Genomic DNA, 230,686 nt, shown 5'->3' on the forward strand with positions numbered 1-230,686 from the left:
CCTGCATTGAACCTGCCGGGTGGCGGGACATTGACTATTCCTTGGCAAAAGAGGCACTCGTCGCCCATCACCCTATATTTGGAGAACTTCCGGTCGAACAGTTGAGCGACGGGATACGAAACATGATCGGCATGGTCGCCGATATCGCTTTCCGCGCCACCAAACTTAATGGCCATCTAGGGCATATGGCGTCCCGGGCCACACCAGGCATCGTGTTGATCGACGAAGTCGACATGCACCTGCACCCAGAGTGGCAACAAGCGGTGATCCCCTCACTGACCCAAGCGTTCCCCGAACTGCAATTCATTGTCACCACCCATAGTCCCCAGGTGTTGAGTACCGTAGACGCCGACTGCGTACGCATCATCGTGAATGAGCGTGATCCAGATACTTCCAGGGTCCAGACCTATGTCATGAAACCGCAATGGCAGACACGTGGGGTCGCCAGTACCGATCTGCTGGCGCGCATCATGAACGTCAATCCCGTTCCTGACGTACCCGAGGCGCGATGGGTCAATGAATATCAGGCGCTGATTCAGCAAAACCTGCATGAGTCTGCGCAAGGCAAGACCTTACGCGCAAAACTCGAGGATCATTTCGGCGCAGAGCATCCCCTGATACAGGAGTGCGCGCGCCTTGTCCGCCTGCAAGGGTTCAAGCAAACGTTGCCCAAGCATATCGGCAGGGAGTGACAGGCGAATGCGGAAACTGGACAGAGACGCAGCGCCCCCAGCAGGCTTGAGCCGTTATCGACATGGCCGGGACAAATGGTCAGATACCACGCCGACGCATGAGCATCGCACCGAGATCTGGGTCAAGCTGGACGTCATGCAAGGCGGGCGATGTGCCTATTGCGAAGGGTCGATCGATCTTTCAAACCGCCTAATCGAACATTTTCGTCAGCGTAGTCGCTATCCTCAAGGCACGTTTGATTGGCACAATCTTTTCGGTTCCTGCCGACGAAAAGGCACATGCGGAGATCGGAAGGATAGTTGCGGTCACTACCCACATGAGGATGTGATAAAGCCGGACGTCGAGGACCCGGAAGAGTATCTGGTCTTTACCGCAAATGGCTCGGTACAACCACGAGCGAATTTGAGCGCCCAAGACAGGCACCGCGCAGAACAGACTATATACATCCTGGGACTTGAGGGTGCACTGACCCAAATCCGCAAGGCGCAGATTAGTGGATACCTTCAAACTGCAATGGAAATCGCTGAGCTGGCTCGTGAATACCCCATGGAGGATTGGCTGCCATTCCTGCAGGAGGAGCTGCGGCAGACATCACGGCTTCCTTTCGCAACCGCCATTAAGCACTTGCTGACACCGCAGAATGAGTGAACTACCCATGCCTGCTACACCCAACCCTGTCTCCATCCTCATCCTCGCCGGTGGCCGTGGCCAGCGCATGGGCGGCCGCGACAAGGGCCTGGTGCCCTGGCACGGTGAGCCGCTGGTGGCCCACGTGCAACATGTGGTGCGGGAGTTCTCCGACGATGTGGTGATTTCCTGCAACCGCAACCAGGACCGTTACGCCCTCTACGCAGACCAGTTGGTGGCGGACGCCGAGGCGGACTTCCCCGGGCCGCTGGCCGGGGTGATCGCCGGGCTCAAGGTGGCGCGGCATGACTGGGTGGTAATGCTGGCCTGCGATGCGCCGCTGATTGACCAGGCGCTGATCGAGGGGCTGTTGAGGTTGGCTGTCGAGCACGACAGCGCGGCCATGGTGCGCCAGGGTGGGTATTGGCAGCCGATGTTCAGTGTGCTGCCGCGCCGGGTGCTGCCGATGCTTGAGCACGCATGGGCAGCCGGTGAACGCAGTCTGCAGAAAGCCTTGTTGGGAGCGGTGGCCGTACAAGCGCTGGAATGCATGGACAATGACCAACGCCTGAGCAACTTCAACAGCCCGGAGCTGCTGCAAGGCTGAGTTATCGGTTGTTGGGGCTGGCCTCTTCGCGGGCTGACAGTTCGGCGATGCTGATCTCGCGCATCCTGAATTTCTGTACCTTCCCCGTCACCGTCATCGGGAACTCGTCGACGAAGCGGAAATACCGCGGCACCTTGAAATGCGCGATCCGCGCCCTCGCCCATTCGCGCAGCGCTTGCTCATTGGCGTCATGTCCTGGGTGCAGCCGCACCCAGGCAACGATCTCCTCCCCGTACTTGCTGCACGGAACACCGATCACCTGCACATCGGCCACTGCCGGGTGGGTGAAGAAGAACTCCTCGAGCTCGCGTGGGTAGATGTTCTCCCCGCCGCGGATGATCATATCCTTGCTGCGCCCGACGATGCGCACGTAGCCCTGCTCGTCCATCACCGCCAGGTCGCCGGTGTGCATCCAGCCGTCGCCGTCGATGCTCTCGGCCGTGGCCTTGGGGTTGTTCCAGTAGCCGATCATCACGCTGTAGCCCCGGGTGCACAGCTCACCGACCTCGCCGCGCGGCAGCGTGGCGCCCTCACTGTCGATGACCTTGGTTTCCAGCCGCGGCTGGGTGCGGCCGACACTGGTCACGCGGCGTTCGAGATCATCGGCGGCACCCGTTTGCAGCGACACCGGGCTGGTCTCGGTCATGCCATAGGCGATCTGCACCTCACTCATATGCATCTCGTCGATCACCCGGCGCATCACCTCGATCGGGCAGGTGGCGCCGGCCATGATCCCGGTGCGCAGGCTGGACAGGTCGAACTCGCCCCGGCGCGGGTGGTCCAGCTCGGCGATGAACATGGTCGGCACGCCGTAGAGCGCGGTGGCGCGCTCCTCTGCGACCGCCTGCAAGGTGAGCAGCGGGTCGAAGGCGTCATTGGGGTAGATCAGGGTGCTGCCATGGGTCAAGCCGCCGAGGTTGGCCATGACCATGCCGAAACAGTGGTACAGCGGCACTGGCACCACCAGGCGGTCGTGCTCGGTCAGGCCCAGGCTCTCGCCGACCATGTAGCCGTTGTTGAGGATGTTGTGGTGGCTCAGCGTCGCGCCCTTGGGGAAGCCGGTGGTGCCGGAGGTGTACTGGATGTTGATCGGCTCGTGCCGGTGCAGGCTGGCCTGGCGCGCGGCCAGTGCCTGCGGGGTGACCGCATCGGCCCCCGCCTGAAGCGCGGGCCAGGCCAGGAAACCCTTGGGCGGCTCGGCGGCCAGGCTGACAACCCCGCGCAACACGGGAAGGCGCTCGCAAGCGAGCTCACCACAACTGCTTTCGACAAGCGTGGGCGCCAGCTCCAGCACCATGGCGTGGTAGTCGGAGGTTTTGAACGCATCGGCGCAGATCAGCCACTTGCAACCCGACTGGCTGAGGGCGTATTCCAGCTCGCTGGTGCGGTAGGCCGGGTTGATGTTGACCAGGATCGCGCCGACCTTGGCGCTGGCGAACTGGGTGATGCACCACTCGGCGCCGTTCGGCGCCCAGATCCCCAAGCGCTCACCGGCTTGTACACCCAAAGCCATCAGGGCACGGGCATGGCGATCGACGGCCTCGGCCAGTTGCCGCCAGGTGTAGCGCAGTTGCTGGTGGCGGACCACCAGGGCTTCGCGATCGGGGAAACGGGCGACGGTGGTGTCGAAGGCGTCGCCGATGCACTGGGTCAGCAGCGGTTTGTCCGGGTTGCCCTGGGTGTGGCTTGGCTGGGTCATGGAGAGCTCTTGTTGTTCTTGTGGTGGGTGATGCGGAACATGACCCATTGACTTGACGCGACCTCTGCAGGAGCGGCTTTAGCCGCGATCACCCGCGAAGCGGGTGCCACGCACCGCAGCGCCTGCATCGCGGCTGAAGCCGCTCCTACAGCGTAGGCCGCGCCACCGAACTAACGGACGAACACCTGCGGCGTGGTGGTCGACATATCACCACCCGGCAGCTTGATGTTCCCCACCTTCTCCAATGTATTCGGGTCGAACACCGCCAGGTCGTTGAACGTGCCGCCCAGGTACAACTTGTCGCCGGCCTTGTCGAAGGTCACGCAGTAGTAGGTATGGTCCAGGTTGGCAGCCTTGACCAACTTCTTCTGCAGGATGTCGTAGCGGGCCAGGCGGTTGAGCACTCCGTACATCTGGTTCGGGTCTTTCGGCGAGCGCAGGCCGGTGAAGTACAGTTCGGTGAGCTCGGCAAACTCCTGGGTGTGCGCCTTGCCGGTCTTCAGGTCGATGCTCAGGTAACCGTACAGTGGCTCGGCAGTGGCCGGGTCCTGCTTGGCGTCCTTGAACTTGGCGATGGTGTAGAGCATCGAGAACTCGTGCCGGGCGCTCTGGTGCGGCCAGAAGTACAGCACGTCCGGCGCGCTGTACCCGGGGCGGTTCCAGGTGCGCAACGGCAGCGCCACACTGTACTGGCCGGTCTTCACGTCCAGCTTGTAGATGTCCGGCCCGGCGACATAGAGGCTGCCATCATCGGCGGCACGCATCAGGTAGACCTGGCGCGGCATCGGGAAGGTGCGCACCGGCTTGGCATCCAGGCCATCCGCGGTATTGAACACTTCCAGGCGCGGCGGCTTGACCACATAGTGGTCGTTCAGGCGCTGGCTGGGGTTGACCGTGGCGTACACCTCCTTGCCGTCGGGGCTGATGGCGAACGAGTACATCGCCTTGCCTACTTCACCCGGCATGCTGGACAGGTTGGCGTGGAAGGTGGTCCTGCAGCTGTCCAGGTCGATGCCGTAGATATCGGCGAAATGGTTGTTGAGCACATAGGCGGTGCGGTTGTCCGGCGCCATCATCGCCGTGCCGGGGCCGAACGCATCGGGCATGCGGCAGGTCTTGTACAGCGTGTCGCTGGCCACCTCGACCACATGCAGGTTGTTCGGGTAGTTGGTGGCGATCAGGTATTCATGGCCGGCCTTCAAGGCCTTGCCGGCGTCGTCGGCCTGGGCCGCCCAGGTGCAGGCCGTGGCGGCGACGGTGAGCGCGAGCTGCGCGCAGAATCCAGGTTTCATGCGGTTTCCCCTTGTCGTTCTACTTGTCTTTCGGGAATACGGTGCCCAGGTTGCGCCAGTCTTCCTGGGAGTTGCTCGCCTGGGCGTTCCAGTCCTGGTAGGTGCTCATCATGTCCGGCACCTGGGCCGGCCACCAGCAGGGGTCGGAGCAGCCGTACAGGTCGGCTTCCATCGGCTGGCACAGCGAACTGACGCCACCGAAGGCATCCACCTCCCAGCCCGGGTCGGTGGTGGCGGTGCAGCCGGCCACGGCGCTCATGGCCAGCACTTCGTCGACGCGGTCTTCGGCGGCGGCCTGCTCGAGGATGCGCGCCTTGTTGTTCAGCGGTTTGAGGTGCTTCATGTCAATGCGCCTTCCGGGGAGTGATGTAGCGATCGATGAAGGCCGGGTTATGGGCCATGATGCGGCTGTAGACCTCGATGCCGAAATCGACCCAGTCACGCATCAGCTCGCAGTAGTGGTAGGTCGGGTGCTGCGGGTCGCCGTAGCGGGCGTAGCTCTCGTGGTAGCAGCCACCGGAACACAGGTTGCGGATGCGGCAGCTGTCGCAGCCGGTGCCGCTGCGGTCCAGGCGTTGCGAGAGGAAGTCGTTGAGCTGCGCTTGCTTCACGCCCTGGTGCACGTTGCCGAAGGTCGGCAGGCTGGAGCCGGTGAAGCGATGGCAGAGGTTCAGCTCGCCTTCGTGGTCCACGGCCAGCATCTTCAGGCCCGCGCCGCACGGCAGGGCTTTCTTGTGGCCTTCGTGGATGTCGGTGATCAGCTGGTGCAGGTTGGAGAAACCTATATTGCGGTGTTCAAGTGCCGCCTCCAGGTAACGCCGCCCCAGGGCCTTCATGTTGGCGAACACCTGCACCAGTTCCTCGCCGGTGAGGTTGAAGTCGGCCATGTCGCCGGAAGTCACCGGGGCGAAACCCACCTCCGCGAAGCCCAGTTCGTTGAACAGATGGTGCCAGATGGTCTCGACATCGGTGATGCCGCGGGTCAGGGTCACCCGCGCGCCCACCGGCCGGCTGCGGTAGCGCGACAGCAGCATGTCGGCCTTGCGCCGCACCACGTCGTAGGTGCCCTGCCCGCCCACGGTGATGCGGTTGCGGTCGTGCACGGTCTTCGGCCCGTCGATGCTGACGGACAAGCCAAAACGATGGGCGTCGAGCCAGTCGACGATCTCCTCGGTGAGCAGCGTGGCGTTGGTGGTCATGATGAACTCGACCTGCTTGCCGGCCTCGGCGAAGCGCCGCTCGCAGTAGGCGACCATGTGCTCGATCAGCGCCCGGTTGGACAACGGCTCGCCGCCGAAGAACACCACGCTGTAGCGCGCTTCGTCGGGTGACTCCTTGAGCAGCATCTCCACCGAGGCCTCGGCGGTGGCACTGTTCATCTTGCGGCCGGACGAAGGCTTGTCGAGGTCTTCCTTGTAGCAGTAGGTGCAGCTCAGGTTGCAGCCGGTGTTGACGTTGAGCACCACGGTGTTCAATGCGCTGCGCTCGACCTGTTTGAGCGCGATCTCCGGCGTCAGCGGCGAGCCGTCGCTGACCACCTCCAGGGCGATCAGCTCGCGCAGGGTTTCCTCGATGTCCTGTCCGCTGAACTGCTGGCCGAGGTGTTGCATCAACTCCTCGGCGGAGCAGCCCTGGCGACGCAGGGTGTCGATGATGCCGCCGGTCACCGCGTCGGCGGCGAACAGCGAACTGCTGGGGATATGGAACAGCATGCGGTCGGCATCCACCTGCACTTCATGCAGGTTGCGTTCGACCAGGTTCAGTAGTGCGCCCATGGCGACCTCCCGGTAATCGATTCGTCAGGTTGATGCCTACGGCAGTGGCGGGTTGTTCCAGCGCTGCACGGTGACGATCAGGTGCCCCTCGCCCTGCTGGCCGCCGTCGGCGAGCGTGGCGACCACCTTCAGGTTGCCGGCGTTGTTGGTCATCATCTTGCGCTCGGGGTTCGGCCCCGCTCCGCCCGGCACGAACACGCCGTCGGCCTGCATCTGCCCGGCGAACTTGAGGTCCTCGTCCTCGACGGCCCGCTCGTTGAACGGCTCGACCTTCCAGGTCGCCGGCAGGTAGCCGATGCGCATCGGCTGGCCACTGGCATCCCTGCCCCAGGCCTCGGCCTCGAAACGGCCCTGGACCTTGGGCACCGAGGCACCGTTCTCGCCGATGCGGGCGATGGAGAACGCCGGCACTACCTTGACCTCGTCGACCTTGTCATACACCGCCAGTTGCACGCCCTTGAGCGCGCCCACCGCCACTTCGCGCTGGCCAACAGCGGCATCCTGGGCGGCGCGCGCCTTGACCCGGATCAGCGTCGGGGTCGACTCCAGCACCTCGGTAACCTCCACGCCCGCCCCCAGCACCGGCGTGCCCGACAGGTCGCTGCCCACCAGGGTGATCTCGCTGTCGCCACCGGCCTTGATGAACGCCGGCTGCACCGCCAGCAAGCGGGCCTGGCCGGCCTTGGAGGCACTGAAGTCCAGGCCGCGTTCATCGTGCTCGGCCTCGAACATGCGGCCTTTCATCTGCCCGTCGATGGCGGCGAATACCTGGCGCAGGTTGGCGTCGCCGACCTTGACGTTGCCGCGCCACTCATAGCCGTTGTAGAGGATCGCCGAACCGCTGCCGTTGAACGGCGTGCCGTCGGCATAAGTGCCCTTGACCTCGACCTTGAAGGTATCGCCCTGGTCGGCGCTGACGTTCATGATTCCGCGCACATCGCCCTTGGCCAGCATATGGCCGCTGAACGCCCACTGCCCGGCCAGTGCCTCGGCCTTGGGCCGGTTCTTGAGCCATTCGGCCCAGGCCGGGTTATCGAGGGGGAAGCGCTTGGCCAGGTCCGGCACCATCTGCTTGAGGGCGATGTCCAGCCAGTCGCGGTCGCGGGCCTGGGCCTGATACTCGAGGGACGGCCACTGGCTGAGATGGAAGTTGACCAGGTGCTCCCATTCCTGGGCCGGGCGCCGTTGCAGGGCGACCCGGGCACCGGAGTGGCAGCGCCCGCATATCTGACTGAGCTGATCGTCGAAGTGTTCGACGGTGTTCAGCCGACGCTCCATGGCATAGCGCACCCCTTCGGTCTCGCTGGGGGCCAGCCCCTGCTTGTCGGCCAGGTACTTGACCAGGGTGCGGCGGTCGTCGTCGCTGATCGACAGGCCGTGCATCACCTGCATGCGGGCGATGCTCATCAGCCAGCCTTCCGGGGTCTTGCGCTGGTGGCTGATGCGGCTGTAGCTGTCATTGCCCTCAGGGATATGGCACCCCATGCACTTGTTCTGCAACAGGCTCGGGCCCTGCTCGGCCGCCATGGCCTGGGCGGACAGCAGTGCGGTGGCGACCAGCGCCAGTGTGCCCGCCCGCCGCCGGAGTCGAGTCGTCTTCAAGGTCAGACCTCCACGGTGTTGTTCTTATCGTTTTTCGCACGCTGCGGTGTGCATCTGTGGGTAGGGATACAGGAAGTGTGCCAGCAGAGAGAAAAATCTTTTGGCTCAGTCGGTTGGCTCGAATCTTAGGGTATGGGTCGAGGTGTGGAACTGTGGCCGAACGTCCCATTTCGCGACTCCGTGTTTCAGCTTGAGACACCGGGCTGCGGCGCCGTTGGCCATCGCGGGGCAAGCCCGCTCCCAGAGAGACTGTCCGAAATCAGAGCTTCACCAAAACGGGCGCGTGCGGGTGGTATCGAGTTCGTGCATCACCGTCAACATCACCAGCGTGGCGGGAGACTTGGGTGGCTGGTGGAACCGGGTATAACCTTCGGCTTAGCTGCACCCTGATAATTTTCATGCTCGTAGACGACATCAGCCATCAATACGTCCTTTCAAAATGCACCCTCCTCATGAGGCGTTAAGGATGCACCATGACTCTCTGGGACTGAACACCTAGAGTTCCATGCGGACCATACTCAAAGACATGCCCCCAAAAACATCATGCGTATGCGAGCACTGCAAACTGAAATAGGAGAGCTCGCAGCGACGACCGGGAAATCTCCTATCTCCAGCGCCACTACTAAAAAAACCGCAGAGCTGCCGGGAGGCATTCCTATGGCTACTCGGACTAATGTGCCTCTATTTTTGACTTTTTTTAATTTCGACACGAGGGTGCGGCGTAAACAGTGACCCAAGGGATATCGTGGGAATATTCATACCGTACCAGGCGACAACTTCTACACATCAACTATAAAATTTTAAATTCGCACTCAACAGCCACGCATGTAAACCACACACAAAAGGCGCTCGACGAAAAGACATAAGCACTTGATATAACTTAATTTTCCATCACCATTAGCATTAGCCAGATCTTACATCTTGCGACCTAAGGACATTAGTTACTCCGGCTCGAGCCCTGGGCGTGCTGTACGACAAGGTGAGCATCGTTACGAACCTGAACCTCCACCCTTGAAAGTCACACGACCTGAAGTACCGGGTTTAGATAACGCACAGATAGTTCGCTTAGACGTAACTATTGAAGGCACGATTCACTTACAAGAACATGCTTGACGGCAAACCTCAATCTTGGCCATATTGGTTTTCAGTAACTTTCCGCCCCCTCAACACACCTGCCACCGGAAGTTCATGTGCGGACTATCACCCTCCCACATGCACCCAAACGAAAGTCGCGGTGCGGGCAACGTATTCGAGCGGACGCTTTAACCAATAGACATCAAACAACCAAAAATGGAATTCCTATGCCTGACCTGAAGAACCAATACATCAACACTGCCAGAACGGTCGAAATTGGTAACCCTTCCTGGCAACTTGCGCAAAATTCCGGTCTGACTGACTTAAGCGTCAAGCATGTAGAGCATAGTCGCATGATGGATCAGAACGAGCACACGTTCATGAACATGTGCTCTTGTTCCTACCTCGGGTTGGAAATCGATCCGCGTCTGGCCCGGCGCGCGGCAGATTATGTGCTGCAAAGCGGCACCGTCAACCTGCCGACCTCACGCATCCGGATCCGCCTGAGGGAATTGGATGAACTGGAACAAGCAATGTCCGCTCATTTCAAGTGCAGCGCCTTTACCGCGACATCATGCAGCGCCGGGATTGTCGCCTCGTTACCCTTGCTGGCAGCCGGTATTTTTACCGACGGACAGCGCCCGTTCATGATTTTTGACAAACACGCGCATTTTGCCCTGAACCAGGTCAAGGCTGTTTGCGGGGATGAAACTCAAGTTGTCACCTGCAACCATAATGATGTCGAGTTCATTGAAGACATGTGCAAGCGCCACGCGTTGGTCGCTTATGTCGCTGACGGTGCCTACAGTATGGGCGGCAGCGCACCTATCGAGCGTCTTCTGCAACTACAGGATAGGTACGGTCTGTTTCTCTACTTCGACGACTCACACTCACTGAGTGCCTATGGTAATCGGGGTGAGGGTTACATCCGCACCTTCATGCCGGAGCTCAATCCACGGACGATGCTGGTGTACTCCTTGGCCAAGGCTTTCGGGGCCAACGGTGGCGGGATATTCATGTCCGAGCGCGCCAATTATCAGCAAGTATTCCGTCGCTTCGGTGGGCCGATGTCCTATTCACAATATGTCAATCCCGCCACCATCGGCGCCTCAATGGCTTCGCTGGAGATTCATCAGTCACCCGAACTGAGTGCACTGCAGAAGAAACTCAACGCCAATATCCAGCTGTTCGACAGTTTGTTCCCCACCGAACATGCCGGCTCCGGCTTGCCGATCCGCGTCATCCCGCTGGACAGCCCTGATATGGCGGTCGGCGTCTCCGAGGGCGTGTTCAAGCGCGGCTATTACACCTCGGCTGTTTTCTTCCCTATTGTCGCCAGGAACAAGTCAGGGCTGCGTGTGATGATGCGTGCCGACATGTCACATGACGATATCCGTGATTTCTGCGCCGCAGTTCGCGCCGAGGTTGAGCTGGCCCGTCAGGGCCTTCCGGTTGCCCATGGTTGAGCGTATGACGATGACACACCCTGTACCGAGAAGCCTGCTGTACTGTTCCGCACTCCATCCCGAGCAGTACGCAAAGAGTGCTTTGACAGATGTCATGGTAATCGATCTGGAGGACGGCGTTCCCCATGGGCAGAAAGCCCAGGCACGGGCATGTGTCGAGCAGTTCTATCGCTCGCACGTGCCGCAACGAACGGCGCTGCGCATCAATCCGTTGCGTGACAGCGAAGGGTTGCGCGACCTCTTGCTCATCCAGTCGCTCGAGCAGCGGCCTGAATTCATCGTGATGGCCATGACCGAAGCCGCTGCCGAGATCGAAGTGGTGCGGGCTAACCTGTGCCGTGACGGAAGAAGCCCGAAAATCCTGGTCACGGTGGAAACACCGGCCTGCATGCGGGGCATCTATGAGATCGCGTCCACAGCCGACGGGTTAATCTTTGGGTCTGCCGACTACGCTGCCAGCCTCGGCGTGCCTATTGGCGGCTGGAGCAACATCCTGCATGCACGGGGAAACATCGTTGCAGCGGCGAGCATGGCACGCATTCCCGCGTTCGACACGGCCTATTTCCATCTGGATGACGAAGAGGGGTTGATGAAGGAATGCCTGGACACTCTTGAATTAGGGTTCAGCGGCAAGACCGCCATCCACCCCAAACAGATAGCCACCATCAATACCGTTTTCACTCCCTCTGCCGAAGCCTACGAACAAGCCTTGGCGGTGGTGCATGCGGCACAGCACAGTGGCGACAAGATCACCCGGTTGAAAAATCTCATGGTTGGTCCACCGTTCGTGAAGCAAGCCAGGAAGGTGATTCAGCGTGCCCAAGAGCTGGGCCTCTAAGGAGAGAAGCATGGAAACCATGATTGCGGCGCATGAACAGATCGGCGCCAAGCGCTACCGCGAATCCTACGGCCTGCATTACGAAGAGTTCGTGGTTGGCGACGTCTTTGAACATCGACCGGGACGCATGGTTACGGAGCTGGATAACATCTGGCAGTCACTGGTCAACATGAACAATCACCCCGCGCACATCGATGGAGCCTACGCGCAGCGTACGGAATTCGAAAAGCTGCTGGTCAACAGTTCCATCACCTTGTCGATCGTCAGCGGCATGACGGTAGCGACGATGAGTGCACGGGCCATTGCCAACCTGGGTTGGGATGAAATACGTCTGCCAAACCCGGTCTTTGTCGGCGACACCCTTTACGCCGAGAGTGAGGTCGTCTCCAAGCGAGAGTCGCGCTCAAGGCCCACCCAGGGCATCGTCACCATCAAGGTCATTGGTCGCAAACAAAGCGGGATACCAGTGATCACCTACCTACGAACCTTCCTGGTACCCAAGAAAGGGCACTCCCAGGATTACCCTCTCGGTTAGAGGCCGCTGTCGCGAGCCAGGCCCGTCATGTAACAAGAAATCAGGGAATGATGCCATGAGCAGATTGGCTGTGGTTACCGGTGGCAACTCCGGTATTGGTGAAGCTTGTGCCTGGCGTTTTGCCAGAGAAGGATACGAGGTGGTTGTTTGCGGACGCCGAGAGGAGCGCAATGGTGAAGTGTGCGACCGCATTCGCCAGGCTGGCGGAGTAGCGCATGGCTATGCCGTCGACCTGCGCGACTCCCGAGCGCTGTTCGACTGCTTTCGCAGAATCGCAATCGATCACCCACCAGTCACATGCCTGGTAAACAGCATCGGTATCGAAGGCACGCCGTTCACTCGTACCGAGGATTATGACGACGCGGTGTTCGACGATGTCATAGCCTCCAATGTCAAGGCGCCCTGGCAGTGCATGAGGGCGGTTCTGCCAACAATGAGACTGGCGCGTGCCGGCAGCATCGTCAATGTCGCTTCCTTGGCTGGAATCCGTGCAAGTGCCACGGGCGGTTCGGCCTACTCTGCGAGCAAGCATGCGCTGGTGGGCATTACCCGTGCCACAGCCCGTGAGTATGCGCCGTTTGGGATCCGTATCAACGCGGTATGCCCGGCATTTGTCCGCACTCCGCTGTCGGAGGGCATCCTTGGAGATGATCTGGAATCGGTAGGAGGCTCCCACCCGATGAACCGTATCTGCGAAGCTCAGGAAGTGGCCAGCGCGGTGTACTGGCTGTGCTCGCAGGACGCGTCATTCGTGACTGGCATCGCGATGCCAGTCGATGGCGGCACTCAGGCATGAGTACCGCCGCCGCAAAAATTGCCAACCTCCTGGCGGAAGAAGCAACGGAACGAGGAAAAAGGCATGCTGCTGCTTAATCATCAGGACATCGAACAATGTGTCGATCTGCCAGGGCTTGTCCGAGCGCTGGAAGACGCCCATCGAGGGTTTTCATCAGTCCCTCCGGTGGTTCCGAAACGGCTGATGATCACTCATCAACGCGAGGGCGCATTCTCCCTGTTCATGCCGGCTTTGTTACCTGAACAACAAACCTTGGGCATCAAAGTGTCGTCGTTTCATCCCGGTAACAGTGGGCAGGGGTTGTCGTCTGTCAATGGCGCGGTATTGCTAATCGATCCAGAGACCGGAAGGCTGCTGGCAATGTTGGACAGTGCAGCCCTGACCGCTATCCGCACCAGTGCGATGAGTGCGCTGGCAACCGACAAATTGTGCCCGCGCGAACGGCTCAACCTTACAGTCATCGGTGCCGGAGCCCAGGCTGCGGCACATGTGAGGGCTATGGCTGACATTCGAGACCTGGGGCAGGTGCGGATCGTCTCACGACGCCTGGCACAGAGCACCTTGCTGGCCGAACGGTTGTCCACCGAGCTTCGCTTGCCTATCGAAGCGGTTGATAGTGTACCTATGGCATTGGCCGATGCGGACATCATCTGCACGACCACCTCCCACACCAGCCCGACCCCGCTGGTCACTTCGCAAATGCTCAAACCGCTCGTGCATATCAACGCTGTAGGTGGTAGCACGCTTGCCGCGTGCGAGATCGATCCCTACGTGCTGGCCGATGCCCTGGTTCATGTCGACCATCTGGACTCGGCTCGCCATGAATCCGCAGAGATAGCCCAGGCGTTGGCGTTGTCGGTGATCAGCGAGTGCGAGATTCGTCAGATCAGCACCTTGGTCATCGACCAGCCTGCCCCCCCTAAGCAGAAGTCAGGCTGGAGTTACTTCCGCAGCGTAGGGCATGCCAGTCAGGACATGGTGGTCGCCAACCGCATCTATGAGATCGCCAGGGCAAGAGGAATAGGTCGGTACTGCGATTATTTCAACAATCCAGACATGTCCATCGAGTGGTGCTGACCTGGCATGGAGACGGTTTTAGGAATAGGGAACCCCATGAATATATTGCTGATAGATTCCCCGAGAGTGAACTACGTTGATACCGGAGAATACCCCGAAGGGTCGACACAACAGGGCCACACCCTGGAGGTCACCTCGAACCCTTCGGACGAACAATTGGCGCGTGCCGACGGGATTATCGCCTTTCACGCGGTGGTCGTCGACGCCGCCCTGGTAGCCAGGATGCACCGCTGCCGAGTGCTGGTGAAGGCAACCATTGGCCTCGATGATGTTGACATCGAGGCCCTCAGCGCAAAAGGCATCCTCTGCTCGAACATCGGCTCGGTAGGCGCGCAAGAGGTCGCGGAACATGCCCTGGCGCTGATCCTGATGGCTCAGCGCAAGCTGCTGGATTTTGCCCGACATACCCGTGAGGGCGGCTGGAGTTGGCGTGACCATTCCGGCTCGATGAAGTCCTGCAGCGATACCGTGCTGGGGCTGGTTGGCTATGGTGCAACCGGTCAAGCCTTAGCCCGCAGGGCGTCAGTGCTCGGCTATCGACTGTGTTTCTACGACCCGAGGATCGAGGAGTGCCCCCAAGGGTTGGCGCAGCGAGTAACGCTGGAGGCGTTGCTCAAACAGGCCGATGTGATATCCCTGCACCTGCCTCTCACCCCCCAGAGCCTGCACCTGATGAACGATGCTCGCTTTGCGCAGGTCAAGCGTGGGGCAACACTGGTGAATACGGCGCGCGGCGGCATCATTGACTCCCAGTCCTTGCTGCGCGCCCTACAGTCTGGGGCGGTATCGATGGCATTACTGGATGTGGTGCAGGAGGAGCCCGCTGTACCCAGTGCACTGAGCGAGCATGAACGGGTGCTGATGACACCTCACGCAGCCTTCTATAGCGAACGCTCACTGGCAGAATTGAAGCGCAATGCGCTTCAGACAATGCTGGCATTGCTACGGGGGGACAAGGTCAAGACCTTGGTCAACCTCGATTGCGTCATCCAGGAGGCGAACAGATATGCCTGAGATGAAACTCGCCAGCCTTGAACCTTCACGGTCAGGACTGCCCGCCTGGTTCGACATCACGATTGGCACCAGCATACTGCAGTATGGTCAGCGCCTGGCCACACGCGAACTGCTCGTCAATACCTTGGGCAACATCGTCGTGCGCAGGTACTGTCCTCACTGGAAGCGTGAGGTGATGTATACCAAGCACCTCGGCCTGTCGCTCGAGGAATCCGGCCTGGAGCACCTGGCCGTACTGGATATGCAGTCCGATGAGCTGTTGCACGGGCTCTGCCGCCCCAGCCTGGGGCATCAGATGCATCGCGAAATCATGCGTTGCCGGCCCGATATCCATGCCACAGTGCACCTGCATCCTGATGATGTCATCGCTTTTTTTTCCGTCATGCAATGGCGTCAGATGAAGTACGTGTCGAACGACACCGCGCTGGTCATGGGCAAGCCGCCCTGCATTCTTGGCGAGGGTGTAAATGTCGAACTTGACGTCAGCGCCATCGGCCGATGTGCAGGCGCCACCAACTGCATTGTTATGCCTGGCCACGGCATCACCAGTTTCGGTCGCGACCTCTCGGAGGCCTACCATCGCGCCGTGGCATTCGTCGCGGAAATTCGTCGGTTGATCACCTGTCAGCAGTTGTCGGCGGCAACCGGAAAACCGGTTTCATTTGCCAGTGAAGACGAGGTGCAACACATGTATGAACTCGGCGAGCAGGTCATCTATGGGAGTGCGCGTACATGAAAATTAATACACATGTTCTCCGATCGGGCCTGTGGAAGGCGCCAGAGCGAGATCTAAACTGCGTCTTGCTGGACTTGAACGAGAACCAGTTTCTGCAACCATTTTTTGCGCGCTTCATTGCGACACAGCTCCAGCCAAAGGACCTGTTCACCTATCCAAACTACCTGCCCCTGCTCAGTGAGTTGGCCACTTACTGCAATGTGCCCATGCAGCATGTACTGTTGACCAATGGTGCGGATCAAGCCATCGACCTGTTGTTGCGATTGCTGTTCGCACCGGGTGATCGTGTCGTCATTCCTTCTCCAGTGTTCTCTTTCTACTACCAGATGCTCGACATCAACGGTGTTACGCCAGTCGTCGTGGGGTTCGAAAAACAAGCACAAGATTTCGTGCTGCCCATCCCAGCTGTGCTCGACGCCTTGTCAACAAGTCAGGGCTTGATCCTCTGCAACCCCAACAATCCGCTGGGGGTGCGGTTGGAGCAGGAGCAATTGCAGATACTGGTGCAAGCCTGCGTCAGGCAGAACAAACCGGTCATTGTTGACGAGTGTTATTACGAATACCTTCAACAGTCCTGTCTGGATACATTCAGCGGGGTCAAGCACTTGTTCGTCATTCGCTCATTCTCCAAGTACTTCGGACTTGCCGGACTGCGTCTGGGGTACGTGGTCACACACCCTGATTCGGTGCGCGAACTGTTGAAAGTAAGAGGCCCCTGGGACATCAATCACGTCGCGGTAAAAGCCGCGCTGTACTGTTTGCGTAATCAAGATGATTTGCGCCGGGCCCATGAAAGCCTCGATCAGATCAAGGCAGAGATTATCGAGATATGCCGTGCTCACAGGATCGTGGTGTTCGGCAGCGACACCAACTTCCTACTGTTGCAGGATCAAGACGATGGCTCTCTGGCACGCGCCTTTGCCGAGAGCAATATTCGCGTGAGCGATTGCTCCGGGTACCCACATAGTTTCGGCCTGCTGCATAACATGCTGCGCGTAGCAATACCAGCGAAATCGGATCTCAAGGTATTCCTGATGGCGTTGATACGTGGGGCTGGCAGCGTGGCAGGCTGGGGGGATGTGAAACTGGCTGTTCGGTAATGTTCACAGCACAGTGCAATGGTTTGCCAAGCGCGTACAGACTTAGGATGCAATGAATGAAAGGACGTCACCAGTACTCGTTGATCAAGGAACTCTACAAGAACATGCCGCGCGGTATGCCAATGGACCTGTCAGCACTGCAGAAAATCGGAATATCCAATCAGCGTGCTGCCGACTATGCAAAGAGCGGCTGGCTGACGCGTGTTGCCCACGGTGTCTATGTATTTCCTGGCGAATCGCTGAACCTGCCATCAGCGCTTTCCTATCTCGCCATGCAAATAGAGGGATTGCATATAGGGGGTTACAGCGCACTCCTAGGCCACGAGTGCACGCCCCTGGTGCTGTGGGGAGACATGCGCGTGAGCTTGCCGCGGTGGTTTTCCGAGCGTTTTCCCGTGCGCTATACCCATGCCCGCCTCTTCGATTGGGAGGGCTCAAGCATGCCTGAACAGGCATTGATGGATACGGGGCCAGCACTGGGCGGCATCAAATGCTCCACACCAGAGCGTGCGTTGCTGGAAATGCTTTACGAAGTGGGCGGAAAGCAATCGCTGGAGGATGCCTATAGTGCGTTTTCTCAAGTCAAGGTAATGTACCCAGACATCGTCGGTGACCTGCTTCAACGCTGTACCAGCGTAAAAGCCAAGCGTCTGTTCCTGAAATGGGGGCGCGAATGCGGTCAGTTCAACGTCGACACAGTGCTCAGTCAGTACCGTATTCCGGTGGGCAGTAACAGTCGTTGGATCACACGGCTCAAGGATGGATCGATGTTATCTTTGAAACCCTACGGATAGGGATGCCTAGCGCTATGAAGCACATTTTGCTACTTGATGTGGGTAACCAGTTTTACCGCGAGTTTGCCTTGGCCTCCCTGGCACGTCAGGCGCCGGTGATACTGGTGGGCAAAAGCCTGCCCGAATGGGCCAAGCAGTACATAACCTATTGGGTAGACATTGACCCGGAGCAGGTTGACGAAATTGCCACCCAGGTGAAAGCCCTCGGTGTCGATCTGCTTCTGGTGGTTACCTACTACGAATTCTACGTCGAAGCGGTCGCCTCGCTATCCACTCGTTTTGGGTTGCGCGGCAATAGCCTGAATACTGCCCGGTTGAGCCGCGACAAGCGCCTGATGCGTGAAGCTTTCTCTCGACAAGGCGTGTCCTCCCCCCTCTCACTGCTCACCCGGACGGATGGGGAAATAGTCGCGGCCGCACGGCAGATCGGTTTCCCGGTAGTCATCAAACCCAGAAAACTGGCGGGCAGTATCGGTGTCGTGCTGGCAGATACAGAGCAAGCACTTCAAGCTGCCATCGTGGCCAGGCAGACCAGCGAAAAACTGATGCGCACCCATAGCGCGGTAATGGACGAGACACTGGTGGAAAGCTATGTCGATGGCCCGGAAATCAGTGTCGAATGCGTGGTGGCCCAAGGTCGCGTAAATATCGTAGCCGTGACGCAGAAGCACCTCGGCCCGGCACCTTATTTCGAGGAGGTCGGTCACCTGGTCTCTTTCGAGCCGGGTGGGCAGGATCTGCCACCGACGGTTGAGAGCTTGGTAATTGCCGCCCATCAGGCGCTGGGCGTGGAGTGGGGAATCACACACACGGAAATCCGACTGGGCAGGGATGGCGCGAAAGTTATCGAACTGGCAACCCGCGCCGGTGGTGATCAGATCCTGAAACTGGTACAGCTGGCCAGCGGCCTGGACATGTTCAAATTGCTGGTTGACAGTTACCGGGATGTACCGCTGGATCTGCGACCCACTCACCATCGGGTGGCTGCCATCGACTTCGTCTACCCGTCCCACGCCGGGGTGCTGGACAGGGTGCATACGGCCGAGGTCGCACTGCCCGCAGGCGTAACGTCGCAATTGGTCGTCGAAGCTGCCACCGGCCGCACCTTGAAGCTGCCGCCGGATGCCTTTCTTGATCGAGCCGCGTTCATCATTACCCAGGCAGATACGGCGCACGAATGCCGTGCAGCAGGCACTACGCACCTTCGTGGCACTAAGGTGATCCTCAAGTGAGCAGGTTTTTGAAGGGGGTCGGGCTATCTCCGACGATGCGCAGCATCATCGTGCTTCGTCTGCTTTTCGTCATGGCCAATGCGTTGGGGCCATTCGCAGCCCTGTTTTTCAGCCGCCACTACCTGCTCGATGGCTCGGCAGTAGCGCTGGTCATAACGCTGGTATCGGCTTTCTACCTGACGGGCAACTTGTTGGGAGGGGCATTGGCCAGCCGCTGCTCCTATCGTCCGCTATTGCTGGGCACATCCTTGTGCTCGTCGATCTTTTTGTTGCTCGCGATGTTGTTCAACGCGCCGTCAACATCCATAGCCATGGTCCTGATGTTCATACTGTGCGCCGGCGTGATCACGCCGGTGTTCAGCATGCTGACTTCGCTGGCGGCGAACGACGACAACCGTATTGCATCCTTCGGCTACCTGCACCTGGCCAGCAACTTGGGAGCCGCACTGCTGTTCGTCATCGGCGGGTATCTACTTGGTTTGCACAGTCATTACCTGATGGTGTTCGCCGTCGGCGTCAGCATTGCATGTTTCCTGGCGAGCGTTTTCCTGACGCTGCCTGAGCGACAAATTTCTACGCACGCAACACGACGCGGGATCATACGCAACATGGTCAACATACCTAAGATCGTGCTCGTCGCCGGCGCTCTGTTTTTTTCTTTGTCGATATTGGATGCCCAGCGTGAGTATCAGCTGCCATTGTGGCTCGATGATATTGCGGTTGACAGTGCAGCGAGCACTTTCGCTGCGGTGGGCATCGTCAACGCTCTGCTGGTCATCTTGATCACGCAGCCCCTCATAGCGTTGACTTCTCGACTCAGCCCACTCACCAATCTAGCAGTTGCAGGAGTCTTCTACGGTATCGGATTTGGTGCATACGCATTTTTCGAGCATACCGTATGGATTCTGTCGTTTGTGCTCTTCTGGACGATGGGTGAAATTCTCGGCATCACCCATATCACCGCGTTGATTTCCCAACAGACATCATTGCAGACCCAAGCTAGCCTATTTTCACTGATTCCCATTTTGCTCGCGCTCGCCAGGATGGTCTCGGTGGGACTGGGCGCCTCCTTGATCTCCCACGTCGGATTTACATTGAGTTGGAGCCTCTACGGACTGCTGGGGCTGTTGCTCGGAGGTATCTGCTTGTTGCTGGGTCGGGAAGCCATTGCTTCACAGGCTTCATCCCCTCGAGGCAGTTGAGCCAGGAGGCTCTTTTCAGACATCAAAAGGAAGAGGTGCTTTCAGCATGAGCGAGACAATGGCGCAGGACCTGTACGAGCGTTTGTATCGTGGCAATCCACCCTTGGTCAAAACTCGGAATTTCGACGATATCGACGTCACGACCAACAACGTGATCTTCGTATTTCTAATACTGGTCAACGGTTATCAGTTTCTCGTTGCCCCCCTGCTAATCTCGATAAACTCATGGTTCATTTTGACCCTGTTGCCCACCTTGCTGTTCTCTTCGACCACTGGCGTCATGGTTCATGAGGCAATACACGGTCTGCTGCACCCGGCCCCCGGAAGAAACCGGCGTATGGGCCAGGTGATGGCGGTGTTCATGGGCATTGCCTACGACCTGCAACGCTTCGATCATCTGCGGCATCACCGCATCAGTCGCACCGAGCATGATTGCGACGAAATCTATATTGCCCCGGGCCGATCGACACGCAAGATCATCAATTATTACTACCGCAAATTAATTGGTGCGTATTGGCACGACTTCGTACTCACCACGATCGTTTGTTTCTTGCCGACCCGTTTCATCCATCCGCTGATGAGTTTCATCTACGGCTCGACTGTAGTGCCTTCAGACCATTCGGCGCTGTCCATCACTCTGCGCAACAGGAAATTGAATGCTCTGCGCACCGAAGGTGCGTGCACCTTGCTGCTGCTGGCCTGCAGTGCTTTCCTGTACAGCGTCAATTGGTGGGTTCTGGTGATCCTCTATTTGCTCAGAGCATTCATACTCACTGTGCTGGACAGCTTTGCACACTACCAGACACCCATCAATGATTCCTTGTTTGCGCGAAACGTTAAGGTCCCGCTATTTTTTGAGCGAGTGTGCCTGATGAACTTCAACTACCATGGCGCCCATCATATTTTTCCTACAGTGCCATGGGATAAAATCCCACACTATATGCGGAAGTTCGAGCCGAATTTCTGCTTGATTACTCACGGTGGTCTGGTACGTTCGCTGAAAGCCAAGTACAAGCCGCCTCGTGCCTTCAGCGCGTGGCCTCGTGGCTGGCTGGCGGGAGGACGCAAAGAAGCAATGCGCGTTGCAAGTCCAAATGCTATGAATGTGCCACAAGCGCTTCCACTTGTAGAAAGTGTTCATCACGACTAAGCCGTCTCTTACAAGAACGTGTGAGCCGAGCGAATGACTGTCGTTCGGCGCTAAAACTATCGAGGAATCCCTATGCGACAGCAGTATGATCCCGCCTGGGTTGAAAGCACGGCACAGGCCGAATGGCGTGACCGCGAGGTATTCAAGGCTACCGAAGACGAGCGTCGACCAAAGTTCTATGCCTGTTCCATGCTGCCCTACCCTTCCGGCAAGTTGCACATGGGCCATGTGCGCAACTACACGATCAATGACATGCTGGCCCGCCACTTGCGAATGAAGGGCTACAACGTCCTTATGCCGATGGGGTGGGATGCGTTCGGTTTGCCGGCGGAAAACGCTGCGATGCAGTCGGGTGTATCGCCTGCTCAGTGGACACGGATGAACATTGCCGACATGAAGTCGCAGATGCAGCCGCTCGGGCTGGCATTCGACTGGTCACGGGAAATCGCCACCTGCGATCCCGAGTACTACAAGTGGAACCAGTGGTTCTTCTTGAAAATGCTGGAAAAGGGCGTGGTCTACAAGAAAACCCAGGTTGTCAACTGGGATCCTGTTGATCAAACCGTACTGGCCAATGAGCAAGTCGTCGATGGTCGCGGCTGGCGATCCGGCGCGCTCGTGGAAAAACGCAAGATTCCCGGTTACTACTTGCGCATTACCCAGTATGGCGAGGAACTGCTGTCAGCCATCGATACCCTTGAGGGTTGGCCAGCTATGGTGCGTACCATGCAACGTAACTGGATTGGCAAGGCCAGTGGAGTGCGCCTGGCATTTGGCCACGCAATCAAAGATGCACACGGTCAGTTGATCGACGAGGGCAAGCTGTGGGTGTTCACCACGCGTGTCGATACGCTGATGGGCGTGACATTCTGCGCCGTTTCCCCGGAGCACCCGCTGGCCAGGCGCGCCGCCGAACTCGACCCACGACTCGAGCCGCAGGTCCAGTCATATCGCCAGACAGCGCAAGCCAGCCCTGCTGCCGGCGCACAAGCGAAGCTCGGCATCCCCAGTGGTTTGCACGTTGAGCATCCCCTGACCGACGAACCGATCGCGGTGTGGATCACCAACTACGTACTCAGCGAATATGCAGAAGGCGCCTTGATGGGGGTACCGGCCCACGACGAGCGCGATTTCGACTTTGCCCGCCAGTATGGTTTACCCGTGCGGCCTGTGATCACGACCGATGGCGTTCCCTATGCCCCTGAGACATGGATGGAGCACTACAGCAGCCGGGAAGGTCACCTGATAAATTCAGGTACCTATGATGGCCTCTCGGTGGAACTAGGGGCCTTGGCGATTACCAATGCCTTGGCCGAGCGTGGGCGCGGCGAGCAAGCCACCGCCTGGCGCCTGCGTGACTGGGGAATATCTCGGCAGCGATACTGGGGAACCCCGATTCCGATCATTCATTGCGAACACTGTGGCGATGTTCCAGTCCCCTACGCGGACCTGCCCGTAGTTTTGCCAACCGATTGCATTCCCGATGGAAGTGGTAATCCGTTGCTGCAGCATGCGGCATTCCGCAACGTCGCATGCCCAAGTTGCGCCGCACCCGCGCTACGGGAAACGGACACCATGGACACTTTCGTCGATTCAAGCTGGTATTTCATGCGCTACTGCGACCCTGACTGCCACACTTCGATGGTCGGGCCCGGCAATCGCTACTGGATGCCCATCGACCAGTACATCGGAGGCATCGAACATGCGGTGCTGCACTTGTTATACGCCCGCTTCTGGACCAGGGTGATGCGCGACGAGGGCTTGGTGGACTTCAGTGAACCGTTCAAGAATCTGTTCACTCAGGGCATGCTGCTGCGAGAAAGCTACTACCGCAAGGCCGAGGACGGTAGCAGACGCTGGTTCTACCCTTCGCAAGTGTCGGTTCACTACGACGAAAAAGGCCGTCCAATCAGCGCGACAGCGATCGAGGATGGCTTGCCCGTCACCCTGGGTGGCGTGGAGAAAATGTCTAAATCGAAGAACAATGTGGTCGAGCCCAAGGACATTATCAACAGATTTGGTGCAGACACTGCCCGATTGTTCACCATCTTCGCCGGCCCACCTGACCAAAGCACGATCTGGAGCGACAGCGGTGTCGAAGGGGCCTACCGGTTTCTGCGTCGCCTCTGGAGTTTCGCCGTTGACGAGCAGACGCGCTCGAATGCAGGTAGCGACTTGACGGTGGACGCCGCACAAGCCAGGCGTGTGCGCTTCATGACCCACAGCTTGCTGCAGCAAATCAATAACGATTACGAGCGGATGCAGTACAACACCGTAGTATCAGGCGCGATGAAGCTGCTCAAAGTGTTGGAGGGTGCCCATGGCGCCGGACGCCAGGTCTGCCGGGAAGGCATGTCCATTCTCTTGCAAGTACTGCATCCTGTAACACCGCATATCTCCCAGATACTCTGGGAGAACTTGGGGTTCGCCGGCGCAATCTACGACAGCGCATGGCCGACCCCAGACAGCGATGCCTTGAAGCAGGACGAAGTGAAGATGATGGTACAGGTCAATGGCAAACTGCGCGGGGAAATTCTGATCCAGTCCGATGCCGACCATGACGCGATCCGTGTCCAGGCGCTGTCCGATACAGCGTTGAGTAAACATCTTGAAAGCATCGAAAGAATGATCGTGGTACCTAACCGACTGGTAAACTTTATCGTCTGACCTTTAGCTTGAACTCTGAAAACCATAAAGCCGGTATTCCTCGCGAAATACCGGCTTCTTCGTTCTGCCTCGACGGGCGATTCCGGAAAGGCCTTGAAGAATGGCTATCCGCCTCGCTTGCCGACCCAGCGAAACTAGCCGTCACTTCGATAGCGCAAACGTAGTCAGAGCATGCTTGGAAAACGCCGTAGGTGAAATGAGGGAAATCCGTCGAGGGAGCTGGCTCACCCCGCGACAGAGCCGTTACACACCACTGTTGCACCCCTGTCTCAACCAGTCTCAGTGTGCAACATGATCTGTGCACATAACGTTCGCTGTGCTTCGTTAACTCTTTGTCCTTAAACAGGTTGCTCAGGGAAAAAGTCATTGGCACGGCCATTGCCCAGCCCTGTTCCCCCCCCCAATGACAAGAGGCACCGCCCCATGCATTCCGAACTGCCCATCCTCCCCGCCACCCGCGCCTTCCTCGCGCGCACGCTGAAGATGCGCATCGGCGCCGACTGGCAGGATGCCGCCAGCGGACGCACCATGACCTTCCGCAACCCGGCCACCGGCGAGGTGCTTGGCGAGGTGCCCGCCGCCGCCTCCGAGGATGTGGACCGGGCGGTGCAGGCCGCGCGCCTGGCCTTCGACGCCTCGCCCTGGAGCCGACTGCGCCCCCGCGAGCGGCAGAACCTGCTGTGGCGCCTGGCCGACCTGATGCAACGCGACGCCCAGGAACTGGCCGAACTCGAATGCCTGAACAACGGCAAGAGCGCCGCCGTTGCCCAAGTGATGGACGTGCAGCTGGCCATCGACTTCCTGCGCTACATGGCTGGCTGGGCAACCAAACTCGAAGGCAGCACCGTCGAGCCATCACTGCCGCTGATGCCCAACGACGAATTCCACGGTTTCATCCGCCGTGAAGCCGTGGGCGTGGTCGGTGCCATCGTCGCCTGGAACTTCCCCCTGCTGCTGGCCTGCTGGAAGCTCGGCCCGGCCTTGGCCACCGGCTGCACCCTGGTCCTCAAGCCCGCCGACGAGACCCCGCTGACCGCCCTCAAGCTGGCCGAGTTGATCGACGAAGCCGGCTACCCGGCCGGTGTGTTCAACGTGGTCACCGGCACCGGCCTCGAAGCCGGCGCCGCCCTCAGCCGCCACCCCGGTGTCGACAAGCTGACCTTCACCGGCTCCACCGAGGTCGGCAAGCTGATCGGCAAGGCAGCCATGGACAACATGACCCGTGTCACCCTGGAACTGGGCGGCAAGTCGCCGACCATCGTCCTGCCCGATGCCAACCTGCAGGAGGCCGCCGCCGGCGCCGCCACGGCGATCTTCTTCAACCAGGGCCAGGTGTGCTGCGCGGGATCCCGGCTATATGTGCACCGCAAGCATTTCGACAACGTGGTCGCTGATATTGCGGGCCTTGCCAACGGCATGAAGCTGGGCAACGGCCTGGACCCCTCGGTGCAGATGGGGCCACTGATCTCGGCCAGGCAGCAGGAACGGGTTACCGGCTACATCGACCTGGGCCGGGAACTGGGCGCCACCATTGCCTGCGGTGGCGAGGGCTTTGGCCCAGGCTACTTCGTCAAGCCGACGGTGATCGTCGATGTCGACCAGCGCCATCGCCTGGTACAGGAAGAGATCTTCGGGCCGGTGCTGGTGGCCATGCCGTTCGACGATATCGACGAAGTACTGCGCATGGCCAACGACAACCCTTATGGCCTTGGTGCGAGCATCTGGTCCAACGACCTGGCGGCGGTGCACCGGATGATTCCGCGTATCAAGTCCGGGTCGGTGTGGGTCAACTGCCATAGCGCGCTGGACCCGGCGCTGCCGTTCGGTGGCTACAAGTTGTCTGGCGTAGGGCGCGAAATGGGGGCGGCGGCGATCGAGCATTACACCGAGTTGAAGTCGGTGCTGATCAAGCTCTGAATCCGCATTGTCCCTGCGATCCAGATCGCGGATGAATCCGCTCCTACAGGGTACCGAGGGCGCGCAACCATGGTGGTACGTTGCAACCGGTGTAGGAGCGGATTCATCCGCGATGCGCCGCGCGAGCGGCGCTCGATTTCGAAACCGCTGCATGACGCTCGCCCGGCAGTTGGCCGCCCCGCTGATCAACAGCGCCCTCTGCCAACCGTCTACCGCGGCTCACTCCTGGTGCTGTTGCTGCTTCCACAACGCCAGGTTCTGCGCCAGCCACTGCTCGGGCAACGGGCTGGCGACGATCTCCTGCATCTTTTCCGCCATTTGCTTGCGCAGCGCCGGCTGGTTGCAGGGTACATTGCGCGACAGCGCCAGGTACAGACCCTCGCTGGAAACCGGCGGGTCCAGTACTTCCAGGCGCTTCTCCATGCTCTGGGTCTCGGCCAGCGCCATGCCGGGGTAGCGTTCGTAGATCACATAGTCGTTACGCTTGAGCAGCAGCTTCTGGAACGCCTGCGCCGCGCTGGGCACCGCCTCGAGATTGAGGTTGGCCCGGGCGTAGTCATCGAACTGCTGGCCATAGCTGTTGTTGACCAGCGTGCCCCCGCTACGCCCTTTCAGATCCGCCCACCCCGAATAGTCAAAGCCATCGCCCTGGCGCACCCAGACCACACTGGGGGTGTTCAGGAAGGCGGGCTTTATGAAATCCATGACCTGCTGACGCGCCCGAGTCAGAAAATACCCAGCGAGTATGTCGATGCGCCCGGTGCGCACCTCCTCCTGGGCCCGTGACCAGGGACCGGCGTACACCACATCGACCACCAGCCCCAGTTCTTCTGCCAGGTGCTTGAGCAAGTCGGCGTTGGCACCGATCAATTGCCCGGGATTGTGCGGATCTCGCCAGAGATACGGGGGGTACTCGGGGTTGCCCGTCGCCTTCAGGTGCCGGCAGTCATCCGCCGCCTGCACGCCCATGGCCGTCAGCGCCAGGACCAGGCACAGTGACCGGCCCATATTACGTCCGCTCATTTGCGACCCTCGGCTCATTGGACATTCGTTGGAAGTGAGTGGACGGGGTCCAGTGCCTCTCAGGGCACAAATGGCACATTTTGCACGACAAATGGACACTAGCCACTCCCCACAGGCGCCTCAGTGCTGCGGTACATCGTCACGCTGCGCCACGGTGGCGAAACGGCTAAGCTGAACAGGCCAATTTCATACAGGCCCGGGGCCTGTCCAACAAAGGTTTCGACATGACCGACAGACCTGCCTCCTGGCTATTGCTCTGCACCCTCGCCCTGGGCTTGGCCATTGCCGCGGGCTGCTCCAGCAAAGCCCGTTACGCAACCGCCAACGCCGGCTCCAACTGCTATGCCAAGGCCATGCCCAGCAACGGTGAAGGTGGCCTGGCCTTCGGCAACACCCTGGCCATGGCACGCAAGAAGTCCATGGACAGTTGCATGCGCTATGCCGGCCGCTCCGGCGGCACGCCTGGCACTTGCCAGGTGGTGCTCGCCCAGTGCAAGCGCTAGCTCAGCGCCTTCACCGCCTCGTCGATCAGGTTCGCCACATCACCCGCCCTTGATGCCAGGGAGGCATGGCTGGCATCCAGCGTGATGACCTTCTTCGCTTTCAATCGATCAGCCATCTTGCGCTGGTTGTCCGGGTGGATCATGTGGTCGGCGCTGGAGATCTGGTACCAGGACGGCTTGTGCTTCCACGCCGGGTTGCTGATGGTGTCGCCAAAGGTGCTGGCCAGTGGCGCCTTCTGTGTTACCCCCATGACCAGTCCATCGTCCTTCGGCAGATCCTGGCAGAAGCTTTCATGGAACTTGTCGGCCTTGAGCCATAGATAGCCATCACTGTCCGGCGCCAGGTTGGGTGCTGCGGCTGGCAGATGCTCCTGGGTGATAGCACCCGGGCTTTCGCCCGCGTCCGGCGCGAACGCGGCAATATAGACAAGCCCCTTCACATTGGCCGCATTGCCCGCCTCGGTGATGACCGCACCGCCATAGGAGTGCCCCACCAGCACCACCGGCCCCTCGATCTGCGCGACCACCTTGCGGGTGCGCTCGACATCGTCGGCCAAGGACGTCAGCGGCATCTCCACGGCGCGCAGGCCGCTGTGCCCCTTGCGGTCCAACTCGACGATCACCCGCCCCCAATGGGCGGCCCCGCCCCAGAAACCGTGAACCAGGACAACGGTAGGTTTGCTGCTCATGAAGGCATTCCCTCGTAGGGTGGCATGGCTGGAAAGTGGGTGCGTCACACCCGTCGAAACAGCATAGGCGAGTGGTGCAATGGCGATAGATCAAAGCCATTGGCCGCCGCCCGCGCTCATTACCAAAGCCGCTGGATTCGCGTGATTCGATCCTAAGCTTGACGTATACGTAAACCTGGCTTTAGGTTATCCCCATTCCACCCGCCGAGCCCCAGCATGACCAGCCAGACCTACAGCATCTCCGACCTCTCCCGCGAACTGGACATCACCACCCGCGCCATTCGCTTCTACGAGGAGCAGGGCTTGCTCAGCCCTGAGCGCCGTGGCCTGGAACGCATCTATTCGGCCCGCGACAAAGTCACCCTCAAGCTGATCCTGCGCGGCAAGCGCATCGGCTTCTCGCTGGCCGAGTGCCGCGAGCTGATCGGCCTGTACGACCCCACCGGCGGCAACCTCAAGCAGCTCAACAGCATGCTCGCCAAGATCGCCGAACGGCGCGCGCAGCTGGAGCAGCAGATGCTCGATATCCAGCAGATGCACCTGGAGCTGGACACCGCCCAGGAGCGTTGCGAGCAAGCCCTGGCCGCCACCCTGAACCAGCAGCACCCCAACCGTTGACCCGCCACAGGAACCCCGCCATGTCATTGCCAGAAAAAGTCCGCCTGGTCGAAGTCGGCCCGCGCGACGGCCTGCAGAACGAAGCCCAGCCCATCAGCGTCGCCGACAAAGTGCGGCTGGTGGACGACCTCACCGATGCAGGGCTCGGCTATATCGAAGTGGGCAGCTTCGTTTCGCCCAAGTGGGTACCGCAGATGGCCGGCTCCGCCGAGGTGTTCGCCGGCATCGAGCAACGTCCAGGTGTCATCTACGCGGCGCTGGCGCCCAACCTGCGCGGTTTCGAGGATGCGTTGGCGGCTGGCGTGAAGGAAGTGGCGGTGTTCGCCGCCGCCTCCGAGGCGTTCTCCCAGCGCAATATCAACTGTTCGATCAGTGAAAGCCTCAAGCGCTTCGAGCCGATCATGGAAGCGGCACGCAACCACGGTGTGCGGGTGCGCGGCTATGTGTCCTGCGTGCTCGGCTGCCCTTACGAAGGTGCGGTCCAGGCCGAGCAGGTCGCCCCGGTCGCCCGCGCCCTGCACGACATGGGCTGCTACGAAGTGTCGCTCGGCGACACCATCGGTACCGGTACCGCCGGCGCTACCCGCCGCCTGTTCGAGGTGGTCGCGGCCCAGGTGCCCCGTGGGCAACTGGCCGGGCATTTCCACGACACCTACGGCCAGGCCCTGGCCAACGTCTATGCCAGCCTGCTCGAAGGGATCGCGGTATTCGACAGTTCGGTGGCCGGCCTGGGTGGCTGCCCTTACGCCAAGGGTGCCACCGGTAACGTGGCGACCGAAGATGTGGTGTACCTGATGCACGGCTTGGGTATCGACACCGGCATCGACCTCGACCGCTTGATCGCCGCGGGTTTACGGATCAGCGAAGTGCTCGGCCGTGCGACCGGTTCGCGGGTAGCGCGTGCGCGAGGCGCGCACTGAGTCATACAGGTGTCACGCAAGTGTGGGTGGAGTGTTACCGCCCACGGGGCGCCTAGGAAAAAATCGGGTAACAGGGAAACAAATCGAGAGAATTTCACCCTGATGATTTCTTGTTGTTTCTATCAAGCCATTGATTTTGAAGGATTTTCAAAAGTTGGCACGCCACCTGCTTTGTCTCTGGTACAACAAGAACAAAAAACGCGACACCCAATAAAAACAATAGAGAACGGCTCTGACATAACAAGAACAACACGGCAGAGGCGTAGCAAGCAGATTTTTTTGGAGTCGACGTGCTTTTCAGGGGCTCGCCCCGCAACCGGACACAGAACAATAAAACTACCTGCAAGGTAGCGGCAGTCACGGTTGGATCACGTTGGATGAACGCAGGTCAGCGCTCAAAAAAATACGTTTGCTCTTGGCCCCGGGTAGGGGCCCTGCGGTACCGAGGCAAAGGCTGACAAAAACAACAACAGGCCCGTCTCCAATAATAATAAAAGAGCAGGCAACAACGCTTTGAGGGGAGCTTCGGCTCCCCTCAGTGCTTCCTGCCTTCTTCATCTTCAGATTCCCCTCGCGCTCCCCCTCCACCTTCTCCACCAGCACCGTGCTGATCAATGCCGTGGCCTCACGCCCCAGGCCTGCATGCTATATCCCCATATTTGCCACGACCAAGGCCAGCCGGCTTGCCGGCGAAGCAGGCAACACGGTGGCTGGCACCGGCCATGCCGGTATTCGCCGGCAACGCCGGCTCCTACAAGAAGCGTTCATGTTGCTGTGGCCCTCGTGTGACCGGCGCAGGTGCGGTAGATAGCCGCAGGTACCTGCTGGTAAACCCTCAAGGTTGCGTAGTTCGAGGGGTTGACGCTGGACGTCAGGCATCTGATATGGTTTTTATCGACCTACCTGAGTCTGTGCTGCAAACAGATCGGACGCCATAGTGCCCAGGCCTGATCGAGGCCTGATGAGCGATGAACCATGAGCGATAGAATCCCCTTCCGAGTCATCGAGATTGCCCCTGCCGCCGCCAACAAGAGCAAAAGCCAGGCGGACGGCAGCATTCACACCCGCAGCTTCACCGGCTTCTACCGCACCCTGCGGGTCGCCTTCGCGGGCCTGTTGTTCGCCCTGTTCTTCGGCACGGCATGGTTGCAGTGGAATGGCCGCCAGGCCGTGCTCTGGGACCTGGCCGAAAGCAAATTCCATATCTTCGGCGCGACATTCTGGCCCCAGGACTTCATCCTGCTCTCGGCGCTGCTGATCATCTGTGCATTCGGCCTGTTCGCCATCACCGTATTCGCCGGCCGGGTCTGGTGCGGCTACAGCTGCCCACAGAGCACCTGGACCTGGCTGTTCATGTGGTGCGAGAAAGTCACCGAGGGCGATCGCAACCAGCGCATCAAGCTGGCCGCGGCCCCCTGGGGCTTGAACAAGCTGGCCCGACGCACCCTCAAGCATGGGTTGTGGCTGGCGATCGGCGTGGCCACCGGGCTGACCTTCGTCGGCTACTTCACCCCGATCCGCCCGCTGGCGCAGGAACTGTTCACCTTCGAGCTCAGTGGCGTGGCACTGTTCTGGGTGCTGTTCTTCACCGGTGCCACCTACATCAACGCCGGCTGGATGCGCGAGGCGGTGTGCATGCACATGTGCCCCTATGCCCGCTTCCAGAGCGTGATGTTCGACAAGGACACCCTGGCGGTGGCCTACGACCCCAGCCGCGGCGAGTCCCGCGGCCCACGCAAGAAAGGCAGCGACCCGCGCGGCCAGGGGCTGGGCGATTGCATCGACTGCACCTTGTGCGTGCAGGTCTGCCCCACCGGCATCGACATCCGCGACGGCCTGCAGATGGCCTGCATCGGCTGCGCCGCCTGTATCGACGCCTGCGACGGGGTGATGGACAAGATGGGCTATGCCCGCGGCCTGGTCGGCTACAAGTCCGAACATAACCTGCAGGGTGGCAAGACCCACTGGCTGCGCCCTCGCCTGCTGGGCTACGCGACCGCGCTGGTGGTGATGATCGGCGCGCTGATAGTCGCCCTGCAGATGCGCCCGATGGTGTCGATGGACGTGATCAAGGACCGTGGCCTGTTCCGCGAGAATGCCCTGGGCCAGATCGAGAACATCTACCTGCTCAAGATCATCAACAAGACCCCGCAAACCCAGCACTATCGCCTGCGCCTGTTGGACGCCGACGGCTTCGAACTGCACGGGCGCACCGAATTCTCTATCGCGCCGGGTGAAATGAGCGAGCTGCCAGTGTCGGTGGCGATGCTCGCCGATCGCCCGGCCAGCAGCTCCCAGGAGCTGGCCTTCGAGATCCAGGATAGCGATCAACCCGGCGTGCGCAGCGTTGCCACGAGCCGCTTCGTGGCGCCGATGAACCGCTGATCCCTTACACTGCCCCTCACCTTGCCTGCAGGTTGCGACAGATCACTACAATGAAACGCTACGAACGATTCGCCGACGACATTGCCGAACTGATCCGCTCCGGGGTGCTCGGCCCCGGCCAGCGCGTGCCTTCGGTACGTTATGCCAGCCAGACCCACGGCGTCAGCCCGTCCACGGTGTTCCAGGCCTACTACCTGCTGGAACGCCGCGGCCTGATCCGCGCCCGGCCGCGCTCAGGCTACTTCGTCAATGCCCACGCCCCACGCCCGTTCAACGAACCCCAGGCACAAGCGCCGGTCAGCGAATCCACCGATGTGGATGTCAGCGGCCTGGTGTTCTCCATTCTCGACTCGATCAAGGATCCGCACACCGTGCCGTTCGGCTCGGCGTTCCCCAGCCCCACGCTGTTTCCCCTGCAACGCCTGGCCCGTTCGCTGGCCAGCGCCAGCCGGGCCATGGACCCGCGCGTGGTGGTCACCGACCTGTCGCCGGGCAACCCGCAACTGCGCCGGCAGATCGCCCTGCGCTACATGGTCGGCGGGCTGATGCTGCCGATGGAAGAGCTGCTGATCACCAACGGTGCGCTGGAGGCACTGAACCTGTGCCTGCAGGCGGTGACTCAGCCCGGCGACCTGGTGGCAATCGAGGCACCGGCCTTCTACGCCTGCCTGCAAGTGCTCGAGCGGCTCAAGCTCAAGGCCGTGGAAATCCCGGTGCATCCACGCGAAGGCATGGACCTTGGCGTGCTCGCCCAAACCCTGGAAAAACATCCGGTCAAGGCCGTGTGGTGCATGACCAACTTCCAGAACCCGGTGGGCGCCAGCATGCCGGAGGCGAAGAAGCAGCAACTGGTCGAGCTGCTGCGCCGCCACCAGGTGCCGCTGATCGAAGACGATGTCTATGCCGAGCTGTACTACTCGCAGCAGGCACCGAAGCCGGCCAAGGCCTTCGATACCGAGGGGCTGGTGATGCACTGCGGCTCGTTCGCCAAGAGCCTGGCCCCAGGCTACCGCATCGGCTGGGTCGCCGCCGGGCGTTTCGCGCAGAAGATCGAACGGCTCAAGCTGATGACCTCGCTCTGCGCCTCGATGCCGGCCCAGGCAGCCATCGCCGACTACCTGCAACACGGCGGCTATGACCGCCACTTGCGCAAGCTGCGTTATGCACTGGAAGGCCAGCAGGCCAACATGCTCGCTGCCATCGGCCGCCACTTTCCGGCGCAGACCCGCGTCAGCCAACCTTCCGGCGGTTACTTCCTGTGGCTCGAACTGCCCGAGCAGATGGATGCGCTGAAGCTGTTCCACATGGCCCTGGCCCAGGGCATCAGCATCGCGCCGGGGCCGATCTTCTCGCCGACCCGACGCTTCGGCAACTGCATCCGCCTCAACTACGGCAGCCCCTGGGGCGATGGCCCCGAGCAGGCCATGGAAACCCTCGGACGGATCGTGCGCTCGTTCTAGCCGCCGACGGGCCGGCAGGCTACAGTGGGGCCTCGCCCTCCTGCGGACTCCTGCATGCCCGAACGTGAAATCAAGGCATTGCGTCAGCGCAACGCCGAACTCGAGAATCGCCTGGCCCAACACCGAGGCATCGACGACAGCCTGTACCGTTTTCTGTTCGACACCATGGACGAAGGCTTCTGTGTCATCGAGTTCTTCGACGGCCCCCATGGTCCGCTCAGCGACTACATCCATATCGTCGCCAACGCCGCCTACGCCCGCCACGCCGGCATCCCCAACGTGGTCGGGCAGAAGCTGCGGGAAATGGTGCCGGACGAGGCCGACGGCTGGGTCGCCCGTTACGGCGAGGTGTTGCGTACCGGCCAGCCGTTGCAGTTCGAGCAGGAACTGGTGGCCACCGGCCGAGTGCTGTCGGTCACCACGTTCCGTATCGAACCCGCCGAGCGCAACCAGGTGGCCGTGCTGTTCCAGGATGTCACCGAGCGACGTCGCGCGGAAACCGCGCTGCAACAGCTCAACGACCATCTCGAGCAGCGCGTGGCCGATGCCCTGGCCGAACGCAGCCTGTTCGCCGAACTGGTCGAACGCAGTGTGGCGCGGGTACAGGTGGTTGACACTTCGCTACGTTTTCTTGCGGTGAATGCACGCGCGGTAAAGGACTTCGAGTTTCTGTTCGGGCGCACGGTCAAGGCCGGCGACAGCCTGGCTGACTGTCTGGCCGGTTTTCCAGAGGAGTATCGGCGCTCAGTGGCGTTCTGGCGTCGAGCACTGGCGGGCGAAAGCTTCATCGAGGCAATCGAGTATGGCCGCGGGGATCGCCAGCGGCATTTCGAACTGCGCTTCAACCCGCTGCGTGATGCCCGAGGCACGATTATCGGCGCTTACCTCTTCGTCTACGACATCAGCCGTCAGGTCAGCGAGCAGCAGCGCCTGCAGGAGGCCGAGGAAGCATTGCGCCAGGCGCAGAAGATGGAAGCCGTCGGCCAGCTCACCGGCGGCATCGCCCATGACTTCAACAACCTGCTCGGGGGTATCCTGGGCGCCCAGGAGCTGGTTCGCCAACGCTTGGAGCAAGCGCGCCTGGACGATATCCCGGCCCTGCTCGACACTGCGGGCGATTCCGCACGACGAGCCGCGGCCCTGGTGCATCGATTGCTGGCATTTTCGCGTCGCCAGACCCTGTTGCCACAGGCCACCTCGGTCGGCGCGCTGATCCTCGATATCGAGGAACTGATCCGCCGCAGCGTGGGCCCGGCCATCGCCGTCCATGTCAGCTGCGCCCCGGACCTGTGGTCGACGTTCATCGACCCACCGCAACTGGAAAGCGCCCTGCTCAACCTATGCATCAACGCCCGCGATGCCTTGCCCGGTGGAGGGCGAATCGAGATTCGTTGTGAAAACCTGTCGATCGGCACAGAACGCGCCACCGCACTGGACCTCGTGGCGGGTGAATACCTGCAACTGAGTGTCGAAGACAATGGTCGCGGGATGTCAGCGGAAGTGGTCGAGCGGGCCATCGACCCGTTCTTCACCACCAAGCCGCTCGGCCAGGGCACGGGGCTCGGGTTGTCGATGGCCTTCGGTTTCGTGCGTCAGTCTGGTGGCCAGTTGCAGATCCAGTCGACGCTGGGAGCAGGCACACGGATCGATCTCTACCTGCCCCGTCACCATGAAATGCCCAAGGCAGCGGAAGTCCACTCGATGGCAGAAAGGCTGGCGCACCCAGGCCGGGCGCGGATCCTGCTGGTCGAGGACCAGGCCGCGCTACGCCTGGTCATTGGCGAGGTGCTCGATGAGTTCGGGCATGACGTGAAAGGCGTTGAGCACGGTCCGGCCGCGCTGGCGCTACTGGAGCACGGCTTCGTACCGGACCTGCTGATCAGTGATATTGGTTTGCCAGGCGGCCTCAACGGGCGTCAGGTCGCCGAGGCCTGCAGAGCCTTGCATCCGGACCTGCCGGTGCTGTTCATCACCGGCTATGACGAGAGCGCGGCGCTCAGCGACGGCCAGTTACCTGCGCGCACCGCCGTATTGCGCAAACCGTTCGAACTGCCGGCCATCGCCGACCTGGTCGCGCAGTTGCTGGCGGCCGGGTAACCGGCGTCAGCGCCCGCCACTCAGGTCGATGAAGGTGCCCGTCGAATAGGATGCCTTGTCCGACAGCAGCCAGAGGATCGCTTCGGCCACTTCCTCGGGGCGCCCACCGCGCCCCATGGGCAGGCCTGGCTCGAGCCTGGTGACGCGCTCGGGGTCACCGCTCAAGGCGTGGAAGCCTGTATGGATATAGCCCGGCCGTACGCCATTGACGCGCACGCCCTCGCTCGCCACCTCCTTGGCCAAACCAATGGTGAAAGTATCCAGCGCCCCCTTGGAGGCGGCATAGTCGACATACTCGTTGGGCGAGCCCAGGCGCGCGGCCATGGACGACACGTTGACGATCGCCCCGCCCTGCCCGCCATGGCGCCGCGCCATGCGCAGCAAGGCGTGCTTGGCGCAGAGCATCGGGCCGACCACGTTGGTCTTCATGACCTTGAGCAGACGGAACTCCGACATCTCTTCCACCCGGCCCTGCTGGCCGATAGTGCCGGCATTGTTGACCAGGGCGGTGACCGGCCCCAGTTCATGGTCGACACGCTGGAACAAGTGCACCACCTCGTCCTCGACGCTGGCGTCGGCACGCACGGCGATGGCCGTGGCACCCAGCTCGCGAACCTGGGCCAGCACCGTTTCGGCGGCCTCGTCATTGGCGTGGTAGTTGATGCAGATACGATAACCCTGTTGCGCCGCCAGCAACGCGGTGGCGGCGCCGATGCCCCGGCTGGCGCCGGTGATGACGATGACCTTGTCCATGGATCTGCCAAATTGCCCGGAAAAGACCTACAAGATTAGGGGAAACACCCCAGCTTGATCAATGCCATGCCATCCCTTGCAGGAGCCAGCTTTGCTGGCGAACCGCCCCACCACCCTGTGCCCACGGTTCGCCAGCAAGGCGGGCTCCGACAGCCTTTGTTGTCAGTGCCCTGCCGACGCGGGCCCGGCCTTGGCGGTGAACGGCGGCTTGGCCAGCCACACCAACAGGATCAACCCAGCAAACACCCAGGTCAGCAAGGTGAAATAATCCACCGTCGACATCATGTAGGCCTGGCTATTGAGGATCTGTTCCAGCTTCGCGTAGCTTTGCGGGCCGGCCCCGCCCAACTGCTCCAGGGAATGCCGGGTGGCCGGGTCGAAGGTGCTGATGTGCTCGCTCAGGTAGGCATGGTGCTGGTCGGCGCGACGAATCCAGATCCAGGTGGTCAACGACGCGGCGAAGCTGCCGCCCAACGTGCGCAGGAAGGTGGCCAGCCCCGAACCATCGGCGATCTGATGCGGCGGCAGGTCGGACAGCAGGATGCTCAGGGTCGGCATGAAGAACAGCGCCACACCGATGCCCATGAACAGTTGCACCAGGGCGACATGGGTGAAGTCCACCTCATTGGTGAAACCGGCGCGCATGTAGCAGCTGGCACCAATGGCCAGGAACGCGATGCCGGCCAGCACGCGCAGGTCGAAGCGGTGCGCATACTTGCCGACGAAGGGCGACATCAGCACCGGCAACAGGCCGATCGGCGCCACCGCCAGGCCCGCCCAGGTGGCCGTGTAGCCCATCTGCGTCTGCAGCCACTGGGGCAGGATCAGGTTGATGCCGAAGAACCCGGCATAGCCGCCCACCAGCACCAGGGTGCCAATGCGGAAATTGCGGTGCACGAACAAGCGCAGGTTGACCACCGGGTGGCGGTCGGTCAGTTCCCAGATGATGAAGATCGCCAGGAACACCACCGAGATCAACGTGCCGACGATGATGAACGACGACTCGAACCAGTCCAGGTCATTGCCCTTGTCCAGCACCACCTGCAGCGCCCCCACCCCCACGATCAAGGTCAGCAGGCCGATGTAGTCCATCGGCTGGCGGCTGGTGACCACCGGCCGCGCACGCATCTGCTGGCGCACCACGGCAGCGGCGAACAGACCGATAGGGATGTTGATGAAGAAGATCCACGGCCAGCTGTAGCTGTCGGTGATCCAGCCGCCCAGGATCGGCCCGGCGATCGGCGCCACCACTGTGACCATCGCCAGCAATGCCAGGGCCATGCCTCGCTTCGCGGGCGGGTACACCGCGATGAGCAGGGTTTGCGTCATCGGGTACAACGGTCCGGCCACTACCCCCTGGAGTACCCGGAAGCCGACCAGTTCAGGCATCGACTGGGCGACGCCGCAGAGAAAGGAGGCCAGCACGAACAGCAGCGTCGCCCAGATGAACAGCTTCACCTCGCCGAAACGCCGGCTCAGCCAGCCGGTCAGCGGCAAGGCGATGGCGTTGCTTACCGCGAACGAGGTGATCACCCAGGTGCCCTGTTCGTAGCTGACCCCCAGGTTGCCGGAGATGGTCGGCAAGGCGACGTTGGCGATGGTGGTGTCGAGCACTTGCATGAAGGTCGCCAGCGACAGGCCGATGGTGGTCAGCAGCAGGCTCGGCGGGGTGAACTGCGCGGGGGCCGCCTGGCTCATCGCTGGGCCGTCTTGCCGGTGGCACTGTTCTCGTGGATCAGCCGGGCGATCAGGTTGTCGGCCTCGACCAGCTGGCGGTCATACACCTGGGTGGTATAGCTGGCCTGTTGTGGCGGTTGCTGGGCGAGGGCCGGGCCGCTCTGGTCGTGCAGATCGACTTCGGCGACGGTGGACAGGCCGATGCGCAGCGGGTGCTCCTTCAGCTGTTCGGGGTTCAGGTGGATACGCACCGGCACGCGCTGGACGATCTTGATCCAGTTGCCGGTGGCGTTCTGCGCCGGCAGCAGGGCAAAGGCGCTGCCGGTGCCGGCCCCCAGGCTGTCGACGGTGCCGCTGTACTTCACCTCGCTGCCGTACAGGTCGGCGCTGATCGCCACCGGCTGGCCGATGCGCATGTCGCGCAGCTGGGTTTCCTTGAAGTTGGCGTCGATCCACACCTCGTCCAGGGGAATCACTGCCATGGTCGCAGTACCCGGTTGCAAGCGCTGGCCCAGTTGCACGGTACGCTTGGCCACGTAGCCGGTGACCGGCGCCACCAGGGTGGTGCGGGCGTGGTCGAGGTAGGCCTGGCGCAGGTCGGCGGCGGCGGCCATGACCTCCGGGTGCGAGGACACCACGGTATCGTCGACCAGCGCGGTGCTGGTGTTGAGCTGCTGGCGCGCCCCATTGACGGCAGCCTGGGCCACGGCCAGGTCGTCGCGGGAATGGGCGATTTCTTCCTGGGCGATGGCACCGCTGTCGGCCAGCACCTTGCGGCGGTTGTAGTTCTGCTGGGCCTTCTGCAGTTCGGCCTGACGGGTTTCCAGTTGGGCCTTGAGCGAATCGACGTTGCTGTACAGCCCGCGCACCTGACGCACGGTACGCGCCAGCTTGGCCTCGGCGGCCTGCAGGGTAACCTCACTGTCGGCCGGGTCGAACTGCAGCAGCACCTGGCCCGCGTGCACCAGGTCGCCATCATCGGCACCGATGCTGGTGACGGTGCCGGTGATCAGCGGGGTGATTTCCACCACGTTGCCATTCACGTAGGCGTCGTCGGTGCTTTCGTGCCAACGCCCGACCAGGCTGTACCAGGCCCAGGTGCCGGCACCGGCGAGGATCAGCAACAGTAACAGGGCAAGCAGCCAGGCCTTGCGCTTGCCCGTGTTGTCGGGCACGACGGCGGGGCTGGAGGTGTCGACGGGAGTGGCCATGACGGTACCTTGGAGAATGCGTGACAGGGATCAACGATCGCCGAAGCGGCGGATCGTCAGGGGGTCGCCGGCGCTGATCAGGACCTTGGCCAGCAAGCCTTCGAGGGTCTTGAGCTCGTCAGGCTGCAGCACCCCGACCAGCTCGTTCATCGCCGCCGCCCCCACCTGTGGCAGACGGTCGGCCAGGCGCTGGCCGTCGGCGGTCAGCGCCAGGCGCACCTGGCGACGGTCGTCCGCGCAGCGATGGCGCAGGATCAGCCCCTTCTGCTCGAGACGGTCGAGCATGCGGGTCATCGAGCCGCTGTCCAGGCCCAGGTAGCGGCACAGCTCGGCGGGCGTGTCGACCTGGTACTGGGTGACGATGATCAGCACCTTGAACTGGGCGGCAGTGACGCCGTCGGCTTCGAGATGCCAGTCGAGGATGCGGTCCTTCAGCATGGCGGCGCGACCGAGCAACATGCCAATGGTGCAAGTCTGGAAATTTTCCGGGGTGAAATGGGACATCGGGGTCTGCTCGGCTATTTGTATGAAAATATTACTGCCTAGGCAGTGAATGTCAAAGCCTTGATTAGCTGGCTAACAAAAAATTCATGGATGGAACAACACCCACAGCTTGACGCGGCCTCTGTAGGAGCGGCTTTTAGCCGCGATCACCCGCGAAGCGGGTGTGAAAGACCGCGCCGCCTGCATCGCGGCTGAAGCCGCTCCTACAGTCTGGATTGCGCCCGCAACCCCAACGCTTCGATCTGGCCGCAAGCGATCGCCATCCCCACCAGTTCGGGCAGGCTCGCAGCCTGCATGCGCTTCATCACCCGCCCCCGGTACAAGTCGATGGTCTTCACGCTCACCCCCAATCGTTCGGCAATCTCACGGTTGCCCAGCCCCTGCACCAGTGGAATGAACACATCACGCTCACGTGGGGTCAGGCTGTCGATTCGCGCCTGCACCTGCGCCACCTCGCCACTGCCCGCCCGGGCCACATCGGCGCGGCTGAGCGCGGCCTGCACGCTGTCGAGCAGCAACTGGTCGTTATAGGGTTTCTCGATGAAATCGACGGCGCCAGCCTTGAACGCCCGCACCACGATCGGCACGTCGGCGTGGCCACTGACGAAGATCAGCGGGATCTGAAGCCCCCGCTCGCGCAGCGCCTGCTGGACGGCCAGCCCCCCTGCCCCAGGCATGCGCACATCCAGCAGCACGCACGCCGGCCCCTCGTCCACACAGGCCTCCAGAAACGCCTGGCCACTGGTGAACGGCAAAGCCCGCAACCCCACCGACTCGAGCAGCCATACCGTCGAATCGAGCATGCCCGGGTCGTCGTCCACCACATACACCTTCGCTTGCACCAGCGTCCCCCTCCTCATCCGCGATTCACCGCCAGGCGGCAGCACAGTACCAGCCCACTCCCCTCGCCCGCCCGCGCCCAGAGACTGCCGCCAAAGCCCTCTACGATGCTACGGCTCATGCTCAACCCCAGGCCCAGGCCGTCGGCCTTGCTGGTGGTGAACGGAGTGAAGATTTCGTCCAGTCGCTCGGGCGCGACACCCGGCCCTTGGTCAGCCACCTCCACCAGTACCCCATCATCCTGGCGCGAGGCGCTGAGCAGGATACGTGACGACTGCCCGGGGTGCTGCTCTCGATTGGCGTCGATGGCATTGCGCAGCAGGTTGAGCAGCACCTGCTCCAGCAAGACACGGTCGGCGTACACGGTCGGCAGCGCCCCGCTCACCCGCTGCTCGATGCGCACCTGCGCCCCTGCGGCCTCCCAGGCGCACAAGCGTTGCGCTTCGCTGGCCACTTCGGCGACATCGAGGGCTTGCAACTGCCGTGGCCCCTTGCGCAGGAACGCGCGCAGCCGGCGGATCACCTCGGCGGCGTGGGTGGCCTGTGCGCTGATGCGTTGCAGGCCCTGGCCGACTCGCTCGCGGGCGTGCGGGTCATGCTCGAGATTGCGCAGGTAACGCAAGCTGGCATTGCTGTAGTTGAGGATCGCCGCCAAGGGCTGGTTGATTTCGTGGGCGATACCCGAGGCCAGTTCACCCAGTGTCGCGACCCGGGCGCTGTGGGCCAGGCTTTCCTGGGCCTCGATACGCAGGGTGATATCGCGAGACACCGCGACGATCTCCACCACCGCGCCGGTGTAGGTCTCGCGGATCGCCCGGCTGGCGATCTCGAACCAACGGTAGCGGCCATCGGCGTGGCGCACGCGGCAGGTCATGGTGTGATAGCCATCCTCGTCCAGGGCGGCGGCGGCCTGCAACAACACCTGGCGCCGCTCGCGCGGGTGCAGGAATGGGCGCACGGCACTGCCGCGCAATTGTTCCGGCCACACCCCCAGCAGGCGGAATGCAGCGGGCGTGGCGTCGAGAAAGCGCCCGTCGGGGCTGTGCCGGGAAATCAGGTCCGTGGTGTTTTCGGTAATCAAGCGGTAGAGCCGCCGGGCTCGGCTGGCGTCCCGGACAGCACGGCGTTCATCGCTCGCGTCACGACAGCGGGCCAGTACATGCTGGCCCTGGTCGTCGGGAATGAAAGTCCAGAGCAGTATGCGCTCACCCACCTCGGCCTCGACCTCGCTGATCGCCCGCCCCTGGCGCAGACAGGCACGCACCAATGCGCCATGGTTGGACGGCAACCAGCGCCTGAGCTCGGCATCGCTGCCAATCAACGCCTGCAAGGCGAGATTCAACCGCAGCGGCCGAGCATCGGGGGCCAGCAACACACTGGGCTGGGGGTCCTTGGCGAGCAAGGAAGAAGGCATGGGATCCACGGGCATCGGCTCTTTTATAGTAGTTTTACCATATTGCTATGGTCGATCTTCCATATACGATAACGGTTCGCGTAAAAAAGCGACAGGGAGGCTTCGCCCTCCCACACCCTGATCAGAGCTAACAATCAGCCACCGGGGGCCAGACGCACAGGATGCGCTCGCCTCCTTCACAGGACCACCGCATGTCGATCTTTTCCCAGGGCTTGATGCCCGCGTCTGTCAACCACGTCGCCCTTACCCCCTTGAGCTTCATCGAGCGCACCGCCTCGGTCTACGGCCACTACCCAGCCGTTGTCCACGGCGCCATCCGCCGCGACTGGCGCGAGACCTACGCCCGCTGCCGGCGTCTGGCCAGCGCCCTCCAGGGCCGCGGCATCGGCCATGGCGACACGGTGGCGGTCATGCTGCCGAACATTCCGGCCATGCTCGAGGCGCACTTCGGCGTACCCATGATCGGCGCGGTGCTCAATACCCTCAATGTGCGCCTGGATGCCGAGGCCATCGCCTTCATGCTGCGTCATGGCGAGGCCAAGGTGCTGATCGGCGACCGTGAGTTCCATGGCGTTATCCGCGAAGCCCTGGCGCTGCTCGAATACCCACCGCTGGTGATCGACGTGGACGACCCGGAGTACGGCGAAGGCCAACCCATCAGCGAACTGGACTACGAGGCGCTGCTCGCCGAGGGTGACCCTGGCTTCGCCTGGGCATGGCCCGACGACGAATGGCAGGCGATCTCGCTCAACTACACCTCTGGTACCACCGGCAACCCCAAGGGCGTGGTCTACCACCACCGTGGCGCCTACCTCAACGCCCTGGGCAACCAGATGACCTGGTCCATGGGCCAGCACCCGGTATACCTGTGGACCCTGCCGATGTTCCACTGCAACGGCTGGTGCTACCCCTGGACCATCACCGCCCTGGCCGGCACCCATGTGTTCCTGCGCCGGGTCGACCCGCAGAAGATCCTCACCCTGATCCGCGAGCACCAGGTCAGCCACCTGTGCGGCGCGCCCATCGTGCTCAACGCGTTGGTCAACATGCCCGACAGCGCCAAGGCGGCCATCGACCACCCGGTGCACGCCATGGTCGCCGGCGCCGCGCCGCCGGCCAAGGTGATCGGCGCCGTGGAACAGATGGGCATCCGCATCACCCACACCTACGGGCTGACCGAGGTCTACGGCCCGGTGACGGTGTGCGCCTGGCATACCGAGTGGGACGACCTGCCGCTGGAAGCTCGGGCGGCGATCAAGTCGCGCCAGGGCGTGCGCTACCCCACTCTTGACGGGCTGATGGTGGCCGACCCGCACACCCTCGAACCGGTGCCGCAGGATGGCGAGACCTTGGGGGAGATCTTCATGCGCGGCAACACCGTGATGAAGGGCTACCTGAAGAACCCCGAGGCTACCGCCGAGGCCTTTCGTGGCGGTTGGTTCCACACCGGCGACCTGGCCGTGCGACACCCGGACGGCTATGTCGAGATCAAGGACCGGCTCAAGGACATCATCATCTCCGGTGGCGAGAACATCTCCACCATCGAGGTGGAGGACGCCCTGTACAAGCACCCCGCCGTGCTCGAGGCCGCCGTGGTCGCCCGCCCAGACGAGAAATGGGGGGAGACCCCCTGCGCCTTCGTGACCCTCAAGACTGGCCATGGCGCCACTCGCGAGGGCGAGATCATCGCCTGGTGCCGCGAGCACCTGGCCGGCTTCAAGGTGCCCAAGACCGTGGTGTTCGGCGAGTTGCCCAAGACCAGCACCGGCAAGATCCAGAAGTACGTGCTGCGTGATCGAGCCAAGGCACTGTAATCACCCTTGCTGTCCTGTAGGAGCGGCTTCAGCCGCGATCACCCGCAAAGCGGGTGCCAGGCACCGCGATGCCCGCATCGCGGCTGAAGCCGCTCCTACAAGCCCCAAGGGCTGGGCACTTTCCCACAGAAAACGCCATTCACCAGACAAGAGCCTCAGATGACCGACTACAACGCCCCCTTGCGCGACATGCGCTTCGTCCTCAAGGACGTGTTCCAGGGCCCTGCCCTGTGGGCCCGCCTGCCCGCCCTCGCCGAACGGGTCGACGCCGACACGGCCGACGCCATCCTCGAGGAAGCCGCCAAGCTCACCAGCCAGCTGATCGCCCCGCTCAGCCGGGTCGGTGATGAACAAGGCGTGCAGTTCGAAAACGGCCAGGTCCGCACCCCCGACGGTTTCCGCGACGCCTGGCGCACCTACCGCGAAGGCGGTTGGGTAGGTTTGGGCGGCAACCCCGAGCACGGTGGCATGGGCATGCCGAAAATGCTCGGGGTGCTGTTCGAAGAGATGATGTACGCCGCCGACAGCAGTTTCAGCCTGTACTCGGCCCTCAGCGCCGGCAGTTGCCTGGCCATCGACGCCCATGCCAGCGAAGCGCTCAAGGCCACCTACCTCACGCCGCTGTACGAGGGCCGCTGGGCCGGCACCATGTGCCTGACCGAACCCCACGCCGGCACCGACCTGGGCCTGATCCGCACCCGCGCCGAGCCCCACGCCGATGGCAGCTACCGCATCAGCGGCAGCAAGATTTTCATCACCGGTGGCGAACAGGACCTCACCGAGAACATCGTCCACCTGGTACTGGCCCGCCTGCCCGACGCCCCGGCCGGTCCCAAGGGCATCTCGCTGTTCCTCGTACCGAAGCGCCTGGTCGACCAGGACGGCAGCCTGGGCGCGCGCAACGCAGCATATTGCGGCTCGATCGAGCACAAGATGGGCATCAAGGCCTCGGCGACCTGCGTGATGAATTTCGACCAGGCCGAAGGCTATCTGGTGGGTGAACCGAACAAAGGCCTGGCGGCGATGTTCACCATGATGAACTACGAACGCCTGTCCATCGGCATCCAGGGCATTGGTTGCGCCGAGGCCTCCTACCAGAGTGCCGTGCGCTATGCCAGCGAACGCCTGCAGAGTCGCGCTGCCGGTGGCGCCCTGGACAAGCAGCGGGTCGCCGACCCGATCATCGTCCACGGCGATGTGCGGCGCATGCTGCTGACCATGCGGGTCATGACCGAAGGCGGCCGCGCCTTCGCGGTCTATGTCGGCCAGCAGCTGGACATCGCCCGTTATGCCGAGGACCCGGCCGAGCGCGAGCGCGCCCAGCGCCAGGTCGCCCTGCTGACGCCCGTGGCCAAGGCGTTCTTCACCGACAACGGCCTGGAAAGCTGCGTGCTCGGCCAACAAGTGTTCGGTGGGCATGGCTACATTCGCGAATGGGGCCAGGAGCAACGCGTACGCGACGTGCGCATCGCACAGATCTACGAGGGCACCAATGGTATCCAGGCCCTCGACCTGCTCGGGCGCAAGGTCCTGGGCGACGGCGGCCAGGCACTGGCCAGCCTGGCCGCCGAGATCCGCGCATTCTGCGTAGACGCCGCGCTGCATCGCGAAGCGTTGCAGGAAGCCCTGGTACGGTTGGAACGGACCAGCGCCTGGCTGCAGGTGCAGGCAGGCAAGAACAGCAATCTGGTCAGCGCCTCGGCGGTGGAATACCTGCACCTGTTCGGGCTGACCGCCTACGCCTACATGTGGGCGCGCATGGCCCAAGTGGCGGCGGTGCGTCACACCGAGGACCCGACGTTCCACGGCACAAAGCTTGCCAGCGCAGCGTTCTTCTTCCAGCGCGTACTACCGAGAGGCCTGGCACTGGAAGCGACAATCCGTGCCGGCGCGGACAGCCTCTACGCGATGGCGGCGGAGCAGTTCTGATAAGAAGGGTCGTATCTGCGCAGGCTTGCCCCGGCACAGATACGACCCATCCTCATATACGACGATTTTTCCTACAATTGATAGTCATTCGCCATTAACACGTTCTCGACAGACCCGCCCGGAGGTAGAATGCCGCAAAACCGGGAGCCGCAATGAACCAGGACCGCCTCATTCCCAGCGAAGACGATGCCATCACCGATGCCGCCGCGCACTGGTGCATGCGCCTGCACGCCGATGATTGCACGGCGGCCGAGCGCCAGGCGTTCAGCCAGTGGCAGGCCGCTGACCCGCGGCATGCCGAGGAATACCAGGCGATGCTGGAGATCTGGCAGACCGCCGACCTGCTGCCGCGCACGGCCACGGTTGTCGAGCTCAAGCCCTCGACATCACGGCAGGCGCCTGCGCGCCATTGGCGCCCTTTCGCGTGCGCGGCGGCGATAGCCCTGCTCGCCCTGCCCCTGGCCGGCTGGGTCGGCTGGGAGCAAGGCTGGCTGCCCAACAGCTACCAGCACTTCGCAACCACCGACCAGTTGCAACAGGTGCGCCTGAGCGACGGCAGCAGCGTCGAACTGAACCTGCACAGCGAACTGCGCTACCTGAACTACAAGGATGAGCGCCGTGTCACCCTGGTCAAGGGCGAGGCGTTCTTCAAGGTCGCGCACGACAGCAGCCACCCGTTCATCGTCCGTGCCGGCAACGGCCAGACCCGGGTGACCGGCACTCAGTTCAACGTGTGGAAGTACGAGGATCAGGTCAAGGTGACCCTGGTGGAGGGCTCGGTGCTGGTCAGCAGCGCCGGCAGTTCCGGAGGTTACCGGCTGGGGCCGGGCATGCAGGCCAGCTATGACAAGGGCGATTTCGAGCCCCAACTGGCCCAGAGCGACGACTACGGCAACAACCTGGCCTGGCGCAACGGCAAGCTGGTGCTGGACAACCTGAGCCTTGCCCAGGCGCTGCCGCTGATCAACCGCTACCTCGACAAGCCGCTGCTGCTGGCCGACGACAGCACCGCTGGCATTCGCATCAGCGGTATCTACAGCACCGCGCAAGTCGCACGCCTGGTCGACACCCTGCCCAAGGTGCTGCCGATCTACCTCACTCGCAGCAAGGACGGCAGCACCGTCCTCAACCGCATCGTACCGGTCCCCAGCCGCGGCTGAGGCCACCGCTCAGAGGGACATCGCCGCCAGCCAGCCGAAGGCCAGCAAAGGCAGGTTGTAATGGATGAAGGTCGGCACCACGGTATCCCAGATATGGTGGTGCTGGCCGTCCACGTTCAAGCCGGAGGTCGGCCCGAGGGTAGAGTCCGAGGCCGGCGAACCGGCATCCCCCAAGGCACCCGCCGTACCGACGATGCACACCGTGGCGACCGGGTCGAAGCCCAGCTGCACGCACAGCGGCACGAAGATCGCCGCCAGGATCGGCACCGTCGAGAACGACGAGCCGATGCCCATGGTCACCAGCAACCCCACCAGCAGCATCAGCAGCGCGCCGACTCCCTTGCTGTGGTCGATCCACTGAGCGGAGGCCTCCACCAGGGTCTTCACTTCGCCGGTGGCCTTCATCACCTCGGCGAAGCCAGAGGCGGCGATCATGATGAAGCCGATCATGGCCATCATCTTCATGCCTTCGGTGAACAGGTCGTCGGTCTCTCTCCAACGCACGATGCCCGACAGCGAGAAGATCAGGAAACCAACCATGGCACCGATGATCATCGAGTCCAGCCACAGCTGGATGATGAACGCCGAGGCGATGGCCACCCCCGCCACCAGCAGGGTCAGCGGGTTGTACTGCACGCTGACCTGCTCCACCTGCTCGATGCGCGCCAGGTCGTAGTCACGCTTCTTGCGGTAGCTGAAGAACACCGCCAGCAGCAGGCCGGCCAGCATGCCTGCGGCCGGAATGGCCATGGCATGGGTCACGTTCACGCCACTGACATCCACGCCGGCACGGCTGACGTTGGCCAGCAGGATCTCGTTGAGGAAGATGTTGCCAAAGCCCACCGGCAGGAACATGTACGGGGTGATCAGGCCGAAAGTCATCACGCAGGCGATCAGCCGACGGTCGATGCGCAGGCGCGTCAGTACATACAGCAGCGGTGGCACCAGCAAGGGGATGAAGGCGATATGGATCGGCAGGATGTTCTGCGACGACACCGCCACCACCAGCATCAACCCGATCAACAGCCACTTCACCTTGCCGCCTTCGGCATGGCCCTGCCGGTCGATCATGGCCAGGGCACGGTCGGCCAGGGCATGGGCCAGGCCGGACTTGGCAATGGCCACGGCGAACGCGCCGAGCAAGGCATACGAAAGCGCCACCGTGGCGCCGCCGCCCAGGCCACCGTTGAAGGCCTTGAGCGTACCTTCGATACCTAACCCACCGACCAGGCCCCCGGCCAGGGCGCCGATGATCAGCGCGATGACCACATGCACGCGGGACAGGCTCAGTACCAGCATCAGCCCGACCGCGGCAATCACTGCATTCATGTGTGCAAACCTCGTTACGACAGACAAAAAGCGAGCGTTCCGGCGACAGACCGCACACAGGCGCTGGCCGGACCATGGGATGTTGTTATGAAGGGCGCACACTCTGAAGCACAGGCCGCCAGATGTCAAAAGCGTCTGCCCCGCGGCCCTTCGCTTGCTATAGACGAACGTCGAAGCATTAAATTGAACGTTTGAATAAAGAAAAAACGGCGACCGCCGACACAGTCGGCAGCATCAAACCTATTAGAACGGAATTGCCCCAATGCCTTCGCTGCGACAACTCTCGATTCAATGGAAGATCACACTGCTGGCAGGCTTGTGCCTGGCGGCCATCGTTACCCTGCTGGTCGGCCTTTCGCTGTACCGCATGGATCACAGCTCGGACCTGGTCAAGGCCAGCAGCATGAAGATGCTCACCGAGGCGGCCCAGTCGCGCATCGAGTCCCAAGGCGAGGTCCAGGCCCTGAACATCCGTCGCCAGTTCATGGACGCCTACCAGTACGGCGCCGGCTTCGCCCGCCAGGTACTGTTCCTGCGCGAGCAGGCGGAAAAGCGCTTCCTCGACGCCTACGACCTGCGCCAGGACATGACCGCCCAGGTGCGCGCGGCCCTGCAGGCCAACCCCGATCTGCTGGGGCTGTCGCTGGTGTTCGAGCCGGGCGCGCTGGACGGCAAGGACAAGCTGTTCGCCGGCCAGAGCGAGCTGGGCAGCAATGAAACCGGACGTTTCGCCCTGTACTGGTCGCAACCCCGCGCCGGCCAGCTGACCTCCATGGCCCTGCCCGAGCACGACATGGCCAACACCGAGATCGGCCCCAGCGGCCAGCCGGCCAACACCTGGTGGGTGTGCCCGCGCAGCAGCGGCCAGGTGTGCGTGGTGGAGCCGTACTTCTATGACATCGATGGCCAGCGCGTGCTGATGACCAGCATCGTCTTCCCGCTCAAGGCCAACGGCAAAGTGATCGCCACGCTGTCCATCGACATCAATCTCAACAGCCTGCAGGCCCTCAGCCAGACGGCCAGCCGCAGCCTGTACGAAGGGCGCACCACGGTCGGCATCCTCAGCCCGGTTGGCTTGCTGGCCGGTTACAGCGCCGACGCCACCAAGCTGGCCCAGCGCTTCGACCAGGTCGACCGCACCCAGGGCGCCGAGATGGTGCGCAAGCTCGGTGAAGGCAAACTGCAAATCCTCCACGACCAACAGCGCCTGAAAGTGCTGGCCGCGTTCGAGCCGATCCCCGGCGGCAAACCCTGGGGCGTGCTGCTCGACGTCCCGGAAAGCGCCCTGACCGGCCCCGCCGAAACCCTCAAGGTGGAACTCGACGCCCTCAACACCAGCGGCACCCTGCTGGAACTGGGCCTGGGCCTGGCCGCCGCCATCGCCGGCCTGCTGCTGGTGTGGCTGATGGCCCGTGGCGTGACCCGGCCGATCCTCGGCGTGGCCAGCATGCTCAAGGACATCGCCAGCGGCGAAGGCGACCTGACCCGCCGCCTGCAATACGCCAAGCAGGACGAGCTGGGCGAGCTGGCAGGCTGGTTCAACCGTTTCCTCGACAAGCTGCAACCGACCATCGCCGAGGTAAAACGCTCGGTACAGGCCGCCCGCGGCACCGCCGACCAGTCGGCGGCCATCGCCGCCGAGACCAGCGCCGGCATGGAGCAGCAGTACCGCCAGGTCGACCAGGTGGCCACCGCCTCCCATGAGATGAGCGCCACCGCCCAGGACGTCGCCCGCAGCGCGGCCCAGGCCGCCCAGGCCGCGCGCGATGCCGACCAGGCCACCCGCGAAGGCCTGGCGGTGATCGACCGCACCACCACCAGCATCGACACCCTGGCCGCTGACATGAGCAGCGCCATGGCCCAGGTCGAAGGGTTGGCGCAGAACAGCGAGAAGATCGGTTCGGTGCTGGAGGTGATCCGCTCGATCGCCGAACAGACCAACCTGCTGGCGCTCAATGCCGCCATCGAGGCCGCCCGCGCCGGTGAAGCCGGCCGCGGCTTCGCGGTGGTCGCCGACGAAGTGCGCAACCTGGCCCGCCGCACCCAGGAATCGGTGGAAGAAACCCGCCAGGTGATCGAGGCCCTGCAGGCCGGCACCCAAGTGGTGGTGGGCGCCATGGACAGCAGCCATCGCCAGGCCCAGGGCGGTGTCGAGCAGGTCGGCCAGGCCGTCACCGCGCTGCAACGCATCGGCCAGGCCGTGACGGTGATCACCGACATGAACCTGCAGATCGCCAGTGCCGCGGAAGAGCAAAGCGCGGTGGCCGAGGAAATCAACAGCAACGTCGCCACCATCCGCGATGTCACCGAATCGCTGTCGGATCAGGCCAACGAATCGGCGCGGGTCAGCCAGTCGCTCAACAGCCTGGCCAACCAGCAGCAAGGCTTGATGGACCAGTTCCGCGTCTGACCCCTCCTGGTAGGCTGGCTCCCCTGCAGGAGCCAGCCTTGCTGGCGAACACCGGCAAAGCCGGAGCCAAACTCCCCCTCAGTAGTCGAACCGCTCCACCGCCCGCCGCCGCTCATTGTCATCCCGCCGGTCGTACCCCGCCGTGGTCTGGATATTGGCGTGGTGCGCCAGCTTCTGGGCGATCGACAGGTCGTGCTCCTCGATCACCCGGGTGATGAACGCCCGGCGAAAATCATGGGGCATGATCTTCGCCCCCACCTGCGCCCCACGCTGGCGTGCGATGTAGTAGATGGCGTGCTTGGTAATCCGTGCGCGGGTGATATGGCTGCCGCGACGAATACGGTTGAACAGGAACGCATCGTCGCGCTCCCCCGCCGCCAGGTGCTGGCGGCGCAGGTCAAGCCAGGCCTGCAGCTTGTCGAACGCCCAGGCCGGGGCGTACTTGATCAGTTCGCGATTACCCTTGCCCAGCACCTGCACGCTGCGCTCGTCGAAGTCGACCTGGGCCAGGTTCACGTCCACCGATTCCGACTTGCGCATGCCGGTGCCATACAGCAGCGCGAGGATCGCCGCATCGCGCACGCCCTGTGGTCGCGGGTCGGCGGCACAGACCTCCATCAGCTCACGGATCAGGCCGCGCCGCAGGTTGCGCCCCGCCGGCAGGCGACTGCCGCCGGCCGGCTTGATATCACGGATCTTCAGCAGGTGCTCATGTTCGATCAGGCCCTGGCGCCAGGCCTCGTTCATGACGCCGCGCACGGCATTGACGTACAACGATGAGGTATTCGGGGCGTAGCCGTCCGCGCGCAGGGCCGCCACCAGTGCGATCACATGGCCGGGCTCGAGGTGGTGCCAGGGCACGTCGGCGATATCACAATCAATGAAGCCCAGGCGATCGGCGGCGTCCTGGAGGATGTAGCGCATGGTCAGCTGGCTGGACGGCGCCAGACGGGCAAGATACTGCAACAGCGGGTTGCGCAGGAGGTCGGTCACAATGGGGATCCTGTAGCGGAGCTTCGGCGCGGGAAGGCAGCGTAAAGCAATAAACGAGTCGTAATGACCATGAGCAAAGTCAATATGACAACAAATAAACAAGGTCATTATGACCATGAAAACTGCCATCACCTTGATATTCAAGGGCTTCAGCGATGGCACGGATCGTGATGGTACCCCATTCACCCACGCTGATCGAACCAAGGCGCTTTCCCATGCTCATCCAGCCGATCACCGCTCGCCCACGCCAGGCCCTCTGGGCCCTGGGTTTTCGCCCATTCTTCCTCGGCGGCAGCCTGTTCGCCTTCCTCGCCCTGTTGCTGTGGGCCGGCACACTGACCGGCGCGCTGCAGCTTTCACCTTCGGGGGGCATGCTGGCCTGGCACCGCCATGAAATGCTCTATGGCTTTGCCGCGGCTATCGTAGCCGGCTTCCTGCTGACAGCCGTGCAGAATTGGAGCGGTATCCCCGGCCTGAGCGGCCGCCCCCTGGTGGGCTTGTTCCTGCTCTGGCTGCTGGCGCGGGCAAGCTGGTTCCTGCCCTTGCCGCCAGCGCTGCTGATCGTGCTCCAAGGCGCCTTCCTGCCCCTGGTGGCCATCGCGTTGGCGCGGCCGATCATCCAGCGCCGGCTGCGTAACAATTACCCCATCGTGGTACTGATCCTGCTGTTGTCGGCCTGCCAATGGCTGACACTGGCCGGTTGGCTCAACCACGACGAGCGCTGGCAACGGCGTGGTGTGCTCGCCGGGCTTTGGCTGGTGGCGGCGATGATGAGCGTGATCGGTGGCCGGGTGATCCCCTTCTTCACCCGTCGCGGCCTGGGCGACATGACCCCGGCGCCGACGCGTCCCTGGCTTGATCGCGCCTGCCTGGCGGCCAGCGTGACGCTGCCTGTCAGCTATCTGGCCGGGTTTGACGATGCACCGCAACCGCTGATGGCCCTGCTGTTCGGCGCCTTGGCCGTGTTGCACGGTATCCGGCTGGTGTTATGGCACGACCACGGCATCTGGCGCGTACCGCTGCTGTGGTCGCTGCACCTGGCCTATGCATGGCTGGTGCCGGCCTGCCTGGGGCTGGCGGTGTGGCATGCCGGGGTGGACATCAACCCGAGCCTGGCGGCCCATGCGCTCACGGTCGGGGCCATGACCGGGCTGATCGTGGCCATGATGGCGCGGGTCAGCCTTGGGCACACCGGGCGCCCCTTGCAGGTGCCGCGCAGCGTCGGCTGGGCCTTCGCGCTGATCCAGCTGGCGGCGCTGGCACGGGTGGTACTGGTGCCGTTCACGTCGCTGGGGCTGGGCCTGTCGTTGATTTTGGGGTGTGCTGGGTTGCTGCTGTTCCTGTGGCATTACCTGCCGATCCTGATGCGCCCCAGGGTGGACGGGATGCCGGGATAACGCAGCGCCTGAGAGGGTTGCAACCTGTAGGAGCGGCTTCAGCCGCGATCACCCGCGAAGTGGGTGCCAGACACCGCGTTGTCTGTATCGCGGCTAAAGCCGCTCCTACAGAGGTCCTGTCAAATCAGCTGCTGCTCGCCCGGCAACGTCGTGTGGTCTACAGTTGCAGCGCCCCCTCCAACTCCGAGACAACATGGCCTTCCACCACCTCACCCGCACCCACCCCCGCCTCAGCATCGCCATCCTGGCCGGCCTTCTCGGCGCCTGGCTGATCCCCGCCGACGACACCGTGCAGCGCATCCTCGCCGGCTGGAACCTCGGCGTGTGGCTCTACTTGCTGATGGTCCTGTGGCTCAGCCTGCGGGCGACCGCGCAGAAGGTCCGCCAAGTGGCGAGCATCGAAGACGAGAACGCCGGCCTGGTGCTGGTCACTGTCATCGTGGCGGCCATCGCCAGCCTCGCCGCGGTCACCCTGCAACTGGTGTCCAGCCGTGGCCTGGAGGGCGGCGCGCTGGCCCTGCACTACCTGTACACCGGGCTGACCGTGGCCGGCTCATGGCTGCTGATCGGTTGCATCTTCAGCCTGCACTACGCACGGCTGTTCTACACCGGCGATCGCCACGAACCGCCGCTGCGCTTCCCCGACAACGAGCGCAACCCGGACTACTGGGACTTCCACTACTTCTCGTTCACCATCAGCGTCGCCGTGCAGACATCGGATATCGGTGTCGGAGGGCGCGCCATGCGCAAGGCGGTACTGGCCCACTCACTGGTAGGCTTCGTGTTCAACACGGCGATCCTGGGCTTCACCATCAACATCGCCGCTGGCCTGCTCGGCTAGCACGCGCCGGGCACAGGCGACGATGCGCCGGCAAGCCTCCTCCAGCGCCTCGGCATCCAGCACCAGCCCCAGCCGCACATGCCCCGCCGCGCTTGGGCCGAAGGCATCTCCCGGCAACAGCGTCACCCCCTCCTCCAACAGCAGGCGCTGGGCGAAGATCTGGGCGCTGAGCCCGCTGCCACGGATATCGAGCATCACGAACATGCCACCCGCCGGGCGATGCACGCGTACCCCCGGGCAGCCTTCCAGCGCCGCGCAGACCCGGTCACGCCGCTGGCGGTAGGCCTCACGCATCTGCCGGACCTCCGGCAAATCGCGCTCCAGTGCCAGGCAGGTGGCCCGCATGACGAACTCCGGCAGGCCGAACAGCATGGTCATGGCCAGGTTGCCCAGATGCGCCGCCAACGTCTTGGGCCCGATCACCCAGCCCACTCGCCAGCCGCTCATGGCGTGGGACTTGGACAGGCTGTCGATCACCACGCAGCGCTCGGCCATGCCCGGCAGGCTGAGCGGGCTTGGCGCCGGGCCGTCATAACTCAGGTTGCGATACACCTCATCGCACACCAGCCACAGGTCATGCTCGCGGCACAGTTGCGCAAGGGTCGCCATGTCGGCCGCATCGATGGTCGCGCCGGTGGGGTTGTGCGGGCTGTTGAGCAGCAGGCCACGGGTGCGTGGGGTGATGGCCCGGGCCACGGCGCCAGGGTCAAGCCGAAAGCCTGCTTCCGAGCTTACCGCCACGGGTACCGCCTGCGCGCCGCAAGCACCGAACACACCGTGGTAGGTGACATACATCGGCTCAGCGACGATTACCTCGTCGCCGGCCTCGAACAGGCACTGGAACGTCGCGTACAAGGCGCACTGGGCGCCAGCGGTGACGACCACGTGGTCCGGATCGAGGGGCAACTGGCGGTCGCGCACGATGGCCTGACGCAAGGCCAGGCTGCCGCGCACATCACTGTAGTGGGTATCACCCTGGCGCAAGCTGGCCACGGCCGCCTCGACCACCGCGGGCGGTGTGTCGAAATCCGGGTCGCCCATCGACAGCAGGAAGATCTCACGCCCCTGTCGGCGCAGGGCCAGGGCCTGGTAGTGGATATCCCAGGCGGCGGCCGCCTCGCCGGCGATGCGTTGGGTGAGCGTGGAAAATCGCATGGCTACCTCCCTGTCTGCCCGACCCGCACCGCTGGTCCGAAATCGCTGCCAGTAAACATAGCAGAGCCGGGCGCCGCGCCAGCGCCCGGCCCACAGGACAAACGTTTGCCCCGGTCGATGCCCGCCGACCGGTCACGATGACAGCAGTGTGACCCCCGTCATGCATTAGCACATTTGCCATATTTTCCAGGGAACACTGCCATGGCAGGTGCTATGGTTAATTCCCGACGGCCAGGCACGGCCATTTCAATCACCGCGTTCAGGTACGAACAAGGAGGCTGGCATGAACAAGATGACGTTCCCCAACGCCTGCCAGGTGATGCGTTGGCACTTTCACCCACTGGGGTTCGAAGCCAGCATGGACGCACCTCGCAGCATGGTTGCCCGGCTCTTCGACCGGGCCACGGGCGTGACACTGCTGGCCATCGCCGGCATCCCCTGCACGGCGATCATGGCCGCCGCCGATGTCGAGCGCATCATCGAAGCCGTGGAAGCCGAGCTGGAAACCTTCGACCTGGTCGGCAACGCGCTGCACGACGCGGTCTGACCTCAATCCCTCATTTGCTAACGACCGGAACGGCCGTGGCATCGCGCTGGCCAAAAACCTGGCAACGTCTTTACTTGCTGTTACGCCCCTTCACCCTGGTGTGAGCCTATGAAGATCGTGGTCACCAGCATTCTCGTCGACGACCAGGCCAAGGCCCAGGCGTTCTACCACCACGTACTGGGTTTCCAACCCAAGCACGATATTCCGATGGGCAAGCACCGCTGGCTCACCTTCACCTCCCCCAACGACCCCAACGGTGTCGAACTGTTGCTCGAGCCGGATGCCCACCCGGCTGCAAAAGCCTACAAGACCGCCCTCAAGCAGGAAGGTATCCCCGCCACTTCGTTCGGTGTACGCGATGTCCAGGCCGAATACATCCGCCTGTGCGCCGCGGGCGTACACTTCACTCAGCCACCGACGGTGGCCGGGCCGGTAACGGTAGCGGTGTTCGACGACACCTGCGGCAACCTGATCCAGATCGCCCAGCGGCACTGATAAAATGGCTGGCGGCGCGCGTGAGCGCCCTCTACATTGCTGACTTCACCCAGCGCAGTCACAACAAGGAAAACCCATGCGCTACGAGTTCAGCGAAGTCCTCAACGACCTGGTCGACTACTTTCTTCTTGGTGATATCCAACTGCTCGAACACTTCAAGGATGAGCACGACCTTCCCGACGACCTGGCCCGGGCCTTCACCCAGGGCGACATTGGCGACCAGGCGGTGCGCGAAGGCGTGATCCTGCCCCTGGCCGGTATCGACAACCTGCCCTATCGCATCGTTTTCAGCCTCGACGGTGGCACCCCGGCCCTGCTCGAGCCCGGCAGTCGCCTCAAGCACCATCGCAAAGGCCATGTGCTGCGGGTCGAAAACCGCGCCTTGATGCTGTTCACCTGGCGCGTGCTGCAGCACTTCACCCGCAAGACCATGGGCGACCTGCTGGCACGCTACCAGGAGCCGGGGCGGCCAATCATCGAGCTGGACAATGGCTGGTACCAAGTCGAAGTGCTGGCGGGTGCCTTGGTGCGGGACGGGCTGTACGAGCCGGCATTCGAGTTCGTGTTGACGAAAACCCGCGGTCCTCGCGCCGAGGCCGAGGCCGACACCGGTTACCGTTATGGCCTGCGCGGGTACTTCGATTGAGTACAGGGGTAGGAGCGGCGTTAGCCGCGATGCAGACGATGCGGTGCCTGGCACCCGTTTTGCGGGTGATCGCGGCTGAAGCCGCTCCTACAGGGGCCTGCCAAATCAATGAACATCAGGTGTGATGAATATCCCGGTCCTTGGTCTCCGGCAGGAAGAAGATCCCCAGCACCGCCGTCATCACCGCGATCACGATCGGGTACCACAAGCCGTAGTAGATATCCCCGGTCGCCGCCACCATGGCGAACGCCACGGTGGGCAGGAAGCCGCCGAACCAGCCGTTGCCGATGTGGTACGGCAACGACATCGAGGTGTAGCGGATCCGCGCCGGGAACAACTCCACCAGCCAGGCGGCGATCGGGCCGTAGACCATGGTCACGTAGATCACCAGAAGCGTCAGCAGCAACAGCACCATCGGGTAGTGGATCTTCGCCGGGTCGGCTTTTTCCGGGTAGCCTGCTTCCTTCAGCGCAGCCCCGAGGCTGGCGGTGAAGGCATCATTCTGTGCCTTGAAGTCCGCCGCCGCCAGGCTGCGACCATCGAAGCTCGGCAACACCCGCTCGCCAATGCGTACCTGAGCGACGCTGCCGGGCTCGGCCGCCCGGTTCGCGTAGGGGATGGCGCGCTTGGCCAGCAGGCTCTTGGCGATGTCGCAGGAACTGGTGAAACGGGCCTTGCCCACCGGGTCGAACTGGAACGCGCATTGCCCGGGGTCGGCCACCACCACCACCGGGTTCTGTTCCTGGGCGACGAACACGTCCGGGTTGCCGTACTCGGTGAGCCCCTTGAAGATCGGGAAGTAAGTCAGCGCCGCGATGATGCAGCCGGCCATGATGATCGGCTTGCGCCCGATACGGTCGGACAGGCTGCCGAAGATGATGAAGAACGGTGTGCCGATCAACAGCGACCCTGCAATCAGCAGGTTGGCGGTCTGCGGATCGATCTTGAGCATCTGCAGCAGGAAGAACAGCGCGTAGAACTGCCCGGTGTACCACACCACCGCCTGGCCGGCGGTGCCGCCGAGCAGCGACATGATCACCACCTTGAGGTTGTCCCAGCGGGCGAACGACTCGGTCAGCGGCGCTTTCGACGCCTTGCCTTCGGCTTTCATCTTCATGAACACCGGCGATTCGTTGAGCTGCATGCGGATGTACACCGAGATGGCCAGCAGCAGGATCGACAGCAGGAACGGGATGCGCCAGCCCCAGTCTTCAAAGGCCTCGGTACCCATCGCCGTGCGGCAGGCCAGGATCACCAGCAGCGACAGGAACAACCCGAGTGTGGCGGTGGTCTGGATCCACGCGGTGAAGAACCCGCGCCGGCCCTTCGGCGCATGTTCGGCCACATAGGTGGCCGCGCCGCCGTACTCGCCGCCCAGTGCCAGCCCTTGCAACAGGCGCAAGGTGATGAGGATGACCGGCGCGGCCACGCCAATCGCCGCATAGCTCGGCAGGATACCCACCACTGCGGTGGACAGGCCCATGATGACGATGGTGATGAGGAAGGTGTACTTGCGCCCGATCATGTCCCCCAGGCGACCAAACACGATGGCGCCGAACGGCCGTACCGCGAAGCCTGCGGCAAAGGCCAGCAAGGCAAAGATGAACGCAGTGGTTTCATTGACGCCGGCAAAGAAGTGCTTGGCGATGATCGCCGCCAGCGAGCCGTACAGGTAGAAGTCGTACCATTCGAACACGGTGCCCAGCGAAGAGGCGAAGATGACCTTGCGCTCCTCCCGGGTAATACCACGTTGGGGCGCGCTACTGCCCGTGGATGCGCTGTCGAGGACCGCCATGGGTCGCCTCCGTCTGGTTGTCGCGGGCCGGAGTGTCCCAATCAGATGAAGCGCACGCACCCAGGCCCCAGGGCTTTACCGGTTGCGCGAAGCACGACGAGGCAGGCCTCGGATCGCGGCAAGGTCACCTGAAGCATAATCGGCTTTGTCGGGATAGCCAGCCTGCACCGCTTTCACGCCAGGAACCGGACGACCTCGTCAAGCACGCGCGGCATCTGCTCACGGTGCGGGACATGCCCGCAACCCTCGTGGATCGTCTTTCGACGTGGGCCTGCGGCCAACCGAACGAAGCGTTCGGGATGAGCCAGGCTGCCGAACTCATTGCATATGTACCCCCCCTGCCAGCATCCACTGCCGTTGAATGGCCGCCTACCACCATCGGAGCACGGCCATGCACAGCATCGATCCCCCCTATCACCAGCAGCAGATCCTGGGCAGCATGCCAGGCTGGGCGAAACACCTTCATCACACACACGCCAACAGGCTGCTGCGGTGCGCTCATGTGGAGCATGTCGACGCAGCAGGTCAATTCCCGCAATGGTTCACGCAGGCCACCCCCGAGCAGCAAATCGACCTGCGCAATGCCATCCGGCGCCGGGCCACCAGCCGCAAGGCATTGGCCAAGGCGCTGAAAGACCTGCGCGGTATCACCGAGTTCTGCGAACCCCTGCTGCAGGCGGAGCTCGGCCTGACGGTCCCCGTGACAGACGCGCAATTTCGTTTCCAACCCTTCACTTCACACATGGAAGGCGACGTTCCCGACCCCGATGCCTCGCACTCCACCCCTCGCCCGCCGTCGTTTACCGAGCAGCCGTCCGGCAGCGCGACCCTCACCAGCCTGCTAGAGGCCGCCCTGCACAACTTCGAGGGCATGGCCGAGGTCGGCTCGTTCAGTGCCTTGCAGGCCAGCATCACGGACAGCGCCGAGCTGCCAGGCCTGACCACCAGCCAGTTCGTGAGCCGCTGCCGCGCTCTGGACCTGGGCAAACGCTACCAGGCCCACCTGCAAAGCCTGTATGGCGGTGAGCGCAAGGCCCAGGTGCAGCCAGCATGGGTGCAGGCCCGACGCGACGAACTGGTAGTCAAGTGCGTGATCGCGCATTTGCGGGGCAAACTCACCGACGCAGGTCACCAGGCGCTTCGCCAGTTCTGTACCACGGATACCGCCCCTCGCTACGGCATCCACCCCGTCGCGGCGCAGACCCTGACCATGCTCGGCATCCAGCTGCACGACTTGCTTCTGTTGACGCCCACAGGTGTAACGACGCCACCCTATATCGCCTATCTGCCCTTCGATGACGAACATCCGGTGCAAGAATTCGCCAACTTGCTGGCTTTGGGCAGGTATATGCGCCTGCGCCTGCTGGAGCCCGCCTATCGCGAGCGCTTCCTTGAGCATGTCGCGCTGAAGGATCGCCCGAAGATGGCCAGGAAGCTGAAGGCCAGGCTGTTCGAAAGCCCCCACTCCGACGTGATCCCGCTCGAACCGCCTTCACCCGCCCTTGGCGAGACCGAGCCCGGCACACATCCCTGGCAAGGGCAGTTGGCCGACGAGGCTCAAGAGGAAGATGGCGCGCTGCGCCCCACCCGCTTCCCGTCGCTGGCGGTGCATGAAGTGCCAATCGCCTTCCCCGTCTGGCCCAAGCTCTTCAATGCCCATGTTCAGCGCCTGCGGGCTGATGCCCGGGGTGTCGCGGTGCCGACAGCGGACAGGGATGCCAAGGCACGGGCCGAGCGCCTGGGGCACTGGGCCGAACGCGGCCTGACGCTACTCAACGTCGCCGCCATGTTCGTCCCGGGCCTCGACGCGGTCATGCTGGCCGTGGGTGCCGCGCAGGTGATGGCGAGCATCTTCCATGGCTTCGACGCCTGGTCCGAAGGGAACAATGCCGAAGCGGTGGCGCAGGTCGAGTCGCTGCTCGTCGGTCTCGGCGGCGTCATTGTCATCGCCGGTGCCGCCAAGGTGGCGAAGGCCTCCGGTTTCGTCGACTCGATGGACAGCATCTGGGTCGACGGCGAGCAACGCCTGTGGCATCCGCAGCTCGAACAATATCGCAGCTCGGTCGCGCTGCCTGAGGGCCTGCCGCCAGACGCAGAAGGTATCCTTGACCATGACGCGCGACACTTCATCGAGCTGGTCGACGACGTCTACGAAGTTGCCCGGGACGCCGAGGGCCACTGGCGCGTCGTGCACCCGAACGATCCGCAGGCTTATCAGCCGCGAATCGAAGGTAATGGCAAAGGCGCCTGGCGAATGAAGCACGAACGCCCCCAGGACTGGAGCCGCGTCACATTGATGCGTCGCCTCGGCCCACTCGGCAAGGGGTTGAAGGACCAAGACCTGCTCGCCGCACTCGACAGCACGGGGCTGGACCGGGGCGTGCTGGAGCAGTTGCATGCCGATGGCAGACGCCCCCCGGCATTGCTCGAGGATGCCCTGCGACGGCTGAAAGCCGACACCACCGCCGACGACATCATCGCCCGCGCCCGTGCGGGCAGCCCACTGACCCCCTATGAACAATTCGCCGCCACCGTACTGGTCGAGCTGCCCGGCTGGCCCGAGGATGTCGTGCTGGAAGTGTTCGACGGCACCGAGCCGATGGGCAGCGCGACGCGCCATGGGCGCAACCAACCAGGTGACACCGTAATCCAGTTGACCCGGATCGACCTGGACAATGGCGACCTGGCCCGCATCGTCCTTGAGCATCTGGACGAGAACGCGATCGACGCGCTGCTGCCCGAGGGCACCGCGGCCGCGCACCGCCAGCAGGCGCTGCAGACCCTGATGGCCGACCAGCTCGCAATGAAACGCCAATCGCTGTTCGACAGTGTCTACGACAGCACCTGCGAAGCCACCTGGCCTTCGGCAGTTACCATTGGCCGGCAATTTCCGACATTGCCCAGGCAGGCATTGGAAGAGCTGGTCGGCCAAGCCAGCACCACCGAACGGGAAACCCTGCTCGCCGGCCGCGTGCCCCTGCGCATTGCCGAGGAAGCCCGTTTGATGCAGGCCCGCGTGCGCCTCGACCGAGCCATCCTGGGGCTGTACCGAAGCAGCCTGGCAAACGCCGACAGCCAGAGCATCCGTGCAGGCCTGCTGACCGAACATCCGCGGTGGACGCCCGAGCAGTGCTACCACGCCGCATTGGCTGATCGCCATCGTGCCGCGCGCCTTATCGGCCAGCAATCGCCGCCCAACGGTTTTCGCTCGCCGTTACGCCTGAACGATGGGCGTTTTGGCTACCCCCTGAGCCCTGGCATATTCGCCACCAGGGCCGAACGCGAACTGCATGCGCTTTACCCAGGCCTGAGTGAGCGCAAGCTACGCCAGTTGCTCACCACCCTGCGTGCCAGAGGCAATGCGACCGAGCAGATCCAGGCCTTGCGCACGCAGCTGGATGGGCTGCGTCAACAACTGACGGACTGGGCCAGCGCCGGCGCCAACGACTGGGGCGAGGAAGTCGGGCAGTTCTACAGCCGAACTTGCGACGCGCTCATTCGCGCCTGGCAGCGAATGGAAGGGGAAACGCTCAGTCTGTCCAACCTGGCACTCGATGCACTACCACCTCTCTACGCACGATTCGACCACATCACTGAACTGGTGCTGGAGAATCTCAATGTGATCGAGATGCCCAGTGACTTCCTGCAAGCGTTCCCCTCATTGCAGCGGGTCGATGTGATCAGCAGCCCACAGATGAGTGCCGCCTCGATCTTGCATGCCTTGCGCAATGCCCCGCGACTGCGCGAATTGCGCCTGACCGGAGCACGCATCGGACAACTCCCCGCCGAGGCCAGTGAAGTGCTTCCACAACTTGGCATGTTGCGCAGCCTCGCCCTGCCGCGCAACAGGCTGACACTCACCGAGCAAGACCTGCAAATGCTGGCCGGGCTGCGCCTGGAAACCCTTGACCTGCGCTTCAACCGCATCGCGCTGGACACCGCCACGGCGGCCCGGTTCCGCGACATGGGCGAGCTTCGCGATCTGCGCCTGAGCAACAACCCGCTGGTGACCAGCCCCGACCTGACTGGCCTCGACAACCTCGCCACCCTGCATTTGGACAGCTGCCGCCTCGACCACTGGCCGGCTGGTTTGAGCGAGCTGATGCAACGTACGCCCTGCATGCTGCGCGAACTCGACCTGAGCATGAACCGCATCGAGCAGGTCCCGGCCCTGCAAGCCTTGATGCGTTCGCCCTACCTGGAAGGGCTGCTGGGACGACGTACCCACTACCGCTGGCGATTCAACTACAACCCCTTGGACGAGAACGTCCGCGTGAGCCTGCAGGTGATCGGCGCATCGGCCGAGCCACTGCCCGAGGTCACGGTCCAACCGCCTGAGCCCGCCCCTGCAACAGTGCCGCGCATCAACTGGCTGGACCACGCGACCGAATCCCGGCAAGCGACCTGGAAGGCATTGTTCGATGAAGACAGGCACGCCAGCCTGCGGCAGGTGATCGAACAGGTCGGCATGTCCGCCAGCGCCAAGCGCAATCCCAAGGCGTTCGCCCATCAGGTCTGGACGTTGCTGGAGCGGGCCGCGGCCAGCACCCGCCTGCGCAGACGGCTGGAAGACGTCGCTGGCGAGTTTCCGGTGTCCTGTGGCGACGCCGGTGCCGATGCATTCGGCACCCTGCAGATCGAAGTCATGGCCTACGACGAAGCCGGCGGCGCGCAACTGGCCACGCCACGGCTGTTCCAGTTTTTCTGTCGCCTGTTCCGTCGTGACCAGGTCAACGAACTGGCCCAGGCGCTGTTCAACGCCCGCCTGGCCAGGCGCAATGCCATGCGCGCCCTGGATGCCTGGCGTGCCTTGCCGGCGGGCAAACGTGGGGTGAAACCGACCGTGCCATCCCTGCACCGTCTCGACACCCTGCCGGACGATGTGCTGCTTAATGGCCTGGGCCAAGGGCTTGACCTGATCGAAATGCGCCTGGCCCTGCGCACGGGCCTGTCGCGCAGGCTCGATTTCCCCGAACTTCAACAGGAGATGCTGTACCGGGACACCGCCGACATCTCGGCCTGGACCGAGGAGGCCATAGGCGACGAAGTCGAGGCACGGGAAATGAATGCCCAGGCTCGCCGCCTGTGGATCTCGCGGCAACCGACCTGGCGACGCCTGCTGCGCCTGGAGTATCGAGCCAGCTTCGAGGCCCTCAGGAAGCGCTGGGACGTGGGCGTGGACTATCTGGAAGGGAATGAACTGGAAGGGCCGCTCGAGGCCCCCGTTGTCGATGCGCTGTCAAAGGCACTGGAACGCAGCCCGCTGGGCGAGGATGGTCAGCCGCAGCGCCTGGAGATCGCCAGCGACCGGTACGTCGCGGGCATGAACCGCATGGCGCTGGGCCTGGAAGAGGACGAGGACGTCCTCTACCTGAAACTGACCGCGCGCCGCGACCCCAACAACTGATCTAGTGTCCTGTCTCGGAAATACGTTCTCTTTTGGCGAGTGGCTTGGGTGTTCGGCCAAGGCGCCGCGACGAGTCATGGCAGGGCTATGGCGAGGAGTGGCAACGCCGGCCGGGCGCCCAAGACGCCGCCAAAAGTGAACAGCTTATTTCCGAGACAGGACACTAGAGGCCGCGCAGGTCTTCGAAGAAGGCCTGCCGCCCCTGCACCTGGCTCGACGCGCGAGGCTGCCCTGCGGCCTCGCCGCCGAGCTTTTCCACATGCCAGTAGCAGTGCCTGACCGCCCGCGTGACCGCGACATAGGCCAGACGCTGCACTTCTTCCTTCTGCGCCGTATCGAACGCCTGAGCGTCCCCGGGCTTGCCCAGGCCGGCCAGCCGGTACGCCTGGTTCTTGTAGGGCGAACTGGTCTGGTAGTGGCAGTCCCCCAGCATGAACACGGCATCAGCCTGCAGCCCCTTGGCACTGTGGTACGTCAGCTGACGAAGGCGGCGCTGCGCGGGCGGCAAGCTAGAATCAACTTTAAGTACAGATGTTAATTCTTTTTCAATCAATAACTTATCGCTACTTTTTCGAAACAGCATCATCACTGTTTCACCGCGTTCGTAATGCTCGATCAAGGTCTGCGCCAACGCCGCCTCGTCCCGTTCGAAGACCTTCACCGGCGACAACGGCAACGTGGCCGCCAGCCCGCTCGCCCGGGCCTTCTTGCCGGCAATCGCCGGTGCGCCCTTCACCAGGTGTTCCGCGGCATCGATGATGTGCTGCTGGCTACGGTAGTTCTCCACCAGCATCACTCGGGTGTTGGAAGGCGACGGGAACGCCTTGGTGAACTCCATGAAATACTTCGGCGAGCTGCCACGCCAGCCATAGATCGACTGCCAGTCGTCCCCAACGCACATCAATGACGAGTGCTGGGCCGCGCGCCCGGTGTGCATGCCCGGGCCACGACGACGAATTTCCGCCAGGCTGGCGCGCAGCCAGCTGACGATCTGCGGCGAGACATCCTGGAACTCGTCGATCATCAGGTGCGCCAGCGGGCGCAGCAGCGGGTCGGGCAACAGCGCCAGGTTCTCCGGATTGTTTTCGCCGAACAAGGCGAACATGCGGTTGTAGGTCATCACCGGTGGCGACTGGGCCATCAGGTGCGCCTCCAGGGCTTTCCAGAAGAGCGCCAGGGCTTCGAAGAATGCCGCATCGCTATCCCCCGTGGGGAAGCTCATGCCAGCCACGGCGGCGTTGACATCCAGGCCCAGGTTTTCAATGAAGCTGGCGGCGGTGACAAAGGCATCGAGCAATGGGGCTGGTGCCAGTTCGCCCTTGACCTTGTACTCGAAGCCCGGCCCAGCCATGGCATCACCGGCAAGCGACGCCGCCAAGCGCTTTGCCGAAGCGTAATTCTCCAGCCATATCAAAGGCTTGTCGCAGAAAGCCTGAAGCAGTGTGCGCTTCACCGCCCACTCCGCCCGCACCGTCAGCTTGGCACCAGGACGCTGGTACTGGGCGCTCTCGGACGGATCGAAGCCCAGGACCACCCAGGCATCCAACCCTTCCAGGCGACCTTGCACATGGAAACGGCTACCGCGAATCTGCACGGTGTCGCGGCAGGGTTCGATGCCCTTGATCGGCCAGGCGCCCGCGGCGAACCACAGGTCCTCGATCACATCGCACAGTTCCTCGTCACGCTGGGCCGCCAGTTGCGTGACCTGTGCGCGCTTCTGCACATCCGGGTGCTCCGGGTCCAGCGGCTTGAGCAACAGGGCTTCCTGGCGCAGCACGCCGATCAACTCGGCGAAACGAGGGTTTTCGCCCAGCAGCGCGCTGTAGCAGAGGTTGAGCTGCTGGCGCTGGGCGTCGTTCAGTCGCAAGTCGAACGGGTTGCTCTCGGCGTTGGCTTCACCACCTGCGGGCATCTCGTTGCCCAGGGTCTCGAACGCACGCACCTGGGCGAACCCCGGCAGGCTGCGCACCAGCGGCAGGATGCGTGAGTGGAAGGTGCGCACCAGCTCACGGCCTTGGGCGGGCAACAGCTCGATCTGCCACAGCGCGAACACCTGCAGCAGGCGCTGGATGAAGTCCTTGCGCGACTCGCGGGTGAAGGTCACCACGGTCATGGCGTCCAGCTCGAAGCCCAGGTAATGGCGCAACAGCAAGATACGCAGTACCAGCGAAGTCGACTTGCCGGCCCCGGCCCCGGCCACCACGCAGGTAGACGGCGTGTCGCTGAAGATCAGCTTCCACTGCGCCGCGCTGGGCTGGGCCGAGGCTGGCAGGCGCTGGGCCACGTCGGCCTTGAAGCGCTTCTTCAGCTCGGCCGTCAACGGCAGGCGCCAGTCGTCGAACAAGTTGTCGTCCCGGCCCGGCACGCCCGAACCGTCGGGCCGGCTATCACGGATCACCAACACCTGGCGCCCGGCTTCGTAACCCTCCGCTCGCCCGCGCTCGTAGCCATCACGCAGGCCATCGGCATGGCCGTTGCGCAGGCCGTCGGCATGGCCGAGGAACCACGAGTCGCGGTGCTGTGCCCGCAGGCGGCTCAGGCCACGCCCCAGCAGGCGTGCGGCGAGGCGGCGCAGCCAGGGCAGTTGGGCGGGCGGGGTCAGGTCGGCCGGAGCCTGGGGATGCTCGTGAGACACGGTCACTCCATTGAAAATCGAAACAGCAGGCATGTTCGCCTCATCCGCAACAAAGCGCCAGCGAATGCTTATGGATCAGTGAATTAGGCGATGAATCGCATGCGGTACAGCACGTTTAATATCTATTTAATAGATCATAACAAGTCGATATTTACGCTTTTTTTCGATCTTTAAGCCACGCATCATGGCCCCATACCACCGAATCAGAGGAGCATCATCATGCTGCAACTGCGACCGTTCGAAAGCCTGGGCCATGCCAACCACGGCTGGCTCGATGCCCACCACCACTTCTCGTTCGCCGAGTACCACGACCCGGCACGGGTGCACTGGGGCAACCTGCGGGTGTGGAACGACGACCTGATCGCCGCCGGCAGTGGCTTCCCGCCGCACCCGCACCGCGACATGGAGATCATCACCTATGTCCGTGAAGGCGCCATCACCCATCAGGACAGCCTTGGGAACAAGGGCCGCACCGAAGCGGGCGACGTGCAGGTGATGAGTGCCGGCAGCGGTATCGTCCACAGCGAGTACAACCTGGAGAAGGTCGATACGCGCATCTTCCAGATCTGGATTATCCCGGAGAAGGTCGGCGACGCGCCGTCCTGGGGTACCCGGCCGTTCCCCAAAGGTGAGCGTGGCGAAGGTTTCGTGACCCTGGCCAGCGGCCGCGAAGGCGATGAAGAGAGCCTGCGCATCCGCACCGATGCCCGCCTGGTGGCCGCGACCTTGCGTGCCGGGGAAAGAGCCGAATACCACTTTGACGCTGGACGCCGTGGTTACCTGGTGCCAGCCAAGGGCGTGATCGAGGTGAATGGATTGCAGGCCAAGGCCCGCGATGGCGTGGCGATCGAGCAGGAAAGCGTGTTGACGGTGACCGCGCTCGAGGACAGCGAGATCGTGCTGGTGGACGTGGCCTGACGGCACGCCCTCTGTAGGAGCGGCTTCAGCCGCGATCCGGGCCCTGCGGTGCCTGCATCGCGGCTGAAGCCGCTCCTACAGAGGGCCCGGCGAGCACGCGTCATTCCCGACGTCTGAACGTCTCCGACGGCAATTCGCCAAACTGCTGCCGATAGCTTTCCGAGAACCGCCCCAGGTGCAGGAAGCCGTAGTCCAGCGCCAGCTCGGTGACACTGCGCACGCCGCAGCTGGCATCGCCCAGGCACGCCCTCACCCGCTCCAGCTTGCGCTGGCGAATGTACTGCTTGGGTGTGGTGCCCAAGTGTCGATCGAACAACCCGTACAACGACCGCAGGCTCAGGTTCGCCTGCTCGGCCAGGGTTTCGGCGCTCAGCTCGAATTTCAGGTTGTCTTCGATGTACCCCAGGATCCTTTCCAGGCCCGCCCCGCCCAACGACTCCCTGCGCACATTGGTGCTCATCAGCGTCAACAGCTTGCTGGCGACGATCTGGCTGTAATGCCCCTGTACCCGAGGTAGCGAATCGCTGACCTCGGCTTCGTTGCAGACCATCCCCAGCAGGCCGAGAAAACCGTCCAGCTCTTCCAGTCGGTAATGGTTGCGCAGAAAGCGCACGCCACCGCTGGGCCGCTGCCAGCGCTGCTCGTCGCAGATCGAATCGAGCAGACGCACCGGCACCTTGAGAATGAATTTCTCGCAGTCTTCGGAATAGGTCAGGTCCACCGGGTCGTCCGGGTTGATCAGCAGCAGCTCGCCCGGCACCAGGTGGTGTTCGCGCTGGCGACCGCGCCAGAGGCAATTGCCGTTGAGCAGCACCTGCAGGTGGTAGATGGTCTCCAGCGCCGGCGAGGTGACGCGCACGCTGCCGCCATAGCTGATACGGCACAGGTCCAGCTCGGCGAACTTGCGGTGGCTCAGGCTGGCCTGGGGGTGAGTGGTGCGGGACAGGCCGATATGGTGCTGGCCCACATGCTGGTTGACGTAGTCAGACACCGCATAAGGGTCGGCGCGGTGGAACACGCAGCTTTGCTCGCTCAACAGGCGGCTTTCCATGGGCAAGGCACTCGCCATCATTATTGTTATGGGCGCCGTATCCTGCAGCCCGGGCGGGCTGCGGAGGCGGTCGGTCACGGTCATTCTATCCAGCCGCCACGGGTGTGTCGGGGCAGTCGACAGCCGGCTGATAGCGCCCACACTAAGCAAAAAGCCCGGCGAGGGGCAATGGGACCATGGCAAACGACGGGCGGATAGCGGACAGCCGAGCGCACGATGCGTCCGATTATCGTACAGGGCTGTTCACCAGTAGCCACCAGCCACAATTGCTGCCAACCTGCCACCTCCTCAACAGTGACAAGGAATGCACATGATGGATGTCTGGCAAGAACGCAGGGATGGTGCGCATAAGCGCGAAGATGACATTCGAAACGAATGGGAGCGTGACTATGCGCGCTTGATTCACTCGTCGGCCTTCAGAAGGCTGCAATCGAAAACTCAGGTCCTGGGGTTGGGAGAAAGCGATTTTTACCGTACACGGCTGACACATTCCATGGAAGTCTCGCAGATTGGTGTCGGAATCGTTCATTGGTTGCGCAGGAGGCATGAAGCGCAGCAGGACATCATCAAGGCACTGCCACGTTCTGCATTGATGAGTTCTATCTGCCTGGCGCACGACATTGGTCACCCACCTTTCGGTCACGGCGGGGAAGTGGCCCTTAATATCTGCATGAGAGACTATGGTGGCTTTGAAGGCAACGGCCAGACATTGAGAATATTGTCGCGTCTTGACAAATATACTCACCACCATGGGCTCAACCCAACACGACGGCTCTTGCTGGGTGTACTCAAATACCCAGCTTCGTACTCGGCCACTGTCAACATGGCGGCTTATGGTGCGGGCACAACCCCACAATGGCTGGCTAAAGCGAAGACGCAAAAGCCGCCAAAATGCTACCTGAATGATGAAAAGGACGTTGTCGAGTGGGTGCTGGCCCCCCTGTCCAACGAAGAACGAAGGGCGTTCACCGAAGTGACGGCCGGCCCAAGCGAGAACGCACATTTTGTGCCGAAACACAAGAGCCTAGATACATCCATCATGGAGCTCTCTGACGACATTTCTTATAGCCTGCACGACTTGGAAGATGCCATTTCGCTTGGCATGGTGAATCGCCAGCACTGGGATGAGCACATGTCGGGTAATTCGGGGCTGTTCTCAACTTGCAAACTCGACTTTGCCGAAATTTCCGATCAGCTCTTTGCAAAAGAGAGCTATTTGCGCAAGCAGGCCATCGGTACGCTTGTCCATGCATTCATTTTGAGCACCCAAGTCCAGCCTTCGCTGATTCCCTCGGCGCAGAACGAATTGATCAGATGGAACGCCGTCATGGACAGCGACCATAAAAAACTGCGCAAACACATCTTCGAGCTGGTGGTCAAGAAGGTGATAAAAAGCGCTAACGTGCAACAGTTGGAGTTCAAAGGTCAGAAAATCGTTATCGAGCTGTTTAATGCGTTGAGCTCAGACCCGACACGATTATTGCCCGGCAGGACTATCGAAAAGTACGAACAGACCCCGGATGACGCTGGCAAGGCCAGAGTGATCTGTGATTTTATCTCCGGTATGACCGACGAATATTGCACGCGCCTCTACGAAAAGCTGTACTACCCCCACAAAGGCTCGATTTTCGACCACCTGTAGATGAGACCACGCTGCTCGCCCTGTGTAGGACGAGCAGCATCCCTGTGTCATCACTCACATGGCGTGACGCAGCATCTCCACCACCTGCGCATGCAGCGCCTTGTCACCACAGGCCACCACGCAGCCGCCATTTTGTGCCGAGCTACCATCCCAAGCCGTGATCACCCCACCCGCGCCTTCGATGATCGGCATCAGTGCCTGCACGTCATAGGGCTGCAGGCTCGCCTCGACGATCACGTCGACGAAGCCCGACGCCAGCATGCAGTAGGCGTAGCAGTCGCCGCCGTAGCGCATCAGCCGAGCCTGGCCAGCCACCTTGTGGAAGGCCGCCTGGCGCGCCTCGGTGTCGAACATGTCGGGGGTGGTGCACATCAGCGTGGCCGAGGCCAGGTCGGTGCAGGCGCGGGTCTTCAGGGGGGTGCCACTGCGCCAGGCGCCGTCCGGCGTACCGACGAACCGTTCGCCGGTGAATGGCTGGTTCATCACACCGATCACCGGGCGGGTACCGTCGTTGAGGGCAATCAGCGTGCCCCACAGCGGCAGGCCGGTGATGAAGGCGCGGGTGCCGTCGATCGGGTCGAGCACCCAGGTCAGCGGGCTGCTGCCAACGGCCTCGCCCTGCTCTTCACCGAGAATGCCATGTGCCGGGTAGCGCGCCTGGATCAGCTCGCGCATCGCATCCTCGGCGGCTTTGTCGGCCACGGTCACCGGGTCGTACAGGCGTCCGCCCTTGTCCTCGACCTCCAGGCTTGCGCGAAAATACGGCTGGATCGCGGCGGCAGCGGCATCGGCCAGCTGTTCGGCGAAGCCGCGGAATTCACCAATCTGTTCTGCGCTCAGGGACATGGAACGGGCCTCGTTATATGCAAAGGGCTTGCATCATACCCGACTCCAGCGGAACCGAAGCGGCCCGGCAACAACCGATGTTGTCATGCCATTATTGCCGCTTCATTCAACCGTCACTGAATCGTTGTACTAGGATAGCAAGCAGCTCCAACGGCCGTACCGCCAACCAAGGATGCTGGTTACTGGCGTGCACGGGCCTTCGTTCCACAGCACATCATGGATGACACGATGAATTCGCACCTGCTTTTTCCGCAGATCGGCAAAGTCATAGCCAGTACCGGCAGCCGTCATTTCCCCCAGCGGCTGCATGACCTGATCCAGACCCACTTGACCATCGATGCCACCCTCATTCGCCAGATGCGGGTGGCTGGCGCCTGCTCTTCCCGCCCCGACGCCACCTTGCTCAGCGAGACGGTGTTCAGCACAGGCGAGCCGGGCGATGCCTTCGACGACCCGGCGCGCCTGCACCTGGCGCGGCGCAAGGATGGCTACCGCTACGAGATCACGGTCCTGCGCGCGGATCCGCGCTATGGGTTTTCCGCCGTCGAACGCAGTCGGCTGGAGGATATTTCCCCTCTGCTGCTGCCCATGCTCGAGAAACACATCAGTGCCCTGCAGCCCGCGCTGCCTGAGCCGAGCGAGCCGGAAAGCCTGGAGCAGCGCTTCATCGAACGCCTGCGCCAGGCCGACATCACCTTGTCGGAGCGGGAGATGCAGGTGTGCAAGGGGCTGCTTGCCGGGCGCACGGCGCCACAGCAGGCCGAGCATCTGCACCTGAGGGTCAACACCGTCGAAAGCTACCTGCGGCGGGCGGCGATCAAGCTGGGGATCAGCGGGCGCAATTCGTTGATGCGCTGGATGTACGCACAGGGAGACTGAATCTGATACGTGCCCTGTAGGAGCGGCTTCAGCCGCGATCACCCGCGAAGCGGGTGCCAGCCACCGCGCTGCCGGCATCGCGGCTGAAGCCGCTCCTACAACGCGATTCAACGGGTCAACAAACCCCAACGCCCGCAAACGCAATGAAGTCCAGCACGTCCGCTGCCTCGAACGTCTCCCCCGCCGGCACCTCCAGCAATCCATCCCCCTGCACCGCACTGAGCAACGTCGCGGAGCTCTGGTTCTCCAGCAGCCGCGCCCGCCCGCCCTCGAGCCGCACCCGCAGGTACTCCTGGCGCTTGCCCGCCTTGGGCCAGGCAAACCCTGCCACCACCGGCACGCGCACCGGCTCGACCTGCACGATCCCCATCCGCGCCAGCAAGTAGGGGCGCGCCAGCAGCAGGAAGGTCACCAATGCCGACCCCGGGTTCCCCGGCAACCCCAGTAACGGCACCGCTCCCACATGCCCGAAGGTGAAAGGCTTGCCAGGCTTGATCGCCAGCTTCCACAGTTTCACTTCACCTGCCTCGCGCAGCAGCGCGCCGATGCAGTCGGCGTCGCCCACCGACACCCCGGCGCTGGTGATGATCAGCTCGGCGCCTTCGGCCTCGGCCAAGGCCATGCGCAGCCGAAGCGGATCGTCCGGTACACAGCCCAGGTCGATCACGTCGCACCCCAGCCGTTCAAGCAACGTGGCCAGCACCACGCGATTGCTGTCAAAGATCTGCCCCGGCCCCAGCACTGCGCCCTCACCGGCCAGCTCATCACCACTGGACAGCAGTGCAACGCGTGGTCGGCGCAGCACCGGCACCTGGTTGATGCCCTGCGAGGCCAGCACCCCCAAAGAAATCGGGTTCAGTACCGTGCCCGCGGCCAGCAAGGGCGAACCCGCCCGGATCTCGTTGCCTTGTGGACGAACGTTGTCACCCCGACACAACGGGGTCAGCGAGCTCACCCGTCCTTGCGCGTCGACCACGCAGTTCTCCTGCAACTGCACGCAGTCGGCACCGTCGGGAATGGGCGCGCCAGTAAACACTCGCGCGCAGGTCCCCGCCTGCAATGGCCCCGGCGCCTGCCCGGCGAATACGGCCTGCGACACCGGCAAGGGTTGCCCCGGCAGATCTTCGAGGCGCAGCGCGTAGCCGTCCATGGCGCTGTTGGCCCAGGGCGGCAGGTCGATGGCCGCACGCAGATCCTCGGCCAGCACACGACCATCGGCCTGGCGAAGGGCGACCGGCTCGACGGCCGTGAACGGCGTCGCCCTGGCCAGCGCCAGCAGTTGGCGCAGCGCCTCGTCGACCGACATCAAGGCGCTCACGAGCGCGACCCGCACAGGTTGACCGCCTTCAGGTGCGGCACGAAGTTGCACGGGCGGTGACGCGCATCCAGCTGTTCCACCAGGATGCCTTCCCAGGCGGTACGGCAGGCGCCGGTGGAGCCCGGCAGGCAGCACACCAGGGTGCCGTTGGCCAGGCCGGCCAGGGCACGGCTCTGCACCGTCGAGGTGCCGATGTCGAGGATCGACAGCGCGCGGAACAACTCGCCGAAACCATCGATCTGCTTGTCCAGCAGGCAAGCAACCGCCTCGGGGGTGCTGTCACGCCCGGTAAAGCCGGTGCCACCGGTGATCAGCACCACCTGCACGCTGTCATCGGCGATCCAGCCCGCCACCTGGGCGCGGATCTTGTACAGATCGTCCTTGAGCAGCACCCTGTCCACCAGCCGATGGCCCATGCCCACCGCGCGGCTGGCCAGCAGCTCGCCGGAGGTGTCGGTTTCGAAGGTGCGGGTATCGCTGACGGTCAGCACGGCGATATTCAGGGGAACAAATACGGCATCGGGTCGGGTATTCATCTTTGGCGCTCAGGCAGTCGATCACACGTTGGCGAAACTAGAGATCCGTACCGCCGGCGTCCAATCGATATTAGCCACGACCCCATAAGCCGACTCTATCGTTCGAATCGGCGACGGTTACCACTGAATCGTTTCACATGCGGCCAACGGTTGCGGCTAGAATCCCGGAGACCCTTCATCCGCAACCGTTTCGCCAGGATACCCGATGCTGACCGCCCTGCTGTTCGACCTCGATGGGACCCTCACCGACACCGACACCCTGCACTTGCAGGCCTTCCGCAAACTGTTGCACGACCACGACGGCCGCGCGCTGACCCAGGAGCAGTTCGACACACAGGTGAGCGGGCGCTCCAACGGCCTGCTGTTCGCTGACCTGTTCCCGCACGCGGACACCGCCGAACGCCAGAGGCTGGCGGAGCGCAAGGAGGCGCTGTTCCGCGAGCTGTCACCGAGCCTGTCGCCGCTGCCCGGCCTGCTCGACCTGCTGGCGCACGCCGAACAGCACGGCATCGGCATGTGCGTGGTGACCAATGCGCCGCGCCTGAATGCCGAGCACATGCTGGCCGCCATGGGCCTGGACGAGCGCTTCAAGCACGTGCTGGTCGCGGACGAGCTGGAACGCCCCAAGCCAGACCCGCTGCCCTACCTCACCGGCCTGCAACGCCTGGGGGCCAACGCTGGCCAGGCGCTGGCCTTCGAGGACTCGCTACCAGGCGTCAAGGCGGCCGTCGATGCCGGGATCTTCACCGTGGGTCTGGCAACCACGCAACCTGCCGAGCGGCTGCTGGAGGCTGGGGCGCGGCTGGTGATCGAGGACTACGATGATCCGCGCCTGTGGGCGCTGATCGAGCAGATGCAAACGCAAGCGTGAGCTGCGTCTGTAGGAGCGGCTTCAGCCGCGATGCGGGCTTCGCGGTATCTGGCACCCGCTGCGCGGGTGATCGCGGCTGAAGCCGCTCCTACAACGGTCGTATCAGGCCAACGGGGCGCGGGGCACCGCCCCCACCATTCGTCGGCCACGTACAGGCCACTGTCGATTCCACCGCCGCCCCATTCGACCACAGGTTGAACCCCTCAGCCTGGAGTCGCCCCCATGACCCACCCCAAGCACGCCGTGGTCTCGCGCAGCCAATGGCTCGCCACCCGGCAACAACTGTGGCTGCACGAAAAGGCCTTCACCCACCAACGCGACGAACTGGCCGCCGCCCGCCGCGCCTTGCCCTGGGTGAAAGTCGAACAGGACTACCGCTTCCACGGCCCTGACGGCGAGCTCGGCCTTGACGGGCTGTTCGCCGGACGCAGCCAACTGCTGGTCTACCACTTCATGTTCGCCGAAGGCTGGCAGGAAGGCTGCCCGGGTTGCTCGTTCCTGGCCGATCACTTCGATGGCGCCAACCTGCACCTGGCGCACCATGACGTGTCGCTGGTGGCGGTATCCCGCGCGCCCTACACCGAGTTCCAGGCGTTTCGCCAGCGCATGGGCTGGCACTTCCCCTGGTTCTCGTCCCATGGCAGCCAATTCAACCAGGACTTCGGCGTCAGCGTCGCCACCGACGGCACGGCCCAGTACAACTACGAACCCTACACGGGCAGCGAAAACGAGCTGCCCGGGCTGAGCACCTTCTACCGCGACCAGGACGGCAGCCTCTACCACACCTACTCCACCTACGCCCGCGGCCTGGACATCCTGGTCAATACCTACAACTTCCTCGACCTGGCGCCGCTAGGGCGCAACGAGGCGGGCACGATGGACTGGGTGCGTCACCACGACCGCTACGAAGGCGCCGACGCCAAGCCGCACTGCTGCGCGAAATGAGTCAGGACGCCGCCGCCTCGCCGCTCGCCTCGACCCGCGCCGCGTAGCGCTGCGCCAGCACCGCGCAGACCATCAGCTGGATCTGATGGAACAGCATCAACGGCAGGATCATCGCGCCGATGCCCCCGCCGACGAACAACACCTGCGCCATCGGCACGCCGGTGGCCAGGCTTTTCTTGGAGCCGGCGAACAGGATGGTGATGCGATCCTCGACGTTGAACCCGAACGCACGCCCGAGCACGCGGGTGCCCAGCAGCACCACCGCCAGCAAGATGCCGCACACGGCGAACAGCCCCGCCAGGTGCTGCGCCGAGACGCTGTGCCACAGCCCGGTGACCACCGCTTCGCTGAAAGCGGTGTAGACCACCAGCAGGATCGAACCCTGGTCTACCATCTTCAACCAGCGGGCATTGCGCCGGACCCAGTCGCCGATCCAGCGGCGGGCGATCTGCCCGGCGACGAAAGGCACCAGCAACTGAAGGGTGATCTTGAGTACGGCGTCCAGCCCCGAGCCGGTATCGCCGGAGGCACCGAGCAGCATCATCACCAGCAGCGGCGTGAGGAAGATCCCCAGCAGGCTGGATGCCGCGGCGCTGCAAATGGCCGCCGGCACGTTGCCACGGGCCAGCGAAGTGAAGGCGATCGCCGACTGCACCGTGGCCGGCAGCGCACACAGGTACAGCACCCCCAGGTACAGCTCGTTGCCCACCAATGGCACGAACAGCGGCTTGAACGCCATGCCAAGCAAGGGGAACAGCACGAAGGTGCTGGCGAATACCAGCAGATGCAGGCGCCAGTGGCCGGCGCCGGCGATGATGGCCTCGCGCGACAGCTTGGCGCCATGCAGGAAGAACAGCAGGCCGATGGCCAGGTTGGTCAGCCAGCCGAACAGCACTGCCCCTTCGCCGGAACAGGGCAGCACGGTGGCAATGAACACCACCCCGAGCAACGCCAGGGTGAAGTTGTCGAAAAGCATGCGCAAATACTTCATCACGTATTCCGTCTTGTCATTGTGCAAGCCCGGACGATAAGGTCTGCGCTTTTCCCGCGCTAACGCCGGAACCCCTGGCAATGTCGCCCAACGGACACCGGGGCAGGCCACAGGCCGCCGATGTTCGGCATTTTCCCGCAGCGCAATTCGACAAGGACTGCTTTCCCATGAAACACACCCGCCACCTCTGCCTCACCGCCACCCTGGCGCTGGTCAGCCTGCCCACCCTGGCCGACAGCCTGCAGTCGACGGTCGATGGCGTCATCCAGCCGTTGATGCGCGAACAAGGTATCGCCGGCATGGCCGTGGCCGTTTACGTCAATGGCGAGTCGCACTACTTCAACTACGGCTATGCGGACAAACAGGAAAAACAAGCCGTGAGCCGCGACACCCTGTTCGAGGTCGGCTCGGTGAGCAAGACCTACACCGCCACCCTTGCCGCCCTGGCCAGCGCCGAAGGCAAGCTCGACCTCGCCGCGCCCGCCAGCCGCTACCAGCCGGCCCTGGCCGGTACGCCCATCGGCAGCGCCAGCGTACTGGAACTGGGGGCCTACAGCGGCGACTGCCTGCCGTTGCAATTCCCGGACGAAGTGCAGACCGACAAACAGGTCCTGGCCTTCTACCAGCACTGGCAGCGCCGCTTCGAACACGGCACCATGCGCTGCTACTCGAACCCCAGCCTGGGCCTGTTCGGCAACCTGGCGGCGCGCTCGCAGCAACGCCCGTTCGCCGAAGTGATGACCCAGGATGTGCTGCCGCGACTGGGCCTGCGCCACACCTACCTGGAGGTGCCGGCCAGCGCTCGCGGGCTGTATGCCCAGGGCTACGACGCCGCCGACAAGCCGGTGCGGGTCGGCCCCGGCCCCTTCGCCGACGAAGCCTATGGCATCAAGACCAGTGCCAGCGACATGCTGCGCTACGTCCAGCTGCAGGTGAAGCCGAACGAACTCGACCCGGCGCTGCGCAAGGCCATCGCCATCACCCAGGCTGGCTACTTCCAGGTCGGCGCCATGACCCAGGGCCTGGGCTGGGAGCGCTACCCGTATCCGGTGGCCCTGGACACCTTGCTGGCGGGCAATGGCGCCAACATGATCCGCGAGCCCCAGGCCACCAAGGCCCTGGTCCCCAGCCTCCCGGCCGAGCCCGCGGCCTGGTACAACAAGACCGGCGCCACCAATGGTTTCGGCGCCTATATCGCCTTCGTGCCCTCCAAGCAGATGGGCATTGTCCTGCTCGCCAACCGCAACTACCCCAACGAGGAACGCGTGCGCGCCGCCCAACGCATCCTCGCCAGCCTGGAGCGCTGAAACATGTTGAGAATCCTCGGCAAGGCGTCATCGATCAATGTACGCAAGGTGCTGTGGACCTGCGTCGAACTGGGCCTGCCCTATCAACGCGAAGACTGGGGCAGCGGCTTCCAGGCCACCGACACGCCGGAATTCCTGGCCCTGAACCCCAACGCCATGGTGCCGGTGATCGTCGACGGCGACTTCGTACTGTGGGAGTCGAACAGCATCCTGCGCTACCTGGTCAACGCGCATGGCGGTGCCCACCTCTATCCTGCCGCGCCGCGCGCCCGCGCGGCCGTCGACCAATGGCTGGACTGGCAGGCCACCGACCTCAATGACGCCTGGCGCTATCCGTTCATGTCCCTGGTGCGCCACTCCCCCGCGCACCAGGACCCGGCGTTGCTGGCCGCTGCGAGCGCCCAGTGGACCGCGCGGATGCGCCTGCTCGAACAGCGCCTGCAAGCCACCAACGCGTATGTGGCCGGCAGCGATTTCAGCCTGGCCGACGTGGCCATCGGCCTGTCGCTCAACCGCTGGCGCCGTACGCCGCTGGAGCACCCGCCACTGCCGGCGCTGGAGGCGTATCACGCACGCCTGCGCCAGCGCGCGGGCTTCCTCGAGCACGGAGACAATGGAACCCCATGAACTAAAAGCAGGATTGTCCGACAAGATGTAGTGCTAAAAAATATTCACTACAAAACTGTTGACGCCCTTCCCGGCCCTTGTGCATGATGAGGCCGTCTCCCCGATCGGGAGCGGTGGCAAGGGTGTTCCAGACGGCCTGCGCGGTAACGCAGGCCGTCCGTGGAGAGGGAAACTGCCCAGAAGGCAGCGTGAGAAAGCCCCTGTTGCGATGCTGCTGTAGCAGCCTTGGTTAGTGCGCTACATGGTGTAGCGCCGAATGTGAACTTCACCTGCGAAATTCACCGACGAATAGAGTAATGGGGGCTTTGATATGATGAACCTGAACAACAATCCGACCATCCACCAACTGGCCCAGCTGTTCGCCGCGCGCAAGGACAGCCTCGACGACCACCTGCTGTGGGTCAGCCAGTCCGGCGAGGTCCGCCTGGACCGCCTGCCGCCCAACACGGTCGAAGCCGAATTCGAATCGCACATGCCCAGCATGCGCGCCCGCTTCAAGGTCTACCGCCGTGGCCAGGGCTACGTCGGCAAGAAGGCCGCCGCCGACATCACCTTCGTCGGCCGCGTACTCGAGACCCTGCAACAAGAATGGCCTGCGGCCCGTGAGCGGCAGGCAATCAAGGTGATCGACTCGCTGAACTGAAACAGGTTCAACCAGTAGTACGCCGCTTCTTGAGCCCGGCCTGAACCGCCGGGCTTTTTCATGCCTGCTAGTGTCCTGTCTCGGAAATAAGCTGTTCATTTTTGGCGGCGCCTTGGCCGAACACCCAAGCCACTCGCGAAAAAGTGAACGTATTTCCGAGACAGGACACTAGAATGCTGTTCTTTTCATCAAGGAGCGCCCGATGAACACCCCTGCCTTCGGCACCGATGACGCCTCCTACCAGGCCGCTGGCGGCATCGATGGCCTGCGCCGGCTGGTCGATGACTTCTACCGGCTGATGGAACAAAGCCCGTCGGCCGCCAGCGTGCGCCGCATGCACCCGGACGACCTGTCCGGCTCGCGCGACAAGCTGGCGTGCTTTCTCAGCGGCTGGTTGGGCGGGCCGCGCCTGTACAGCGAACGCTACGGTTCGATCGCCATCCCTTCGTTCCACGCCCAGTGGCCGATCAGCGAAGCCCACAGCGCCATCTGGCTCGACTGCATGGCCCAGGCCATTGCCCTGCAACCCTGGTCAGGCGAGTTCGCCGAGTACCTGCTGCGCCAGCTGCGGGTGCCTGCCGAGCGCATCGTCCAGGCCAGCCGCAACCGCCACGCTCAGGCCTGAAGCCGGCGCGGCGCCCGCTCCGGCAGCGGTACGGCGCCGGTGGCCAGCGCACGGGCGCGATCCACACCCCAGACCAGCGCGCGGGTCATGGTCTCGCCGGGGCGCGCGGGGTAGTACTCTTCCAGCAAGGCCTTGCCGTTACTGGCATACAGCCCGAGAAACAACTGCGTGGCACCCAGGCGCGACAAACGCACCTGCACATCCAGGCTGGTGCCGTCGCTCAGTTCTTCGTCGTGGCTGCGGCAGTGCAGTTGCGCATCGGCCCACTGCCAGTAGGTCTCTTCCCTGATTCGCATTGAAATCAATACTCCGTTTGGTCAAATGCCGCGCAAGAAAAGCACAGTCGCAAGCCTGCGGCGAGGGCGACACACCGATACCATGAGCAGGATCAAGGAATGCAAAAAAAACCCCGCCGTTGGGCGGGGCGCTGTGCGTGCCGGCTTACTTCCTGGCGGGGAAGCGAGGGGTGAAGCGACCTTTCTTGGCGCGTTGCAGGTGCGCGGGTGGCAACTGCTCGGTCTCGTCCAGGGTCATGTTGGCGAAGCCCAGGCGCAAGAACGATTGCCCGCAGCGCACCTGGTTGTTGATTGGGAATGCATCGTTCAGGTCTTCGAAATAGGATTCGCTCATGCCCAGACTCCCTCAAGCGGTGACCGTGCCGGCAAACAGCTCGTTTGCCTAGATAAACAGCGGTCCGATGAAGTGAGACTAGTTGGTCATTTGCAGACCTGTCGGACAATCCAGCATTCCCCGACCGATGGCAAACTTACATCACTTCAAGCGCACCGCCGTGCCGGTGGCGAAGACCACGACCATGCCACCTTGCACCGACGGCATGCTGATCTCGAAGTCCACACCCACCACGGCGTCGGCTTGCAACTGCCGTGCCCGCGCCTTGAGTTCCTCGGTGGCCTGCTCGCGGGCCTCCTTCAGTGCGCTCTCCAGGGTCTGCGAACGGCCGCCGAAGAAGTCGCGAAAGCGTGCGAAGAAATCGCGCACGAAGTTGATCCCCTGCACCGATTCGGCGCTGACCACGCCGAGGTACTCGGCGACGGGGCGGCCTTCAAGCTGGCTGGTGGTGCTGATGATCATGGGGTTGCTCCTTACAAAAAGAAGGCGATGCTAACAAATTACACGCACGAAGGAGCCAGCCTTGCTGGCGAACCGTGGCGACGGGGTTCGCCAGCAAGGCTGGCGCCTACGGGAATCGTGGCGTCTTTCAGTGGGCGGTGGCGGCGCGCAGCCGCTGCCCCAGGCGTGGCCCGAACACGTTGATCAGCAACCCCAGCATCACCAGCAACGCCCCCCAGCACTGCGCCGTGCTCAGGCGCTCCCCCAGCAGCACAGCGGAAGAACTCAGGCCGATCACCGGCACCAGCAACGAGAACGGCGCCACCTTGCCCGCCGGGTGCCGCGACAGCAGCGTGCTCCACAGGCTGTAGCCGACCATGGTGGCGACAAAGGCCAGGTAGAGGAGCGCCAGCACCGAGCTCCAGCTGATGTTCGCCAGGGCATGGCCAATCCGCTCCGGCCCTTCCAGCCACCAGGACAGCGCCAGGAATGGCAAGGGCGGAATCAGCCCGCCCCAGATCACCAGGGCCACCAGGTCGACCTTGCCGAAGCGCCGGGTAATGATGTTGCCCATGCCCCACATGGCGCCGCCACACAGGGTCAGCAGCAAGGCGATCAAGGGCACGTGGCTGCTGTTCTCGCTACCGATCACCGCCAGCCCGCTGGCCGCCACCAGCAACCCCAGCACACTGGCCAGGCGCAGCCGTTCACCGAGGAACAGCGCGGCGAAACCCAGGGTGAAGAACGCCTGGGATTGCAGCACCAGCGAGGCCAGCCCCGGTGGCATGCCGCTGTACATCGCCTGGAAAAGGAAGGCGAACTGGCCCAGGGAGATCGTCGCGCCATAAGCGATCAACCAGCGCCAGGGCAGGTTCGGCCGCTTGACCAGCAAGACCGCCGGGAAGGCCACCAGCAGAAAGCGCAACGCCCCCAGCAACATGGGCGGCAGGCCATCGAGGCCAACCTTGATGACCACGAAGTTGACGCCCCAGGCGATGATCACCACCAGGGCGATCAGCAGGTCCTTGAGTGGCATTGCACGCATTCCTTCTACAGGCTGTTATAGAAATATTTCGTAACAGCATAAGGTCATTCGCCTGCCATGGACCAGCACAGTTGGCCTTCAGCCTTGCGCAACAGTCGGCTGTCATGGCCCCGGAAACGGGGCTTGAATTGACCTGATCCTTCACTTGACCAGACTTGTATATACATGATCATATCAAGCCTCGGTCATCCGCCCTGCGTTGCGCCGATGGCCGCCGCCCTTCACAAAAACAACGAAGCGGAGCCCTCCCCCGATGTCCAGCAAACCTGTAATCGAGCGGCGCTCGATCGACTACATCCCCGAGTCTGAACGCCATGGACGGGTGTACAGCCAATTCACCTTGTGGCTGGGAGCCAACCTGCAGATCACCGCGATCGTCACCGGCGCACTGGCGGTGGTGTTGGGCGGCGATGTGTTCTGGTCGCTGATCGGCCTGCTGATCGGGCAACTGGCCGGCGGCACGGTGATGGCCCTGCACGCCGCCCAAGGGCCGCGCCTGGGGCTGCCGCAGATGATTTCCAGCCGGGTGCAGTTCGGTGTCTATGGCGCGGCCATACCCATGGCCCTGGTGTGCCTGATGTACCTGGGCTTCACCGCCACCGGCACGGTGCTTTCCGGCCAGGCCATCGGCCAGTTGCTCAGCGTCAGCGACAGCACCGGCATCCTGATCTTCGCCGGGGTGATCGTGCTGGCCACGTTGGCCGGCTACCGGGTGATCCACTGGATCGGGCGCCTGGCCAGCGTGCTGGGGATCATCGCCTTCATCTATCTGTTCAGCCGCATCCTGATGCTCGCCGACATCGGCCAGTTGCTCGACAACCGCCATTTCAGCTGGGGCAGCTTCCTGCTCGCGGTGTCGCTGGCGGCGTCCTGGCAGATCGCCTTCGGCCCCTACGTGGCCGACTACTCGCGCTACCTGCCCAGCAGCACGTCGCCCGTGAAGACCTTTCTCGCCGCCGGCCTGGGCTCGGTGATCGGCGCCCAGGCCTCGATGGTCCTCGGCGTGTTCGCCGCCGCCATTGCCGGCGGCCAGTTCTCAGGGCGCGAAGTGGCCTATATCGTCGGCCTGGGCGGTGCCGGCACCACCGCGGCGCTGCTGTATTTCTGCATCGCCTTCGGCAAGGTGACCATCTCCACGCTCAACAGCTACGGCAGCTTCATGTGCATCGCCACGATCATCAGCGGTTTCCGTGGCCACCTGCACATCAGCCGCCTGCAGCGCCTGGTGTTCGTGCTGGCGATCGTCGGCGCGGCGACCCTGGTCGCCCTGCTCGGCCAGCATTCGTTCCTCAGTGCGTTCAAGTCGTTCATCCTGTTCCTGCTGACCTTCTTCGTGCCCTGGAGCGCGGTCAACCTGGTGGATTACTACTTCATCACCAAGGAGCGCTACGACATTCCGGCGCTGGCCGACCCCAACGGCCGCTACGGGCGCTGGAACTGGCCGGGGATCACGGTCTACACCTTTGGCGTGCTGGTGCAGATGCCCTTCATCGACACCAAGCTGTACACCGGGCCCATGGTCGCGCACCTGGGTGGCGTGGATGTGTCGTGGCTGATCGGGCTGGTGGTGCCGAGCGTGCTGTACTACTGCGTGGCCCGGCGTCGCGCCGGCGAGGCGCCGTTGCACATCATCGTGCCTGAGGTGCGCTGATCGCCTGTAGAAGCGTGGGGGTGCTCGCTCATTGAGCTGAGCCACCCCATCGACTTGACCGCGCCCACGAACCCGTTGCCAGGTCCGCGGGGCAGATGCAACACCTTGTCTATCGGTTGCCGGGGCCTTAGAACGCCCAATCCAGGGTCAGGCCGACCCCGTGGCTGTTGTCGCGGCTACCCAGCAGCCCGTTGTAGTCCAGGTTGACACGGGCCTGTTGGCCCAGGGCGACCCCCGCCCGCAAGCCGACCACCGCTGCATCACGATCCAGGAACAGCGCCTGCACCTTGTAGGTATCGCCTTGGCCTGCGAAGGCCAGGTGCTGGTCAGCCCCGGTGGAGCTCAGGTTGTGCTGCCAGCCCAGGGTGGCGGAAAGCTCCACCGCCTGGCCGCCGGACAGTTGCAGTTGCTTGCCGGCGCGCATGCCCAGGGTCGACAGCCAGGCATCGCGGTTGTCCTGCCCGCCCTTGAGCGCGGCAGCACCGCCATGTTCCTTGAAGCTGTCGCTGTCGATATGCACATAGGCCAGGTTGGCGAACGGCTCCAGCGCCATACCTGGCACGGCGACCTTCCAGGCGGCTTCGCCGAACACCTGGGTGCTCTGGGCATCGCGCTTGCTCTTCAGGCGATCGCTGACCTCGTTGTACTGCAGCTCGCGCTTGGTATCGATGCGGTGCCAGCTGTGGCTGCCGCCCAGGCTCAGGCGCACCTGTTCCAGTTCCTTGCCGGCATAGGCACCCAGGTGGTAGCTATCGACGCTGGCCGAGGAATGACGCCCATCGCCCATGCTCAACGAGCTGTCGCTGTAGCCGGTGAAGACGCCGATGCGGGTATCCTCGTTCACCTGCCCGTCGGCCCCCAGCAACAGGCCGCCAATGGAAGTGCTGTAGCGCGCCCGACCGGAATCACCGTCGGCCTTGCCCCAGGCACCCAGGGCCTTGACCCACAGGCCGTTGCCCTGGCCATCCACGGTCGGCGCGGCGAGACGGGTACGCTCGCCCATGGCGTCGCGCAGCTGGCGGCTGTCGTTGAGCAGCAGGTTGCCCACCGCCGGGTGGATTTCCCCGGACAATTGATCGAACGCCTGCCGCGCGCTGGCGGCATCGGTCGACAACAGCAGGCTCTCGTAGACCGGGTTGCCCGCGCCGAGTCGATCGGCGGCCGCGGCCACCGCACGCTGGTTGGCGGTCAAGCCGACACTGGCGAAGCTGGCGCTGCGTTGCACCGCCAGTTGCACGCCGTTGCCGCCATAGGCCAGGCCGCCACCGAGGAACAGCAAGTTGGACTGCACATTGGCGAAGCTGCCCTGCACGCCGCCCGCGGCTTCCAGGATGTCGAACTGGCGCCCCACCAGGCTCGGTGCCTGCTGGGATTGCAGCGAAACCCCGGGGTTCTGCAGGTCCAGGGCCAGGTTCGCCCCGCCCAGGGACACCTTGCCACCGCTGACCAGGCGGTCGCTGCCTGTGGTATCGACCTCCACGGCATAGGTCGAGTCCGGCTGGAAGGTCACGTCGGAACTCACCTGCAGGGTGCCGATGGAGTTGCCTGGCGCCACCACGCCGCCGGGGTTGACCACCAGCGCGCCGATCCGGCCATTGCCGCCCAGCACGCCGCCGGCGTTGACCGCCACCGTCGATTGCAGCGAACCATTGACCGCCAGGCGTCCCTGGTTGACCAAGGTCGGGCCGGAGTAGGTGTTGTTGCCGCTGAGCACCAGGGTGCCGATGCCCTGCTTGGTCAGGCCGCCATGGCCAGAAATGTCGTTGCTCCACAGGTCCAGCCCGCAGCCCAGGCCGTTGCAGACCCGCTGGGTCGGCTTGCCGGCATCCACCACGGCGCCGATACCCGGCAGGTCGACCACGAACTGGCTCGGGCCGTAGCCACCGGCGATGCGGAACGCCTCGGGAATGTCCTGTTCGGTGACCAGCATGCCCGGGCCACGGATCCCTTTGTCCAGGTTGATCATGCCCCAGCCGTACAAGGCATCGATGCCGGGCGCGCCCATGTCGGTGGCGGTGGTGCGCAGCACGCTGGCGATCTGTGCGCCGCTCATGTAGGGGAAGCGCTCCATCAGCACCGCCGCCGCGCCGGCGGCATGGGGCGCGGCCATGGAGGTACCGTTCTTGTTGGCGTAGCCCTGGGTCAGGTCTGCCAGGCTGGTCCCCCCAATCACTGCGCTGTAGATCCGGGTGCCGGGTGCCGATACACAGAAGCTCGCGGTATAGCCGCAACGCGAGGAGAACGTGCTGGCCAGGTACGGGTTGGCGCTGCTGGTGTCGGGGTTCTGCTGCAACGCCGCCACGGTCATCCAGTTCGGGGCGATGTCCGGGACGAAATAGCCCAGCCCGGCAATCGCATCGGGGTTGTTCAGGTTGTAGTCGTTGCCGGCGGCGAAGATCGTCAGGACCCCGCTGCGAGCGGCGGCGATAGCCCCGTCATAGGCGCCACCGGGCAAGGTGCCCAGCAGCGGCTGGATCTGCGCGAACTGCGCCCGGGCATCGTCCACGGTGAAGTGCGGGAAATCCGGATTACGTCCACCCTTGGCGAAGCGATCGGTGATACCAATGCCCCAGCTGTTGTTGATGATCCGCGCGCCGCTGGTCACCAGGCTGTCCCAGCCTGCCTTGTACACTGCGCCATCGTTGCCCAGGACGATCCCATCCTCCGGGCCGGGGTCGCCGTTGTCGGCGCTGATGATCTGCGCAGCGTAGGCCACGCCATGCATCGATACGCCATCACGGTTGCCGGCGGCGATCCCGCCGACGTGGGTGCCATGGGAGCCGAGCTTGCCGTCCGAACCCACCGACGGGCTGCCGTCGTAGCGAAACGCATCACCGGCCTTCACCGGGATGTAGGGGTCGGTGTACTGGCGGATGCCGCTGGTGACCAGGGTCACGATCTTGTCCTTGCCGGCGAACTCGGGGTGCGGGGCGTAGACCGGCTGGTCGAAGATCCCCAGTTTCACCCCCTTGCCGCTGTAGCCGGCGGCATAGGCGCTGTCGGCGTGAATCGCCCCCAGCCCCCAGTCGGCCTTGAATTCGTCGCTGCGCCAGCTGCCGGCGTCGCCGAGGCGGCCACTCTCCACGTAGGGCGCGGCCTGGGCCGTGCCCATCAGCGCCGCCCAGCCCACCAATGCCCGACCCAGCGGGGCCAGGGCCCAGCCCTGCGCAAGCACGCTGTCATCCTTTCTGACTTGCTTCACTACGACCTTCCTTAGTTGCATTGATGAAAAACCGCGTTGGTAAAACTCCGTAATGCAACGCCTGGCCGGCGAGCCTTAGGCCCACCCGTGCCATGGCGCTTCAGAAACGCCATTGCAGGTTGAGCCCCGCGCCATGCTGTTGCTCACGACTGGCCAGGCGCCCCTGGTAGTCCAGGCTCAGGTCCAGGTCACGGGTCAGCCCCACCCGGGCCTGGAGCCCCACCAGCGCGGCATCGCGCAAGGCTGGCGCAGTCTCCACCCGGAACGGCTGGTCGCTGCCGGCGAAGGCCAGGTGCTCGCGGTCCTGGGTGCCGCTCAGGCGGTGCTGCCAGCCCAGGCTTGCCGCCAGCTGCAGGTCCTGCTGCGGGCCCAGCTGCCATTGCTGGCGCCCACGCAGGCCCAAGGTGCTGAGCCAGGCATCACGCTGCTCGTCACCGGCATGCAGCGCCGCGGCGTCGCCCTTCTCATGGAAGCCGTCGCGGTCCAGGTGCTGGTAGGTCAGGTTGGCGAAGGGCTCCAACTGCACCGCCGACAATGGCAGGCGATAGGCCGCCTCGGCGAACAGCTGCTGGCTGCGGGCATCGACCCGCGCGCGCTGGCGGCCGGACACTTCGCCATAGGCCAGGTCGCGCCGGACCTCGGCACGGTGCCAGCTGTAGCTGGCGCCCAGGCTCAAACGCAGCTGGTCCAGGTCGTGGCGGGCATAGGCGCCCAGGTGGTAGCTGTCGACCGTGGCCCGGGAGTGGCTGCCGCCCATGCCCAGGGAACTGTCGCTGTAGCCAGCAGCCAGGCCGGCCCGGGTCTGCGCGTCGAAGTCACGATCCAGGCCCAGCAGCATGCCGCCCAGGGAGCTGGTATAGGACTCGGTGCCCTGCACGCCCTCGATGCGTCCCCAGCTGCCCAGGCCCTTGAGCCAGAGCAGGGTCGAGCCAGGCTCGCCCGCAGACGTTCCGGACGCATTGGCACTCAGCGCAGAACCTTGCACACGCTCGCCAAAGGCATCGCGCAAGACCGAACCCTGGCTGAGCAGCATCGTGTCCAGCGCCGGGTAGATTTCCCCGGCCAGTTGCCGCAGGCCTTCCCGGGCCTGGTCCGACGAGGTCGAGAGCAGCAGGCTTTCATAGACGGGATTGCCCGGCCCCAGCCGTTCCACGGCGCCGCCGCTGGCACGCTGGTTGGCCGTGGTACCCACGCTGTCGAATGTCGTGCCACTGCGCGTTATGTCCAGCTGGACGGCGTTGGCCGAATAATCGAGTACGGTCCCCAGAAACAAGTAGGCGGGCTGGACCTGGGCGAAGCGCCCGTTGACGCCACCCGCAGCCTGCAGGATGTCGAACTGGCGCCCTACCAGGCTGGCTACCGGGCCACCGGCCAACAGGTTCGGCCGCGCCTGGGGCTCCAGGCTCAGATTGGCGCCAGCGACACTGGCCTGTCCGCCCACGATGAGCCGGTCGCTGGCCGTGGGCGACAGCTCCACCCGGTAGGTCGAGCCCGGCTGCAAATCCAGGTTGCCGGCGACATTCAAGGTACCGATGGAGTTACCCGGGGCCACCACGCCCCCGACGTTGGCGGTCAGGGCTCCGATACGCCCGTTGCCTCCCAGGGAACCACCTGAATTGACCGTCACCGCCGATTGCAGGCTGCCATTGACCACCAGCAACCCGCCATCGACCCGGGTCGGGCCGCGGTAGCTGCTGTCTCCCGTGAGCTCGAGCCAGCCGGCCCCGGACTTGACCAGGCTGCCCTGGTACACCCGCTGCGCGGCAGCTGCGTCGCGGGCCATGCCCACGGCATAGTCGCTGCGCTCCTGCTGGCTGGCGCCTGCGGCCAAGCCATGCTCCCAGCCGCGATCCTTGAGGGTCTGCTGCCAGGCTTGGCGTTCCGTGGCGTCCTCGGCCTGACGCTGTACCAGGGCCTGGTCGGAGATGCCGTTGCTCCAGCTATCGCCCTGCCCGTGCCCCAGGTTGACGTCGAACTCACCGAGCAACTGCCCGGGGCCGTGCAACGCCCGGCCCAGGTCCGGGACGCCCCACCCTACCCGGTCGCTGGGCCCCTGGGTCGGCGAGCCATCGAGCTGGCGCGAGGTGGTCAGCAGCACCTGCAGGGCCTGCTGGTTGTTCAGGTAGGGATAACGCTCCATGACCAGGGCCAGGGCCCCGGTGGCATGGGGCGCAGCCATCGAGGTGCCGTTGTAGGTGGCGTAGCCGCCACCGGCAATGGTACTGGTGATCGCCGCGCCCGGGGTCGCCAGGCACCAGTACTTGGCGATGCCGCACTGGTTGTATTTCTGCTGGTTGTTCTTGTCCAGGCCCGACACCGCCAGCCAGTGGCCTTCCAGCTCCGGCTGGAAGTACGGCAGCGCCGAGCGCACGCTGGCATTGGCATAACCGCTGTTGCCGGCGCTGAACACATTGATCACGCCACGGCGCGCCACGTCGCCGGCGGCGTCGAGCCAGGTGTCCTGCTGGAAGTGTTGGGCGTAGGCCGCGCGCAGGCCGCCCAGGGTCTGGTAGCTGACATCCTTGGGCTGGCTGCCCCAACTGTTGTTGATCGCCCGCGCCCCGGCATCCACCAGGGCATCGTAGACCGCCTTGAAATACCTCGGGTCGGGGCCGGGGCCGAACAGGAAACTGTCGTTCTTGTTGGTGTTGCCCACGTAGACCTGGGCATTGAAGGCCACGCCATGCATGCCAGCGCCATCACGGGCCGCGCCCAGGGTGCCGGTGACATGGGTGCCATGGTTGTCGTTGGCGCCATTGAGCACCCCGGACACACTGAACGGGGTGCCGTCCAGATATTGGCCGGTGGCGGTCACCGCGTGAAAACGGCCGGGGCTGGCTTCGGGATGGGCGGCATCGAACCCTGAGTCCAGGGCACCGATGCGGACCCCGGCGCCGGTGATTCCGGCGGCGTAGGCCTGGCTCGCCTGCATGCGCTCCAGGCCCCAGTCCTGCTGATACTCGGCCGAACGCCAACTGGTGGGGTCGCCTGGGCGGCCGGTTTCTTGATAGGTAGCTGCTGCCGACAGCGGCAGCCCGGTGGCGAACGCCAGGCACAGGGTGCCCGTCAGCGCTTTGAGCTGATCACATCTCACATCCATGTCGATGACTTCTCTTGTTTTTGTTGTTGGGTCGCCCGTTCCTGGTCGCCCGGTATGTCACTGCATTGCTCGGCCGCAAGTGTGCGGCCGTATCGAACCAGCGGCGGTTGCCCGCGCCCGGTCAGGTTACTTCGGCCTCAGGCCAAAAAGGTAGCCTTCGGTTACAAAAATTGTGAGCTTCTGAAATTGGTCACAATATGTCAATCGGCGTTGCTGCACCGACAGCAGCCTCCTATGTTCAACGCGGCGCCATGTTGTTCAGAATGCGCCATGAGCTCCAGATGCAAGTGAGGCGTCCCGAAATGGTTGATACCAGCTCCACAGCGAACGAACAGCCCCCCTCCCAGGCGGCCCAGCGGCCGATCGGCTTGTTCGAAGCCTTCCTGTTCTGGCTCAAGTTGGGGTTCATCAGCTTTGGCGGGCCCGCCGGCCAGATTGCGATCATGCACCAGGAGCTGGTCGAGCGCCGGTGCTGGATCAGCGAGAAACGCTTTCTGCATGCGCTGAACTACTGCATGTTGTTGCCTGGCCCTGAAGCCCAGCAGCTCGCCACCTACATCGGCTGGCTCATGCACCGGTCCTGGGGCGGGGTGATTGCCGGCGCATTGTTCGTGCTGCCTTCGCTGTTCATCCTGATCGGTTTGTCCTGGGTCTACGTCGCTTTCGGCGAGGTGCCCGTGGTGGCCGGGATTTTCTATGGCATCAAGCCGGCAGTCACGGCGATCGTCGTTCACGCGGCCCACCGGATCGGCTCGCGCGCGTTGAAGAATGGCTGGTTGTGGGCCATGGCCGGCGCCTCGTTCGTGGCCATCTTCGCCCTCAATGTGCCGTTCCCGCTGATCGTGCTGGTTGCCGCCATCATCGGCTATGTGGGAGGGCGCTTTGCCCCAGGCAAGTTCGTGATCGGTGGCGGTCATGGCGCCGCAAAGAGCAACTATGGCCCGGCGCTGATTGATGACGACACTCCGGCGCCTGAGCATGCCCGTTTCAGCTGGGGTCACTTATCGCGCTTGCTGCTGGTCGGTGCTGCGCTCTGGGTCCTGCCCATGGGGCTGCTGACACTGTCGTTTGGCTGGGACGCAACCCTGACGCAGATGGGCTGGTTCTTCACCAAGGCCGCACTGCTGACCTTTGGTGGTGCTTACGCGGTGCTGCCCTATGTCTACCAGGGCGCTGTCGGGCATTACGGCTGGCTGACGCCGACCCAGATGATCGATGGCCTCGCCTTGGGGGAAACCACGCCCGGACCACTGATCATGGTGGTCGCCTTCGTCGGCTTCGTGGGGGGGTATGTGCATCCGATGTTCGGTGTGGAACACCCATTCCTTGCCGGCGCAGTCGCGGCGAGTCTCGTCACCTGGTTCACCTTCTTGCCGTCGTTCCTCTTCATCCTTGCCGGTGGCCCATTGGTGGAGTCGACGCACAACGAGATGAAATTCACCGCACCGCTGACGGGGATCACCGCCGCTGTGGTGGGCGTGATCCTGAACCTCGCCCTGTTCTTCGGCTACCACGTGCTTTGGCCGCAAGGTTTCAGTGGGGCATTCGACTGGCCTTCAGCGGTGATCGCAGTTGCCGCAGCCCTTGCCTTGTTCCACTTCAAGCGGGGTGTGATTCAAGTGTTGCTGGCCTGCGCCCTGGCCGGGCTGGCAGTCCACCTGTTGCGGGCGTGATACCAGCAGGCCTGTCATCTGACCGTCACTCAACTGTCGTAATCTGCGGCGCAACTCCGTGCCAAAGGTCCCCGGCATGCCTCGCCTGATTCCACTGCTGCTGTGCCTGCTCCCGGTACTGGCCATGGCCGCCCCCCTGCAACTGCGCATCCAGGGCTCCAACACCATCGGTACCGCGCTGGCCCCGGCACTGGTCGGTGGCCTGCTCAAGGCCCAGGGCGCCAGCGCGATCGAGGTGACGCCCGGGCCTGTGCCCAACGAGACGCTGGTCAGCGCCCGTGACCGCGACAACCAACCGCTGCGTATCGCCATCGCCGCCCATGGCACCAGCACCGGCTTTGCCGCCCTGGCCAGCGGCGAGGCCGACCTGGCGACCGCCTCGCGGCCGATCAGCAATGCCGAAGCGCAGCAACTGCAGGCCCTGGGAGACATGCGTGGCGCCCGTAGCGAACAGGTCATCGGCCTGGACGGCGTGGCGGTGATCGTCCACCCCGACAACCCGCTGTCACAGCTGAACACCCTGCAACTGGCGCAGGTCTTTTCCGGGCAGGTCCAGCGCTGGGAGCAACTGGGCGTGCCCGGCGGCGCCATCCACCTGTATGCCCGTGACGACCGCTCCGGCACCTTCGAGACCTTCAAGGCACAGGTGCTCGACCCTCGGCGCGGCGAGCTGTCGCCCCAGGCGCGGCGCTTCGAGTCGGCCGACGCGCTGGCCGGGCAGGTCCTGGCCGACCGCCAGGCCATCGGCTTCAGCGGCCTGGCCACGGTGCACGGCGCCAAGGTGCTGGCGGTGGCCGAGGGCGACGCGCCCGCCCTGCCCCCCAGCCTCGCCCTGGTGGCGAGCGAGGATTACCCCGTGTCGCGCCGCCTGTTTTTCTACCTGCCCGGCAACGCCCCCCCCCTGGCCCGGGCGCTGGCCGAATTCGCCCAGAGCCCCGCCGGCCAGGCCATCGTCGCCGAGCAGGGCTTCGTCGCCCAGCAGATCAAGGCGCTGCCCGTCCCCGTCCAACCCGGCATGCCGCCGCGCTATCGCGCCCTGGCCGGTGAAGCCCGGCGCCTGACCGTGAACTTCCGTTTCCAGGAAGGCAGCGCCAGCCTCGACAACAAGGCCCTGCGTGATGTGCAGCGGGTCGGCGACTACCTGCGCCACGCGGGCAAGTTGCATGAGCAGGCGGTGCTGGTGGGTTTCGGCGACCCCAAGGAAACCCCGGGCCGCGCCGCCCTGCTCTCGCGCCTGCGGGCCATGGCGGTGCGCCGTGAACTGGCCCGGGCCGGCGTGGAGGTCAAGGACGTGGCAGGCATGGGCGATGAGCTGCCGGTGGCCGGCAACGACCTGGAACAGGGGCGCTTGCGCAACCGGCGTGTCGAGGTCTGGGTGTACTGACCCCTCAGCGGTAATCGGGCAGTTCGACCCGGGCCACCAACCCGGCGCCACTGCGATTGCGCAAGGTCAGCTCGCCACCCTGTTCGCGCACGCTGGCCCGGGCGGCCGACAAGCCGAGGCCAACGCCACCGGTGTCGCGGTTGCGCGACCCCTCCAGCCGGTAGAACGGATCGAACACACGCTCCAGCGCTGCTTCGGGAATGCCCGGCCCCCGGTCGCTGACTTCGATCACGATCTGATGCGGACCACGGCTCAACGCGATCTGGGGGTCACGCGCATACTTCATGGCGTTTTCCAGCAGGTTGACGATTACCCGCTTGGTCGCCAGCGGGCGGCCGTCATGCACCAGGTGCGCAGGGCCGCTGTACTCGACGGCAACCTGCTGGTCGCGGTAGTCGTCGACGAGGGTCTGCAACAGCTCGGCCAGGTCGTAGGCGGTGCGCTGCTCCAGTTGCGTGCCTTCGCGGAAAAACGCCAGGGCCGCGTTGATCATCGTCTGCATCTCGTCGACATCGCGCACCAGCTTGCGTTGATGGTCGGTATCCTCCATGAACTCGCTGCGCAGGCGCATGCGCGTCAACGGTGCGCGCAGGTCATGGGAGATGGCCGCGAGCAGGTGGGTGCGCTCGCGCAGGAAGTGCTGGATCTGCGCCTGCATGGTGTTGAAGGCGATGATCGCCTGGCGGATCTCCTCGGGGCCTTCGACGGCGATGGGCGGCGCCTGCAGGTCGCCACCGAACCGCCGCGCCGCGCTGGCGAAGCGCTGCAGCGGGTTGGCCAGCTGGCGGGTGGCCCACCAGGCGACCAGCAGGGTCGCCACCAGCCCCAGGCCGATCACCACCGCCAGCCGCGCCGTCACGCTCAAGCCCCAGCTGCGCTCCGGCGGCACGAACGACAACCAGCTGCCGTCGGCCAGCGCCACCAGCGCCGCGTAGTGCGCCGCGGCGCTGCCCGCTGGCCAGTCACCCGGGTTGTACACCTCGATGGCGCGCTCAGGCCCCAGCAATTGCGCCATGGCAGGTACTTGCCGCGAATAGAGCTGCGTGCCCGGGCCAGGCAAGCCAAGGTCACCCCGCTGGGTGCTCCAGCGCACCTGCAGGGTCGGTGTGCTCGCCGCCTGTGCCAGTTGCAGGCGCAACGTGGCCGGTGCGGTCTCGATCACCCGGGTGGTCACGGCGATCTGCTCGAGCAGGCCGGTGCGTTCGATGGGCGGCCGCGCCCAACTGCCGGCCACCTGGACGAACAAGGCGTTGAGCGCCAGCGAGGCCAGCAGCGCGATGAAGATGGTCAGGGCGATCCGCCGCCTGAGCGTGTCGCGGCCGAGCAGGCGCCAGATCACGAGCGGGTCACCTTGGCGGTGAACAGGTAGCCGCCGTTGCGCACGGTGCGGATCAGGTCCGGGCGTTTGCTGTCGGGCTCGATCTTGCGTCGCAGCCGGCTGACCTGCACGTCGATGCTGCGGTCGAAGGCGTCATGGCCCTGGCCGCGGGTCAGGTCGATCAGTTGCTCGCGGGTGAGGATACGCTGGGGGTGCTCGAGAAACACCACCAGCAGGTCGAATTCCGCACCGGACAACGGAATCATCACGTTCTCGGGCGAGCGCAGCTCGCGACAGGTGATGTCCAGGCGCCACCCGGCAAAACCGATCACCGGCCGGGCGGCCTCGCCTCGCGGCACCTGCTCACCGGCGCGACGCTGCACGGCGCGCAGGCGGGCCAGCAGCTCGCGGGGGTCGAAGGGCTTGGTCAGGTAGTCATCGGCGCCCAGCTCCAGGCCGATGATACGGTCGCTCAGTTCCGCCATGGCGGTGAGCATGATGATCGGCACCCCCACCTGCGCCCGCAGCTTCTGGCACAGGCTAAGGCCGCCCTCGCCCGGCATCATCAGGTCGAGGATGATCGCGTCCGGGCACTGCCGCTCGATCGCCGCCCACATCGACTGGCCCTCGGTGGCCAGGTCCACCTCGTAGCCCTGCTGGACGAAGAACTGCTTCAACAGGGCAAGGATTTCCACGTCGTCATCGACGATCAGCAATCTGCTCACGGTCATACCGGTCCAGGAAAAAGGCGTATCTAAAACCATTGCACAGCGCAGGTCATATATTTCAATCGCGCAACATTTCATCACGCCCGACATGTTCCAGACATCACCTGGCAAAAATAGTCCTACACCCTGCGGGCCTTCAACCTACTCGAGGGCTCATCATGACGATCACCGACACTCGCAACCGCATCGACCGGCACGAGGGCATCGCCCCCCTGGTGCTCAGCGCACGCACCACGAGCCGGGGGCAATCGGGCTCGCTGCTGGTGCAGCAGGTGAGCCTGGACCTTGCGGACGATCAGAGCCGGATCACCCTGCGCCGCTACTTCGAACACTACGGGCCAGAGAGTGGTGAATGGGTCGAGTACTGTCACAGCGTGCCGACCCGGGATCTGGTCAACTGGCTGATGGCCCACGGGCAACTGAGCATCCACGACTCACGCGACGGCGCCCCGCTTCAGGCCAGGCAGGCAATGCCGCAAGAAGGCGCGCGCCCATGAGCCGCCGCCATCTGCTGGCCATGCTGCTGACCAGTACCCTTGGCCTGTCGGCGTGCAGCAGCAAGCCGGCGCCGTCCGGGTTTCTCAGCGACTACAGCCTGCTCACCCGGCAGCAGACGCCGTCGGGCGAGAGCGTGCTCAGCTGGGTCGACCCCAAATGGCCACGGGGTCGCTATATCGAGGTCTACCTGCAACCGAGCCAGTACTATCCCGCGCCTTTGCCCAGCGACCGTATTCCCCAGGCCACGCTCAGCGCCATCAGCCACTACTACGACGCGACGCTGCGCAGCGAGCTGGGCAAGGTGATGACCGTGGTCGACAAACCCGGCCCCAACACCTTGGTGGTCAGGCCAGCGATCACCCACGTCAGTGCCTACACCCAGGACCTGCGCTGGTACGAATGGTTGCCGGTCACCCTGGTCGCTGCGGGGATAAGCAGTGCCACAGGCATTCGTGACCGGGACAGTGACATCGCCACCGAGCTGGTCTTCGAGGCGGGTACCAGCGGCCGGATCATCGCCGAAGCCATGCTCAGCGGCACCGGCACGCCACTGGAAAACGATGCGCAGACGATGACTGCCGACAACGTCAAGGCCGTGCTCGACGGCTGGGCGGTCGGCTTGCGCCAGGCCTACGCGGCGAACTATCGATAACCGACCTCCACGAAGCAAAGAAATGTAACAGCCTGGTCCAGGCACCTCCGGCATTCACATCTAGTATCAACTCCATGTGATGCCGGGCCCCTCTGACGGTTTGCGCCGCCATGTCGGAATCACTGTTGCCCTGCAACGTCGACAATCAAGGAGGGGCTCATGACGGCTCTGCATACATTCCTCAGCGACTCATTCCTCGGCACCAGCACCTGGTTGTGGCTGGTGTTCATCGTCATCGTCATCGGCTTGCTGGTGCTCGACCTGGGCGTGCTGCACCGCCAGGAGCGCGAGATCGAGATGCGCGAGAGCCTGCTGCTGTATGCCGGCTATTTCAGCGTCGGCGTGCTGTTCGGCGTATGGGTCTGGCACGAACTGGGCGCCCAGTCGGCGCTGGAGTTCTACACCGGTTTCCTGGTCGAGCAGTCGCTGTCGATGGACAACGTGTTCGTCATGGCGATGATCTTCAGCTTCTTCGCCATCCCCCGCCGCTACCAGCACCGCGTGCTGTTCTGGGGCATCCTCGGGGTGGTGGTGCTGCGGGCGATCATGATCGGTGTGGGCGCGGCGCTGGTGCAGCACTTTGCCTGGGTGCTGTATATCTTCGGCGCCTTCCTGCTGTTCACTGGTATCAAGATGGCGCTGGCCAAGGACGATGCCCACCCGGACCTGGCCAACAACCCGGTGCTGCGCTTCGTGCGCCGGCACATGCGGGTCACCGAGCAGATCCATGGCCCGCGCTTCTTCGTGCGCCTGACGCCTCCCGGGGCAACCAGGGCGGTCCGCTACGCGACGCCGCTGTTCCTGGCCCTGGTGCTGATCGAGCTGGCCGACCTGGTGTTCGCCGTCGACAGCGTGCCGGCGATCTTCGCCATCACCCAGGATCCGTTCATCGTCTACACCTCGAACATCTTCGCCATCCTCGGCCTGCGCTCGCTGTATTTCGCCCTGGCGGCCTTGATGCACCGGTTCATCTACCTCAAGTACGCACTGGCGATGGTGCTGATCTTCATCGGCTGCAAGATCTTCTACCACGGGCTGGTGGGCAAGGTGCCGGCGGCCTTGTCGCTGGGGGTGACGTTCGGGTTGCTGCTGGGCGGGGTGTTGTTGTCGCTGCTGCGCACCCGTGACAAGAAGCCGGATGCGGTGGACAGCGATGAGGCCAGGCGGTCGTGAACCACCCGCTCCCACAGGCAGGACGCCGAACCTGTAGGAGCGGGTTTACCCGCGATGGGCTGCAAAGCAGCCCCAACTCCGCCAGCAACATACCTGAACTCAGGCCGCAACCCCCTCGACAATGATCACCCGCGCCTGGGCCACACCCTGGCGATACCGACAGGCCGCCTGGTACAACTCCGAGCGATAACACGCCACCGCCTGCTCATACGAATCGAACTCGATCACCACGCTGCGCTGGGGCGTCGCCCCGCCTTCCATCGCCTCGCTGCGCCCACCCCGGGCCAGGAACCGCCCGCCAAATGCGGCGAACGCCGCCGGCGCGCGCTGGGTGTACTGCTGGTACTGCTCGGGGTCGGTGACCTCCACGTGGGCGATCCAGTAGGCCTTCATTCGTCGTGCTCCTGTTGCAAGGCAAGTTATGTATTATGGTATACCATAATTTTTACCCGACCACCGTGAGCGTGCAGCATGGCCTTCAACAGCATCGAAGAACTCCTCGCAGACTACCGCCAAGGCAGGATGGTCCTGCTGGTGGATGACGAGGACCGGGAAAACGAAGGCGACCTGCTGATCGCCGCCGAGCGCTGCGACGCCCAGGCTATCAACTTCATGGCCCGCGAGGCGCGGGGCCTGATCTGCCTGACCCTGACCGACGAACACTGCCAGCGCCTGGGCCTCGAACAGATGGTGCCCAGCAATGGCAGCGTGTTCAGCACCGCCTTCACGGTGTCGATCGAGGCCGCCAGCGGCGTCACCACCGGCATTTCCGCCGCCGACCGGGCGCGCACCGTGGCTGCGGCCATGGCGCCCGCTGCCCGCCCCGAGGACCTGGTCCAGCCCGGCCACATCTTCCCCCTGCGTGCCCGCGAAGGCGGCGTGCTGAGCCGTGCCGGCCACACCGAGGCCGGCTGCGACCTGGCACGCCTGGCCGGCTTCACACCAGCGTCGGTCATCGTCGAGGTGCTCAACGACGACGGCAGCATGGCCCGGCGCCCGGACCTGGAAGTGTTCGCCGCCCGCCACGGCATCAAGATCGGCACCATCGCCGACCTGATCCACCATCGCCTGAGCACCGAGCAGACCATCAAGCGCATCGGCGAACGCGAACTGCCCACCGTGCACGGCACCTTCCGCCTGGTCACCTACGAGGACCGCATCGAAGGCGGCGTGCACATGGCCATGGTGATGGGCGATATCCGCCGCGAACAGCCGACCCTGGTGCGCGTGCACGTGATCGACCCGCTGCGCGACCTGGTGGGGGCCGAATATGCCGGGCCGGCCAACTGGACGCTGTGGGCGGCGTTGCAGAAGGTGGCCGAGGAAGGCGCCGGGGTGGTGGTGATCCTGGCCAACCATGAGTCTTCGCAAGCCCTGCTGGAACGGGTGCCGCAGCTCACCCAGCCGGTGCGGCCCTACCAGCGCGGGCAGTCGAAGGTGTATTCGCAAGTCGGTACCGGCGCGCAGATTCTCCAGGACCTGGGCGTGGGCAAGCTGCGCCACCTCGGGCCACCGCTGAAATATGCGGGCCTGGCTGGGTATGAGCTGGAAGTGGTGCAGAGCATTCCGTTCGAGGGCAACTGATAGTTGTGGTGTCTGCAATCGCGGGGCTGGGTAACCCTATTTTCTCCCCAGAAGTTTTTCGACAATGTTCGACGGCATCTCGGCGTATTTGGAGATTTCCATGGAGTACTTTGCGCCAGACATGGAACGCTGGCCGCCGTGCTCCGCCAGCTGGTTCGGCCTGGCAATCAAGAAGCCCGTGCGTGGCCGCGACCTGACGAAAGGCGCGGTCACGCTGGGCCTGGTCTACTTCTTGAGTTCCACTCTAACGGCATGCGGTGTCGACCCATTCATCTCGATAGCGAACGTGACCTCGCACTCCTCCTCCAGTTCCAGGCTTCCGACTTCACCCGGAGCCAGGTAAACCTTGTCTTGGTGTTTATCGTACCGGATCCAACCCCATTTCTTCACTTCATCGTATTCCACCAGTGTTCCTGTTTTTCGCGTTGCTTCGCTCATGACATCAACCCTCGTTTCATTGACTGTGGATAATTTCCCCGTGCCCAAACGCGGGGACGGAAAACCTGCTGCCGGCGCCCGGAACCTGGCTACCAGAACCGCAGACTGTTGGTGGCCGGTAACAAACTGTGTTCTACGGTCTTCAGATACGGAAGCTTGGGCACGACCGACGGCTCACGTTTCCCCGCCCTCACACTGGCCGGCGCCTGTTGCGACTCAGCCAGGCTTTGGCTGGTCTCGATCGTCCCTTTCAGCACATTGGCCTCAAGCGCCGTGTTGAGGCCGTAGTAGGCGTACGATAAGCCGCGCGCTGCGCCTTCTGTATGAATCGACCCGGTCATGAAACTGTAAACGTTGCCAATCCATCCCGACCTCGCCCACCGGGGCAGAGGCTGCTCAGCGATTTCAACGGGGGCCTTCAGGTAGTTCCACCCCTGCCTCGCCGCACCACGCAGGCCCTGGCGCGCCAACCACTGCGCAGCAGGTTCCAAGGTATTGTATTTGAAGCGCCCCAGAACCCCGAGGTTGCGAGGGCCACTAAGCGCCCCCAGCCCACCATAGTGGGGCGCGGGACCCAGGCCATTGGGGCCATGTAGTGCTGCCCTCTGCATGCGCATATTTCTGATGCCGTGCTGTGCCCAGGCTTTGGCCCTGCCCCAAACGGCTTTGGCACCGCGCCCAACGGTTTTGGCGGCGCTCCACAGAGCCTTGCCGACCGATTTGACCATCTTGCCCAGATACAGCAGCCCTTTGAGACCCGTCTTGAAGATCCCGGCAAAGCCCAAACAGCTCGCTACGCCTGTAACGACCGAGGCGATACTCAGCCCCTTGGCCACTCCAGAGGCACCTAATTTACTCGCCAGTAGCGCCCCCGCCTCGAAAGCGAACGACGCCACGCTCAGCGTAACTACGCTGACTGTCAACCACAGCGACTGACCTGCGGTCGCTACGGCCAGAGCGATACCTATCGCGGCTACCGCCAGAGAAAACACCAGGCCGCGATAATCACTACCGACCTTCATCTTCTCGGTGTCCTGAAGCGCCTTGTCGTAAGCTTCCAACTGGTGATGCTGCCCCCAGCGGCTAAGCATGATCCCGCCACTGGGGTCGTGCTGGTTAACCGGGTCCGGGCAGTGCTGGTAGTCATTTAACCCGCCCTCACCGTGCGGGCTGAGCCAGTCCGGCTGGGCATAACGGCGCAGCGGCGGGTGATACGTGCGGTAGCTTCCGGCGTGATAGTGCCCGGTCACGGGGTCGCGGCGCATGCCGTTGTAGCCACTGACCAGCCCCTCCAGCCCCGCGCCCTCGCCAAACGGTAGCAGCGGTGCCAGTTCCAGGGCGCCGGCCTTGACTTGCCCGGCAACCCCCACCTGCGGGTCGTCGATCAGCCAGCGCACCTCGTTGCCCTCGTACTGGGCCAGCCCGCTGGACAGGCTGATGGTGCTGCTGACCTTGTTGCCCTTGTCATAGTGGATCTCGCCGATCAGTTCTTCGCCGTCGTAGCGCAGCTCACGGGTGCTTCCGTCGCACTTGAGGTACTGCGCCGCCAGGCGCTGGCTGCCATCGTACTCGTAGCGGGTCAGTAGATTGCCGGTGCTGTCGAACACCTTCTCGGTCTGGCCGGCAGCGTTATAGCCGTAGCGCTGTTGCCCAACGATCTCGGTCAGGTAACCGTTGGTGTTCCAGGCCAATGGGCATGGGTCCTTGCCGTCACTGATCTCGGTCAGCCGGGTTGGATCGCTGGCAGTCCCATAGGTCAGTTCCTCGGTCCGCACCTGGTCATCGAAGCCGGTGGTGATGCAGCGGGTCAGGTTGCTCAGGGCGTCCCAGCTATATTCCTGAACCTTGACCGCCCTACCCTGTGCATCCCGTGGGCAATGCTCGGCTGCGGTCGCCTCGCACTCATACCGCTGCAGACGGTCGAGCGTATCGTAGGCAAAGCTTTCGACGCGTATCTGCTGACCTTTCTGGTAACTCGTCTTGCTGGCCAGGCGGCCGTCGCCTTGCCACTTCAGGCACTGCTTGAAGCACTCGCTGCCGTTGTACAGGAAACGCCGGGTGACTTCCTGACCAAAGCCGTCATGCTCACTGAGCACCTGCCACGTGCCACCGACCTTGAGAGCCTGGGCTTGGCGTGACTGCAGACGGCCCAGTGCGTCGTAGCGGTACACGACCTCCTCGTGGTCTTGGCAGGTACGCAGCACACGGCCCTGCGCGTCGTTGAACACCCGCTGCCAGTGGCCGTCAGCGCGCAGCGAGGCCAGCGGCCGGCCACGCAGGCTAAGCCAGCGATAACCTTGGCGCTTGGCGCGTGGTGAGGTTTGCTCGACCGATTGCCGGCCCGGCAGGCGGGTGCTACCCACAACCTGCTCCCAGCCCCGCTTCATCGGGTCATCGCTGGCGTGGGATGCCTGGGTCTGCGTGCCGTTGTTCTGGGTGAAGCTGGCGAGGGTCTGTTCGTTCGCCTTGAAGGTCTGGCCCTCGGCATTTCGAACGACGCGAAGCCGGGTCTTGTCGGGCAGGGTCACGGTGTCGTCTGTAAAGCCGTACACACGGCTACCGACCGTGCGCGAAGTCAAGGTGCTGTCGTGTTCCACCTTCTGGGTCGACACAACCTTGTCGCCCACTTTGAGCTCCGTGGCATGGTTGCTCAGCCCGTGGTAGCTGTACTCGACCTTCGTATTGTCGGGGCGGGTAACCTTGCGCACCCGCCCCACGGCATCGCGCTCCAGTCCATACGAACGGGTTTGCTTGCCCAGGGTACGGTCATAACCGATCATTTCACCTGAGTTGTCGAAGCGTTTGCACACTTTCAACCGGGCCTGACCGTCACCATCGACCAGATCCTCCACCTGCTCGAAGGTACCATCCTTGCGGTAGTGGTAATTGATCGTCCGTTGGTAAAGGCGTTGTTCGTCGAGGCCTTCTTCGATGCTGTACTGGCTCGAAATGTCCTGCGTCGCAAACGGCTCGAACACCGAGGCATCGGCCGCCGCGCCTTCTGCGCTGTCCGCCTGCTCACTTTGCTGGGTTTGCAGCAGGCTGCGCATGGCTTGCCGATCCAGGCCTCCTTGCTCATTGACCCACGCTTGCGGCCCTACGGCCGACGGCGCCGGGGTCATGTCCACCACGACCTGCCCGCCCGGCAGGTAGTCCCATTCGCAACTGGCCAGCAGCTTCGACCCATCCAGCCCTTGCAGACTGTATTGCGCGAGGGGCACGAAGTGCGTTGTGCCGTTTCTGCGCCACTCGTGCCGCCAGGCCCGTTGCACACCGTCCAGATAACTGCGGCTGATGTCCTTGTTCGCGTGGGTATGGGTTGCCAGCTTGCCGTCAGCCGAATATTCGGTGGAGGTCTGCTCATCGGGCTTCTGCTCATCGCCCCTGCTCAGGTACACGCCCTTGCTGTCTTTCTCGAGTGTGTAGCACGTCTGTTGAGTCACCCGTCCCATTGCATCGTACTGCCAGTGTACCTCCTTGCCTTGTTCAACCTGCTCCAGAAGGCGCCGAGCATGGCGCGAGCGCAGTTGCTTGCGCAGTTCCTGGGGACCTGCCTGGGTGGTGGTTTTGATAAGGACAATGATGCCGTCATAGTTGGGGTTGTCCATGCTTTCCTGGTGGTTGCTCAGTTTGAACACGCATTCGAGCGGGCCGGAAAAATCGTGAGTGATCTGGACATCTTGCTCCGACCACTTCCTGACCTTGCTGTCTGCGCCGCCCATACGGGTAGGCGCGGTAGCCTTGGTGCTGCGTTGACGCCACAGCAGCTTGGCAGAGGCGTCGGCCATGGCCCAGCCAGCACTGGCGTCGAGTTGGTTGCCCTTGATGTCGCCCTTGACCCCTTCGACCGTCAATACCTCGGCCAACTCCAATAGCTGGCGACTACCTCGCGTCACTTCGCGGTAACCGAACAAGCGCAAGCCCTGGGGTTTACCGAAGGGGTCACACTGGTATTCCGCCATGACGGGCGCCGAGGCATGCCGGGGGATAGCCGGGCAGCTCAGGGCCGGCAAACTTTCAAGCCCTTTGATGCCCTTCAGTTGAGCGAGCTGGCCGGGCTCGGCCAGCGTGAACGGGTTGTCCCCCGCCATATTGTAGTAACAACGATACAGCGTGTGCTCACCGCCAACGTGCCTGTACAGCTCGTTGCCGTCCAAGTCCTCGACGTGCTTCGCCAACTCCACCGCGCGCCCCAGCGCATCACGCTCGGCAGGCGTGTAGCTGGCCAACAGACGCGTGATGCACGCGGCCAGTTTCGGGCGGTCGGCCTTGTGGGATTTATCGATGATCCACTCCAGCAGATCCACCTGGTGCGGCACCAGCGCTGCCCCCTCCTTCACATTGATCTCACCGCCTGTGGCGCCCGTTCCGAGGGCGTACAGCAGTTCAGCGAACTCATCGCCTGCGCCGGTGTAGCGGTAGGCCTTGGTCTCTCTGTATCGGTCCTTTTTCCGCTGGTTCTTGCGTGTGCAGAAGTTGAGCCAATGGCCTTGCGCCGAAGCCACCCCACGCAACAGTTCGAAACGGTTGATGCTACCGTTGTGCTTGACGTTGCCGTGAACCAGCATGTGTTGCTGCCGGGCACTGTGCGGGCCGCTTTCGTACTCGACGCTGACTACGAGCTGCTTGGTATCCAGGAAACTTCCATCGTAGCAATAAGTCGCCAGCTGATTCTCTTGCCCATCGCCAGGCACCAGGGCGTGCAGTGCCACCCGTGGCAGGTCTCGGCGTGTTTCGCCCACCTGATACTTGACGCACTCGACCGACCCGTCAAGCTCACGCAAACCGCACAGCACCCGATCCAGGCATGGGTCGTCGGCATAGTCACAGGTGACCTGTTGCAGTACGTGACGCTCAACGTTACCGCCAACACCCGCTCGCCGTTCGCTGCGCGCTATCGTGCGTAGCAGGTAGTCCTTGAGTTCCAGCTCGACCTCGTAACCCTCCGTCTTGCTGTGTGGCCAAACCTGCATTTTCACCTGCGCAGTCTTCTCCCGCGGTGTGGTGTACTCAGCCTTGAACAGCGGCTCATTCCCACTCTTCACCTCCAACAACATGACCTGGCCCTCTTGGCGCAGCCATTCCAACGTCAGGGATTCGCCATCGCGCGACTCGATCGTCGACGGCACCAGCAGCACGAAGGGCCGCTGGTACTCGGCAATGAGCTTTTTCAGTTGGATGATGTTGTCATCAGCGTGCCACTTGGCAACGGCTTCGTCGTAATCCAGCTTCGTAGCCCAGGAATAAAGTCTGGGCATGACTATCGTGGCTACCCATTGCTGCCAGTTCTCCGGCACCGTAGGAAAGTCTGGCTTGGATTTATCCCTGATCGCGATCAACGCTTTCAGGACCTTCTCGTGGAGTTCCTTGTTCGGCTCCTCTTCGTCACCGTCCGCGGCTGCAGGTTTTTTCAGGACTTCTTGACGCCCGCTTGGCAGGTCGAGGGTGAACTCGCTGTAGTCCTGGTTGCTGCGCACCACGCAGGAGGCCAACTTGATCGCCTCGCCCTTGCCCAGCTGGGTCCATTGCGCGTCGGTGAACGTGAACTGGGCACCGTCGGCCAGCGTCAGCAACCGACTGCGCACTTCCACACTGGAAAAGCGCCAGGCCCAGCCATCCCCCAGCCCTGCTTCGTTGGCCCGCAGCGCCGAATAGTGCAGGGTCAGGTCGACCGCCGGCCCCTGGCATAGCAAGCCCTGCAGGCTGGCCACCGGGTAATGGCCGTGGAACAACCCGGTGCGCGGATCCACCCCGGCTTCGCCGTGGCCCGTGGTGTCGAACAGTTCGGAGCGGTGGGTGTAGCCGTAGTCCTCGCAGAGGAAGCTGATTTCATCGTTCTGCTTGAGCGATTCAGGCGGGGTGAAGCGGACAGGCTTGGGGGCGTGCCAGAACTGGTTGTATTGCAAGGCGCCGATATGCCCCACGGTCAGGGCGTCGTTGCCGCGCTCGGACTCGGGGCAGTCCAGGTAGAGGTCATACTCTTGGTTAGTCAGCGGGCCTTGCCAGGTGATGGTGTCGCCGGTGACCGATACGGGCCATACCGCAGGGGCCTCCTTTTGGACTTCTGCAATCGCATGGACGAGCTTAACGGCGGCGGCGGCGGCGACGACGCCGGCGGCGACGGCGGCGGCGGCGGCGGCGGCGGCGGCGGCGGCGGCGGCGGCGGCGGCGGCGGCGGTGGCGGCGTGGGCGGCGGTGGCGGCGGCGTAGGCGGCGTAGGCGGCGTAGGCGTCGTCGTTGGCGGAGACTGTGGCGTAGGCAACGGCGGCGGCGGCGGCATCGGCGGTGGCGTCGGCGTAGGCGTCGGCGGCCTCGGCGGCGGCGTAGGCGGCCTCGTCGGCATCGGCGTTGTAGGCGGCGTTGTAGGCGTCGGCGGCGGCTTTGTTGGCGGCTCTGTTGGCGGCGGCGTAGGCGTCTTGGTAGGCGACGACGGCGGCGTAGGCGGCGTCGGCGGCATCGGCGGCATCGGCGTCGTCGGCATCGGCGTTGTAGGCGGCGTTGTAGGCGTCGGCGGCGGCTTTGTAGGCGTCGGCGGCGGCTTTGTTGGCGGCGGCGTAGGCGTCTTGGTAGGCGGCGACGGCGGCGACTGCGACGGCCTTATTGGCGGCCTTGTAGGCGGCCTTGTAGGCGGCGGCGTAGGCGGCCTTGTAGGCGGTAGCGTCGCTGTCGGTTTTGGTGGCGGCGGCGGCCGCGGTGGCGATACAGACGACAGAATCGACGAGTTCGGTGCCTCCCAGGACGGCTCCAGTGCCTATGACGACCAAGCTCCTGGCACTGACGAAATTCTCAACATCGTCGGTGAAGTCGGGGGTGGCTTTAACGACGGCAGCAGCAGCGGCAACTGCCGTTAACGTACCGGCTTCGGCGAACGAGAAGGCGACAGGAAAACCTGCCTTGACAGTCGCCTCCACATAGCTGTTGTAAGCCTCTCTGAGCTGTCTGGCCGCTGCCTGCCTCGGCACACACGCCATCACCCGGTAGCCTTTATCGCGTGCCGCCTTGTCCAGGCGAAACGCCAGCTCTGCCTCGAGCGAGCTGATGGTGACCCTCGTCGGGCCCCCGGTGGGCTCGACGGTGAACGTCACCGGATCAACGGCCTTCTCCTGTGGCCATTCGTCGGCGCTCAGCAGTTCCAGCCGATAGTCCTCAGAGGCCCACTGTTCGCCATCACCCACATTCTCCAGCGCGACCACGAGTTCGGCGTGGCCCAACAGCCACAGCTGCCTGCCGTCCTTGACATACAGCTCTGGCCACTGCTGCGCTTCGATGAAGCGGGCCAGTGCCTGTAACCAGCTTTGTTCGTCGCTGGGCACCGCAGCGCAGGCCTGGGGCCTGAACAGCGCGTGGTGCAACAACGCCTGGTTACCGGGATGACGCACCGTCACCAGCACGGCATCCTCCGGCGTTTCGAAGGCTGACGCCAGCAGCGGGCCTTCGGCGTCGTAGTCATCGCCCGGCAACCTGGCGAAAATGCGCAGGCCGTCGCCGCGCTGTTCGAGCATCGCCGTGGTGGTGTCGACGCGCAGGTAAGGCGCCACCTTCGACGTGGCCAGCGCCGCGGCCCAGGCCCTCAACCATTTGCCGCCGGCGCGCTGGGTGCTGCCCGGGGTCCATGCGTGGTGGCCGAGCAGGCGCTGGGAGAACGTATCGTAGACCCAGGCATGCAGCACGCCACCGTCAGGCAGCGCCTGCGTGCCATCGAGCATACGGCTGGCCCACCAGTTCACCTCGGTTATCGTCACGCACAACTCGGCACACTGCGGCCCCCAGAACGCGTTGTTCCGCTCACCCGGCGTGACCGTGCAGTCTGCGCCCTTGACCCCGGCCCGCAGCAGGTGGCTGTCACGGTTTACCTGCTCGCACAGGGCCTTGCTCCAGCCGCTATCGGCCGTGGCGGTAAACAGATGCTGTTCGTGCAGAGCCTGGGTTTTAAGGTCGCGCACCTGCAGGCTCAGGGTCTTGCCGCTGCCCAGCGAGAAGCCATCGTCGCAGGCCAGCACCTGGACCAGATTGCTGTCGAACGGCGCGGTGCTGAACGCCCGATAGTCGGTTTGGCACCACAAGCGCGGTTCTTTGTGATCGCTGGAAAACGCATTGCTGGCGCCCCAACCACCGGCGGTGATGGGCTGGCCGGCCGCCGCAATTTGCTTGGCGAAGTCTTCGAGCCACTGTGCCTTGCCCAGCTTCCCGGCCTTTGCGATGTAGTCGATACGGGTCAGCTCGCCAGTACGGCGGTGCACCCGGCAAGCGCTGATGGTTTCACCCACAACCAAGTCGCGGTCGGCCTTGATCGGGCACAGGCTGTACCAGCCCCCCTCGGCACTGCCCACCCGCTCGAGGCCGAAGCCCCGCATGTCGGGCAGGCTACCGTCGGGTAGGTTGCTGATCAGGTAGGGCACCGCGAAGGTTGGGTTGCTGTCGTTAGCGGATCTGGAAATGCTATCGGACATGACTCAAAGCTCCATGCTGATCAGGACCATGGCGTCAGTCTTGACGGATCCTCTCAACAATTTCTACTGACAAAAATGCTAGGTGCCCCCACTCAATCAACTGCGATGCGCAAACACTCATTGCCGGATTGAATGCAGCGTGCCTGCCACTCGTGCGCCGAAGATCGAGCCTGTTGCGGACGGCGGTGAGGCATCGTCCAGACCATCCAGAATACGGCTACGACAGGGTGCTGCTGATCGCTCTACTGGTCGTGGCCGGGATGTTCATCGGCGTTTGCTACCACGCCTAGACCCGCCATTTCGAGATCCATACCGGCCAGGCCAGTTCGGCCTGACGCTCGCCTTCGGCGCCATAGTGACGACGACCAGGTGCCTGGCGATTGTCTTGCAGTGCGCTTGAGATCGAGCGCCGCGCGCGCGGCGCTCGGCCTCGGAGGCGCTGCAACGCTGACGCCGAACACCTCGAACCCGCTGGCACCACGGGTGTGGCTACCGGCGCCTGCAAGGGTTTACCGCCATACCCGGGCAATCCGCTGATGGCCGGTCGCGCCGTCCTCTTGCGAAAAGTTTGGAATACCATAATATGATATCCCGTACACCTTGATGACTGCCGGCCACACCTACACTTCAGAAACGGCCACGCATCACCCGTTTGTAGCTGCTCCCCGAACACATTTGGCGGGCGACAGAAGCCCGCCTCGAATAACAAAAGCAACGAGGGCGTAACCATGCTGTTGAGCAAACGAGTAACCGCAGTGCTGGCTGCCAGCCTGCTGACGTTGGCCTGCCAGGCCACCCAGGCGGCCGACAGCCTGAACTTCGTCAGCTGGGGCGGCAGCACCCAGGACGCGCAGAAACAGGCGTGGGCCGAGCCCTTCTCCAAGGCCACCGACATCAAGGTCATGCAGGACGGCCCCACCGACTATGGCAAGCTCAAGGCCATGGTCGAGAGCGGCAACGTGCAATGGGATGTGGTCGACGTGGAAGCCGACTTCGCCCTGCGCGCCGCCAGCGAAGGCCTGCTCGAACCCCTCGACTTCACTGCCATCCAGCGCGAGCGCATCGACCCGCGCTTCGTCTCCGACCACGGTGTCGGCTCGTTCTTCTTCTCCTTCGTGCTGGGTTACAACGAAGGCAAGCTTGGCACGAACAAGCCAGTGGACTGGGCCGCGCTGTTCGACACCAAGACCTACCCCGGCAAGCGCGCCCTGTACAAATGGCCGAGCCCCGGCGTGCTGGAGCTGGCCCTGCTGGCCGACGGCGTGCCGGCCGACAAGCTCTACCCGCTGGACCTGGACCGCGCCTTCAAGAAACTCGACACCATCAAGCAGGACATCGTCTGGTGGGGCGGCGGCGCCCAGTCGCAGCAGTTGCTGGCCTCGGGCGAAGCGTCGCTGGGGCAGTTCTGGAACGGCCGCGTGCATGCCCTGCAACAGGACGGCGCGCCGGTGGGGGTGAGCTGGAAGCAGAACCTGGTCATGGCCGATTTTTTGGTCATCCCCAAGGGCGCGAAGAACAAGGACGCGGCCATGAAGTTCCTGGCCAACGCCAGCAGCGCCAAGGGCCAGGCCGACTTCGCCAACCTCACCGCCTACGCCCCGGTCAACCTCGACAGCGTCAGCCAGCTGGACCCGAAACTGGCCCCCGACCTGCCCACCGCCCATGCCCCGGACCAGGTCACCCTGGACTTCGCCTACTGGGCGAAGAACGGCCAGGCCATCGCCGCCCGCTGGAATGAGTGGCTGGTCAAATGAAAGTCGCCATCAACGCCCTGCACAACGCGCAAGGGGCCCCCAGCGGCACCGGCGCGCCCACGGCGGCCCCGCGCCGCCAGCCGCTGGCTCAGCGCTGGCGCGGCAGCCGCAACCTGCTGCCGGCGCTGCTGTTCCTGGGGCTGTTCTTCTTCGCGCCGCTGATCGGCCTGCTGCTGCGCGGGGTGCTGGAGCCCGTGCCGGGCCTGGGCAACTACCAACAGCTGTTCGCCAACTCGGCCTATGCCCGGGTGCTGTTCAACACCTTCTCGGTGGCCGGCCTGGTCACCCTGATCAGCGTGCTGCTGGGTTTCCCGCTGGCCTGGGCGATCACCCTGGTGCCGCGCGGCTGGGGCCGCTGGCTGCTGAACATCGTGCTGCTGTCGATGTGGACCAGCCTGCTGGCGCGCACCTACTCCTGGCTGGTGCTGCTGCAGGCCTCGGGGGTGATCAACACATTTCTGATGGCGCTGGGCATCATCGATGCGCCGCTGGAGATGGTGCACAACCTCACCGGTGTGGTGATCGGCATGAGCTACATCATGGTGCCGTTCATCGTCCTGCCGCTGCAGGCGACCATGCAAGCCATCGACCCGATGGTGCTGCAGGCCGGCGCCATCTGCGGCGCCAGCCCCTGGACCAACTTCTGGAAGGTGTTCATCCCGCTGTGCCGCTCGGGGTTGTTCTCCGGGGCGCTGATGGTGTTCGTCATGTCGCTGGGTTACTACGTGACCCCGGCGCTGCTGGGTGGCGCGCAGAACATGATGCTGCCGGAGTTCATCGTCCAGCAGGTGCAGTCGTTCCTCAACTGGGGCCTGGCCAGCGCCGCCGCAGCGTTGCTGGTGCTGATCACCCTGGTGCTCTTCTACTTCTACCTGAAGCTGCAACCGGAATCCCCGGTCGGCAACGCGAGGTAAGCCGCCATGCTCCTGACCCCCAACGCCATGGGCCGCCCGCTGCGCACGGGCCTGTACCTGACCACCGGGTTGATCGCGGCGTTCCTGCTGCTGCCGATCCTGTTCATCGTCCTGCTGTCGTTCGGCTCTTCGCAGTGGCTGGTGTTCCCGCCACCGGGCTGGACGCTCAAGTGGTACGGCCAGTTCTTCTCCAACCCCGAGTGGATGGACGCCGCCCTGGCCAGCCTCAAGGTCGCCGTGCTGACCACCCTCGCCGCCGTGGCCCTGGGCCTGCCCACCGCCTTCGCCCTGGTGCGTGGGCGCTTCCCCGGCCGCGAGCTGCTGTACGGGCTGTTCACCCTACCCATGATCGTGCCGCTGGTGATCATCGCCGTGGCGGTGTACGCGCTGTTCCTCAAGCTGGGCTACACCGGCACGCTGGTGGCCTTCGTGGTCAGCCACGTGATCGTCGCCCTGCCGTTCACCATCATCTCGATCATCAACTCGCTCAAGCTGTTCGACCAGTCGATCGAGGACGCCGCGGTGATCTGCGGCGCCTCGCGCCTGCAGGCGATCGTCAAGGTGACCTTCCCGGCCATCCGCCCGGGGATGATCGCCGGCGGCCTGTTCGCCTTCCTGGTGTCCTGGGACGAGGTGGTGCTCAGCGTGATGATGGCCAGCCCCGAACTGCAAACCCTGCCCGTGAAGATGTGGACCACCCTGCGCCAGGACCTGACCCCGGTCATCGCCGTCGCCTCGACGCTGCTGATCGGCCTGTCGGTACTGATCATGGTCATCGCCGCCGCCCTGCGCCGGCGCAACGAAGTCAGCGCCTGAGCGCCCGGAGACAACAACAATGAGTGCAGTGATGAAAGACGATGCGCGCGGCTTGCCCCTGGTCAGCCTGCGCAACCTGAACAAGCACTACGGCGACTTCGCCGCGGTGGACAACATCGACCTGGACATCCAGGACGGTGAATTCCTCACCTTCCTTGGTTCCAGCGGCTCGGGCAAGTCCACCACCCTGTCGATGCTGGCCGGCTTCGAGACCCCGAGCAGCGGCGAGATCCTGGTCCAGGGCCAGTCGCTGGTGAACGTGCCGCCGCACAAGCGCGGCATCGGCATGGTGTTCCAACGCTACTCGCTGTTCCCGCACCTGAACGTGCGCGACAATATCGCCTTCCCCCTGGCCATCCGCAAGCACAGTGCCAGCGAGATCGCCAAGCGCGTGGACGCCATGCTCAAGCTGGTGCAGCTGGAGCCGTTCGCCCACCGCCGCCCGGCCCAGCTCTCCGGTGGCCAGCAGCAGCGCGTGGCGATTGCCCGGGCGCTGGTGTACGAGCCGCGCATCCTGCTGATGGACGAACCGCTCGGGGCGCTGGACAAGAAGCTGCGCGAGGACCTGCAGGACGAGCTGCGCCAGTTGCATCGGCGCCTGGGGATCACCATCGTCTACGTGACCCACGACCAGGAGGAGGCGATGCGCCTGTCGCAGCGCATCGCCATCTTCAGCCATGGGCGGATCGTCGGGCTGGGCACAGGCTACGACCTCTACCAGAACCCGCCCAATGCCTTCGTCGCCTCGTTCCTGGGCAATTCCAACTTCCTGCGGATCAAGGCCAGCGGCAATGGCGCGGGCAGTTTCGAGGAGCAGCCGGTGGCGATCCGCCTGACGCCGGGGCTGGCCAGCGGGCAGGACGCGCAGGTCATGGTGCGGCCGGAGAAAGCCTTGGCGTTGACGCTTGAACAGGCAGCACGCGATGCACTGCCTGGTGGTTGGAACGAGGTGGACGCCCGTGTCGGCGAAGTCTTGTTCCTTGGGGAAAGCCAGACCTGCCACGTAGTGACCCAGGGCGGAACGGCGCTGACGGTCAAGGCGTTGTCCGCCGCCGGCATGCCCATGCAGCCGGGCGACCGGGTCAAGGTGCGCTGGGCGGTGGCCGATGCCTGCATCTACACCGAGCAGTAGCTGAGACCACGCTGTGGGAGCAATTGGGACTCACGGCTTTCCCTGTAGGAGCGGCCTTGTGCCGCGAAAGGGCCGCAAAGCGGCCCCGGCATTTTCTGCACTCTGCTGAAATCCTGGGGCTGCTGCGCAGCCCTTTCGCGGCACAAGGCCGCTCAGGGTCTACGCTCAATCCCGCGCCAAGGCCTCGATCGGGTCCAGCCGCGCCGCGTTCCTCGCCGGCACGAAACCGAACACGATGCCGATCAGCGTCGAGCAGACGAACGCGGTCACGATCGAGCCCAGCGAGAACACCATCTCCCACTGCTTGACGAACAGCGCGAACAGGTAGCCGATCCCGTACGACAGCCCGATCCCGATCACCCCGCCGATCAGGCAGACCATCACCGCCTCCACCAGGAACTGCTGGCGGATATCCGACTGCCGTGCCCCCACCGCCATGCGGATGCCGATCTCGCGGGTACGCTCGGTGACCGACACCAGCATGATGTTCATCACCCCGATGCCCCCCACCACCAGCGAGATCACCGCGATCAGCGACAGCAGCAGGGTCAGCGAGCGGCTGGTCTTCTGCACCGTCTGCATGATGCTGTCGAGGTTGTTGGTGAAGAAGTCCTTGGTACCATGACGCTGCAGCATCAGCTTGTTGACTTCCTCCTCCACCCGCTTGCTCGGCAGGCCGTCCTTGATCCGCACGCTGATGCTGTCCAGGTGGCGCTGGCCGAGCACCCGCCCGGCGGCGGTCTCGTAGGGCATCCACACGTTCAACGAGTTGCCGGCGACGAACAGGTTCTTGTTCTCGGCGGTCACCCCGATCACCGTGCATGGCAGGCTACCGACCAAAATCACCTGCCCCAGCGCCTCGACCCCGGGCGCGAACAGGCGCTTGCGGGTGTTGTGGTCGATCACCACCACCTGCGCCTGGCGCCGGGCGTCGTCGGCGCTGAACACGATGCCCTCGGCCAGTGGGATGTTGCGCACCTGGAAGTACTGCTCGCTGACCCCGTTGAGCTGCACGTCGGCGTCGATGTTGCGGTAGCGCACCAGCGAGCCCTGGCCGATCACCGGGGTGGCGCTGTCGACGTAGTACAGTTCGTTGAGCGCGGTGACGTCCGCCGGCGACAGGGTCTCGATGGCCTTGGCGCGGCTGTCGCCGAAACTCTTGCCCGAGTAGATGTCGATGGTGTTGCTGCCGATCGCCTGGATATCCTTGAGCACATAGCCCTTGGCGCCCTCGCCGATCGCCGAGATCGACACCACCGAAGTGATGCCGATGATGATCCCGAGCATGGTCAGCAAGGTGCGCATGCGGTGCGAAATCAAGGCGATCCAGGCCATCTTGAAGGCCTCGCGGAACAGCCCCAGGCTCGCCACCAGCCGCCGTGGCGCCCGTTCGCTGGCCGGCTGCACCTCTTCAACCGGCTTCGCGGCTTCGCGCACCGTGCACCGGTCGTCGACGATCTGCCCGTCGCTGACTTCGATGATGCGCTCGGCATGGGCGGCCACCTTGGGGTCGTGGGTCACCAGGATCACCGTATGCCCGGCGGCGTGCAGTTCCAGCAGGATGTTCATGACCTCTTTGCCGCTGGCGGTGTCCAGCGCCCCGGTGGGCTCGTCGGCGAGGATCACCTCGCCCCCATTCATCAGCGCCCGGCAGATGCTCACCCGTTGCTGCTGGCCACCGGACAACTGGCTGGGGCGGTTCGCCAGGTGCCCGGCCAGGCCCAGGCGCGACAGCAGTTCGCGAGCCCGTTGGTGGCGCCCGGCCTGGGGCACGCCGGCATACACCGCGGGGATCTCCACATTGCGCAGGGCGTCCAGGTGCGGCAACAGGTGATAGCGCTGGAAGATGAAACCGAAGTGGTCACGCCGCAGCGCGGCCAGGGCGTCGTCGTCCAGGTCGCGGGTTTCCTGGCCATTGACCTGGTAGCTGCCGCTGCTGGCGTTGTCGAGGCAACCGAGGATGTTCATCAGCGTCGACTTGCCCGAGCCCGAGGCGCCGATGATCGCCACCAGCTCGCCGGCACGGATCTGCAGGTCGATATCCTTGAGCGCCAGGAACTCACGGTCGCCGGCCATGAACCGCCGGCTCACGCCCGCCAGGCGCAACAGCGGCTGGCCCTGCTGCGCCGCCCGCGTTCGCTGCGGCGACAATTCGACAGTCATGTTCATGGTCACGCCCCCGACTCACCGGTAACAGGTTCGCCGATCACCACCCGGTCACCTTCGTCCAGGCCCGCCTTGACTTGCACCTTGACGTTGTTGTTGATCCCGGCCTGTACCTTGCGCACCTGGGCGAAACCCTTGGCGTCGAGCACCCGCACCGCGAAGCTGCCGTCCTTGTCGCGCGGGCCCAGCGCCGCCACCGGCACGGTCAACACCCCTTGCGCCGTATCGAGGACGATGCGCACCTGGGCGGTCATCGAGATGCGCAGGCGGTGCTCGGGGTTGGGTACCTCGAACAGTGCGTTGTAGAACACCGCGCCGGGCTTGCGGGACGCGCCGCTGCTCTTGTCGGTGCTCTCCAGGTAGTTCTGCGGCGCGGGCTCGGTGCCGCGCAGCCTGGCGTAGTAACGCTGGTCGTCACCGAGGATGGTGAAGTACACCTGCTGGCCGGGGCTGATGTGGATCACGTCGGCCTCGGACACCTGCGCCTTGATGGTCATGGTGTCCAGGTCAGCGAGCTTGAGCAGCACCGGCGCCATCTGGTTGGCGATCACGGTCTGGCCTTCCTGGGTGACGACCCCCACCACATGGCCATTGATCGGCGCAACGATGCGGGTGTAGCCCAGGTTGACCTTGGCCGTGTCGACCTGCACCTGGGCGCTCTTGATCTGTGCGTCCAGCGACAGCAGGTTGGCCTGCTGCACCTCGTACTCCGACTCGGCGTTGTCGAAATCCTGGCGCGAGATCGATTCGTCCTCCTGCAGCACTTCATAGCGCTCGTAGACCCGCTTGGCCTGCTTGAGCTTGGCTTGGGTCGAGCGGCGTTCGGCCTGCAGCTTCTCCGCGTCCACCTCGGCCTGGCGCAGGGTGTTGCGCAGTACCAGCGGGTCGATCTCGGCCAGCCATTGGCCCTCGGTGACCTTGTCGCCCAGCTTGACCTTCAGTGACTTGAGCTGCCCGGAAACCTGGGCGCCGACATCCACCTGGCGGATGCCTTCCAGGGTACCGGTGGCCAATACCGCGTTCTCGATGTCGCCGCGTTCGACCGTGGCGGTGATGTATTGCGGCGGCTTGGCCGGCGCCTGCACCGCGTACAGCACGATACCGGCGACCAGGGCGGCCGCGGCGCCCAGCGTGATCTTGCGAAACTTCGACTTTTCCATGAGTGCCCACTACTGATCAGAGAGGGGCCGCGCCGCGGCCCTTTCGCGACACAAGGCCGCTCCCACAGACAATCCTTCGCCTGGCTTCACGACAACCTCGTCTTCAAGGCCAAGGCCTGGCCGTCATGCCACCACGCCGCCAGGCTGAACACATCCGGCACCTTGAGGATGCTGAAGTGGTTGCCTGGCCCCTGCCATACCTCCAGTGTCGGCATCAGTTGCCGCCAGCCCTCCTCCATGGCCCGATGCTCGCGCTGGTTGCCGGCGGCATCCAGCGCCGGGTCGGTCACCAGCACCAGCCGCGCCAGGCCATCGAACCGCGCCTGTGGCCGATAGACCGTGCGCAACGCACTGGCGAAGGTGCGTACCACGCCCGCCAGGGCCTGGGGCGTGGAGCGCGACGGCAACAGCCCGACCCGCACCATGGCCCCGTGCAACTGGTTCATTTGCGCCTGGTCATCCGCCTCGGCGAAGGCCTCGGCGGCAATGCCCAGCGACTTGCCGGTGGACAGCTGCAACGAATCGACCAACCGCTGCAAAGCCTCGGTGAAGGTGTGCGGCTTGCCGCAACCACCACCGCCGCCCGGCGCCTCGCTGTCGATCAGGGTCAGCGATCGCACCTCGCGGCCCTTGGCCTGCAAGCGCGCCGCCATGGCATGCGCGACCCAGCCGCCAAACGAATGCCCGACCAGGTTCACTGGCCCCTGGGGGTAGAACGCTTCGATGGCCCGCACATGGCAGTCCGCCGCGGCCTCCACGCTGCTGTGCGGCACTTCGCCTGCGGCCAGGCCCCTGGCCTGCAGCCCATGCACCGGCCAATCATGGCCCAGGGCCTCGGCCAGGCCGATGAAGCTGGTGACGCTGTCCCCCGCGCCCGGCACGCAGAACACCGGCACATGCCCGGGCGTGCCACTCTGTATTGCCAGCAGCGGCTGGTGGGCCGGCAACGCGTGGCCCTGAGCGCTCGCCATGGCCTGGGCGATGGCCTCGCCGAGCACGGCCGCGTTGGGCGCCTGGATAAGGCTCTGGTGGTCGCCGGGTACCGTCAGGCAATGCAACACCTGCCCCGGCAGCGCTTCGGCCCAGCCCAGGGTCGGGCTGTCGCAGGGAACACTGTTCTCGCGCTGCTCGGCCTTGAACAGGTGCAACGGCACTGGCAGCGGCGCCAGGTGGTAATGGGCCAGGGCATGGCCATGGGCGACATGGCGCTCGAAGAAGTGACGCAGTTGCGCATCGCTGGCCTGGGCCAGGCCCGGCACCAGCAACTGCCGCTCGCGGCAGTGGGCGAGCAGCGCATCGAACGCCCTGTCGTCGCTTTGCAGCGCCTCGACTTGCGCCAGTTGCGCAGCCCCCGCCTCTCCTTGATCCTGCCAGTGCAACTGGCAGTGCTGCAGCAATTGCGCCTCGGCCTGGCGCGGGCCTTGCCAGCGTGCCTTGCCCTGGTCGACCAGGCGCGGCACATAGGTGTCGATCAGGCCGACGAAGGCCACCGCTTCGTCCGCCCCCAGCAACTGGGCGGCCACCTCGTACGCCAGCACCCCGCCAAACGACCAGCCGGCCAGGTGGTACGGGCCATGGGCTTGCACCGCCCGGATCCGCCGCACCAGGCGCGCCGCCAGGCACTCGAGGGTGTACAACTGCGGCTGGCCGACGGGCACACCGGGCAACCCGTAGATCGGGAAGTCACCCGGCACATGCCGGCCCAGGACCGGGAAGTACAGGTCCAGGCCGCTGAACTCGTGCAGCAGGAACAACGGCGGCAGGCTGCCCTCGGCACGCACGGTGACCAGGCTGTCGTCGTCACGGCCTGGCTCACGTTCGTCCAGGCGCTCGGCCAGGGCGGCGATGTTCGGATGCTGGAACAACTCCGCCAGGGTGGTGCGCAGCCCGCTACGCTCCATCTCGCTCACCAGGCGGATCGCCAGCAGCGAATGCCCGCCGAGCTCGAAGAAGTTGTCATGCCGACCGACTCGCTCCACCTCCAGCACCTGCGCCCACAGCGCGGCCAGCGCGTGCTCCAGGGCGCTGGCCGGGGCTTCGAAGGCGGCCACCAGCAGGTCCTGCGCGCCGGGCAGCGGCAGTGCCTTGCGGTCGACCTTGCCATTGTTGGTCAGCGGCAACGCTTCCAGTGCCACGAAGGCCGCCGGCAGCATGTACTCCGGCAACCGTTCGCGCAGGAACGCCCTCACCTTCGGCCCGTCGAGCGCCGGGTCGTGACGGGTGAACCAGGCCACCAGGCGCAGCGGCCCCTGCTCCAGGCGCAAGGCCTGGGCCACCCCCTCATCCAGCCCCGGGCATTGGGCCAGGTGTTGCTCGATCTCGCCCAGCTCGATGCGGAAGCCGCGGATCTTGACCTGGTCGTCGTTGCGCCCCAGGCACTCCAACTGGCCGTCCGGGCGCCAACGCGCCAGGTCACCGGTACGGTACATCCGCGCGCCGGGAACAGCGCTGAACGGGTCGTCGAGGAAGCGCTCGGCGGTCAGCTGCGGGCGTTCGAGGTAGCCCAGGGCCACACCGTCGCCGCCGATGTACAGCTCCCCGGTCACCCCTTCGGGCAACACCCGGCCCTGGTGATCGAGCACATAGACCGTGGTGTTGCCGATGGGGCGGCCGATCGGCACATGCTCGGCGTCCTCGGCCAGCGCCCGCACTTCATGGGTGGTGGCGAAGGTGGTGGTTTCCGTGGGCCCGTAGCAATGCACCAGGCGCACGTTCGGTGCCTGGGCCAGCAAGGCACGGAAGGCGCCGGGGTCGCCACGCTCGCCGCCGCACAGCAGGATGCGCAGCCCGGCCAGGGCTTCGGGGATCAGTTGCACGTACTGGTTGAACAACGCGGTGGTGACGAACAGCACGCTGGCGCCGCCCTCGCGCAGGGTGGCGCCGAAGCGTGCCGGCTCCAGCAGCGTCTGGTGATCGATCACCAGCACCTGGCCACCGTTGAGCAGCGCGCCCCAGACATCCATGGTGGCGGCGTCGAACGCCGGGTTGGCGGCGAAGGCGATACGGTCCTGGGCATTGAAGTCGGCGTAGCCGTTGTTCAGCACCAGGCGGGTGATGCCGCGATGCGCGACACGCACCCCTTTCGGCGTGCCGGTGGAGCCGGAGGTGTACATCACGTAGGCCACGTCGGCGGCGTCCACGGCCAGGCCCGGGTTGTGTCCGGGCTGGTCGTCGAGCGCCAGGCAATCGAGGTCGACGCGCCGCACCCCCAGGTCCCCGGCAATGCCGCCGAGGGTCAGCAGCGCCACCGCCTGGCAATCCTGCGCCATGAACGCCTGGCGCTCGGTGGGCGCGTTGATGTCCAGCGGCACATACACCGCGGCGCACTTGAGCACCGCCAGCTGGGCCACCAGCAACGGCAGCGAGCGCGGCAGCAGGACCGCCACGTGGTCACCCGGCGCCACGCCTTCGCCAACCAGCCAGTGGGCGAGCTGGTTGGCCTGCTCGTTGAGCTCGGCGTAGGTCAACTGGCGTTCATCGTGCACGGCGGCGAGGGCCAGCGGGTGACGTGCCACGCGCTGTTCGAACAGGCGTTGCACCGGTTCTTCGCGCGGGTAGTCGCGGTCGCTGGCGTTGTACTCGACCAGCAAGCGCTGGCGCTCCTCGTCCGGCACGATAACAAGCCGCTCCAGGCCCTGCTCCGGCGCCGACTCCAGGGCGTGCAGCAGCCCTTGCACGGCGTGTTCGAGATAGCCGCACAGGCGACGGGCGTCGATGCCTGGCGCGCACTGGGCGCTGAGGCAGAAGGCCTCGCCCAGGTCGTCGATGCTCAGCACCAGCGGATAGTTGCTGCCTTCATGGGCCTGCAGCAGCTGGATGCCGGCCCAGGCCTGCGCGGCCTGTGTATCGGCACGCACCGCCGCGGCGCTGTGGCGATAGTTCAACAAGGTACTGAACAGCGGCGCCCCGGGGGGCAGTGCACTGCAACGCTGGGCCAGGGCGAGCTGGGCGTGTTCATGCACCAATAGCCCGGTCAGGCGGCGATGGGTGTCGAGCACCGCCTCGCGCACCGGCAGGCCGCCGACGTTCAGGCGCAGCGGCAAGGTGTTGATGAACATCCCCAGCGCCCGCTCCACGCCCTCGCCCCCCTGCAGCCGGCCCAGCAACACGGTGCCGAAGACCACGCTGTCGCGCCCCGACAACTGCCCCAGCACCAGCCCCCAGGCCAGGTGCAGCAGGCTGGCGGCGCCGACGCCAAGCTGGCGGGCCTGCTCGCGCAGCCGGCGTGACAGCGCATCGTCGAGCAGTTGCCGGACCTCGGCCTCTGCATGCGGGTGTGGGTGTGGATGGGCGCCGTAGGCCAAGGTCGGCTCGTCGATGTCGCCCAATTGTTCGCGGAAGTAGGCCTCATGCTGGGCCTCGTCCACCCCTTGCAGCACCTGGGCGATGTAGTTGCGGTACGGCACCGGTGCGGGCAGCCGATGGGCTTCACCAAGCAGGCAGGCCTGCAGTTCGGCGCGCAGCACGTCCTGGGCGACGTGATCCATGACCATGTGGTGGAACAGCAAGGTGGCCTCGATGGCACCGTTGCCCTGGGCCTGGCGATGCACCAGGCGCAGCAAGGGCGCGCGGGTCAGGTCCAGGCGCAGGGCCGGTGCTTCGCCGTCGCCGAGGGCCACGACTTCCAGCGGCGCCCGGCGCCAGACCACCTGCACCGGCTGCGCCAGGCCTTCCCAGTACAGCGAGGTGCGCAGGATGTCGTGGCGCGCGATCACTTGGTCCAAGGCACGCTGCAACGTCGCCAGGCGTCCGGCATCATCCAGCAGGAACGTGACCTGCTGGACATAGGGGTCGGCGCCCTCGCTGGCCAGGTGGTGGAAGTGAATACCCGCCTGCAGGGGGCCCAGGGGGTAGATGTCCTGCACATTGGCGGCGCCCCCCGGCACGCTGGCAACGATCCGATCGATGGCCTGTTGCTCCAACGTCACCAGCGGCAGCAGCTCCGGTGTGATGTGGGTGCAGTCATCATCGATGCGGTTGGCCGGCACCTCTGCCTCGAACACCTGACCAAGGGTGGCGGCCAGCACCGCCACGGTGGGCTTGTCGAACAGCACGCGGATATCCACCGTCATGCCCTGCGCGCGCAGGCGCGAGGTCAGGGTCACGGCCAGCAGCGAGTGGCCGCCCAGTTCGAAGAAGTTGTCGTGCCGCCCTACCCGCTCCACCCCCAGCAGCTCGGCCCAGAGCTTGGCCAGCAGTTCCTCGGTCGCGCCTTCGGGCGCCTCGTAGGCCCGGCTCTGCACCGCCTCCGGCACCGGCAGCGCCTTGCGGTCGAGCTTGCCGTTGGGGCTCAGCGGCAACGCTTCCAGGTGGATGAACTGTGCCGGCACCATGAACGCCGGCAACCGCGCCAGCAGCGCCGCGCGCAGTACCTCTGTGGGTTGCGGGGTGCCGGTGCAGTACGCCACCAGGCGCTGCTCGCGGGCCAGCACCACCGCCTCCTTGACCCCCTCGATGCCGGTCAGGCAGGCCTGGATCTCGCCCAGTTCGATGCGCAAGCCACGCAGTTTCACCTGGTCATCGTTGCGCCCCAGGTACTCCAGGTTGCCGTCGGCCAGGTGCCGCGCCAGGTCGCCGGTGCGGTACAGCCGCCCGCCCGGGCGGGTGCCGAACGGGTCGTCGAGGAAGCGCTCGGCGGTCAGTTCGCCACGGTTGAGGTAACCGCGGGCCACCTGCACGCCGCCGATGTACAACTCGCCCGCCACGCCCTGCGGCACCGGCTGGCCGTGGCCGTCCAGCACATACAGGGTGGTGTTGGCGATTGGCTTGCCGATCGGCGTGTTGTCCGGCGCGGTCACACAGTGCCAGGCACTGACGTCCACCGCCGCCTCGGTCGGGCCGTACAGGTTGTGCAGCTCGACCGTTGGTAGTTGCGCCTGGAAGCGCCGCACCAGCGCGCCGGGCAGGGCCTCGCCGCTGCACAGCACGCGCTTGAGCCCTTCGGGCTGCACCGCGCCATGGGCGAGGAACACGTCCAGCATCGACGGCACGAAGTGCAAGGTGCTGACCTGCTCGGCGCGCATCACTTCACGCAGGTATTCCGGGTCGCGGTGGCCACCGGGCCGGGCCATGACCAAACGGGCGCCGGTCTGCAACGGCCAGAGGAATTCCCACACCGACACGTCGAAGCTGAACGGGGTCTTCTGCAGCACCACGTCGTGCGCGCCAAGCTGATAGGCGTCCTGCATCCACAGCAGGCGGTTGACCACCCCGGCGTGCTCGTTCATCACGCCCTTGGGCAGGCCGGTGGAGCCGGAGGTGTAGATCACGTAGGCCAGGTGGCGCGGGGTCAGCCCCATCACCACGGGGGCCTGCGCCGGTTGCGCCAGCCAGCTCGGGCGGTCGAGGTCGATCACCGGCACCGTGGCCGCCTGAGGCACGTGGCGGGTGACGGCGTGCACCAGCACCGCCACCGGGGCGCTGTCACTGAGCATGTGGCGGATGCGCTCGGCCGGGTACTCCGGGTCCACCGGCACATAGGCGCCACCGGCCTTGAGGGTGGCCAGCAGGCCGACCACCATCGCCAGGCCGCGCTCCACGCAGATCGCCACGCGATCGTCGGGTTTCACGCCCAGGGCGATCAGGTGATGGGCCAGGCGGTTGGCCTGTTCGTCGAGCTGGCGGTAAGTCAGCTCGCCCTCTTCGGCCTTCACCGCCACGGCGTCCGGGGTGCGCCGCACCTGGGCTTCGATCAGCCCGTGCAGGGTTTGTTCGAGGTCGTAGTCCACCCGCGTGTCGTTGAAGCCCACCAGCAGTTGCCGGCGCTCCGCCGCACCCAGCAATACCGACTCGGACGGGATCACATCACCCGAAGCGATGAAGCTCCAGAGCAGTTGCTCGAAATAACGGGCATAGCGCTGCACCGTCTGGTGGTCGAACAGCGCAGTGGCGTAGACCAGCGCGCCGACGAAGCCGTCGGCACTTTCGCCCATGCTCAGGCTGAGGTCGAACTTCGCCACGCGAGCCTCGGCTTCCAACAGCGAAAGCGACAACCCTTCGAGGCGCAGCGGTGGCTGGCCGACAGTGCCATCCCAATCCAGCGCGGCCTGGTACAGCGGCGTGTGGGACAAGCTGCGCGGTGGGCGCAGCAGTTCCACCACTTGCTCGAACGGCACGTCCTGATGGTCCTGGGCGGCGATCACCACCGCCTTGACCCGGGCGAGCAAGGTGCCCAGGTCCGGAGTCCCCGAGGTGTCGATGCGCAAGGCCAGGGAGTTGACGAACAGCCCGATCAAGCCCTCGACCGCAGCTTGCCGGCGGTTGGCCACCGGCGTGCCGATCACCACCTCATCCTGGCCCGACAGGCGCGCCAGCAGCACCGCCCAGGCGGCGGTGAACAGCATGAACGGCGTGAGCCCATGGCGGTGGCAGAGCGCCTTGAGCTCGGCACTCAGGCGTGGGTCCAGGCGCAGCTCGACACGCTCGCCGCTGTAGTCCTGGTGCGGCGGCCGCGGCCGATCGCTGGGCAGTGTCAGCAACACCGGCGCACCGGCCAGCGCCTGGCGCCAGTAATCGCCCTGGCGCTGCAACTCGTCCCCCGTCAGCCAGCGGCGCTGCCAGATGGCATAGTCGCCGTACTGGATCGCCAGGGGTGCCAGCGGGTCTTCGCCACCGGCGGCGAACGCCGGGTACAAGGCCGCCAATTCCTGGGTAAGCACGCCCACCGACCAGCCGTCGGCGACGATATGGTGCAGGGTGAGCAGCAGCACGTGGTGATCGGGGGCCAGGCACAGCAGACAGCCACGGATCGGCAGTTGATGCGCCAGGTCGAACGGCAGCGAAGCCTGCTCCTGGGCCAGCGTTCGCAGCCGTTGCGGCTGCCCGCGCAGGTCGTGCCAGGCCAAGGCGAAACCGCCGTGCCCGGGCACCACCCGCACCCGCGCTTCGGCACCCTCCTGGTTGAACTGGCTGCGCAGGCTCTCGTGGCGCTCGACGATGCGCGCCAGGGCGCGCTCCAGCGCCGTGCGGTCCAGCGGCCCGCGCAACTCCAGGCCCAGCGGAATATGGTAGGCGGCGCTGGCATCGCCCATCTGCGCCAGGAACCACAGGCGCTGCTGGGCGAACGACAGTGGCTGGGACTGGCCCCGCGTAGCCGCCTCCAGCAGTGGCAACGTCCGGCCCTGGTTGCCCGCCAATGCCGCCGCGACGGCCTGCAGGCGGTCGTCGGCGAACAAGGTGCCCAACGCCAGCTCCAGGCCCAGGCGCTGGCGCAACTGGCCGACCATGCGCATGGCCAGCAGTGAGTGGCCGCCCAGTTCGAAGAAGCGGTCCTGGCGACCGACCCGCTCGACCTGCAGCAGCTCGCTCCAGAGCTGGGCCAGGGCGATTTCCAGTTCGCCTTCGGCGGCTTCGTAGGCCCGCTCGGCCAGCGCCTCGCGCTCGGGCGCCGGCAGCGCGCGGCGGTCGATCTTGCCGTTGGCGGTCAATGGCCACGCCGCCAGCGGCACCAGCGCCACCGGCACCATGTAGGCCGGCAGGCGTTGCAGCAACACGGCCCGCAACTCGGCGGGCGTCGGCGCCTCGCCCCGGGCGATGAACCAGGCCACCAGCCGTGGCTGGCCCGCTTGCTCCTCGCGGGCCAGCACCAGGGCCTCTTCGATACCCGGCACTTGCAGCAATTGGGCTTCGATCTCACCCAGTTCGATGCGCCGGCCGCGCACCTTCACCTGGTCATCGTTACGTCCCAGGTACTCCAGGGTGCCGTCGGCGTTCCAGCGCGCCAGGTCACCGGTGCGGTACATTCGCGCCCCCGGTGTTTCGCTGAACGGGTCGGCGAGGAAGCGTGCCTCGGTCAGGTCAGGCTGGTTGAGATAACCCCGCGCCACGCCCGCACCGCCCACATAAAGCTCGCCCGTGGCGCCGGATGGCACCAGTTGCAGGGCTTCGTCCAGCAGATAGGCGCGGGCATTGGCGATCGGCCGGCCGATATCCAGCGCGCCGCCCGGCAACACCAGCCCGGACGTGGCGACCACGGTGGCTTCGGTGGGGCCATAGTTGTTGACCACCACGAAGCCTGGGTCACTGTTGAACTGGCGCAGGCGATCGCCACCGATCAGCAGGGTGCGCAAGGTCGGGTGCCGCAGCCCTTGGCTGAGGGCGTACTCGGCCACCGGGGTGGGCAGGAAGGCCACCTTCAGTGGCTGCGCCAGCCACCAGGCCAGCATCGCGTCGAGCTGCTCGTTGCCCAGCGGCTCAGGGGGCACGTGCAGCACCGCGCCGGCGCACAGGGCCGGCCAGACCTCCCAGGCCATGGCGTCGAAGCCGAAGCCGGCAACGCTGGCGGTGTGGTCCCCGGCCCTCAACTCGAAGGCCTTGCGGTGCCAGTGCACGAGGTTGGCCAGGGCCCGGTGTTCGACCATCACCCCCTTGGGCTCGCCGGTGGAGCCGGAGGTGTAGATCACATAAGCCAGGTGCTCGGGGGTCAGGCCCGCAACCACGGGGTTGTCGTGACGCGCCGGCCAATCAGGCTGGTCGAGCGCCAGCAAAGGCGCCTCCAGACCTTCAAGACCCTCGAACAATGCCCGCTGGGCCAGCACTACCACCGGTGCGCTGTCGCTCAACAGGTAGCGCACGCGCGAGTCGGGATGGGCCGGATCCACCGGCACGTAGCCGGCCCCGGCCTTGAGCACCGCCAGCAAGGCAACCAGGGTGTCCAGCCCACGCCGCGCCACCACCGCCACGCGGTCGTCGGGGCGTACACCCAGGTCGATCAGGTGATGAGCCAGGGCGTTGGCCTGGCGGTTCAACTCGCCATAGCTCAGGGTGTGCTCGCCGGCCTTGGCCGCCAGGGCTTGCGGCGCCTGGGCCACCTGGGCCTCGATCAGCCCCGGCAAGGTCTGGCCACGGGGGAAGGCCCGTGTCGTGTTGTTGAAGCCGTGCAGCAGGCGCTTGCGCTCCGTGTCGCCGACCAGCGCGACTTCGGCCAGCGCTTGCCGGTCATTGTCCACCATGGCCTGCAGCAGCGTTTCGAAGTAGCCGGCAAAGCGCTGCACGCTGGCCTGGTCGAACAGCGCGGTGGCGTACTCCAGGCTGCCGACCAGCGCCTCGCCCTGCTCGCCCATGTTCAGCGACAGGTCGAACTTGGCCACCTGGATGCCCTGTGCCACCGCGTCCAACTGCAGCCCCTGCAACTGCAGGACGGCGCCATCGGCGGCCAGCCAGTTGAGGGTGGTCTGGAACAGCGGCGTGTGGCTGAGGCTGCGTGCCGGGCGAACGAGTTCCACCACCTGCTCGAACGGCAGGTCCTGGTGCGCCTGGGCCTGGAGCAGGCGCTGCTGCACCTGGGCCAGCAAGGCTGCGGCGGACGGCGCGCCCGCCAGGTCGATGCGTATCGCCAGGGTGTTGACGAACAGCCCGACCAGAGGCTCCAGCTCGGCTCGGCCACGCCCGGCCACCGGGCAGCCCACCACCACTTCGGTTTGGCCGGCCAGGCGGGCCAGGGTCGTGGCCCAGGCAGTCATCAGCACCGTGTACAGGGTCACCTGGTGACGTTGGGCCAGGGCACGCAGGCCGGCCGCCAACGGCTCGTCCAGGCGCAGCACCAGGCTGGCGCCGCTGAAGTCCTGGCGCGCCGGGCGCGGCCGATCACCGGGCAGGCTGAGCAGGGTCGGTGCGCCGTCCAGGGTTTCACGCCAGTAGTCGGCCTGGCGCTGCAGTTGCTCGCCCGCCAGCCAGCGGCGTTGCCACACGGCGTGGTCGCCGTACTGGATCGCCAAGGGTGGCAGCGGGTCTTCCAGGCCCTGGCACAGGGCCGGGTACAGCAGGCCAAGCTCGCGGGTCAGTACACCCAGGGACCAGCCATCGGCAACGGCATGGTGCACGGTCAGGGCCAGCACATGGTGCTGCTCGCCCAGGCGCAGCAGGCTGGCGCGCAGCAACGGCCCTTCGACCAGGTCGAAGGGCGCGACGGCCTCGCTGCGCAGGCGCGCGGGCAGATCCTTCGGCGCCAGTGTCTCGCGGCGCAGCCAGCCCGGTTGCGGGGGCGCGTCAACCCGCACTTCTGCACTATCGCCAGAGGGCACGAAGCGGCTGCGCAGGGTTTCGTGGCGCTCGACGATACGCAGCAAGGCACGCTCCAGCGCCGTGGCGTCCAGCGCCCCGCGCAGGCCCAGGGCCAGCGGCATGTTGTAGGCCTGGTTGCCGCCTTCCAGCTGGGCCAGGAACCACAGGCGCTGCTGGGCGAACGACAACGGCAGGGCCTGCTCGCGGTCAACCGCCACGATGATCGGTAGCTCGCTGGCGCTTGCGTTGGCCAGCACCTGAGCCAACGCGGCCAGCTCGGCATTGGCGAAAAGGTCAGCCAGGGCCAGTTCCACTCCCAGGCGCTGGCGCACTTGGGACACCAGGCGCATGGCCAGCAATGAATGGCCGCCCATTTCGAAGAAGTGATCATGCCGACCGACCCGCTCGACCTTGAGCAACTCGGCCCAGATCGCCGCCAGGGCGGTTTCCACTTCGCCTTGTGGCGCCTCGAAGCCTCGACGGATCACATCTTCGTTGCCCGGCTGCGGCAAGGCGCGGCGGTCGAGCTTGCCGTTGGCAGTCAGTGGCAGTGCATCCAACTGCACATAGGCTGACGGCAGCATGTAGTCCGGCAACTGGCCTTGCAGGTGCTGGTGCAGTTCGGCGATCGCCTGCTGGCCGGTGAAGTAGGCCACCAGGCGCTTGTCGCCCGGGCTCTCCTCGCGCAGCACCACGGCCACGTCACGGACACCCGCGCATGCCGCCAGGCGTGCCTCGATCTCGCCCAGCTCGATACGGAAGCCGCGCAGCTTGACCTGCTGGTCGGCGCGGCCCAGGTAGCGCAGGGTGCCGTCGGCCTGCCAGCAGGCCAGGTCGCCGCTGCGGTACATGGTCCCGCCGTTGAATGGATCGGTCAGGAAGCGCTCGGCGGTCAGCTCAGGCTGGCCCAGGTAGCCCAGGGCCACGCCGTCGCCAGCGATATAGAGCTCACCCACCGCGCCCACCGGCAACAATTGCCGACGGGCATCGAGCACATAGCAACGGGCGTTGCCGATTGGTTTGCCAATCGGGATGCTGCCCTCGCCCACGCTGACGATCTCGTGGGTGGTGCTGAACGTGGTGGCTTCGGTCGGGCCATAGCCATTGAGCAGGTGTTGCGGCGCGCCGTCACGCAGCACGCGGGCGATCACCGCCGGATCCAGCACATCGCCCCCGACCATCAGGTAGCGCAGCCTGCGAAACGCCGGCAGCAGGTCATCGGCGAACTGGTGGAACAGCCCGGCGGTCAGCCACAGCACGGTCACGCCCTGGGCCAGCAATTCATCGTGCAGGGCCTGGCGCGACAGCACCTGGTCCTGGTCGATCACCACCACCGCACCGCCGTTGAGCAGCGGCGCCCAGACTTCCAGGGTGCTGGCGTCGAACGCCGGGTTGGAAGCAAACGCCACCCGGTCCTGGTGATTGAAATCGGCGAAGCCGTTGTTGATGGCCAGGCGCACGATGGCCCGGTGCGGCACCTGCACACCCTTCGGTGTGCCGGTGGAGCCGGAGGTGTACATGATGTACGCAGCGCTGCCGGCGTCCACCGCCAGGTTCAGGGGTTCGCTCGCGTAGCGCCCCAGGTCGAGCCGGTCCAGTTCGACCCGACGCCCGCCCTCGATCTGCGGCTGGTCACTGTGGGTCAGCAACACCACGGCCTGGCTGTCCGCGACCATGAACGCCTGGCGCTCGACCGGCGCATTGCCATCCAACGGCACGAACACCGCCGCGCATTTGCTCACGGCCAACTGGGCCGCCAGCAGGTCGAAGGAGCGTGGCAGCAGCAAGGCCACCCGATCGCCGGGTTGCACGCCATGCTCGACCAGGCAACGGGCCAGGCGATTGGCCTGGACCCCGAGCTGGGCATAGCTCCAACGTTGCTGCCCATGCACCACCGCCAGCGCCTCAGGGTTGAAACCGGCGTGCGCCTCGAACACGGCGTGCACAGCCCTGTCGCATGGGTACTCGCGTCGGGTGTCGTTGAACAGTCGCAGCACCCGCTCGCGCTCTTCTGCAGGCAGCGCAACCAGGCTGTACAGCGGTGTAGCCGGCGCGTGCGCCAACGCCTCGGCCAGTTGCGCCAGGACAACCTGCAACAGCTGGCACACCAGGCGCCCGTCCACACCCGGCACCGCCTGCACGGTCAGGGAGAAGCCGCTGCCCAGGTCATCGACGCTGACCACCAGCGGGTAGTTGGTGGCCTCGGCCGAGTGCACGATCTCGATCCCCGCCCAACCGCTGCGCAAGGCCTCCTCGCTGCCCGCGTGCACGCTATGGCGGTAGTTGAGCAAGGTGTTGAACAACGGCGCCGGCGCCGCCACGCCACTGCAGCGCTGGGCCAGGGCCAGCGGCGCATGCTCATGGCGCATCAGGGTGCTCAGGCGCTGGTGGGTGGCCTTGACCGCCGTGGGCAGGTCGCTGCTCGCCAGGTCCACACTGAACGGCAAGGTATTGATGAAGATACCCAGGGCCCGGTCGGCGGCTTCGGCACCGACCAGGCGACCCATCAGCACCGTGCCGAACACCACCTGGTCACGCCCGGCCAGCATGCCAAGTACCCGCGCCCAGGCCAGGTGGAACAAGCTGGCGACGCTCACCCCCTGGGCCCGCGCCTGGTTGCGCAGGCCTTGGCACAGGGCCGGGTCGAGGGACAGGCGCTGTTCATCCAACGCCGCGCCATCGCCCTGCACGTCGCCCAGGCCATAGGCCAGGGTCGCCTCATCGAGGGGGCCGAGCATGTCGCGGAAGAACGCTTCGTGCTCGGCTTCGCTCACGCCCAGCAGTGCCTGGGCCACATGGTTGCGGAACGGCACCGGGCGGCCCAGCTGCTGCGGCTGGCCCAGCAGGAAGGCGAGCATTTCGTGGCGCACCACGTCCAGGGCGCTGTGGTCCAAGGCGACATGGTGGAACTGCAGGGTCGCCCGCACCCGGCCATCCGCCTGCTCAGGCTGGCATTGCAGGCGGATCAGCGGTGCCTGGGTGAGATCGAAACCGGCCTCGGGCGCCTCGCCTTCGGCCAGTTGCGTCACCCGCAGCTCGGCCTTGCGCCACACCACCTGCAACGGCTGGTCGAAATCCTTCCAGTGCACCGAGGTGCGCAGGATATCGTGACGGTCGATCACCCCTTGCAGGGCCTGGGTAAAGGCCGCCACGCGCTCGCGGCTGGCGAACACGAAGGGCGCCTGCATCACATAGGGATCATGCTCGCCGGCACTGGCGTGATGGAACAGCATGCCTTGCTGCAGGGGCGCCAGGGGGTAGATGTCCTGCACGTTGGCGGCGCCACCGGGGATAGCGGCCACCAGGCGGTCGATGTTCGCCTGGTCGAGCTCGACCAGGCTGAGCATGGCCGGGGTGATCCGCGTGCAGCCAGGCGGGATGCGGTTTTCCGGCACCTCCACCGCGCCCTGGCGAGTCGCCACGTATTCACCCCGTTCGAGCATCGCCAGCAGCGCCGGCTTGTGCTCGCGCAGTTGCGCCACCAAGGCCGCGTCGGTCAGGGCCTGGCGGTTGCCCTGGACCACCAGCTGGCCATCCTTGAGCGCCAGTTGCACGTTGTTGGCTGTCAGTGTTGCCAGTAGTTCGTTGATGCTCACAGGACGATCTCCATTCTGTCTGTGATGGCGGCATAACCTGCCAGCGTCGGTTGCTCGAACAGGGTGCGCACGTCGGCTTCCAAGCCGGCTTCGCGCAGCCGCGAGATCAGGGTCACGGCCAGCAGCGAGTGGCCGCCCAGTTCGAAGAAGTTGTCGTGCCGCCCTACTTGCTCCACCCCCAGCAGCTCGGCCCAGAGCTTGGCCAGCAGTTCCTCGGTCGCGCCTTCGGGCGCCTCGTAGGCCCGGCTCTGCACCGCCTCCGGCACCGGCAGCGCCTTGCGGTCGAGCTTGCCGTTGGGGCTCAGCGGCAACGCTTCCAGGTGGATGAACTGCGCCGGCACCATGAACGCCGGCAACCGCGCCAGCAGCGCCGCGCGCAGTACCTCTGTGGGTTGCGGGGTGCCGGTGCAGTACGCCACCAGGCACTGCTCGCGGGCCAGCACCACCGCCTCCTTGACCCCCTCGATGCCGGTCAGGCAAGCCTGGATCTCGCCCAGTTCGATGCGCAACCCACGCAGTTTCACCTGGTCATCGTTGCGCCCCAGGTACTCCAGGTTGCCGTCGGCCAGGTGCCGCGCCAGGTCGCCGGTGCGGTACAGCCGCCCGCCCGGGCGGGTGCCGAACGGGTCGTCGAGGAAGCGCTCGGCGGTCAGTTCGCCACGGTTGAGGTAACCGCGGGCCACCTGCACGCCGCCGATGTACAACTCGCCCGCCACACCCTGCGGCACCGGCTGGCCGTGGCCGTCCAGCACGTACAGCGTGGTGTTGGCGATCGGCTTGCCGATCGGCGTGTTGTCCGGCGCGGTCACACAGTGCCAGGCACTGACGTCCACCGCCGCCTCGGTCGGGCCGTACAGGTTGTGCAGCTCGACCGTTGGTAGTTGCGCCTGGAAGCGCCGCACCAGCGCGCCGGGCAGGGCTTCGCCGCTGCACAGCACGCGCTTGAGCCCTTCGGGCTGCACCGCGCCATGGGCGAGGAACACGTCCAGCATCGACGGCACGAAGTGCAAGGTGCTGACCTGCTCGGCGCGCATCACTTCACGCAGGTATTCCGGGTCGCGGTGGCCACCGGGCCGGGCCATGACCAAACGGGCGCCGGTCTGCAACGGCCAGAGGAATTCCCACACCGACACGTCGAAGCTGAACGGGGTCTTCTGCAGCACCACGTCGTGCGCGCCAAGTTGATAGGCGTCCTGCATCCACAGCAGGCGGTTGACCACCCCGGCGTGCTCGTTCATCACGCCCTTGGGCAGGCCGGTGGAGCCGGAGGTGTAGATCACGTAGGCCAGGTGGCGCGGGGTCAGCCCCATCACCACGGGGGCCTGCGCCGGTTGCGCCAGCCAGCTCGGGCGGTCGAGGTCGATCACCGGCACCGTGGCCGCCTGAGGCACGTGGCGGGTGGCGGCGTGCACCAGCACCGCCACCGGGGCGCTGTCACTGAGCATGTGGCGGATGCGCTCGGCCGGGTACTCCGGGTCCACCGGCACATAGGCGCCACCGGCCTTGAGGGTGGCCAGCAGGCCGACCACCATCGACAGACCGCGCTCCAGGCAGATCGCCACGCGATCGTCGGGTTTCACGCCCAGGGCGATCAGGTGATGGGCCAGGCGGTTGGCCTGTTCGTCGAGCTGGTGGTAAGTCAGCTCACCCTCTTCGGCCTTCACCGCCACCGCGTCCGGGGTGCGCCGCACCTGGGCTTCGATCAGCCCGTGCAAGGTCTGTTCGAGGTCGTAGTCCACCCGTGTGTCGTTGAAGCCCCGCAGCACTTGCAAGCGCTCGGCCGCGGCCAACACCGGCAGTTGCAGCAATGGCTGCTCCGGCTGCTCGTCCAGCGCCTGGGCCATACGCTGCAGCACCTGGCCCAACTGCTCGCAGATCCGCGCCGCGCCGACCTCGACCGGGGTCATGGCCACCAGGCGGAAACGCTCGCCGATGCTGTCCACGTTCACCCCCAGTGGGTAGTTGCTGCGCTCCTTGCTCTCCAGCGTCTCGATGCCTTGCGCGGCCTGGCGCTGGGCCTCGCTGGCCTGGCTGCCGTGGCGGTAGTTGAGCATGGCGCTGAACAACGGTGTCGGCGCGGCCACGCCACTGCAACGCTGGGCCAACGCCAGCGAGGCGTGCTCGTGGGCCAGCAACCCGCTCAGGCGCTGCTGGGTGGCCTGCGTCGCCTCGCGCAGGCTCAGGCCGGCCAGGTCCAGGCGCAGGGGCAACGTGTTGATGAACATGCCCAGGGCCTGCTCGGCGCCCTCGCCCCCTTCAAGACGGCCCAGCAGCACGGTGCCGAACACCACGCTGTCGCGGCCACTGGCTGCGGCCAGCAGGCGTGCGTAGGCCAGGTGGAACAGGCTGGCGACGCTGATGCCCAGGCGCCGGGCCTGCTGATGCAGGCGCGCGGCCAAGGTGTCGTCGAGCCATAGTTGCGCCTCCTCGATGCTTTGCACATCCACCTGCACGTCAACCAGGCCGTACGGCAAGGTCGGCTCGTCGATATCGCCCAGTTGCGCGCGGAAGAACGCCTCGTGCTCGGCCTGGCTGACGCCCAGACGGGCCTGGGCTACATAGTTGCGGTACGGCACGCCCGGCTCGGCCGGTACCGGTGCCCCTTGCAGGTAGCCCGCCAATTCGCGGCCGATCACTTCCATCGCCACATGGTCGAGGACGATATGGTGCAAGCGCAGCGCCGCCAGCAGGCCGGGGCCGTGCGGGTCCTGCCAGTGATACAGGCGCACCAGCGGTGCTTGCGCCAACGGCAAGCCGTGCGCCACTTGCGCCTCGTCGGCCACCTCGAACACCGCCAGCGCCGTGCGCCGCCAGACCACCTGCACCGCCTGGGGCAGGCCCTCCCACTGCACCGAGGTACGCAGCACGTCATGCCGGCCGATGACCTTGTTCAAGGCATCGACGAAGGCTTCCAGCCGCTCGCGACTGGCGAAGGCCATGCGCGAGCCCAACACATAGGGGTCGTGCTCCGGAGCGCTGAGGTGGTGGTAGAGAATGCCCTCCTGCAACGGCGCCAGCGGATAGATGTCCTGCACGTTGGCCGCGCCGCCCGGCACCGTGGCGACGATGCGGTCGATGGCGGCCTGCTCCAGCGCCACCAGGGACAGCATGTCCGGCGTGATGTGGGTGCAATCGGCCGGGATCCGGTTGGCCGGGACCTCAACCTGGCGACTGTGGCCCAAGGTAGCCGCCAATGCCGCCACCGTCGGCTGGCCGAACAACGTGCGCACGTCGGCTTGCAGGCCGGCCTGGCGCAAGCGTGCGGTCAGGCTCACGGCCAACAGCGAATGGCCGCCCAGCTCGAAGAAGTTGTCGTGCCGCCCGACTTGCTCGACACCCAGCAGTTGCGCCCAGATATCGGCCAACAACCGCTCGGTCTCGCCCTGTGGTGCTTCGTACTCGCGCCCCTGCACGTCCGGCACCGGCAGCGCCTTGCGGTCGGGCTTGCCGTTGGGGGTCAACGGCATCGCGTCGAGGTGGATGAACAGTGCCGGCACCATGTACTCCGGCAACTGCGCCAGCAACACGGCACGCAGGTGATCGGCGGCCTGTGGCTCGCCGGTGTGGTACGCCACCAGGCGCGGGCCTCTGTGCGGATGCTCGTGCACCAGCACCAGCGCTTCGCGTACACCCGCGATCCGGTTCAGGCAGGTTTCGATCTCGCCCGGTTCGATGCGCAGGCCACGCAGCTTGATCTGGTGGTCGGTGCGGCCGAGGAATTCCAGCACGCCGTCCTGGCGCTGACGCACCAGGTCGCCGCTGCGGTACAGACGGTCGCCTTCGACGAACGGACTGGCGATGAAGCGCTCGGCCTGTTGCTCCGGCAACCCCAGGTAACCCCGCGTCACACCGGCACCACCGATGTGCAACTGGCCGGCCACACCGAATGGCACGGGTTGGTCATGGGCATCCAGTACGTACAAGCGGGTGTTGTCGATGGGGCGACCGATCGGCAGCGCGCCATGCGGCAATGGATCCTGCGGTTCCAGGGTCCAGGCACTGCAATCCACCGTGGCCTCGGTCGGGCCGTAGACGTTGTGCAGCCGTACCTGCGGCAGGCGCTCGCGCACCTGGCGGGCCAGCGCCTCGGTCAGTTCGCCGCCACCACAGACGATATCGGTGAGGCTGCTGCTGCGGTTACCGACCTGTTCAAGGAACGGCTGCAACAGCGCCGGCACGAACTGCACCACGCCGACCCGCTGCTCCTCGATCAGCTCGACCAGGTACTGCGGATCACGCTGGCCATCCGGGCGCGCCAGTACCAGGCGCAATCCGCTGCACAGCGGCCAGAACAGCTCCCATACCGAGGCATCGAAGCTTACGGGGGTCTTGTGTAGCACAGCACACTCGGCCGGGAACAAGCCCGCACTCCAGTGCACCAGGTTGACCACGTTGCGGTGCTCGACCATCACGCCCTTGGGCACGCCGGTAGAACCGGAGGTGTAGATCACGTAGGCCAGATGGTCCGAGGTCAGGCCAGGCACCTGCGGCTTGCTGGCCGGCAGCGCCGCCCAGGTCGGCTGATCCAGGTCGACCAGCGTCGTCGGCGAACCGACCAGGTCACGTGTCTTGCCCTGTACCAGCACCGCCCGAGGCTGACTGTCGCCGAGCATGTGGCTGATGCGCTCGGCCGGATAGTCCGGATCGACCGGCACATAGGCGCCACCCGCCTTGAGAATGGCCAGCAGGCCGACCACCAGTGGCAGGCCACGTTCGACACAGATCGCCACCCGATCATCCGGTTTGACCCCGAGTGCGATCAGGTGATGGGCCAGGCGGTTGGCCTGTTCATTGAGCTGCCCATAGCTGAGCTCACCTTGCTCGGCCGTGACCGCTATCGCCTCAGGCGCCTGGGCCTCGATCAGGCCATGGAGCGTCTGCGCAACGTCACGGGATACCTCGGTGCGGTTGCATTCGGACAGCAGCCGACGGCGCTCCTCCTCCTGCAACACCGGCAATTGCAGCACTGGCAGCCGCTGCGGCTGGTCCAGCGCCTCGGCCATGCCGAGCAGCACCTGCCCCATCTGCCCGCAGACACGCGCCGCCCCTACGTCGGCCGGGGTCATGGCGACCAGGCGGAAGCGACCGCCGATATCGTCCACGCTCAGGCTCAGCGGGTAGTTGCTGCGCTCGCTGCTCTCCAGCGTCTCGATGCCCTGCAGGGCCAGGCGCTTGGTCTCGCTCGCCTGGCTGCCGTGGCGGTAGTTGAGCATGGCGCTGAACAGCGGCGCCGGCGCGGCCACGCCGCTGCAACGCTGGGCCAAGGCCAGCGAGGCGTGCTCGTGCACCAGCAAGCCGCTCAGGCGCTGCTGGGCGGCCTGGGCCGCTTCGTGCAGGCTCAGGCCCGCCAGGTCCAGGCGCAACGGCAAGGTGTTGATGAACATGCCCAGCGCCTGCTCGGCACCCTCGCCGCCTTCCAGGCGCCCCAGCAACACAGTGCCGAACACCACGCTGTCGCGGCCACTGGCGGCGGCCAGCAGCCGTGCGTAGGCCAGGTGGAACAGGCTGGCGACGCTGATGCCCAGCTGGCGGGCCTGGCGCCGCAGGCGTGCGGCCAGGGCGTCATCCAGCCACAGCTGCGCCTCTTCGATGGCCTGGCCGTCGATCTGCACATCGCCCAGGCCGAACGGCAAGGTCGGCTCGTCGATATCGCCCAGTTGCGCGCGGAAGAACGCCTCGTGCTCGGCCTGGCTGATGCCCAGGCGTGCCTGGGCCACATAGTTGCGGTACGGCGCGCCGGGTCCGGTCGGCGCCGGCAGCCCTTGCAGGTTGTTCACCAGCTCCTGGCCGATCACCTCCAGCGCGGTGTGGTCGAGGACGATATGGTGGAACTGCAAGGTCGCCAGCAGGCCTGCCCCCTGCGGGTCCGGCCAGTGGTACAGGCGCACCAGCGGCGCCTGCGCCAGCCCCAGGGCATGGGGCACCGCCTGCGCGTCGGCCACCGCGAACAGCGCCAGCCGGGCCTCGCGCCAGACCACTTGCACGGGTTGTGGCAGGCCGTCCCACAGCACCGACGTGCGCAGTGCGTCATGGCGGGCGATGACCTTGTCCAGCGCCTCGGCAAAGGCATTCAGCCGCTCACGGCTGGCGAAGGCCATTTGCGAGACCAGCACGTACGGGTCGTGCTCCGGCGAGCTGAGGTGGTGATAAAGGATCCCCTCCTGCAACGGTGCCAGCGGGTAAATGTCCTGCACGTTGGCCGCGCCCCCCGGTACCGTGGCGACGATCCGGTCGATGTCGGGCTGCTCCAGTGCCACCAACGGCAGCATCGGCGGCGTGATACGCGTGCAGTCGGGCGCAATGGCGTTGGCCGGCACCTGCACCCGACGGTTCTGGCCCAGCGTGGCCGCCAGCGCCGCCACGGTCGGCTGGCCGAACAGCGTGCGCACGTCGGCCACCAGGCCCGCCTGGCGCAGGCGCGCGGTGAGGCTCACGGCCAGCAGCGAATGGCCGCCCAGTTCGAAGAAGTTGTCGTGGCGACCGACCTGCTCGACGCCCAGTACCTCGGCCCAGATCGTCGCCATCGCGGCCTCGGTTTCGCCCACTGGCGCAACATAGGCCTGCTGCGGCTGGATCGACGGTTCCGGCAGTGCCTTGCGGTCGAGCTTGCCGTGAGGCGTCAGCGGCAGCGCCTCCAGGCGCGTGAAAGCCTGCGGCACCAGGTACGCCGGCAGGCAGGATTGCAGGCCCTGGTGGAGGATGTCGACCTCGACCGGCGTCACCTCGGTGAACCAGGCCAGCAGGCGCTCGTTGCGCACCAGCACCACGGCGTCGGCAATGCCCGGCTGCGCCTTGAGCGCCGCTTCGATCTCGCCCAGTTCGACCCGTACGCCGCGCACCTTCACCTGGTCATCGTTGCGCCCTTGGTAATCCAGGGTGCCGTCGGCGTTCCAGCGCACCAGGTCGCCGCTGCGGTACATCCGCGCATCCGGCTCACTGCTGAACGGGTCGGCGAGGAAACGCTCCTCGGTCAGGTCGGGACGGTTGAGGTAGCCCCGGGCAACCTGGGCGCCACCGATGTACAACTCGCCGATCACGCCCACCGGCACCGGCTGGCAATGTTCGTCCAGCACGTAGGCGCGGGTGTTGGCGGTCGGCTTGCCGATATGCAGCGCAGCGCCCGGTTGCAGTTGCCCGGAAGTCGCCACCACCGTGGTTTCGGTCGGGCCGTAGTTGTTGACCAGGGCAAAGCCTGGGTCGCGGTCAAATTGGCGCAACCGATCGCCACCCACCAGCAGCGTTTGCAAGGTCGGGTGCCGACGCTCGCGGCGCAAGGCCTGCTCGGCCACCGGCGTGGGCAGGAAGCTGACCTGCAACGGCTGCGCCAGCCACCAGTCGAGCAACTCGTCCACGTGCTCACCGGCAATATGAGCCGGCGGCAAGTGCAGCACTGCCCCGGCGCACAGCGCCGGCCAGGCCTCCCAGGCCATGGCATCGAAACCGAAACCGGCGACGCTGGAGGTATGGCTACCCGCTTCCAGATCGAAGGTTTCGCAGTGCCAATGCACCAGGTTGGCCAGCGTGTGGTGCTCGACCATCACGCCCTTGGGTTGGCCGGTGGAGCCGGAGGTGTAGATCACATAAGCCAGCTGACGGTCATCCAGCCCCGCCACGACGGGGTTGCTGTCCGCCTCACCGCGCCAGGCCTTGCCGTCCAGCGCCACGGTCGCCACCTCGCCCACCAATGCGGCGGTCGACGACTCGACCAGCACCAGCGCTGGCGTGCTGTCGCTCAGCAGATAGGCAATGCGCTCGGCCGGATACCCCGGGTCGACCGGCACATAGGCGGCTCCGGCCTTGAGCGCGGCGAGCATGGCCACAAGTCGTTGCGGACCCCGTTCAAGACACAGCGCCACCCGGTCGCCGCACAGGACACCGCGCTTGATCAGATGGTGGGCCAGGCGGTTGGCGCGCTGGTTCAGCTCGGCGTAGCTCAGGCGCTGCTCGCCCTGCACCACCGCCAGTGCTTGCGGTGCCGCGCTGGCGAAGGCCTCGACCCGCGCATGCACGGTCTGCCCCTGCGGGTAGGCCTTGGCGGTGACATTGAAGCCCTCCAGCACCCGGCGCTGCTCGGCGGCATCGAGGATCGGCAATGCATCGACCCGAGCCCCACCGCCTTGCTCCAGGGCCTGGACCAGTTGCGCCACCGCGCCGCTCATCCAGCCCGCGACCCGCTCGGCACCGATACCGTGCTGGGCCAGCACGCTCAGGCTGAAGCCCTCGCCCAGGTCGTCCACGCTCAAGGTCAGCGGGTAGTTGCTGCGCTCTTCGCCACCGAGCTGGTAGATGCCGTGGAAACTGTCGACATCGGTCGCCGCGCCTGCCGCGCTGTGGCGGTAGTTGAGCAAGGCGCTGAACAATGGCGCCGAAGCCGCCACGCCGCTGCAACGCTGGGCCAGCGCCAGCGACGCATGCTCGTGGCCGAGCAAGGCCGACAGCCGCTGGTGGGTGACAGCGACTGCCTCGCCGGCGCCTGCTGCCGTCTCGATGCGCAGCGGCAAGGTGTTGATGAACACCCCCAGCGCCCGGTCGGCGCCCTCGCCGCCTTGCAGGCGCCCCATCAGCACAGTGCCGAACACCACGTCATGCCGCCCGGCCAGCACACCCACCACGCGGGCCCAGGCCAGGTGCATCAGGCTCGCGGCGCTGACACCGCGCTGACGCGCCTGCTCGCGCACCCGACGCGCCAGCACCGGGTCGAGCAGGTGCCGCGCCTCTTCGATATCGCCCCCGTCACCCTGCACATCGGCCAGGCCCATGGGCAGGGTCGGCGCGTCGATATCGCCCAGCAAGTCACGGAAGAACGCCTCGTGCCCCGCCTCGGCGGCGCCCAGGCGCACCTGGGCCACATAGTTGCGGTAAGGCACCGGGGCCGTCAGCAGGTGCCCACGGCCAGCCAGCAATGCCTGCATCTCGTGAACGATCACCTCCATCGCCGTGTGGTCCAGCGCCAGGTGGTGGAAGTGCAGGATCGCCACCACCCGGCGCTGGGCCGGGTCTGCGGCGTAGGTCAGGCGCAGCAATGGCGCGCGGGTCAGGTCCAGGCGCTGGCGGCGGGCATCGAAGTGCGCCTGCAAGCGCTCGACCACGGCCGTCTCGCCCAGCCCGGTGACCTCGTTCACCTCAAGCCTGGCCTGGCGCCAGACCACCTGCACCGGCTGCGCCAGCCCCTCCCACAGCACCGAGGTGCGCAGGATGTCGTGGCGGTCGATGACCTGTTGCAGGACGCCGGCACACGCCTGCAGGCGTGCCAGGTCGTCGAAGGCCAGGCGCGACTGCAACAGGTAGGGGTCGCCCTGCTCGGCGCTCAGGTGGTGGTAGAGAATCCCTTCCTGCAATGGCGCCAGCGGGTAGATTTCCTGCACGTTGGCGGCACCACCGGGCACCGTGGCGACAATGCGGTCGATACTGGCCTGGTCGAGTTCGATCAGGCTGAGCATGTCCGGGGTGATATAGGTCGCGTCCAGCGGCACGCGGTTGGCCGGCACCTCCACCTCGCGACCGCTGCCCACGGCCGCAGCCAGCGCGGCCAGGGTCGGCTGGGCGAACAGCACGCGCACGTCGGCCGTGAGCCCGGCCTTGCGCATGCGCTCGATCAGGCTCACCGCCAGCAGCGAATGACCACCCAGTTCGAAGAAGTGGTCGTGGCGCCCGACCCGCTCGACCTTGAGCAGTTCGGCCCAGATCGCCGCCAGGGCGGTTTCCACTTCGCCCTGAGGTGCCTCGAAGCCTCGACGGATCACGTCTTCGTTGCCCGGCTGCGGCAAGGCGCGGCGGTCCAGCTTGCCGTTGGCGGTCAGTGGCAGTGCATCCAACTGCACATAGGCTGACGGCAGCATGTAGTCCGGCAACTGGCCTTGCAGGTGCTGGTGCAGTTCGGCGATCGCCTGCTGGCCGGTGAAGTAGGCCACCAGGCGCTTGTCGCCCGGGCTCTCCTCGCGCAGCACCACGGCCACGTCACGGACACCCGCGCATGCCGCCAGGCGTGCCTCGATCTCGCCCAGCTCGATACGGAAGCCGCGCAGCTTGACCTGCTGGTCGGCGCGGCCCAGGTAGCGCAGGGTGCCGTCGGCCTGCCAGCAGGCCAGGTCGCCGCTGCGGTACATGGTCCCGCCGTTGAATGGATCGGTCAGGAAGCGCTCGGCGGTCAGCTCAGGCTGGCCCAGGTAGCCCAGGGCCACGCCGTCGCCAGCGATATAGAGCTCACCCACCGCGCCCACCGGCAACAATTGCCGACGGGCATCGAGCACATAGCAACGGGCGTTGCCGATTGGTTTGCCGATGGGGATGCTGCCCTCGCCCACGCTGACGATCTCGTGGGTGGTGCTGAACGTGGTGGCTTCGGTCGGGCCGTAGCCATTGAGCAGGTGTTGCGGCGCGCCGTCACGCAGCACGCGGGCGATCACCGCCGGGTCCAGCACATCGCCGCCGACCATCAGGTAGCGCAGCCTGCGGAACGCCGGCAGCAGGTCGTCGGCGAACTGGTGGAACAGCCCCGCGGTCAGCCACAACACGGTCACACCCTGGGCCAGCAATTCGTCGTGCAGGGCCTGGCGCGACAGCACCTGGTCCTGGTCGATCACCACCACCGCACCGCCGTTGAGCAGCGGCGCCCAGACTTCCAGGGTGCTGGCGTCGAACGCTGGGTTGGAAGCAAACGCCACCCGGTCCTGGTGATTGAACTCGGCGAAGCCGTTGTTGATGGCCAGGCGCACGATGGCCCGGTGCGGCACCTGCACACCCTTCGGCGTGCCGGTGGAGCCGGAGGTGTACATGATGTACGCGGCGCTGCCGGCGTCCACCGCCAGGTTCAGCGGCTCGCTGGCGTAGCGGCTAAGGTCGAGACGATCCAGTTCGATCCGGCGCGCGCCCTCGATTTGCGGCTGGTCGCTGTAGGTCAGCAACAGCACCGCTTGGCTGTCCGCGACCATGAACGCCTGGCGCTCGACCGGCGCATTGCCATCCAACGGCACGAACACCGCCGCGCATTTGCTCACGGCCAACTGGGCCGCCAGCAGGTCGAAGGAACGCGGCAGCTGCAAGGCCACCCGGTCGCCGGCCTGCACGCCCAACTCCAGCAGATAGCCCGCCAGTCGGTTGGCGTGCTGGTCGAGCGCACGATAGCTCCAGTGGCGCTCGCCATGGATGACTGCCAGCGCCTCGGGGCTTGATTCGGCGTGAGCCTCGAACACCCCATGCACGGCCCTGTCGCGCGGGTAGTCGCGTCGGGTGTGGTTGAACTGACGCAGCACTCGCTCGCGCTCAGCCACAGGCAATGCGACCAGATCGTGCAGTGGCGTCACAGGCGCGTCTTCCAACGCTTGGGCCATCTGTGCCAGGGCGGCCAGCAACAGTTGGCAGACCAACGTGCCGTCCACTTGCGCCACGGCCTGCACGGTCAGGGAGAAACCGCTGCCCAGGTCATCGACACTGACCACCAGTGGATAGTTGGTGCGCTCGTGGGCGGTCAGCAGTTCGATGCCCACCCAGGCTTCGTGCTGCTCGGTACTGGCGGCGGCGCTGTGGCGATAGTTCAACAGGCTGGTGAACAGCGCCTGCGAGGCCGGCACGCCACTGCAGCGCTGGGCCAGTGCCAGCGACGCCTGCTCATGGGTCAGCAACTGTGCCAGGCGCTGGTGGGTCAGGCGTACGCCGTCGGCCACGCCTGCTGCACCGACGCTGACTCGCAGCGGCAAGGTGTTGATGAACATGCCCAGGGCCTGCTCAGCCCCCTCGCCACCTTCAAGGCGGCCCAGCAGCACGGTGCCGAATACTACCTCTTCGCGGCCGGACAACTGCGCCAGCACCTGGCCCCAGGCCTGGTGCACCAGGCTGGCGACACTGATGCCCAGTACCCTGGCCTGTGTGCGCAAGCGTTGCGCCAGGGTGATATCGAGCACATGGTGGTGGTCGTGCACCTGGCCGCCGTCGCCGCGCACGTCGCGCAGGCCGAACACCTGCGTCGGTTCGTCGATATCGCCCAGCATTGTCCGGAACAGCGTCTCCTGCGCTGGAATATCGGCTCCCAGGCAGGCCTGGGCCACATAGTTGCGGTACGGCACGCCCGGTTCGGCCGGTACCGGCGCCCCTTGCAGGTAGCCCGTGAGTTCGCGGCCGATCACCTCCATCGCCACATGGTCGAGGACGATATGGTGCAGTCTTATTGCCGCCAGCAGGCCGGGGCCGTGCGGGTCCTGCCAGTGGTACAGGCGTACCAGCGGCGCCTGCGCCAACGGCAAGCCGTGCGCCACTTGCGCCTCGTCGGCCACCTCGAACACCGCCAGCGCCGTGCGCCGCCAGACTACCTGCACCGCTTGCGGCAACCCCTCCCACAGCACCGAGGTGCGCAGCACATCGTGACGACCGATGACCTTGTTCAGGGCATCGACGAAGGCCTCCAGTCGCTCACGGCTGGCGAAGGCCATGCGTGAGCCGAGCACATAGGGGTCGTGCTCCGGAGCGCTGAGGTGGTGGTAGAGAATGCCCTCCTGCAACGGCGCCAGCGGATAGATGTCCTGCACGTTGGCCGCGCCGCCCGGCACCGTGGCGACGATGCGGTCGATGGCGGCCTGCTCCAGCGCCACCAGGGGCAGCATGTCCGGCGTGATCTGCGTGCAATCGACCGGGATCCGGTTGGCCGGGACCTCAACCTGGCGACTGTGGCCCAAGGTAGCCGCCAATGCCGCCACCGTCGGCTGGCCGAACAACGTGCGCACGTCGGCTTGCAGGCCGGCCTGGCGCAAGCGTGCGGTCAGGCTCACGGCCAACAGCGAATGGCCGCCCAGTTCGAAGAAGTTGTCGTGGCGGCCAACTTGCTCGACACCCAGCAGTTGCGCCCAGATATCGGCCAACAACCGCTCGGTCTCGCCCTGTGGTGCTTCGTACTCGCGCCCCTGCACGTCCGGCACCGGCAGCGCCTTGCGGTCGGGCTTGCCGTTGGGGGTCAACGGCATCGCGTCGAGGTGGATGAACAGTGCCGGCACCATGTACTCCGGCAACTGCGCCAGCAACACGCCACGCAGGTGATCGGCGGCCTGTGGCTCGCCGGTGTGGTACGCCACCAGGCGCGGGCCGCTGTGCGGATGCTCGTGCACCAGCACCAGCGCTTCGCGGACACCCGCGATCCGGTTCAGGCAGGTTTCGATCTCGCCCGGTTCGATGCGCAGGCCACGCAGCTTGATCTGGTGGTCGGTGCGGCCGAGGAATTCCAGCACGCCGTCCTGGCGCTGACGCACCAGGTCGCCGCTGCGGTACAGACGGTCGCCTTCGACGAACGGACTGGCGATGAAGCGCTCGGCCTGTTGCTCCGGCAACCCCAGGTAACCCCGCGTCACACCGGCACCACCGATGTGCAGCTGGCCGGCCACACCGAATGGCACGGGTTGGTCATGGGCATCCAGTACGTACAAGCGGGTGTTGTCGATGGGGCGACCGATCGGCAGCGCGCCATGTGGCAATGGATCCTGCGGTTCCAGGGTCCAGGCACTGCAATCCACCGTGGCCTCGGTCGGGCCGTAGACGTTGTGCAGCCGTACCTGCGGCAGGCGCTCGCGCACCTGGCGGGCCAATGCCTCGGTCAGTTCGCCACCTCCACACACGATATCGGTGAGGGAAGCGCAACGCGCACTGCCCGCCTGTTCGAGGAACTGTTGCAACAACGCCGGCACGAATTGCACCACGCCGACCCGCTGCTGCTCGATCAGCTCGACCAGGTACTGCGGATCGCGCTGGCCATCCGGGCGCGCCAGCACCAGGCGCAGCCCGCTGCACAGCGGCCAGAACAGTTCCCACACCGAGGCGTCAAAGCTCACCGGGGTCTTGTGCAGCACTGCGCCTATCGTTGGGAACAAGCCCGCACTCCAGTGCACCAGGTTGACCACGTTACGGTGCTCGACCATCACGCCCTTGGGCACGCCGGTGGAGCCGGAGGTGTAGATCACGTAGGCCAGGTGATCCGAGGTCAGCCCAGGCACCCGAGGGTGGCTGGCCGGCAGCGCCGCCCAGGTCGGCTGATCGAGATCGACCAGCGTCACCGGCAGGCTCACCCGATCACGAGTATTGCCCTGCACCAGCACCACCCGTGGCTGGCTGTCGCCGAGCATGTGGCGGATGCGTTCGGCCGGATAGTCCGGATCGACCGGCACATAGGCGCCACCCGCCTTGAGAATGGCCAGCAGGCCAACCACCAGCGGCAGGCCACGCTCGACACAGATCGCCACCCGATCATCGGGTTTGACCCCGAGTGCGATCAGGTGATGGGCCAGGCGGTTGGCCTGTTCGCTGAGCTGGCGATAGCTCAGTTGCGCACCATCCGCCTGCACGGCAATCGCTTCAGGCTGGCGCTCGGCCTGCCGTTCAAACAGCGCATGCAAAGGCTGCGTCAGATCGTGGTCTCGTACGGTCGCGTTGCACGCCCGATGCAGATGCTCACACTCCTCGGGCAACAGCACCGGTACTTGCAGCAGCGCTTGCCGGGGTTGCACATCCAGGCCTTCGGCCAAGGCCAGCAGCACCTGCCGCAGTTGCGCGCAGACCCGCGCGGCGCCCACCGACGCCGGGGCCATGGCCACCAGGCGCAGCCTTTCACCCATGTCGTCCACGCTCAGGCTCAGCGGGTAGTTGCTGCGCTCCTGGCCATCGAGGAACTCGACCCCCTCCCATTCCAGGCGCCGCGCCTCGTCCACTTCACTGCCGTGGCGGTAGTTGAGCATGGCGCTGAACAGCGGTGCCGGCGCGGCCACGCCACTGCAACGCTGGGCCAGGGCCAGCGAGGCGTGCTCGTGCACCAGCAGCGCGCTGAGGCGTTGCTGGGTCTGGCGCACGGCTTCTTCGAGCGTCAGCCCTGCCAGGTCCAGGCGCAGCGGCAAGGTGTTGATGAACATGCCCAGGGCACGCTCGGCGCCCTCGCCCGCTTCCAGGCGCCCCAGCAGCACGGTGCCGAACACCACGCGGTCGGTGCCGCTGACCGCAGCCAGCAGGCGCGCGTAGGCCAGGTGGAACAGGCTGGCGACGCTGATGCCCAGGCGTCGGGCCTGGTGGCGCAGTTGCGCGGCCAGGGGCGCGTCCAGCCACAGTTGGGCTTCCTCGATACCCAGACCATCGCCTTGCACATCGCTCAGGCCGAACGGCAGGGTCGGCTCGTCGATATCGCCCAGTTGCGCGCGGAAGAACGCCTCGTGCTCGGCCTGGCTGACGCCCAGGCGCGCCTGGGCCACATAGTTGCGATAAGGCACGGGCGCCTGAAGCGGTGCGCCAGCCCCTTGCAAGTAGCCCAGCAGCTCCTGGCCGATCACCTCCAATGCGGTGTGGTCGAGGACGATATGGTGGAACTGCAACAACGCTTCGATGCGCTGATTGCCCGTCGCCGGGCCATGCAGCAGGCGAATCAGCGGTGCCTGCCCGATGTCGAGGGACTGCGCGCTCTGCTCGTCGAGCGGCGCGACCTGCAACGCAGCCTCGCGCCAGACCACCTGCACCGGCTGCGGCAAGCCATCCCACAGCACCGAGGTACGCAGCACGTCATGCCGGGCGATGGCTTGGCGCAGCGCGTCGGCAAATGCGTGCAGGCGCGCCGGGCTGTCGAAGGCGATGCGCGATTGCAGCACGTAGGGGTCGTGCTCCGGCGAACTGAGGTGGTGGTAAAGGATCCCTTCCTGCAACGGCGCCAGTGGGTAGATGTCCTGCACGTTGGCCGCGCCACCCGGCACCGTGGCAACGATCCGGTCGATGTCGGGCTGCTCCAGCGCCACCAAGGGCAGCATGCCCGGCGTGATATGCGTGCAACCGGCCGGGATCAGATTGGCCGGGGCCTGCACCTGCCGGCTTTGGCCCAGCGTGGCCGCCAGCGCCGCCACGGTCGGCTGGCCGAACAGTGTGCGCACATCGGCGTCCACGCCTGCCTGACGCAAGCGCGCAGTGAGGCTCACGGCCAGTAGCGAATGGCCGCCCAGTTCGAAGAAGTTGTCGTGGCGACCGACCTGCTCGACGCCCAGTACCTCGGCCCAGATCGCCGCCATCGCGGCCTCGGATTCGCCCACTGGCGCAACATAGGCCTGCTGCGGCTGGATCGACGGCTCCGGCAGTGCCTTGCGGTCGAGCTTGCCGTGAGGCGTCAGCGGCAGCGCCTCCAGGCGCGTGAAGGCCTGCGGCACCAGGTGCGCCGGCAGGCAGGATTGCAGGCCCTGGCGCAAGGTGTCGACATCGACCGCTGCCGCCTCGGTGAACCAGGCCAGCAGGCGCTCATCGCGTACCAGCACCACGGCGTCGGCAATGCCCGGTTGGGCCTTCAGCGCCGCTTCGATCTCACCCAACTCCACCCGCACACCGCGCACCTTCACCTGGTCGTCGTTGCGCCCTTGGTAATCCAGGGTGCCGTCGGCGTTCCAGCGCACCAGGTCGCCGCTGCGGTACATCCGCGCGCCCGGCTCGTCACTGAACGGGTCGGTGAGGAAACGTTCCTCGGTCAGGTCGGGACGATTGAAGTAGCCGCGGGCGACCTGGGCGCCACCGATGTACAGTTCACCGATCACCCCCACCGGCACCGGCTGGCGGTGCGCGTCCAGCACATAGACCCGCAGGTTGGCGATGGGTTTGCCGATATGCAGCGCCCCGCCTGGAACCAACGTACCGGCTGTCGCCACCACCGTGGTCTCGGTAGGGCCATAGTTGTTGACCAGGGCAAAGCCCGGGTCGCGGTCAAATTGGCGCAGCCGATCGCCACCCACCAGCAGCGTTTGCAAGGTCGGGTGCTGGCGCTCGCGGCGCAGGGCCTGCTCGGCCACCGGCGTGGGCAGGAAGCTGACCTGCAACGGCTGCTCCAGCCACCAGTCGAGCAACTCGTCCACGTGCTCACCGGCAATATGAGCCGGTGGCAGGTGCAGCACCGCCCCGGCGCACAGCGCCGGCCAGGCCTCGAAGGCCATGGCGTCGAAGCCGAAGCCGGCGACGCTGGAGGTATGGCTGCCCGCCTGCAAGGCAAAGGCTTCGCGGTGCCAGTGCAGCAGGTTGGCCAGGGTGTGGTGCTCGACCATCACGCCCTTGGGCTGGCCGGTGGAGCCTGAGGTGTAGATCACATAAGCCAACTGACGGTCGTCCAGCCCCGCCACGACGGGGTTGCTGTCCCGCTCATTGCACCAGGCGCCGTCATCCAGATTGACGGCCGACACCTCGCCCACCAACGCTGCGGTGTGCGACTCGACCAATACCAGCGCCGGCCTGCTATCGCTCAGCAGATAGGCGATACGGTCGGCCGGATACCCCGGGTCGACCGGCACATAGGCGGCTCCGGCCTTGAGCGCGGCGAGCATGGCCACAAGTCGTTGCGTACCCCGTTCAAGGCACAGCGCCACGCGGTCGCCACAGGCGACGCCGTGCTTGATCAAATAATGGGCCAGGCGGTTGGCGCGCTGGTTCAGCTCGCCGTAGCGCATCCGCCGTTCGCCCTGCACCACCGCCAACGCCTCGGGCGCCGACGTGGCACAGGCCTCGACCAGCGCGTGCACGGTCTGTCCCTGCAGGTAGGCCTTGCCGGTAGCGTTGAAGTCCACCAGCACCTGGCGCAACGCCCTGTCATCGAGCATCGGCACCTGGTCGAGCGCCTGCCCTGGGGCGTGCTCCAGTGCCTGTACCAGGCGGCCCAGCACATTGACCATCCCGGTCGCGACCTGGGCGGCATCGATGCCTTCGACGGCCAGCACGCTCAGGCTGAAGCCCTCGCCCAGGTCGTCCACGCTCAAGGTCAGCGGGTAGTTGCTGCGCTCTTCGCCGCCCAGCAGCCGCACGCCCTGCCAGATGCCCTCTCCGTCGCGGGCGGCTTCGCCGGCGCTGTGGCGATAGTTGAGCAAGGCGCTGAACAGCGGCGCCGAGGCCGCCACGCCGCTGCAACGCTGGGCCAGCGCCAACGGCGCGTGCTCATGGCCGAGCAGCGCCGACAGGCGCTGGTGGGTGGCCTGCAACGCCTGCTCCAGCGGTTGCGAAGTCTCCACCCGCAGCGGCAGGGTATTGATGAACATGCCCAGCGCCCGGTCGGCGCCTTCGCCGCCTTGCAGGCGGCCCATCAGCACGGTGCCGAACACCACGTCATGCCGCCCGGCCAACACGCCCACCACGCGGGCCCAGGCCAGGTGCACCAGGCTCGCGGCGCTGACCCCGCGGGCGCGGGATTGCGCGCGCAGCGTCGTGGCCAAAGCGGGCTCCAGGGTCAATCCGGCATGCTCGATACGCCCGCCGTCGCCCTGTACATCGGCCAGGCCGAACGGCAGGGTCGGCTCGTCGATATCGCCGAGCTGCTCACGGAAGAACGCCTCATGGCTGGCCGCGTCATCAGCGAGGCACACCTGGGCGACGTAGTTGCGATACGGCACTGCGGCCGGCAAGGTCGCGCCCCGGCCATCGAGCAGTGCCTGCATTTCCTCACCGACCACGGCCATGGCCGCGTGGTCCAGGGTCAGGTGGTGGAACTGCAGGATCGCCACCCATTCGCCGTGGCGTGGATCCTCGGCATAGACCAGCCGCAACAGCGGTGCCTGCGACAGGTCCAGACGTTGCTGGCGGGCATCGAAGCGTGCTTGCAGCTGCTCGATCACCGCCTCTTCGCCCAGCCCGCTGACCGCGACAGTCTCCAGCCCGGCCTCGCGCCAGACCACCTGTACCGGCTGCGCCAGCCCCTCCCACAACACGGCGGTGCGCAGGATGTCATGCCGCGCAATGACCTCTTGCAGGGCCTGGGCCCAGGTCTGCAAGCGCGCCAGGCTGTCGAACGCCAACCGCGACTGCAACAGGTAGGGGTCGCCCTGCTCGGCGCTCAGGTGATGGTAGAGAATTCCTTCCTGCAATGGCGCCAGCGGGTAGATTTCCTGCACGTTGGCGGCACCACCGGGCACCGTGGCGACAATGCGGTCGATACTGGCCTGGTCGAGGTCGATCAGGCTGAGCATGTCCGGGGTGATATAGGTCGCGCCCAGCGGCACGCGGTTGGCCGGCACCTCCACCTCACGACCGCTGCCCACGGCCGCAGCCAGCGCGGCCAGGGTCGGCTGGGCGAACAGCACGCGCACGTCGGCCGTGAGCCCGGCCTTGCGCATGCGCTCGATCAGGCTCACCGCCAGCAGCGAATGACCACCCAGTTCGAAGAAGTGGTCGTGGCGCCCGACCCGCTCGACCTTGAGCAGTTCGGCCCAGATCGCCGCCAGGGCGGTTTCCACTTCACCCTGAGGTGCCTCGAAGGCGCGGCTGACTAAGGACGCGCTATCGGGTTGCGGCAAGGCGCGGCGGTCCAGCTTGCCGTTGGCGGTCAGTGGCAGTGCATCCAACTGCACATAGGCTGACGGCAGCATGTAGTCCGGCAACTGGCCTTGCAGGTGCTGGTGCAGTTCGGCGATCGCCTGCTGGCCGGTGAAGTAGGCCACCAGGCGCTTGTCGCCCGGGCTCTCCTCGCGCAGCACCACGGCCACGTCACGGACACCCGCGCATGCCGCCAGGCGTGCCTCGATCTCGCCCAGCTCGATACGGAAGCCGCGCAGCTTGACCTGCTGGTCGGCGCGGCCCAGGTAGCGCAGGGTGCCGTCGGCCTGCCAGCAGGCCAGGTCGCCACTGCGGTACATGGTCCCGCCGTTGAATGGGTCGGCCAGGAAGCGCTCGGCGGTGAGTTCCGGCTGGCCCAGATAGCCCAGGGCCACGCCGTCGCCGGCAATGTACAACTCGCCCACCGCCCCCACTGGCAGCAACTGCCGACGGGCATCGAGCACATAGCAACGGGCGTTGCCGATTGGTTTGCCAATCGGGATGCTGCCCTCGCCCACGCTGACGATCTCGTGGGTGGTGCTGAACGTGGTGGCTTCGGTCGGGCCGTAGCCATTGAGCAGGTGTTGCGGCGCGCCGTCACGCAGCACGCGGGCGATCACCGCCGGATCCAGCACATCGCCCCCGACCATCAGGTAGCGCAGCCTGCGGAACGCCGGCAGCAGGTCGTCGGCGAACTGGTGGAACAGCCCCGCGGTCAGCCACAACACGGTCACACCCTGGGCCAGCAATTCGTCGTGCAGGGCCTGGCGCGACAGCACCTGGTCCTGGTCGATCACCACCACCGCACCGCCGTTGAGCAGCGGCGCCCACACTTCCAGGGTGCTGGCGTCGAACGCCGGGTTGGAAGCAAACGCCACCCGGTCCTGGTGATTGAAATCGGCGAAGCCGTTGTTGATGGCCAGGCGCACGATGGCCCGGTGCGGCACCTGCACACCCTTCGGCGTGCCGGTGGAGCCGGAGGTGTACATGATGTACGCGGCGCTGCCGGCGTCCACCGCCAGGTTCAGCGGCTCGCTGGCGTAGCGGCTAAGGTCGAGCCGGTCCAGTTCGACCCGACGCCCGCCCTCGATCTGCGGCTGGTCACTGTGGGTCAGCAACACCACGGCCTGGCTGTCCGCGACCATGAACGCCTGGCGCTCGACCGGCGCATTGCCATCCAACGGCACGAACACCGCCGCGCATTTGCTCACGGCCAGCTGGGCCGCCAGCAGGTCGAAGGAGCGTGGCAGCAGCAAGGCCACCCGGTCGCCGGGTTGCACGCCATGCTCGACCAGGCAACGGGCCAGGCGATTGGCCTGGACCCCGAGCTGGGCATAGCTCCAACGTTGCTGCCCATGCATCACCGCCAACGCCTGCGGTGTGCGCAGGGCATGGTCTTCGAACAGTCGGTGCACCGGCTGGGCACGAGGATAGTCACGTACCGTGGCATTGAACTGATGCAGCAGGCGATCACGCTCGGCTGCCGGTACGCCATGCAGGCTGTGCAAGGCGCTCGAAGGCGCCTGTTCAAGCGCCGTGACCACCTGTTCCAGGGCCAGGTGCAGCAACTGGCAGACTTGGTCACCCGCCACCGGCGCCACCGCCTGAACCGTCAAGCGCAAATCGCTGCCGAAGTCATCGACGCTGACCACCAAGGGGTAGTTGCTGCGTTCCTGCGCCTCCAGCAACTCGATGCCTTGCCACACAGCTCCCTGGGCCGGCTGCCCCATGCTGTGGCGGTAGTTCAACAGGCTGGTGAACAACGCCTGCGAGGCCGGCACGCCACTGCAGCGCTGGGCCAGCGCCAGCGACGCCTGCTCATGGGCCAGCAAGTGCGCCAGGCGCTCATGGGTCAGGCGCACGCCATCGGCCACGCCGCCGGCACCGACACTGACCCGCAGCGGCAAGGTATTGATGAACATGCCCAGTGCCCGGTCGGCGCCCTCGCCACTTTGCAGGCGGCCGAGCAGCACGGTGCCGAACACCACTTCTTCGCGGCCGGACAACTGCGCCAGCACCTGGCCCCAGGCCTGGTGCACCAGGCTGGCGACACTGATCCCCAGCGCCCTGGCCTGCTGGCGCAGGCGTGCGGCCAGCGTCGCTGCCACAGGCAGGCGGCTGTCGCTCACCGGCCGGTTGCCGACCGTGGCCTCGCGCAGGCCGTACACTTCGGTCGGCTCGTCGATATCACCCAGCAGTTCGCCAAACAGGGCTTCATCACCCTCACGGTCCACGCCCAGTCGCGCCTGGGCGACGTAATTGCGGTAGGCAATGCTCGGTGGCAAGTCGTCCCGGCCCTGCAGCAGGGCCCCGACCTCGGTTACCAACTGCTCCACGGCGGTGTGGTCGAGCAGGATGTGGTGCAGCAGCAAGGTGGCCTCCAAACGCCCGCCCTCGACACGACTGCTCAGGCGTATCAGCGGCGCACGCCCCAGGTCCAGGCGTGGCACCTCCAGCGCAGGCGTCAGCAGCAGCGGCGCCTCGCGCCAGACCACCTGCACGGCTTCCTCCAGGCCCCGCCAATGCACGCTGGTGCGCAGGATGTCATGGCGGGCGATGACCCGATTCAACGCCACCACAAATGCGTCCAGCGCAGCCTGCCCGGCGAAAGCGAAGCGCGCCTGCACCACGTAGGGATCGGCGCCTTCGCTGGCCAGGTGGTGGTAGAGGATGCCTTGTTGCAGCGGGGCCAGGCCGTAAATGTCCTGGACATTGGCCACACCACCGGGAATGCGCATCAGCAGCGTGTCGATGGCGTTCTGGTCGAGGCTGGCCAGGGGCAGCATGGCTGGGGTGATGCGTGCGCAGTTCGCGGGGATGAGGTTGTCCGGCACCGTGACCGGCGCCTGCCGGCCCACCGCGGCGGCCAGCGTCGCCACGGTGGGCCGGCCGAACAGGACGCGCACATCGGCATTCAACGCCTGCTGGCGCATCCGCTCCACCAGCCGTACCGCCAGCAGCGAATGCCCACCCAGCTCGAAGAAATTGTCATGCCGCCCTACGCGCTCCACACCCAACAGGTCCGACCAGATGGCCGCCAGCCGTTGCTCGACCTCGCCCACGGGCGCCTCGTACTGTCGCGTTTGCGCCTCCGGTACCGGTAATGCCTTGCGCTCAAGCTTGCCGTTGGGGGACAACGGCATGGCATCGAGATGCATGAACAGCGCGGGCACCATGTACTCCGGCACGTGCTCAAGCAGTGCGTCACGCAGGTGTTCGGCGCAGTGCTCCACACCACAGTAGTAGGCCACCAGGCGCGGGCCACTGTGCGGATGCTCGTGCACCAGCACCAGCGCTTCGCGCACACCGGCGACGGCATTCAGGGCAATTTCGATCTCGCCAGGCTCGATACGCAGGCCGTGCAGTTTGATCTGCTGGTCGGTGCGGCCAAGGAACTCGAGGACGCCGTCCTCGCGCTGGCGCACCAGGTCGCCACTGCGGTACAGGCGTTCGCCCTTGATGAACGGGCTGGCGATGAAGCGCTCGGCCTGCTGCTCCGGCAAACCGAGGTAACCCCGCGTCACCCCGGCCCCCCCAATATGCAGGTGCCCGGCGACGCCCCAGGGCAATGGCTGGTCGGCACTGTCCAGCACGTACAACCGGGTGTTGTCGATCGGCCGGCCGATCGGCAACGGGCCTGCTGGCAGCGGAGCCTGCGGCTCCAGGGTCCACACGCTGCAGTCCACCGTGGTTTCGGTCGGGCCGTAGACGTTGTGCAAGCGCACCTGCGGCAAGCGCTCGCGCACCAGGCGGGCCAGCGCCTCGGTCAGCTCGCCGCCGCCACAGACGATGTCGGTGAGGCTGGCGCAGCGGGCGCTGCCCGCCTGTTCGAGGAATTGCTGCAGCAGCGCCGGCACGAACTGCACCACGCCGACCTGCTGCTGTTCGATCAACTCGGCCAGGTACTGCGGATCGCGCTGCCCATCCGGGCGCGCCAGCACCAGGCGCAGCCCGCTGCACAGCGGCCAGAACAGCTCCCACACCGAGGCGTCGAAACTCACCGGGGTCTTGTGCAGTACCGTGCCTTCGGCCGGGAACACGCCGGCGCTCCAGTGCACCAGGTTGGCCACGTTGCGGTGCTCGACCATCACGCCCTTGGGCACGCCGGTGGAGCCGGAGGTGTAGATCACATAGGCCAGGTGACGCGGCGTCAACTCAGGCACCAGCGGGTTGCTCCCTGGCAATGCGCCCCAGGTCGGCTGATCGAGGTCGACCCTCGCCACCTCGGCGGTCCCTGGAACGGCACGCGTGGCAGCATGCACCAGCACCGCGACCGGCGCGCTGTCGTCGAGCATGTGACGGATGCGTTCGCCCGGGTAGGCCGGATCGACCGGCACGTAGGCGCCGCCGGCCTTGAGGATGGCCAGCAGGCCGACCAGCAGGGACGGCCCGCGCTCGACACAGATCGCCACGCGGTCGTCCACCTTCACCCCCAGCCCGATCAGGTGGTGGGCCAGGCGGTTGGCCTGCTCGTTGAGCTGGCCATAGGTCAGCTGCCCGTCCTCGGCCTGGACCGCGATGGCTTGCGGGTGCGCCTGGGCCCGGCGCTCGAACAACGCGTGCAGCGGCAGATCCAGGTCATGGGCCACCGCCGTGGCGTTGCAGTCCGCCAGCAAGTGCTGGCGCTCCCCGGAGGTCAGCACGGGCAGGCGCAGCAATGGCAAGTCCGGCTGGTGTTCGAGCGCCTCGACCAGGCTTTCGAAGACCTGCCCCAACTGCTCGCACAGACGCTCGGCGCCCCAGGCGGCGAGCGCCTGGACGGTCAAGCGCAGGTCATCTCCCAGGTCATCGACCGCCAGGCTCAACGGGTAGTTGGTCCGCTCCTCGGCACCGACTACATCAATGCCCGGCGCCACCGCGATCACCTCGGCGCCATCGCCCGCGGCGCTGTGCCGGTAGTTGAGCATGCTGTTGAACAGCGGCGTTGGCGCGACCACGCCGCTGCAGCGCTGCGCCAGGGCCAGCGGCGCCTGTTCGTGGCCCAGCAGGGCGGTGAGCACGCGATGGGTGGCCAGCAACCCCTCGCGCACACCCTGCCCAGCCAGGTCGACGCGCAACGGCAAGGTGTTGATGAACATCCCCAACGCCTGCTCGCTGCCCTCGCCGGCCGCCATGCGCCCGAGCAATACACTGCCGAACACCACTGTCTCACGCCCGGACAGTGCCCCAAGCAGACGTGCCAGGCCCACGTGCATGACACTGGCCGGACTCACCCCCAGAAGGCGCGCCTGGGCACGCAGACGGTGGCTGAGCGCAGGCGCCAGGGTCAGCCGCGCCTCTTCGATCGGCTGGTTGCTCACTTCGTGTACAGCGAAGGCCAGGGTCGGCTCATCGATGTCCGCCAGCATCGCCCGGAAGAACGCTTCATGGGCCTGTTCATCGCGGGCCAGACGGGTCCTGGCCAACAAGTCGCGGAACGGCACGGGGGCCGGCAGCTGTTCGCCTTCACCGGCCAGGCAGGCCTGGATCTCCCGGCGCACGATGTCCAGCCCGGTGTGATCCATCACTGTGTGGTGGAACAGCAACAGCGCCACCACCTGCCCGCCCTGCTCGACCGCGTGCACCAGCCGCAGCAGCGGCGCCTGGCCAAGGTCCATGCGGTAGTGGCTGGCGTCATGGCGTGCGCGCAGCTGGGCCAGTGCATCCCCCTGCCCCGCGAAACCGATCCGCTCGCTACTGAGCGGCGCCCGGCGCCAGACCACCTGCAACGGCTCGTCCAGGCGTTCCCAGACCAATGCCGTGCGCAGGATATCGTGCCGCTGGATCACCCAATCCAGCGCCTCGGCGAACGCCTCGAGATGCGCTTCGCTGGCCAGGCGCAACTGTGCCTGCAGGATGTACGGGTCGCCGTCGTGGCTGGCGAGATGATGGTAGAGCATGCCCTCCTGCAGGGGGGCCAGGGGGTAGATGTCCTGCACGTTGACCACGCCGCCCGGCACCGTGGCGACGATGCGGTCGATGGCCGCCTGGTCGAGGTCGACCAGCGGCAACATGGCGGGGGTGATGCGCAACGCCGGGCTCACCCAGTCGTTGTCCTGCTCCGCGAGCATCTCCAGCAAAGCCTGCTTGTGCGCCGCCAGGGCGTCCCACAGGGCGTCGTCGAGGGCGTCGTCGTCGCCGTCGACGATCAGGTCGGCCTCCTCGCACTGGAGCCTGATCGCACGGGTGGAGAGCGCTGCCATGAGTTCGCTGAAGAGCATCGGTAAGCATCCTGCTTTGCCAGTCGGAAATGCTCGGAACGCTAATGGATCGGGGGTGGCTGGGATGACATGGGAAGGGGGGACAAAGGCCCGACCTGCCTGGGCGCCTTGCGGCGCATCGCGGCTGAAGCCGCTCCTACAATCGTAGGCACAGGGCTTACGACCTTGGCCTGCCAGGTATGTGTAGGAGCGGATTCATCCGCGATACGTCACGCCGGCAGCGCTCGATCTCATCGGCGCTGCAACGTTCTCGACAAACACCAGCAAAGGCCTGCCGTTCAGAGCGCGTTGACCGCCAGCAACTGCGTCAGCACATCGGCCAGCGCCTTGACCATCACATCCGCGGTCGGCCGATGCACGATCACGATCTCGTAGCTGTCGACCTCCGGCAGCCCCTGCGCGCTGCCCAGCACCCGGTGTTCGGCGGTTGCCGCCCGTGGCGGCAGCAAGCTGATACCCATGCCATCGGCCACCGCGGCCTGGATGCCACTGAGGCTCGAACTGGTGAAGCTGATGCGCCAACGCCGCCCCATGCCCTCGATCGCGCTGATCATGTCGTCGCGGTACAGGCCTCGTGGCGGAAAGGTCACCAGGGGCACCGGATCAAGGTCGAAGGACGGCGTTTGCCCGCTGTCGATCCACTGCAGCCGCTCAGGCCAGCAAGCCACGCCTTCCCGGCTGTTGCGTCGCTGCTTGAGCAGCACCAGGTCCAGTTCGCCATTGTCATAGGCCTGGCTCAGGTCGCGGCACAGGCCGCTGGTGACTTCCAGCTTGACCTGCGGATGGCGCCGGCTGAACGCCGCCAAGGCGTTGGTGGTACGCCCACCGACGAAATCTTCGGGCACGCCGAGGCGCACGGTGACGCCGACCATCGCCCCGGCCAGGGCCTCGAGCATCTGGTCGTTCAAGGCCAGCATATGGCGGGCATAACCCAGCAAGGTCTGGCCGGCATCGGTGGGCAACACGTCGCGATTGCCACGTACCAGCAAGCGATGCCCGACCATGTCTTCCAGACGCCGCACCTTCTGGCTGATGGTGGACTGGGTGGAGTGCAGGCGCGCCGCTGCGGTGGTGAAGCTGCCGCAATCGGCGACCACGACGATGGCGCGGAGCAGATCGAGGTCGAACAGGGCCCTATTCGGCTTTACGCTGATGGACATTTTGGTATTCGGTTTGTGAATGGCACAGCGGGTTTCTAACACGTCCCCTTTTGCCCGACAACCGTAGGCGCCAGCCTTGCAGTGCCCCTAGTGTCAGTCGACCGCCTCGAACGGCAACCCCACATAGTTCTCGGCAATGTTCAGCAACCCCGCCGGCGAACTCAGGAAGTACTCGCGATCAGCCTCCTGCATCTTGCGGTCCCAGTCATCCTGCTGGTCGCCAAAGTCATGCAATAGCTGGGTCATGAACCAGCTGAAGCGCTCGCCTTTCCACACCCGACGCAAAGCCAAGGGGGAATACTGGGCCAGCAGATCGGTGCGCCCTTCGCGGTACACCTTGACCAGGATCCGGTACAGGTAGTTGACATCCGAGGCCGCCAGGTTCAGCCCCTTGGCCCCTGTGGGTGGGACAATATGGGCGGCGTCACCGACCAGGAACAGCCGGCCATGCTGCATGGGTTCGACCACCTGGCTGCGCAGCGGCGCGATGCTCTTCTCCAGCGCGGGGCCAGTCACCAGGCGCGCCGCCACTTCTTGCGGCAGGCGCGCCTTGAGCTCACCCCAGAAACGCGAATCCGGCCAGTCCTCTACCCGCTCCTCGAGCGGCACCTGCAGGTAGTAGCGGCTGCGGGTCTGGGAGCGTTGGCTGCACAACACGAAGCCACGGTCATGCTGGGCGTAGATCAGCTCGTGACTGACCGGCGGCGTATCGGCCAGCAACCCCAGCCAACCGAACGGGTAGACTCGCTCGTACGCCTTGAGTACGCCTGCCGGAATACTCTGCCGGGAGACACCGTGAAAACCGTCGCAACCGGCGATGTAGTCACAATCGACGCGCTGCACAAGACCCTCCTTCTCGAATGTCAGGTACGGTCGTGTCGTGCCGATGTCATGGGGTTGCACCGCGTCGGCTGAATAGATGATCGGCGCGCCGCTCTGTTCGCGAGCCTGCATCAGGTCGCGGGTCACCTCGGTCTGGCCGTACACCATGACTGTCTTGCCGCCTGTCAGCGCCTTGAGGTCCAGGCGCTGACGACGACCGCCGATCACCAATTCGACTCCCTCGTGGACCAGGCCTTCGCGGTCCATGCGCGCCGCCACTCCCGCCTCGCGCAGCAGGTCCACGGTCCCTTGCTCCAGCACCCCGGCTCGAATTCGTCCAAGCACGTAGTCCGGCGCCTGGCGCTCGACGATCAGCGTGTCGATACCGGCCCTGTGCAGCAGTTGACCGAGCAGCAGACCGGATGGGCCTGCACCGATGATTGCAACCTGAGTTTTCATTGTTGTTGTCTCTTTCTGGCGATGCCGGCCCACGACTGGCAGCGGCCGAGCATCTGCTGTTAAGGTCTACCTCCGCATTTTTAATGGCAAAAGACCCGCAAAAAGTGTGATTTTCAGTTTGAAAACTGCACTTTTACGAAAATCGTTCGATTAACGAACAGGCCCACCATGCTGACACCCCTTCCTGGCATCCCGCTGTTCCAACTGTATGGCGAAAGCCATACGCGGCCCGACACCGACCTGCTGCACTGCGAGTCGATTTCCGCGCGCAGCCGTCTGCACCACTGGGAAATCAAGCCGCACCGCCACGCCGAGCTGCTGCAGCTGCTTTACGTGCAACGGGGCGAGGCGCAAGTGGAAATCGAGGGCGCGCGCAGTGTCATTCGCCAACCGGCCATCCAGGTGGTTCCCCCCCTGACCATCCATGGCTTTCGCTTCAACGAGCAAATCCAGGGCCATGTGCTGACCTTTGGCACAACGTTGGTGGCCGAGCTTGAACAGCGTCTCGGCACCCCTCTCGGCGTACTGGCCGCGCCGGGCTGTTATCCACTGGGCCAGGCGCATCGGCGCCTGCACACCCTGATCGACGCCCTGCAACAGGAATACCAGGGCAATGCCCCGGCACGGGCGGCGATGCTGCAGGCATTGGTCACCACGCTGATGGTGTGGATCAGCCGCCAACAACACGACCAGCCACCGCGCAATCGAGGCGAGCGCGACCGCCAATTGCTCGGTCTGTACCAGCGCCAGGTCGAAGCGCACTACCGCGAGCATCTGTCTGTCGATACCTTCGCCGCCCGCCTGGGCATCACCAGCACACAGCTCAACCAACTGTGCCGCGAATTGACGGGCCAGAGCGCGTTGCAGATCATCCACCAGCGCCTGCTGCTCGAAGCCCGGCGCAACCTAGTGTACACCCGCATGAGCATCGGGCAGCTGTCGGACAACCTGGGCTTCAGCGACCCGACCTACTTCGCCCGTTTCTTCAAGCGCCTGAGTGGGCAGACCCCCAACGGCTTCCGACGCTCGGCACCCTGCGCATGAGCGCACGCGCCGCGCAAACCCGCGTGGTTGCAATTCACGCCGGGCTGTCCCAAGCTCTGCCCTCCCCTACGCCGCAGAACGTCCGATGCCCAGACGCCAGCTCATCCTGATCGCCCTGCTGCTCCTGATCCTGGTGCCAGGCGTGCTCGCCTATTGGTGGCATGCACCGCAACCCACGCCGCCCAGCGTGCCCCCGCACAGCTACGCCAAGGCTCTGCGCCAGGCCCATGATGGCCAGCCAGGCGCCGCGCGCGTGCTGTACCAGCAGTTGCAACGTGACGACCTGGCGCCGATCCGCCGTGCGGCACTGTACGCCGAGCTGCCCAACTACCCCTCGCCCCAGGCCCTGAAGCTGGCCCGGCAGGATCTCGAACACCGCGACCCCATGGTCCGCCGTGCGGCCATCGCCAGCATCCGCCGATTGCTGCCGGCGGCCCAACGCAGCCTGGTGCTCGGGCCGCTGCTGGAGGATGACGAGCAAAGTGTGCGCTTCGCCGCGGTCGATGCCCTGCTCGGCCTCGACCCGGATGCCATCGGCCTGTATTTCGGCCCCCTGCAGGACGCGCTGGAACAGTACGAACAGACACTGGAGCAGCAGCCCGACGACGCTGCCGCTCAAGTTCACCTGGCCAGGCTGTACATGCATGAACAAGCTTTCGAACCCGCAACCCGAGCCCTGCAGCGCAGTCTCGGCCTGGCACCCGAGGGGTTGGATGCCCTGGCCACCCAGGTGCGCCTGCTGGAGCGTCAGGGGCAGCACGATGCCTCGCGCCAGGTCCTGGCCAAGGCCCTGGCGTTGCGCCCGGACTCGGCCTTCCTGCAGTACGAATTGGGGCTGTGGCTGACACGTCACGAACAACAGGAATATGCCCTGCTCGCGCTCGCCAGGGCCGTCGAGCTGGAGCCGGACAACAGCGACTACCGCTATACCCTCGCCGTCACCCTGCACCAGCTCGAGCAAGTGGACGCCGCACAGAAGCAGCTGGAGGCCGTTCTCAACCACGAACCCGCCAACCGTCGAGCACGGATCCTGCTGATCCAGTACTGGAAAGAAACTGGCCAGTTGCAGAACGTCCAGGTGCTGCTCGCCGAACTGGAGCGGCAGAACCCGGACGACCCTTACCTGCAGCAGGGGCTCTGACGTTGAATTGGCTACATCAAGTTCACCCCTGCAGGATGCGGTGAACCTGCCCGACCAGGGTCTCCAGGGAAAACGGCTTGAACAGCAAAGCCGTGCCGGGCTCGTCGAGCATGGCCTGCTCGACAGGGTGATCAGTGAAACCGGTGATGAACAGGATCTTCTGCTCCGGCTTGATCAGACGCAACGCCCTGGCGACCTGGCTGCCACTGAAGCCTCCCGGCAAACCGATATCGGTGATCACCAGGTCGAACGGCCCGGCATGACGGAATTGCCCCAATGCGGCGTTGGCGTCAGTCACGTCACACACCTCGAAGCCGCGCTCCACCAGCACTTCCTTCATCAACGTGCGCAGGTTGACTTCGTCATCGACCAGTAGCACGCGCTCGCCTTGCCCTTGCGCAATTTCCAGCGGCAAGTCCTCGGGCAGCGTGCCCTGGAACCTGGGAAACATCAGCACGACCCGGGTACCGTTGTCCTTGGTCGACTCGATCCAGACCTGCCCCCCCGACTGGCGTACGAAGCCATGGACCATGGGCAAGCCAAGCCCTGCCCCCTGGCCTAGTGGCTTGGTGGTGAAGAACGGTTCGAAGGCGTGCTCCAGGTCCTCTTGCGACATGCCGTGGCCATCATCTTCGACCTGGATCAGCACATAGTCGCCAGCAGGAACCCCGGCCACCCCTTCGGTGGCGACGACCAGCCTTTCGTTGGTGGTACGAATCGATACGTTGCCACGGCCCAGGCAAGCATCACGCGCATTGGCACACAGATGCTGTAGCGCATTGCGCAACTGATCAGGGTCTATCTGGACCGGCCAGGGCGCCACGTCGAGCTGCCAGTCAAGGTTCACCTGACCACCCAGGGCCTGCTGCAGGACCGGTTGCGCCTCGCGCAGCACACGATTGACATCCACCGCCACGGGGGAAAGTGGCTGACTGCGGGCAAAGGCCAGCAGGTTGTGGGTCAGGCCTATGGCACGCTGGGCGCATTCACGGGCCATCCTTACATAGCTGTCCAACCGTTCCAGCCGCCCTTGGGCGATCCGTCGCTCCAGCAGTTCCAGGCTGCTGCCGACCCCGGACAACACGTTGTTCATCTCGTGCGCCAGGCCCCCGGCGACACTGACCACCGACTCCATGCGCTGGCTTTCACGCAGCGCCGCTTCGGCCAGGCGCTGGACCGCCTGCCGTTCGCAAGCGATGTCCCGCCCCACCAGGATCGGCAATGCCTGCCCCAGTGTCGCGCTCCAGCGGAACCAGCAGTAATGGCCTTCACGGTGACGCATTCGCGCTTCGAAGGTGGAAGCGGCAAGGCCCTGTTCCAGCGCCATGAGGGCCAGTTGCACCTCACTGCGCTCGGCAGGGTGGAACAGCTCTGGCAGGGACGTCTCGACCTGCCCGGCATTTTCCCAACCCAGTAGACGTGACCAGGCAGGGTTGGCCATGCTCAGGCGCAGATCCTTGTCGAGCATCAGCATCACATCCGGCGACAACTGCCAGGTATGTTCAGTGTCAGCCAGGTAGTGCGCCAACTGCTCCTCGAAGGCGTGCGCCAATTCCCGCCATTCGCGAGTGTTCTCGACGCTTGCCGTGGTTTCGAGCAGCGTGTGCAGAAAACCGGCGACCGTTCCTTGGTCATCTCGAATGGGTGAATAACAACAGGTAAACCAGGCATGTACCAAGCTGCCATGGCGCTGCAAGGGTAGACGGGCATCCTCGACCAGGCTGCCCTGCCCCTCCAGGGCCTTGAATGCGGCGACGCCCACACTGGGCCAGGCGTTGTCCCAGAGCTGATCGAAGCTACTACCCTGGGCGTCGGCTTCCCCTCCCAGCAATGCCTGGTAAGCATCGTTGTGGATCACCGTGAGATCCGCCCCCCATACCACGGCGCTGGGAAAAGGCGAGGCCTGCAACATGTCGACGGCGATTCGCAAGGTCGGTGGCCAGAGTGTCAAGGGGCCCAGCGGTGTGCGACCCCAGTCGAAACGGGCAATCGGCTCGCTCATCCGTGACGCGACGGGAGAAACGGGCGCCAGGTGAACCACCTGGATGCCGCCGGGCAGAGGCGATGCGTCAGCGGCCAATATCTTCATTCCACAGCTGTGGCTTTTCCTCGATGAACTGCTGCATCAAGGTCCGGCAAGTGTGGTCGTGGCGAACGTCGAGCTCCACGCCTCGGCTCTTGAGCAGTTGCTCCTCGCCCAGAAATGTTTCGTTCTCGCCGATGACCACGCGCTTGATGCCGTAGAGCAGGATCGCGCCACTGCACATGGCGCAGGGCGACAAGGTGGTGTAGAGGGTCGCCTCCTGGTAGACCCTGGCCGGCTGGCGCCCGGCGTTTTCCAGGGCGTCCATCTCGCCGTGGAGGATGGCACTGCCGTTCTGCACCCGGCGGTTATGCCCCCGGCCGATGATCTTGCCGCCGTGCACCAGCACCGAGCCGATGGGGATCCCCCCTTCTTCCAGCCCCTTGCGCGCTTCGTCGATGGCCGCCTGCATGAATGCGGAGGTGTCCTGTTCCATGGTGTCGCCCCGTAATGCGTTGGATGAGCAGCAGCCTAGCACAGCGTCGGAATGCCATGGCACCTTGGCAATCGACGGCTATGCTCAATAGGCTTTCCCCTGCCGGTTAATGATTCTCACTGGGTTCAATGGGCATGCGAACATGAACAAGAAGATCCTGATCGTGCTGACCAATACCGCCAAGTACCCCAACATCAAACGCGCCACAGGCCTGTGGCTGGGTGAAGCCGTGCATTTCGTCGACCCCGTGCAGCAAGCTGGCTTCACGGTCGACTATGTCAGCCCCGCAGGCGGCTACGTACCGATCGATCCGCACAGCCTGCAAATGGCCCCAGATCTGGACTGGCAGTGGTACGACGACAAGGCCTTCATGAAGCGCCTGGGCGCCACCCTCAGCCCCGGAGAGGTCAAGGCCGAGCAGTACAGCGCCATCTACTACACCGGTGGTCATGGCGTGATGTGGGACTTCCCCGATAACCAGCCGCTGCAGGACCTGGCGCGGCGCATTCACGAACGTGGCGGGGTTGTGGCATCTGTCTGCCACGGTGCCGTGGGACTGCTGAATGTGAAACTCAGCGACAACACCCTGTTGCTCAAAGGTCGGGCGGTGACCGGTTTCTCCAATATCGAAGAGAAACTGGCAGAGCTGGACAAGGAGGTGCCTTTTTTTACCGAGAACGAACTAGCCGCACGGGGTGGTGAGTACCAGAAAGCGGAAGACCCGTGGGCACCCTTCGTGGTTGAAGACAAAGGCCTGATCACCGGGCAGAACCCGGCGTCCACTGCGGGCGTGGCCCAGGCGACGCTCAAGTTCCTGGCCAAAGCAAAGATTGGCTGAAAAGCATCACGGGGCAAGTCGCATCGGCGCACCGATGCGACTTGCCCCGTGATGGATAGCGTTGAGTCGATTACTCGACGTTCAGCACGCCACGGCGCACCTGGTCACGCTCGATCGATTCGAACAACGCCTTGAAGTTGCCCTCGCCAAAGCCATCGTCGCCTTTGCGCTGGATGAACTCGAAGAACACCGGCCCCAGCAGGGTTTCCGAGAAGATCTGCAGCAGCAGGCGCTTGTCGCCCGCCTCGGACGCGCCATCCAGCAGGATCCCGCGGCTCTTGAGCTGGTCGACCGGCTCGCCATGGCCCGGCAGGCGCTCCTCGAGCATCTCGTAGTAGGTTTGTGGCGGCGGGGTCATGAAGCGCATGCCGAAGCCCTTGAGCGCGTCCCAGGTCTTGAGCAGGTCGTCGGTGAGGAAGGCCACGTGCTGGATGCCTTCGCCATTGAACTGCATCAGGAACTCTTCGATCTGCCCCGCGCCCTTGGACGACTCTTCGTTGAGTGGAATGCGGATCATGCCATCTGGCGCGGTCATGGCCTTGGAGGTCAGGCCGGTGTACTCGCCCTTGATGTCGAAGTAGCGGATCTCGCGGAAGTTGAACAGCTTCTCGTAGAAGCCGGCCCAGTAGGCCATCCGCCCGCGATAGACGTTGTGGGTGAGGTGGTCGATGATCTTCAGGCCGGCACCGACCGGGTTGCGGTCGACGCCTTCGATGAACTTGAAGTCGATGTCGTAGATCGAGCTACCTTCTTCATAGCGGTCGATCAGGTACAGCGGCGCGCCACCGATACCTTTGATCGCCGGCAGGCGCAGCTCCATCGGGCCGGTTTCGATTTCCACCGGCTGGGCGCCCAGCTCAAGGGCGCGAGCGTAGGCTTCGTGGGCGTTGCGCACGCGGAAGGCCATGCCACACACCGACGGGCCGTGCTCGGCGGCGAAGTACGAGGCGATGCCGGGTTCGTTGTTGAGAATCAGGTTGATGCCACCCTGGCGATACAGGTGCACATCCTTGGAGCGGTGGGTCGCCACCTTGGTGAAACCGAGCATCTGGAACACAGGTTCCAGCACGCCTGGGGTCGGCGAGGCGAGCTCGATGAATTCGAAGCCTTCCAGGCCCATCGGGTTGTCGAAAATATCTGCCATTTCTATGTCCTCATCTGCAGCGAAATACGATTGATCAGTTGCTTTCGATGTAGAACTGGCGTGGTGGTGAGCAGGGTATCCCGCGCACGCTGCGGGCGAGGAAGTCACCAATGATCAGCTTGAACCCATGGTATGTCATATGGACCCATTCTCGGCGGGTTTGATTCCCCGGGGGCGGAGAACCTTATTCTTGTATTCGTAACCGGATTCTATAGTGCGTAAATCGGTTTGTCGCGCTTTAGTTCGCAGGGCCGCTCGACAAACGGCTATCCTCTGCATAAATCACGTTCCCCCGAAGGTCCCCCGCGCATGCCCCTGACCCCCAAACGCCCTGCCCGCTGGAGCTGGCGTATGTTGCTCCCCTGGTGCGTGGGCGTGCTGCCGCTGCTGTGCGGGCTGGCGGTGATGCGCTGGCAGACCGAGCGCGAGCTGCAGGCCAGCAGCGCGGCAACCGCCCGCGAGGTGGTGAAACACCTCGAGACCGTGCTCGACAGCCTCTCCATCGCCGCCCGTCACCTGCTGCCAAAGGCCGGCCAACCCTGCCAGGACGTGCAACTGGCGTTACGCATCGAAGTGACGCGCAACGCTTTCGTGCGCTCCACCAACCTGTTCGAACGCGACACCTTGTATTGCTCCTCCTTGTTTGGCGATTTCGACGAGCCCGTGGACGCCAGTGACTACACCGGTGGGCAACTGTGGCTGATGGACGGCAACTCGGTCACACCTGGCCAGCCGCTGCTGGTCTACCGCATCAACGAGGGTGACCGCGGCGCCATCACCACGGTGGATGGCAATCACCTGCTCACCGCCTTGCGCCTGATCGGCGAGGACGAAGAACTGCAGGTGCAGGTGGGCAACCATTGGTTGGGCCGGGACGGCTTGGTGCGCAACGGCACCCCGCCCGTCGCCGCCAGTGCGGCGGTCACCTTCTCCTCGACCCGCTACCCGATCAGTGTGCACGGTGGCTATGGCCCGACCAAGCCGGGCGAATTGATGCGCTCGCGCTACCCGGCCCTGCTCAGCCTGTTGCTGGTGCTGGGGATTCTGGCCGGCGCCACCTGCCGCTGGCAGATCCGCCGCGCCTCCTCGCCCCGCGCCGAACTGCACCGGGCGCTGGAGGCCGGCGAGTTCCTGCCCTACTTCCAGCCGGTGGTGCGCAAGGGCGACTATCACTGGGCCGGCGTCGAAGTGCTGATGCGCTGGCAGCATCCGCGCGAAGGCCTGGTGCGCCCCGACCTGTTCATCCCCTACGCCGAGCACAGCGGGCAGATCGTCGCCATGACCCGCAGCCTGATGCTCAACACCGCGCAGGCGCTGGCCCCACACGCCGAGCTGCTGGAGGACGGGTTCCACATCGGCATCAACATCACCGCCGACCATTGCCGCGACCTGGGCCTGCTCGACGACTGCCAGACCTTCCTCCAGCATTTCCCGCCCGGGCGCGTGGTGCTGACCCTGGAACTGACCGAGCGCAAGCTGATCGAGCCGACACCGGTCACCCTGGAACTGTTCGAAAAGCTTCACGCGATGGGGGTGATGATTGCCCTGGACGACTTCGGCACCGGCCAGTCCAGCCTCAACTACCTGCGCCAGTTCAAGGTCGACTACCTGAAGATCGACCAGAGCTTCGTCGCCATGATCGGTGGCGATGCGCTTTCCCAGCATATCCTCGACACCATCATCGAACTGTCCGCCAAGCTGGGGCTGGGCATCGTCGCCGAAGGGGTCGAGACCGACGTCCAGCGCGAATACCTGGCCCGCCACGGCGTGGACTTCCAGCAGGGCTACCTGTTCGCCCGGCCAATGCCGATCGCCGAGCTGCTCCTGGCCCTGGCCGCGCGCCCCGGCAGCCCACGGTTGCCGCAAGGCGCAGCCCCTGAGATCATGCACGGCTGATCCCACCGCTCACTTCCCGTTTTCGAGGCATTCGTGTCAAAAGGCATTGTTTCGTCGGTCATGGCGTCCTGTCTGTTCGCCGTGATGTACTTCTATACCTCCTTCCTCAAGCCGCTGGATGGCGAGGAAATCTTCGGCTGGCGAACCCTGCTGACCCTGCCCTGCCTCACCCTGTTCATGCTCATCTCCAAAGACTGGAAGCGCGTCGGCGAGCTGCTGGGGCGTGTCCGACGCACGCCGCTCCTGCTGCTGGGCATGGTCGGCACCTCCTGGCTGATGGGCGTGCAGTTGTGGCTGTTCCTCTGGGCGCCGTTGCACGGGCGCAGCCTGGAAGTCTCGATGGGCTATTTCCTGCTGCCGCTGGCCATGGTCCTGACCGGGCGGCTGGTGTATGGCGAGCGCCTGTCACGCCTGCAGAAGGTGGCGGTGAGCTGCGCGGCCCTGGGCGTGGGCCACGAGCTGTACCAGCACGGCAGCTTCGCCTGGGAGACGCTGCTGGTGATGATCGGCTACCCGATCTATTTCGTCCTGCGCCGCCGCTGCCGCACCGACCACCTGGGTGGCCTGTGGTGCGACATGTGCCTGCTGCTGCCCTGGGCCCTGTACTTCGTGATCCAGGGCCCGCTGTCGGCGGCCGACCTTGCCGAACACCCCGGCCTGTACGGGCTGATCCCGCTGCTCGGGGCGATCAGTGCCTGCGCCCTGATCGCCTACGTGCTGGCCAGCCGCCTGTTGCCGTTCAGCCTGTTCGGCCTGCTCAGCTACGTCGAGCCGGTGCTGCTGGTGGGCGTCGCCCTGCTGCTGGGCGAGACCATCGGCCCGGACCAGTGGCTCACCTACCTGCCGATCTGGGCCGCCGTGCTGGTGCTGGTGCTCGAAGGTTTCAAGCACCTGCTGCGCCAGCGTCGGCGCTCGGTGTAAGGCGCACCTGGCGCACCCGCCGCTCCTCCACCGCGACCACGGTCAGGGTCCAGCCGTTCCAGGCCAGCCGATCGCCGACCACCGGCAAGCGATCCAGCAAGCTCATCACCAGGCCCGCGAGGGTCTGGTAATCCTCGGTGGCGCGGGCGGCGAAGCCGGTACGCGCCTGGATCTGGGCCAGGTTGAGGGCGCCACTGACCACGAAGCCGCCCTCCTCCTCGACCACCCCTGGCCCCTCGACCTCGCTGGCGTCCGGCAGTTCGCCGGCAATCGACTCGAGGATGTCGGTCATGGTCAGCACACCGGTGAAGTCACCGAACTCGTTGACCACGAAAGCGATGTGCGTGGACTGCCCGCGCATCTGCTCCAGGGCGTTGAGGATACTGAAGCTCTCCAGCAGGTTGAGCGGCGCCCGCGCCAGGCTTTCCAGGTCCGGCTGGCTGCCGGCCAGCAGCTCCCTGAGCAGCTCCTTCTTGTGCACGAAGCCCAGCGGCTCTTCGACCCGACCGTCGCGAATCAGCGGCAGGCGCGAGTACGACGAGTTGACAAGCACCTGAGTAATGGCCTCGGCGGACTGCGACAGGTCGATCATGTCGACCTTGGCGCGCACGGTCATCAGCGTACGGATCGGCCGCTCGGCCAGGTTCAGCACACCGCTGATCATCACCCGCTCGCGGCGGTCGAAGACCACCTGCTCATCGCCGCCCTCAACCAGATCGGCGATTTCCTCGCCCAGCTCGTCGGCCTCCACCCGCCGCCCGCCCATCAGGCGCAACACGGCATGGGCGGTGCGCTCACGCAGCGGCCGGTGTTGCTGCAGGCTGCGCTTGCGACGGGCACGGGCCAGCTGGTTGAACAACTCGATCAGCAGCGAGAAACCAATGGCCGCGTACAGGTAGCCTTTCGGGATATGGAAGCCCAGGCCCTCGGCGGTCAGGCTGAAGCCGATCATCATCAGGAAGCCCAGGCACAGCATGATCACTGTCGGGTGGGCGTTGACGAAGCGGGTCAGCGGCTTGCTGGCGACGATCATGATGCCGATGGAGAAGATCACCGCGATCATCATCACCGACAGCTGCTCGACCATGCCCACCGCGGTGATCACCGCGTCCAGCGAGAAGACGGCGTCGAGCACCACGATCTGCGCCACGATCGGCCAGAACGCGGCATGACGCGTCACGCCACCGGACTGGGCGACATGCCCTTCCAGGCGCTCGTGCAGCTCCATGGTGGCCTTGAACAACAGGAACACACCACCGAACAGCATGATCAGGTCACGGCCGGAGAAGGTCTTGCCGAAGATTTCGATCAATGGCGCGGTCAGGGTGACCATCCACGAGATGCTGGCCAGCAGGCCCAGGCGCATGATCAGTGCCAGCGACAGGCCGATCACCCGCGCGCGGTCGCGCTGATGCGGCGGCAGCTTGTCAGCCAGGATGGCAATGAACACCAGGTTGTCGATACCCAGCACCAGCTCGAGGACGATCAGCGTCAACAGGCCCAGCCAGGCCGTGGGGTCGGCTAGCCATTCCATCAGCAGGTACTCACAGGGGATGCGTCACGGGGACGCCGGAAGGTTGGCCGGGACGGCCGGGGACTGGGGGGCTCCGCGAAGGTGCTCATATAGACCTTGTTCGAAAAATGGGATGTCGATCCTACAATCGAAGCAGATTTTTCTGATAGCGCGAAACTATTACAAAAGCTGTAACAGATGAGCCAGGGCAGTTTTGTTCAATACGCTGCCTGCCGGCACCGTCGATTATCGCGGCGTCCTCATCACAGCAAGGTTCACTGCCCATGAGCTTGTCATTGTCCATGGCCGCCTTCGCCCTGGCGGCCTCCCTCTCTCCCGGCCCGGTCAATATCGTCGCCCTTGGCAGCGGTGCCCGGCATGGCCTGCGCGCCAGCCTGGGGCACGCCGCCGGCGCCACCCTCGGTTTCTGCCTGCTGCTGGTGCTGAGCGGCCTTGGTGTGCACGAACTGCTGGTGCGCTGGCCGCTGCTGGGGCGGTTGCTGCACGGGGGTGGCGTGCTGTTCCTGCTGTACCTGGCGTGGAAACTGGCCAGCGATGACGGCCGCCTGCCGGGCGACCGCGCGCAGCGCCCACCCACGGCCTGGCACGGCGCGGCCATGCAGTGGCTGAGCCCGAAGGCGTGGCTGGCGGCGGTGGCTGGGGTCGGTGCCTATACCGCAGGTGAACAGCAGCTGCTGTGGTTGTTCACCTGGATCTACGGGCCGATCTGCTTCGTCTCGATAGCCAGTTGGGCTTGGGCTGGCAGTGTGATTCGCCAGTATCTGGGTGAGCCGCAGCGGCTGCGCCTGTTCAATCGGGCACTGGCGGCGCTGCTGGTGGCGAGTGCGGGGTACCTGCTGCTGGGATGACCGGCCCGTTCGCCGGCAAACCGCTGTTCATGGGCCAAACCCTACGTGAGCTCTGTAGGAGCGGCTTCAGCCGCGATCACCCGCGAAGCAGGTGCCCGGCACCGTGTTGGCTTCATCGCGGCTGAAGCCGCTCCTACAGAAAGCCCTGTTCCCTGCGTGACAGCTCATCCTCCTGGCAGACCGAGGATGCTCCCGCGTCAAATCACCGCTACAATGCCCGCCTTACCGTGACAGCCCGACCTATAACGACATGTCCCTTCCAAAGAACCACCTGGAACTGCTCAGCCCTGCCCGTGACGTGAGCATCGCCCGCGAGGCGATCCTGCACGGCGCTGACGCCATCTACATCGGCGGCCCGAGCTTCGGCGCGCGCCACAACGCCTGCAACGAAGTCAGCGATATCGCCGAGCTGGTGGAGTTCGCCCGCCGCTACCACGCGCGCGTGTTCACCACCATCAACACCATCCTCCACGACAACGAGCTGGAGCCCGCGCGCAAGCTGATCCACCAGCTGTACGACGCCGGGGTCGACGCGCTGATCGTCCAGGACCTGGGGGTGATGGAGCTGGATATCCCGCCCATCGAGCTGCACGCCAGCACCCAGACCGACATCCGCACCCTGGAGCGGGCCAGGTTCCTCGACCAGGCCGGCTTTTCGCAGCTGGTGCTGGCCCGTGAGCTGAACCTGCAGCAGATCCGCGCCATCGCCGCCGAGACCGACGCGGCCATCGAGTTCTTCATCCATGGCGCGCTGTGCGTGGCCTTCTCCGGCCAGTGCAACATCTCCCACGCCCAGACCGGGCGCAGCGCCAACCGCGGCGACTGCTCCCAGGCCTGCCGCCTGCCGTACACCCTCAAGGACGACCAGGGCCGCGTGGTGGCCTTCGAGAAGCACCTGCTGTCGATGAAAGACAACAACCAGACCGCCAACTTGCGCGACCTGGTCGATGCCGGCGTGCGCTCGTTCAAGATCGAGGGCCGCTACAAGGATGTGGGCTATGTGAAGAACATCACCGCCCACTACCGCAAGGAACTCGATGCGATTCTCGAAGACCGCCCGGCTTTGGCCCGTGCCTCCAGCGGGCGCACCGAGCACTTCTTCGTGCCGGACCCGGACAAGACCTTCCACCGCGGCAGCACCGACTACTTCGTCAGTGATCGCAAGATCGACATCGGCGCCTTCGACTCCCCCACTTTCACCGGCCTGCCGGTGGGCGTGGTCGAGAAAGTCGGCAAGCGCGACCTGCTGGTGGCCACCGACGTGCCGCTGACCAATGGCGACGGCCTCAATGTGCTGGTCAAGCGCGAAGTGGTCGGTTTCCGCGCCAACATCGCCGAGCTCAAGAGCGAGTCCGAGGAAGACGGCCAGAAGCGCTACCGCTACCGCGTCGAGCCCAACGAGATGCCCGAGGGGCTGCACAAGCTGCGACCCAACCACCCGTTGTCGCGCAACCTCGACCATAACTGGCAGCAAGCCCTGCAGCGTACCTCCGCCGAGCGTCGCGTGGGTGTCGAGTGGCATGCGGTGCTGCGCGAGCAGCGCCTGATGCTCACCCTCAGCAGCGAAGAGGGGGTCAGCGTGCAAGTGGCCCTCGACGGGCCGTTCGGTGCCGCCAACAAGCCGCAGCAGGCCCTGGACCAACTGCACGACCTGCTCGGCCAGCTGGGCACCACGATGTACCACGCCACGGCCATCGAGCTCGACGCGCCACAGGCCTACTTCATCCCCAACTCGCAGCTCAAGGCATTGCGCCGCGAAGCCATCGAGGCGCTGACCGAGGCGCGGGTCAAGGCGCACCCGCGTGGCGGGCGCAAGGCCGAGACCACGCCGCCGCCGGTGTACCCCGAGTCGCACCTGTCGTTCCTGGCCAACGTCTACAACCAGAAAGCCCGCGACTTCTACCACCGCCACGGCGTGCAGTTGATCGACGCGGCCTACGAGGCCCACGAAGAACACGGCGAAGTGCCGGTGATGATCACCAAGCACTGCCTGCGCTTCTCCTTCAACCTGTGCCCCAAGCAGGCCAAGGGCGTCACCGGCGTGCGCACCAAGGTCGCGCCGATGCAGCTGATCCAGGGCGACGAGGTACTCACGCTGAAGTTCGACTGCAAGCCCTGCGAGATGCATGTGATCGGCAAGATGAAGGGCCATATCATCGACCTGCCCCCTCCCGGCAGCGCGGCGGTGGCACAGGTGGTCGGGCATATCAGCCCGGAAGACCTGCTCAAGACCATCCCCCGCGCACCGCACTGAGCGCTCCCCCCTGTAGAAGCCGGCTTGCCGGCGAACACCGGCACAAACGGTGCCAGATATCGCGTTGCCTGGTTCGCCGGCAAAGCCAGCTTCTACAGACGCAAGTAATTAAAAATGGCTCATATGAGCTAATTTCGCCTCATATGTTATAGTCCACGATCTTTCGTCAGCCTTCGCCCGCCATCGGCACCTGCGGGCGATCATCGACTCGAGGCCATTCATGCGTAGATCCCTCCAAGAAGAACGCCTGCTCAAGGCGCTGGCCCATGCCATCGTGATCCAGCCGCGCGCCACCCTGAAAGAGCTGGCGGAAACCGCCGGCGTCAGCAAGGCCACCCTGCACCGCTTCTGCGGTACCCGTGAAAACCTGGTGAACCTGCTCGAAGACCACGGCGAGCAGGTGCTCAACCTGGTCATCCAGGAAGCCGACCTGGAGCGCGCCGAACCCCTGGACGCCTTGCGCCACCTGATCGCCGAACACCTCAAGCACCGCGAGATGCTGGTGTTCCTGATGTTCCAGTACCGCCCCGACACGCTGCTCGGCAACGCTGAGGACCGCCGTTGGGAGGCTTACACCCAAGCCATGGATGCGTTCTTCCTGCGCGCCCAGCAGATGGGCGTGCTGCGTATCGACATCAGCGCGGCGGTCTTCACCGAGATGTTCATGACCATGATCTACGGCATGGTCGACGCCGAGCGCCGCGGGCGCGCGGCCAGCGCCAACACCGCCCAGGCGCTGGAGCAACTGTTCCTCAACGGGGCGCGCACGCCGGCCTGAACCTCAGGCCAGCTGTGCCACGATCGCCTCGGCCAGCGCCCGCACCCGCCGTGGCTGCACCCGGGTCGGCGGGTAGACGATCTGCAGCGCCACCTCGCCCGCGCCATAGGCGGCCAGCACTTCCAGCAACCGGCCGCTGTCCAGGTCGGCCTGCACATCGCGGACCGATTTCAGGCACAGGCCATGCCCGGCCAACGCCCAGCGGCGTACCTGCTCGCCATTGTTGGCCACCCGCCGCCCGCTGACCCGCACGGGGTACGCTTTGCCCTCCAGGCGAAATGGCCAGGTGCGCTCGGCATGAATGCCGAAGCGCATGACGATGCAGTCGTGGCCCGCCAGCTCATCGGGATGGGCCGGAATGCCATGGCGTTGCAGGTACTGCGGCGCGGCACACACCACCCTGCGGTTGTCCCCCAGCGCCCGTGCGCGCAGCGAACTGTCGGCCAGGGTGCCGTAGCGAATGGCGAAATCGATGCCCTGCCCCACCAGGTCGACGTAGCCGTCGGTAAGGTCGAGGTCGATGGCCACCTGCGGATGGTCCGCCAGGAAGCGGTCAAGGATCGGCGCGATGACGTTCTGCCCCAGGTCGACCGGCGCGCTCAGGCGGATCAACCCGGAGATGTTCTCGCTGCCATGCCGGATACGCCCCTCCAGTTCGTCGGCCTCCGCCAGCAGGCGCCGCGCGCCATCGGCCAATATGCGGCCCTCGTCGGTGAGGTTGAGCGAACGCGTGGTACGGGTGAGCAGCGCCACCCCGTAATGGGCCTCCAGGGCTGCCAGCCGTTCGGACACCGTCGCCGGCGACAGCCCCCGCTCACGGCCTGCGGCCGACAGGCTGCCTTTCTCGATGATGGCCAGGAACAGCGCCAGGTTATCCAGCATGGTTTTCGATTTTTCCGAAATATGAATTTGACTATCGCCTGATTATTGGTGATTTCTCCACTAATTACACTGGCGCCTCCCCTAACCTCACCCTCGGGAGACCATCGATGACCAGCAGAAGAGACTTCGTCAAAGGCACCCTCGTCGGCGGCATCGCCGCCGCGGCCGCAGGCACGGTGCTGACCAGCGGCGCCGCCACGCCACCGCGCAACAGCCCCGCCCCGGCGGGCGGTGGCGGGGCGTTCTGGCCCAACGGCGCGCAACTGGTGATCTCGATCTCGTTGCAGTTCGAGTCGGGCAGCCAGCCCGCCCACGCCGAAAGCCCGTTCCCGCCACTGGACGCACGCTACCCGGACACCATTGCCCCCAGCTGGTACCGCTATGGCCCGCTGGAAGGCGTGCCGCGCCTGCTCGACCTGTTCGACCGGCATGGCATCAAGGTCACCTCGCACATGGTCGGCAAGGCCGTCGAAGCCTACCCGGAGCTTGCCGCCGAGGTGGTGCGTCGCGGCCACGAAGCCGCGGCCCATGGCTTGTACTGGGCACCGCAATACAGCCTGACGCCCGCCGAGGAACGCCGCCACTACGAACAGGCGGCGGCCATCGTCGAACGGGTGACCGGCCAGCGCCCGGTGGGCTTCAACGCGTTCTGGATGCGCCATTCCCGGGACACCCTGAACATCCTCCAGGACCTGGGTTTCCTCTACCACATCGACGACCTGTCGCGGGACGAACCGTCGATCACCCCGGTGCGCGGCAAACCCTTCGTCGTGGTGCCCTACACCCTGCGCAACAACGATATCGGCCGCATCGCCGGTTCCACCGCGATGACCGGCGCCGCCCTGCTGCAAGAGCTCAAGGATGAGTTCGACGTACTGTATGCCGAAGGCCGCCAACGGCGCCGGCTGATGTCGCTGTCGGCCCACGACCGCATTGGCGGCACGCCGACCGTGGCCCACGCCCTCGACCAGTTCATCGCCTATGCCAAGGCCCACCCCGGCGTGGCGTTCCTGCGCAAGGACGAGATCGCCCGCTGGACCCTGGCCCAGGGCGATGCGCCGCTGAACCCGGCCAGGGTCTTCGACTGATTGAACTCAGCGGGCGGCCAGTCCGGCCTGTTGCAGGAAGGTCAGGTTGTCTTCCAGGTGCCAGTCCTCGGCAATGCGGCCATCGGCGATGCGATAGATGTCCATCGCGATGAAGTCGATGGCCTCGCCCTGCCCCTGGCGCTCGCCCAGCTTGCCGGTGAAATGCCCGGTAAAGCGCAGGGCCGCGGTGACCCGGTCACCGGCCACGATCATCTGCAGCACCTCGCAGCGCAGGTCCGGCACTGCGGCGCGGAAGGCCTTCGAGGCTTTCAGCGGGCCTTCGACCCCCTGCGGCCGTCCTGCCGGCAGGGTGTTGTCGCGAAAATCCGCGGCCAGCGCGGCGCGGGCCATGGCTTCGTCGCCGGTGTTCCAGAACGTGTCGTAGCGCCGGGCGGCGAGGATCTGTTGTTCGAGCTGGGCCTTGGGCAGGCTGTGGTCGACCACCAACACGGCTGGCGCGACCAGTTCGCCGGCACTGGCCAGGTTCGCGGCAGCTGCCAGCAGCAGAGGAGTCAACCAGCGGCCGGCACGCAACCCCGAAACGTTGGATTCGGTATTCATGTTCATTTCCTTGAAGTGTCGTCAGAGAAGGCATGGCGCGGCCGCAAACCATGCAGACAAGCCTATCCAGTCGGCGCCAAGCCCTCAAGAAGGCACTTTTCACTCACCTGGTCACCCTGGAGTAACCCCGCATGGCCCACTACCGGGAATGCCCCGCCTACGACGTATACGCCCTCGCCTGCCCCGCGCGGTTGGTGCTCGACCGCCTGGCGGACAAATGGGCGCTGCTGCTGATCGACCGCCTCAGCGCCGGTGAACGCATCCGCTTCAACCAACTGCGCCGGGACCTGGCCGGGATCTCGCAGAAAATGCTGGCGCAAACCCTGAAGCGCCTCGAACGCGACGGGCTGATCGAGCGTGAAGTGCATCCCACCGTGCCGCCCACCGTCGAGTACGCACTGACCGAACTGGGCGCGACCCTGGGCGACACGGTCGAGCGCCTGGCACGCTGGGCGGAGTCGAACATGCCGGCGATACAGCTGGCCCAGCAGCAATACGACCGCCAGGCTGCGCGCCACCTCGATTGACTCGCCCGCGCATAAATGCTCAGATGCGCCCCTTGTTTCAGGTGTCCCTGGCCGCCGTGCCAGGGGTTAAACGGGAAGCCGGTGCCTCGTTCAACGCGAGAAGTCCGGCGCTGCCCCCGCAACGGTAAGCGAGCAAGGCATTCGACAGACCACTGTGCCAGCGGCATGGGAAGGTGAATGCCCGCCCCTCTCGCAAGCCCGGAGACCGGCCTGCAACCTCTGTTTGGCAACTCCCGCGGTGGGCGGGCGCGTGCCGGTCTTGGGGCGGCACGCCGCCTGCAATGCCTTCATGCGTCCACCTCGCCGGGCTTCACTTTCTCGCTACGGGCGCGTTTGCATGTCTTCACCCCTCCTGCGCATCGAGCGCCTGCACTGGTCACCCGCTGCCGGCGAAGCATGCCTGCTCGACGATGTCACGCTCGAAGTGCGCCCCGGCGAGTTCGTCGGTCTGATCGGCCCCAACGGCAGCGGCAAGACCAGCCTGCTGCGCTGCGCCTACCGCTTCAACCGCCCGCAGGCCGGGCGCGTGCTGCTCGACGGCGAGGATGTCTGGCAACGCCCGCCGCGCTGGGTGGCCCAGCGCATCGCGGTGATGTTGCAGGAATTCCCCGAGGACTTCGGCCTCAGTGTGCGCGACGTCGTCGCCATGGGCCGCACGCCGCACCTGGGCTGGCTCGACGGTGACGGCGACCCGGCGCCCATCGAGGCCGCCTTGCGCCAACTGGGCCTGGAAGACCGCGCCGGGCAAGGCTTCGCCCACCTGTCCGGTGGCGAAAAACAGCGTGTGCTGCTGGCCCGGGCCCTGGCCCAGCAACCACGCCTGCTGGTGCTGGACGAGCCGACCAACCACCTCGACCCGCGCTACCAGCTGGCGCTGCTGCAGCACCTGCGCGGCACCGGCCTGGGCCTGCTGGCGAGCTTCCACGACCTGAACCTGGCCGCGGCCTTCTGCGACCGCCTGTACGTCATCGAGCAAGGCCGCATCAAAGCGGGCGGCACGCCCGCCGAGGTACTGACCGAGCAGTGCCTGGCCGAAGTCTTCGGCACCCGTGCCCTGGTCGACCGCCACCCCTTGGCCCATCACCCGCGCATCACCTGGATCAGCCCCGCATGAAGCGATCGCTACTTACCCTGCTCGCCGCCCTGCCCCTTATGGCGGCGGCCGGCGACTACCCCGTGAACGTGCGCAGCTGCGACCGCACGGTGACCTTCCAGCAGGCACCGCAACGGGCGGTCAGCCACGACATCAACCTGACCGGCATGCTCCTGGCCCTCGGCCTGCGCGAGCGGATGATCGGCTACAGCGGCATCAGCGGCTGGAAGACCCTTGCCCCCTCCTTGAGCGAGGCACTGAAGGGCCTGCCGGAACTGGCGCCACGCTACCCTTCAGTGGAGAACCTGCTGGACGTGGACGCCGACTTCCTGTTCGCCGGCTGGGGCTACGGCATGGAGGTCGGTGGGACGCTCACCCCGCAGCGCCTGGCATCGTTCGGTATCCCGGTGTACGAGCTGAGCGAGTCGTGCTCGCGGATCATGCCCCGGCGCCCGGCGAGCCTCGACGACCTCTACACCGACCTCGACAACCTCGGGCGGATCTTCGCCGTGGCCCCGCGTGCGCAAACGCTGATCGCCGAGCTGCGCCAGCGGGTCGCCCGGGTTGCCCAGGCCCTCGCCAACGTCCACGACCGCCCCAAGGTGTTCCTCTACGACAGCGGCGAGGACCGCCCCACCACCTCCGGCAGCCTGGGCATGCCACAAGCGCTGATCGCGGCGGCCGGTGGCGACAACGTGATGGCCGACGTGCAGGCCAGCTGGACCGAAGTGAGCTGGGAAAGCGTTGTCGAGCGCGACCCCGAAGTGATCGCGATCGTCGACTACGGGCCGACCAGCTGGCAGCAGAAACGCGATTTCCTGCTCCAGCTCCCGGCGCTGGCCGATGTGAAAGCCATCCGCGAACGCCGCTTCGTGGTGCTGTCCTACCTGCAGGTGACGCCCTCGGTGGACAACGCCGACGCCATCGAGCAACTGGCCGCTGCCCTGCACCCGCAACTGTTCGCGCAGGCACGGCCGTGATGCCGCTGCGCAGCCCCTCGGCCTATCGGCTGCTGCTCGCAGGGCTGGTGCTTGCCCTGCTGCTGTCCTGCCTGGCTTCACTCGGTTTCGGCGCGGCCCAGGTGCCGCTGGTCAATGTGCTGGACATCGCCTTGAAACAGGCGGGACTCGCCGAGGCCGGCAACTTCAGCCGTGGCCAGGAGCAGATCGTCTGGCAGATTCGCGCGCCACGGGTGCTGCTCGGCGCGCTGGTGGGCGCCGGGCTGGCCATGGTAGGCGCCGCCTTGCAGGCCGTGACGCGCAATCCGCTGGCCGACCCGCACTTGCTGGGGGTCAGCTCCGGGGCCGTGCTTGGCGCCGTGCTGGTGGTGTTGTTCCTCGGCCCCTTCGCCGGTGTGCTGAGCCTGCCGCTGGCGGCGTTCCTCGGCGCCCTGGGCTGCATGCTGCTGGTGCTCGGCGTGGCCAGCCGGCGCGGCCGCCTGGACAGCGAGCGGCTGCTGCTGGCCGGCGTGGCGGTGTCGTTCGTGGTGATGGCGCTGGCCAACTTGCTGCTCTACACCGGCGACCCCCACGCCGCCAGCTCGGTGATGTTCTGGATGCTCGGCGGCCTGGGCCTGGCGCAGTGGTCGCTGCTGTGGCTGCCGGCCCTGGCCGTGCTCGCCGGGTTCATCCTGCTGATGAGCCTGGCCCGGGCGCTCAATGCCCTGATGAGCGGCGAGCAGACCGCCGTGAGCCTGGGCTTCGACACCCGCCGCGTGCGCGCCCAGGTGTTCGTCGGCACGGCGCTGCTCACCGGGGTGCTGGTGTCGCTGTCCGGGGCCATCGGTTTCGTCGGGTTGATGCTGCCGCACATGGCCCGGCGCCTGGTCGGCGCCGAGCATCGCCGGCTGTTGCCGACCTGCGCGTTGCTGGGGGCGTTGTTCATGGTCTGGGTCGACATGGGCGCGCGCACTTTGATCGCCCCCCAGGACCTGCCGATCGGCATCGCCACGGCGGCCATCGGCGGGCTGTTCTTCATCGCGCTGCTGCGCCGTCGCGGCTAAGCTCGGGCGTCACGCCCCGCAGCCCGCGCAGCGCCGCGCGCAGCTCGGCCGGGCGCACCGGCTTGGCCAGCACCGCGATGCCCCGCGCCTGCAACGCCGCCTGCAGCCGGTCGATATCGTGCCCGGTCATGATCAGCGCCGGCACCGCCCAGCCGCGCTGGGCGCGCAGGTAGTCGATGCAGTCGATGCCGGTGGCCTTCGGCCCCAGGTCGTAGTCGGCGACGATCACGTCACAGTCACTGGCCAGCCCCTCGGCCGAATCATGCGCCTGCACCTCGCAGCCCCAACGCTGCAACAGCGCGCAGGTGGCCTGCAGGACATTGTGGTCATCCTCCACCAGGCAAACGCGCAAACCGGTGAGCAGCCCGGCCTGCAAGGCCGGGTCGATGGCCGGCTTCGGCACTTGCGCCACAGCCCTGGGTAAGCCACTGAGGCGCACCGTGGTGCCGTGGCCGGGCCGTGAACGCAGGCTCACCGTCATGCCCATCAGGCGGCCCAGGCGCTGGACGATGGACAGCCCCAGGCCAACGCCCTCGACGTCCTTGTCGCGGGCCTCGCGCACCCGGTAGAACTCCTCGAACACCTTGCCCTGGTGCTCCTCGGCGATCCCCCGGCCCTGGTCGCAGATAACGATGGCCAGCCCCGTGCCACTGGGCCGCACCCCCACCAGCAACGGCCGGCCGGCGGCGTACTTGAAGCTGTTGGACAGCACGTTCTGCACCATGGTCGCCAGCATCCCGGGGTCGGCGCGGGTCCAGTGCCGGCTGGGCACCTGGCGCATCTCCACGCCCGCCCAGCGCGCCGCCTCGGCGTTCTGGCGCAGCAGCTCGCGCAAGAAGCCATCCACCGCGAAGGTCTCGAACTTCGGTTGCACCCGGCCGTTGTCCAGGGTGTAGAGGTCGAGGATCGAGCGAAACAGTTGCGAGACGTTGAGCAGCGAGCGGTCGATGCTGTCCACCAGGCGCCGCTCCTCGTCGCCCAAGTGCGCCTCGCGCAGGCAGGCGGTGAACAGGCCGATGGAGTGGATCGGCTGGCGCAGGTCATGGCTGGCCTGGGCCAGGAAGCGAGATTTTTCGCGGGTGGCGGCCTCGGCCAGGGCCGTGGCCTTGCGCGTGCGCTCCAGCAGCAGGTGGGCGTAGAACGGGATCAGCGTGCTGGTGGTCAGCAGCATTGGCAGCAGGAACGGCTGCTGCTGCCAGTAGGGCGTGAGCCACCACACCGCCACCAGCGCGCCCAGGGCCAGCACGGTGGCGATGGCCAGGTAGCGCGAGCCGAAGCGCATGCCGTTGCCCAGGTTGATCCAGACCATCACCGCATACAGCGGCAACGCGGCCTCGCCACCGACCACCAGGCCGAAACAGGTGCCGGTGTAGTCGCCCAGCATGCCGAAGATCCGCCGCGCCGGATAATGCCCGGGCCAGCGCTTGATGGCCTGGCGCATGCCCACCGACACCACTACGAAGGCCGCGTAGTAGAGCAGCACCGGCAAGTAGGTGGCGAGCGAGCGGCCCGGCAGGAAGCCCAGCAGGGCCACGTAGCTGATCGCGCACGAGGCGACGATGATGCGCAGGTTGGCCTGGTCCAGTTCGTTGTTCTTCTCGAACTTCATGGGTAACGTCCTTGTGCGCCAGTCGGCATCTTCGCGAACCGCTTGGGGAAACGGCGGTCCAACCCTGTTAAGTTAACATGTGTCGCAAGACAGGGAGTTTCACGACGTGAGTTGCCGCATCATCGTGGCGGATGATCATCCGCTGTTCAGGGACGCCATGGCCAGCACCGTGCGGCGCCTGCTGCCCGAAGCCGAAGTCGAGCAGGCCGGCACCCTCCAGGACGTGCTGCGGCTGGTCGCCCAGGGCGAAGCGCCCGACACCCTGATCCTCGACCTGCGCTTTCCCGGCCTGACCTGCATCGCCCGCCTCGCCGAGTTGCGCCAGCAGCTGCCGCGCACCGCGCTGGTGGTGCTCTCCATGGTCGACGATCCCGAAGTCATCAACGCCGTCATGGCCGCCGGGGCCGATGGATTCATCGGCAAGAGCCTCACCCCCGAGGAGATCGGCGCGGCCCTGCTTGCCGTGCGTGAGGGCGAAGTGGTGGTCAGGTATGCGCCGTCGGGCCTGCTGCATCAGGAGGGGGCCGACAGCGAGCTGGAACAGCTGACCCACCGCCAGCACGATGTGCTGCGCCTGATCGCCCAGGGCAAGACCAACAAGGAAATCGCCCGCGAGCTGGACATCTCGCCGTTTACCGTGCGCATCCATGTGTCGTCGCTGCTCAAGACCCTCAACGTGCCGACCCGCACTGCGGCGGCCGTGAAATATTCAGGTAACTGAAGCCTACCAAAGGCGCCGCCACACCTGTAGGAGCGGCTTCAGCCGCGATCACCCGCGAAGCGGGTGCCAGGCACCGCGTCACCTGCATCGCGGCTTAAGCCGCTCCTACAGAGACCTCAGGGTTTCCCCCATGGCCGAACCACCCTCGCCTCAGTATCCTTTCGCCCTCACGGACCACCCGGGACCCCGCGTCCCCCGCCTAGGAAGGCCCTTTCACGATGTCTGCCGCACCCGCCGATGCCGCGCTCACCACGCGCGAAATCCAGATCGCCATTGCCCCCCTCGACACCCTCCTCAGCGAAGACCTCGGCGCCACCGCCGCTTCCGTTGACCACTGGCTGCAGGAAATCAGCTACGGCCTGGTCGATTTGCAACTGCTGCGCCAGGCCGCCGAAACCGTACCCGCCATGTCCAACGCCCTGGCCTGCGTGGACGCGCTGATCGATATCCTCGAACTGGTCGAAAACCCTTCCCCCGACCCCCTGCTGTGGGTCAGCCTGGGCATCAACCTGATCGGCATCGTCCCCTACCCACCCGGCCTGTCCCGCGCCCGCACGGTGCTACGCCCGGTGCTGCAACTGACCCGCCAGACCCTGCGCCGCCGCCCCGGTGCGCACATCGGCGCGGTGATCCTGGAGATCATCGACGGCCACCTGCACGCTAATATCCGCGGTGCCCTGGAGCACTACGTGCGCGAGGCCCTGGCTCAGTTGCCAGCCATGCTCAGCGCCGCCGCGGAGACCGCGCGCCTGCTGTTCACCTCGTTGGCCAAGACCATTACCGCCGCCGCCCGTGGCAAGCTGGATGCCGCCAGCAGCCACCGCCTGGCCCGCGCACAAATGGCCCAGGTGGCGCTGTACGATTCGGCCCTCGAAACCGACGCCTGGCGCCTGGCCCTGTCGGCCCTGGCCAACGCCACCGAAGGCAGCCTCAAGGACGGCTACAACAGCGTCGCCCGTCACTTCAGCGGCGAGCTGGACAGCCTGCTCGGGCCGTTGATCCGCACCCTCGAAGACCTGGCCAAGGTCGTGCCCCAGCGCCTGCAGGCCCTGGGCAGCGCGGGTCTGGAAAACAGCATTGCCTGGCTGCTGACCCGCCTGATCGAGACCGTGCTGGCCAACCCACGCCGCCCGGGCATGGCCGTCGCCATCCGCCCCGGCGTTACTCACCAGGCCCGGCATGTCCACGCCGAAGGGCCGACCGAAGTGGTGCGCAGCCAGGTCCGCGCCAACAAGCAGCCCAAGCCCGAAAAGAACGGCCCCTGTGCCTGTACCGGTTTCAGCATCGGCCATGTGCTTGGTGATGAAACCCTTGCTCACCAGGATTTCAGTCTGTCCGGGCCGTTCCCGGTCAACTGGACGCGCACTTATAACTCGCGGCTGGCGGCCCTCGATCATGGTTCGCTCGGCGCCCGCTGGATTACCGAATTCACCACTTGTATCGATGTTGTGGAAAAAGGCGTGGTGTTCCACGACAGCGACGGCCGCAGCCACGACTACCCGCTGCCCAAGGTCGGCAAACCGCATTACGACCCGATTGAGTACATCAGCCTGGTGCGCACCGCCGAGCAGCAATTGGTATTGCTGCGTGGCCTGGACCGTCGCGAAACCTATGCCCGCCAGGGTGACCGCTTCTACCTGACGCATATCCAGCTGCGCAGTGGCGCCGGGGCGATGCTGCACTACGAGCACCAGTTCCAAGGTCGCCCGGTGCTGTCGGACATCAACACCTATTCCGACAACGACCCCGAAAAAGTCCACCTGCAACTGGGCACCCTGCTCGACGACCATGGGCATATTCAGGGCCTGTGGCAGGTGGTCGATGGCACGCCGCTGCGCCAGCTGTGCGGCTACCACTACGACACCCACGGCGACCTGATCGCCGCCCAGGACGAGCACGGCGCCGCCTGGCAGTACCAATACCAGCATCATTTGGTGACCCGCTACACCGACCGCACCGGGCGCGGCATCAACCTGGAATGGGACGGCAGCGGCCCGCACGCCAAGGCCATCCACGAGTGGGCCGACGACGGCAGCTTCGAGACCCGCCTGGCCTGGGACCCGAACATCCGCCTGACCTATGTCACCGACGCCCACGGCCAGGAAACCTGGCACTACTACGACGCCCTGGGCTACACCTACCGCCTGATCCACCCGGACGGCCGCGAGGAGTGGCTGTTCCGCGATCAGCGCAAGAACGTCATCCGCCACGTCCACCCCGACGGCAGCCAGGACCGCTACACCTACGATGAGCGCAGCAACCTGTTGCAGCACATCCGCGCCGACCACAGCACGGTGCATTACGCCTACGACGATCACGACCAGCCGATCAAGCTGCGGGATGCCGAGGGTGGCTTGTGGTTACGCGACTATGACGAGCGCGGCAACCTGGTCGAGAGCGTCGATCCGCTGGGCCATAAGACCGAGTTCGCCTACACCCCGGCCGGGCTGGTCAAGGCAATCAAGGATGCGTTGGGCAACGAGAAGACGCTCGCCTACAACGAGGCCGGGCAACTGCTTGAGTACACCGACTGCTCGGGCAAGACCAGCCAATGGACGTACAACGCCTTCGGCCAGCTGACCGCTTTCACCGATGCGGCCGGCAGCACGACCGCCTACGAGTACCAGGCCGGGCAGCTGGCCAAGGTTACCCACCCGGACAAGACCGAAGAACGCTTCAACTACGACGCCGAAGGGCGTCTGCTGGCGCATGTCGATGCCCTTGATCGCTGTACCACCTGGACCTACAACGCGGTCGGCCTGCTGAGCGAACGCGTCGACGCCAATGAGCACACCCTGCGTTATCGCTGGGACAAGCTCGGCCGCCTGATCGGGCTGGAAAACGAGAACACCAGCAAGGCCACCTTCCTCTACGACCCGGTGGGCCGGCTGCTGCAAGAAACTGGCTTCGATGGCCTGGTCACCCGCTACCAGTACGACCCGTACAGCGGTCGCCTCGCGAGCACCCAAGTTGGCCAACGCCGGATCGAGCTGACCTTCGACCCCATGGGCCGATTGAGTGAGCGCACGGCCCGTCTGGGTAACCAGAGCCAGAGCGAAACCTTCGCCTACGACGGCAACGGCCAGCTGATCCAGGCAGTCAACGCTGCCAGCAAGCTGCAATGGTTCCACGACGAAGCGGGTAACCTGACTCGCGAGCATCAGTATTATTTGGCCACCGGCACGCCGATGGTCGCGGTGTGGCAGCACGAGTACGACGCGCTCAATCAGCGCACCGCGACGATCCGTCCGGACGGGCACAAGGTCAGCTGGCTGACCTACGGCAGCGGCCACCTGCTCGGCATGACCCTCGACCAGCACGAGATGCTGGCCTATGAGCGGGATGACCTGCACCGCGAAATCGTGCGCCACCAGGGCAACAAGCTGATGCAGACCCAGGCCTGGGACCCGGCCGGGCGTTTGCAGGAGCAACTGCTGGGCAGCCATGACGGACAGTCCACGCTGCTCAAGCGCCAGTACCGTTATGACGCGGCGGGGCAACTGAGCAACATCCACGACAGCCGTCGGGGACCGTTGGAGTACCAGTACGATCCGGTGGGTCGCCTGCTTAAGGCCACCAGCCGCCTGGGTGTGGAGACCTTCGCCTTCGACCCGGCCGGCAACCTGCTGGACCAGAAAACCCAGGAACTCAACCGTCCGCTGGAAGCCGATCCACGCCGCAACAAGCTGATGGATAACCTGCTGCGCGAGTATGCCGGCACCCACTACAAATATGATGAACGCGGCAACCTGATTCACCGCCTGCACAACGGCTCCCACGCCCATTTCACCTGGGACCTGTTTGATCGGCTGACCTCTTACAACGATGACCAGCTCAAGGTCGACTACAGCTACGACGCCTTGGGTCGTCGTCTGCACAAGCATTCGGTGGCGCATTTCTGGGATCGCCCGGAAGCGGGGACCGGCTGGAACCAGTTGCAACGGGCCAAGCGTCAACGTGAACTTGGCTGTGGCTTCACCCTGTTTGGTTGGGATGGCGACACCCTGGCCTGGGAAAGCTCACCGCCGCGTGATGAAGGCGACACCGGCCGAACCGTGCATTACCTGTACGAGCCAAACAGTTTCGTGCCGGTCGCCCAGGCTCTGCGCAAGAGCCCGATCCGCCTGCACAAGCAGCCGGACTGGAGCCAGCGCGAGTACGACTTCGATCAGGACCCGCTGTGGCACACCGAGGTAAAACCGCAGCCCTTCGACGCCATCGCCTGGTACCACTGCGACCACCTCGGCACGCCGATGGAACTGACCGATGAGCAGGGCAATGTCGCTTGGGCGGGGCAGTACAAGGCCTGGGGTGAAGTCCGCGAGGAGCGCTCGGCATGGGCCAAGCAGCACGGCCTGGGCAACCCGCTGCGCTTCCAGGGCCAATACCACGATCATGAGACCGGGCTGCACTACAACCGCTATCGATACTACGATCCGCTGGCTGGACGGTTTGTCTGCCCGGATCCAATTAAATACGCGGGCGGCTACAATTTCCTCACATATGCGCCAAACCCGATAAACTGGATCGACCCTTACGGGTTAAGCGCTAGTACTGACGATTGCAAATGTGGGCCTAAAACACCTAAAACACTAGAAACGATTGCAAACCCACCTCAAGCGCCAGTGATACCTCCGGGCTGGGAGAGTCGTCCAGGTCGAAATGGGGGTGAAATCTATTACCCACCTGGCACAGATCCCGCGAAAGGGGAGCATATCCGTGTCATGCCGCCAGGCTCTTCGCCAGTGCCAGGGTATGAACATGGTTACTGGAGATGGCAAAACGAACATAAGCAACCGATGAACCCTGCCTCAGGTAAACCTGGCAAGGGACAAGGTGATACGCATGTTCCGCTACCACCTGATTCATTACCACCATTACGCCGCTAGCGATAAAGAACGAGGAAAATTAATGTACCAGCTACCAGAAGATTTTGATTTCGAGCTATTGTCGGGCTGCTACTTGGAAACAATTTGCTTTGGCGCCCAAGTGACTGTATTGAACTTTAAACGCCCACAACCTGCCCCAGGGACTAGGGCGTACACGGTGTCATTTGCTGTGGAGGGAGGCCTGACTTTCAACATAGGAGAGCATAATGGAAATCGAGATTTTAATGACCCCTACAGTAGCGTAGCACTACTCAATCTAATACTTAGCGATGTAAGCGGCGTGACAGCATCGGAACTCTCAAACCTGAAAATAAATTTCGGCACAGATGGCTATCTGACAATAATGTCATCTGATAGTAATGAGTTTGAAAGCTGCACCATATATCTAAATGATGGTGAAGTCGTAGTTATTTAATTTCGGTCAGTCGACGGAAGAATGATCCGTGCAGCTCGGTGAAAGTAGGGCGCAACGTATTGAGGGCGGCACCTTCCCCCTAAATACGTATAGCGTCACAATATCGAACCTTGCTGAGTGGCTGTCGGAGGCCTAGGTCGAGCCATATGAGCCTCAGTGCCTCATACCCAGCTCCGTATCATCCATAAGCGCCTTGGCCAGCGCGCTCAGGTAATACGACGCCCAGAGCAGTTGCGGCTTTTCTTCCATGATCCCGGCAATGGTCAGGTCGCGCACGCAGCCCATCAGTTCCGAGGCCTGTTCGCGGGCGTGCTGGCAGGGGATGCCAGGTTCGATGCAGAACGGCGGGGCGGTCTGGCCTTCGCCCTGGTAGAACTTGGTTTTGCCGGCAGTTGTGTTGGGGATGGTGTCGTCTGTGGTCATTGTTCAATTTCCCTGAAGTTGTTGGTGGCAGGGCGGGCCCTTTCGCCAGCAAGGCTGGCTGCTACAGGTGAATCGCAGCCCCGGTAGGAGCCAGCCTTGCTGGCGAACAGGGCCGGCCAGGGCTTAATGCAGCGTCTGCGGCTGCGCCGACATCTGCACCTGGATCAACGCCGACTCGAGCAACACACGCAGCGATTCTACTTCGTGGATCGACGCCATCATCAGAATCGTGGCTGGTGATCTGGGCTGGGCGTGCACGGCCTGATGGGCCACGGTCAGTGCGCACAGGGCGTACTCGGTGGCCTGGATGAGGGTGTCTTCGAGGGAGTGAGGGTGATGGGGTGGATCGGGAACGATCTTTAGCAGGGTCATAGTCCTGTTCGTCGAATGAGGACTACCACAGCCTGCTGTCAAACAAGAAGGTAGCAGCTGTACATGGGTTGACAGACCGGTGAACAAGACCAGAAACCGGCGCACACGAGGTGCCCCACGCACAGCTGCCATAACGGCAGGCCATGCGGTCTGTTCAGAGCGGCCTGCCAAGCCGGTCGCTGATTCAAGCGACCCGCCGAGACTAGAGCCGTGCCAGAACGACCGCAACGGAAAAAAGGCGGCGGGAGCATGTTTGGGAAATGGACTACAGGAAAGGGGTTAAATCTGATTTCCAGGCCAGAAAGGCAATCCCGTTCAGGATTGCCTGGCTCGGTCCAGGGCATTTGCGGTGCCGATGTTCGCCGGCAAGCCGGCTCCAACAGAGGTATCTGCAAGCGCCGTTATAACGCCCCGGCCGGCTTGCTGCCCGACACCCGCCAGCGCACCTCGGTAATGCCATAGCGCTCGGCCATCGGCCGGCTCATTTTCCTGATCTTCTCGCGCCCGAACTTCGGGATGATGCCGATACCCGCATCGCAACTGGCCCAATGCCAGGCCTCGGCGTTGTCCAGATGCTCCAGGCGGATGACGAAACTGCGTGGCTGGCTGTGCAGCAGGTATTCGATGACGTACAGCTGGGGACTTGGCATTGCTCGTGGCCCTCCCTTCTCCTTGGATGACGCCTTCATTGATCATCGGTCGCCGGTAAAGATTCAAAAAAATTGTCGGACACGTTCAGGCATGCACGCTCCACTGGGTGGCGTCCGCCTCGATAGGCACATCGTCGATGGCATGGATCAGCCCGCAGGCCAAGGCTTCCTGCGGGTCGAGAATACGAGGATGGGCCATCAGGTAGCGCGGCACATCCAGCACCTCGCCGGCACCCGCAGTGCGTTCGGCGACGATCTGCGCATACAGGCGCAGGTCGTAGTCCAGGCTCATGGCGTACTCCGCCATGCGCGCATGGTCCACCGCGCCGTGCAGGGTCCAGTGGAACGGGTGGAACAGGAACTTGCTGCAGGCGCAGGCCGTGCGGTGCGCGCCGGCCAGGAACAGGATATTGCCCATCGACTCGACCGTGCCGAGGTTGTGGGTGTGCACCGGCACGGGCAACGACAGCAGGAAGTTGTACAGGGTGAAGCCGTAGCTGCATTCGCCGCCCATGGTGGCGATGTTCAGTTGCAGCAGGTCCGCGCCCTGTTGCAAGGCCCGCGAACAGGTGTTGATCAGGTTGCCGCAGGTCGATGAATTGATCGGGCCGGTGTAGTGGATGATATGCCTGGCCATGCCGTTCTCCTGCGTCAATCCCGAGGGGTGCGCGCAGATGCGCTCCCAGATGCCTCATGCCACAGCTTGTAGCGCAACGCGCCACAGCGCCCGCAGCACAGGCAGGCCAATCCACTGCTTTCAAGGTTGGACAAGGTGCGCCATTGGCACCCGCGCAGCAGGCAGACAAGTTTCACCAGCCACCTCCTTGGCCCTCGCGGTAACGGGGCTCTTAACAGAAGTGACTGCACGACAGCCGGAAGGTTTGATCGAATGCGCAGTGCCGGGCGCGGCCGGCACTGCGAGGCCTCACTTACGAGCGGCCACCCTTGCGGCCGGACTCACTGTGGTCGGGTTTCTGGGTACCGCTGCTCTGGCCACCTTTGCGCCCGGCCTCCGCGGCTTTTTCCCGATCATTGGCAAAGTTGCCCGGGTTCTTCGAACCGCTCTGGTTGCCCATCCTGCTGTTCTCTTTGTTGGTCATGGTCTTCAACCTCGTATGGCTTGGGAATGCACAGCACTGCGCCGTACAAGGTTGGGAGTGCGGCCCGTTGGGGGGGATTCGTTTTTTTTGCCTACCGGGCGGACCGGTGGCGCTAAAGAACGGGTGGCGATTTATCTGGCACACAAGGGATCGGCGCTCCGTGGAAGCGCAACCGCCCTATTGACCATGGCGCAGGTGCTGGCTACTCTTTTACAACCTACCTATCGGTAGGTTGTATTTTTCAATGACGGATTTGCACCATGCTTGCCTCCTCCAACCTGCGCTTCGCCGCCTCCCTCGCCCTGATCGGCGCCCTCGGCCCCTCGGCCATCGACATGTACCTGGCCAGCCTGCCGGAGATGGCCCGCGATTTCGCCACCGGCTACCCCCAGGTGCAACTCACCCTCACCGTGTTCCTGTTGGCCATGGGCATCGGGCAATTGCTGTTCGGGCCGCTGGTGGACGCGCTGGGGCGCCGCCGACCGTTGCTCACCGGCCTGCTGCTGTTCAGCGTCACGGCGTTTGCCGCGGCGGCGGCCCCCACGCTGGAGGCGCTGCTGCTCGCTCGCCTGCTCCAGGGCCTGGCCAGCGCCCTCACCCTGGTGGTGATCATGAGCATGGTCCGCGACGTCGCCGAGGGTGCGCGGGCGGCGCAGATCTTCGCCCTGCTGATGACCATCGAGGGCCTGGCGCCGATTCTCGCGCCGGCCCTGGGCGGGGTGGTCGATGCCGCCTTTGGCTGGCGGGCGATCATGCTGGTGCTGGGTGCGCTGGGCGTGCTGACGCTGCTCAATTCCAGCCTGGCGCTGGGCGAAACCCTGCCTGCCGAGAAACGGGTACGCCTGGCACCCCGGCGGGTCTGGGCGGCCTACGCGCGGATCGCCACCGATGGCGCGTTCCTGCGCCCTGCCCTGGCCCTGTCGGCGGTGTTCTTCTTCCTGTTCGCCTACATCGCCGGCTCCGCGTACGTCTACCAGCAGCACTTCGGGCTCTCCAGCGCGCACTTCGGCCTGCTGTTCGGCGCCTGCGGCGTGGCCATCCTGCTGGGTGCGGCGTTGTCCGGGCGCTGGGTGACGCGCCACGGCGTGGCCCAGGTGGCCTGGTGGGGCGCGCTGGCCATGGGCGGCGGCGCGCTGCTGGCGGTGGCCGGTGGCGTGGCGGGTGGCGGCCTGGCGCTGCTGTTGGCGGGGGTGGCGCTGGCGTTGTTCGGCCTGGGGATTTGCGAAGCCACGCTGATGGCCCTGGCGATGTCCTCGCAACAACGCGATGTGGGCTCCACGGCGGCGCTGCTGGGTGCCCTGCAGTTGGGCATCGCTTCCAGCGCCACGCCCCTGGCCGGTTACCTGGCGACCCTGGGGCCGTTACCGTGGGCCTGGCTGCTGGCGGCCGCCGCGGTGGTCATCGTCGGTTTGACCCGCGCCGCCCTGGCACAGACAATCAGCGCCTCGCACTGCAGCGTCAACCCGGAGTGACCGCCTTGAAAACCCTTTCCCCTTCCGCCACGCGCATCTGCGACCACGCCGTCGAACACTTCGCCGAGCATGGCTACGACGGCTCGTCGCTGAACGAGATCGCGGCCCTGGCGGGGATGCGCAAGGCGTCGTTGTATGCCCATTTCGCCAACAAGGATGCGCTGTTCGTGCAGGCGTTCGAACGGGCGCTGGCTGATGAGACGGCCTATGTCGAGGCGGGTTTCGCCCACGAGGCGGCCGGCAAGGAGGCGCCGGGGCACTGGCACCCGCTGCACCTGGCCGAGCGCTACGCCGCCTCGGCCAACTTGCGCTTCGTGCTGCGCACGGCGTTCCTGCCGCCAGCATCGATCCATTCGCTGGTCACCGGGGGCTTTGAGCAGTACCTCGAACGGATCCGCCTGGGCTTCTGCCAGGCCCTGTGCGAACGCCACGCCTGGGCGCGCAGCGATGGCAACAAACTCGAGCTGTATGGCGATGCGTACCTGGGGATCATCGACAGCTTGCATGTGGAGCTGTTGTATGCGAACCCGGCGGTGTATGCGCGGCGGGCGGCGTCGTTGCTGAAGATCCTCGATGACTCGCTGCAGCTCGCCGCATGCCCCATGGATTCTGCGCGCCCCCTGTAGGAGCGGCTTCAGCCGCGATCACCAGCAACGCGGGTGCCAGCTACCGCGGTGTCTACATCGCGGCTGAAGCCGCTCCTACAGGGGTTGGTCACGGGTTCAGGGCTTGACCTTCTTCAGCTCGTTCAACAACCCCATCAACTGCTCCAGCTTGTCCGCGCCGAACTGGCGCTGGATCTCCTGGTAGTTGCGCTCCATCTCCTCGCTCATCGCCAGGAACGCCTGCTGCCCGCGCACGGTCAGGCTGATGAAGATCCGCCGCTGGTCTTCCGGCGACTTGCGCCGCGCCACCAGGCCGTCGCGCTCCAGGCGCTTGAGCACGCCGCTCATGCTGGGCTTGAGAATGCAGGCCAGGTCCGCCAGCTGGTGGCTTTCCAGCTCGCCCTGCTGGCGCAGGATGCGGATCACCCGCCACTGTTGCTCGGTCAGGTCGTGGGCATTGAGCGCCGGGCGGAAGAACGCCATGGTCGCCTCGCGGGCTTGCAGAAGGGTCAGGGTCAGGGAAGGTCGTGGAGTAGTCATCAGGGCAGATCGAAAGGCCGTTTTATTAAGATATTAATAAAGTGAAAACCATTTCACCCCGCCCTGTCCAGCACCTGTGAAAAGTACAAGCGCCTCCCGCAAAACGCCATTTTCCCGCATCCGCCGCGGTCGCACGATTGGCTTCATGCCTCTGGCCTGGAGCCTGCCGCCCCATGCACCGCTCAACGCAAGGCCGCCTGGCGCTGGCGGTACTCACCTGGCGCCATGCCCGCATGGCGCTGGAAGAAACGGCTGAAGTACGCCGGGTCCTTGAACCCCAGTTGATAGCAGATCTCGTTGGCCGAACCGCCGGTGAACAGCAGCAGGCGCCGCGCCTCCTGCATCAGCCGCTCGAACACCAGGCGCTTGGACGGCAGGTCGGCGATACGCCGGCAGATGTCGTTGAGCCGCGCCTCGGTCACGCCCAGGGCGTCGGCATAGGCCGGCAATGCCCAGTGCTCAAGATAGTGGCGTTCGATCAGCTCGTTGAAACGGTGGAACACCTGCAGGTCTTCATGCCGCGCCGGCGTCGCCTCCAGCGAATTGGCGCACAGGCGCAGCAGGCTGATCATCACCAGCCGCGCCAGGTCCTGCACCGCCGTGCCCTGCCCCGCCTGGCCATGGCCGATCTCGCTGCCCAACAGGTCGAACAGTTGCTCCAGGCGCCGCGCCTCTTCATGTGCCTGGCCTTGCAGACGCCCCAGCGCAACGCAGGCCGGCGGCAAGCGCGGCCCGGCCATCAGTCCCGGCTCGGCCTGCAGCAATTGCCAGACCAGTTGCTGGCGCACGGTCAGCACATGGCCGTCGGCGTCGGCTTCGGTGACGAAGGCATGGGGGACGGTCGGCGGCGTGAGGAAGAACATCGGGCCCGACTCGTGGTAGCGCTGCTCGTCCAGGTAGACCCGCACGCTGCCAGTCTTCACGTAGTGCACCTGGAAGAAGCGGTCGTGGCGGTGCACCGGCATGTTGCGGCCAAAAAAGCCGGCCAGGTTGCCGAGCCTGTCGTAGTGCACCTCGCTGTCGCTGTAGCGCTGGTCGTAGACCTGACCGATGTTGATGTTGGGGATCGGCTGTCGCTCTTTCATTGTTGTTCTCGCAGCGGTGAAACGTGCCGGGGAAACCATCGTAGCACCCCCGCACCGCGGCGAACGCCTTGACGATCGTTAACATATTAAATATAACGTTAACACATTAACAAAAACACCGCGAAGCACCCCGAGCGCTTCGTCCACCGCAGGAGAAAAGCATGAGCCGTGCCTTGCACGAGGTCGCCAGCGGCAGCCTGTTCGGCGTCGCCCTGAACTATCAGGGCCTGCTGCAGCAGCACCTGGCGTCCTTCCACGAAGCGCCGTACCAGCAACCACCGGTCAAGCCGGTGCTGTTCATCAAAACCCCGAATACCCGCAACAGCCACGGCCAGGCCGTCACCTACCCTGCGGCAGTCAATCGCCTGCAACCAGGCCCGGCGCTGGGTGTTGTGATGGGCAGGGACGCCAGCCGCGTCAGCGCCGAGAACGCCCTCGAGTACGTGGCCGGCTACACCATCGTCAATGAATTCAGCCTGCCGGAAGACAGCTACTACCGCCCGGCGGTCAAGGCCAAGTGCCGCGACGGCTTCTGCCCGCTCGGGCCGCAACTGGTGCCAGCGGCGCAAGTGGCCAACCCCGATGCGCTGGGCATTCGCCTGTGGGTCAACGGTGAGTTGCGCCAGCACAACAACACCGCCAATTGCGTGCGCAGCGTGGCGCAATTGATCGCCCAGATCAGCGAGTTCATGACCCTGCATGCCGGCGACGTGCTGATCACCGGCACCCCGGAAGGCCGCGTCGACGTGCTGCCCGGTGACCGGGTGACGGTCGAGATCGACGGCCTCGGCCAGCTGACCAACCCCATCGTCGCCGAACAAGGACTCGCCCCATGAAGCACGCCCGTATCCAGTTCGACGGTCAGGTCCACCAGGTCACCGTCGAAGACGATCACTACCTGCGCCTGGCCGACGGCCGCCGTGTGCACGCCGACCAGGTCACCTGGTTGCCGCCCGCCACCGGCACCATGTTCGCCCTGGGCCTGAACTACGCCGACCACGCCGCCGAGCTGGCCTTCACCCCGCCCACCGAGCCGCTGGCCTTCATCAAGTCGCCGGGTACCTACACCGGGCACGGCCAGGTCACCTGGCGCCCGGACAACGTGCAATACATGCACTACGAGTGCGAGCTGGTGGCGGTGATCGGCAAGCCCGCGCGCAACGTCAAGCGCGAGGACGCCCTGGACTACCTGGCCGGCTACACGGTGTGCAATGACTACGCCATCCGCGACTTTCTCGAGAACTACTACCGCCCCAACCTGCGGGTGAAGAACCGCGACGCCACCACCCCGGTCGGCCCGTGGATCGTCGATGTCGCCGATGTGCCAGACCCATCGAACCTGACCCTGCGCACCTGGATCAACGGCGAGCTGAAACAGCAAGGCAGCACCGCCGACATGATCTTCGACATCCCCTACCTCATCGAATACTTCTCCAGCTTCATGACCCTGCAACCCGGCGACATGATCGCCACCGGCACCCCGGAAGGCCTGGCCGACGTGGTGCCGGGCGACGAAGTGGTGGTGGAGGTGGAAGGCGTTGGCCGCCTGGTCAACCGCATCGTCAGCGAAACCGCGTTCTTCGCCCGCAACGCACAAGAGGCAACAGCATGATCAAGCACTGGATCAACGGCCGCGAAGTCGAGAGCCGTGACACCTTCGTCAACTACAACCCGGCCACCGGCGAAGCCATCGGCGAAGTGGCCAGCGGTGGCGCCGAGGAAGTCGCCCTGGCCGTGGCCGCGGCCAAGGATGCCTTCCCGAAGTGGGCCAACACCCCGGCCAAGGAACGTGCGCGGCTGATGCGTCGCCTGGGCGAGCTGATCGACCAGAACGTGCCGCAACTGGCCGAGCTGGAGACCCTGGACACCGGCCTGCCGATCCACCAGACGCGCAATGTGCTGATTCCCCGCGCCTCGCACAACTTCGACTTCTTCGCCGAAGTGTGCACGCGCATGGATGGCCACAGCTACCCGGTCGACGACCAGATGCTCAACTACACCCTGTACCAGCCGGTGGGCGTGTGCGGGCTGGTGTCGCCGTGGAACGTGCCGTTCATGACCGCCACCTGGAAGACCGCGCCGTGCCTGGCCCTGGGCAACACGGCGGTGCTGAAGATGAGCGAGTTGTCGCCGCTCACCGCCAACGAGCTGGGCCGCCTGGCGGTCGAGGCCGGCATCCCCAACGGTGTGCTGAACGTGATCCAGGGCTATGGCGCCACGGCCGGCGACGCCCTGGTGCGCCACCCGGACGTGCGGGCCATCTCCTTCACCGGCGGCACCGCCACCGGCAAGAAGATCATGCAGACCGCGGGCCTGAAGAAGTACTCCATGGAGCTGGGCGGCAAGTCGCCGGTGCTGATCTTCGAGGACGCCGACCTGGACCGTGCGCTGGACGCCGCGCTGTTCACCATCTTCTCGCTCAACGGCGAACGCTGCACCGCCGGCAGCCGCATCTTCATCCAGCAGAGCGTGTACGCGCAGTTCGTCGCCGAGTTCGCCGCCCGCGCCAAGCGCCTGATCGTCGGCGACCCGACCGACCCTAAGACCCAGGTCGGCTCGATGATCACCCAGCAGCACTATGACAAGGTCACTGGCTATATCCGCATCGGCATCGAGGAAGGTGCGCGCCTGGTCGCGGGCGGCCTTGAACGCCCGGCCGGCCTGCCGGCGCACCTGGCCAAGGGGCAGTTCATCCAGCCCACCGTGTTCGCCGACGTCGACAACCGCATGCGTATCGCCCAGGAGGAGATCTTCGGCCCGGTGGCCTGCCTGATCCCGTTCAAGGACGAAGCCGAGGCGCTACAGTTGGCCAACGACACCGAATACGGGCTGGCCTCGTACATCTGGACCCAGGACATTGGCAAGGCTCACCGCCTGGCCCGGGGCATCGAGGCCGGGATGGTGTTCATCAACAGCCAGAACGTGCGCGACCTGCGCCAGCCGTTTGGTGGGGTGAAGGGTTCGGGCACCGGACGCGAAGGTGGGCAGTACAGCTTCGAGGTGTTCGCCGAGATCAAGAACGTGTGCCTGTCCATGGGCAGTCATCACATCCCGCGCTGGGGGGTGTAGCCGGGATGGCCCTTCGCGGGTGAACCCGCTCCTACAGGTACCGCGGCGCGGCACCTGTAGGCGCCGGTTTTACCGGCGAATGGGCTGCAGGACACATCAGTCCCGAGGATTGATTCGAGGGCAATGCCCTCGCCATGGAAACCAAAAACAACAACCCTTCACAGGAGACACACCATGGGCAAACTCGCGCTCGCCGCCAAGATCACCCACGTGCCCTCGATGTACCTGTCCGAACTGCCCGGCCCGCGCCAGGGCTTCCGCCAGGCGGCCATCGATGGCCACCACGAGATCGGCCGCCGCTGCCGCGCCCTGGGCGTGGACACCCTCGTGGTGTTCGACACCCACTGGCTGGTCAACGCCAACTACCACATCAACTGCGCCGCGCATTTCGAAGGGTTGTACACCAGCAACGAGCTGCCGCACTTCATCGCCAACATGAACTATGGCTTCCCCGGCAACCCCGAGCTGGGGCGCATCCTCGCCGAGCAATGCAACCGTCTGGGCGTCGAGACCATGGCCCACGACGCCACCACCCTCGCCCCGGAATACGGCACCCTGGTGCCGATGCGCTACATGAACGCCGACCAGCATTTCAAGGTGATCTCGGTCTCGGCCCTGTGCACGTCGCATTATCTGAACGACAGCGCCCGCCTCGGCTGGGCCATGCGCAAGGCGGTCGAGGAGCATTACGACGGCAGCGTCGCCTTCCTCGCCAGTGGCTCGCTGTCGCACCGCTTCGCCCAGAACGGCCAGGCGCCGGACTTCGCCACCAAGGTGTGGAGCCCATTCCTGGAAACCCTCGACCACCGGGTGGTGCAAATGTGGCAGGACGGTGACTGGGCCGACTTCTGCGCGATGCTGCCGGAGTACGCGGTCAAGGGCCACGGCGAAGGCTTCATGCACGACACCGCCATGCTGCTCGGTGCCCTCGGCTGGTCGAGGTACGACGGCAAGGCCGAAGTGGTCACGCCCTACTTCGGCTCGTCCGGCACCGGGCAGATCAACGCGATCTTCCCGGTCACCCCCCAGGATGGCGCCGCCATCCCCGCCGCCCAGGCCTCGAACCCGGCCGGCGCCGCCGCCACCAGCCGCCTGTAGGGAGACGCGCCATGCCCCATCTGGTTCTGCTGTACAGCCCGGACATCGAAGCCGACACCGATATGCCCGGCCTGTGCCGCGCCCTGGCCGATCGCATGCTCGAACAACACGACGAACACGGCCGCCAGGTGTTCCCCACCGGCGGCACCCGGGTGCTGGCCTACCCTGCCGCCCATGCGGCAATCGCCGATGGCCAGGGTGACTACGGTTTCGTCTACGCCAACCTGCGCATGGGCAGCGGCCGCAGCGCCGCGGTGCACAAGCAGGTCGGCGACCACCTGCTGGCGGTACTGCGCGCGTACCTGGACCCGCTGCTGGCCCGGCGCCCGGTCGGCGTCACGCTGCAGATCGACGAAAGCCAGGCCCAGGTTTACGACGCCAAGCACAGCAGCCTGCACCCCTTGTTCACCCGTCAGCCCTGAGGTTTCCATGCTCGACGCACACATCATCCAGCAAGCCGCCGCCCGCCTCGACCAGGCCGAACGCTCTCGCGAGCAGGTCGGCCAGTTCTCTCTGGCACACCCGTCGATCAGCATCGACGACGCCTATGCCATCCAGCGCGCCTGGGTGGCGCACAAGGTCAAGGCCGGCCGCCGGCTGGTCGGCCACAAGATCGGCCTGACCTCGCGGGCCATGCAGGTTTCGTCGAACATCACCGAGCCGGACTACGGCGCGCTGCTCGACGACATGTTCTTCGACGAAGGCAGCGACATCCCGTTCGAGCGCTTCATCGTGCCGCGCGTGGAAGTGGAGCTGGCCTTCATTCTCGGCAAGCCGCTCAAGGGCCCCGAGGTGAGCCTGTTCGACGTGCTCGAGGCCACCGAGTGGGTGATCCCCGCGCTGGAGATCATCGACGCGCGCATCCAGCAGGTCGACCCGGTCAGCGGCGCCACCCGCAAGGTGTTCGACACCATTTCCGACAATGCCGCCAACGCCGGCGTGGTCCTGGGCGGGCGCGCCGTGCGCCCGGGTGACATCGATCTGCGCAAGGTGCCGGCGGTGCTCTACCGCAACGGTGTGATCGAGGAGTCCGGGGTGTCCGCCGCCGTGCTCAACCACCCGGCCAAGGGCGTGGCCTGGCTGGCCAACAAGCTGGCGCCCTACGACGTGGGGCTTGAGGCCGGCCAGGTGATCCTCGGGGGCTCGTTTACTCGCCCGGTGGCCGCGCGCCCGGGCGATACCTTCCATGTCGACTATGACCAGTTGGGCTCGATCGCCTGCCGGTTCGTCTGACGCCAGCACCGAGACAACAAAGATCCCTTGTGGGAGCGGCCTTGTGTCGCGAAAGGGCCGCAAAGCGGCCCCAGCGGCCATTGCATCGACACTGAAATCCTGGGGCCGCTACGCAGCCCTTTCGCGACACAAGGCCGCTCCCACATGGTCAAACCGAAAACGACGAATACCCTGCCAGGCAGCTGCTCCCACATTGCCCCCGAATCCGCACGTTCAACGAGGACCACCTATGCACATGCCCATCAACACTTTCAAGCAACGCCTGCGCAGCGGTGAAACACAGATCGGCCTGTGGCTGGGCCTGGCCGATCCGTACTGCGCGGAGCTGGCAGCCAACGCCGGCTTCGACTGGCTGCTGCTCGACGGCGAGCACGCGCCCAACGACCTGCGCAGCCTGCTCGGCCAGTTGCAGGCCGTGGCGCCCTACCCGGCCCAAGCGATCGTGCGCCCGGTGATCGGCGATACCGCGCTGATCAAGCAACTGCTCGACATTGGCGCGCAGACGCTGCTGGTGCCCATGGTCGAGAGCGCCGAGCAGGCGCGCGGGCTGGTGCGTGCCATGCGCTACCCGCCCGAAGGCGTGCGTGGCGTGGGCAGCGCCCTGGCCCGGGCGTCGCGCTGGAACACCATCCCCGGCTACCTGGACCAGGCCGACGAGCAGATGTGCCTGCTGGTGCAGATCGAGAACCGCGAGGGGCTGGCCAACCTCGATGCGATCTGCGCCGTCGACGGCGTCGATGGCGTATTCATTGGCCCTGCCGACCTCAGCGCGGCCATGGGGCACCGGGGCAATCCGGGGCACCCCGAGGTGCAGGCCGCCATCGAAGACGCCCTGGTGCGGATCCAGCGGGCCGGCAAGGCGGCGGGGATTCTCAGCGCCGACCAGCCGCTCGCCCGGCGCTATATCGAGCTGGGGGCGGCATTCGTCGCCGTCGGCGTGGACACCACGGTGCTGATGCGCGGGTTGCAGGCGCTGGCCGGGGTGTTCAAAGAGGGGACGGGAGACACCGTTCAGGGCGGGGTCTACTGAACGGACGCAACCGCTGTAGGAGCGGCTTCAGCCGCGATCACCCGCAAGGCGAACCGCCCGCTGGCAGCCTCGGTCAAGATCGCGGCAGCCACAGGCAAGACGCCTACCGCCCGTTAGGTGCCCAATACCCTGCAACAGCCAGCGCTTGTGCAAGCCCTGCTTTCCAACAATTCCAACTGTCCAGGCTGCGCCATGATCAACATCGAAACGCCCACGTACTACACCGCCACCAAGAAGTACAACCTCAGCTTCCCCACCCTGGAAAGCGACATCGACGCCGATGTCGTGGTGATCGGCGGCGGCTTCTCGGGCATCAACACCGCCCTGGAGCTGGCCGAGCAAGGCATCACCAATGTCGTCGTGCTCGAAGCCCGCTACCTGGGCTTCGGCGGCACCGGCCGCAACGGCGGGCAGATCATGGCGGGTATCGGCCACGACCTGGAGAAGATCAAGGGCAGCGTCGGCGAGCAAGGCCTGCGCGAGATCTTCGAGATCAGCGAGCTGGGCGCCGGCATCATCAAGGAACGCATCGCCCGCTACCAGATCGACGCCGACTTCTGTCACGGCTATGGCTACATGGGCTTCAACGCCCGCCAGGAAAAGACCTTGCGCGCCTGGGAGAAGGACTTCAAGGCGATCAACAACAAGGACGAGATCCGCTTCCTCGGCGGCTCGGAGGTCAAGCAGATCATCGGCTCCGATGCCTACAGCAGCGCCCTGCTGCACATGGGCGGCGGCCACGTGCATTCGCTGAACCTGCTGCTCGGCGAAGCCCAGGCCCTGGTTAGCCATGGCGCGCGGATCTTCGAGCACAGCCCGGCCCTGGAAGTGCACTACGGCGAGCGCATCACCGTGCGTACCGGGCGTGGATCGGTGAAGGCCGGCAAGCTGCTGTGGGCCTGCGACAGCTTCCTCAACAAGCTCGAACCCGAGTTGCACGCACGCACCGTCAACACCTACGCCTTCCAGCTGATGACCGAGCCGTTGCCGGACGAGCTGATACAGCGCATCAGCCCGATCCGCGGCGCCTACAGCGATATCCGCCCGGTGATCGACTATTACCGCGTCACCCGCGAGAACCGCCTGCTGTTCGGCGCCGCCACGCCTTTCGTGGAGCACATCCCGAAAGACCTCAAGGCGTGGAACCGCAACCTGATGCTGAAGATCTTCCCCTACCTCAAGGACGTGCGCATCGACCTGGCCTGGGGCGGCCCGATGGCCACCAGCGCCAACCTGTTCCCGCAGATCGGCACCCTGAGCAACCGCCCCAATGCCTTCTACGTGCAGGGCTATTCCGGTTTCGGCGTCACCCCCAGCCACATCATTTGCAAGATCCTCGCCGAAGGCATGAGCGAAGGCTCCCGCCGCTACGACCTGATCAGCTCGGTCAAGCACGCGCGCATCCTCGGCAAGGACCACATCCGCCCATTGCTGCTGACTGCCGGCAAGACCGTGCATCAGCTGTCGGGCTTCTTCAACGGCCGCCGTTGATTCCTTTTCCCACCAGACTGGAGAACCACCATGACCCTTACCGCCGTCCGCCAGGGTGTGCAACTGTCCGAACTCGACGCCTGGGGCACCGTTGCCGACCTGGGCTCGACCATCCTCGAAGGCGAGGTCAAGTGCTACGGCAAGATGACCCACGGGGCGCCGACCGACCCGGTCAGCAGCGCCTACTTCGGCACCACGCAAGGCAAGTTCCGCATGGTCTACCCGTTCAGTGAGCAAGCGGTGATCGTGACCGGCGAGATCCAGCTGACCGATGAAGCCACCGGGCAGGTGACGCGTTACAAGGCGGGGGATGCCTGGTTCGTGACCAAGGGCACGCCGGTGCTGTGGGAGGTGTTGAGCGAGACGTTCGTCAAGCATTACCTCGCGGTTGCCTGATACCACATACACGTTGACCAAGCGCCGCTGGCGCGGCGCATCGCGGATAAATCCGCTCCTACAGGTACGACGCGGATTATCGGTTCGCCTGTAGGAGCGGATTTATCCGCGATGCACCGCACGAGCGGCGCTCGATCCCCATACCACCCAACCACTGCTCAACGCCCCGCCATCAACGCCATCGCCCGGTAATCCTTCGGCGACTGCTCGAACTGTTTCTTGAACGCCCGGCTGAAATGCGCCGAATCGGTGAACCCCCATTTGTAGGCGATGGAGGTGATCGACTCACGCTTGAGGAACGGGTTGGACAGATCGTCCGCACTGCGCTTGAGCCGTGAACGCTGGATGTAACGGCAGACACTGTCGCCCTCCTCCTCGAACAAGCGGTACAGATGCCGCACCGAAATGCTCAGGCGCTCGGCCAGGTTGGCCGGGGTCAGGCCGGGCTGGCCCAGTGACTCGTCGATGACCTTCTGCACATGGCCGCGCAGGTTGGCGCCACTGAGGCCCGACAGCGCGCCGGGGTTGTCGTCGGCCCGTTCGAAACCCGGCTCCAGCAAGGCGATGAAAGCGGCCTGCAGCGCCTCACCCTGAGTATCGCCGGCATCGTCCCCTTCGCGGCACAGCTGGTCCATCAGCAGGTGCAGCATGCGCCCGCAGGCGTTGGTCGAGGAGATCTTGCCGAAGGCCGCGCCCGAACCCGTGACATGCTTGCGCACCTGCTCGCGAGACAGCGCCAGCGACACATGCTCGATCAGCCCGAACGGGGTGATTTCACAGGGCCCCACCGAGTCCATCAGCAGCAGCTCGCCGGGCGACAGCTGGATGCTCACACCACCCTGGGTGATCTGCGAGTAGCCCATGCGCTGGCTGACCAGGAAACAGTGCTGGTCGTCGTCGCGGTCAGGGTTGTCGCCCAGGCGGCGGATATTGCCGGCGTTGGTGCGCAGGTTGGCCAGGGCCAAACCGGCGCGATTGAAGGTCGAGACCTCGCCGATGAACAGCGAGCGGTTGAAGGCAAGCTCGGTCTGGAACTGGCCACAGACTTGCTGCATGGCCGTGGTCCAGCGCTCCAGGCCGTCGTGGGCCGGGTTTGCGCGGTGCACTGAAGCGGGCTGGGGCAAGGACATGACAACCTCCACTCGCAACGATTGTAGTTATGGAGGTAATTGTTAACATGTTATCAATGAACGTACAACTGTCATCTCTTGTAGGAGCGGCTTCAGCCGCGATGCGGGTATCGCGGTGCCTGGCACCCGCTTTGCGGGTGATCGCGGCTGAAGCCGCTCCTACCAGAGAGGCGTTGGATTCAAAGACCGCGCAGGGCGTGTGCGAGGGCGTCGAAAGCCTGCCAGAGGTGACAGCACTGCTCGGCAGCGAGGGGGATGTAGCGACGGAAGGCTGGCATGCGGTTGACCACCTCACTGGCGCCCATGTGCTCCAGGGTCACCTGCCACTGGCCATCGCTGCACTCGATGGCCAGGCGCTTGAAGTCCAAGGGCATCAGGGCGGCGTGAACCTCTTCGAGGCGTGACTCGAGCCCCTCGAACAGTCCCTGGTCGCCACCACGCAGACGGCACGCCAGGCCAGTGCGGCGCAGCGCACCCGTATGGTGCAGCTCAGCCCGCAGCGTGCCCTGCCCCACGGCAGGCACGCGCAGGATGAACTCGCACATCACCAGGTGCATCAGCAGATGACTCTCGGTGCGTTCGCGCACTTCGATCCGCGGGCCATCCTCGCGGTAGGTAAACGATGCTGCGGATTGCAAATCCGTCAATCCCAGGTTACGCCACACCCGCTGCAAGGTCGCCCCCGGCCGGTATCCCGCCGGGGCACGCGGGCCAGTCAGGCGCTCAAGCCAGCTTGCCGACATGCTGCACCTGCTCGCGGTTAGGTTGGCCAGGCTCGGCGGCAAATTCCTTCTCCAGCACGTCCTCGACCCGAGCCGGCCTGAACGGGTTGACCTTCTGCACGCACAACGTCCAGAACAGTGCATACGCGGCAGTGGCGCCAAGCATCACGGCGAACGGCACATAGACATCGGCGGGGTTCATGCCCGGTGGGGTGATGAACCACATGCCCAGCAGGATGCCGATACTGGAGACGATCTGCGGCAGCGGGAACAGCGGCGAACGATAGGCGCGCGGCAGGTCGGGACGACGGATGCGCAGGATCACCACCGACAGGGTCACCAGCAGGTAGGCCGTGCTCCAGGCACACACCGCAGCCAGCACCAGGTGCAGGATATTGTCGGTGTTGCCGCCCAGGTACCAGGCGTGCAAGCACGGGATCAGCGCCACCACCAGGATGCACAGCAGCGGCGTCTTGAAGCGCGGGTGCAGGTAGGTGAAGACCTTGGGCAAGGCGCCGTCCACGGCCATGCCGTAGAGGATCCGCGGCACGCCGGCCATCAGCGTGTTGATGGTGGCGGCCCCGGCGAACAGGAAGCCGATGCCCAGCCACACCGGGCCGATATCCCCCATCACCTGCTCGGCGAAGCGCGGAATGGCCATGGGCGTGTCCAGCAGGTGCACGCCGCTGGCCGCGTCGAGCACCACGTTTTCCACCTGGCGCTTCATCGCCGCGCCATAGATGAACATGCAACTTGCTACACCGAAAAGGCCCAGGGCCATGGCCTTGGGCATCACCCAGGCCGAGCGGCGCAGTTCCGGGGCCAGCGGGGTGACGAACTCGCAGCCGACGAACATGAACATGGCCATGCCCACCAGCGACAGGATGGTCATCAGGTCGGTGCCCACCAGCGACACCCCGAACGGGCCCTCCAGCTCCACGGCCGGCGCGGCGATCAAGCCAAGCACGCCGAACACCATCAGCGTGGTCCACATGCCGAAGGTCAGCACCACTTCGGCGCGGCCGAAGGCGCTGACACCGAAAGCGTTGAGCACGCCGAACACCAGCACGAAACCCACCCCCAGCAGCCACGAGCCACCGGCCGATTCGGCGAGGGTATTGAGGTGCTCGAAGTTCACCAGGGCCATCACCCCGGAGAGGATCGTCTCGGCGGTGCCGGCGAACACATGCACGATCAGGTAGGCCGACAGGGTGCCGGTGATGGCGAAGAAGCGGCCCAGGCCGCAGTTGATGTAGTCGTACACGGAACCGGTGGTCGGCAGGATCGCCGCCGCTTCAGCGAAGGTGGTCGATTGCGCGAGCATCATCACCGCGGCGATCACCATGGCCACGGCGAAGGCGCTGCCGCCGATGCCGAAACCCATGGTCGCGGTGAGGATCACCGGGCTGGCCATGATCAGGCCGACGGTGCTGGCCAATGCAGTGGGGAAACCGACGGTGCCGCGGTTCAGGTGCTCGGTGAGCTTATTGTTGATTGTCATGGGCGGGCCCTGGCTGGACGAGGAAAGTGCTATGCCGGGTTACTGTGGCCTGTGTCCATGGCGCTGTCTTGCCCCTGCCTGCCGGCAGCCTTGCAATTCTCTGCCAGTCTTTGAATTCTTTGTAGGAGCGGCTTCAGCCGCGATGCGGGCACCGCGGTGTCCCGCACCCGCTTCGCGGGTGATCGCGGCTGAAGCCGCTCCTACAGGGGGCATTCCATATCAACGGGCAATGATCGCCTTGAGCACGGCCTTGAAGGTCTCCAACTGTTCGTGGCTGAACTGGCCGAACACTTGCTCCTGCTGGGTCTGGGCAATGCCCCACAGCCCCTCGGTTGCCTCACGACCGTCCTCGGTCAGGCACACCCGGCCATTATCCTCAGCCACCAGCCCCTTGCGCGTAAGGTTGGCCACAGCTTCGCCAACCTCGCGCTCGGGCATCGCCACTTCCCGCAAAAGGTCGGCTGGCGCGAGACCTGCGTCGTGCTCCAGCACCATCAACATACGTGCCTCGCTGGTGCGCAAGCCGGTGGCCAGTTGCCGGGGTTGGTAATCGCCCTGGTAAGCGCGTAGCGCCTGGGTCATCAAGTAGTACAGGTTGTGCTGCAAGCGGCCCTGGAAGTGGCTGCGGCCATCGCCACGCGGGGCCATGCGCGGGTGCGGCAGGACCATGGAATAGGCGCCCTGGTGATAGAGCAAGGGCGAACGGCCAAGGTCGTCGAACGCCAGCACTCTACCCACCAGGATCCAGTGGTCGCCGCCATCGAGCTGCTGGAACGTCTGGCACCGAAAGCGCGCCGCGCAATCCGCCAACAGCGGTGCGCCGCCCTCGCCCACCTCGTAGTCGATGCCGGCGAAGCGATCCTCGCTGGGGCGGGCGAAGGTGTTGGACAAGTCGACCTGATCGGCGGCCAGCACATTGACCGCGAAGTGCCCGGCAGCCTCGAATACGGCATGGCTGCTGGAGCGCTTGTCGATGCTCCAGAGCACCAGCGGTGGGTCGAGGGACACCGAGTTGAAGCTGTTGGCGGTGACGCCGACCTTGCGGCCAGCGGCATCGGCGGCGGTGATCACGGTCACGCCGGTAGCGAAGTTGCCCAGGGCGCGGCGCAAGGCGCGCGAGTCGAACGAGGTAGTCATGCAAGGCTCCGGATTCATTGTTGTTCTAGGGCTCAGGTCATTGCCGGGTCCGGCTCCAGCCCCATCAGCTCACGGCCGAGGATCTGTGCGCAGACGTCGTAGTCGGTGTAGGCATGGGCGCCGGTCATATGGGCGTCGCGGAACAGGCGCTGCAGTTCGCTGCTGTCGAACCAGGCGCCACCACCGGCGGCCTCCATCAAGCGGTCCACCGCCTGGATGCACAGTTTCACGGCATACCCCTGGTTGGTGCGCCAGAACGCCAACTCCGTGCGCGTGGGGTACTGGTGGCGGGCGCTGTAGTCGGCGATCTGTTCCCAGCTCTTTTCCAGCAAGGCCCGGGCTGCAGCAACCTGGTGGGTGGATTCGGCCAGGCGCATCAACGCTGGCGTAGCGGCACCGACGGCGGCACCGGTGTAGGCGCGCACGCGGTTACGGGTCTTATCCTTGAACGCTTCGAGCATCCGCTCGGCGATGCCCAGGCTGACCGTGGAGAAGCCGCTGGCGAAGTACGGGCGGTAAGGGTTGAAGTAGAGGGCGCTGTCCGGATACAGGCCAAACCCCGCCGACTGGCCTTCCATCATGTCCCGGGCCTTCTGGATGCGATGCTCGGGCACGAAGGCGCGGTCGACCACCAGGGTGCGGCTGCCACTGGCGCGCATGCCGGCCGCGAACCAGTCATCGCGGATCTGGTAATCGCTGCGCGGCAGCACGGCAAAGCAGTAATCCTGGCCGCCCTGCGGGTTGGCCCGGCGAAAGCCCATGATCGCCCACTCGGCATGGTCGCAACCGCTGCTCCAGCCCATCTCACCGCTGAACAGCACGCCCCCTTCCACTTCCTCGGTGCGGCCGAACGGGGCGATGCTGCTGCTCGCGGTGGCGTCCGGGTGGTCACGCCAGAGCTCGTCCTGCAACCTGGCCGAAAACATCGCCAGCTGGTGGCTGTGGGTGCACAGCAGGCTCATGGCCCAGGCCGTGCTGGCGCAGGCGCCGGCCAGGGCGGCGATGCATTCGGCGAACTGCGGCAGGCTGATTTCCAGGCCGCCGTAGTGCCGGGGCTGGAAGGCCTTGTGCAGGCCGATGCCCTTGAGCAGGGCGATGTTCTCGGCAGGCACGCTGCGCTCGCGCTCGGCCTGGTCGGCGCGGGCGGCGATGGCGGGCAGCAGGGGCTTGAGGTCTTCGAGCAGGGAGTTTGGCTTTTTCATGGTCTGGCTCATTGTTATTGGACCCTGGCGAACGTGGCCATCAGGTGGCGGCTCGCTGATGAATGCCGGGTCAGTATGGGAGCCGTGCTGCGCTCGGAAAATGCAACTTCCGCACCTCGAATTGCATTTTTCGTGGGGAATTTCGGGCTGGCAGGCTGGGTCATGGCGATGGCATGGAGAGACAAGATAGGGGAGCCTGACGGCCGTTAATCTGCTCGCTATTGACCATAGGGGCCGCGTCGCGGCCCTTCGCGGGCTCGCCCGCGAACGAGGGCGTAGCCCTCGCCATCTACGCCCCGACGGAGCCGAAGCATGAGCGACATCCCCCTCCTTTCCAGCGTCACCACGTTCCTCGCCCGCGACCATGGCCTGTACATCCATGGTCGGGTCGTCCCAAGCCAAGCCACTGCACGCATCAGCGTGGTCAACCCGGCCAACGGCGAGCCCATCACCCAGGTCGCCGACGCCAACCAGGCCGATGTCGAGCAGGCCGTCGCCTCCGCCCGCCAGGGCTTCCTGACCTGGTCACGCACCAGCCCTGCCGCCCGCGCTGCGGTGCTGTTCCGGCTGGCGGACCTGCTGGAAGCCCACCGCGAGGAACTGGCCCAGCTGGAAACCCTGCAGTCGGGCAAGCTGATCGGCATCGCCCGCGCCTTCGAGGTCGACCAGGCCGCGCACTTCCTGCGCTACTACGCCGGCTGGGCGACCAAGATCAGCGGCCAGACCCTCACCCCGTCGCTGCCCTCCTTCGCCGGCGAGCGCTACAGCGCCTTCACCCTGCGCGAGCCGGTGGGCGTGGTGGTGGGCATCGTGCCGTGGAACTTCGCGACGATGATCGCCATCTGGAAGCTGGCCTCGGCGTTGACCACCGGTTGCAGCATCGTGCTCAAACCCAGCGAGTTCACCCCGCTGACCCTGCTGCGCATCGCCGAACTGGCCAGCGCCGCCGGGCTGCCGCCGGGCGTGCTCAACGTGCTCACCGGTGGCGGCCTGGTGGGCAAGGCGCTGGTCGAGCACCCGGGCACCGACAAGGTGTCGTTCACCGGCTCCGTGCCCACCGGCATCGCCGTCGGCCAGACCGCCATGGGCGCCAAGCTGACCCGCGCCACCCTGGAGCTGGGCGGCAAGAACTCGGTGGCGTTCCTGCCCGACGTGGGCATCGACAAGGCGGTGGACGGCATCATCGAAGCCGGTTTCCTGCATTCGGGGCAGATCTGCGCCGCCGGTGAACGCTTCTTCGTCCACCGCTCGCGGATCGAGCCGCTGCTCGACGCCCTGGCGCAACGCCTGGCCCTGCTCAAAACCGGCTCGCCACTGGACGAAACCACACAGTTCGGCCCCGTGGCCAACAAGCCGCACCAGCAGAAACTCGCCGAGTTGTTCGCCCTCGCCCGCGCCGAAGGCAGCCAGATCATCCACGGCGGGCGCATCGGCGAAGGCCCCGGCTGCTTCGTCGAACCCACGGTGATCCTCGCCAACTCGGCCCAGGACAGCTTGCTCAACCAGGAAACCTTCGGCCCGGTGGCGACCTTCCTGCCCTACGACGACGAAGACGAGCTGCTGCAGCTGATGAACGCCACCCCCTACGGCCTGTCCGCCAGCCTGTGGAGCAACGACCTGGGCAAGGTCATGCGCCTGATCCCGGAGGTCCAGGCCGGCACCTTGTGGGTGAACATGCACACCCTGCTCGATCCCGCCGTGCCGTTCGGTGGTATCAAGGCTTCCGGCATCGGCCGCGAATTCGGCTCGGCCTTCATCGACGACTTCACCGAGCTCAAGTCGGTGATGATCCGCTACTGACCATGGCCAACGCCCTGGACGATCTGGGACGCTACTGCCTGCAGGCGTTCAGCCAGCAGGTGCCGGCATCCCTGGCGGCGTTCTACCGCATCGACGCCGGGCAGCAGGCCTGCGACTTCCTGCTGCAGGACCTGCAGGCGCCCATGCACGCACGCTACCTGGCGCGATACCGGGCCTTCGACCCGCTGCAACCCGGGCGCTGCCTGGCCATTGGCGGCCCCGTGGTGTCGCTGCGCCAGGGCCTGGCCCGTCTGCCGCAGGACCAGGGCCGTACCTATCGCCAGTTCCTGGCGCAGCATCAGGTGGTGGATGTGGTGGAGGTCATTGCCCAGGTGCAGGGCCAGCCTCGTGCGGGCGTTTCCTTGCTGCGTTGCGCCAGCCTGGGCGAGTTCCGTGACGTCGAGCTGCAACGGCTGCTGCCGTTGCATGGGTTGATGCAACTGGCGGTGGCCAGCCTGCCGCTGGCCGAGAGCGCCGTGCCCATCGCGCTCACCCCACGGGAACGACAGATCGCCGAACTGCTGCGCCAGGGCGCCAGCAACAAGCTGATCGCCCGGGCACTGGGGGTTGGCCTGGCAACGGTGAAGACCCACCTGATCAACCTGTTCCGCAAGCTGGGGGTGCGCAACCGCACCGAGCTTGTGGCCAGCCTGTTCCTGTGACTCAACCTTCCGGTTGATACCGGACCTTCCCGTGGCAATGCACCCTGTGGCCAAGCCAACCACAGGAGTCACCACCATGAGCAAACCCGCCGACTGGATCACCGTGGGCGCCCTCGCCGAGGGCTTCGCCCCGCAAGCGTTCACCCTGCCGCAACGGGCCGACCTTGCCGGGCGCATGCTCACCCTGCACTTCGCCAATGGCTGGGTCATCGAGCACCGCTTCGATGCAGAAGAACTGCACTGGCACGCCACCGACGGCCACAGCACCGGTAGCGCCAGCTACCGCGCCACGTCGGTGCGCGATGGGCTGTACCTGGTCGATTTCATCAAGCAGGAAGGCGACCAGGCCTGGTCGATCTCGCTGGTGCTCGATACCCTCAGCCGGTCCTTCACCGCCGTGCTCGGCCGCCTGCCCGACCAGGCGCAGACCGAGCGCGGCCTGTACACCCGCGCCCTGGCCGGCGAACCCTTGACCGGCGTCGAGGCGACCTTCCTCCACGGCACCCTCGACCGCCCCTGGCAGGACGGCGCCTGCCCCCACGCGCCGACCACCGAGCTGGTGGGGCTGCGCAACCATTACCGCTACAGCCCGACCGAAGAGTACGAGCACCTCTACCTCAACCCCGAGTACTACAGCTGGCAGTGCCTCAAGGGGGTCGAGCAAGGCCTGTGCGACACCGACCGCGCCTACTACTACAAGATCGCCGAGCAGCTGTACCTGTTCGTCTGGTGCGAGAAGATCGTGCCGACCCTGGGCCTGGTGATGATCGACCTGCTGCAACACCGCAGCGACGGCAAGATCTTCGGCTATGCCGGTGGCGGCTTCGAGGCCCTGGCCAACTTCCCGGTGTCCTCGTACTGCCGGGTGGTCAACCGTACGGAGTACCCGCAGTGAGCCGCCGCGTGCTGATCACCGGCGCCGGCAGCGGCATCGGCGCGGCCTGCGCCCTGCGCCTGGCGCGCCAGGGCTGGCAGGTGGCGCTGGTGGGGCGGCGCCAGGCGGCGCTCGAACGGGTCGCCGAGGCAACGGGGGGCCTGGTACTGGCGGGCGATGCGGCGGACAGTGCCACCTGGGGCGGCTTCATCGAGCAGGTCGAAGCGCGCTTCGCCGGCCTCGACGCGGTCATCGCCTGTGCCGGTGGACACGGCCTCGGGCGTGCCGGCGACACCAGCGACGACGCCTGGCGTGAGGCGCTGCGTGGCAACCTCGACAGTGCTTTCCACACCGCTCGCGCCTGCCTGCCAATGTTGCAGGCCAGCCGGGGCAGCCTGGTGCTGCTCGGCTCGATCGCCTCGCTGGCGGCCGGGCCCGAGGTGTGTGGCTATACCACCGCCAAGCATGCCCTGGTCGGTCTGACCCGCTCCCTGGCCCGCGACTACGGCCCTTCAGGGGTGCGGGTCAACTGCGTGTGCCCGGGCTGGGTGCGCACCCCGATGGCGGATGCGGAAATGCAGGCGCTGATGGCTTATCACGGTGACGACCTGGAGGCCGCCTACCGGCGCGTCACCCGCGACGTGCCCTTGCGCCGCCCTGCGGACAGCGACGAGATCGCCGCCGTGTGCCAGTTCCTGGTCAGCGCCGAGGCGAGCATCGTGACTGGCGCGGTGATCACCGCCGACGGTGGCTCGACCGTGGTCGATGTGCCGACCTTGGCCTACGCCCGCCTGGAGCCCCAGCCATGAGCGCGCAGTACGACTTCAGCGGGCGCACGGTGCTGGTCACCGGGGCGGCCGGGGGCATCGGCCAGGCCATCGTCGAGGGTTTTGCCGGCAATGGCGCGCGGGTGGTGGCCGTCGATGTCGAGCCTGTGGCGCTGGCATCCTTGGTCGAGGCACAGCGTGCACGAGACCATGACGTGCAGGCCCAACTGCTCGACCTGGCGGACGGCCAGGCCATCGCGGCCGTGCTCGATGCAATGCCGCGCCTGGACGTGCTGGTGCACAACGCCGCGTACTTTCCGCTCATACCGTTTGCCGAGATCACGCCGGCACTGTTGCAGCGCACCCTGGCCGTGAACCTTGGCGCGCTGTTCTGGCTCACCCAGGGTGCCCTGCCGCTGTTTCGCCAGCAGGCCGGAGGCTGCGTGCTGGCGACCTCTTCGGTGACCGGCCCACGGGTGGCCTACCCGGGCCTGAGCCATTACGCCGCGTCCAAGGCCGGGGTCAACGGTTTCATTCGCAATGCCGCCCTGGAGCTGGCGCCATTGAACGTGCGGGTCAACGGTGTCGAGCCGGGCATGGTGCGCACGCCGGCCATGGGCAATCTCGGCGATACCGCGCTGAATGCGCGGATTGCCGCCGGGGTACCCATGGGGCGCCTGGGCGAACCGGCGGATATAGCCGCGGCGATGTTGTTCCTGGCGTCCGATGCGGCCGGCTATATCACCGGCCAGACCCTGATCGTGGACGGTGGCGCAACCTTGCCGGAAACCCCCGCCCAATGAGGCCTTTGTAGGAGCGGGTTTACCCGCGATGCAAGCACCTCGGTGCAGGGCACCGGCTACGCCGGTGTTCGCGGGTAAACCCGCTCCTACAACCGCAATGGCGGCCAGGTGCAAGCGCGCTGGCAGCCACGGGCAAGACCCTCCCCCCTGTTCCACGCGCTAATGCCCCGTCGCCGTGCGACACCTGCCTCCACAACAACGCGGCCCCAAGACCGCACATAACGAACGAGGAACGATCCATGCGTCTCACCCCACGCCGTACCGTCCTGGCCCTGGCCTTGCTGGCTGCGACCCAGGCCACGTCGGCCCACGAGCTGTACGCCGACGACGACACCCACCTGAACGCCGACCTGCTCGCGGTCTGGGGCATGTTCAACAGCCGCCACAACTATGACGGCACGCCCGGTGGCTCGACCTGGCGCGAGGGCTTCATCAAATACGGCCTGAGCGGCGACCACGGCCTGGCCGGCAATGGCAGCCTGTACGGTGCACTGAACTGGGTGAGCTCCGGCGCCTGGGGCGACGGCGATGCCGGAGGCAACCAGGATGGCTCCGAGCGCACCACCAAGATCGAGGACGCCTACCTGGGCTGGCGCTCCGGCACCCTGTTGCCGTTGCTGGGCCAGGATGGCGTGGACATTTCCGGCGGGCGCCAGGTGATCCGCCTGGGCAGCGGCTTCCTGATCAACGACGATGGCCCCAACCTGGGTAAAGGCCCGGCCGATGGACACCTCAATCGAGGCGGTGGTTTCTACCTCGGCGCCCGGCATGCCTTCGACCGCACGGCGGTGTTGCGCCTGGGGGGCAACGAGGGTTTGCACGGCAGCGTGCTCTGGCTCAAGTCCGACAACCGCGCCCAGGCCGAAACCGAACTGGCCGCCGGCACCCTGGACTACACCCACGCGCTGGGCACCCTGGGCCTGACCTATATCCACGGCATCGATGTCGCCGACCAGTGGGCCAGCGATTTCCAGAAGGCCCGCGAAGGCATGGATGTGTACAGCTTTCGCGGTGAGGGCAACGCCGGCTTGGCCAATACCCGCCTGGCCTTCGAATACGCCTGGCAGGACAAGCGTGGCGGCCGGGAAACGGCCTGGTACGCCGAGGCTGGCTACACCTTCGCCGAAGCGCCGTGGGCGCCACAACTGACCTACCGCTACACCCGCTACTCAGCGGGTTGGGACCTGCTGTTCACCGGCCTGTCCGGCGGCTACGGCACCTGGATCCAGGGCGAGGTGGCGGGCAACTATGCCGGCCCGTTCAACACCAACAGCGGCATCCACCATGTCGGCTTGAAAGCTACGCCACGGGACGACGTCACCGTGGGTGCGCTGTTCTTCGACTTCAATACCGTGCGCACCCGCGACACCCTGAACCTGGATGCGCAGGAGCTGGACCTGTATGTGGAATGGGCGGTGAACGAACACCTGATCGTCACCCCGCTGCTGGGGCTGTTCAAGCCGCGCAAGGATCAGAGCAATGGCGGCAATCAGGTGGGGAGCGGGACCAATGTGTACAGCCAGCTGACGGTGGCGGTGCCGTTCTGAGACATCGCGGGGCAAGCCCGCTCCCACAGCGGGTCGTGGGAGCGGGCTTGCCCCGCGATGGAGTCCAATCAGCCCAGCAACAGACGCAGGTCAGCGCCGGCCCCGGTCAACGGCGGGCACCAGTAGTAGCCGCCGCTCAGCGGCCGGCTGAAGCGGTACAGACCATCGATCACACCATCTTCCAGGCCGCTCATGCGGCGCAGTTGCACCTCGAAGGCATCGAACGAATACCCCAGGGCCACGAACGCCAGACCCGCGCCGCGCTCGTCGGCCCAGGCCAGCGAACGGCGGACGATGAATGCCTCGGGTTCGAAGCTCTCCTGGGCGGTGCGCTTGACGTGGGCCGACTCGGGCGCGTCGTCGAGCTCTTCGTTATCGCTCAGGCGGCGGCCGATGATGTTGTCCTGCTCATCCTGGGGCAGCGACTTGAAGTAGTTCAGGTCGTGCTTCCACAGCTGGAACGCGGCAAAGCTCGAACCCGCCAGGCCCGGCACATCGCCCGCCACGATGGCGGCGGCGACGGCGTCTTCGTCCACCGGGTTCTCGGTGCCGTCTTCGTAGCCGGTCAGGTCATGGCCACCGCGGTGCAGGAAACCATCGACGCTGTCCACCAGGCGCAGGGCCGGCGCCAGGGCCTGTTGCAGGGCCTGGGCGCGCAGGAACAGCTCGCCGCGCTCTTCGCCGCGCAGCCACAGCCACAGGGCGTGCTGGGTGGCCGGGTTCTCCACCACCGCGTCCAGTTGCGGGAAGCTGCGCAGGCCAGGTACTTCACGACCCAGGGCCTTGGCCAGCGGCGCGCCGACGGCGAGGACCAGGGTTTTACCGTCGACCTGCGGCAGCAATTGGTCCAGGACGGCGGGCAAGGCCTCGACCGCGTCGAGGGCGAAGAACAGGTGGCGGGCATGGGCCGGCACCGGTGTGGCAAGCAGACCTGGCTGGAACGGCATGACAGGCTAATCCTCGGCAAAAGCGGGAATGCTACTGCGCCGGGCGCGGCATCGCAACGCGACCCGGGGCCGCTGCTCTCGCTGGGTTTAGTAACAAACGGTTACCAAGAAAGGCCTATTGCGATTAGCTATCGTTCCAGCGCCGCCTAGACTCCCGGGATCCTTCGCCCGAGAGACCGCCCATGACCGCCTCGCCGCTGCTCACCGCCGTCCTGCCCCTCGCCCTGGGCATCATCATGCTGGGCCTGGGGTTGTCGCTGACCCTGGCCGACTTCGCCCGGGTGGTCAAATACCCGAAACCCGTGGTGATCGGGCTGACCTGCCAGATCCTGCTGCTGCCGCTGGTGTGTTTCCTGATCGCCAACGGCTTCGGCCTGGAATCGGCGCTGGCGGTGGGCCTGATGCTGCTGGCCGCCTCGCCGGGCGGCACCACGGCCAACCTGTTCAGCCACCTGGCCCATGGCGACGTGGCGCTGAACATCACCCTCACCGCGGTCAATTCGCTGATCGCCATTCTCACCATGCCGTTGCTGGTGAACCTCTCGCTGGCCTGGTTCATGGCGTCCGACCAGGCCATCCCGCTGCAATTCGCCAAGGTCATGCAGGTGTTCGCCATCGTCCTGCTGCCGGTGGCGCTGGGCATGCTGATCCGCCACTGGGCGCCACGGTTCGCCGCGCGCATGGAGAAACCGATGAAGCTGGTGGCGGCGTTGTTCCTGGCCTTCACCATCGTGCTGGCGCTGACGAAAGACTGGCAGACGGTGGTCGAGTACGCGCCGGTGGTGGGTGGCGCCGCGCTGCTGTTCAACCTGCTGAGCCTGGGGGTGGGTTACTGGGTACCGCGCCTGCTGAGCATCCCCCGGCGCCAGGCGATCGCCATCGGTATGGAGATCGGCATTCACAACGGCACCCTGGCCATCGCCCTGGCCCTGAGCCCGACGCTGCTGAACAACGCGACCATGGCGGTGCCGGCGGCGATCTACAGCCTGATCATGTTCTTCACGGCAGCGGGGTTCGGCTGGTGGGTGAGCCGCGGGCAAAAGGCCGGGATCGCGCATAGCACAGGGGCTCTGTAGGAGCGGCTTCAGCCGCGATACGGGCAACGCGGTGCATGGCACCCGCTTCGCGGGTGTTCGCGGCTGAAGCCGCTCCTACAGGCCCCTGCGCCGCTTCAGCTGTTGCTTCAACACTCGCAACGGTGGCGCATAGAAGAACCCGAACGAAACACTGCCCTCGCGCCCCTTCACCGCATGGTGCAGCCGATGCGCCCGGTACAGGCGCCTGAGGTAGCGATTGACCGGCTTCGGCGCCCGTGGCCAGTGGCGGTGAAAGAAACCGTCATGGGCCAGCACATAGGCCACGCCATACCCTGCCACGCCACCGCCGACCCACTGCAACGGCGCATGCCCGGCCTTGCCCAGCGCCACCAGCGCCGTGGCGACCAGCCCCAGGGCGAGCAGATACAGGTCGTTGGTTTCCAGCATGCCCAACTGCGGTTCATGGTGCGAGCGATGCAGCCACCAGCCCCAGCCATGCATGACGTACTTGTGGGCCAGCGTGCCGACGCCTTCCATGGCCACCAGGGTGCCGAACAGGATGGCGAGGTTGAACAACATGAGACGATCCGGGGGGTTGGCAACGAAAGGCGCAAGGGTAACATTGCCGGCAGGTCATTCGGAGGGATTTTCCATGAAGGATGTACACGCTTCGGCCAGCACCGGGTTCACCCGCCAGTCGGGCAACTACGAGCAGGGCCGGCCGGACTACCCCATCGCGCTGCAGGACTGGCTGCGCGACACCTTGAGTGTCGGCAACGACACGAATGTGCTGGACCTGGGTGCCGGCACCGGCAAGTTCACCCGCCTGCTCACCTCGCTGGCACCGCGCCTGACGGCGGTGGAGCCGGTGGCCGCGATGCGCGAGCGCTTCCATGAGCAATTGCCCGACGTGCCCGTGCTCGAAGGCACCGCCCAGGCCTTCCACTGGTTCGCCGATACCGCCGCCCTGGCCGAGATGCACCGGGTGCTGGCGCCCGGCGGCCGCCTGGGGCTCATCTGGAACGTGCGCGACGAAACGGTGGACTGGGTGGCGCGCATCACCGAGATCATCACCCCCTACGAAGGCGACACGCCACGCTTTCACACCGGCCGCTGGCGCGAGGCTTTCGACGGCCGCTGGTTCAGCGCGCCAACCCTGACCACCCTGCCCCATGTCCACGAAGGCAGCCCGCAGACCGTGATCATCGAGCGGCTGCGCTCGGTCAGCTTCATCGCCGCCCTGCCCCAGGCCGAGCAGGACAAGGTCATGGCGCGCCTGCAGGACCTGATCGACCACCACCCCGACCTCAAGGGCCGCGAGCGCATCGCCTTCCCCTACCAGACCCAGGCCTACCGCTGCCAGCGCCTGGATTAACCGGATTGTCATGTTCCGCGCCTTGACCCGACGCCGGTCGAGGCGTATGGTCCGCCGCGCACTCAAGCATCCCCTCAACAGGAGCCCCCTGCATTGGACAGTAGCCCCAGTCGATTGCGACAGGCCCACACGGCGAGCTAGTCCGGCAGCGTTCCTGCCACTGTCTCGCCGCACACGGTAGACGGTGGTTTCCTCCAGCCCTCCACGGCTGAGCATCCCCCTTCCCCTGCAGCGTTGCCATCCGGCATCGCGCGTGGTCCTGCGCATTCCTTGTTTTCAATCGCGCCGTCTTCAGCCGGCGCAAGTGCGGGCCATTGCCCGCGCAATGGAGTTCGCTATGGATTGGAAAATCTTCCTGCTGCGCGTGAGCGTGGCCCTGCTGCTCGGTGCCGTGATCGGTGCCGAGCGTCAACTGCGCCAGCGCCTGACGGGCCTGCGCACCAACGCACTGGTGAGCACCGGCGCCTGCCTGTTCGTGCTGATGACCCAGGCGGTGCCGGGCATGGCGCCCAGCGATGCCTCGCGCATCGCCGCCTACGTGGTGTCGGGCATCGGCTTCCTCGGTGGCGGCGTGATCATGCGCGATGGTTTCAACGTACGTGGCCTGAACACCGCCGCCACCCTCTGGTGCACCGCGGCGGTGGGCGTGCTGTGCAGCCTCGGGCTGCTGCTCGAAGCATCGCTGGGCAGCCTGGTGGTGCTGTGCGCCAACATCCTGCTGCGCGACATCGCCCAGCGCCTGGACCGCCAGGACGTGGTGCCGGCCAGCGAGGTCGAGCAGCGCTTCGAGGTGCGCATCGTCTGCCGCGCCGAGGACGAGATCCAGGTGCGCAGCCTGATGCTGCACAGCCTGAGCGACCCGGGCCTGCGCCTGCAGTCGCTGCACAGCGAGGACCTGGCCGACCCGGCGCGCCTGGAAGTGCGCGCCGAACTGCTTGGCACGCCCCAGGCGCCCACCGCGCTGGAGCGGCTGGTCAGCCGGGTCAGCCTGGAGAAAGGCGTGAGCTCGGTGCGCTGGCAGTTGCAGCGCCCAGTACTCGATACCGACTAGCCGTCGCTGCGCAGGTGGCGCTCCCTGAGTTCCTGGCGCTCCTTGGCTTCGATGCAGAGGGTCGCGGTGGGGCGCAGCAGCAGGCGGCGCAGGCCAATGGGCTCGCCGGTTTCGGCGCACCAGCCGTAGTCGCCCCGGGCCAGGCGTTCCAGCGCCTGGTCGATCTTGTCCAGCAGCTTCTTCTCGCGCTCCAGCGAGCGCAGTTGCCAGTGGCGTTCCTCCTCGGCGCTGCCGAGGTCGGCTGCGTCGCTGTGCACTTCCTGCTCGCGCAGGGCGCGGAACTCCTGTTCGATGCGCGCTTGCAGGTCGCGGCGCTGGGCCAGCAGCAGGGTGCGGAAGAACTGGCGCTGGGGTTCGCTCATGTAGGCGTCGGCGGGTTGGTGTAGCAGCTGGTCTTCGGTCATGGGGGTTAATCCTGTTTCTTGGGTCTGCTGCGCAGCCCCGGCTTCAATTACCGGCCATACATCAGGGGCAATCCCTGACAATGCGCTTGCACCCGCCCGTGGTGCCAGGCCAGTTGCCCGGACACCACGGTGCTGCGCACCACATGGTGGAAACTTCGCGACTGGAACGGCGTCCAGCCGCAACGGGCCAGCACCGGGTCGTCGGCCACCGCGCGCGGCGTGTCCAGCCGCTCGACCAGGGCAAGGTCGGCCCAATACCCTTCGCGCAAGAAACCACGCTCGCGGATGGCGAACAGCTCGGCTACCGCGTGGCTGGTCTTGGCCACCACCTGCGCCATGCTCAATACGCCTTCGCTGACCAGCTCCAACGCCGCCGGCAATGCGTGCTGCACCAACGGCAAGCCGGATGGTGCGCGGCTGTAGCGCTGGCGCTTTTCTTCCAGCGTGTGCGGCGCATGGTCGGTGCCGATCACATCGATGCGCTGGTCGAGCAAGGCCCGGCGCAAGGCGTCACGGTCGCTGCGGGTCTTGATCGCCGGGTTGCACTTGATCAGGTGGCCGAGGCTGGCGTAGTCGCCATCGTCGAACAGCAGGTGATGCAGGCACACCTCGGCGGTGATGCGCTTGCCCGCCACAGGGCCCGGCTGGAACAGTTCCAGTTCGCGGGCGGTGGTCAGGTGCAGCACATGCAGCCGGGTACCGAAGCGCCGGGCCAGCTCGACCGCCAGGCTGGACGAGCGATAGCAGGCCTCGGCATCACGGATCAGCGGGTGTGCCGCAGGCGGGATGAACTCGCCGTGGTGCGCCTGCCAGCGGGCTTCGTTGTCCAGGATGCTCGGGGTGTGCTCGCAGTGGGCGAGCAAAAGGGTCGGGGTATAGATGAACAGCTTCTCCAGCACCTGCGGGTCGTCCACCAGCATGTTGCCGGTGGAGGCGCCCATGAACACCTTGACCCCAGCCACCTCGCGCGGGTCCAGCGCGGCGATGGTGTCGAGGTTGTCGCGGCTGACGCCGAAGTGAAAGCCGTAATTGGCCAGCGAACTGGCCGCCGCCCTGCGCTTCTTGTCGGCCAGGGCCTCGAGCGTCAGGGTCGGTGGATGGGTGTTGGGCATGTCCATGAAACTGGTGATGCCCCCCGCCACCGCCGCCCGCGACTCGCTGGCGATGCAGCCCTTGTGCGGCGCGCCCGGCTCGCGAAAGTGCACCTGGTCGTCGATCATCCCGGGCAGCAGCCAGGCGCCCTTGGCATCGATCTCGCACCGCGCCCGGGCGCCTTCCAGGCTACCGCCGATGCGTTCGATCCGGCCATGGCGCACCAGCAGGTCGCCTTCGAACTCACGCCCTTCATTGACCATGCGCGCATTGCGCAGCAACAGCTCGTCCATGCTCAGAACTCGTTGCGCAGGGCCTTGTAGCCCTGCACCAGGTCGATGTTGGTGCGCGCCACGTCCTCGGAGAACTCGGCTGCCGAGACACTGACCGGTGGAAACCGGCCCAGGTCGGTATGCGGGCCGATGTGCTCGGTGGGCGGCACGTAGAAGCGTGCGGGCAGGTCACGGCCATCGACCACCGAGTTGTGCCGCACCACGCTGCCATCGCCAACCTGGCAGTTGAACAGCACGCTGTTGAAGCCGATGAACACCCGGTCGCCGACCTGGCAAGGGCCATGGACGATGGAACGGTGGGCGATCGAGCTGAACTGGCCGATGCGCACCGCCGCGCCGGACTTGGAGTGAATGACCACGCCGTCCTGGATATTGGAGTTGGCGCCGATGACGATCGGCTGCATGTCGCCGCAGGCGTCCACCTCGTCGGCACGGATCACCGCGTAGGGGCCGACGAAGACGTTGTCGTGGATGATCACCTTGCCGCAGATGATCGCGGTCGGGTCGATGTAGGCCGACTCGGCGATGTCGGGGAGATGGCCGGAGGGGTTTCTGCGGATCACGGGAGAAGTCCTGAGGGAGAGAAGACGAACAATTGTTATATTATAACGTTCAATTCGCAAGCACCCGTGTCCTCTGTAGGAGCGGCTTCAGCCGCGATGAAGGCACTGCGGTGCCTGGCACCCGCCCGGCGGGTGATCGCGGCTGAAGCCGCTCCTACAGGGGGGGCGAATCAGCTCAATTGCGTGCCTGCGAACATCGGCCACTCGCTTTGCGGCACAATCGCCAGGCAACCCCGTGCCCACGTAGCGAGTACCGTTCATGACCATCCGCCCCACCCTCACCCGGGATCTACCCCTGCTCCCCGCCCTCGAGCGCTCCGCCGCCCAGGCGTTCAGGCAATACCCTGCCCTGGCCTGGCTGGCTGACAGCGACGTGATGGATGAGGCGGAACATGCACGGTTCCAGGCCGAAGGAGGCAGTTGGGTCGCCGTGAACGACCAGGACCAGCCGCTGGGCTTTATCTGCACCCTGGTGGTCGGCGACAACCTGCACATCCACGAACTGTCGGTGTGCCAGCAAGCCCAGGGCCAAGGGTTCGGCCGGCAATTGCTCGACCAGGCGATCCAGAGTGCTCGGGCAGCAGGGCTGCGCGGGGTGACCTTGACCACATTCGCCGAGGTGCCCTGGAATGCGCCGTTCTACGCCCGCCTTGGCTTCGAGGTACTGGCGGCCGGGCACCTGGACCAACGCTTGGCCGCGATCCTTGCCGAGGAGCGTGCGCACGGCCTGGAAGGGCGCTGCGCCATGCGCCTGCCCCTCGCAGCCTAGGGGCTGCTGCGCACCCCGGCCGGCACACTCTCGGCCACGCAGTAGCGATCCCGCCCCTGGCGTTTTGCCGTGTACAGCGCCTCGTCCGCCGCCGTGATCAGGTTCTCCGGGATGACGCTCTCCAGCGAGGGCGCCACCACCGCGATACCGGCACTGGCCGACACCCGCCCCAATGGGCTGCCCAGGTGCTCGATGGCCGCTCGGCGCAGCGCTTGCAGGATCTCCTGGACGATCAGGCCGGCGCCCTGGGTGTCGGTGTCCGGCAGCAGCAGCGTGAACTCCTCTCCGCCATACCGCACCGCCAGGTCCCCCGGGCGCTTGAGCGACTGGCGCAACAACTCGCCGAAACGCCGCAGGCAGGCATCCCCCGCCGGATGGCCATAACGGTCGTTGTAGGGTTTGAAGTGGTCCAGGTCGAACATCACCAGCGCCAGTGAATGCCCCTGGCGCCGCGCACGGCGGATCTCGGGTTCGAGCACCGCATCCAACCGGCGACGGTTGCCCAGCCCGGTCAGGCTGTCGGTCAAGGCCATGGCCTTGAGCGTCTGATGCGCCTGGTGCAAGGCACGCTCGATGGCGATCCGCTCGCGCAACTGGCGCAACACCACCCAGCCAAATCCGGCCAGACCGATCAACAGCAGCACCAGCACCGCCACCGACTTGAGCATGTCGTGGCGCCAGGGGGCGATGATCGACTCACGCGACAACCCTGCCTCCACCACCAGCGGGTAGCTCGCCAGCACTCGGAAGGCATACAGCCGCGGCGTGCCATCGACCACCGCCACCGCCTCGGCCACGCCTTCGCTGGCATAGGGCAAGTGGTTGCGGAAGATCTCGCTGGCCGCCAGGCTCCTGCCGATCACCTGCTCGACGAACGGCCTGCGCACGAGAATCGTGCCGTCACGCATGGCCAGCACCAGCGCGCCACGCTCGTCGATCTTGAAGTCGCCGTAGTAACGCACGAACCAGTCAACCTTGATGGTACCCAGCAGCACCCCGGCGAAACTGCCGTCGGGGTAGTCCAGGCGCCGCGAGATGGGGATGATCAGGTCGCCAGTGGAGCGGCTGCGCACCACCGTACCGATGCGCACCTGGCGGTCCGGGTGGGTGCGGTGGTAGATGAAATAGTCGCGGTCGGCGTTGTTGGCGCCGGGCGGCACCGCGTCCTTGTCGGTGACGATCCAGTTGCCATCGGGGGCGTAGACGAACAACCCGTGCAGCTGCGGGATGATCGCCGCCTGCTGCTTGAGCAAGGCATGCAACCGGGGCCGGTCGATATGATCGAAACCGTCGCCCTCCAGGCGCTCGGCCAACGCGGCGGTGATGGCGTCGACCTGGCGAATGGCATCCTCGGCGTGCTGGGCGGTGGCGCGGGCCAGGTTGGTCACCGCACGGTCGGCGTTGATGAACGCCTGGCGATAGTCGCGCCAGATCCGCCAGCCCTCGATCAGCACGAAGGCCAGCATCACCACCGCCATGAAGCACAGCACCAGGCGGAACAGCGCCGTCGCCCTGCCCTCGCTGGTCACCGCGTAGACACCGTCCTCGGTCGTGTTCCTGGCTGCACCCATTGAAATCCCTTGCCATCTCGCATTTGCCGCCCATGACTATAGTCCAGGCGCTCGCAGGCAAAAAAAAGGCCCCGGGACATGCGGTCCAGGGGCCGAGGTGGCTGGAATACCCAACCAAAGGAGGTCTTCAGGGCGATGCTCCTACAGGTTTTGCGTCGGCCAGCCGCCGCCCAGGGCGCGGAACAGGTCGACCAGCGCCAACTGGTGCTGGGTACTGGCCTCGATGTAGGTCGCCTCGTTCACATAGTGGCTGCGCTGGGCGTCGAGGTAGCGCAGGTGGTTGTCCACCCCGCCCTCGTAGCGCGCCTTGGCCAGCGCCACGGTCGCCCGGCTGGTGTCGGCCAGGGCCCGGCGCGCCGCTTCCTCGCGGCGCAGGGTGTCGGTGGCGGCCAGGGCGTCGGCCACTTCGCGGAAGGCGGTCTGGATCGTGCCCTCGTAGGCCGCCACCGCCGAATCCTTGCGCGCCTCGGCCAGGCTCAGGCCGGCCTTGTTGCGCCCGGCGTCGAACAGCGGCAGCGACAGCTGCGGCATGAAGCTCCAGCTGCGCGAACCGCCGTCGAACAGCCCGGACATCTGCGCGCTGGAGGTGCCGAAGCTGCCGGTCAGGCTGATCCGCGGGAAGAACGCCGCCCGCGCCGCGCCGATATCGGCGTTGCGCGCCCGCAGCCGGTGCTCGGCGGCGAGGATGTCCGGGCGGCGCTCGAGCAGCACCGACGGCGCGCCCGGGGCGATGTCCTGCAGGACCAGCGGCGCCTCGCCGCGCTCGGCGGGAATCGCCTTGGCCACGTCCGCGCTGCCCAGCAGCAACACCAGGGCGTTGTAGGCCTGGCGCTGCTGGCGCACGGTGGTTTCCAGCTCGGCCCGCGACTGCTCCACCAGGCCCAGGGCTTCCTGGTGGTCCAGGGCGGTGGCGGTGCCGGCCGAACGGCGCTGGCCGACCAGGGCCAGCGAGTCCTCGCGGCTGGCCAGGGTCTGGCGGGTCAGGGCCTGGCGACGCTCGGCGCCGTCCAGGGTCAGGTAGGCCTGGCTGACATCGGCGATCAGGGCAATATGCGCGGCGCGGCCAACTTCCTCGGTGGCCAGGTACTGCTCCAGGGCCGCGTCGCTCAGGCTTTTCACCCGGCCAAACAGGTCCACCTCGTACTCCGGCAGCGACAGCCCCACCTGGTAGGTGCTGCCCACCCCTTCGCGGCCATCGCTGGCCAGCTCCGCCGGCAGGTGCTGGCGGTTCCCCGAGGCCCCGGCGTTCAGGCCCGGCACCCGGTCGGCACGCTGGATGCGGTACTGCGCGCGGGCCTGCTCGATATCCAGCAACGTCTGGCGCAGCGAGCGGTTGTTGTCCAGCGCGGTGGCGACCAACTGGCGCAGTGTCGGGTCGACGATGAACGCCTGCCAGTCCAGTTGCTCCACCGCACGGCCCTGGTGGGCCGCCGCATCGCCCCACTGGGCCGCGACCGGCGCCTCGGGGCGCTGGTAGGTCGGCGCCAGCGAGCAACCGGCCAGGGCGAAGGCCAGCGCACAGGGCAAAACGAAATTACGCATGTCCATCACTCCACGGCCTCGACCGCATGTTTCACAGGGGCAGGCTTGCGCTTGAGCAGCGTCAGCACGAAGACGAAGCAGATCGGCACGAACACCACCCCCAGCAAGGTGGCGCTGAGCATGCCGCCGATCACCCCGGTACCGATGGCGCGCTGGCTGGCCGCGCCGGCGCCGGTGGCGATGGCCAGCGGCACCACGCCGAGGATGAAGGCCATGGAAGTCATCACGATCGGCCGGAAACGCAGGCGCGCGGCCTCGATGGCGGCGTCACGCAGGCTGTAGCCCTTCTCCCACAGTTCCTTGGCGAACTCGACGATGAGGATGGCGTTCTTCGCCGCCAGGCCAATGATGGTGATCAGACCAACCTTGAAGTACACATCGTTGGGCATGCCGGTGAGCATCACCGCCCACACCGCGCCCAGGGCGCCGATCGGCACGATCAGCATCACCGTCAGCGGGATCGCCCAGCTTTCGTACAGGGCCACCAGCAGCAGGAACACCACCAGGATCGCCAGGGCGAACAGGCCAGCGGCTTGGCCGCTGGAGACCTTTTCCTGGTACGAAAGGCCCGTCCAGGCGTAACCGATGCCAGGCGGCAGCTCGCTGACCAGGCGCTCCATCTCGGCCATGGCCTGGCCGGTGCTGTAGCCAGGCGCGGCGTCGCCGGCGATACGGATCGACGGGTAGCCGTTGTAGCGCACCAACTGCACCGGGCCCTCTTCCCATTGGGTGGTGACGAAGGCGCTGAACGGCACCTGCTCGCCACTGGCGTTGGGCGCATACAGGCGCAGCACGCTTTCCGGGGTCATCCGCTCGCCCTGCTCGGCCTGCACCACCACGCGCTGCTGGCGCCCGGCATTGGTGAAGTCGTTGATCACCGCCGAACCGAAGGCGGTGGCCAGGGTGCTGTTGATGGTTTCGAAGCTCACGCCCAGGGCGCGGGCCTTTTCGCGGTCGATCTGCACCCGCAGCTGCGGCGCCTCGGCCAGGCCTTCCATCATCGCGTAGAGGATCACCGGGTTGCCGTTGGCGCGGGCCAGCAGCTGGTCACGGGCCGCCAGCAATGCTTCGCGGCCCAGGCCGCCACGATCCATCAGGCGCAGGGCGAAACCGCCCGAGTTGCCCAGGCCGTCGATCGGCGGCGGCATGACCGCGGTGATGGTGCCGTCGCCATTGGCCGCGAACTGCGCGTTGATCGCCGCGGTTTCGGCCTCGGCCGATTGTTCCTGGCCACGTACGGACCAGTCCTTGTAGGTGGGGAACGCCAGCGCGGCGTTGTCGCCCTGGCCCGAGAAGCTGAAGCCGCTGACGATGAACGAGCTGGCCACCGCCTCGCGGGACATCAGGAACTGCTCCAGGCCTTCGGCGGTGTGGTCGGTACGCACCCGGCTGGCGCCCGGTGGCAGTTGCACGTCGACGATGCTGTAGCCCAGGTCCTCGGACGGCACGAAGGCCTCCGGCAGGCGCAGGTAGGAGTAACCGAGCACCACCAGGATGCCGACATAGGCCAGCATCCAGCGGCCGGCGCGGGCCACCAGGGCGCTGTTCATCACCGAGTAGCGCTCGGTCACGCGGGCGAAGGCGCGGTTGAAGGCGCCGAAGAAACCGCCCTTCTCGTGGTGGCCGTGGGGCACCGGCTTGAGCAGCGTGGCGCACAGCGCCGGGGTGAAGGTCAGGGCCAGGAAGCCGGAGAACAGGATCGACACCGCCAGCGACACGGAAAACTGCTGGTAGATCACCCCCACGGAGCCGGACATGAACGCCAGCGGCAGGAACACCGCCGCCAGCACCAGGGTGATACCGATGATCGCCCCGGACACCTGCCCCATCGCCTTGGCCGTGGCCGCCCCCGGCGACAGGCCTTCCTCGGCCATCAGCCGCTCGACGTTCTCCACCACCACGATGGCGTCGTCCACCAGGATGCCGATGGCCAGCACCATGCCGAACATGGTCATCATGTTCACCGAGAAACCGAGCAGCTTCATCACCATCAGCGTGCCCAGCAGGCACACCGGCACCACGATCGACGGGATCAGGGTGTAGCGCACGTTCTGCAGGAACAGGAACATCACCAGGAACACCAGCACCATGGCTTCGATCAGGGTGTGGATCACCTTCTCGATGGCCACGTCGACGAAGCGCGAGGTGTCGTAGGGCACCGAGTACTCGACGCCCTCGGGGAAGAACTGCGACAGCTCCGCCAGGCGCTCCTTGACCAGGGTGGCGGTCTGGATGGCGTTGGCGCCGGGCGCCAACTGCACCGCGCCGGCCACGGCCGGGTTGCCGTCCAGGCGCGAGGACAGGTTGTAGTTCTCGCTGCCGATGGCCAGGCGCGCGACATCACCCAGCAGCACGCGGGAGCCGTCCGGGTTGGCGCGCAGGACGATGCCGGCGAACGCCTCGGGGGTATCGAGGGTGCCCTGCACCGCCAGGGTCGCGGTCAGCTCCTGCTCGCTGGCCCCCGGGGTGCTGCCGAAACTACCGGCCGGCACCTGGACGTTCTGGCCGCGGATGGCGTTATTGATGTCGTCGATGGACAGGCCGTAGCCCACCAGCTTCTGCGGGTCGACCCAGACCCGCATGGCCGCCTCTGAAGCGAAGAACTGCAGCTTGCCCACACCGGGCACGCGCAGCAGTTCGTTGTTGATGTTGCGCACCGCGTAGTCGGCCAGGGCCGTGGTGTCGCCACTGTCGCTGGCCTTGCTGGTCAGGGCGTAGATCAGCAGGAAGCCGGAGCTGGCCTGCTCGACCTTCAGGCCCTGGGTCAGCACCGCCTGGGGCATGCGCGCCTCGGCCTGCTTCAGGCGGTTCTGCACATCGACCTGGGCCATGTCCGGCTCGGTGCCGGGCTCGAAAGTCACCAGCACCTCGGCGACGCCGTTGGAGTTGTTGGTGGACTCGTAGTACAGCAGGCCCTTGGCGCCGTTGAGCGACTCTTCGATGATGCTGGTCACCGACTCCACCAGCACCTTGGCCGACGCGCCCGGGTAGCTGGCGGTGATGGAGATCTGTGGCGGTGCCACGCTGGGGTACTGGGCCACCGGCAGCGCCGGGATCACCAGCAGGCCGGCCAGGGAAATGAACAGCGCCATGACCCAGGCGAAGTTCGGCCGATTGATGAAGAACTTGGACATCTCGCTACCCTCGCCTTATTGCGCTGCGGCCTGTTGTGCCTGGGCCAGGCTGACCGGCGTGCCCGGAACCAGGCCCGCCGGGCTGCCGACGATGACCTGGTCACCGGCGCGCAGGCCCTCGGTGATCTGCCAGCGCGCGCCCTGCATCACGCCGGTGCGCACGCTGCGCGCCTCGGCCAGGTTGCCGGTGCCCACCACCATCACCCGCGCCTCGCCATCGCTGCCGCGCTGCACGGCGCGTTGCGGCACGAGGATGGCCTGCTGGTCGGTGCCCTGGGGGGTACGCACGCGCACGTACATGCCCGGCAGGAGAATGCCGTCGGCGTTGTCGAAGCGCCCGCGCAGGCTGACCTGGCCGGTGCCACGGTCGACCGCCACATCGGTGAACATCAGCGCGCCCTGGCGCTGGTAGTCGGTGCCTTCGACCTGGGCCGTCAGCGCCTTGTCGTCGCCACCGGCCAACGCGCCGTCCTTCAAAGCCTGGCGCAGGCGCAGGGCATCGGCGGCGGACTGGGTGAAGTCGACATAGATCGGGTCGAGCTGCTGGATACGCGCCAGCAGCGTGGCATCGCCCTGCCCCACCAATGCACCTTCGGTGGCCAGGGCGCGGCCGATGCGCCCGGAAATCGGCGCGGTGACCGTGGCATAGCCGAGGTTCAGGCGCGCGGTCTGCACGTCGGCCTGGGCCGAACGTACGGCGGCCTGGGCGCTGCGCAACTCGGCGGTGGCGCTGTCGAAGTCCTGCTGGCTGACCGCTTCGATCTTGACCAGCGGCTCGTAGCGCTTGACCCGCGCCTGGGCTTCCTGCTGCACCGCCTGGGCCCGTGCCTGGTCGCCCTCGGCCCGCGCCAGGGCGGCCTTGAACGGTGCCGGGTCGATCTGGAACAGCACATCGCCGGCCTTGACGTCGGCCCCCTCTTCGAAGCGTTTGTGCAGGACGATCCCGGCCACCCGGGCACGTACTTCGGCGACCCGCATCGGCTCGACCCGGCCCGGCAGGGTCGAGGCCAGGGCCAACGACTCGCCAGCCACGGTCACCACCTCCACCGGATACACCACCTCGGCCGCGGCCTGCGGCTGATCCGCCCCGTCGCAGCCCGACAGCGCGATCGCCGCCGTCAGCAGGCTGACCATCCCAATTGCACGCAAGTTGCCCATGAATTTCACCCGAGCCTTTGATTTGAAAACGGCGCGAATGGTACTCACGAAGCGTTATTGAGTCAATTTAGTCTCATTTGAATCCACTGTTAAAGTTTGTAATCACGATGGCCGGTCGTCGCCTCGCGGCACCCTTGGCCATGGGCAGGCGTCAAATGAGCACACTGGACTCAGGAGAACGCCCCATGACCCTGCACGCCGTCGCCACCCTCGCCGAGCTCGATGAGCAGCGCCCGCTGCGAGTCCAGGCCGGTACTGAAGAGGTCATCCTGGTGCGCCACGGCGACCAGGTGCGCGCCTACCAGGGCAACTGCCCCCATGCCGGAGCGCCCCTGGAGGAAGGGGTGGTCTGCGCCGGCCTGCTGGTATGCCCCTGGCACAAGGCGGCGTTCGCCGTGGACGAAGGCGCGGTGTGCGAGCCGCCGGCACTGGTCGACCTGCGCCGCTACCCGGTGCAGCTCAAGGACGGCCAGGTCTGGGTGGACGACCAGCCGCTGCCCAGGGCCGACCCGCCCCTGCACAGCGATGCCCGCACCTTTGTCGTCATCGGCGCGGGCGCGGCGGGCAGCGCCGCCGTGGCGACCTTGCTGGGCCATGGCTTCGGCGGGCGGCTGGTGTGGATCGACCAGGAGCCGCAAAGCGCCTACGATCGCACCGCCCTGAGCAAATTCGTCATCGCCGGGCAGATGCCCCCTGACGAAGTGCCGTCGCTGCTGGAGCCTGACGCTCTGCGCCGGGGCCAGTTGCAACGCCTGCACGCCAAGGTTCGCTCGCTGGATGTCGAAAAGCGCGAGATCGCGCTCGCCGACGGCAACGTGCTCAAGTACGACGCCGCCTTGCTGGCCACCGGTGGCAAACCCCGGCGCCCGGACCTGTCTGGCACACAGTTGCCCGGCATCTGCGTGCTGCGCTCGCGGGAAGATGCCGCGCGCCTGCTCGACCTGGCCGAGCCCGGCCAGCCGGTGGTGATCGTCGGCGACGGCTTCATCGGCCTGGAGGCCGCCTCGGCCCTGCGCAAGTACGGCTTGCAGGTGCATGTGGTCACGCGCCATCCGGTCCCGCTGGCCAAGCAGCTGGGTGAGCGCATTGGCCGAACGCTGCGTGAGCTGCATGAACGCAAGGGCGTGGTGTTCCATGGGCCGACCGAGGTGACCGCCTTTGAAGGCAAGGAACGGGTCGAGGCAGTAATGCTGGCCAACGGCGAACGGCTGAAAACCCCGCTGGTGCTGCTGGGCACCGGCGTCTCCCCCGCCACGCGCTATGTGCAGGGTTTGCCCCTGGGCGAGGACGGCGCCATCGAAGTCGACGCCCATCTGCAAGCCAGCGACGGCCTGTGGGCGGCCGGCGACATCGCCCGCTTTCCCCTCGCCGGGCGCCCGGTACGTATCGAGCACTGGCGCCTGGCCCAGCAGCATGGTGTGATCGCCGCCGCCAACATGCTCGGTGAGCGGCGCCGCTATGACGACGTGCCGTTCTTCTGGACCTACCAGCACGGGCGCACCTACGAGGTGCTCGGGCATGGCCGCTACTGGAACCGCATCGAGTTCGTCGGCGAGCCGGAACAGGGCGACTTCATCGCCTTGCAGTGCATCGACGACGAGGTCGAAGCGGTGATCGCCAAGGGCTACTCGAACGCCATGGCCATGTTGTCGCAGCGAATGAAGCGGCCGCTGTCAAGCCGCGAAGCCCGCGAACTGATCGACACCGCTAGCCACATGACTCAATGATTTGGCCCAACCTCTGTAGGAGCGGCTTTAGCCGCGATCACCCGCGAAGCGGGTACCAGGCACCGCGTCGCCTGCATCGCGGCTGAAGCCGCTCCTACCGGCCCTTTCAAACCGGTGCGGTTATGTGTAAAACCACTGGATCACATCGCCTGACAAGGACCCGCGAGCATGATCTACCGCCCCCTCGGCCACTCTGGCCTGCAAGTCTCGGCCCTCACCCTGGGCAGCATGATGTTTGGTGAGCAGACCGGCACCGAAGACGCGCTGCGCATCATCGACAAGGCCTGGGACCAAGGCATCAACTTCATCGACACCGCCGACGTGTACAACGGTGGGCGCTCGGAGGAGATCGTCGGCGAGGCGGTGGCACGCAACCGGCAGGACTGGGTCGTCGCCTCGAAAGCCGGCTACGGCCCGGCCGACGGCATACCCAACCGCAGCGG

Annotated in this window: 161 protein-coding genes, 3 pseudogenes and 1 riboswitch (2 of these 165 only partly in view); of the genes and pseudogenes, 94 read left to right on the forward strand and 70 right to left on the reverse strand. The window is 65.3% G+C overall.

From position 1 onward, the window contains the following. The 3 genes in view from JYG34_RS14200 to mobA are tightly spaced (at most 7 nt apart) and all read left to right on the forward strand, a layout consistent with a single transcriptional unit that may run on beyond the window. Positions 1 to 692, forward strand: the 3' portion of a protein-coding gene (locus JYG34_RS14200) for an AAA family ATPase (RefSeq protein WP_213657040.1). 715 nt of this gene lie to the left of the window's left edge; only the last 692 of its 1,407 coding nucleotides appear in the window; its start codon lies beyond the left edge, outside the window; it ends in the stop codon at positions 690 to 692. 7 nt (positions 693 to 699) lie between these two features. Continuing rightward, complete coding sequence (gene ptuB / locus JYG34_RS14205; RefSeq protein ID WP_213657041.1) at positions 700 to 1,341, forward strand: retron Ec78 anti-phage system effector HNH endonuclease PtuB; 642 nt, start codon at positions 700 to 702, stop codon at positions 1,339 to 1,341. A 7-nt stretch (positions 1,342 to 1,348) separates the two neighbouring features. Then, a complete protein-coding gene (gene mobA, locus JYG34_RS14210; RefSeq protein WP_213657042.1) occupies positions 1,349 to 1,927 on the forward strand; it encodes a molybdenum cofactor guanylyltransferase MobA in 579 nt (192 codons plus the stop codon). 1 nt (position 1,928) lies between these two features. On the opposite strand, the gene JYG34_RS14215 is transcribed toward mobA, so the two are convergent. The 5 genes from JYG34_RS14215 to peaA form a co-directional block, all read right to left on the reverse strand. Further along, positions 1,929 to 3,626 carry a fatty acid CoA ligase family protein gene (locus JYG34_RS14215; protein ID WP_213657043.1) on the reverse strand — a complete coding sequence of 566 codons (1,698 nt, stop codon included), beginning with the start codon at positions 3,624 to 3,626 and terminating at the stop codon, positions 1,929 to 1,931. 170 nt (positions 3,627 to 3,796) lie between these two features. Beyond that, complete coding sequence (peaD, locus tag JYG34_RS14220) at positions 3,797 to 4,918, reverse strand: quinohemoprotein amine dehydrogenase subunit beta (RefSeq protein ID WP_213657044.1); 1,122 nt, start codon at positions 4,916 to 4,918, stop codon at positions 3,797 to 3,799. 19 nt (positions 4,919 to 4,937) lie between these two features. After that, positions 4,938 to 5,261: a quinohemoprotein amine dehydrogenase subunit gamma gene (gene qhpC / locus JYG34_RS14225; RefSeq protein ID WP_213657045.1), complete on the reverse strand. Its 324-nt coding sequence runs from the start codon at positions 5,259 to 5,261 to the stop codon at positions 4,938 to 4,940. 1 nt (position 5,262) lies between these two features. Continuing rightward, positions 5,263 to 6,693, reverse strand: coding sequence for a quinohemoprotein amine dehydrogenase maturation protein (peaB, locus tag JYG34_RS14230; RefSeq protein ID WP_213657046.1), 1,431 nt, complete (start codon positions 6,691 to 6,693; stop codon positions 5,263 to 5,265). 36 nt (positions 6,694 to 6,729) lie between these two features. Beyond that, positions 6,730 to 8,295 carry a quinohemoprotein amine dehydrogenase subunit alpha gene (peaA, locus tag JYG34_RS14235; protein WP_213657047.1) on the reverse strand — a complete coding sequence of 522 codons (1,566 nt, stop codon included), beginning with the start codon at positions 8,293 to 8,295 and terminating at the stop codon, positions 6,730 to 6,732. 1,301 nt (positions 8,296 to 9,596) lie between these two features. Here peaA and JYG34_RS14240 point away from each other — a divergent pair. The 14 genes from JYG34_RS14240 (at position 9,597) to JYG34_RS14305 (ending at position 25,893) form a co-directional block, all read left to right on the forward strand. Then, positions 9,597 to 10,835, forward strand: coding sequence for an aminotransferase class I/II-fold pyridoxal phosphate-dependent enzyme (locus JYG34_RS14240; RefSeq protein WP_213657048.1), 1,239 nt, complete (start codon positions 9,597 to 9,599; stop codon positions 10,833 to 10,835). Between the two features lie 4 nt (positions 10,836 to 10,839). Continuing rightward, complete coding sequence (locus JYG34_RS14245; RefSeq protein ID WP_249746166.1) at positions 10,840 to 11,673, forward strand: HpcH/HpaI aldolase/citrate lyase family protein; 834 nt, start codon at positions 10,840 to 10,842, stop codon at positions 11,671 to 11,673. 10 nt (positions 11,674 to 11,683) lie between these two features. Further along, a complete protein-coding gene (locus JYG34_RS14250) occupies positions 11,684 to 12,208 on the forward strand; it encodes a MaoC family dehydratase (RefSeq protein ID WP_213657049.1) in 525 nt (174 codons plus the stop codon). 55 nt (positions 12,209 to 12,263) lie between these two features. After that, positions 12,264 to 13,004 carry an SDR family NAD(P)-dependent oxidoreductase gene (locus JYG34_RS14255; protein ID WP_213657050.1) on the forward strand — a complete coding sequence of 247 codons (741 nt, stop codon included), beginning with the start codon at positions 12,264 to 12,266 and terminating at the stop codon, positions 13,002 to 13,004. Between the two features lie 63 nt (positions 13,005 to 13,067). Then, on the forward strand, positions 13,068 to 14,081 hold the full coding sequence (locus JYG34_RS14260) for an ornithine cyclodeaminase family protein (protein ID WP_213657051.1): 1,014 nt from the start codon (positions 13,068 to 13,070) through the stop codon (positions 14,079 to 14,081). Positions 14,082 to 14,117: 36 nt separating this feature from the next. Continuing rightward, positions 14,118 to 15,095, forward strand: coding sequence for an NAD(P)-dependent oxidoreductase (locus JYG34_RS14265; RefSeq protein WP_213657052.1), 978 nt, complete (start codon positions 14,118 to 14,120; stop codon positions 15,093 to 15,095). After that, a complete protein-coding gene (locus tag JYG34_RS14270; RefSeq protein WP_213657053.1) occupies positions 15,088 to 15,831 on the forward strand; it encodes a class II aldolase/adducin family protein in 744 nt (247 codons plus the stop codon). The genes JYG34_RS14265 and JYG34_RS14270 overlap by 8 nt, the downstream gene beginning before the upstream one ends. Positions 15,832 to 15,896: 65 nt before the next feature. Next, positions 15,897 to 16,931 carry a pyridoxal phosphate-dependent aminotransferase gene (locus JYG34_RS14275; protein WP_249746167.1) on the forward strand — a complete coding sequence of 345 codons (1,035 nt, stop codon included), beginning with the start codon at positions 15,897 to 15,899 and terminating at the stop codon, positions 16,929 to 16,931. 56 nt (positions 16,932 to 16,987) lie between these two features. Next, entirely contained in the window at positions 16,988 to 17,725 is a 738-nt protein-coding gene (locus tag JYG34_RS14280) for a type IV toxin-antitoxin system AbiEi family antitoxin domain-containing protein (RefSeq protein ID WP_213657055.1), read from the forward strand. Between the two features lie 14 nt (positions 17,726 to 17,739). Further along, positions 17,740 to 18,957, forward strand: a complete 1,218-nt coding sequence (locus JYG34_RS14285) for an ATP-grasp domain-containing protein (RefSeq protein WP_213657056.1) — start codon at positions 17,740 to 17,742, stop codon at positions 18,955 to 18,957. A 35-nt stretch (positions 18,958 to 18,992) separates the two neighbouring features. Beyond that, a complete protein-coding gene (locus JYG34_RS14290; protein WP_213657057.1) occupies positions 18,993 to 20,159 on the forward strand; it encodes an MFS transporter in 1,167 nt (388 codons plus the stop codon). Positions 20,160 to 20,205: 46 nt separating this feature from the next. Then, positions 20,206 to 21,309 (forward strand): fatty acid desaturase family protein, encoded by a 1,104-nt coding sequence (locus JYG34_RS14295; RefSeq protein WP_213657058.1) that lies wholly within the window; start codon positions 20,206 to 20,208, stop codon positions 21,307 to 21,309. 72 nt (positions 21,310 to 21,381) lie between these two features. Further along, positions 21,382 to 23,976 carry a leucine--tRNA ligase gene (gene leuS / locus JYG34_RS14300; RefSeq protein WP_213657059.1) on the forward strand — a complete coding sequence of 865 codons (2,595 nt, stop codon included), beginning with the start codon at positions 21,382 to 21,384 and terminating at the stop codon, positions 23,974 to 23,976. A gap of 423 nt (positions 23,977 to 24,399) precedes the next feature. Beyond that, positions 24,400 to 25,893 carry an aldehyde dehydrogenase family protein gene (locus tag JYG34_RS14305; protein ID WP_213657060.1) on the forward strand — a complete coding sequence of 498 codons (1,494 nt, stop codon included), beginning with the start codon at positions 24,400 to 24,402 and terminating at the stop codon, positions 25,891 to 25,893. A gap of 219 nt (positions 25,894 to 26,112) precedes the next feature. Here the strand turns inward: JYG34_RS14305 and JYG34_RS14310 are convergent, their stop codons facing one another. Next, positions 26,113 to 26,916 carry a substrate-binding periplasmic protein gene (locus JYG34_RS14310; RefSeq protein WP_213657061.1) on the reverse strand — a complete coding sequence of 268 codons (804 nt, stop codon included), beginning with the start codon at positions 26,914 to 26,916 and terminating at the stop codon, positions 26,113 to 26,115. Between the two features lie 224 nt (positions 26,917 to 27,140). On the opposite strand from JYG34_RS14310, the gene JYG34_RS14315 reads away from it, so the two are divergent. Beyond that, positions 27,141 to 27,419 (forward strand): hypothetical protein, encoded by a 279-nt coding sequence (locus JYG34_RS14315; protein ID WP_213657062.1) that lies wholly within the window; start codon positions 27,141 to 27,143, stop codon positions 27,417 to 27,419. Here JYG34_RS14315 and JYG34_RS14320 read toward each other — a convergent pair. Further along, complete coding sequence (locus JYG34_RS14320) at positions 27,416 to 28,108, reverse strand: alpha/beta hydrolase (RefSeq protein WP_213657063.1); 693 nt, start codon at positions 28,106 to 28,108, stop codon at positions 27,416 to 27,418. The genes JYG34_RS14315 and JYG34_RS14320 overlap by 4 nt on opposite strands. 216 nt (positions 28,109 to 28,324) lie before the next feature. Here JYG34_RS14320 and JYG34_RS14325 point away from each other — a divergent pair, with 216 nt between their 5' ends. The 5 genes from JYG34_RS14325 (at position 28,325) to JYG34_RS14345 (ending at position 35,588) form a co-directional block, all read left to right on the forward strand. Next, a complete protein-coding gene (locus JYG34_RS14325; RefSeq protein ID WP_011534144.1) occupies positions 28,325 to 28,726 on the forward strand; it encodes a MerR family transcriptional regulator in 402 nt (133 codons plus the stop codon). 20 nt (positions 28,727 to 28,746) lie between these two features. Then, positions 28,747 to 29,646 (forward strand): hydroxymethylglutaryl-CoA lyase, encoded by a 900-nt coding sequence (locus JYG34_RS14330; RefSeq protein WP_213657064.1) that lies wholly within the window; start codon positions 28,747 to 28,749, stop codon positions 29,644 to 29,646. Between the two features lie 975 nt (positions 29,647 to 30,621). Next, complete coding sequence (ccoG, locus tag JYG34_RS14335) at positions 30,622 to 32,031, forward strand: cytochrome c oxidase accessory protein CcoG (RefSeq protein ID WP_213657065.1); 1,410 nt, start codon at positions 30,622 to 30,624, stop codon at positions 32,029 to 32,031. Positions 32,032 to 32,081: 50 nt separating this feature from the next. Continuing rightward, positions 32,082 to 33,491: a GntR family transcriptional regulator MpaR gene (gene mapR / locus JYG34_RS14340; protein ID WP_213657066.1), complete on the forward strand. Its 1,410-nt coding sequence runs from the start codon at positions 32,082 to 32,084 to the stop codon at positions 33,489 to 33,491. 54 nt (positions 33,492 to 33,545) lie between these two features. Next, complete coding sequence (locus JYG34_RS14345) at positions 33,546 to 35,588, forward strand: PAS domain-containing protein (protein WP_213657067.1); 2,043 nt, start codon at positions 33,546 to 33,548, stop codon at positions 35,586 to 35,588. 6 nt (positions 35,589 to 35,594) lie between these two features. Here the strand turns inward: JYG34_RS14345 and JYG34_RS14350 are convergent, their stop codons facing one another. The 6 genes from JYG34_RS14350 to JYG34_RS14375 all read right to left on the reverse strand — a co-directional run bounded on the left by JYG34_RS14350 (position 35,595) and on the right by JYG34_RS14375 (position 41,987). Beyond that, positions 35,595 to 36,341, reverse strand: a complete 747-nt coding sequence (locus JYG34_RS14350) for an SDR family oxidoreductase (RefSeq protein WP_213657068.1) — start codon at positions 36,339 to 36,341, stop codon at positions 35,595 to 35,597. Positions 36,342 to 36,503: 162 nt separating this feature from the next. Continuing rightward, entirely contained in the window at positions 36,504 to 38,039 is a 1,536-nt protein-coding gene (locus JYG34_RS14355) for a DHA2 family efflux MFS transporter permease subunit (protein WP_213657069.1), read from the reverse strand. Further along, a complete protein-coding gene (locus JYG34_RS14360) occupies positions 38,036 to 39,229 on the reverse strand; it encodes an HlyD family efflux transporter periplasmic adaptor subunit (RefSeq protein WP_213657070.1) in 1,194 nt (397 codons plus the stop codon). Before JYG34_RS14360 ends, JYG34_RS14355 begins: the two co-directional genes overlap by 4 nt. A gap of 30 nt (positions 39,230 to 39,259) precedes the next feature. Then, a complete protein-coding gene (locus JYG34_RS14365; protein WP_213657071.1) occupies positions 39,260 to 39,733 on the reverse strand; it encodes a MarR family winged helix-turn-helix transcriptional regulator in 474 nt (157 codons plus the stop codon). A 203-nt stretch (positions 39,734 to 39,936) separates the two neighbouring features. Then, on the reverse strand, positions 39,937 to 40,578 hold the full coding sequence (locus tag JYG34_RS14370; protein ID WP_283811826.1) for a response regulator transcription factor: 642 nt from the start codon (positions 40,576 to 40,578) through the stop codon (positions 39,937 to 39,939). 11 nt (positions 40,579 to 40,589) lie between these two features. Continuing rightward, on the reverse strand, positions 40,590 to 41,987 hold the full coding sequence (locus JYG34_RS14375) for a sensor histidine kinase (RefSeq protein WP_213657073.1): 1,398 nt from the start codon (positions 41,985 to 41,987) through the stop codon (positions 40,590 to 40,592). Positions 41,988 to 42,178: 191 nt separating this feature from the next. Between JYG34_RS14375 and JYG34_RS14380 the strand changes: the two genes are divergently transcribed. The 3 genes from JYG34_RS14380 to JYG34_RS14390 all read left to right on the forward strand — a co-directional run bounded on the left by JYG34_RS14380 (position 42,179) and on the right by JYG34_RS14390 (position 46,890). Further along, a complete protein-coding gene (locus JYG34_RS14380) occupies positions 42,179 to 43,801 on the forward strand; it encodes an acyl-CoA synthetase (RefSeq protein WP_213657074.1) in 1,623 nt (540 codons plus the stop codon). A gap of 159 nt (positions 43,802 to 43,960) precedes the next feature. Then, complete coding sequence (locus JYG34_RS14385; RefSeq protein ID WP_213657075.1) at positions 43,961 to 45,730, forward strand: acyl-CoA dehydrogenase C-terminal domain-containing protein; 1,770 nt, start codon at positions 43,961 to 43,963, stop codon at positions 45,728 to 45,730. A gap of 152 nt (positions 45,731 to 45,882) precedes the next feature. Then, on the forward strand, positions 45,883 to 46,890 hold the full coding sequence (locus tag JYG34_RS14390) for a FecR family protein (RefSeq protein ID WP_213657076.1): 1,008 nt from the start codon (positions 45,883 to 45,885) through the stop codon (positions 46,888 to 46,890). Between the two features lie 9 nt (positions 46,891 to 46,899). On the opposite strand, the gene JYG34_RS14395 is transcribed toward JYG34_RS14390, so the two are convergent. Continuing rightward, a complete protein-coding gene (locus JYG34_RS14395; RefSeq protein WP_213657077.1) occupies positions 46,900 to 48,219 on the reverse strand; it encodes a Na+/H+ antiporter family protein in 1,320 nt (439 codons plus the stop codon). A gap of 586 nt (positions 48,220 to 48,805) precedes the next feature. Here JYG34_RS14395 and JYG34_RS26685 point away from each other — a divergent pair. Both JYG34_RS26685 and JYG34_RS26690 read left to right on the forward strand, forming a co-directional pair. Continuing rightward, a pseudogene (locus JYG34_RS26685) lies at positions 48,806 to 49,771 on the forward strand (PDC sensor domain-containing protein); the annotation flags it as partial. Between the two features lie 345 nt (positions 49,772 to 50,116). After that, positions 50,117 to 50,629 (forward strand): annotated as a pseudogene (locus JYG34_RS26690) (methyl-accepting chemotaxis protein); the annotation flags it as partial. A gap of 78 nt (positions 50,630 to 50,707) precedes the next feature. Here the strand turns inward: JYG34_RS26690 and JYG34_RS14405 are convergent. Both JYG34_RS14405 and JYG34_RS14410 read right to left on the reverse strand, forming a co-directional pair. Further along, the gene (locus JYG34_RS14405; RefSeq protein ID WP_213657079.1) at positions 50,708 to 51,622 is read right to left on the reverse strand and encodes a site-specific integrase; all 915 of its coding nucleotides are present in this window, start codon (positions 51,620 to 51,622) and stop codon (positions 50,708 to 50,710) included. A 79-nt stretch (positions 51,623 to 51,701) separates the two neighbouring features. Continuing rightward, on the reverse strand, positions 51,702 to 51,839 hold the full coding sequence (locus JYG34_RS14410) for a hypothetical protein (protein ID WP_213657080.1): 138 nt from the start codon (positions 51,837 to 51,839) through the stop codon (positions 51,702 to 51,704). On the opposite strand from JYG34_RS14410, the gene JYG34_RS14415 reads away from it, so the two are divergent. Both JYG34_RS14415 and JYG34_RS14420 read left to right on the forward strand, forming a co-directional pair. Further along, a complete protein-coding gene (locus JYG34_RS14415) occupies positions 51,838 to 53,019 on the forward strand; it encodes an NnrS family protein (protein ID WP_213657081.1) in 1,182 nt (393 codons plus the stop codon). The two genes, JYG34_RS14410 and JYG34_RS14415, sit on opposite strands and share 2 nt — an antisense overlap. 193 nt (positions 53,020 to 53,212) lie before the next feature. After that, complete coding sequence (locus JYG34_RS14420) at positions 53,213 to 53,860, forward strand: DUF1345 domain-containing protein (protein WP_213657082.1); 648 nt, start codon at positions 53,213 to 53,215, stop codon at positions 53,858 to 53,860. Here JYG34_RS14420 and JYG34_RS14425 read toward each other — a convergent pair. Then, a complete protein-coding gene (locus tag JYG34_RS14425) occupies positions 53,786 to 55,015 on the reverse strand; it encodes a pyridoxal phosphate-dependent aminotransferase (protein ID WP_213657083.1) in 1,230 nt (409 codons plus the stop codon). The two genes, JYG34_RS14420 and JYG34_RS14425, sit on opposite strands and share 75 nt — an antisense overlap. A 283-nt stretch (positions 55,016 to 55,298) precedes the next feature. On the opposite strand from JYG34_RS14425, the gene JYG34_RS14430 reads away from it, so the two are divergent. From JYG34_RS14430 to JYG34_RS14440, 3 genes are all read left to right on the forward strand, one after another. Beyond that, a complete protein-coding gene (locus JYG34_RS14430; RefSeq protein WP_213657084.1) occupies positions 55,299 to 55,562 on the forward strand; it encodes a DUF1652 domain-containing protein in 264 nt (87 codons plus the stop codon). A gap of 108 nt (positions 55,563 to 55,670) precedes the next feature. Next, complete coding sequence (locus JYG34_RS14435; protein WP_213657085.1) at positions 55,671 to 56,057, forward strand: VOC family protein; 387 nt, start codon at positions 55,671 to 55,673, stop codon at positions 56,055 to 56,057. Between the two features lie 76 nt (positions 56,058 to 56,133). After that, positions 56,134 to 56,703, forward strand: a complete 570-nt coding sequence (locus JYG34_RS14440; protein WP_213657086.1) for a hypothetical protein — start codon at positions 56,134 to 56,136, stop codon at positions 56,701 to 56,703. Between the two features lie 115 nt (positions 56,704 to 56,818). Here the strand turns inward: JYG34_RS14440 and JYG34_RS14445 are convergent, their stop codons facing one another. Beyond that, a complete protein-coding gene (locus tag JYG34_RS14445) occupies positions 56,819 to 58,498 on the reverse strand; it encodes an MFS transporter (RefSeq protein ID WP_213657087.1) in 1,680 nt (559 codons plus the stop codon). Positions 58,499 to 58,889: 391 nt separating this feature from the next. Here JYG34_RS14445 and JYG34_RS14450 point away from each other — a divergent pair, with 391 nt between their 5' ends. After that, positions 58,890 to 63,905: a dermonecrotic toxin domain-containing protein gene (locus JYG34_RS14450; protein WP_213657088.1), complete on the forward strand. Its 5,016-nt coding sequence runs from the start codon at positions 58,890 to 58,892 to the stop codon at positions 63,903 to 63,905. Between the two features lie 163 nt (positions 63,906 to 64,068). Here the strand turns inward: JYG34_RS14450 and JYG34_RS14455 are convergent, their stop codons facing one another. Then, entirely contained in the window at positions 64,069 to 66,573 is a 2,505-nt protein-coding gene (locus JYG34_RS14455; RefSeq protein ID WP_213657089.1) for a UvrD-helicase domain-containing protein, read from the reverse strand. A 186-nt stretch (positions 66,574 to 66,759) separates the two neighbouring features. Between JYG34_RS14455 and JYG34_RS14460 the strand changes: the two genes are divergently transcribed. After that, positions 66,760 to 67,458 carry a pirin family protein gene (locus JYG34_RS14460; RefSeq protein ID WP_213657090.1) on the forward strand — a complete coding sequence of 233 codons (699 nt, stop codon included), beginning with the start codon at positions 66,760 to 66,762 and terminating at the stop codon, positions 67,456 to 67,458. Positions 67,459 to 67,558: 100 nt separating this feature from the next. Here the strand turns inward: JYG34_RS14460 and JYG34_RS14465 are convergent, their stop codons facing one another. Then, on the reverse strand, positions 67,559 to 68,509 hold the full coding sequence (locus JYG34_RS14465) for an AraC family transcriptional regulator (protein ID WP_213657091.1): 951 nt from the start codon (positions 68,507 to 68,509) through the stop codon (positions 67,559 to 67,561). Positions 68,510 to 68,819: 310 nt separating this feature from the next. Between JYG34_RS14465 and JYG34_RS14470 the strand changes: the two genes are divergently transcribed. Beyond that, complete coding sequence (locus tag JYG34_RS14470) at positions 68,820 to 70,151, forward strand: anti-phage deoxyguanosine triphosphatase (protein WP_213657092.1); 1,332 nt, start codon at positions 68,820 to 68,822, stop codon at positions 70,149 to 70,151. A gap of 54 nt (positions 70,152 to 70,205) precedes the next feature. Here JYG34_RS14470 and hisN read toward each other — a convergent pair whose 3' ends face one another. Then, the gene (gene hisN, locus JYG34_RS14475) at positions 70,206 to 70,997 is read right to left on the reverse strand and encodes a histidinol-phosphatase (protein ID WP_213657093.1); all 792 of its coding nucleotides are present in this window, start codon (positions 70,995 to 70,997) and stop codon (positions 70,206 to 70,208) included. A 228-nt stretch (positions 70,998 to 71,225) separates the two neighbouring features. Here hisN and JYG34_RS14480 point away from each other — a divergent pair, with 228 nt between their 5' ends. Beyond that, the gene (locus JYG34_RS14480) at positions 71,226 to 71,876 is read left to right on the forward strand and encodes a helix-turn-helix transcriptional regulator (RefSeq protein ID WP_213657094.1); all 651 of its coding nucleotides are present in this window, start codon (positions 71,226 to 71,228) and stop codon (positions 71,874 to 71,876) included. A 115-nt stretch (positions 71,877 to 71,991) separates the two neighbouring features. Here JYG34_RS14480 and JYG34_RS14485 read toward each other — a convergent pair whose 3' ends face one another. After that, on the reverse strand, positions 71,992 to 73,182 hold the full coding sequence (locus JYG34_RS14485; protein WP_213661192.1) for a molybdopterin molybdotransferase MoeA: 1,191 nt from the start codon (positions 73,180 to 73,182) through the stop codon (positions 71,992 to 71,994). Positions 73,183 to 73,190: 8 nt separating this feature from the next. Further along, on the reverse strand, positions 73,191 to 73,730 hold the full coding sequence (gene moaB / locus JYG34_RS14490) for a molybdenum cofactor biosynthesis protein B (protein WP_213657095.1): 540 nt from the start codon (positions 73,728 to 73,730) through the stop codon (positions 73,191 to 73,193). A gap of 205 nt (positions 73,731 to 73,935) precedes the next feature. Between moaB and JYG34_RS14495 the strand changes: the two genes are divergently transcribed. Together JYG34_RS14495 and JYG34_RS14500 are read left to right on the forward strand one after the other, a co-directional pair. Beyond that, on the forward strand, positions 73,936 to 74,601 hold the full coding sequence (locus tag JYG34_RS14495) for an HAD family hydrolase (protein ID WP_213657096.1): 666 nt from the start codon (positions 73,936 to 73,938) through the stop codon (positions 74,599 to 74,601). A gap of 222 nt (positions 74,602 to 74,823) precedes the next feature. Next, the gene (locus JYG34_RS14500) at positions 74,824 to 75,546 is read left to right on the forward strand and encodes a DUF899 domain-containing protein (protein ID WP_213657097.1); all 723 of its coding nucleotides are present in this window, start codon (positions 74,824 to 74,826) and stop codon (positions 75,544 to 75,546) included. A gap of 1 nt (position 75,547) precedes the next feature. Here the strand turns inward: JYG34_RS14500 and JYG34_RS14505 are convergent, their stop codons facing one another. Beyond that, positions 75,548 to 76,537 carry a bile acid:sodium symporter family protein gene (locus JYG34_RS14505; protein ID WP_213657098.1) on the reverse strand — a complete coding sequence of 330 codons (990 nt, stop codon included), beginning with the start codon at positions 76,535 to 76,537 and terminating at the stop codon, positions 75,548 to 75,550. A 167-nt stretch (positions 76,538 to 76,704) separates the two neighbouring features. Here JYG34_RS14505 and ampC point away from each other — a divergent pair, with 167 nt between their 5' ends. From ampC to JYG34_RS14530, 4 genes are all read left to right on the forward strand, one after another. Then, positions 76,705 to 77,844 (forward strand): class C beta-lactamase, encoded by a 1,140-nt coding sequence (gene ampC / locus JYG34_RS14510; RefSeq protein WP_213657099.1) that lies wholly within the window; start codon positions 76,705 to 76,707, stop codon positions 77,842 to 77,844. A 3-nt stretch (positions 77,845 to 77,847) separates the two neighbouring features. Further along, positions 77,848 to 78,471 (forward strand): glutathione S-transferase family protein, encoded by a 624-nt coding sequence (locus JYG34_RS14515; protein ID WP_213657100.1) that lies wholly within the window; start codon positions 77,848 to 77,850, stop codon positions 78,469 to 78,471. A 310-nt stretch (positions 78,472 to 78,781) separates the two neighbouring features. Next, positions 78,782 to 79,114, forward strand: a complete 333-nt coding sequence (locus tag JYG34_RS14520) for a hypothetical protein (protein WP_213657101.1) — start codon at positions 78,782 to 78,784, stop codon at positions 79,112 to 79,114. A gap of 202 nt (positions 79,115 to 79,316) precedes the next feature. Then, positions 79,317 to 79,739 (forward strand): group II truncated hemoglobin, encoded by a 423-nt coding sequence (locus JYG34_RS14530; protein WP_213657103.1) that lies wholly within the window; start codon positions 79,317 to 79,319, stop codon positions 79,737 to 79,739. Here JYG34_RS14530 and JYG34_RS14535 read toward each other — a convergent pair. The 4 genes from JYG34_RS14535 to JYG34_RS14550 form a co-directional block, all read right to left on the reverse strand. Further along, on the reverse strand, positions 79,730 to 80,035 hold the full coding sequence (locus JYG34_RS14535; protein ID WP_213657104.1) for a hypothetical protein: 306 nt from the start codon (positions 80,033 to 80,035) through the stop codon (positions 79,730 to 79,732). The genes JYG34_RS14530 and JYG34_RS14535 overlap by 10 nt on opposite strands. Positions 80,036 to 80,180: 145 nt before the next feature. Next, entirely contained in the window at positions 80,181 to 80,369 is a 189-nt protein-coding gene (locus JYG34_RS14540) for a hypothetical protein (RefSeq protein WP_011534181.1), read from the reverse strand. 141 nt (positions 80,370 to 80,510) lie between these two features. Then, complete coding sequence (locus JYG34_RS14545; protein WP_011534182.1) at positions 80,511 to 80,831, reverse strand: YbjQ family protein; 321 nt, start codon at positions 80,829 to 80,831, stop codon at positions 80,511 to 80,513. A gap of 127 nt (positions 80,832 to 80,958) precedes the next feature. Continuing rightward, entirely contained in the window at positions 80,959 to 81,846 is an 888-nt protein-coding gene (locus JYG34_RS14550) for an EamA family transporter (protein WP_213657105.1), read from the reverse strand. 262 nt (positions 81,847 to 82,108) lie between these two features. Between JYG34_RS14550 and JYG34_RS14555 the strand changes: the two genes are divergently transcribed. After that, entirely contained in the window at positions 82,109 to 83,506 is a 1,398-nt protein-coding gene (locus JYG34_RS14555) for a purine-cytosine permease family protein (RefSeq protein ID WP_213657106.1), read from the forward strand. A gap of 127 nt (positions 83,507 to 83,633) precedes the next feature. Here JYG34_RS14555 and JYG34_RS14560 read toward each other — a convergent pair whose 3' ends face one another. Then, positions 83,634 to 86,618: an autotransporter outer membrane beta-barrel domain-containing protein gene (locus tag JYG34_RS14560; RefSeq protein WP_249746290.1), complete on the reverse strand. Its 2,985-nt coding sequence runs from the start codon at positions 86,616 to 86,618 to the stop codon at positions 83,634 to 83,636. A gap of 190 nt (positions 86,619 to 86,808) precedes the next feature. Next, a complete protein-coding gene (locus JYG34_RS14565; protein WP_213657108.1) occupies positions 86,809 to 89,808 on the reverse strand; it encodes an autotransporter serine protease in 3,000 nt (999 codons plus the stop codon). A 302-nt stretch (positions 89,809 to 90,110) separates the two neighbouring features. Between JYG34_RS14565 and chrA the strand changes: the two genes are divergently transcribed. Continuing rightward, positions 90,111 to 91,481, forward strand: coding sequence for a chromate efflux transporter (chrA, locus tag JYG34_RS14570; RefSeq protein ID WP_213661193.1), 1,371 nt, complete (start codon positions 90,111 to 90,113; stop codon positions 91,479 to 91,481). A gap of 76 nt (positions 91,482 to 91,557) precedes the next feature. Continuing rightward, positions 91,558 to 92,865 (forward strand): substrate-binding domain-containing protein, encoded by a 1,308-nt coding sequence (locus JYG34_RS14575; protein WP_213657109.1) that lies wholly within the window; start codon positions 91,558 to 91,560, stop codon positions 92,863 to 92,865. A gap of 4 nt (positions 92,866 to 92,869) precedes the next feature. On the opposite strand, the gene JYG34_RS14580 is transcribed toward JYG34_RS14575, so the two are convergent. Continuing rightward, positions 92,870 to 94,204 (reverse strand): ATP-binding protein, encoded by a 1,335-nt coding sequence (locus tag JYG34_RS14580; protein ID WP_213657110.1) that lies wholly within the window; start codon positions 94,202 to 94,204, stop codon positions 92,870 to 92,872. Further along, complete coding sequence (locus JYG34_RS14585) at positions 94,201 to 94,914, reverse strand: response regulator (RefSeq protein WP_213657111.1); 714 nt, start codon at positions 94,912 to 94,914, stop codon at positions 94,201 to 94,203. Before JYG34_RS14585 ends, JYG34_RS14580 begins: the two co-directional genes overlap by 4 nt. Before the next feature lie 155 nt (positions 94,915 to 95,069). Between JYG34_RS14585 and JYG34_RS14590 the strand changes: the two genes are divergently transcribed. From JYG34_RS14590 to JYG34_RS14600, 3 genes are all read left to right on the forward strand, one after another. After that, positions 95,070 to 95,408 carry a hypothetical protein gene (locus JYG34_RS14590; RefSeq protein ID WP_213657112.1) on the forward strand — a complete coding sequence of 113 codons (339 nt, stop codon included), beginning with the start codon at positions 95,070 to 95,072 and terminating at the stop codon, positions 95,406 to 95,408. After that, complete coding sequence (locus JYG34_RS14595) at positions 95,405 to 96,061, forward strand: DUF3313 domain-containing protein (RefSeq protein WP_213657113.1); 657 nt, start codon at positions 95,405 to 95,407, stop codon at positions 96,059 to 96,061. The genes JYG34_RS14590 and JYG34_RS14595 overlap by 4 nt, the downstream gene beginning before the upstream one ends. A gap of 159 nt (positions 96,062 to 96,220) precedes the next feature. Then, the gene (locus JYG34_RS14600; protein WP_213657114.1) at positions 96,221 to 97,234 is read left to right on the forward strand and encodes a TerC family protein; all 1,014 of its coding nucleotides are present in this window, start codon (positions 96,221 to 96,223) and stop codon (positions 97,232 to 97,234) included. A gap of 99 nt (positions 97,235 to 97,333) precedes the next feature. On the opposite strand, the gene JYG34_RS14605 is transcribed toward JYG34_RS14600, so the two are convergent. Continuing rightward, positions 97,334 to 97,627, reverse strand: a complete 294-nt coding sequence (locus tag JYG34_RS14605) for a DUF1330 domain-containing protein (RefSeq protein ID WP_213657115.1) — start codon at positions 97,625 to 97,627, stop codon at positions 97,334 to 97,336. Positions 97,628 to 97,705: 78 nt separating this feature from the next. Between JYG34_RS14605 and ribBA the strand changes: the two genes are divergently transcribed. Next, on the forward strand, positions 97,706 to 98,818 hold the full coding sequence (gene ribBA, locus JYG34_RS14610) for a bifunctional 3,4-dihydroxy-2-butanone-4-phosphate synthase/GTP cyclohydrolase II (protein WP_213657116.1): 1,113 nt from the start codon (positions 97,706 to 97,708) through the stop codon (positions 98,816 to 98,818). 225 nt (positions 98,819 to 99,043) lie between these two features. Here ribBA and JYG34_RS14615 read toward each other — a convergent pair whose 3' ends face one another. Together JYG34_RS14615 and JYG34_RS14620 are read right to left on the reverse strand one after the other, a co-directional pair. Next, entirely contained in the window at positions 99,044 to 99,256 is a 213-nt protein-coding gene (locus JYG34_RS14615; RefSeq protein ID WP_213657117.1) for a hypothetical protein, read from the reverse strand. 89 nt (positions 99,257 to 99,345) lie between these two features. Beyond that, positions 99,346 to 107,706: an RHS repeat-associated core domain-containing protein gene (locus JYG34_RS14620; RefSeq protein ID WP_213657118.1), complete on the reverse strand. Its 8,361-nt coding sequence runs from the start codon at positions 107,704 to 107,706 to the stop codon at positions 99,346 to 99,348. A 189-nt stretch (positions 107,707 to 107,895) separates the two neighbouring features. Between JYG34_RS14620 and JYG34_RS26520 the strand changes: the two are divergent. From JYG34_RS26520 to JYG34_RS14645, 5 genes and pseudogenes are all read left to right on the forward strand, one after another. Continuing rightward, a pseudogene (locus JYG34_RS26520) lies at positions 107,896 to 108,106 on the forward strand (DUF2976 domain-containing protein); the annotation flags it as partial. Between the two features lie 328 nt (positions 108,107 to 108,434). Beyond that, complete coding sequence (locus tag JYG34_RS14630; RefSeq protein ID WP_213657119.1) at positions 108,435 to 109,460, forward strand: ABC transporter substrate-binding protein; 1,026 nt, start codon at positions 108,435 to 108,437, stop codon at positions 109,458 to 109,460. Then, positions 109,457 to 110,374, forward strand: a complete 918-nt coding sequence (locus JYG34_RS14635; protein WP_213657120.1) for an ABC transporter permease — start codon at positions 109,457 to 109,459, stop codon at positions 110,372 to 110,374. Before JYG34_RS14630 ends, JYG34_RS14635 begins: the two co-directional genes overlap by 4 nt. Positions 110,375 to 110,380: 6 nt before the next feature. Then, positions 110,381 to 111,190, forward strand: coding sequence for an ABC transporter permease (locus tag JYG34_RS14640; protein ID WP_213657121.1), 810 nt, complete (start codon positions 110,381 to 110,383; stop codon positions 111,188 to 111,190). Positions 111,191 to 111,209: 19 nt separating this feature from the next. Next, positions 111,210 to 112,322 (forward strand): ABC transporter ATP-binding protein, encoded by a 1,113-nt coding sequence (locus JYG34_RS14645; protein WP_213657122.1) that lies wholly within the window; start codon positions 111,210 to 111,212, stop codon positions 112,320 to 112,322. Positions 112,323 to 112,487: 165 nt separating this feature from the next. On the opposite strand, the gene JYG34_RS14650 is transcribed toward JYG34_RS14645, so the two are convergent. The 6 genes from JYG34_RS14650 to pobA form a co-directional block, all read right to left on the reverse strand. After that, the gene (locus JYG34_RS14650) at positions 112,488 to 114,491 is read right to left on the reverse strand and encodes a MacB family efflux pump subunit (protein ID WP_213657123.1); all 2,004 of its coding nucleotides are present in this window, start codon (positions 114,489 to 114,491) and stop codon (positions 112,488 to 112,490) included. A gap of 2 nt (positions 114,492 to 114,493) precedes the next feature. After that, positions 114,494 to 115,648 carry a macrolide transporter subunit MacA gene (gene macA / locus JYG34_RS14655; protein WP_213657124.1) on the reverse strand — a complete coding sequence of 385 codons (1,155 nt, stop codon included), beginning with the start codon at positions 115,646 to 115,648 and terminating at the stop codon, positions 114,494 to 114,496. Positions 115,649 to 115,734: 86 nt separating this feature from the next. Continuing rightward, positions 115,735 to 130,245: a non-ribosomal peptide synthetase gene (locus JYG34_RS14660; RefSeq protein WP_213657125.1), complete on the reverse strand. Its 14,511-nt coding sequence runs from the start codon at positions 130,243 to 130,245 to the stop codon at positions 115,735 to 115,737. Continuing rightward, a complete protein-coding gene (locus tag JYG34_RS26455; protein ID WP_213657126.1) occupies positions 130,242 to 155,726 on the reverse strand; it encodes a non-ribosomal peptide synthase/polyketide synthase in 25,485 nt (8,494 codons plus the stop codon). The genes JYG34_RS14660 and JYG34_RS26455 overlap by 4 nt, the downstream gene beginning before the upstream one ends. A 278-nt stretch (positions 155,727 to 156,004) precedes the next feature. Further along, positions 156,005 to 156,886 carry a LysR substrate-binding domain-containing protein gene (locus JYG34_RS14670; RefSeq protein WP_213657127.1) on the reverse strand — a complete coding sequence of 294 codons (882 nt, stop codon included), beginning with the start codon at positions 156,884 to 156,886 and terminating at the stop codon, positions 156,005 to 156,007. A 93-nt stretch (positions 156,887 to 156,979) separates the two neighbouring features. Then, a complete protein-coding gene (gene pobA, locus JYG34_RS14675; RefSeq protein WP_213657128.1) occupies positions 156,980 to 158,167 on the reverse strand; it encodes a 4-hydroxybenzoate 3-monooxygenase in 1,188 nt (395 codons plus the stop codon). Positions 158,168 to 158,335: 168 nt separating this feature from the next. On the opposite strand from pobA, the gene JYG34_RS14680 reads away from it, so the two are divergent. Next, entirely contained in the window at positions 158,336 to 159,211 is an 876-nt protein-coding gene (locus JYG34_RS14680; RefSeq protein ID WP_213657129.1) for a helix-turn-helix domain-containing protein, read from the forward strand. Positions 159,212 to 159,296: 85 nt separating this feature from the next. Then, on the forward strand, positions 159,297 to 160,352 hold the full coding sequence (locus JYG34_RS14685) for a tetratricopeptide repeat protein (RefSeq protein ID WP_213657130.1): 1,056 nt from the start codon (positions 159,297 to 159,299) through the stop codon (positions 160,350 to 160,352). A 22-nt stretch (positions 160,353 to 160,374) separates the two neighbouring features. Here the strand turns inward: JYG34_RS14685 and JYG34_RS14690 are convergent, their stop codons facing one another. Next, positions 160,375 to 162,354, reverse strand: coding sequence for an ATP-binding protein (locus JYG34_RS14690; RefSeq protein WP_213657131.1), 1,980 nt, complete (start codon positions 162,352 to 162,354; stop codon positions 160,375 to 160,377). A gap of 67 nt (positions 162,355 to 162,421) precedes the next feature. Further along, positions 162,422 to 162,871: a nucleoside deaminase gene (locus tag JYG34_RS14695; RefSeq protein WP_213657132.1), complete on the reverse strand. Its 450-nt coding sequence runs from the start codon at positions 162,869 to 162,871 to the stop codon at positions 162,422 to 162,424. Between the two features lie 142 nt (positions 162,872 to 163,013). Here JYG34_RS14695 and JYG34_RS14700 point away from each other — a divergent pair, with 142 nt between their 5' ends. Beyond that, entirely contained in the window at positions 163,014 to 163,709 is a 696-nt protein-coding gene (locus JYG34_RS14700; protein WP_213657133.1) for a type 1 glutamine amidotransferase domain-containing protein, read from the forward strand. Positions 163,710 to 163,779: 70 nt separating this feature from the next. On the opposite strand, the gene hppD is transcribed toward JYG34_RS14700, so the two are convergent. Continuing rightward, positions 163,780 to 164,853 (reverse strand): 4-hydroxyphenylpyruvate dioxygenase, encoded by a 1,074-nt coding sequence (gene hppD / locus JYG34_RS14705; RefSeq protein WP_213657134.1) that lies wholly within the window; start codon positions 164,851 to 164,853, stop codon positions 163,780 to 163,782. A 309-nt stretch (positions 164,854 to 165,162) separates the two neighbouring features. On the opposite strand from hppD, the gene JYG34_RS14710 reads away from it, so the two are divergent. Then, entirely contained in the window at positions 165,163 to 166,749 is a 1,587-nt protein-coding gene (locus JYG34_RS14710; RefSeq protein WP_213657135.1) for an EAL domain-containing protein, read from the forward strand. Positions 166,750 to 166,782: 33 nt separating this feature from the next. After that, entirely contained in the window at positions 166,783 to 167,670 is an 888-nt protein-coding gene (rarD, locus tag JYG34_RS14715) for an EamA family transporter RarD (protein WP_213657136.1), read from the forward strand. Here rarD and JYG34_RS14720 read toward each other — a convergent pair. Continuing rightward, the gene (locus JYG34_RS14720; protein WP_213657137.1) at positions 167,633 to 169,204 is read right to left on the reverse strand and encodes a TerC family protein; all 1,572 of its coding nucleotides are present in this window, start codon (positions 169,202 to 169,204) and stop codon (positions 167,633 to 167,635) included. The two genes, rarD and JYG34_RS14720, sit on opposite strands and share 38 nt — an antisense overlap. A gap of 263 nt (positions 169,205 to 169,467) precedes the next feature. On the opposite strand from JYG34_RS14720, the gene JYG34_RS14725 reads away from it, so the two are divergent. The 3 genes from JYG34_RS14725 (at position 169,468) to JYG34_RS14735 (ending at position 173,084) form a co-directional block, all read left to right on the forward strand. Further along, positions 169,468 to 170,052, forward strand: a complete 585-nt coding sequence (locus JYG34_RS14725; RefSeq protein ID WP_213657138.1) for a LysE family translocator — start codon at positions 169,468 to 169,470, stop codon at positions 170,050 to 170,052. A gap of 250 nt (positions 170,053 to 170,302) precedes the next feature. Further along, entirely contained in the window at positions 170,303 to 172,306 is a 2,004-nt protein-coding gene (locus JYG34_RS14730; protein ID WP_213657139.1) for a peptidase U32 family protein, read from the forward strand. A gap of 220 nt (positions 172,307 to 172,526) precedes the next feature. Continuing rightward, on the forward strand, positions 172,527 to 173,084 hold the full coding sequence (locus JYG34_RS14735) for a TetR/AcrR family transcriptional regulator (RefSeq protein WP_213657140.1): 558 nt from the start codon (positions 172,527 to 172,529) through the stop codon (positions 173,082 to 173,084). Positions 173,085 to 173,087: 3 nt separating this feature from the next. Here JYG34_RS14735 and JYG34_RS14740 read toward each other — a convergent pair whose 3' ends face one another. After that, complete coding sequence (locus tag JYG34_RS14740) at positions 173,088 to 173,966, reverse strand: LysR family transcriptional regulator (RefSeq protein ID WP_213657141.1); 879 nt, start codon at positions 173,964 to 173,966, stop codon at positions 173,088 to 173,090. 107 nt (positions 173,967 to 174,073) lie between these two features. Between JYG34_RS14740 and JYG34_RS14745 the strand changes: the two genes are divergently transcribed. Next, positions 174,074 to 175,054 (forward strand): polysaccharide deacetylase family protein, encoded by a 981-nt coding sequence (locus tag JYG34_RS14745; RefSeq protein WP_213657142.1) that lies wholly within the window; start codon positions 174,074 to 174,076, stop codon positions 175,052 to 175,054. A 6-nt stretch (positions 175,055 to 175,060) separates the two neighbouring features. Here JYG34_RS14745 and JYG34_RS14750 read toward each other — a convergent pair whose 3' ends face one another. Next, the gene (locus JYG34_RS14750; protein WP_213657143.1) at positions 175,061 to 175,615 is read right to left on the reverse strand and encodes an ester cyclase; all 555 of its coding nucleotides are present in this window, start codon (positions 175,613 to 175,615) and stop codon (positions 175,061 to 175,063) included. A gap of 131 nt (positions 175,616 to 175,746) precedes the next feature. Between JYG34_RS14750 and JYG34_RS14755 the strand changes: the two genes are divergently transcribed. The 4 genes from JYG34_RS14755 to JYG34_RS14770 all read left to right on the forward strand — a co-directional run bounded on the left by JYG34_RS14755 (position 175,747) and on the right by JYG34_RS14770 (position 179,237). Further along, complete coding sequence (locus tag JYG34_RS14755) at positions 175,747 to 176,142, forward strand: winged helix-turn-helix transcriptional regulator (protein ID WP_213657144.1); 396 nt, start codon at positions 175,747 to 175,749, stop codon at positions 176,140 to 176,142. A gap of 22 nt (positions 176,143 to 176,164) precedes the next feature. Beyond that, a riboswitch (cobalamin riboswitch) is annotated at positions 176,165 to 176,370 on the forward strand. Between the two features lie 109 nt (positions 176,371 to 176,479). Continuing rightward, positions 176,480 to 177,256, forward strand: coding sequence for an ABC transporter ATP-binding protein (locus JYG34_RS14760; protein ID WP_213657145.1), 777 nt, complete (start codon positions 176,480 to 176,482; stop codon positions 177,254 to 177,256). Beyond that, positions 177,253 to 178,215 carry an ABC transporter substrate-binding protein gene (locus JYG34_RS14765; RefSeq protein WP_213657146.1) on the forward strand — a complete coding sequence of 321 codons (963 nt, stop codon included), beginning with the start codon at positions 177,253 to 177,255 and terminating at the stop codon, positions 178,213 to 178,215. Before JYG34_RS14760 ends, JYG34_RS14765 begins: the two co-directional genes overlap by 4 nt. Then, positions 178,215 to 179,237, forward strand: a complete 1,023-nt coding sequence (locus tag JYG34_RS14770; RefSeq protein ID WP_213657147.1) for a FecCD family ABC transporter permease — start codon at positions 178,215 to 178,217, stop codon at positions 179,235 to 179,237. The genes JYG34_RS14765 and JYG34_RS14770 overlap by 1 nt, the downstream gene beginning before the upstream one ends. On the opposite strand, the gene JYG34_RS14775 is transcribed toward JYG34_RS14770, so the two are convergent. Next, positions 179,209 to 180,846, reverse strand: coding sequence for an ATP-binding response regulator (locus tag JYG34_RS14775; RefSeq protein ID WP_213657148.1), 1,638 nt, complete (start codon positions 180,844 to 180,846; stop codon positions 179,209 to 179,211). The two genes, JYG34_RS14770 and JYG34_RS14775, sit on opposite strands and share 29 nt — an antisense overlap. Before the next feature lie 106 nt (positions 180,847 to 180,952). Here JYG34_RS14775 and JYG34_RS14780 point away from each other — a divergent pair, with 106 nt between their 5' ends. From JYG34_RS14780 to JYG34_RS14790, 3 genes are all read left to right on the forward strand, one after another. After that, positions 180,953 to 181,567 (forward strand): LuxR C-terminal-related transcriptional regulator, encoded by a 615-nt coding sequence (locus JYG34_RS14780; RefSeq protein ID WP_213657149.1) that lies wholly within the window; start codon positions 180,953 to 180,955, stop codon positions 181,565 to 181,567. 218 nt (positions 181,568 to 181,785) lie between these two features. Continuing rightward, positions 181,786 to 186,456 carry an RHS repeat-associated core domain-containing protein gene (locus JYG34_RS14785; RefSeq protein WP_249746168.1) on the forward strand — a complete coding sequence of 1,557 codons (4,671 nt, stop codon included), beginning with the start codon at positions 181,786 to 181,788 and terminating at the stop codon, positions 186,454 to 186,456. Further along, positions 186,413 to 186,871 (forward strand): hypothetical protein, encoded by a 459-nt coding sequence (locus JYG34_RS14790; protein ID WP_213657150.1) that lies wholly within the window; start codon positions 186,413 to 186,415, stop codon positions 186,869 to 186,871. The genes JYG34_RS14785 and JYG34_RS14790 overlap by 44 nt, the downstream gene beginning before the upstream one ends. A gap of 153 nt (positions 186,872 to 187,024) precedes the next feature. Here the strand turns inward: JYG34_RS14790 and JYG34_RS14795 are convergent, their stop codons facing one another. The 6 genes from JYG34_RS14795 to JYG34_RS14815 all read right to left on the reverse strand — a co-directional run bounded on the left by JYG34_RS14795 (position 187,025) and on the right by JYG34_RS14815 (position 189,416). Beyond that, positions 187,025 to 187,294, reverse strand: coding sequence for a DUF3077 domain-containing protein (locus JYG34_RS14795; protein WP_213657151.1), 270 nt, complete (start codon positions 187,292 to 187,294; stop codon positions 187,025 to 187,027). A 123-nt stretch (positions 187,295 to 187,417) separates the two neighbouring features. Then, positions 187,418 to 187,660, reverse strand: a complete 243-nt coding sequence (locus JYG34_RS14800; protein ID WP_213661194.1) for a hypothetical protein — start codon at positions 187,658 to 187,660, stop codon at positions 187,418 to 187,420. A 407-nt stretch (positions 187,661 to 188,067) separates the two neighbouring features. Beyond that, positions 188,068 to 188,316: a DUF6555 family protein gene (locus JYG34_RS14805; RefSeq protein WP_011534233.1), complete on the reverse strand. Its 249-nt coding sequence runs from the start codon at positions 188,314 to 188,316 to the stop codon at positions 188,068 to 188,070. 85 nt (positions 188,317 to 188,401) lie between these two features. Next, complete coding sequence (locus JYG34_RS14810; RefSeq protein ID WP_213657152.1) at positions 188,402 to 188,953, reverse strand: ATP-dependent Clp protease proteolytic subunit; 552 nt, start codon at positions 188,951 to 188,953, stop codon at positions 188,402 to 188,404. A 14-nt stretch (positions 188,954 to 188,967) separates the two neighbouring features. Continuing rightward, positions 188,968 to 189,129, reverse strand: a complete 162-nt coding sequence (locus JYG34_RS26460) for a PSPA7_2676 family Cys-rich small protein (RefSeq protein ID WP_283811763.1) — start codon at positions 189,127 to 189,129, stop codon at positions 188,968 to 188,970. Positions 189,130 to 189,245: 116 nt separating this feature from the next. Next, positions 189,246 to 189,416 (reverse strand): general stress protein, encoded by a 171-nt coding sequence (locus JYG34_RS14815; protein ID WP_213657153.1) that lies wholly within the window; start codon positions 189,414 to 189,416, stop codon positions 189,246 to 189,248. A gap of 260 nt (positions 189,417 to 189,676) precedes the next feature. On the opposite strand from JYG34_RS14815, the gene JYG34_RS14820 reads away from it, so the two are divergent. Both JYG34_RS14820 and JYG34_RS14825 read left to right on the forward strand, forming a co-directional pair. Then, positions 189,677 to 190,888, forward strand: coding sequence for a Bcr/CflA family efflux MFS transporter (locus tag JYG34_RS14820; protein WP_213657154.1), 1,212 nt, complete (start codon positions 189,677 to 189,679; stop codon positions 190,886 to 190,888). Between the two features lie 5 nt (positions 190,889 to 190,893). After that, positions 190,894 to 191,514: a TetR/AcrR family transcriptional regulator gene (locus tag JYG34_RS14825; RefSeq protein ID WP_213657155.1), complete on the forward strand. Its 621-nt coding sequence runs from the start codon at positions 190,894 to 190,896 to the stop codon at positions 191,512 to 191,514. 96 nt (positions 191,515 to 191,610) lie between these two features. Here JYG34_RS14825 and hpaR read toward each other — a convergent pair whose 3' ends face one another. Further along, positions 191,611 to 192,033, reverse strand: coding sequence for a homoprotocatechuate degradation operon regulator HpaR (gene hpaR, locus JYG34_RS14830; protein ID WP_213657156.1), 423 nt, complete (start codon positions 192,031 to 192,033; stop codon positions 191,611 to 191,613). Between the two features lie 182 nt (positions 192,034 to 192,215). Then, complete coding sequence (gene hpaA, locus JYG34_RS14835; RefSeq protein WP_213657157.1) at positions 192,216 to 193,118, reverse strand: 4-hydroxyphenylacetate catabolism regulatory protein HpaA; 903 nt, start codon at positions 193,116 to 193,118, stop codon at positions 192,216 to 192,218. 161 nt (positions 193,119 to 193,279) lie between these two features. Here hpaA and JYG34_RS14840 point away from each other — a divergent pair, with 161 nt between their 5' ends. The 9 genes from JYG34_RS14840 to JYG34_RS14880 all read left to right on the forward strand — a co-directional run bounded on the left by JYG34_RS14840 (position 193,280) and on the right by JYG34_RS14880 (position 201,435). Next, complete coding sequence (locus JYG34_RS14840; RefSeq protein ID WP_213657158.1) at positions 193,280 to 193,954, forward strand: fumarylacetoacetate hydrolase family protein; 675 nt, start codon at positions 193,280 to 193,282, stop codon at positions 193,952 to 193,954. After that, the gene (locus tag JYG34_RS14845; RefSeq protein ID WP_213657159.1) at positions 193,951 to 194,730 is read left to right on the forward strand and encodes a fumarylacetoacetate hydrolase family protein; all 780 of its coding nucleotides are present in this window, start codon (positions 193,951 to 193,953) and stop codon (positions 194,728 to 194,730) included. Before JYG34_RS14840 ends, JYG34_RS14845 begins: the two co-directional genes overlap by 4 nt. After that, entirely contained in the window at positions 194,727 to 196,187 is a 1,461-nt protein-coding gene (gene hpaE / locus JYG34_RS14850) for a 5-carboxymethyl-2-hydroxymuconate semialdehyde dehydrogenase (protein WP_213657160.1), read from the forward strand. The genes JYG34_RS14845 and hpaE overlap by 4 nt, the downstream gene beginning before the upstream one ends. Positions 196,188 to 196,361: 174 nt before the next feature. After that, the gene (gene hpaD, locus JYG34_RS14855) at positions 196,362 to 197,285 is read left to right on the forward strand and encodes a 3,4-dihydroxyphenylacetate 2,3-dioxygenase (protein ID WP_213657161.1); all 924 of its coding nucleotides are present in this window, start codon (positions 196,362 to 196,364) and stop codon (positions 197,283 to 197,285) included. Positions 197,286 to 197,296: 11 nt separating this feature from the next. Continuing rightward, a complete protein-coding gene (locus JYG34_RS14860; RefSeq protein WP_213657162.1) occupies positions 197,297 to 197,707 on the forward strand; it encodes a 5-carboxymethyl-2-hydroxymuconate Delta-isomerase in 411 nt (136 codons plus the stop codon). Between the two features lie 7 nt (positions 197,708 to 197,714). Continuing rightward, entirely contained in the window at positions 197,715 to 198,518 is an 804-nt protein-coding gene (gene hpaH, locus JYG34_RS14865) for a 2-oxo-hept-4-ene-1,7-dioate hydratase (protein WP_213657163.1), read from the forward strand. Between the two features lie 229 nt (positions 198,519 to 198,747). After that, positions 198,748 to 199,548, forward strand: coding sequence for a 4-hydroxy-2-oxoheptanedioate aldolase (hpaI, locus tag JYG34_RS14870; protein ID WP_213657164.1), 801 nt, complete (start codon positions 198,748 to 198,750; stop codon positions 199,546 to 199,548). A 192-nt stretch (positions 199,549 to 199,740) separates the two neighbouring features. Continuing rightward, positions 199,741 to 201,039: an NAD(P)/FAD-dependent oxidoreductase gene (locus tag JYG34_RS14875; RefSeq protein WP_213657165.1), complete on the forward strand. Its 1,299-nt coding sequence runs from the start codon at positions 199,741 to 199,743 to the stop codon at positions 201,037 to 201,039. Between the two features lie 30 nt (positions 201,040 to 201,069). Then, positions 201,070 to 201,435 carry a cupin domain-containing protein gene (locus JYG34_RS14880; protein ID WP_213657166.1) on the forward strand — a complete coding sequence of 122 codons (366 nt, stop codon included), beginning with the start codon at positions 201,070 to 201,072 and terminating at the stop codon, positions 201,433 to 201,435. A 158-nt stretch (positions 201,436 to 201,593) separates the two neighbouring features. Here the strand turns inward: JYG34_RS14880 and feaR are convergent, their stop codons facing one another. The 5 genes from feaR to JYG34_RS14905 form a co-directional block, all read right to left on the reverse strand. After that, positions 201,594 to 202,565: a transcriptional regulator FeaR gene (gene feaR, locus JYG34_RS14885; RefSeq protein WP_213657167.1), complete on the reverse strand. Its 972-nt coding sequence runs from the start codon at positions 202,563 to 202,565 to the stop codon at positions 201,594 to 201,596. Positions 202,566 to 202,744: 179 nt separating this feature from the next. After that, positions 202,745 to 203,308, reverse strand: coding sequence for a DUF3156 family protein (locus tag JYG34_RS14890; RefSeq protein ID WP_213657168.1), 564 nt, complete (start codon positions 203,306 to 203,308; stop codon positions 202,745 to 202,747). Further along, complete coding sequence (locus JYG34_RS14895) at positions 203,289 to 204,788, reverse strand: APC family permease (RefSeq protein ID WP_213657169.1); 1,500 nt, start codon at positions 204,786 to 204,788, stop codon at positions 203,289 to 203,291. The genes JYG34_RS14890 and JYG34_RS14895 overlap by 20 nt, the downstream gene beginning before the upstream one ends. A gap of 219 nt (positions 204,789 to 205,007) precedes the next feature. Continuing rightward, complete coding sequence (locus JYG34_RS14900; RefSeq protein ID WP_213657170.1) at positions 205,008 to 205,925, reverse strand: p-hydroxyphenylacetate 3-hydroxylase reductase component; 918 nt, start codon at positions 205,923 to 205,925, stop codon at positions 205,008 to 205,010. A 32-nt stretch (positions 205,926 to 205,957) separates the two neighbouring features. After that, positions 205,958 to 207,127, reverse strand: a complete 1,170-nt coding sequence (locus tag JYG34_RS14905) for a p-hydroxyphenylacetate 3-hydroxylase oxygenase component (protein WP_213657171.1) — start codon at positions 207,125 to 207,127, stop codon at positions 205,958 to 205,960. Between the two features lie 312 nt (positions 207,128 to 207,439). Between JYG34_RS14905 and JYG34_RS14910 the strand changes: the two genes are divergently transcribed. The 6 genes from JYG34_RS14910 to JYG34_RS14935 all read left to right on the forward strand — a co-directional run bounded on the left by JYG34_RS14910 (position 207,440) and on the right by JYG34_RS14935 (position 213,580). Continuing rightward, positions 207,440 to 208,927: an aldehyde dehydrogenase family protein gene (locus JYG34_RS14910; RefSeq protein ID WP_213657172.1), complete on the forward strand. Its 1,488-nt coding sequence runs from the start codon at positions 207,440 to 207,442 to the stop codon at positions 208,925 to 208,927. Between the two features lie 2 nt (positions 208,928 to 208,929). Further along, positions 208,930 to 209,589 carry a helix-turn-helix transcriptional regulator gene (locus JYG34_RS14915; protein ID WP_213657173.1) on the forward strand — a complete coding sequence of 220 codons (660 nt, stop codon included), beginning with the start codon at positions 208,930 to 208,932 and terminating at the stop codon, positions 209,587 to 209,589. Positions 209,590 to 209,665: 76 nt separating this feature from the next. Further along, positions 209,666 to 210,484 carry a molybdenum cofactor biosynthesis F family protein gene (locus JYG34_RS14920; protein WP_213657174.1) on the forward strand — a complete coding sequence of 273 codons (819 nt, stop codon included), beginning with the start codon at positions 209,666 to 209,668 and terminating at the stop codon, positions 210,482 to 210,484. Next, a complete protein-coding gene (locus tag JYG34_RS14925) occupies positions 210,481 to 211,272 on the forward strand; it encodes an SDR family NAD(P)-dependent oxidoreductase (RefSeq protein ID WP_249746169.1) in 792 nt (263 codons plus the stop codon). The genes JYG34_RS14920 and JYG34_RS14925 overlap by 4 nt, the downstream gene beginning before the upstream one ends. After that, positions 211,269 to 212,033 carry an SDR family oxidoreductase gene (locus JYG34_RS14930; protein ID WP_213657175.1) on the forward strand — a complete coding sequence of 255 codons (765 nt, stop codon included), beginning with the start codon at positions 211,269 to 211,271 and terminating at the stop codon, positions 212,031 to 212,033. The genes JYG34_RS14925 and JYG34_RS14930 overlap by 4 nt, the downstream gene beginning before the upstream one ends. Before the next feature lie 239 nt (positions 212,034 to 212,272). Then, on the forward strand, positions 212,273 to 213,580 hold the full coding sequence (locus JYG34_RS14935; RefSeq protein ID WP_213657176.1) for a hypothetical protein: 1,308 nt from the start codon (positions 212,273 to 212,275) through the stop codon (positions 213,578 to 213,580). A 68-nt stretch (positions 213,581 to 213,648) separates the two neighbouring features. Here the strand turns inward: JYG34_RS14935 and JYG34_RS14940 are convergent, their stop codons facing one another. After that, positions 213,649 to 214,527: a Dyp-type peroxidase gene (locus JYG34_RS14940; protein WP_213657177.1), complete on the reverse strand. Its 879-nt coding sequence runs from the start codon at positions 214,525 to 214,527 to the stop codon at positions 213,649 to 213,651. A gap of 182 nt (positions 214,528 to 214,709) precedes the next feature. On the opposite strand from JYG34_RS14940, the gene JYG34_RS14945 reads away from it, so the two are divergent. Continuing rightward, complete coding sequence (locus JYG34_RS14945) at positions 214,710 to 215,603, forward strand: bile acid:sodium symporter family protein (RefSeq protein ID WP_213657178.1); 894 nt, start codon at positions 214,710 to 214,712, stop codon at positions 215,601 to 215,603. Between the two features lie 75 nt (positions 215,604 to 215,678). On the opposite strand, the gene JYG34_RS14950 is transcribed toward JYG34_RS14945, so the two are convergent. Then, positions 215,679 to 216,143: a sterol desaturase family protein gene (locus JYG34_RS14950; RefSeq protein WP_213657179.1), complete on the reverse strand. Its 465-nt coding sequence runs from the start codon at positions 216,141 to 216,143 to the stop codon at positions 215,679 to 215,681. A 73-nt stretch (positions 216,144 to 216,216) separates the two neighbouring features. On the opposite strand from JYG34_RS14950, the gene JYG34_RS14955 reads away from it, so the two are divergent. Both JYG34_RS14955 and JYG34_RS14960 read left to right on the forward strand, forming a co-directional pair. Further along, positions 216,217 to 216,939: a class I SAM-dependent methyltransferase gene (locus tag JYG34_RS14955; protein ID WP_213657180.1), complete on the forward strand. Its 723-nt coding sequence runs from the start codon at positions 216,217 to 216,219 to the stop codon at positions 216,937 to 216,939. 337 nt (positions 216,940 to 217,276) lie between these two features. Continuing rightward, positions 217,277 to 217,990 carry an MgtC/SapB family protein gene (locus tag JYG34_RS14960; RefSeq protein WP_213657181.1) on the forward strand — a complete coding sequence of 238 codons (714 nt, stop codon included), beginning with the start codon at positions 217,277 to 217,279 and terminating at the stop codon, positions 217,988 to 217,990. Here JYG34_RS14960 and dksA read toward each other — a convergent pair. The 3 genes from dksA to JYG34_RS14975 are packed head-to-tail and all read right to left on the reverse strand — an operon-like array spanning position 217,987 to position 220,342. Continuing rightward, entirely contained in the window at positions 217,987 to 218,394 is a 408-nt protein-coding gene (dksA, locus tag JYG34_RS14965) for an RNA polymerase-binding protein DksA (RefSeq protein WP_213657182.1), read from the reverse strand. The genes JYG34_RS14960 and dksA overlap by 4 nt on opposite strands. Before the next feature lie 47 nt (positions 218,395 to 218,441). Continuing rightward, positions 218,442 to 219,779 carry a dihydroorotase gene (locus tag JYG34_RS14970; protein ID WP_213657183.1) on the reverse strand — a complete coding sequence of 446 codons (1,338 nt, stop codon included), beginning with the start codon at positions 219,777 to 219,779 and terminating at the stop codon, positions 218,442 to 218,444. A 2-nt stretch (positions 219,780 to 219,781) separates the two neighbouring features. Next, positions 219,782 to 220,342, reverse strand: a complete 561-nt coding sequence (locus JYG34_RS14975) for a carbonate dehydratase (RefSeq protein WP_213657184.1) — start codon at positions 220,340 to 220,342, stop codon at positions 219,782 to 219,784. Between the two features lie 259 nt (positions 220,343 to 220,601). Here JYG34_RS14975 and JYG34_RS14980 point away from each other — a divergent pair, with 259 nt between their 5' ends. Beyond that, positions 220,602 to 221,111: a GNAT family N-acetyltransferase gene (locus tag JYG34_RS14980; RefSeq protein ID WP_213657185.1), complete on the forward strand. Its 510-nt coding sequence runs from the start codon at positions 220,602 to 220,604 to the stop codon at positions 221,109 to 221,111. On the opposite strand, the gene JYG34_RS14985 is transcribed toward JYG34_RS14980, so the two are convergent. The 4 genes from JYG34_RS14985 to JYG34_RS15000 form a co-directional block, all read right to left on the reverse strand. Further along, complete coding sequence (locus JYG34_RS14985) at positions 221,108 to 222,682, reverse strand: sensor domain-containing diguanylate cyclase (RefSeq protein ID WP_213657186.1); 1,575 nt, start codon at positions 222,680 to 222,682, stop codon at positions 221,108 to 221,110. The genes JYG34_RS14980 and JYG34_RS14985 overlap by 4 nt on opposite strands. Positions 222,683 to 222,823: 141 nt before the next feature. Further along, entirely contained in the window at positions 222,824 to 224,230 is a 1,407-nt protein-coding gene (locus JYG34_RS14990; RefSeq protein WP_213657187.1) for an efflux transporter outer membrane subunit, read from the reverse strand. Continuing rightward, positions 224,230 to 227,358 (reverse strand): efflux RND transporter permease subunit, encoded by a 3,129-nt coding sequence (locus tag JYG34_RS14995; protein WP_213657188.1) that lies wholly within the window; start codon positions 227,356 to 227,358, stop codon positions 224,230 to 224,232. Before JYG34_RS14995 ends, JYG34_RS14990 begins: the two co-directional genes overlap by 1 nt. A 15-nt stretch (positions 227,359 to 227,373) precedes the next feature. Continuing rightward, complete coding sequence (locus JYG34_RS15000) at positions 227,374 to 228,516, reverse strand: MexC family multidrug efflux RND transporter periplasmic adaptor subunit (RefSeq protein ID WP_213657189.1); 1,143 nt, start codon at positions 228,514 to 228,516, stop codon at positions 227,374 to 227,376. A gap of 185 nt (positions 228,517 to 228,701) precedes the next feature. On the opposite strand from JYG34_RS15000, the gene JYG34_RS15005 reads away from it, so the two are divergent. Together JYG34_RS15005 and JYG34_RS15010 are read left to right on the forward strand one after the other, a co-directional pair. Beyond that, positions 228,702 to 230,243: an FAD-dependent oxidoreductase gene (locus tag JYG34_RS15005; protein WP_213657190.1), complete on the forward strand. Its 1,542-nt coding sequence runs from the start codon at positions 228,702 to 228,704 to the stop codon at positions 230,241 to 230,243. A 168-nt stretch (positions 230,244 to 230,411) separates the two neighbouring features. Continuing rightward, positions 230,412 to 230,686 carry the beginning of an aldo/keto reductase gene (locus JYG34_RS15010; RefSeq protein ID WP_213657191.1) on the forward strand. It continues 736 nt past the right edge of the window, so 275 of the gene's 1,011 nt are visible here — the first part of the coding sequence; it begins with the start codon at positions 230,412 to 230,414; the stop codon falls past the right edge of the window.

Source organism: Pseudomonas entomophila (genome assembly GCF_018417595.1).
GTDB lineage: Bacteria > Pseudomonadota > Gammaproteobacteria > Pseudomonadales > Pseudomonadaceae > Aquipseudomonas > Aquipseudomonas entomophila_C.

Bases quoted from the DNA above. Each gene is read 5' to 3' on its own strand.
- ptuB (WP_213657041.1), top strand. From the start codon at position 700: ATGCGGAAACTGGACAGAGACGCAGCGCCCCCAGCAGGCTTGAGCCGT.
- mobA (WP_213657042.1), top strand. From the start codon at position 1,349: ATGCCTGCTACACCCAACCCTGTCTCCATCCTCATCCTCGCCGGTGGC.
- JYG34_RS14215 (WP_213657043.1), bottom strand. From the start codon at position 3,626: ATGACCCAGCCAAGCCACACCCAGGGCAACCCGGACAAACCGCTGCTG.
- peaD (WP_213657044.1), bottom strand. From the start codon at position 4,918: ATGAAACCTGGATTCTGCGCGCAGCTCGCGCTCACCGTCGCCGCCACG.
- qhpC (WP_213657045.1), bottom strand. From the start codon at position 5,261: ATGAAGCACCTCAAACCGCTGAACAACAAGGCGCGCATCCTCGAGCAG.
- peaB (WP_213657046.1), bottom strand. From the start codon at position 6,693: ATGGGCGCACTACTGAACCTGGTCGAACGCAACCTGCATGAAGTGCAG.
- JYG34_RS14240 (WP_213657048.1), top strand. From the start codon at position 9,597: ATGCCTGACCTGAAGAACCAATACATCAACACTGCCAGAACGGTCGAA.
- JYG34_RS14245 (WP_249746166.1), top strand. From the start codon at position 10,840: ATGACGATGACACACCCTGTACCGAGAAGCCTGCTGTACTGTTCCGCA.
- JYG34_RS14250 (WP_213657049.1), top strand. From the start codon at position 11,684: ATGGAAACCATGATTGCGGCGCATGAACAGATCGGCGCCAAGCGCTAC.
- JYG34_RS14255 (WP_213657050.1), top strand. From the start codon at position 12,264: ATGAGCAGATTGGCTGTGGTTACCGGTGGCAACTCCGGTATTGGTGAA.
- JYG34_RS14260 (WP_213657051.1), top strand. From the start codon at position 13,068: ATGCTGCTGCTTAATCATCAGGACATCGAACAATGTGTCGATCTGCCA.
- JYG34_RS14265 (WP_213657052.1), top strand. From the start codon at position 14,118: ATGAATATATTGCTGATAGATTCCCCGAGAGTGAACTACGTTGATACC.
- JYG34_RS14270 (WP_213657053.1), top strand. From the start codon at position 15,088: ATGCCTGAGATGAAACTCGCCAGCCTTGAACCTTCACGGTCAGGACTG.
- JYG34_RS14280 (WP_213657055.1), top strand. From the start codon at position 16,988: ATGAAAGGACGTCACCAGTACTCGTTGATCAAGGAACTCTACAAGAAC.
- JYG34_RS14285 (WP_213657056.1), top strand. From the start codon at position 17,740: ATGAAGCACATTTTGCTACTTGATGTGGGTAACCAGTTTTACCGCGAG.
- JYG34_RS14290 (WP_213657057.1), top strand. From the start codon at position 18,993: ATGCGCAGCATCATCGTGCTTCGTCTGCTTTTCGTCATGGCCAATGCG.
- JYG34_RS14295 (WP_213657058.1), top strand. From the start codon at position 20,206: ATGAGCGAGACAATGGCGCAGGACCTGTACGAGCGTTTGTATCGTGGC.
- leuS (WP_213657059.1), top strand. From the start codon at position 21,382: ATGCGACAGCAGTATGATCCCGCCTGGGTTGAAAGCACGGCACAGGCC.
- JYG34_RS14305 (WP_213657060.1), top strand. From the start codon at position 24,400: ATGCATTCCGAACTGCCCATCCTCCCCGCCACCCGCGCCTTCCTCGCG.
- JYG34_RS14310 (WP_213657061.1), bottom strand. From the start codon at position 26,916: ATGAGCGGACGTAATATGGGCCGGTCACTGTGCCTGGTCCTGGCGCTG.
- JYG34_RS14315 (WP_213657062.1), top strand. From the start codon at position 27,141: ATGACCGACAGACCTGCCTCCTGGCTATTGCTCTGCACCCTCGCCCTG.
- JYG34_RS14320 (WP_213657063.1), bottom strand. From the start codon at position 28,108: ATGAGCAGCAAACCTACCGTTGTCCTGGTTCACGGTTTCTGGGGCGGG.
- JYG34_RS14325 (WP_011534144.1), top strand. From the start codon at position 28,325: ATGACCAGCCAGACCTACAGCATCTCCGACCTCTCCCGCGAACTGGAC.
- JYG34_RS14330 (WP_213657064.1), top strand. From the start codon at position 28,747: ATGTCATTGCCAGAAAAAGTCCGCCTGGTCGAAGTCGGCCCGCGCGAC.
- ccoG (WP_213657065.1), top strand. From the start codon at position 30,622: ATGAGCGATAGAATCCCCTTCCGAGTCATCGAGATTGCCCCTGCCGCC.
- mapR (WP_213657066.1), top strand. From the start codon at position 32,082: ATGAAACGCTACGAACGATTCGCCGACGACATTGCCGAACTGATCCGC.
- JYG34_RS14345 (WP_213657067.1), top strand. From the start codon at position 33,546: ATGCCCGAACGTGAAATCAAGGCATTGCGTCAGCGCAACGCCGAACTC.
- JYG34_RS14350 (WP_213657068.1), bottom strand. From the start codon at position 36,341: ATGGACAAGGTCATCGTCATCACCGGCGCCAGCCGGGGCATCGGCGCC.
- JYG34_RS14355 (WP_213657069.1), bottom strand. From the start codon at position 38,039: ATGAGCCAGGCGGCCCCCGCGCAGTTCACCCCGCCGAGCCTGCTGCTG.
- JYG34_RS14360 (WP_213657070.1), bottom strand. From the start codon at position 39,229: ATGGCCACTCCCGTCGACACCTCCAGCCCCGCCGTCGTGCCCGACAAC.
- JYG34_RS14365 (WP_213657071.1), bottom strand. From the start codon at position 39,733: ATGTCCCATTTCACCCCGGAAAATTTCCAGACTTGCACCATTGGCATG.
- JYG34_RS14375 (WP_213657073.1), bottom strand. From the start codon at position 41,987: ATGCCTTCTTCCTTGCTCGCCAAGGACCCCCAGCCCAGTGTGTTGCTG.
- JYG34_RS14380 (WP_213657074.1), top strand. From the start codon at position 42,179: ATGTCGATCTTTTCCCAGGGCTTGATGCCCGCGTCTGTCAACCACGTC.
- JYG34_RS14385 (WP_213657075.1), top strand. From the start codon at position 43,961: ATGACCGACTACAACGCCCCCTTGCGCGACATGCGCTTCGTCCTCAAG.
- JYG34_RS14390 (WP_213657076.1), top strand. From the start codon at position 45,883: ATGAACCAGGACCGCCTCATTCCCAGCGAAGACGATGCCATCACCGAT.
- JYG34_RS14395 (WP_213657077.1), bottom strand. From the start codon at position 48,219: ATGAATGCAGTGATTGCCGCGGTCGGGCTGATGCTGGTACTGAGCCTG.
- JYG34_RS14415 (WP_213657081.1), top strand. From the start codon at position 51,838: ATGCTCATCCAGCCGATCACCGCTCGCCCACGCCAGGCCCTCTGGGCC.
- JYG34_RS14410 (WP_213657080.1), bottom strand. From the start codon at position 51,839: ATGGGAAAGCGCCTTGGTTCGATCAGCGTGGGTGAATGGGGTACCATC.
- JYG34_RS14420 (WP_213657082.1), top strand. From the start codon at position 53,213: ATGGCCTTCCACCACCTCACCCGCACCCACCCCCGCCTCAGCATCGCC.
- JYG34_RS14425 (WP_213657083.1), bottom strand. From the start codon at position 55,015: ATGCGATTTTCCACGCTCACCCAACGCATCGCCGGCGAGGCGGCCGCC.
- JYG34_RS14430 (WP_213657084.1), top strand. From the start codon at position 55,299: ATGAACAAGATGACGTTCCCCAACGCCTGCCAGGTGATGCGTTGGCAC.
- JYG34_RS14435 (WP_213657085.1), top strand. From the start codon at position 55,671: ATGAAGATCGTGGTCACCAGCATTCTCGTCGACGACCAGGCCAAGGCC.
- JYG34_RS14440 (WP_213657086.1), top strand. From the start codon at position 56,134: ATGCGCTACGAGTTCAGCGAAGTCCTCAACGACCTGGTCGACTACTTT.
- JYG34_RS14445 (WP_213657087.1), bottom strand. From the start codon at position 58,498: ATGGCGGTCCTCGACAGCGCATCCACGGGCAGTAGCGCGCCCCAACGT.
- JYG34_RS14450 (WP_213657088.1), top strand. From the start codon at position 58,890: ATGCACAGCATCGATCCCCCCTATCACCAGCAGCAGATCCTGGGCAGC.
- JYG34_RS14455 (WP_213657089.1), bottom strand. From the start codon at position 66,573: ATGCCTGCTGTTTCGATTTTCAATGGAGTGACCGTGTCTCACGAGCAT.
- JYG34_RS14460 (WP_213657090.1), top strand. From the start codon at position 66,760: ATGCTGCAACTGCGACCGTTCGAAAGCCTGGGCCATGCCAACCACGGC.
- JYG34_RS14465 (WP_213657091.1), bottom strand. From the start codon at position 68,509: ATGGAAAGCCGCCTGTTGAGCGAGCAAAGCTGCGTGTTCCACCGCGCC.
- JYG34_RS14470 (WP_213657092.1), top strand. From the start codon at position 68,820: ATGATGGATGTCTGGCAAGAACGCAGGGATGGTGCGCATAAGCGCGAA.
- hisN (WP_213657093.1), bottom strand. From the start codon at position 70,997: ATGTCCCTGAGCGCAGAACAGATTGGTGAATTCCGCGGCTTCGCCGAA.
- JYG34_RS14480 (WP_213657094.1), top strand. From the start codon at position 71,226: ATGAATTCGCACCTGCTTTTTCCGCAGATCGGCAAAGTCATAGCCAGT.
- JYG34_RS14485 (WP_213661192.1), bottom strand. From the start codon at position 73,182: ATGTCGGTCGACGAGGCGCTGCGCCAACTGCTGGCGCTGGCCAGGGCG.
- moaB (WP_213657095.1), bottom strand. From the start codon at position 73,730: ATGAATACCCGACCCGATGCCGTATTTGTTCCCCTGAATATCGCCGTG.
- JYG34_RS14495 (WP_213657096.1), top strand. From the start codon at position 73,936: ATGCTGACCGCCCTGCTGTTCGACCTCGATGGGACCCTCACCGACACC.
- JYG34_RS14500 (WP_213657097.1), top strand. From the start codon at position 74,824: ATGACCCACCCCAAGCACGCCGTGGTCTCGCGCAGCCAATGGCTCGCC.
- JYG34_RS14505 (WP_213657098.1), bottom strand. From the start codon at position 76,537: ATGAAGTATTTGCGCATGCTTTTCGACAACTTCACCCTGGCGTTGCTC.
- ampC (WP_213657099.1), top strand. From the start codon at position 76,705: ATGAAACACACCCGCCACCTCTGCCTCACCGCCACCCTGGCGCTGGTC.
- JYG34_RS14515 (WP_213657100.1), top strand. From the start codon at position 77,848: ATGTTGAGAATCCTCGGCAAGGCGTCATCGATCAATGTACGCAAGGTG.
- JYG34_RS14520 (WP_213657101.1), top strand. From the start codon at position 78,782: ATGATGAACCTGAACAACAATCCGACCATCCACCAACTGGCCCAGCTG.
- JYG34_RS14530 (WP_213657103.1), top strand. From the start codon at position 79,317: ATGAACACCCCTGCCTTCGGCACCGATGACGCCTCCTACCAGGCCGCT.
- JYG34_RS14535 (WP_213657104.1), bottom strand. From the start codon at position 80,035: ATGCGAATCAGGGAAGAGACCTACTGGCAGTGGGCCGATGCGCAACTG.
- JYG34_RS14540 (WP_011534181.1), bottom strand. From the start codon at position 80,369: ATGAGCGAATCCTATTTCGAAGACCTGAACGATGCATTCCCAATCAAC.
- JYG34_RS14545 (WP_011534182.1), bottom strand. From the start codon at position 80,831: ATGATCATCAGCACCACCAGCCAGCTTGAAGGCCGCCCCGTCGCCGAG.
- JYG34_RS14550 (WP_213657105.1), bottom strand. From the start codon at position 81,846: ATGCCACTCAAGGACCTGCTGATCGCCCTGGTGGTGATCATCGCCTGG.
- JYG34_RS14555 (WP_213657106.1), top strand. From the start codon at position 82,109: ATGTCCAGCAAACCTGTAATCGAGCGGCGCTCGATCGACTACATCCCC.
- JYG34_RS14560 (WP_249746290.1), bottom strand. From the start codon at position 86,618: ATGGGCACGGCCCAGGCCGCGCCCTACGTGGAGAGTGGCCGCCTCGGC.
- JYG34_RS14565 (WP_213657108.1), bottom strand. From the start codon at position 89,808: ATGGATGTGAGATGTGATCAGCTCAAAGCGCTGACGGGCACCCTGTGC.
- chrA (WP_213661193.1), top strand. From the start codon at position 90,111: ATGGTTGATACCAGCTCCACAGCGAACGAACAGCCCCCCTCCCAGGCG.
- JYG34_RS14575 (WP_213657109.1), top strand. From the start codon at position 91,558: ATGCCTCGCCTGATTCCACTGCTGCTGTGCCTGCTCCCGGTACTGGCC.
- JYG34_RS14585 (WP_213657111.1), bottom strand. From the start codon at position 94,914: ATGACCGTGAGCAGATTGCTGATCGTCGATGACGACGTGGAAATCCTT.
- JYG34_RS14590 (WP_213657112.1), top strand. From the start codon at position 95,070: ATGACGATCACCGACACTCGCAACCGCATCGACCGGCACGAGGGCATC.
- JYG34_RS14595 (WP_213657113.1), top strand. From the start codon at position 95,405: ATGAGCCGCCGCCATCTGCTGGCCATGCTGCTGACCAGTACCCTTGGC.
- JYG34_RS14600 (WP_213657114.1), top strand. From the start codon at position 96,221: ATGACGGCTCTGCATACATTCCTCAGCGACTCATTCCTCGGCACCAGC.
- JYG34_RS14605 (WP_213657115.1), bottom strand. From the start codon at position 97,627: ATGAAGGCCTACTGGATCGCCCACGTGGAGGTCACCGACCCCGAGCAG.
- ribBA (WP_213657116.1), top strand. From the start codon at position 97,706: ATGGCCTTCAACAGCATCGAAGAACTCCTCGCAGACTACCGCCAAGGC.
- JYG34_RS14615 (WP_213657117.1), bottom strand. From the start codon at position 99,256: ATGAGCGAAGCAACGCGAAAAACAGGAACACTGGTGGAATACGATGAA.
- JYG34_RS14620 (WP_213657118.1), bottom strand. From the start codon at position 107,706: ATGTCCGATAGCATTTCCAGATCCGCTAACGACAGCAACCCAACCTTC.
- JYG34_RS14630 (WP_213657119.1), top strand. From the start codon at position 108,435: ATGCTGTTGAGCAAACGAGTAACCGCAGTGCTGGCTGCCAGCCTGCTG.
- JYG34_RS14635 (WP_213657120.1), top strand. From the start codon at position 109,457: ATGAAAGTCGCCATCAACGCCCTGCACAACGCGCAAGGGGCCCCCAGC.
- JYG34_RS14640 (WP_213657121.1), top strand. From the start codon at position 110,381: ATGCTCCTGACCCCCAACGCCATGGGCCGCCCGCTGCGCACGGGCCTG.
- JYG34_RS14645 (WP_213657122.1), top strand. From the start codon at position 111,210: ATGAGTGCAGTGATGAAAGACGATGCGCGCGGCTTGCCCCTGGTCAGC.
- JYG34_RS14650 (WP_213657123.1), bottom strand. From the start codon at position 114,491: ATGAACATGACTGTCGAATTGTCGCCGCAGCGAACGCGGGCGGCGCAG.
- macA (WP_213657124.1), bottom strand. From the start codon at position 115,648: ATGGAAAAGTCGAAGTTTCGCAAGATCACGCTGGGCGCCGCGGCCGCC.
- JYG34_RS26455 (WP_213657126.1), bottom strand. From the start codon at position 155,726: ATGCTCTTCAGCGAACTCATGGCAGCGCTCTCCACCCGTGCGATCAGG.
- JYG34_RS14670 (WP_213657127.1), bottom strand. From the start codon at position 156,886: ATGTCCATCAGCGTAAAGCCGAATAGGGCCCTGTTCGACCTCGATCTG.
- pobA (WP_213657128.1), bottom strand. From the start codon at position 158,167: ATGAAAACTCAGGTTGCAATCATCGGTGCAGGCCCATCCGGTCTGCTG.
- JYG34_RS14680 (WP_213657129.1), top strand. From the start codon at position 158,336: ATGCTGACACCCCTTCCTGGCATCCCGCTGTTCCAACTGTATGGCGAA.
- JYG34_RS14685 (WP_213657130.1), top strand. From the start codon at position 159,297: ATGCCCAGACGCCAGCTCATCCTGATCGCCCTGCTGCTCCTGATCCTG.
- JYG34_RS14690 (WP_213657131.1), bottom strand. From the start codon at position 162,354: ATGAGCGAGCCGATTGCCCGTTTCGACTGGGGTCGCACACCGCTGGGC.
- JYG34_RS14695 (WP_213657132.1), bottom strand. From the start codon at position 162,871: ATGGAACAGGACACCTCCGCATTCATGCAGGCGGCCATCGACGAAGCG.
- JYG34_RS14700 (WP_213657133.1), top strand. From the start codon at position 163,014: ATGAACAAGAAGATCCTGATCGTGCTGACCAATACCGCCAAGTACCCC.
- hppD (WP_213657134.1), bottom strand. From the start codon at position 164,853: ATGGCAGATATTTTCGACAACCCGATGGGCCTGGAAGGCTTCGAATTC.
- JYG34_RS14710 (WP_213657135.1), top strand. From the start codon at position 165,163: ATGCCCCTGACCCCCAAACGCCCTGCCCGCTGGAGCTGGCGTATGTTG.
- JYG34_RS14720 (WP_213657137.1), bottom strand. From the start codon at position 169,204: ATGGAATGGCTAGCCGACCCCACGGCCTGGCTGGGCCTGTTGACGCTG.
- JYG34_RS14725 (WP_213657138.1), top strand. From the start codon at position 169,468: ATGAGCTTGTCATTGTCCATGGCCGCCTTCGCCCTGGCGGCCTCCCTC.
- JYG34_RS14730 (WP_213657139.1), top strand. From the start codon at position 170,303: ATGTCCCTTCCAAAGAACCACCTGGAACTGCTCAGCCCTGCCCGTGAC.
- JYG34_RS14735 (WP_213657140.1), top strand. From the start codon at position 172,527: ATGCGTAGATCCCTCCAAGAAGAACGCCTGCTCAAGGCGCTGGCCCAT.
- JYG34_RS14740 (WP_213657141.1), bottom strand. From the start codon at position 173,966: ATGCTGGATAACCTGGCGCTGTTCCTGGCCATCATCGAGAAAGGCAGC.
- JYG34_RS14745 (WP_213657142.1), top strand. From the start codon at position 174,074: ATGACCAGCAGAAGAGACTTCGTCAAAGGCACCCTCGTCGGCGGCATC.
- JYG34_RS14750 (WP_213657143.1), bottom strand. From the start codon at position 175,615: ATGAATACCGAATCCAACGTTTCGGGGTTGCGTGCCGGCCGCTGGTTG.
- JYG34_RS14755 (WP_213657144.1), top strand. From the start codon at position 175,747: ATGGCCCACTACCGGGAATGCCCCGCCTACGACGTATACGCCCTCGCC.
- JYG34_RS14760 (WP_213657145.1), top strand. From the start codon at position 176,480: ATGTCTTCACCCCTCCTGCGCATCGAGCGCCTGCACTGGTCACCCGCT.
- JYG34_RS14765 (WP_213657146.1), top strand. From the start codon at position 177,253: ATGAAGCGATCGCTACTTACCCTGCTCGCCGCCCTGCCCCTTATGGCG.
- JYG34_RS14770 (WP_213657147.1), top strand. From the start codon at position 178,215: ATGCCGCTGCGCAGCCCCTCGGCCTATCGGCTGCTGCTCGCAGGGCTG.
- JYG34_RS14775 (WP_213657148.1), bottom strand. From the start codon at position 180,846: ATGAAGTTCGAGAAGAACAACGAACTGGACCAGGCCAACCTGCGCATC.
- JYG34_RS14785 (WP_249746168.1), top strand. From the start codon at position 181,786: ATGTCTGCCGCACCCGCCGATGCCGCGCTCACCACGCGCGAAATCCAG.
- JYG34_RS14790 (WP_213657150.1), top strand. From the start codon at position 186,413: ATGTTCCGCTACCACCTGATTCATTACCACCATTACGCCGCTAGCGAT.
- JYG34_RS14795 (WP_213657151.1), bottom strand. From the start codon at position 187,294: ATGACCACAGACGACACCATCCCCAACACAACTGCCGGCAAAACCAAG.
- JYG34_RS14805 (WP_011534233.1), bottom strand. From the start codon at position 188,316: ATGCCAAGTCCCCAGCTGTACGTCATCGAATACCTGCTGCACAGCCAG.
- JYG34_RS14810 (WP_213657152.1), bottom strand. From the start codon at position 188,953: ATGGCCAGGCATATCATCCACTACACCGGCCCGATCAATTCATCGACC.
- JYG34_RS14815 (WP_213657153.1), bottom strand. From the start codon at position 189,416: ATGACCAACAAAGAGAACAGCAGGATGGGCAACCAGAGCGGTTCGAAG.
- JYG34_RS14820 (WP_213657154.1), top strand. From the start codon at position 189,677: ATGCTTGCCTCCTCCAACCTGCGCTTCGCCGCCTCCCTCGCCCTGATC.
- hpaR (WP_213657156.1), bottom strand. From the start codon at position 192,033: ATGACTACTCCACGACCTTCCCTGACCCTGACCCTTCTGCAAGCCCGC.
- hpaA (WP_213657157.1), bottom strand. From the start codon at position 193,118: ATGAAAGAGCGACAGCCGATCCCCAACATCAACATCGGTCAGGTCTAC.
- JYG34_RS14840 (WP_213657158.1), top strand. From the start codon at position 193,280: ATGAGCCGTGCCTTGCACGAGGTCGCCAGCGGCAGCCTGTTCGGCGTC.
- JYG34_RS14845 (WP_213657159.1), top strand. From the start codon at position 193,951: ATGAAGCACGCCCGTATCCAGTTCGACGGTCAGGTCCACCAGGTCACC.
- hpaE (WP_213657160.1), top strand. From the start codon at position 194,727: ATGATCAAGCACTGGATCAACGGCCGCGAAGTCGAGAGCCGTGACACC.
- hpaD (WP_213657161.1), top strand. From the start codon at position 196,362: ATGGGCAAACTCGCGCTCGCCGCCAAGATCACCCACGTGCCCTCGATG.
- JYG34_RS14860 (WP_213657162.1), top strand. From the start codon at position 197,297: ATGCCCCATCTGGTTCTGCTGTACAGCCCGGACATCGAAGCCGACACC.
- hpaH (WP_213657163.1), top strand. From the start codon at position 197,715: ATGCTCGACGCACACATCATCCAGCAAGCCGCCGCCCGCCTCGACCAG.
- hpaI (WP_213657164.1), top strand. From the start codon at position 198,748: ATGCACATGCCCATCAACACTTTCAAGCAACGCCTGCGCAGCGGTGAA.
- JYG34_RS14875 (WP_213657165.1), top strand. From the start codon at position 199,741: ATGATCAACATCGAAACGCCCACGTACTACACCGCCACCAAGAAGTAC.
- JYG34_RS14880 (WP_213657166.1), top strand. From the start codon at position 201,070: ATGACCCTTACCGCCGTCCGCCAGGGTGTGCAACTGTCCGAACTCGAC.
- feaR (WP_213657167.1), bottom strand. From the start codon at position 202,565: ATGTCCTTGCCCCAGCCCGCTTCAGTGCACCGCGCAAACCCGGCCCAC.
- JYG34_RS14890 (WP_213657168.1), bottom strand. From the start codon at position 203,308: ATGTCGGCAAGCTGGCTTGAGCGCCTGACTGGCCCGCGTGCCCCGGCG.
- JYG34_RS14895 (WP_213657169.1), bottom strand. From the start codon at position 204,788: ATGACAATCAACAATAAGCTCACCGAGCACCTGAACCGCGGCACCGTC.
- JYG34_RS14900 (WP_213657170.1), bottom strand. From the start codon at position 205,925: ATGACTACCTCGTTCGACTCGCGCGCCTTGCGCCGCGCCCTGGGCAAC.
- JYG34_RS14905 (WP_213657171.1), bottom strand. From the start codon at position 207,127: ATGAAAAAGCCAAACTCCCTGCTCGAAGACCTCAAGCCCCTGCTGCCC.
- JYG34_RS14910 (WP_213657172.1), top strand. From the start codon at position 207,440: ATGAGCGACATCCCCCTCCTTTCCAGCGTCACCACGTTCCTCGCCCGC.
- JYG34_RS14915 (WP_213657173.1), top strand. From the start codon at position 208,930: ATGGCCAACGCCCTGGACGATCTGGGACGCTACTGCCTGCAGGCGTTC.
- JYG34_RS14920 (WP_213657174.1), top strand. From the start codon at position 209,666: ATGAGCAAACCCGCCGACTGGATCACCGTGGGCGCCCTCGCCGAGGGC.
- JYG34_RS14930 (WP_213657175.1), top strand. From the start codon at position 211,269: ATGAGCGCGCAGTACGACTTCAGCGGGCGCACGGTGCTGGTCACCGGG.
- JYG34_RS14935 (WP_213657176.1), top strand. From the start codon at position 212,273: ATGCGTCTCACCCCACGCCGTACCGTCCTGGCCCTGGCCTTGCTGGCT.
- JYG34_RS14940 (WP_213657177.1), bottom strand. From the start codon at position 214,527: ATGCCGTTCCAGCCAGGTCTGCTTGCCACACCGGTGCCGGCCCATGCC.
- JYG34_RS14945 (WP_213657178.1), top strand. From the start codon at position 214,710: ATGACCGCCTCGCCGCTGCTCACCGCCGTCCTGCCCCTCGCCCTGGGC.
- JYG34_RS14950 (WP_213657179.1), bottom strand. From the start codon at position 216,143: ATGTTGTTCAACCTCGCCATCCTGTTCGGCACCCTGGTGGCCATGGAA.
- JYG34_RS14955 (WP_213657180.1), top strand. From the start codon at position 216,217: ATGAAGGATGTACACGCTTCGGCCAGCACCGGGTTCACCCGCCAGTCG.
- JYG34_RS14960 (WP_213657181.1), top strand. From the start codon at position 217,277: ATGGATTGGAAAATCTTCCTGCTGCGCGTGAGCGTGGCCCTGCTGCTC.
- dksA (WP_213657182.1), bottom strand. From the start codon at position 218,394: ATGACCGAAGACCAGCTGCTACACCAACCCGCCGACGCCTACATGAGC.
- JYG34_RS14970 (WP_213657183.1), bottom strand. From the start codon at position 219,779: ATGGACGAGCTGTTGCTGCGCAATGCGCGCATGGTCAATGAAGGGCGT.
- JYG34_RS14980 (WP_213657185.1), top strand. From the start codon at position 220,602: ATGACCATCCGCCCCACCCTCACCCGGGATCTACCCCTGCTCCCCGCC.
- JYG34_RS14985 (WP_213657186.1), bottom strand. From the start codon at position 222,682: ATGGGTGCAGCCAGGAACACGACCGAGGACGGTGTCTACGCGGTGACC.
- JYG34_RS14990 (WP_213657187.1), bottom strand. From the start codon at position 224,230: ATGGACATGCGTAATTTCGTTTTGCCCTGTGCGCTGGCCTTCGCCCTG.
- JYG34_RS14995 (WP_213657188.1), bottom strand. From the start codon at position 227,358: ATGTCCAAGTTCTTCATCAATCGGCCGAACTTCGCCTGGGTCATGGCG.
- JYG34_RS15000 (WP_213657189.1), bottom strand. From the start codon at position 228,516: ATGGGCAACTTGCGTGCAATTGGGATGGTCAGCCTGCTGACGGCGGCG.
- JYG34_RS15005 (WP_213657190.1), top strand. From the start codon at position 228,702: ATGACCCTGCACGCCGTCGCCACCCTCGCCGAGCTCGATGAGCAGCGC.